Genomic DNA, 230,686 nt, shown 5'->3' on the forward strand with positions numbered 1-230,686 from the left:
TGCAATATCCGTCCCGTTAATTAGAATACGTCCGCTTGAAGGCGTGAGCAGTGCCCCTGCAATTGATAAGAAGGTGCTCTTCCCCGAGCCCGAAGGGCCCACAACGGCAACAAATTCCCCTTCTTCCACCTGCAACGATACATTTTTCAGCGCAGCAACAACCGTTTCCCCTTCGCCGTATACTTTGTTTACTTGCTCAAGAACCAACTTCGCGCACATTATTCCACCCTCCCAATCGCTTCAATCGCATCTACCGCGGCAATCCGGCGCAAAGACAGCAGCGCGCCAAGGACAGATACGAGCACAAGCAAGCCTGAGTATTGAATTAAGACGTTTGCTCCCAAGTCAAACGGCATGCTGTCCGGCATCACGGCATTGACGCCGAAGGTCAAGCCGATGCTGATAGCCACGGACACGACTGCCAAGATCAACACTTGCCCGATTAAATTTTTAGCCAAATAAAATGTGCTGGCTCCAATGGCTTTGAGCACGCCGAACTGGTTTGTTTTCTGCAGCGTAATCACGTAAAAGAATACAGCTTGAACGAATGCGGCAATGACGACCAAAAATCCGATCATCATTGTCAAGGAGCCCTGTTCTTCCTTAAAACCGGGAATGCCTTGCAGCGCTTGATCTTTGGTGGCGATATCAATACCCTCTACTTTACCTGCCAGCGCATTTTGAATATTACCGCCGGCCTTAATCGCAATCGCGCTTAAACGAGGCATTGGCTGGCCTGTTTCCGTCATCAGCGATTCCAGTCCTTCCATATCCATGTACACGACAGGCGCGTGGCTGAACATTTGATTTTGAACAAAACCGACGACACTCATCGTGGCGGTCGTATCTTTAATCGTCAGCACATCGCCCAGCTTCACTCCGTCTTCTTTCAGAGAAGCGTCGACCACAATTTCATGCTTTCCGTTTCCGGACAGCGATTTGCCTTCAATAACGTCAGGCATCAGCATGCTGTTTTGTTCAATAGCGAACAAGGCAACGTCCGACTTCTTCGCCGAATGCTCCTGCGTTACGGTCAGCATCGTCTGAATGAGCGGCGCAGCATCGGTTACTCCGTCCTGCTTCTTCACTTCATCAAGCTTGTCCCGCGATAGGACGGAACGAGTTAATTTATAGTCGGTGTCAGCTTGATATATCATGTAGTCCGCATTCATATGTTGTATCGCAGACGCATTGTCCCCCGATAGTCCATTCGCCAGTCCCGATACGATTAACGTCAGGCAAGCGACCAGCACCATAATGAATCCGATGAGCACAAATCTTGATTTCGCATGCTTCAACTCACGGATAGCCAAAAACATGATTCATCCACTCCAATCTATCTAGTTTCACAGCAATATGATATTGTCCCGCCGGGTGTATATCAGGATGTCGCTCCGGACTTCTATTATTGTAGAAAGAGAACATGAACCGAATGTGAACGTCACATTACAATTGAAAGAAACGAATTGTTCACAGGCGTCTGATTTATTGCCGCAAATGCTTTGCACCCGATCCGGTTTTGGCTTATACTCTGGATATATTTCGCAAAGCGAGGTCAATCCGATGGCCGTAACGATTATTCATGTAGCTGAAAGAGCGGGCGTATCTCCATCTACCGTGTCACGTGTCATCTCGAATGATTCGCGCATTAGCCAGAAGACGTCCCGCAAAGTCCGCAAAGCAATGGAAGAGCTGGGGTACCACCCGAATTTGCTTGCGAAGAGTCTGGTCACAAAGACAACGAACAACCTGGGCATCGTCCTGCCTCGCCCTGCGGATGAAGTGTTTCAGAACCAATTTTTCTCCGAAATCATTCGCGGTATCGTCACAAAGGCCGCTTCCAGCCGCTACGATGTGCTCATGACAGCCGGAACGAGCCATGTGGAAGAAGAAAAGGCAGTCGAACGATTGGTGCATGGCCGAAATGTGGATGGCATCATTCTATTGTCCTCCCGCAGAGACGATCAGATTATTTCCTTTTTGCGGGACAAAAAGTTCCCATTCGTGCTGGTTGGACGCAGCGATCAGTATGTGGACATCATTTCGGTGGATAACGATAATATTGCCGCATCGTATGACGTTACCCGCAAGCTGATCCAATTGGGCCACCACAAAATTGCCTTTGTGAGCGGCCCGTTCAATTTAACGGTATCGAAGGATAGGCTGGATGGGTATCGCAAAGCATTGCTCGAGGCGGGAATCCCTGCATGCCAGGAGTTCATCTTGGAAGGCGATTTCACTCAGGAATCGTCTGCGCGGATAACCAAGCGAATTGTACAGCTGGAGGAACGGCCGACGGCCATTGTCGCGATCGATGATGTCGTCGCATTCGCCATCATTCGTTCGTTGCGGAGCAGCGGCGTGCGCGTGCCGGAGGATTGCAGTGTGGTCGGCTTCAATAATACGTTGTTGTCTGAGATGTGCCTGCCTCCCATCGCCAGTATCGATATCGGTATTTATCAGATGGGCAGCTCGGCGGTTCAAGCGCTTATCCAGCGCATCAAGGGCGACGGCTTCGAGCAAGCCCGAATCATTATTCCGCATCAGCTCGTATGGCGTGATTCAGTCACGGAGTTGCATTCAGATACATAAGCAAGTGCGATGACGCGTGATCATAGTTCAAAACAAATACGCTTCCGTAAAGCGTAACGAGAAAGAGTTATTAATAAAAGAAGCGATGGAACATCCCGGCTGCTCAGCCGTATGCTCCATCGCTTTTTCAGTTCTTTTTTCTTTACAACACTATATTCAATTCGATTCCATCCGCAGTGTCAGGCAGCTTCAACAACAGCTCGCCGCGCTCTGCATCATAAGCCCAGCCTGATGCTTGCTGCGCCAGCTGCGCAACCTGAACCTGCCCGCCCGAGCCAGCCACTCCTTGCGGAGCAGCAGCAAGGCCGACGATCCGGAACTGGATGCTTGCCCGCTGCGGCTCATAGCCGCGGGCAGTGTACTTCGCCGTTACGTTCAGCGCCTGCTCGGTCTCCATCGTCTCAATCAGCATCTTGCTCCATTTCCCGTCCTCATAGGCAAATGTCAGGCCATCGTCCTCATACCATTCCAGACTGCTCGTCCCGCTTCGGCCTTGCAGATAGATGGATGCCGTCACGAACTCATCCGCAACCGCCTCGTCCGCATATTGGCGAACCGGCCCTTCCAGCAAAATAGCCCCTGCGCGAATAAAGATCGGCAGCTTCGCAAGCGGAGCGTGCACATGAATGTGCTGCTTGCCCGCATAGCGCTCCCCGCTCCAATAATCCACCCATTCGCCTTCCGGCAAGTACACGGACCGCCATTCCGTATTCGGGCGGTAAACCGGCGACACGATAACCGAATCGCCCACAAGGAATTGGTCGCACAAATTGTATGTTTGCGGATCGTCCGGATATTCAAGCACAAGCGGACGCATAACCGGAAGCCCCGTTTGCGAGGCCTCATAGAACCAATGATACAGATAAGGCATCCATTGGTAGCGCAATGAAATGTACTGCCGGCAAATGCGCTCGACCTCTTCGCCGAACGACCAAGGCTCCTGCCGCAGCATGTCAATGGCGCTGTGATTGCGGCAGTACGGGAAGAAGACACCCATCTGCATCCATCGCGCCAGCAGCTCGCCGCTCGTATGATGGGCAAAGCCCCCGATATCCGGTCCCGCAAACGGAACTCCTGACATCCCCAGGTTGAGCACCATCGGCATCGCCATCGACATATGCTCCCAGAAGCTGCGGTTGTCGCCTGTCCACACGGCCGCATAGCGTTGGATGCCGCTGTAGCCGGCGCGGGTCAGGACGAACGGCCGCTTGCCCTCGAGCAGCGCCCTCAACCCTTCATAGCTTGCTTGGGACATGCACATGCCGTATAGATTGTGCAGCTCGCCGTGGGTTTTGCGGTCTCCTTCGTTGCCGTGCATGACGTTGACGTCCATCGTCTTCGTCTCATTGAAGATGGCTGGCTCGTTCATGTCGTTCCAAATGCCGTCAATGCCCAGGTCCGTATAGAAGCGCTGCTTCTCCGTCCACCAATCACGCACGCGCGATTCGGTGAAGTCCGGGAACGCGCTCTCTCCCGGCCAGACCGGACCGGTGTATATGTCTCCTTCGGCCGTTTTGCAGAAGAAATCCTCGTCGACGCCTTCCATATAGACGGCATACATTGGATCCTTCTTCACGCCCGGATCCACGATCGGAACGATATGGAAGCCAAGCTCGCGCAGCCTTGCCATCATTTGCTCCGGATTCGGGAAGCGGCTCTCATCGAACGTAAAGACGCGATAGCCGTTCATGTAATGAATGTCGAGATGGATGACATCGCAAGGAATCTTCTTCTCGCGGAACGTATGCGCCAGATCCATCACTTCTTTTTCATCCATATAGCTATAACGTGATTGGTGATAACCGAGCGCCCACTTCGGCGGCAGCGGCATGCGGCCGGTCAGCTCACTGTAGCGGACAATAACTTCCTTTAAGGTAGGCCCCTCAATCCAATACAGATCAAGCTCGCCCGTCCAGGTTTGAAGCATGGCCATGTTCGCATAGGACCGCATATCAAACACGGTCTTGCCTGGATTGTCCAAGAACAATCCATAGCCCTTGCCGTTGTTCAGCATCGTAAGAAAAGGAATGGATTGATACAAGGCTTCCATTTCCGGCACATGAGGGGCGTATACGTCGGTATTCCACATCGTATAGCGCTCACCGCGCTTATCCAGAAATCCTGTCTTTTCCCCAAGCCCGTAAATATGGTCATCCTCGCCCAGCGAAATAAATGCCGCATAATCGCCCACAGACTCCCGGTTCCGCTGCACGCTGACGATATTTGCTTGTTGTTCTCCGTTGCGAATGGACAGGGAACCCGTCTTCCGATTGATGTCAACCGTTGTGTTCCCGCTAACGACCGACACCCGCTCCTCGCCTGCCGTCCATTGCAGCGGCACTTGAGATTGGGACTCTGGCGCTGCAATCGCGGGCGTTGTCTTCCAATTCGGCTCTTGTCCGCGGAACGTTTTGATGCGAATCGAGCCGCCGTCTACCAAAGCGATTGCCAGATTAAAATGCTCCCCCATCAGCAGAAGCGCATTGTTCTGTTCGGTAATCTGTGTAATCATCCCGAGCTGCACGCCGGTGCTTCTCTCTGTATGCTGGCTTGCATTCTCCGGGTGTATCGCTGCACTTGTGTCTAGCATCGTAATCCCTCCTGCTCCTCTTGTTTTCTAATTCGATCCTGTTCACGCTTCTATTAACCTTTGCTTGCCCCGGCAGTAAGTCCCTCCACAAGGAATCGCTGCAGGAATAAGTACAGAAGCGCAATCGGAATGGCAATCAACACGGCGCCGGCCGCAAACATCGTAAAGTTGGTCGATGCGTTGTTGACCATATCCCATAACCCAATGGCAAGCGTCCATTTCTCCTTCGTCCGCAGCACAAGACGGGCAAAGATAAAGTCGCCCCACGCGCCGGCGAAAGTGGTAAGCCCGACGTATGTGATCATCGGCTTGGAAAGCGGCAGCATAATTTTCCGAAATACGGTCCAGTGGGAGGCGCCGTCAATCCGGGCCGATTCCTCCAGACTCTTCGGAATGGTATCGAAGAAACCTTTGACGACAAACGCCCCTAACGGAGCTCCCGCCGAGTACACCAAAATCAGGGCCATATGCGTATCCAGCAAATTAAGCTGCATCAGCAGGATATATACGGCGATCATGCTCATAAATCCAGGGAACATGCCGAGCACCAGCATCCCCGACATCAAATTTTTGCGTCCGTAGAACCGGAAGCGCGACAGTGCGTAAGCGGTCATGACGACCAAAATGACACCGAAGATCATGTTGAAGGTCGCAATTTTCAATGTATTCAAATACCAGCGGCCATATTGATATTGCTCCGATGTGAACAAGCTGACATAATGCTCGAATGTCGGATTGCGCGGTATTAACGTATCGCTGTAAATGGACGTTCCCGGCCGGATGGAGGACATCAAAATCCAAATGGTCGGATAAAATACGCTAATTGCAATGATGATGAGCAACAGATAACTAAATGCGAGCCGCAGCTTTGAGTTTTTCTTTTTCCCCACACTCATTGGATGAGATCCTCCTCTCGGAACGAACGTGTGCGGCGATAGCTCCATATCGATAGCGAGGCCACAATAATGAAGATAATGATCCCGATGGCTGCCGCAATATTGAACTTGTTGTTATCCAGCGTCAACTTGTACAGCCAGGTGACAAGCAAGTCGGTGCTGCCCGCATATTGGTATTCGCCGTTAGGCGGGTTCCCGTTGGTCATCAGGAAGATGACGTTGAAGTTATTGATATTCCCTGCAAATTGCCCAATCAAAATCGGTGCTGTTGAGTACAAAATCATCGGCATCGTGATGGACCGGAATTTGTGCCATGCCGTTGCCCCGTCAACATCCGCGGCTTCATACATATCCTTCGGAATCGTCGTCAATATGCCGATGACAAGCACCATCGTTACCGGGATCCCTACCCACATATTGACCATAAGCACCGTTACTTTGGCCCAGAACGGATCGGACAGCCAAGGAAGCTTGCCTAAACCGAAATAACTCAAGTATTGGTTGATCGGACCAAATTCACCGTTAAACATGTTGCGCATAATAAGGAACGACAACATTTGTCGGAATCGCATACGGAATAATGAAGATGGTGCGCCACATCGTCTTGAAGCGAATTCCAGCCTGTTGAACCAGCAGCGCTACTAGAATGCCGCCGAAATAACAAGTGACGGTAGCCAAGATGGCCCAAATAATCGTCCACGTCAATACGCCATAGAATGTGCCGCTCCATGTTCCAAGCTGCAGTAAATCCTTGAAGTTCTGCAATCCGACCCAATCGACCAGCTTCGCCGGCGGGATATGTTCAGGCGCCGAGTAGTTCGTGAAGGCGAGCAGGATCATGAAGATGATCGGCATTATCGTAAAGAACAATACGGCTGCTGTAGGCAAAGCCAAGAACAAGTAAGCGAATTTGTTCTCTTTTACATACTCCAAGCTTTGAAGGAAGCGATTCGGCGTCTCGCCCCGTTCACGCAGGCGTCCGACCGCAAGCGCGTCCTTCACTACCAGGATATACATCCATATAAATATGAACAGGACAAGCAGCGTAATTAAACCTTTAATGATGAGATAGATAGAATGATCGCCTGGCACCATCTTGTACAGCTTGCCGACCTTCTGCATTTGCGCAGGCGTCTCTCCAAGCGTGTACAATCCCCATAGCGCGCGCGGCAATTCATTGATTAAGTAGTAAAGCCCCAAGGCTTCACACAGCATGAGCAGAATTCCTTTGAGATACTGACGGTTAAATAGTTGCCCGAGACCCCAGAACACACCGGAAAGCACGGCAGCTTTACTGGCGTATTTCCCCTGCGTCTCGTTTGGCGTCGGCCCTGTCTGATGAAATGCGGATTGCGCATCACTCGAAGAAGCCGATTGTCGAGTGCTCATAAAGGACTCTCCTTTCTCATTATCCAATATCGTGATGTCATGTCAGTCCAACCAATTTAAACGACCCGGGCGAGCGATTGCTCCCCCGGGCTTCTTTTCTCTCTCTTTAGCAAGCGTTCAATGTGCCTCTTTTGAAAGGATTTTATTGAACTCACTCTATTATTTATTGGCGTCTTTAATTTGCTGTACGGCGTTGTCAAGCGCCGCTTTCGGATCTTTTCCTTTGTTCAGCACGTCCGCAAGTCCTGCCGCCATTGGGCTCCACACGCTGCCCATCTCAGGAATGGCCGGCATCGGGTAAGAGTTCTTGAACTGTTCCAGTACCGCAACGGTGAACGGATCGTTGGCTACTGTCGGATCAGCTGCCGCCTCTTTGTTGGAAGGAACGACACCGTTTAATTCGAAGGCTTTTATCTGAGCTTCTTTGGTCGATGCAAATTCTGCGAACAGTTTAGCAGCGTTCGGATATTTCGTATAAGAGTTGACATACCAAGCTTTCACGCCGGAGAACGTCTTGGAAGGCTCGCCATTGATGCTCGGAATCACCGCTGCGCCAAGGTTGATGCCCGCTTTTTTCAATTCCTGAATCGCCCATGGACCATCGATGTTCATTGCCAGCTGGCCGTTTGTGAACAAGCCTTTTTTTACGTCGCCCGTTACATCGGATGTCGTCAATGGAAGCACCTGCTTCGCGAACTGCTGCAGGAACTGCGCCCCTTTAACCGCACCTTCGTTGTTCAGGCCAATGTCCGCTTTATCGCTACCATTGTTGCCGAACACGTAGCCGCCTGTCGTCGCCAGGTACATGTAGTCGTAATAGAAGTTGCCGATTTCCCACATGTACGTATATTTTTTGTTCGGGATATCATTCATTTTTTTGGATAGCTCAACGACCTCTTCCATCGTCTTAGGCGGTTCTGGCAGCAAGTCTTTGTTATAGAACATGATGAGAGTTTCTACAGAGCGCGGATATCCGTACAGAATGCCATCGTAGGATGCCGCATTGACTGCCAGTTCGGAGTTGGCTTCACGCGTTTGCGCTTCATGGTAGTCATTCGGGAACACGAGGCCTGCCGTTACCGCTTTCCCCAAGTTATCGTGCGGGAAAACTACGACATCCGCGGCAATGCCGGCCGGACCGTCATTGACAAGCTTGTTGACTTGGTCAGGAGCCGCCACTTCTTCGAACTTGACGGGAACGTTGTACTTCGCCGTAAAATCTTTGGCAATCGCCTCAATGAAAGCACGGCTTTCTTTACTCTCCCATACGACCAAGCTTGCTCCTTCCTCAGGAACCAACTGATCGCTTTCCGCTGCCCCGCTGTCCGCCGCCGTGTCTGTCGACTCCGTCGCTTCTGTCGTTGTTCCCGCTCCGCTCGACGAATTATTGCCGCCGCCTGAGGAACAAGCCGTAATTGTAAATACCATCATGACCGACAAAAGCGTTACTACCCATTTCTTCATGTGTGAATCCCCTTTCAATTGTGCATGTCTGTTGATTTCAAGCGTGCAAAAGTTGAAGCTGAGGTACCATGATGCAAAATAATTCCATGATTTGTGCAAACCTTTGCACAAATCATTAAAAAAATAAAACCTTCCACACAAAGGCTTTGTAAGCGGTTGCGTATATGAGGATTATACAATTCAAGTTTTATCTTGTAAACCGTTTGCACAAAAAAATAATTTATTTTATACTGTGAGTCATACTTGAGATTATTACAGTAAGCGAGGGTTTCCCGATGGCAGTAACCATAATTAATGTGGCCGAAAAGGCTGGCGTCTCGCCTTCTACGGTATCGCGCGTCATCTCGAACGATCCGCGCATCAGCCAGAAGACGAGCCGCAAAGTGCGCAAGGTCATGGAAGAGCTTGGTTACCATCCAAACCTGATGGCCAAGAGCTTAGTAACGAAAACAACGCACAATATCGGCATTGTTCTCCCCCGCCCTGCAGATGAATTGTTCCAGAACCAGTTCTTCTCCGAAATCATCCGGGGCATTGTGACGAAGGCAGCTTCCAGCAGCTATGATATTTTGATGACCACCAGCACCAATGAAATAGAAGAATGGAAAGCGGTGGAGCGGCTCGTACAGGGTCGCAACGTCGACGGCATTATTTTGCTCGCCTCGCAGCGGGAGGATCCGAATATATCGTTCTTGCGGGAGAAAAAGTTCCCGTTCGTGCTCGTCGGGCGCAGTGAAGATTATAGCGATATTACTTCCGTGGATAACGACAACATTGCAGCCGCGCAGGCGATTACCCGCCATCTAATAGGACTCGGGCACCGCCGCATTGGCTTCGTCAGCGGGCCGTTCGAATTGACGGTATCGAAAGACCGGTTGGACGGGTATGGCAAAGCCTTGCTTGATGGGGGGATTCCGTTCCGGCGCGAGTATGTATTTGAAGGCGCATTCACGCCTGACTCGGCGATGCACATTACCGGGCAGATATTGAAGCTGGAAGAGCGTCCGACCGCCATCATCGCAATTGATGACGTCGTTGCCTTCGGCATCATTCGCTCGCTGTGGAATAACGGGCTCCGGGTTCCGGAGGATTGCAGCGTCGTCGGATTCAACAACACGTCGCTCGCTGAAATGTGCTTGCCTCAAATTTCGAGCGTCGATATCGGCATGTATCAAATGGGCCAATCGACGGTTCAGGCTCTTATTCAGCGCATCAAAGGCGAGGGATTCGAGCAGGCGCGCATCATCATCCCGCATCAGCTGATATGGCGAAGGTCGGTTGCGCCTCCCGATGGCGTAACGTAATCTCTGTATCAGGATGAACCGCCGCGGCGAAACAAGAAGCGGTTGGCTATTAGACCTAACCGTTCATGTTCTCCAGTTACCTAGTGGCCCTATCCCCTATGAAATAGTTATCGTACGTTAGTCAGTCTGCAAGATTGCAAGCAGTTCGATATAAGTCAAAGGAGAGGACATTATTATGTTGCTCGAAGCCATTTACCACCGCCCGAAGCAGAACTGGGCCTATGCATATGACCGCCAAACCATTCATGTTCGGATTCGGACGAAGAAAAATGACGTGGAACAGGTTACCGTCTATTACGGGGATAAATTCAACAGCTGGGAAGGAATAGAGACAACCACCTCTGTTCCGATGACGCGCATGTATCAGGATGAGCTATTCGATTATTGGCAAGCGGAGACGCTCCCGCCATTCCGCCGTCTCGCCTATGCCTTCAAGCTCGAGGATGGGCATGACACGGTATGGATGACCGAGCGCGGCTTCCAGCAGGAAACGCCGGAACCGACCAAAAGTTGGTTCGAGTACCCGTTCCTGAACCCGGCGGACATCTTTGCGCCTCCGGCTTGGGTGAAGGATGCCGTGTTCTATCAAATCTTCCCGGAACGCTTTGCCAATGGCGATCCAAGCACCGATCCGGAGGATGTGCAGCCTTGGGGCGGCGAGCCGAAGCCGGACAACTATTTTGGCGGCGACCTGCAAGGAGTTCTGAATCACCTCGATCATTTGGAGCAGCTCGGTATAACGGCGATTTATTTCACTCCTATTTTTGAGGCGACTTCAAACCATAAATACGATACGAAAAACTACATGAAGGTAGACCCCCATTTCGGCACGAATGAAAAGCTGAAGGAATTGGTGCAAGCGTGCCACGACCGCGGCATTCGGGTGCTGCTTGATGCGGTGTTCAATCATTGCGGACACACGTTCCCGCCTTTTGTTGACGTGCTGGAAAAAGGCGAACAGTCCGCTTACAAGGATTGGTTCCATGTCCGGCAGTTCCCGCTCGAGGTCATTGACGGCGTGCCGACCTTCGACACATTTGCGTTCACGCCGATGATGCCGAAGCTGAATACGGAGCATCCTGAAGTAAAGACCTATTTACTCGATGTGGCCCGCTACTGGATTGAAGAAGTCGGCATCGACGGCTGGCGTCTCGATGTCGCTAACGAAGTGGATCACCAGTTCTGGCGTGAATTCCGCCAAACGGTCAAAGCCGTCAACCCAGACGCTTATATTTTGGGCGAAATGTTCCATGAGGGCATGATGTGGCTGCAGGGAGACCAGTTCGATGCGGTCATGAACTATCCATTCACGTACGCGATGCATGACTTTTTTGCGCAAGAGGCGATTGACGGACTTGGATTCGCGCAGGCAATCCAGCATCAGTTGGCAAGCTACCCGCTGCAGGCCAACGAGGTTATGTTCAACCTGCTGGACAGCCATGATACGCCCCGTCTGTTGACGCTCTGCGGCAACGACAAGCGCAAAATGAAGCTAGCTGCGCTGTTCCAGTTGACGTTCTTGGGCACGCCGTGCATTTACTATGGTGATGAGGTAGGTTTGGACGGAGATCATGATCCGGGCTGCCGCAAATGCATGGAATGGGATGAAAAGGGGCAAGATACCGGGCTGCTCCAATATTATCACAGCCTGATCGCGCTGCGGCATGCGCACTCCGCCTTGCGGACGGGCAGCTTCCGCTTCATTCATGCGGAGGAGAAAGACCGGGTCATTGCATATGAGCGGGCAGATGCGGACGGGCGTTGGCTCTTCGTGCTGAACGGATCCGAGCAGAAACGGACGGTAACCTTGAAAATCTGTGAGGGTGAATGGCAAAGTATCGATGTCGGAGCGAAGTCCGATACGGGCGAGATGCTAGTCGGAAATAGCAAAGGCTTGCAAGTCGAGGTCGGGGATATGGGCTGGCGCATATTGCAGTCGAGTCAGTAGTTCGTACCCGCAAACGGTGCAGGAGCAACACTATCTAGTTTAATTGGAAATATTATGATATAGTCAGAGGAACACAATAATGGCTTTTGGGCGGTTGGCTAGTCTCCTGCAAGGGAGGTGATGCCAGTGAGCGTATTTGAAGCGTTGAGTCTAATGTTCATCTTTGGAATGTTCATTCTTGCTTTGCTCACTTACTTAAAGAAAAAGTAGACCGCCCTCCAACCAAGGTTTGCGGTCTACTTTCGCACCTTATAAAAAGCCAACCGCTCTTCATGCGGTTATTGTGGGAAGAAGGTCGCAGTTGGCGCTGCGATCTTCTTTTTATTATACACACACTGTATCATACATATTCTTACTGTTCAACTGTGGTCCGTAGAATAGTCAGGATGAGCGAACTCACCATACACATCAGCGCCCAAACTGTTTCATCGGCCTCAATTATTTAACACACATGTTCTGCTATATAAGTTTCAACTCATATAGTTTAACTGGAAAAATTATGATATAGTCATAGGAACACAATAATGGCTTTTGGGCGGTTGGCTAGTCTCCTGCAAGGGAGGTGATGCCAGTGAGCGTATTTGAAGCGTTGAGTCTAATGTTCCTCTTTGGGATGTTCATTCTTGCTTTGCTCACTTACTTAAAGAAAAAGTAGACCGCCCTCACCAAGGTCTGCGGTCTACTTTTTAGATTGCTCACCTAATTAAGCCAACCGCTCTTCATGCGGTTATTGTGGGAAGAAGGTCGCAGTTGGCGCTGCGATCTTCTTTTTATTATACACTTACTGTATCATACATATTCTTACTGTTCAACGGTGGTCCGAAGAGCAGCAGCAGTTTAATCGGAACCCAGCGCCTCATTCAACAGCCGCACGAGCTCATTCTCGTCCGTAATTACGGGAATGCCCAACTGTTCGGCTTTTGCCAACTTGCTGCCCGCCTTCTCTCCTGCGACGACAAGATCGGTCTTCTTCGATACGCTGCCCGTCACCTTCGCGCCGCACGCCTCCAGCTTCTCTGTTGCTTCATCGCGCGTCATGAGGTGCAGCGTCCCTGTCAGCACAACCGTCTTGCCGTAGAAGAACGAATCCTCGCTTACCGGCGCAGGCTTCTCCACCGCTTGCGGCTGCACGCCAAGCTCAAGCATGCGGTCGATGCTCGCCCGGTTCATCGGATCGGCGAAATAAGTTACGATGCTGTCCGCCACGATATCGCCCACATCCGGAATGGCGATTAGCTCTTCGGCCGAGGCTTGCATGACGCCATCGAGCGTCCCAAAGTGATCTGCAAGCGCCCGCGTCGTCGTCTTGCCCGTATTCGGAATGCCGAGCGCGAACAAGAAGGCTGCCAGATCGCGCGTCTTGCTTTTGTTCAGCGCCTCTAACAGGTTGTTCGCCTTCTTCTCTCCGAAGCGGTTGAGACCGACCAACTGCTCAAAGGCGAGCGCATACAGGTCGGAGGGTTCATGCACGTTCAGTTCGTCGTGCAGCTGCTCCGCCGTCATGACGCTGAACGTCTCGATGTCCATCGCATCGCGTGAAGCGAAGTGCGCCAAGCGGGCCACAATCTGCGGCTTGCAATTCAGCTTGTTGTTGCAGAACAGATGCGCGCCGCGCATCTCCAGCGTGTAACCACACGCCGGGCACTCCGTTGGATACACAATTTCCTCGCCATCCTCTTCATCAGGCACGCGGCCAAGAATTTCGGGAATGACATCATTCGAACGGCGGATGAAAACACGTGCGCCCAGCGCATGCTTCAGGTTCTTGCGCTCAATGTCGCCGACATTGTTCAAGGTGCAGTTCTGCACAGTCACCCCGGCGAGCTCCACTGCTTCCACGCGCGCAACCGGCGTAATTTTCCCCGTGCGCCCGACTTCCCAATTGACCGACTCCAGCACGGTCGTCGTCTCCTCTGCCTCGAACTTGAAGGCAACGGCCCAGCGCGGGAATTTGTCCGTATAGCCGAGCACCTCGCGCGTGCGCATATCGGTAATCTTCACGACTGCCCCATCGATTAAATAATCCAGGGATGGGCGCTGCTCCTGCACGCGATGCAGTTCCGCACGGACTTCTTCTATCGTATCGAAGTACGTAATATATGGATTCACCTTGAAATGATTCGATCGCAGAAATTCCATCATTTCTTGATGATTCGTGAATGCTGCGTCATCGGAATAACCAACATTATAGAAAAAAGCGCTCAGCTTCCGCTGCGCCGTTACTTGCGGGTTCAGGTTGCGGAGCGCTCCCGCCGCCGCATTGCGCGCATTCTTAAGCGGCTCGGCCGCCGTCTTATTATAGGCATCCAGCACAGAAAGGTTCATAATGCCTTCCCCCTGCACTTCAATCGTGCCATCCTTGTACGGAATCGTCAGCGGAACAGAGCGGATCGTCTTTACCTGAGGCAAAATCGCCTCGCCGACGACACCGTTCCCGCGCGTCGACGCCTGGACCAACTGGCCATCTGTATAAGTCAGGTTCAAAGTCAGGCCGTCATATTTCAACTCGACCACATAAGCGGGCGCAGGAAGAGGCTCCGCTTCTGGATTTTTCGTGTTGTAATCTTGAATAAGACGCAAAACCCGTTGATTCCAAGCATACAGATCGTCTTCATTCTGAGCCTTGTCCAAGCTCCACAGCCGCGACAAGTGGCGATGCGGATCGAATCCTTTCAGGATTTCGCCACCGACCCGAACCGTCGGTGAATCGGGCAATACAACCCCCGTTTCTCGCTCCAGCGCGACGAGCTCGTCATACAGCTTGTCATACTCTTTGTCCGCAATGACGGGCTCGTCGAGCGTGTAATAATGATAATTGTAACGGTTCAGTTCGGCCACAAGTTGTTCCATGCGGGAATGTGCATTCGACACGGAGGTTGCCCCTTTCCTACTCAGTTCTGCATCATATTGCAAAAGGTTGTTCAACAATTACCTTTATAATTGCGTATTTACAATCTTGCACCAGGTTATGCCACCTGCTGTTCATTTATACTTTCGTGACCGGCGCGAATGCAGCCAAGAGACGCTTAACACCAACAGGCGCCGGAAAGGCAATCTGCAGCTCCGTATCCGTGCCCGTCCCTTTGACGGAGACGATGACGCCGACGCCCCACTTGGCGTGGGATACCTTGTCGCCGGCTTGGAAGCTGCCGTCTTGCGCGCCTCCCTGCTTCGCTTTGTCAAGCGAGGTCGTAACGGTAACTCCGCTGGCGGCCGGCGCATTGCTTTTGGGCGTGGATGTGCGCCATCCGCCCGGCGCCTGTCCAGATGCGCCTGAATCGTTTACTTGGTTCGCACCAGCACCACCGGTGTAGCCAAGACCGCGCCCGCCATAGGAGGCGGAGGATGCGTTTCTTCCGTAACGGTCGCCCCCGCCGTAGCGCGTGCCTGACGGAGATGCGTCTTCCATCAGTTCTTCCGGCACTTCCCTGAGGAAGCGTGAAGGCGGATTGGCATTCGTCCGTCCGAACAGTGTGCGCGTCCGCGCGCACGTCAGGAAGAGCTGCTGTTCTGCGCGCGTAATGCCTACATAGGCGAGGCGGCGCTCTTCTTCGAGCTCTTCGCTGTCGCTGAAGGCACGGCTGTGCGGGAAGACTCCTTCCTCCATCCCGATGATGAAGACGACAGGGAACTCCAGTCCTTTGGCACTGTGCATCGTCATCAGGATAACCGCTTCTTCCTGCTCTTCGTCGGTATCATTCACCGAATCGATATCCGCAATCAAGGCTAAGTCGGTCAAGAACGACACGAGCGACTTGTCGTCGCTGCGCTGCTCGAACTCCTGCGTTACCGACAGGAACTCATCGATGTTCTCTAGCCGCGCCTTTGATTCCAGCGTGTTTTCCCGCTGCAGCTCCAGCTTGTACTCTGACATTTCCAGCACTTTTTCCGTCAGTTCCGTAACAGACAAATATTCGACCATATGATGCAAACCATCGATCATCGCCCGGAATTCACGCAGCGTGCCCTTGGTTTTCGGAGCAATATCCAAATCATCCATATTAGCTATGACTTCCATGACAGACGTGCCCCGTGCCGCAGCAGCGTCGGACAGCTTGGCCATAGTCGTTGCTCCAATGCCCCGCTTCGGCACATTGATGATGCGATCCAAGCTGATATCGTCGTTCGGATTGGAAATTAAACGCAGGTACCCAAGCAAGTCCTTAATTTCTTTGCGGTCGTAGAACTTGATGCCGCCAACGATCTGATACGGTATTTCAGACTTGATGAGAATTTCCTCGATTACCCGCGACTGGGCGTTCGTCCGATACAAAATCGCATGCTTGCTGTACGATAAGCCGGACATTTGGTTCTTCTTGATTTCGGCCGTGACGAAGTAACCTTCATCGTGCTCCGTGTCCGCTTGATATATTTTAATCTTGTTGCCTTCGCCGGAATCGGTCCACAGCTTCTTCGGTTTGCGTCCCGCGTTCTGCTTAATGACCTCATTCGCCGCATTCAAAATATTAGCGGTGGAACGATAGTTCTGCTCGAGAAGGATTGTGGTTGCCTTCGGATAATCTTCTTCGAAGTTCAGAATATTCGTAATATCCGCGCCGCGCCAGCGATAGATAGATTGGTCGCTATCCCCGACCACGCAAATATTTTGATGCTGATCCGCCAGCATGCGGCACAGCATATATTGCGCGCGGTTCGTATCCTGATACTCGTCGACGTGAATGTACTTGAACTTTTTCTGATAAAAATCGAGCACTTCGGGCACTTCCTTGAACAGTTGGATCGTTGACATGATCAAGTCGTCAAAGTCGAGCGAGTTGTTGCTCTTCAGCCGCTTCTGGTACAGCTTGTACACCTTCGCGACGATGCCGTCGAAGTAATCGCCAATCTTCTGCTCGAACCGTTCCGGGGAGACGAGCTCGTTTTTCGCGCTGCTGATCGCCGCCTGAACTGCCTTAGGCTCGAACTTTTTGGTATCAAAATTCAATTCCTTCATACAGCCGCGAATAACAGACAATTGGTCAGCCGAATCGAGAATGGAGAAATTGGACGTGTATCCGATTCGTTCGATATCCCGGCGCAGGATGCGCACACACATGGAGTGGAACGTCGACACCCAAATATCCTGCCCTTCCGGACCAACCAGCTTCGCTACCCGATCCTGCATTTCACGGGATGCTTTGTTCGTAAATGTAATCGCCAAAATACTCCACGGAGCCGCTTTGCGCGTAGCGATAAGGTAAGCGATGCGGTGCGTCAGCACACGCGTCTTCCCTGAGCCCGCCCCCGCCATAATAAGCAGCGGCCCTTCCGTCGTCTCTACCGCGCGGCGCTGCTCCGGATTCAGGCGCTTAATCGCTTCCTGAATGTCCATATTGGCGCTCGAAGCTTCTGCCTTTGCACCGGATTCCAAAAATTCAAACATAAGTGCGAAATCTCCTTTCTGCTGGAAAAACAGAGACGGCATAATTATCTGCGTCTAATAGATGTGCCGTATCCGCCAGATGAATAAGCACTGGGTCTATGCAATGACAAATAATGTTGCTGATTCATGCCGCTCATCCAAAAATAAATCTATCCTCTTGGCTAGTATGCCGATATTTCGTGCTTGTCTTAATCATTAGGCGCTAATTCAATGGAGCAGCCTTTACAGCCTCTACCGTAGCTATGGCCGCATCCAAATCTTCATATACAATGTTGCCTACCACGACCGTATGTGCCGCTGCTGCGGCGGCTCTTGCTTGCTCAGTGGTGCGAATGCCACCGCCATAGAATAGCTGCGCTTGGCGAAGAGCGCCCTTCACCTTGCTCACCCGCTCCATATCGCCATACATGCCGCTATATTCAACATACACGATGGGTAAACGCATCAGCTTGTCCGCCACTTGCGCATGCGCAACCGTCTCCGCAGTGGTTATGCCCGCATCCGCCTCCGTAAGCTTGGCCGCCGTTGCATCAGGATTCAATATAATGTAGCCCTCCGGTATTAGCAAATCCCATGGAATCATGTAACCATACTGTTGTATCGCACGCTGGTGCTGCCCAATGATCCAATCCGGATTCGGCGTATTCAGCACCATTGGGATGAGGTACGCGTCGAATCCTGGCACTACGGCATCCAGGTTGGATACCTCCAGCACGACCGGCAGCTCATACCGCCGAATGCGCGCCAACAGATCAACCGTATTTTCAAACGTCACCCCGCTCGACCCGCCGACTGCGATTGCATCCGAGCCGGACATACATATCCGGTTCAATGCTTCATCGTCAATTTCTTTATCCGGGTCCAATTTGAACACGTGCCGCCACGAGTCTATAGGTATAACAGGCGTATTCAAGGTTGTGTTCCTCCAAGTCCGTCGCTCTTTCACGCATCATGCAGCACACATGCCACGAGCAGGATTACTGCATTCGCGAAGGCCGCATTCTGTTCAAAATTACATGTCGTCGCCAAAGAGCTTTCGCTTCAATTATGCTCGTATATATAGTGTACCAAAGTTAAGTCTAAGGGTGCAGGTGGGGGGTGTCAATGAAGAGAAGACTGAATATATTGGTCGCATGCCTCTAAGAGAATGTATGTTCTTATTGTAATAAAAACGGGAAGATATGTCACGGTGAAAATGATGGAGAAACGTATTGTGTATAAGGTATACAACGTGGAGGGATACAGTGATTGCAGTATCAGAAAGTTAGAATACACGGATGACCATGACGGCAATAGCGATCCACGTGACCGTACCGAGTAAAAAGGCGATGACCCAACCACGGCCTACTTCCGTATTATCGGTTTCTATATCCTTTTCATGTTGATTCATCATACAACAACTCCCCAAAGCGTGATGGTATTCACAGTTTGGGGAGAAAAGAGTTTGAATTATACCTGTTACATGATATTTTTAGTAAGCATTTTTATTGATGAATCCGTTGATTACCGTTTTCCAAATAATTTTAATGTCAAATAATAAAGACCAGTTCTCAATATAGAAAATATCGTAACGAATGCGCTCCTCAATAGAAGTGTCTCCACGCAAGCCGTTGCTCTGAGCCCAACCGGTAATACCAGGGCGGACATGGTGCTTCACCATGTATTTAGGTATCTCCTCTTTGAATTGTTCCACAAAATACGGACGCTCCGGTCTCGGACCAACCACGCTCATATGCCCAAACAGTACATTGAAGAACTGAGGCAGCTCATCCAAGCTTGTCTTGCGCAAGAAAGAACCAAACTTCGTCCGCCGCGGGTCATTTTCCGTTGTCCACACCGTATCTGAAGTCTTCTCTGAGCTTATTTTCATGGAACGGAACTTGTACATCATGAAATGCCGCCGGTTCAATCCAACCCGCTCCTGCTTAAAAATAATTGGACCCGGGGAGGTTAGCTTAATTCCTATCGTAATGACAAGCATGACTGGCAGCGTTATGATGATGGCGACTAATGAGAAGGCGATATCAAAGGCACGCTTAAATACTCTATTTCGCAATACGTCGAGCGGAATGTCCCGCACGTTAATCATGGGCATGCCCGCAAAGTTATCAAAGTACGGCCGTGAAGGCAGATAATCGAAGAAGTCCGGAATGATGAGCGTCCTTACTCCTGCTTTTTCACAGACCTCAATGATGTCCGGGAACTTATGATGTGCGTCCAACGGAAGAGCGATGATTACTTCGTCGATTAATTTGTCATTCAGCACTTGCTCTAATTCATTCAGAGTTCCTAGAATGGGTTCATACCGTTTCTCTTCAATGGAATCCCACTGTGCCCGATCATCTAAAAATCCGATAACCTCGTAACCCATTTCCGGGTAATTGCGCAAATTCTCATAAAAGCGTTTCCCCAGAGTCCCTGCCCCCAGGATAATAATAAATTGCTTGTTATACCCTTTGTGGCGCAAGGAGCGCAGCATAACCTTAACCGTGTATCTATAGACGATAGTTCCCATTGTGGCAGTCCCTACGAAGACCGCCAGGAATTCACGGGAGATATGGACTTGTTTGAAGAAGAACAACAAACTAAGCAACACGAACAAGCTAATCGCATGCGTTTGAATGATGCGGACAAGCTGATCCGAGAACCGCTTTTTCCGATGGAAATGATATAGCGAAGACATGGTGCCAACAACAATAACGGTTGCCGCGTATACCACTCCCCACCCCATATAAGTCCTGTAAGACAATGAGCCATCGTTATCCAACCAGCCGCTATCGAATTTTACCCACCAAGCCAATCCGAATGCGATTGCGATGACGAGAATATCGAAAATCATATATATTTTCGACAAAAACTTCTGATTTTTGCGAATCATGTATAAGAACCTCATTTTACCGTATTTGATTAAGACCATTATACTAGAGATTCATACTGTAAGGGAATGGTTGTTATTTATTTGTTTGCGGTCTCCGAAAAATGGCCAAGCCTTTCGCTAGCGCGTTCAATGTCAAAGCTGCAGCCAACTTTGCGCCCATACCGGCATACATCAGCGCATTCACCCAAAACGGATATTGCTGTTTGAAATGTTTATTGTAGAGGACATATATCGCTCTATGAAATTCATACGTGATTTTAAAAGGTTTATTCCGGCTGCTTGCCCGCTTATAGTGAACAATTTTCGTCTTTGGATAGTAATAGTTGACCCAGCCCGCCTGCTTTATGCGGTAACACCAGTCAACATCTTCCCCATACATAAAAAAGTCTTCATCCAGCATCCCGACCTGCTCGATAGCCTCACGTCTCACCATCATGAATGCTCCAATGAGACAATCAATCGGATAAGCCTGATCAGGGTCTAAATCTTCACGGTGGTACGCGTTGATTCGCGGATTTTTGGGGAACAGCTTCGATAAGCGAGACACGTAGAAGAAGGTTGCAGCTGGCGTCGGGAATCCCCGTCGACATGCTTTGTCCAGAGAGCCGTCAGGAAGAACGACCTTACACCCTGATGCGCCCACTTCAGGATGCTCATCCATAAAGCGTATCATGATGTCGAGCGTATCCGGTTGAATAACCGTATCGGAGTTAAGAAGGAGAACATAACGCCCCTCCGCAACACGCATCCCTTGGTTGTTGGCTTTGGAAAAGCCCAGGTTGTGTTCATTGGCGATAAGCTTTACTTGAGGGTATTGCTCTCCAATGACTTGTACTGAATCGTCGCGTGAGGCATTGTCGATTAAAATGACTTCAAATTGGCAGTCCGTTACCGATCGATAAACGGACTCCAGACAGTTCAAGGTTAACTGCTTCGTATTATAATTAACGATGATAATGGATAGGTCTATCATTTGATTATGTCTCCTCGAATCATCATAAGACGGAGTACGAGATTGTCCAACGTAGACTGGCGGTATAGAGATGTTGATAGAGCATATTTCGTTCGTTTCAAAAATCCTCTATCAGGAAGCAGAAACTCGTGCAGTTCTGCTCTTAACTTTGCAGGGAGATGCTCTCCCCAGCATCGTTCGAATTCCTTAGCTTGATTCCAGTAGATTTTACTTTCACAATGCTTTTGATAATTTCTCCATTTTTGTACCCACATATCAACGATCCCGCTTTGCCCGCCAACGACATTATTTTGATGTTGTCGGTAATAAATGCTCTCTTCCTTATCGTATACCACTTTACCAAATGCAGAGACTACCAAATACACCCACCAATCATGCATGACAATATTCTTAGGATGAGGGGGCTTAACCTTTATCAGGTCAATAGCTGGACGATTAATCATAATCGTAGCTCCAACTGCCACATTTTCGACAAGCGCATTAAAGAAAGATGTCCGCCGATGCGGTGAAGGGGGCCAAGAGTTAATTGGCTGCAACGTTTCATTCACCATTAGTGTAGGAGTAAAATACATTACAGGCTCATCCCCTGAAAACTGATTTAAGTAACGTATTCCTCTCTCTAACTTATGTGGCTTCCACACATCATCCTGATCACAGAAACATACATAATCCGTATCATCATGAACATAGTTCGTCAAAAGCTCAAAAAAACTCGCAATGACACCAATATTCTTTTTATAAAAGACTTCAAATTCACTTGGATATTTAAATACATATTCATTAATAATTGTCGATGTACTGTCTGAGGAACCGTCATCTCGAATCGTAATGCAGCGATGAGAATGGGTTTGCTCCATCAGACTATTAAGCTGTTCGGCCAAATATTTTTCCCCGTTAAAGGTCGACATAACAATTTGGACTTTATCCCGACGAGCTCCCACTCTCATTCACATCCAGTTCTATCGATGATTGATATAATCTTGCAACGCCTCTCGCCAATGTCGAATTGGTGTTAAACCATTTGTTCGAATAGCCATTGGCTCCATAACCGAATACCGGGGACGCGGCGCTGGACGCGGAAATTGTTCTGTCGTGCAAGGTTCAACCTTGACAGGCATTTTTGCCTCTTCAAAAATGGCTTGGGCAAATTCATACCACGAGCATATTCCGGTATTAGAGGCGTGATAAATACCATACTTTTCAGTCGCTACAAGCTCCTCTAAAAATAATGACAAATCACAGGTGTAAGTTGGCGATCCCCATTGATCATTTACCACCTGCAATGATTCTCGTTCTCTGCCTAATTTCAACATCGTCTTCACGAAGTTGTTACCTGAAACTCCGTACACCCAGGACGTTCTTACAATAAACCAACGAGAACATAAGGATTGTACCAATTGTTCTCCTGCCCGCTTCGATTTCCCGTACACGGTCAATGGATTCGTATTGTCATACTCATAATAGGGACTAGAGGACGTGCCGTCAAACACATAGTCCGTACTAATGTAGCATATTTTGGCCTTTACACGTTCTGCGGCAACGGCGATGTTTCTTGTTCCAATGGCATTAACTAAATAGGCATTATCTTGATCCGCTTCTGCATTGTCCACCGCTGTATAGGCTGCACAGTGGATAACTGCATCGGGTTGTATTTCACCAATTACATTGTTGCACATGATCTCGTCCGTAATGTCTAATTGTGCTCTACCCAGTCCAACTACATGATGTCCTTTTTCAGAAAAGAGGCGGACTACGTCCGCCCCTAATTGCCCATTAGCGCCTGTTACGAGTATGTTCATTCTTACTCCCCCAGCCGTTTCCCATATTGTTGTTCATAATAAGCTTGGTACGCTCCAGACTGAATTCTCTCCCACCATGTCCGGTTATTCAAGTACCAGCTAATTGTTTCTTCAATCCCCGTTTCAAAAGTATGCTTAGGCTTCCAGCCGAGTTCGGCCGTTATCTTAGTCGCGTCGATTCCATAGCGACGATCATGTCCAAGTCGGTCTTCAACATATTTGATTAATGATTCTGGCTTGCCAAGCTGCTCTAGAATCGTTCTAACAATGTGGATGTTCGTCCGCTCATTATTACCGCCTACATTATAAATTTCACCATTGCTGCCTTTATGAATAACCAAATCGATTGCACTGCAATGATCCTCAACGTACAACCAGTCACGAATGTTAAGTCCATCCCCATAAATCGGAAGCTGCTTGTCGTTCAAAGCATTGGCAATCATTAATGGGATGAGCTTCTCAGGAAACTGATAAGGTCCATAGTTATTAGAACAACGCGTTATATTTACTGGCAGCCCAAACGTCTCATGATACGCCCGTACCAGCAAATCTCCCCCTGCCTTACTAGCCGAATACGGGCTATTAGGCGTTAGCGGAGTCGTTTCAGAGAATAAACCCGTTTCTCCTAGAGTGCCGTAAACCTCGTCTGTAGATACCTGGACGAACTTCGTCACTCCGTGTTTTTTAGCTGCATCAAGGAGCACTTGAGTTCCCAATACGTTGGTTTTCACGAAAATCTCAGGTTCTAGAATGCTTCGATCCACATGAGATTCTGCTGCAAAGTTAACAACTACGTCGACACCTTCGCTAAACAGTTGCTCCATCGCTTGAACGTCTGCAATATCCGCTCTAACAAAACGATAGTTTGGGTTGTCTTGAATATCAGTCAAGTTTTCAAGATTACCAGCGTAAGTTAATGCGTCTACGTTTACAATTTTATAATCAGGATATCTGTTAAGCATGTAAATGACAAAATTGCTTCCGATGAATCCAGCTCCACCAGTTACGAGTAATTTCACTAGACTATCTCCTATTCAAAATTTATTTCTGCTTCTTTGAGGACAGGATGTGCCTTGTCCTTATCAGACAATATTGGCTTTGATGTCGGCCAGTCAATACCCAAGGCTGGATCATTCCACAAAATCCCGCGATCATGCTCAGGTGAATAATATTCATCAACTTTATATAAGACTTGTGTATTGGGGACTAGCGTGCAGAACCCATGCGCAAACCCCTTAGGCACCAAAAGCTGACGGTGGTTATGCTCACTCAGGGTAACTCCGACCCATTGACCAAAAGTTGGTGAGTTCTTGCGAATATCAACTATCACATCATATATCGCCCCAGAAATGACTCTGATTAACTTAGTCTGCGCCTTAGGATTAAGCTGATAATGCAATCCTCTTACCACGCCTGCTTCAGCAGACAGAGATTGATTGTCTTGAATGAAATTGAATAAAATCCCTTGTTCCTTCAACTTCTGTTCATTATAGCTTTCCATAAAAAAGCCCCGATGATCCCCATGGATTACCGGTTCAATAATATGTGCACCTGATAGAGATAAAGGTTCAGCCTTCATGAATAACTCTCCTTACAACTTCAGTTTACCAAACTCTTCACCAAACGTAATACTTTTGGCGAGTTCGTTCGCTCGTGCAAGTGATGCATGAGTACCGGCATCTGTCCACCAACCTTGAAGAACATCAAATGTAAGTTCATTTCGCTTTATGTAAGCATTATTAACATCTGTGATTTCAAGTTCACCACGTCCTGACGGCTTAAGTGTTTTTATAATTTCAAACACATTGCTGTCAAACATGTATATTCCCGTTACAGCGTAGTTACTTTTTGGTTCTTGTGGCTTTTCCTCAATAGAAACAATGTGATCGCCCTGTAACTCTGCAACACCATATCGTTTTGGATCATGGACTTGTTGAAGGAGTATCTTAGCCCCTTGATTTTGTTGGCGGAAATTGTCTACATATTGGACGATATCATCTTCAAATACATTATCACCTAAGATTACGACCATTTGATCGTTTCCTACGAATTGTTCTGCTAAATCGAGCGCTTGAGCAATACCGCCTGCTTCATCTTGAACCTTATAGGTAAAGCAAACTCCCATATCACGGCCACTGCCAAGGAGATTAACGACCTCACCCATATGTTCTTTACCCGTAACAACTAAGACGTCATGGATACTAGCTTGTTTTAATTTATTTACCGCATGAAAAATCATAGGATATTTGCCTACTGGAAGTAAATGTTTATTAGTTACTTTAGTTAAAGGAAAAAGACGTGATCCTGTACCACCTGCAAGAATTATCCCTTTCATTCATTTTATCTCCTTTTTTATAGTAATTGTATCACCTATTACAAAAGACATATTTCATCTATATTGTTTAAAAAGCCATTATTCATTATTGAAAATCACAAGAAAATTTCAACATAAAAACTCTAAATGAGACTGCAGAACATTTATCTCCTTTGAAATAAATGTTCCTCTTTTACCATCTATAAAGTAGTCCATAGTTTCATCACTAATTATATTTAATTTATGTGCTCTCCTATATATGACATTTGAATCATATGACACCTCCCCTCTATGTAGATTATATAAACTCTTAAAATAATCTTTAGTACACGATTTTTTAAAAAAAATCATATCTAGTAAGCCATCATTTAAAGTGGGATGCTGCTCTAAATTCCTTATAAAAAAGTTCCTGTTCAGAACAAGGATAGCTGCAAGTTCTTCTTCTATGAGGATATCATCATCAATAATAATTTTCATGTTGCTTGATATTGGGTTTAATAAGTTAGCAGCAACATCAAACAACATTTTTTTGTAATTGCTTGATGTAATGAAACCAACACCACAATAATTAATAAAATACTCCTCTTCCAACTTTCCAACATCAATAATCTTAGATTTTTGTAAAAGAATGTTTTGAAATGCGTCCTTAATATTACTAGGAATCCCTAATGCATTAGCAAAATCATTTCTTTCTCCAATGGGTAAAATTGCAATTTTCGGTCTTTTCTCTTTTTTCGAAACAATATTCACTATTTGATGCAGAATGTCATCTCCACCAGCTACAATTAATAATTCAGATCGACTATTTTCAATCTCACAGGAAAATGCTTCAATATTTTTATTGCCCGGAAACGTTATTGAAGTCTCAATATTGTTACTATCTAATAAATTTAGAATATTAGGAATTATATTTTTCATTCTCTTATATCTAGAATTTGGACAAAAAATCAATTTAGCACTTTTCATTTGATGGAATGTTCCCTTTATTTATCATGATTTTTTATTAAATCGTTAATTAAATCGTTTTTTATTATCATATCTGATATTTTCAGCCTATCATTAGCCTCACTAATATATTGGCTACATTGATCAGCATCCTTCTCAAGGTTTTCATAAGAATCATAACATTTCTTAGAATAAGTATTGTACATACCTTTTGTATTCAAAAATGATCCATTTCTTAATACGACTAGATAATCGTTGTTATTTGAAAAGAGATTATTACCCATAAAAAAATAATCATTTTCTAATCCTAATAAATGCAACAAAGTCGGAGTAATATCTAAATGTCCTGACGGAGTTGTCCTCGTCTCGGTAATACCACTGTCAGGAATGTGTATAATCAAAGGAACTTTATCTAATTTTTCTGACGGTATATTTTTATCTTCTATTACCATGTCAATCTGTTCTCTAGAAATACCTGCATCATGATCCCCATAAATTACGATAACACTATTTTGATATAACCCCTCTAATTTAAGGTTCTCAATTAGGTTACCAATTGTTTGGTCAACATAATGAACGGAATGTAGATAATTTCCTATTAGTGACCCTTCTAAATCGCCCAACTTTAATTCTTTTTTATTATCAGGTATATGATGATATGGATGATGATTTGTAAGAGTCATAAGATATGATAAAAATGGTTGTTTTAAATTCTTCATTTTTTCAGTAGTTTGTATGAAAAAGGCTTCATCTGAAAGGGACCATCCAATCTTTTCTCCATCTTGAAGTTGTTCTTCAAACATAGACTCTTGAAAACCATATGATTCATGCATTGATTTAATATTCCAAAAATCACTCTTATAAGCATGACTTGAAAATGTGAAATACCCCTGGTCGTTTAATATTTTCGGAAATGAAGGATATTTATTGTAAGGATATCTAAAACTAACAGCTCCTATGTCTAAAGGATATAGCGATGTCATTGATGTGAATTCTCCATCAGATGTTCTACCGTTAGCAGTTTGATCATAAAAATTCTTGAAATAAAAACTATTGTTTTTGATTAACTTATTTATGTTCGGTGTTATTTCCTGATTATTCACTTTTAAACCTACAACGAAATCCTGTAGGGATTCTTCTTGAATTAAGATAATATTATGGTTCTTTGCTAATCCAAAATAATTATTTCGGTCTTTATTTTGCTTATTATGATTACTAAACCAGCTAATGATTTGTTCCATATCATTATCAGTTACTTGCGGTATACTATTTTGTTCTATGATAAATTTACCAACATCATAAATGTGGTAATTTAACAGACCCATTTTTTGTACAAGAAGTTTTCTGTAAAATGTTTCTTTATACGTATTTGTTTCATCAGATTTAATATCATAATATTGAAACAGCAAAGGAAGTATAGATGCAAAACTGATTATGTAAACAATAATTCTTTTTTTTACAGTTGATTTAACTCTTATAGCAGTAGATTTACTGACTTTGAAGTAAAAATAGACAAGAAAAACAATATCAACAAAAAATAATACATCTGTTGCTTTTATCAACGTTATTATACTATCCAATAAATCTGTAACTTGACCTGCATAAAGCAAACTTATTATTGATGGCATGTCATCAAAATAACGTACATAAATAGCGTCTGAGAAAATGATTAAACTGAATAATATATCTAAAAGAACAAGTAGCAAAAAACGGATTCGATTGTTTGTAATTAATATTACAGGAGCAAATAAAGCAATAATAATTGAGAATGAATATATATATACGTTTTTTTCTATGTCAATATCTGCATAATAAAAAAAGAGAATTGTTTTTAAATATACAACTACTATTATAGCGAAACAATCAAGATAGTTTTTAAGTATAACTGATATAAATCGCTCTTTATCAATGTGCATTTGTTTTTGTTTATATCTCGATACGTATAGAATAAAAATAAAACCTGCAATAAGTGCTAAAAATACCGCTAGTAACTGTACATAAAATTTATTTACTTTCTTGAAATCTACTGTATCAATTAATAATAACTCGCCGTCATCTGTCTTAACAAAAACCTCTAATTTATGATCCCCTTTTTCTACTTTAGAAATATCGATGTTAGTATAGAAACCACTATATTTAGAATTGTCCATATCTGGATATATTTCGTGTACATCGCTTCTCTCTAATCCATGTTGAGCAGTAGCATACATCTTGCCATCTAAATATATATATACATCCGTAGTCTTAGAATAATTGACTGCCCAACCAGTAACCCTCAACTTGTTATTATTTATCGTTGAGCTTTTCGGTAATGAATCGATATAGCCCCAGGACTTTAAAACCTCAAACTTGACAGGATCAATTATTTTTTTTTTATTGTCGACTGTCTTTATTTCCGCTGATAGTTGATATTTCCCTGGTTTTAGTCCTTTTAAATTATATTTAAACCCGCTATTGAGACTATTTTTAATAGAAGGGTATAAGTCATAAACGTCTTTTCTCTCCCCTCCTAATAGAGCATGACCGTAAAATGTATTGTTTAATATAATTGAAACCTCTTTGATTCCACTTTCTGAAAGAGCCCAACCATTTACATCAATTTCATCAGTCGGCTTATATACGTTATTGTTTGGTGCATTTATGTCACCAAATATCTCAGGTAGTTCATTTGTTGCATAAACAACGGACCCACTTACTAAAAATAGAATAATTGCAAATGCTTTAATAAAGATTTTCATGGTATCTCCTTCTAGGTTGAATTTTCTAATTTCTCCTTAGCAAATTAAAAAGCTTAGCTTTTATTTTTCTTTTAATTATCTCCACTGCCGTGATAGTATCGTTATTATTAAATACTCTATGTGTTCGTTCAATAATATTTTGAGCATCTTTAAAAATTTCACCTGTTGTAAGTTCAGTTTTATCATAAAAATGTTTGTTTCTCACAATATTCAAGTACTTATCAAACAAAAGTTGTCGTTCATGTGCATTCATAATTTCAGCCGGAACACGGTATAAAGATGTTAGCTTTTCAACAAACAAAAATTCATGCTTTAAAGCATATCTAAGCCACAAATCCCAGTCTTCTAACACTTCCAGTTCTGGATCCATACCGCCAAGTTCTTTGTAGATTGACTGTTCAAACATGACGGTTTGAATTGGAAAATAATTGTGATGTAATAGTAACAAACGATTAAAAGGCTGTCTGTGCTGTACATTGTGGAATAACTCTTTATACTTATATGGATTTGTAGAAATCACTTTTGTAGGGACTTCAAATGCTATGGAATAAACAACTTTATAGTCTGGATTTTTTTGGATTTGAGAAACTAGTGTTTCGACATGATCAGCATAAAACAAATCATCATCATCCAAAAAATTAAAATATTCCCCTTTTGCCATCTCCATTGCTATGTTACCAGCTATACACCTACCAACTTTTTCATTCGTACTACAGTATTTGTAATTTAAATCATTAAATTCAACTTTCAACATCTCTTCTGAAATATTTGGGCCGTCTTCTACAATAATAACTTCTATATTGTTATAAGTTTGATTTCGTACACTTATCAAAGCCTCCCTTAATATATTAGGTCTTCCACAAGTACGTATCAGAAGCGATACAAGTGGAGATTTTGACGGTCTCTCATTCACATAAAAAGAACCATCTCTTATAATTTCATAATCCCACACTTTGAATTCAGGTTTGTATTTTAAATTAGAGTGCTTGCGTTTCCATTCTCTAAATTTCATCCCATCTACAAAGCTTCGAATCCAGTTTGATATGATTATTCTTTTATGATTCCTAGAAGGACCTTTAATAACAAATAAACTCTTGTAAAGCATGTATCCTTTCAAAATATCACGCCAAGTTCCATACTTGTATCGGAGCATCAAATTATTGTAAGTACTGTTATAAAACTGATTAGGTTTAACCTCACCAGCACTCATATAAGTATAATGATAAACTACGCATTTAGGTACATATTGCAGTTTGTATCCATGGGCTCTTAATCTCCAACTCAAATCAACATCTTCTGCGTACATGAAGATTTTTTCATCAAACATTCCGACTTTCTCGAAATAATCACGACGTACAACACAAGCTGCAGCACTGGCCCAGGATACTTCAAGCGTCACTGGATTGTATATTTTTGGGTGTTCATAAGGAAACTGCCTGCATTCCCACAATCCCGTCATATCACCGCTAGTTTCTATTGCAATGGACATTTCTTTCAATGCGTCTTCTAATAATTCTGTATCAATATTTAAAAAGAAGATAAAATCTTGTTTTGTATTTTGCACTGCATAATTATTTGCCCTACCAAACCCAATGTTTTGATCTAGCAGATGATACTGATATGACCCAAATAAGTGCTTATTCGAGTAATTTTCTATAAGTTCTCTCGATCTATCAGTTGATTGATTATCAACAATAGAGATGTATATATGACTTAAAGGGTAATTAAGTCTTTCCAAACTAACTAAACATTTCTCAATCCACTTTTCTGAATTGTAAGAAACGAGCACTATATCAAATTTCACCAACTATATTCCCACCTTACTGTTGATTAAATAATGCATGAATGATTATGAGATGATGATCTAAATTAAGTTTAGCTAAACACTGCTCTGTTTCAGAACATATTACGTTGAGTAATTTATGGACAGGTAAAGGTATTATAGAAATCCTAATTTAGGTTGAATTATATAAAGTTCACAGCATAGTTATAACCGGACAATCCAACTTATCCGTGATTACATCAACCACGAAATTGAAGTCTTAGTTTTTGAGTTGTATAGCATAGCAGCTAAACTCAGATTCGCCAAATCAATATACATATGATCACTGTTCGGCTTATTTAAAATCTCCATAATCTTTTTTTCGATTTATTCTGCTCTATTATTTCCTCAAGCCTCTGTATACTCTGATCTCTAAATAAGATTTCTTTATTAAGCTCTACAATGTCACAATCCCTTTGCGTAATAACCCCCTTAAGTTCTTCTATATCTCTATCTCTGTGTTTTATTACTCCTTTAAGTTCTTCTATATCTCTATCTCTGTGTTTTATTACTCCTTTAAGTTCTTCTATATCTCTATCTCTGTGTTTTATTACTCCCTTAAGTTCTTCTATATCTCTATCTCTATGTTTTATTACTCCCTTAAGTTCTTCTATTTCTCTATGTCTATGCTTTATTACTCCCTTAAGTTCTTCTATATCTCTATCTCTGTGCGCTATTACTTGCTTGAGCTCTTCTATATCTTTATCGCGAGAAATCACAGTTGCTTTTAGTTCATTATTTTGTTTTTTATACATTTCTGACTCGGCTAAAGCAATATTTTTAATATTCGCTTGTTCCGCAGAATGTTGCCTGTATTCTAATAAAGGTTCCGGAACCCTTTTCGCAAGCCAACCTGCCAATACCATTCTATGAAAAAGATTGTAATCTTCAGGTAAATCACCTTTATTTTTGTAACCGCCAACCTGTTCGAATGCTTCACGTCTATACATTGAAGATCCGTGTATATAATTTCCTTTCTCCAGTAGATTTATATCAAAATCCGGGAATCGAATTATATAGTATTTCCCATCGATTATTTGTCCTCTTCTCTCCTCTAAAAAACTTTCATAAACCACTTCAGCTCTTTCTCCGAAAAGCATAAAATCAGTGTAAGCTATTGCTATATTAGCATTCTGAAGGAGTATTTCAGAGGTTTTCTCAATATAATTACGTTTGAATTTATTATCTGCCCCTAAAAAACAAATAAAATCACCACTAGTTAAGTTAACACCATTGTTAAAATTATCAACAATCCCCATATTGGAAGAGTTTCTATGGAATTTTATTAAATCGGGATATTTCTTCTCATACCATTTCCCTACTTCTTCAGTATTATCATTTGAACAATCATCTAAAACTAATATTTCATGTGGCACTAGTGTTTGATGGAGAGCTGATTCTATGGCTTCCGGCAAAAACATCCCGTAATTATATGAGGGTATAATTAAACTTATTCGATCTGCAAGTATACCATCAGAATCCCCATCTATTTTGCCAAACATTTCATAAGCACCTCCATTAAACATTGATTTTAAAGAAACTTATATTCTACAGTCATAGGAATACCGACTAAAGCCCATCTTTTTTGATTCATTAGATCACTAGACTTCACAATAACAGCATTGTTAACCTTATCATAGAATTCTTGAGTCGGAATATCATTTGCTAGAATGGTTGTGACCCCATACTCTCCCTCTTGGAGATAATTAAAGAACCTAAATATCACTACACATTTAGTTCCTTCTGATAATTTTTCCAAATTTACACTTTCATACTTTGTGTTAGTACCTATAACTTCTAATTGATTTCTGTTTCGCAGATATAATGCTAATACTAATGACTCTACATCTTGTAATACTTCAACATGCACTCTGACTGTTATCTGTTCTCCATAGTAGAAACTTTTGCACTTTTCCTTTTTTTCATTTTCAACTATTATATTAGTAACTAAAACTTTCCCTGTTCCTTCACGTGATTTAAAAGCTTCAATAATCTCCGCATCATCTGCAGCAATTTCTTCTGCGTCCTCAAGCCTATCCTGTAACTGTTTTTCTCTATAATTAGTCGTCAATCCGTTTTTAGCGTTTTGATTTTGTAGATATAAGTCACATATTAAGCCACTTTCACCGTATGCAATAACCTCACCATTATTTAAGTAAATTGCTTTATTACATAAGGTTTTTATTGAAATGATATCGTGACTGACAAATAAGACAGTTGTTCCTTCAGCTATCAAATCTTTCATTCTATTTATGCTCTTCATTTGAAAATTAATATCGCCAACAGATAGCGCCTCATCGACAACTAGTATATTAGGTTTACTATTTGTTGCGACTGCAAACGCCAGTCTAACAAACATACCACTTGAATATGTTTTTACAGGCTGGTTAATAAAATCGCCAATGTCAGCAAAGTCAATTATTTCCTGTAGATTGTTTTCTATTTCTTGTTTGGTCTTATTCATCATAGCACCGTGCAAGTATATGTTCTGTATCCCTGTATATTCCGGGTTAAAACCTGCTCCAAGTTCTAATAATGCTGATATAGTTCCATTAACATAAACGTGCCCTTCACTTGGATTAAGGACTCCTGTAATTATTTTAAGCAACGTGGATTTCCCAGATCCATTAGTCCCTACTATTCCCAAAATTTCACCTTTATTAACAGAAAAATTGACGTTTTTTAATGCATAATAATCAGAGTGATATTTTTTATGGGTTATACTTAATGATTCTTTTAGCCTATCTGCTGGTTTATCATATAATTTATAGACCTTGCTTAAATTCTTTACATCAATAACTACATCATTCACACTCAATCACCTCATTACAACACATCCGCAAAGTGTACTTTTAATTTTCTAAATATCATAGTTCCAGTCAAAAACAAGCCTGAAGCCACCATCCAAAAGTAGATTGTTTGGTTGAAATGCTCCCAAAACCAACTGTGATTTATGAAGGCATCTCTATAACCTTCTACTATATAAAACATAGGATTAAGCTTAATAGTCCATTGATATGGCTCTGGAATCATATTGTAACTCCAAATAATCGGAGTAAGCCACAATCCCATCTGCAATACAATTGCTATTATTTGCCCTAAGTCTTTGAAAAAAACAATAATTGCCGATGTAGCATAGGAAATTCCTAGTACCAATATAAAAGTGCAAGTAGTATAGTACAACACTTGTGTTAAATATATTGTAGGTAAATAGCCATTTAATAAAAACAACACAACTGCAAACCCAATGAAAAAAATGTGAATAAAAAAAGCAGATAATATTTTCACTACTGGCAATATATCAATCTTAAATACTACCTTCTTTACGAGATAGCTATATTCCATCATACTATTTGTTGCATTAACAATAGCCTCAGAAAAAAAGAACCATGGTACAAGGCCTACAACTAACCAGAGTACAAAAGGAAAGTTTTCGACTGGAGCCGTTCTAAAACCGACCTGAAATACAAACCAATAGATCAAAATAGTCATCACGGGTTGGACAAAGGCCCAAATAATCCCCAAGTAAGAACCTGCATATTTTGTTTTAAAATCATTTTTAGAAAGATTCCATATCATCCTTCTGTTATTGAATATTTCCACAACCATCTTCTTGAATGATTTGTATTTTCTTAAAGATACCCACAATAATAGGTCAATTATTATACAAAGTAATATTTTATAGATATAGTTTATAGAATTATTGATTTGATATATGTTCAGAGCATCAACATCAGTTAAATTTATTACTATAAACGGATCCTTTCCACTACTTATTATCTCAATGTCATCATTATTTTGTTTAATCCCCTCTATGTCATTTGATTTAATGCTTATACCGAAAAAACCATCAGTAATATCCACGCTTTCCCATAAATAATTAATTGAAATATTCTTGATAAGAATGATTTCCTCTTGTGTCCCCAAATCTAACCTGATTTGCTTTGTATCAATTGGAATATTATAATTCATATCTTGCCTACTACCTTGTTTCGTGTAATTAACCTTTAATGATCGTTCTTCATCAAACTTTCCATCGTTACTGTAAAAAACCTGATACATATCATTTTTGTGACTCATTACTTCATACTTCAATGTGATATCTTTTTTTAATGCTACATTTACATAACACAAAACTAAAATATTTATTATTGCGACAATCAAGACTACTAAAAAGCGATTAATTTTTTTCCTACTCACCCTAATTTTCCCTACCCTCTATCGTCATGTTAGATTCAATCGTGATTATTAATTCGAGAACCATTAAATCATTTATTCATTGTTCTTTATTATATCCAGCCCTAAGAAATTAAATTGAATGAAATTTTTCACACAATCTTTATAATCCAACGTGTCAAAAAGAATATTTTGCTAGCAATTCATAAAATACGCTTTTTTAGATCAATAACCAGATTTTCAGCAATGATCCATTAATTCTATCTTACCGTTCGTTTTCAAGGCATAATTAATATTACGTTTTCAAAGAAACTCTTTCCTTCGAGAATCTCTCCTTCACATTAATTAGACTAGAACTATACCGTTTATTGATGATACTTTTTTTATTCGCGTCTATTGATTACCGGAAGAACTGACTGACTAGTGAAATGGAAGTTTTCGACTACCTATGCTATTATTATTATCGTAATTTAATGCAAAGGAGATAAAACTTTGTCTACATATGGCTACGGGGCTGCTAAGCCCAAGCAAAAAAACGACAAAAATGACAAATTCCCTCTTCTTCATTGGGGAATGTTAATTACTCTTATTTTGTTCTTGATTTGGTCCCCGTTTCAGTTTGCTTTGTTTAACGGACAAATGACGTACTTTGAAAAACCGATATACTGGTCAGTCCTTATCGCTTCTATTCTATCATTCTTGGCGGCAGGATTCCTGCTTCAGTTCAAAAAAAGAGATAATCAATCCGACATATTTACATCTATTGTATTTTTACTGCCTTTAACCTACGGAGTTTCGTCATTTTTTGCAGCTTCCAATTATTTGGCGGTAAATGCTGTTCTAATCATGTTTACGTATGCTGTTTTCTTCTCTCTTACCTATTTTATGTCTGGGGAAGAAAGAATGAATCGTATTATCCAGTTCACATTAACGGGCTCCGCCTATGCTATTGTTTGGTTCGGACTGTTCAATTGGCTTGGAAACGGTAAATTTGCCGCTGCATTGATAGGATGGTTTTCAAGGCTTAATGCGGACGGTTTATATGAGCAAGCCATATGGATAGATGCAAACGGCCCGCGTCTTGCCTCTGTGTTTCAGTATCCGAACACTTACGCGGCCTATCTCATGGCATTTTTGTTTGTAGCCGTGTTCTATTTAACTACAACTCGCAAGGCGGTAAGTCATGCGGTTCATGGCTTTATGCTGGTACCGATTATTTTATCCATCTTTCTGACGCTCTCCCGCGGAGGCTTGGTTCTGCTGCCGGTCGTATTTATCGTTGTGTTGTTATTTGTAAAGCCTGCCCGGCAGTTGCTATGGATTATACATTTGGCGATAAGTGGTGTGGCAACGTTTATAGTATTGAATCCAGTTTCGGAAATCGGTATTCAAGCTCAACTGTACCCAACGGAGGCTTCCTCCTTGAAAGGCTGGATGTATGTCCTTGGGGCATCCGCTGTGTCTGCTGCACTAAGCTGGGTCATTCAGAGGTTTGTTGCCCCTTGGCTGGAGAGAAAGCTTGAGAACTTCTCGGCCAAGAAGTGGGCGAACGCCCTCATCCCTGTCGGCGGCACTGTTGCAGTAGCATTGCTTTTATTCATTTTCATCGGGACTAGCGCGAAAAATATGTTGCCAGAAAGCATTTCTTCCCGTTTAGGGTCAATTAATTTTCAACAGCACAGTGTCTTAGAACGTATAACTTTTTACAAAGACTCGTTGAAGCTGGTGGCTGATTATCCGCTGCTTGGCGCCGGTGGCGGCGCATGGAGCACGCTCTATGAGAAGTATCAAAACAACCCTTACGAATCAGCGCAGGCACACAGTTATTATATGCAATATCTTGTCGAAGTCGGAATTATTGGTTTTGTCGTTTTAATCGCATTTTTGGCATTCTTATATTGGAAATACATTCGATCTTTCATTACGGCACATGAAGAAAAACGCAACAGTTACTTTATGTATTTCATTCTGGCTACCAGTATCTTAATACATAGCGTAATGGACTTTAACATGAGTTATGTCTTCATTGGCATGATTGTCTTTATAAGTCTTGGAGGAATGGCAGCTACAATTGAGCCGAAATCGTTTGCGAAACTCAAACCTAAAACCTTCCGTATAGCCATGACAATTATTCTAGGCGTCGTTGGGCTTGGAATGTTTATTACGTCGCTGCTCTTCCTGCAAGCGTCCAGTTCTTTTACCAAAGCACAAGAAACTGTGGCTCTAACGAAGGATTTTAATCAAACGATGGTTCACTTGGACAAAGCAATGAACATCCGGCCGACAGTTCCGGAATACGCGGATTTTAAAGCTTATCTGTTCCAACAGATGTATCAACTGCAACAAGACGAAAAGTTTTTCAGCACTGCAGAGCAGACCTTAAAAGAAGCCCTAAAAAAGGAACCCTATAACAAACAGTCTCTGCTCACACGTCTTATCGCTGGTTACGAAATGAAAGGCATGGAATCAGAGTTATATAAGGTTTACTCTGAACATGCATCTAGTTTCCCGTGGGATATGGTATGGTACGATAAATATATGGAGGCTGCCCTGCGTCAAGGTGTGATTGCGAACAATGAAGCGCCTGATAAGAAAAATGAATATATGGACGAAGTTATTGCCGCATTCCATCATGTTCAACAGGGAGTCGAACACTTGAAGACCCTGCCGGAAGGACAATTGCAAGGTAACGAGTTCTATGTCACTTCTCGCATGGCAATAAATGCAGGCCGCGCCTACATCATGAAGGGAGACCCGGGACAAGCTGCAGATGCAATGAAACCTTATTTGCAGGAAGACCTGACTGACTCCAATAATAAGGAGCTTGCACGCTGGTACGTTGCGGCAACGAAGCAGCAAGGACAAATCGACCAAGCATGGTACGATAAGCTCGTAGCAGCAGATCCTTCTGAGAAAGAACAAATCGAGCAAGTGGCGGCGATGCGCTTTAAAGCAGAATAACTCTCAAACTGAAAGACCCTAATCTCGATAGAAAATGAGATTAGGGTCTTCTTCATTCACATTAACGTTCACTGTTACAGATGCGGATGTTGCTACCATAGGATGATTTATTCCGTTCCCTCATACTGTTCAATCATCCGCTTCATATATTTCAACAAATTCCCTCGCAACTCCGGCCGTTGCAACGCATAATGCAGTGTCGTCTCAATAAAGCCAAGCTTCTCCCCTACATCATGCCGATGCCCGTCAAAGTGATAGGCCAATACGGTTTCTTCCCGCCCCAATTGGGCAATCGCATCCGTGAGTTGGATTTCGCCATTTACCCCTGCCTCCTGCTGCTCCAACAATTCAAAGATGTGCGGGGTCAGCACATACCGCCCCATAATGGCCCAGTTCGACGGGGCCTTCTCTTGCGTTGGCTTTTCAATGAGCTGCTCCGCTCTGAGAATGCGTTCATGAATGAGCGGTCCAGCAACGACGCCATACCTGGATACCTCTTCCCATGGCACTGGCTGGACGCCAACGATGGAGGATTCGTATTGCTCAAACACTTCAAGCATTTGCTTCAGGCATGGGGTATCCGCTTGCACGATGTCATCACCCAGCAGCACGGCGAACGGCTCATTGCCGATGAATTTGCGGGCGCACCAAATCGCGTGGCCGAGTCCGCGCGGCTCCTTCTGACGTATGTAGTGGATGTCGGCCAGGTCGGACGGCTTTCGCACCTCTTCCAGCAGCGAGAGCTTATCTTTCTCGCGCAGCATATATTCGAGTTCGAAAACGTTGTCGAAGTGATCCTCAATCGACCGCTTGCCCTTACCAGTGACGATAATGATATCTTCGATTCCCGATGCAACGGCCTCTTCCACAATATATTGGATGGTCGGTTTATCCACTATTGGCAGCATTTCTTTCGGCATCGCCTTTGTCGCCGGAAGGAAACGCGTTCCGAGTCCCGCGGCAGGAATAATCGCTTTCCTGATTTTCATGTTTACCTCCATATCCTTCAATGTAATCCGCTCCAAGCACTCCCTGTAAGTATACATGATTATATCCTTATTCTACACATCGATCTTATGCGCTCCTTCCGCTTTATATGTAGCAACAAGCTTTTGGGCGTGCGTTCATCAAGGAACAACAATTCAGCTCCAGGGAGACCCTTTTCGTGCCCCTTTTGAGTGCTAAATTTTAATCTCATTAATCCTTTACAACACTAATGATTAACATAAAAAGGAGAGGGAGGCTGGAGACATTCTGAATGAAGGGGAGAGTGACGCAAAGGATGAAATAGATATCCCTTTGCCATGAAGGATAAATGTTATTGAAACAAATCACTATCACAACACAACAAAGAACCCGAATGAAAATGCAGACTCACTCCCTGCGCTTCCATTCGGGCTCCCATGTTCCAATTCTATTTGGCTAAGCCGCTGCTCTAGACTTACTTGACAAGCTGTCCTCGGGTTACGCCAAGCTGGTTCGTTGCTTTCAGCTTGCGCCACACCTCGGTGCCGCTAATCTCGCCGCGAAGCGCGCGGCCGTACAGATCAATGACCTCGTGCACCTGCTCCGACGTCTCTTCCAAAAATTCGACGCGGTAGGAACCTACGCCAAGCTCAAGGAAGTTCCTCAAATATTCCGCACCTGACTGCTCAATCGCGTTATAGACCGTGTTCCGGCAGCCTTCATCCACCCGGACAGGATGGGACATGCCGATGCGGTCGCGCAAGGAGACGCGGTGCTCCTCGCATGGACGGCCGCAGTTCGTGTAATCTGTTCCTTCGCTAAGAAACGTACAGTAGACGCAATGCTCTGTATGGAACATCGGCAGATGCTGGTGAATAACGATTTCCAGCTTCCTTGTGTCCGCATGCTGCAGCATATCCACCATTTGTTGAATGTTCAAATCATACGACGGCGTAATGGTATCGAGTCCTGATTGCGCGAACAGCTCCACGGCCTTATGATTGGCCACGTTCAAGGAGAAATCGCCAATCAGCGTCGGGAACTGTTCGCCCTTCGCGGCCGCTTCCTCCTTCGCCTGCACGTAGAATTGCAGCGCGCCCGTGTTACGCACAAGCACGGCGTCCGGCTTCAGCTTCAGAATATTTCGGTGGTAGCCGTTCTCATTCGGCATATGGATGCGCGGCGTCACCAGGGCGATCGGCTTGCCCGCAGCACGGCAGGCTTCGACAGCGGCCGGGAACTGCTTGATGAACTCGAAGTCCGCATAGATTAACGCGGCCTCCGTCTTCACGGCAGCCTCCACCTGCTCGAGCGAGCGGCACAACGCCGTCAGCTGCGCCCTGCCGAACGGCACGGCGACATGCTCGCTCACGGCTTCGCCGTACACGTCGGTCTCGCGCTTCACGTACACCGGCGGCTTCGGCCGCTCTCCAGCCAGCAAGTCCACCGCATGGCGGCGAATCGCGTTCAGCTCGCGCATCGGCACGATGACGTCGCCCTCAAGCACCGCGTCCAGCCGTTCCAGCTGGTACACCGTTCCGCCCAAGCGGCCGAACTGCTCCTCCAGCAGCGCCGAATCCATCGGGCGCTTCTGCGCCACGTCGAGCTCCAGCTCGGAATCGACCTGTACGGTCGTCCCCTTCTGCACGTCGGTCCACCACGTGCGCAGCGGCTCGCCCGCGCGTCCTTCCACGCGCACATGCACCGGGAACACCCGATATGGCTTCTCCGTATCGAATGTCGCGCGCATGCGCTTCTCCAATGCAGGGTCGCTCGTCTTCCAAATGCGGTCGCCAACGTGAACCCGGCGCAGGTCGACATCCTGCCGCCCCGGAACGATGTCCACGAGCCAGCCTTCTTCCGCCTCGCCCTCCACCTTCACGCCTTTGCGGCGCACGTCATATACGCGTCCGCCTTCTTCCTTCTTCGTCGGATCGCCCGCATCGAAGCCGATGCCGTCGCCGCGTTTCAGCGGCGCTTCCAGCTTGCAGACGACACCGTCGCGCAGCACCTGCTGCACGGTGCCGAGATAGACGCCGCGGCTCTTCGGGAACGTCCCGTCCACGAGCTGCTTGTTGTTCGTCCCCTTCAGGAAGCCGTGCGTAAATCCGCGCGAAAAGCTCTGCTGCAGTTCGCGCACTTCCTCCTTCGACGGACCCGTCCAGCGCCCGTCGAAATAATCGTCGATCGCCTTGCGGTACTTGCTCACCACGTTCGCCACATATTCGGGCTGCTTCATCCGGCCTTCGATTTTGAACGATGTGACGCCGGCTTCAATCAACTCCGGCACGATATCGATCGCCGCCAAATCCTTCGGCGACAGCAAATACGTCACATCCCCCATCGGGCGATGCTCCCCGTCGACCATCATGTCATAAGGCAGACGGCAGGCTTGCGCGCATTCCCCGCGGTTCGCGGAGCGTCCGCCCCACATCTCCGAGGTCAGACACTGCCCGGAATAAGATACGCACAGCGCCCCATGCACGAACACTTCCATCGGCAGCTGCGCCTGCTCGCCAATTTTCTGAATTTGCTTCAAATTGTTCTCCCGGCCGAGCACGACCCGCTCCATCCCGTACGGCTTCGTGAACTCCGCCGCCTCGGGAGACGTAATCGTCATCTGCGTCGAGCCATGAATCGGGAAATCAGGCGAAATCTCGCGGATCATTTTGACCAGGCCCAAATCCTGCACAATGACCGCATCCACACCGGCATCAACGCACGCCTCAATCAGCTCTTTCGCGTCTTCCAGCTCGTTTTCAAACACCAAAATATTAAACGTCAAAAAGCCTTTGACCCCATAGCAGTGCAAATAAGCCATAATGTCGGGCAAATCATCCATGCGAAAGTTATTGGCGCGCGCCCGGGCATTGAACTTCTCGACCCCGAAAAATATCGCATCCGCGCCGTTCGCGACCGCCGCCCGCATGCAATCCCAATCGCCGGCCGGCGCCAACAGCTCTATATCTCCACGCGTTATGTCCTGCTTTATTGTAGTCATGCTCATCCTCCAAGCTAGATTCCTCAGCGCCACAGCATGAGCTGCGTTCTATCTCTTTTTTTCTGCTGAAGATGCATAAATTAGTATAGCGATCTTTGCGCCGAAACTCCAGTAAAGGCTAGAACTTCCTGATGCTCTTCCGAAGCCGCCTGGCCGCCGATCAACAAAGCGCCCTAGCGGACAGCCACTTAAGCCTTCCGAAGCGGGCGCTTCAACTTGTATTCCATTTTCAACGACGGCCAATACTGCACTAAATCGTCTGTTATTTAAATGTAAAAGACTTGGTTGCCTGCTTCAAGCTATTCATCAATTCAGGCGTCATAGATGCGTCATAGACGGTGTACAGAATCGTATACACGCTTCCGTTGTTGGCGACAATTTGCATGTGGGTCGTATAAGGCGCATCAATATCCACATCTCTGCCTGTCATGTCGACCAGATAAGCCGGTTTGCCTTGCAGTGTCGTCTTTTCCTTTTTCACAAAGCGAACCATGTCATCATCTATCAGCGCTTCTTCCCAACGAGCCAACACTTCTTCTGCCGTCTCCGCTTGTTCAACATAAATGAAGAAATTGCTGTTCGGCAACGAATAGCTGGCAATCGTGCCTTCGTCAAGGTTATTCTCATAGCCTTCCATTACATAATAGCTGGCGTCGTTCAGCCACCATTCCGGTATTTGCACAGTAAAGCCAAACGGCTTCCCGTCACGCTCCACAAATTTATCCCAAGGCATCCGCCAGTTTTCCCCGGAAGGAAGCTCAGCCAGTTCGCCCTGCTTCTCCTTCATCTTGCCGTCCACACGTACCGAGGCGAGAATGCGGTCGCCGACTGTTCTGTCTGCTATATCATCCTGCCCATAGAAAGACACTATATATTGAACGCCTTCCTCCATCGCGATGAGATGCATGCTGAGGCTCCAGTCCTTCTCATTATAACGGTGCTTATACACGCTTAGCTTGGCCGAGGTCCCGTCTGCCAACGAAATGTCCTTCGTTTCCACCAGCTTCACATATTCCGGCTTGTACAGCTTCTTCAAATAAGCTTCTTGCCGCTTGACCAGACCATCCAGCGTCATTCCCTCTTCCGCCGTTCCATAGTAATACTCTACGCTTTTCCAATCGCCTTCACCCGCCAGAACGCGCGGAGCCCCATAGTCTTGATGCCAATCCACCGGCAAGTCGGCGGACAGTCCGTCTCCCCACAGCTTCATGTGGCGATAGCCGTCCTTAACCGTGCTCACATTCGTAAGCGCACTTTGACCTGCGGCGTAGCTCGGGCGAAATGTATTCAAGAAGGACTCATATTGAAGCAGCTGCTTCGGCCGTTTCGCCGCATCATCAAAAATACGGACGACGTACCGTTTGCCATTTGCGCTAAATATTCGTACAAGGTACATCGTATCTCCGTCATTAGATACACCTTGGGCATAAGCAACTCCATCCAGTTTCCCGGTGCGCAGAAATTCCAGCTCTCCCGCATAAGTCACTTCCGTCTGCAAATGCTCCATTAGCTGTTTCTCGGTCGCCACGCCCTGGAAGGCGCTCGTCAAGTGCGCCAGCTCATTTGATTCCCAATCCGTCACTGCCACATGTGCGATAACAGATCTGGATTCATTGCCGATCACGACTTCACTCTCTGTTGGCGATACCGCCTCATGGCTCCAGCCTTGCGGGAGCACCATGGACCACTTGTAATAAGAATCCCCGATACGCGGCGCCGTTGCGCCCACCTGCATCGAAGCGGCGGCCAGCGGCTCGAGTCGCTTCCAGCTCAGCACTATCGTCTGATCCGAATCTGTCTTGCAGGTGGCTCCGAATGCTTCCGCTGCCTGCTCGAGCGGCACCATCGCCGTTCCGTTCATCAATTCAGGCGCGACTGGAAGCGTCGCCAGCTTCCCGTTCAGCATAGCTTGCTTCTGACCGATACGCATGCGGATGGAAGCGCGATCACTCGCGAGCGTCACGACATTGCCCGCATCCAGCTTAAGCGACGCGTCGAACGCCCGCGTAAAAATACTCAGCGGCACCATTGTCGTGCCTTGCTTCACATAGGGCTTCACGATCGTGAGCGCTTCTCCGTTCAGCGACGCCTTGGCGCTGCCCGCCTTAAGGCGCAGTTGATCTTGGAGCGCCGCCTCTGTGGCAGCGACCGGCGCCGGAGAAGCCGTCAGCCCCACTCCTCCCGTTGCCATTGCCACCAGCGTCAGCGCCACAATAGCTGTGCGCAGGCGTTGGCGCGGCCCTTCTTTGCATAACGTGAGCTCCATCATCCCCACTCTCCCCGGAAAAATATCACTTATTAATGAATGCTAGGTTTAGCCGCTATATCTACAATCCCTACTTTCATTTTCATGCAGCTTGCCAATTCCCTTTTCAATCGGCAATTCCCAGATTCTCTTGCTCCTCTGTCTTCTGCACGGGCTCCTCTCCCGCCAATGTGACCGTCCGCGCGACCAGATCGCCTCCCGACTGCATCATCAGCTTCACCTGCTGGCCCGGAAGCTTCAGCTTGAGCGCTTCATGCACATCGACGAGCGTCTTTACAGACTTCCCGTCAATGGAAAACAATACATCACCGGCTGTGATGCCCGCCTTTTTCGCCGATGCGCTCTGCACGTTCGTCACCTTAATCGGATCGTCGGATGGCAGCCCGACATAGGCGGCCCAGCTTTCCTCCAGCTCTGCGCCAAGCGAAGCCCGCTTTATCTTTCCGAATTTGAAAAAGTGCTGCACCGCCATCTTCACCGTATCGGCAGGAATGGCAAAGCCCATATTTTCAATGCCCACCGCGGCGAACTTCATACTGTTAATGCCGACGACCTCGCCTTTCATGTTCACCAGCGGACCGCCGCTGTTGCCCGGATTGATAGCCGCATCCGTCTGAATCAGTTTATACTTGGAATCTACTGCACGATCCGTACCGCTAATAATGCCCATTGTCGCTGAATTGCGGAGCGTGAAGGACACGGGCGTGCCTAATGCGACGACCGATTCCCCTACCTGCAGAGCCGCATCGGGCTGTACGAACGAGATCGGATGCAGGCCCGTTACGGCAATCTTCGCAATCGCCAGATCGCTTTCTTCGTCGGCGAACCATTTCGTGACCGGATACGATTTGCCGTTCGGCGTTACAACCATCGGATGCGCCAGCTCCGAGATGACGTGCGCATTCGTGACAATCCACCCATCCTGACGAACAGCGACGCCTGTCCCATGAGCCAGCCAATTATCGGAATTATCCTCAGCATCCCGATGCTTTCCAATGATCGAGACAACCGATGGACTGACCTTCTTCACGATGGCCGGAATGTCATTTGGCGCGTAACGGTATGTCTTCGTCTTGGCATCATACGTCCCTTTGTTCCCCGTCATTTGCTCGAACGCATCCGCCTCGATGTACACCTTGTCTTTTACCTTCGCCGCCTTCATGGTAACTATATTTGACGCTTGCCCCGATACCGTCGCGACTCCCATAACCCCCATTGTCAACCCCAACACGATGCAGAGTCCCACGCGCCATGCTCTTTCTCTCCGTCCGCTGCCGTTCTTTCGCCGCTCTCCCATTTTCTTGCTCCTTCCTTGCTCTGCAGCCATTTCCGCTGCTTCCGCTTACCACTATTGATGATACTCCCCGGTTATGCAAGCGAAAAAAGGCTCCTTGATGATTCCCACCAAAGAGCCTGTCTATTCTTGACTTTCTTATGTATCGCGCAGCTTGACCATGCCATCTTATCTCGCGATGTTATCATTCGTGAGTGAACCGCTTCCAATATTGAACCGTGGAGGGATGCCCCTACCAACCCTGAATCATGATCCAGTCTGCATACAAGAACACAAGCAAGCTGACTACGGCAAAGCCGAGTGCAAATACATTGCGTTGGCGCTGCTTCACTTGACGAATAACCGCCCACACCAAAATGATCGTAAACACGATCATAAATATGTCGAACAATTGGAATAAACTTTCAGTTTGTTGTGCTCCTTCGGCCAGAAACATGGTGTGACCTCCCTCTACACGCGCATTTTACCTATCTAAACCTATGTTATATTTACCCAGCTCCAGATGCAAGTCTAAATCATTATTTTAACAAGATTGTCACCAATTTTTCACGTTTTATGCTTGCTGCAGCCCAAGTTCGATGACCGATGTCATAGAACGCAGGGGTGAATCTTCGCTCTCAACCGATTCATAACCAAATTTGAGATCATTTATTAGAAAGAGTAATACCTTTTTTTACCTTACCTTATTGTGGCCCTTCTGTAAATATGCTACGATGAGCTAAAGTTAAATCAGACTATTTATATCGGAATTAATTAGATTAGAATTTAGATGAGGAAGCGAGGGATTACCTATGGCGTATGAACCAGTGTGGATGCAGGACCCTTCGAAGCTGAACAAGTTTGAATTTGTCAAAATGGAAAAGGACGGACTGGATGTCATCCGCGACATTATTGAGACGTATGCGCTGCAAGGCTACGAATCCATTCCCGAAGACGACAAAGGCCGTTTTAAATGGGCGGGCGTCTATGAACAGAAGCCGAAGGACGGCTATTTCATGATGCGTATCCGCATTAATTCGGGAATCATGAACGTGGCCCAAGCCAGAGCGCTGGCGGATATTGCCCAGCTGTACGGGCGCAGTCTGATGGATGTGACGACGCGGCAAGCGATTCAATATCATTGGCTGCGCGTAGAGGACCTCCCGGATATTTTTAAGCGGCTGGAAGACGTCGGCTTATATTCCTATGAGGCTTGCGGCGACTGCCCGCGCACGATTGTCGGCAATCCTCTTGCAGGCATCGATCCGAACGAGCTGATGGACACAACCGCGCTAGTGAACGAAGTGAACGATTTTTTCCTGCTCAATCGTGACTTCTCCAACCTCCCCCGCAAATACAAAATGTCTATCTCCGCCAACATCTACAACAATGCGCACGCGGAAATAAACGACCTCGCCTTTACCCCGGCCGTGAAAGAGATCGACGGCGAGCAGGTGCTCGGCTTCCACGCCCATGTCGGCGGCGGGTTATCAGCGAAGCCGTTCCTGGCCAAGCCGCTCGACATGTTCATTCGCCCCGAGGAAGTGCTCAAGGTCGCGATCGGCGTGACGACGCTGTTCCGCGATCACGGCTTCCGGGAGAAGCGCCATCAAGCGCGGCTCAAGTTTTTAATCGCCGCCTGGGGCGTCGAGAAGTTCCAAGCGCATTTGGAAGAGCTGATCGGCAATTTTCCGGCACGGGGAGATGATATGACAGTTGGCTGGCAGGCGGCCTATTTCGACGGCGTCCATCCGCAGCTTCAATCCGGTCTGCATTACGTAGGACTCAATGTGCCCATCGGGCGTCTGAATGCGGAGGAGTTCGGCCAATTGGCCGCTCTGGCCGAACAGTATGGCGACGGCACGCTACGGACGACCATGTCGCAAAATATAATCTTAACGGGAATTCCGGAAGAACATCTGGATGCCGTGCTGTCGGCTCCCGTGCTGCAACGGCTCACCCCGTTCCCGAAGCCATTCATGAGCCGCACTGTCTCTTGCACGGGCAACGAGTTCTGCAACTTGGCCATCGTCGAAACGAAAGAGCGCGCCCGCCGCGTTGCCGAGTATTTGGATGAGCGCGTCCCAGATCTGAACGAGCTCATCCGCATCCACTTTATCGGTTGTCCCAATGCTTGCGGACAAAAACACGTAGCGGACATCGGTCTGCAGGGAGCGCTGGTAAAGACGGCGCAAGGCATGATCGACGCCTTCGATATCGCCGTGGGCGGCATTCTCGGGCCGAATGCCCGCTTCAATACGACACTGAAAGGCCGCGTAAAAGGCGACGACGTTCCGCATGTGTTGGAGCAACTGCTGCTCTACTATAAACAGGAACGTCACACGGGCGAATCGTTCCATGCCTTCTTCCTTCGTGTCGGAGCAGAAGCCTTCCAGGCGAAATTAACGGAGGTGTTAACCGCAACGGCCTCGGCGTCTTAGTCAATTCGTGACTGCACAACCCATACAAATTACACTCCGTACAATCGTCATCTTCCAAATGATCCTTATTTATGGTATTATTTCTAAAGAAAATTCGTTTTATTATAGTTAGACATGCATAAACTAATAAAGACCGCAGATGCTGTAACATCTACGGTCTTGCAATAGATTGCCCTTAGGGCAGTCGACTAAGATTGACAGAAAGTAGACCTCCTGGACAACCGAGCCCAAGGGAGGTCTACTTCTTGTTATGGAAGGACAGCAGAGCAGCAAGAACCCCTCCTATCTGACTAGCTATCGGATAAGAGGGGTTCTTTCATGCTCTATTATTATAGCGTCAGCTCAATTTCATCATACGCGCGTATCATGACATCTGCCTTAGCCGGCTTGGCATCGAATTGGCGCTCCTCATCAATGAACACCTGCAGCGCCGAGCCCGCGCTGTGGCCCATCTCCATATCGCCGACGGAATCGCCGATAACAGCCACTTCATGCGGCTGCAAGCCCAGCTCCCGGCAAGCGAGCTCCACCATATCCGGATACGGCTTGCCATGCTCCACGCAATCATCGCCAATGACGGCAGCGAAATACTGGCGGATTCCCATCTTCTCCAGATGCTGCTCTGACGGGCGCTTATCGTCCGCCGTCACTACGGCCATTGGCAGGTCGAGCTCACGGCAACGCTCCAAGAATGGCACGACGCCGGATATCGGCACGATGTTCGCACGATCCAGCACCTGTTCGTTCGCATACTCGAACACTTCCGTCACACGCTGAACCGCTTCGTTCCATGGCACGCCTTCCTTATACAGCAGGTATGTGGCAATGCCTATCATTTGCGAAGGCGAGCCCATCGCGAGCGGCCCTTGGCGATCATGCTTGCGCACGGAGCCGTTCTCCTCAATGTATACGCCCAATATATAACCCGGATGTTCCGGTAATTCTCCGCCTTCTTTCTTCAGCTCCCGTTCCAATCCCGAAAGCACCGTCTCTGCCCACCAGCCCCACAGGCTAATAAATTGCAGCAGCGTCCCGTCTTTATCGAACAGAATGCCGCGCACCTGTGCGCTGCAGCCGCCGACGTTCATCTGTACCATCCACATCTCCCTTTCCCCCGTTGATGGTATCATAAGTTCGGCGAAAGCTTCATATTTCCTGCTTTCCCGCACAAGATTATTCGTTATATGTTTAGGCGTCCAACCGCTCCGTCCGTGCATACACGGCTGCTGACACCATCCATTTGGCATATGTCTCCCGCTGCACCGCTACCAGATAATCATCCAATTGCTGGCTCAGCTTGACGATTTCATCGTCCGTAAAGCTCTTCTTCTCGTTCACCGCCTGCACCAAGTCACGACGAATCCGTTCTATTTTGTGGATCAACGCTTCATGCGTGCGATTCCCCGATATATGAGCGATATTCATAAGCTAGGTCACCCTTTCCGGCTGGAAACGGTCTGACGACAATTCGTTATCCAGATTCTGTATTCCGACCTAGTATAACCCATGTTTCTCGAAACATCGATTTTGGACACGCTAGAAAACTCAATAATTATCCTATTTTGTAAAATAAAAGAACACCCTTTATAAAGGGCGTTCCATGGATACTTGCCACAACGATACTGGTTAATGACTTACCACTCCACAACTCCGCCGCCACCGCCCGCGAACGCTTTGAATACGTCCGACTGTGCAGCCGCCTCCAGCAAAGGATAGGCGAATACGGCAACACCCAATGCCATGACTGATAATTTGCTCCACATTTTCTTCATTGTAAAACCTCCTGATGGGTATTTTTCAGCGCATGAAACGCTGCTCTTACCTTCTGCAGCAAACCGTATAACTGTTCGATGTTTTCATTCTTTGCTCTGATCTCGCCTAATAGCCGATCAAACAGCAGTTCAAAACAACTATGAGCGTTATTTTTCCTATCTATCTTAAAAAACAGGGTCGCGCTTTTTAACAAACAATCCACGGAGTCTTCTTTCCTGTTCAGCCTATAATAGTAGTCGCTTTTTATCTTGTAATAAAAAGCCTGATCGGAAAAAACGAGGGGATTTAACCGAGCAGGCTCGATATAATCCTTTTCATTTTTAATAAGCTGCTCGATCGCATTAAAGTTGTCCTGCCGAAGGTATAGATCGATGAGCTCGTAAATGATGTATATTTTTCCGGGGTTTCTTATCAAACAACCTTGCAATTGGTTAGTAGCCAAAGCGAGCTTTCCTTTTTTGGCATTCAGTTTCCCCCGCATGAACTGTACATTTTCTAATACAGCAGGAAACGAGTAGGTTTCATATTTATTGATGTTCTCTTCCGCCAGCTTATAATTGCCGATAAAAAAGCAACAAAAGCTGACCAAGAGAACAGCATCCGCTTTTAATTTGCTTTCCGTAACATCCAGCTTCTCGACATAATGGAACGACTCTATTGCCTCTTCGTATTTATTCAGGTGGTAGGCATGAACGCCCAGCTTGTAATAAAGCTTAATTTGTTCTTCGTTCGTCAAGAATTGAACATAATTTAAAATACATTTTCCGGTATGATAGGTAGTTTGCAGTTCTTCACACTTGTCTCGTTGAATCAGGTAGTCCTGCAGCAACGCCTTGGCGTAGTACGTTTGGATTCCATGTGAACGCGTATAATCTATAATAAGCTTGTACAAAGCTAGTTTAATCGTTAGATTGTCTGTGACCGTTCCAACAAAGGTGTATAACTCCTCTACCAAATCGTAGCTGTCTTTTCGCTCGTCCAATAAATAGCGGGAGGCAATGCGGGTACATAATGAGGGCGCGCTGGTGACCGATTGTCTTAAGATGGACATAAGCACATCGGCTCTTTGTTCGACAGAGAGATATAACTCCACAATGTCTGCATAAAGCAAGTCAAGGGCGCCCGCGAGGGCCTGCATCGTTTTAAAATCCGGACGCTTCGTTTCCCCGTTCTCAATCTTGGAAATGATCCCTTTCCCTACGCCCGATCTCTCTTCCAGCACGGTTAAAGTTAAATTGGCTTCCTGTCGGCTTGTTCTGATGAGGTCGCCAATAGATGTGAACTCTAACGACTCCGTTCTCATTCCCTCACCCTTCCAAATAACACTTATCGACTTTTGATTACATTTTACCACATATTCCCTAATTAGTGAATAACCTTTGGCTAATATCTTGCAAGTTTCTGTTCCCTGTGCCAAACACCTGTGCAAGCCTTCTACCCCACCTGTTCGGGACAATATGTTCTAAAAAAGAGAAAGCGCCCCGATGAACCTTGGCAATCACAGGGGCACCATGCTTTTAGCTTGCTCTCGCCAAGCTCGTCAACCCAAGCGCTTCCGGCAATACTTTTTTGGCGGCATCCAGCCACGTGCGCGCCTCAGGACCAATGCGGAATACACGGTTAGAAGGATTATTCACAATTCGAGATAACTCGGAATAGATAGGGTAATCCTTCTCTAAGGCACTATATACACTATGGCGTGCCGGTAAGAGATACTGCGGATATTGGCCCTCAGCATGAGGCCGCAGGCCTTGTTCCACCGTATCCGAAGCGGCCACGACATTCGCTAGCTCTTTGGCTAGTCTGGGATGGGATGTCTGAGCGTTCACACCGACAGCATCACTGTAGAAGAGCGGAATGTCTTGCTCGGCCGACGACGAAATCGGTTTAAACCTTACCTGATCTGCAAAAGCCCCCATCCGCATCATCGATTCGCTGTAGCCGATAAAGGCTCTGCCGCTGCCCTGCGCGAACCAGGAGGCTCTGGCATAAGCGTCGCCATCCTCCGGATAATATTGCGATTGATTCACCCCCGCCATATCGATTAGCAGCCTCAAGCCGCGAATGGCCTTCTCATTTAGATGGTCCAGCGGCGGAAGCACGTCATATTTTGTATAACGGTTGGTTACATCGATGAGCGCTTCCAAATACATGCTCGCCTTGGTCGTGCCTCCTGACATGTCGATTAGCAGCCCCTTATTTGCGGGAGGCGGGATTTGATCGGACTGATTGGTGCCGACTTGCTTGTAGAGCTCATAAATATTATTTACTTGCGCCATTTTCAGATCATCTTTCCGGTAAAAGAGCAGGTTCGTGCATAAAATTTGCGGAAGGGCGTACACTTTCCCGTTTCGTTTCGCACCCTCCAGAGCAAAGTGCACAACATCATCCGCCTGGTCGATTTCATTGCTGCTGAAAGGGAGCAAATACCCCCCATCCACGAAATGGCTGAGGAAAATCGAATCTAACACGAACACGTCCAGATCCTCAGGCGGTTCCGTAGAGTAGGAATCCCAAGCCACAAACTCCAGCTTGACATCAGGCTCTTTCCGCTCCCACTGTTCGAGAACGGCCGCTTCAAACCGGGAAGAATCAGGCACGTAGGGATATACCGCTACCTTCAGCGTGATATTCGCAGGTGCGTTGAGATGGTCCGCTCCAGCCGCTGCCGGACTGACGACAACAAGCAACAATGCCAGCATAATCATCAAATTTCTGTACATGATTCCTTTAAAACTCTTCATGCCGGTATCGCTCTCCTTTATTGGAATTTAAATCACCATGGTAGCTTGATAGATTTTGTCTTAACGGAAAAAAGAGATAGAATCATCCGCTAGGGCATCCGCGATCCACCGGGGATGCATCGTCAACATATTATTCGGCAGCGCATCCAATTCAAAATATTGCACATCCAACGTTTCGTCCCCTTCTCTGACCAACGTTCCGCCCGCCACCTCACAACGAAAGTACGTCGTCACAAAATGGCTGACCTTCCCGTTCGGATACGAAAAAACTTGGGAATCAGGGTGCGAATAGACCCCGATCAACCGTGTCACTTTAACGTTCAGGCCGGTTTCCTCGGCGATTTCCCGAACGATCGCTTCCTCTACGGTTTCTCCCAGCTCGACATGACCCGACGGAATCCCCCAGCACCCGTTATCTGCACGCTTCATCAGGAGAACCCTGCGGCGTTCATCCATAATAATGCCTGCCACCCCCGGCTTGATGTCATCCGGCCAAGGAAAAGCCGGAGCTGTCCAAGGCTCCAAACGCACCTCTTGGTCCCACAAGCTGCGCAAATCGGGAATGATAGCATCGGGTTTGCGAAAATCACGCGCAGATGGAAACTCGGAACTTGGAGCGCTTGATACGAGAATTGCCGAGATGCCCATCCGGTGTGCGCCCGCGATATCCGCATCAGGAGTGTCGCCTACCATGACTGCGCGGGACAAGTCCTCCACATGTTCAAGCGCCTGCTGAAACATATAAGGAAATGGCTTGCCCACAACGTCCGGGATTATCCCCGCAGACAACTTGATGGCTTCAACGACCGTTCCGACCGCCATCATAGGCCCCACCGGACCCGGGAATATCCTGTCCGCATTGGTGGCAATGAATTTTGCGCCTTTCACAATTCGCGTCACGGCTCCCTGTATCTCCCGGAGTGTAAGTTCATCACTCCAACCGACGACTACGGCTTCGGCGCTGCTCACATCCACAAGCTCAAGGCCTGCCTGACGGCATTCCCATTCCAAATGCTCGTCCCCCAGCACATATACGGAATGGAATTGCTGTTCACGCAAATAATGCGCCGTTGCCCAGCCCGATGTGACGACTTCACCAACGCCCGCTTCAATCCCGAGGCCGTTTAACTTAGCCGCGACTTGCTCGCGCGTCATGCAGGGATTATTGGTCAGAAACCGAATCGTCTTGCGTTCGGCCCGAAGGCGTTCGAGCGCTGAAACAGCGCCCGGCAGGGCTTCGGACCCAATATAGATCACGCCGTCCAAATCAAATAAGAACACGTCAAATCTATCTAATAACACGTCATTCCTCCTAACGATCACTCTGCCGGTTTGCCATAAGGCTGTCTCCCGACTCTGACCGGAAAAGTCCGCTGCTCACGCATCTTTGACCGCCCGATAAATGAGGAAGGGAGGATATTCCCGCTCCATTTTCCATTGATCAAACTGACTGGCTTGCTCTATTTCCCTTAATTCACCCGGAGGGATATGCTGTAAGGTAGGCTCCAAACATTCAATATTTTTGAAACCAACCTCCTGCAGAAGCTGGCGGTACATCTCCTTGGGCCAGTGAAAATCATGAAGAATCATATCCTCCCGCTCCGGAAGATGAAGCCATTCTTGCCGCGCTTCGCCATGTTTATATTTTTTTCCCGGCACTCCATTGCGGAACGTCGAAAATTCGATGCCCGTCGAATCCGGATGCGTATCCAAAATCGCGTAGGGAGCGCCCGGGGCCAGTACGCGATGAATCTCCCTCATAATTCGCTGGATTCGCTCCTGGCTGCTTGTATTGATGAACACATAGCAGGTCATCGCGCCATATACCGAATTGTCCTCCAGAAATGTCAATTGATCATTCTCGATTCGGTGGTAGTCCACCTGAGGGTGAGAACGTTTTTGAACGGCAATATCAAGCATATTGCTTGATTCATCTACGGCAACAACATTCAAATCCATACTCTCTGCCAGCCGGTAAGCTACTTTTCCGGGCCCGCACCCATAATCCAGCACCCGCTTCCCCCCGGGAACGGTGCTTAAAATATCAAACACAAATCGAAAGCCCAATGTCTGCTCCAGAATATCATTGTAAGCCTCGAACTGATTAGCGACGACTTCTTGCTTCCACGACGTCTGCATGCCTTTGCCCCCTTATCACTGCTGGATATGCTGCATATTTGATCTAGACAGATCAGGCCACTTGTTTTGCAACAACCTCTGATAGACCGGCCACAAAGCACGGAACACGGAACCATCCACCGGTCTCTTATAAGCTACAGATTGATAGAAACTGAACAGCAGCAATACCTGCTGCCAGTAAGCAGGCATGTCCATCGCCTCAATGTCCGGGCCTGACAAGGAGATTTGGTCTTCTCTCAGCAACGATTCATGCTCCAGAACGGACCGAATGTAAGGCCACTGACTCCCCGAAGGCATTGCGGGAAAAGCATCCACGCTCTGATTGTCACGCGGCTGAGAACGAGCCTCTTCCAGCACCTTCTCCACGACATGATTATCCGGCTGATAGATATGTACCGAACCGACCACATGATAATAATCGCCCAACTCTAGCTGAAGCTCCCTGGCAAGCAGCTCCTGCATGAACGTGAATGAAAAAACATCGCTGACCATGCCTCGAAACGCATCATTCGCACGCATGTAGGCGACAGTATACAATTTCCGCTCCCGCACAAAAAATTGGAGCCCTATCGTGCAGGAAACATCGATGTTTGCTGATTCCAGCGATTCATTGGCATCGAAAATCTGGATAAAGGCCCGCTTGGAATCCGGGTCATCTTGACCCAGTAAATGTGCGACCCGCTTCCATTGATTCACCTGGTCAGTTCCGAAACGAAAAATTTTAGGACCGTAAGCCGTTCCTGTAAGCGTACAGCCATTCATAGAATAATCGTTCATCTTCCGATTGTAGTAGCCGATATAATCCAGATCGTCCCTGCCCGACAGATACCACAATGCTTCGGCAAAATTGAATATGATATTCGTGCGGCGGCTCGACAAATAACAGACGCGCTCCACGGGATTTGCGAGAGCAAATTGATAATTCAGCCTCTCGCGGCTCTGATGACCGCGCGGCGCATTATAGAACTGCGGTTTGTTATAAATTTCGTCTAACGTAGCGATATAAGATTCGTGAAATTGGTCGAAGCGCACCAACCTATCCCCCTTCTATTCCGCACTGCCAAACATTTGTTGGAGCTTGGACAGATAATCTTTTTCTTCTTGATAGGAAATGAACGTCACATCGGCGACCTTACCGAGCCCCCTGATTAAGAATGCATAATCCTTGCTCGCCTCCAGCAGCAGAATGATCGGCTTGCCGAAGGCAGAAGCCCAGCCGATTTCAATATGCGTGCCTGGAGAGGCGGGAGATCCGGGAAATGCAACGAACAGATCGCAGGCGCGGATTTCCTCGAAGTCGATGGCCGTACATTGCTCAGGCGTCATGAAATCTTTGCCCCAGCCTTCACGCTTATGCGCATTATGAACAGCGTAATTTCTCGCTTCAAAAAATGAGATCAGCTGGATCAATCTTTGCTGCTCGCTTTCTTGCATGCAGCCTGTTTCGGCATCCACCAGACTTTTGAATGGTCCCGCCAAAAACAACTTCTTGATACCCGATTTGGTCACGATACTCATCTCGCAGCTTCCACCTTTCAAATTTGGCTATACATTGACGGATAATGATTGAATAATCGTTCCCTAGCTGTTCATTTACGGCTCTAGCCGGCGTATTCTAGCCGCCGCTTCACGAATGTCATTCCCGCCGGTTATCGCCGAAATGACGGCTACGCCATCCGCCCCCGCTTGTATGACCGCCGCTGCGTTCGCAGAAGTAATCCCGCCGATCCCGGCGAGAGGCACATCGATTCCCGCTGCGCGCATCTCGCGAATGATGGATACGCCCTGCACTTCATGCGCATCTTCCTTGGAGCGGGTAGGATATATTGGCCCGATTCCCAGATAATCCGCTCCTTGTTCCACGGCCAGCCGCGCCTCCGCAACCGTATGCGCCGATACTCCGAGAATTTTATCGCCGATCTTCGACCTGACACGGTCTGCCTGTTCATCATCCTGACCAATATGGATGCCATCCGCGCCGAGCTCGAGCGCAAGTTCGATATCATCATTGACGATAAATGGAACGCCGATCCTGCGGCAGAGGGCTTGAATCTCCAATCCCAAGTCCCTTTTTCTGCCCCCGGTCAGTGCGCCCGATCCCTTTTCGCGATATTGAAACAGCGACACGCCTCCCGCCAGCGCTTCCCGCACCACATATAGCGGATCCAGCCGGCAATTGACGCTGCCCATCACCATGTAGAGCCGCAAGTATGCGCGCATCCGGTCTGCCGGAATTCGGCTCATGACCGCACCGCCCTTCTGCGGCCGTAAGCCCAGTGGTTGGTCGGACCATGACCTTGACCGATGCCGAGCGTATCTTCCAGCGCCGCTTGAATGAATGCGCGGGCTGTCCCGACGGCGTCAACGACAGACGAGCCTTTGGCCAGCTCTGCCGCCAAGACTGAGGAGAAAGTGCAACCCGTTCCATGTGTATGCCGGGTATGAACCCGCTTGCCGCACAACTCGGTGAATTGCTGTCCATCATACAGCAGGTCCGTCACCTGCTCCTCCGCTTCGCTATGCCCGCCCTTAATAACGATATAGGCGGGACCGCAAGCGCCGATCCGCTTGGCAGCTTCACGCCGATCCGCCATTGTCCGGATGGACATGCCGGTTATGGCCTCGGCCTCGGGAATATTGGGCGTTACGACGAGGGCAAGCGGCAATAACTGCTCTTTCAACGCTTCCACTGCCTCTTGTTGCAACAGTTCGGAGCCCCCCTTGGCAATCATCACCGGATCGACCACGACCGCTTTCCAGCCGAAATGCACAATCCGGTCTGCCACCGCCGCTATAATGTCTTTGTTAAAGAGCATGCCTGTCTTGACGGCATCTGGCGTCAGATCGGAGCCAATCGCGTCCATTTGACCGATCACCGCTTCCGTAGGCAGCGAGTAGACAGCTTGAACACCCAGCGTATTCTGCACCGTTATGGCAGTAATCGCGGACATCCCGAATACGCCCAGCTCTTGGAACGTCTTGATATCCGCCTGGATTCCCGCACCGCCTCCACTATCCGAACCGGCAATCGTCAGAGCTTTGTATACGGTCATCGTGTTTCACCTTCCTTCACGAAAGACGGCTGGAACTCCCGCACTTCCGTATGTGTCGCCAGAGAATCCCGGTTAAGTCTGGACAGTTCGTCAATAAGAGCGATTTGGAAGCTCCCCGGTCCCGCCGCTTCCGTACGCGCAGCAGCCTCATAGGCAGCGGCTCCATAAAAAGCAAGCCCTGCGGTCCCCGCCAAAAGCATATCCGGTTCCACAGCGGCAAAAGCCCCCAACACCGATGTCAATAAACATCCCGCACCCGTTACCTGCGCCAACATACGATGCCCTCCCTTTACGATGTAACCGGCCTGTCCATCGGTAATGACGTCCTCCGGCCCCGTTACGGCGACGACCGTTTGCAGGTTTTTGGCAGCTCTGACCGCTAAATCCGCTCGCTCGTCATCAGCTGAGTGTCCGGCATCCACTCCTTTAATGGCGCGGTGCTCTCCATTCAGATGCGCCACTTCGGCAGCATTGCCCCGGATCAGGGACACCTCCACCTCGCGCAGAATACGCAGGGCGGACGCCGTCCGGAACGGTGTCGCGCCCGCCCCGACCGGATCGAGCAGCACAGGCACCCCGTGAGCGTTGGCAGCTTGCCCGGCAACGATCATCGCCTCTACCAGCTCCTTAGAGAGAGTGCCTAGATTCAGCACCAGCGCTCCGGCAAGCTTGGCCATATCGGCCACTTCCTCTGGCGCATATGCCATCACCGGCGAAGCGCCCAGCGCCAGCAATCCGTTGGCGGTAAAATTCGTCACCACGACATTGGTCATATTATGTATGAGCGGTTGCTCTTGGTGAAGTTTTTCAATAAGAGCGGATACTAGGTGTACGGTCATGATCCATCCAACCTTTCTTTAGGAACGGGAGCCTGCTAGAGCAGATGATGGTCAAAATTTAATAGACTGCCAGCTTTATTCCGCGCCTATATAAGTGGGTGTTAAGCCTCCTTTTTGATGGCGCGTTTAGGGAAATGATAGACGGATTGTGATTGACCGAGTTTACAACTGAATTGAACGATTTAATGATAAGAAGGGTACAGAGCACAACGCCACATAAGCAAGCATTTGCCAGGCTCCGATAAACTTGTGGCACAAAAAGATTGCTCTCATAAGAGGATGGAGATGATAGTTTTATTTTGATGACAAAAAAACACATGCGAACAGCATGCGTCTTTACATGTTCGCTTCCTGCGCTGGCATTACCCAACAGGTTCAATCGGTCAACAACAAATAGTTGTACTCTCAGCTTGCTTCGGCAGGCTCCCGCTAGTTATTTTGTTAAATTTCTACTTTTGTTATGTCTAATTCCATATTAGAGGTTAAATTTGTAAAAATCAATGACTTCTTATTGAAAGTGACATACGCGCACATTTTCCCTATTGGAAAATAGGAGTGATTCATTTAACTTAAAGAAGGCAGGAGAAGAGCCGGCGAACTGCATTTGTCAGGTTTTTGAGAAACCCGCATGAAACAAATAAGGGTGGAGGGTGTCCGCTGAAGAGACCTGGCGATCGCCTTTGAATCCGAGTCATCCCCGCACCTTCTCATCCCTAATGACTTGGATTCAACAGCGACGGAAGCGGATACCCCCACCATACTTCTTTCTTTTTACATTCTGGGTTTCTCAACAAGCTGCATTTGTGCAGTTGTTTTTGCGAAATACCGCCCTTTTCAGCGGTCGAACTGCAAATGTACAGTTAAAATCGAGTGATTTACCATTATTTATGTAATTATATGAAAATGAAATGTACGATCTTCAAAGCCCCTTAATTAAACTGGAGTCTTCCCCCTCAAATAAATTAAACTATTTGTAAAGGGGATGATCTGGAATGGGGAAAAGATTGAATGAGGAAACACGATTAAAAATAGTTCGTGAGGCGTTAGCTGGCATTAAAGTTGGCGTATTATCCCGCATGTACAACATACACCCTGAAACGATTCGGGGGTGGATTAGAGAGCATCGTGACGACATTGGACCGGATGAAATTCCAACGACGGATGAGCATTTACAGGAACTTCAACGACTTCAGGAAGTTGAAGTGAATTATGAAAAAGCCGTTAAGATTATCGGCGAAAAAGAGCTGGAGATTGAGATTCTGCGAGAGTTGCTAAAAAAGAAGAACCCCGCTTATCCGAAAAATACGAAATAGCAGACCAGTTTATTAAGCGGGGAGAAGCAGCAGCAAGGGTTCTGCGAATCATAGGGCTTTCAGAATCAACGTATTACGACCGGCGAAAGCGATCGGCCAACTCCGAAGAACGCGCCGCAAGCGGACAGAGAGGTCGTCCTCAGCCCGGATTTTCTCGTACGAAAACGGGGGAGAAAGTAAGTGACGGACAGATCAAAGAATGGCTACTAGAGCTCGTTGAAGGAGAAGAGCATGTGTACGGTTACAGACTCCTTGCCCAATGTCTCCGTAACGAACGTGAGCTCGTACTAGACAAAAAGAAATCGTATCGACTTTGTAAAGAACTAGGTATTCTCCAAAAACAACGTGAGAGGAAATCCAAGCATCCACGTAGATTGCCGAAGAATCGAGTGGTGACAGGATCAAACCAATTGTGGCAGATGGACATTAAATACGGTTATGTCACGGGACGCGGGCGTTTCTTTTTCGTTCTCAGCATTATTGACGTATTTGATCGTGTTATCGTCGAACAATACAGAGGGCCGAAATGCGAGGCCAAGCATGCCGTACAAACATTATGTCGTGCGTTGGAAAAACGAATAAAGGCAGATGAAGCGCTCCCTACGATTCGTACGGATAACGGGCCACAGTTTGTCAGTGCGCTTTTTGGTGATACGTGTGATAGCCTCGGGATGGTTCATGAGCGCATCCCGCCACGAACTCCCAATATGAATGCGTACATAGAGTCATTTCATAGTCTGCTGGAACGCGACCTATTCAGCAAAGTTGACTTCATGACCTTTGAGGAGGCCTATGAAGCGCTTGATCGCTACATGGATTTCTATAATAACCGTAAAATGCATGGGAGCTTAAAACGGATGCCTCCAGCGAAATTCTCCGAATGGGTAATGACGCTGGAGGATCAATCCATGTTTCATAAAGCTATGTAATTGCTCGGCATTCCGAGCAATCCTACGAAAGAAGGCTTTTTGGGGGATCAGACTCCGGATTTAAGGGGCCTAGCCGCGATTGCAGTCCAGCGTGACGAAAAACGTAAAAAGGGGACTCTCAAATGTATAATTGCAGTTGGAGGGGTTCCACTATTACATCAACCGTTCTATCCGACCATACCTAGGCGCTGTTGAAATCGTTGTTACTGATCGAAGGGGAGAGTGATCGGAAGCGCCGAGCGAAAAGAGTATCGCTCCCCAATAACTTGAGATAAGTAACGAAGCTGTATCAAACTATAATCAAGAAATTTGATGGTTCAACTATGGCCATTCTCCCCTATCGTCAGGAAGGACGACGACGGGAAAGAGATACATGTATATACCAAGCATACAGCGTCAGCTCGTGATGGCAGATAACCAGAGCCGTCCTTGGCCGTGGCTCCTCCTCCTGAAGATGAGGCAAAAGTAGCGGATGAAGCGGAGCGCCATCTGTCTGAACACGCGATGGCACGAACGGAATATGAAACCAATATATACTTCTATCGCGTACATGCAAAAAAACCACCGCCTGCCTTCTCAGGCAGACGACGGTTCATCGTTACATTTATGCTGCGTTAACGTGTTACGCGTCATTCGCCGCTGCGACGAATGACTTCTCCGTCCGCTCGCGATCGCGCTCAAGGACAGGCTTCAAGTAACGTCCGGTATAAGAAGCGTCTACCTTCACGACATCCTCTGGCGTGCCTTGGGCAACGAGCGAGCCACCGCCACTGCCGCCTTCCGGGCCTAAATCAATAATATAGTCCGCCGTCTTGATAACATCGAGATTGTGCTCGATGACAAGTACGGTCTCGCCAGAATTAACGAGACGGTGCAGCACCTGCAGCAAGCGGTCGATATCAGCTACATGCAGACCGGTCGTCGGCTCATCCAAGATATAGATCGTCTTGCCTGTGCTGCGGCGGTACAGCTCGGCTGCAAGCTTGACCCGCTGCGCCTCGCCGCCGGACAACGTCGTGGCCGGCTGACCGAGCTTCATATAGCCAAGGCCCACATCCAAAAGCGTCTGCACTTTGCGGTGAATGCGCGGCACGTTCTGGAAGAACTCTACCCCATCCTCTATCGTCATCTCAAGCACGTCTGCAATGTTCTTGCCTTTATACTTCACTTCCAGCGTTTCGCGATTGTACCGTTTGCCCTTGCAAATCTCGCAGGGGACGTATACATCCGGCAGGAAGTGCATCTCTATTTTAATAATCCCGTCCCCGCGGCAAGCCTCGCAACGGCCGCCCTTCACGTTGAAGCTGAACCGGCCCTTCTTGTAGCCGCGGATCTTAGCCTCATTCGTCTGCGCGAACAGATCACGAATATCGTCGAACACGCCGGTGTAGGTCGCCGGATTCGAACGCGGTGTCCTCCCGATAGGCGATTGGTCGATATCGATCACTTTATCGATATGCTCCATGCCGCGAATTTCACGGTGTTCGCCCGGACGAACCTTGGCTCTGTTCAGGTCACGCGCCAATGTCTTATACAGGATCTCGTTCACCAGCGTCGATTTGCCGGAACCGGAGACGCCTGTGACCGCCGTGAATACGCCCAGCGGAATCTTTGCATTGACGCCACGCAAGTTATTCTCCTTGGCTCCGCGCACTTCGATCCATCTCCCGTCCGGCGACCGGCGCTCCAACGGAACCGGAATGAACTTACGTCCGCTCAAGTATTGGCCAGTAAGCGACTGTTGATCCGCCATGATTTCCTTCGGTGTGCCTTCCGCAACGACTTTGCCCCCATGAATACCCGCGCCTGGACCGATATCAATAATATAGTCGGCCGCAAGCATCGTATCCTCATCGTGTTCCACGACAATCAGCGTATTGCCCAAATCACGCATATGCTCCAACGTTTCAATGAGGCGATCGTTATCACGCTGATGCAGCCCGATACTTGGCTCGTCCAATATATAAAGGACGCCCATCAAGCTGGACCCAATCTGCGTCGCGAGACGAATCCGCTGCGCCTCGCCGCCGGACAACGTTCCTGCCGCTCGGTTCAGCGTCAAATATTCTAACCCGACATTCACCAGGAATCCGAGACGCGAATTAATCTCTTTCAAGATGAGATTCGCAATCATCTGCTCCTTCTCGCTGAGCTCCAGACCCGAGAAGAAGCGCTGAGCTTCCCCGATCGACAGCGCCGTCACGTAGGCCATATTCTTGTCGTTCACGGTCACGGCCAACGTTTCCTTGCGCAAGCGGTATCCTTTGCATACACCGCACGGCTTCGCGCTCATAAAGCCTTCGATGTACTCGCGAATGCCTTCCGAGGCTGTCTCGCGATAGCGTCGTTCGAGGTTGTGAATGACACCTTCGAACACGACGTGAGCTTCCTTCGAATGACCGAAATCATTCTCGTAGCGGAACTTCACCTTCTCGCTGCCTGTGCCATGCAGGAGCTTGGTCATCTGATCGGGCTCAAGCTGCCCTACCGGAATATCGGTCGGAATGCCGTAATGCTCACAGACTGACTTCAGAAACTGCGGATAGTAGTTCGAAGTGCTGCCGGCCCATGCTTCAAACGCTCCGTCATCGATGGTTTTCTCCGTATCGGGAATGAGCAGTTCCGGATCGACAATCATCTTCATGCCGAGTCCGTCGCATTCTGGACAAGCGCCAAACGGACTGTTGAACGAGAACATCCGCGGCGACAATTCATCCATGCTGAAGCCGCAGGTCGGACAAGCCAGATTCGAGCTGAATACGAGTTCTTCTTCGCCGATAATATCGACGAGCAGCTTGCCGCCCGACATCTGCAGCGCCGTCTCGATCGAATCGGCCAAGCGGGCTTGCACGTCATCCTTGACGACGATACGGTCAACGACGACTTCGATGCTGTGCTTGCGGTTCTTGTCGAGCTCAATGCTCTCCGATACTTCGCGAATCTCGCCATCCACGCGCACGCGCACGAAGCCCTGCTTCTGGATGTCGGCGAGCACCGTCTTGTGCTCGCCTTTGCGTCCAGAGATGACCGGCGCCAAGAGCTGCAGCTTGGTCCGCTCTGGATAAGACATGATGCGGTCTACCATCTGCTCGACTGTCTGCGACGTAATTTCGATCCCATGGTCCGGGCAATGCGGACGCCCGATGCGGGCGAACAGCAAACGCAAGTAATCATAAATTTCCGTCACCGTGCCAACGGTGGAACGCGGATTGCGGCTTGTCGTCTTCTGGTCGATCGAAATCGCCGGTGATAAGCCATCGATCGAGTCGACATCCGGCTTCTCCATCTGACCCAAAAATTGGCGCGCATACGCAGAGAGTGACTCCACGTAGCGCCGCTGGCCTTCCGCATAAATCGTATCAAAGGCTAAAGACGATTTCCCTGAGCCGCTTAAGCCCGTCAGAACAACGAACTTATCACGCGGAATCGTCACGTCGATATTTTTCAGATTATGGGCACGCGCCCCTTTAATCACTATATGTTCACTCGCCAATGGGTTACCCTCCTGCTCTCTCGGGTTCACTCGAACCTCATGAAGACTTCCTAATTGTTAATCCATCGCACGCAGTTCCAGCAGGGCGTCACGCAGCTCGGCCGCGCGTTCGAACTGCAGATTTTTGGCTGCGTCTTTCATTTCCTTCTCCACACGCTGAATCAGGGATTGGCGCTCCTTCTTAGACAGCTTCTCCACGGACTTGCCAGTATCATACTCGCCCTTCGATTCAGCCGTCTTCGTCGCTTCGATGACGTCGCGAATCTTTTTGCGGATCGTCTGCGGCGTAATGCCGTGCTTCTCATTATGGGCAATCTGGATGCAGCGGCGGCGCTCCGTCTCCCTAATCGCCTTTGTCATGGAGTCGGTCATCTTATCGGCATACATAATGACGTATCCCTCCGCGTTGCGCGCCGCCCGTCCGATCGTCTGAATGAGCGATCGTTCCGCGCGCAGGAAGCCTTCCTTGTCGGCGTCCAGTATGGCGACTAACGACACCTCCGGCAAATCCAGTCCTTCCCGCAGCAGGTTAATGCCGATCAGCACATCGAATACGCCGAGACGCAGATCGCGAAGCAGCATCATGCGCTCCAACGTCTTGACATCGGAGTGCAAATAGCGCACTTTAATGCCGATTTCCTTCAAGTAATCGGTCAAATCCTCTGACATCTTTTTCGTCAGCGTCGTCACGAGCACCCTCTCATCCTTCGCCAAGCGGATGCGGATCTGCTCGATCAGGTCATCGATCTGCCCTTTCGTAGGACGAACCTCAATGACCGGATCTAGCAATCCGGTCGGACGAATAATCTGTTCGATCATCTTCGGGCAATGCTCCAGCTCGTATGGTCCCGGCGTCGCCGATACGAAGATGGATTGACCCGCTTTCTGTTCGAATTCCTCGAACTTGAGCGGCCGGTTGTCCAGCGCCGACGGCAAGCGGAAGCCATGCTCCACAAGCACTTCTTTCCGGGCGCGGTCCCCATTATACATCGCGCGAATCTGCGGCAGTGTAACGTGCGACTCGTCGACGACAATCAGGAAATCATCCGGGAAATAATCAAGCAGCGTGTACGGCGTCGCTCCTCGTTCCCGGAACGTAAGCGGCCCCGAATAATTCTCGATTCCGGAGCAGAAGCCCATTTCCTGCATCATCTCAATGTCGTAACGCGTTCGCTGCTCAAGACGCTGCGCCTCCAGCAGCTTGCCCTGATCGCGCAGCACCTCCAACCGTTCTTCCAATTCGCGTTCGATATTAACTAGAGCTGCCTTCATTGTCTCCTCGGCCGTAACGAAGTGAGAGGCCGGGAAGATAGCGATATGGTCACGTTCTCCGATAATTTCCCCTGTCAATACATCGATTTCGGTAATACGTTCAATCTCATCCCCGAATAACTCGATGCGCACCGCATGCTCGCTCTTCGAGGCCGGAAAAATTTCAACGACATCCCCGCGGACACGGAACGTTCCCCGGACAAAGTTCATGTCATTGCGCTGATACTGAATGTCTACCAGCTTCGACAATATGACGTTGCGCGGCTTCTCCATTCCGGTGCGTAGAGACAGCACGAGATTGCCGTATTCAATCGGGGAACCCAAGCCATATATGCAGGATACACTCGCTACGATGATGACGTCCCGCCGCTCGAACAGCGAGCTCGTCGCAGAGTGGCGCAGCTTGTCAATCTCTTCATTGATGCTGGAGTCCTTCTCGATATACGTATCGGAGGAAGGGATGTACGCCTCCGGTTGATAATAATCGTAATAGCTGACGAAATAGTCGACCGAGTTATTCGGAAAAAACTCCTTGAACTCGCTGCACAGCTGCGCCGCGAGCGTCTTGTTATGCGCAATGACGAGCGTCGGCCGGTTCAAGCGGGCGATCGTCTGGGCAATCGTAAACGTCTTCCCCGTTCCAGTCGCACCGAGCAGCGTCTGATATTTCTTGCCTTGATGCACGCCCTCCACCAGCTGTTCAATGGCTTGGGGCTGGTCTCCTTGAGGCGCAAATTCCGAGACGAGCTCGAACGTCTTCGTGCTTATTTCCAAATCTGCCATCATGTCACCGCTCTTTCCGTTTCCAGTTGTTACTTCTATTATTGCCATCTTGCGGATGGTTCCTTAATCCTGATTTCATCCGGAGGACCATCATTCTTCTAGGTCCCCCGACTCAAAACAGTTGCGAAACTTGGCGGGTAGTTTCCCTCCCTAAACTTTACCCAATCTATACCCGATAAAATAGAGACAGCCCAAAGAAAAAGAGAGGCGAGTTATGCTAAGAAAAATAACCGTTTCTTCAGTTCTTTTTATACGTGGATAAGGTGCTTGCGCTTCTATCCTGCCCAAGTCCTTGTTACGTTCAAAATAAGAATGTTTGTTCCCTTTTGATTATACTCCTTTCATTGATTGGATGCAAATGGGAAATGTATGTTTAACAGGAGAGGATCAATTTATGGATAAGACGACGGTAATAGGCATTATTGCAGGATTGGCCGCACTAATCGGCGGCTTTTTGTGGGAAGGAGGCCAGATCGGCGGTTTATGGGAGAAGACCGCCGCGCTTATCGTATTCGGGGGCACGATCGCAGCGGTTGTCGTCAGCTTCCCGGGCAAACGTCTTCGCAGCATTCCGAGCGCGCTCAAAATGGCTTTCCGGCGCAACACGACAGACGGGCAGAAGCTGATTGACGACATCGTGGCAATGAGCAACATTGCCCGCCGCGAAGGCGTTCTGGCCTTGGAAGGCCATGCGCACAAGCACGAGAACGGATATTTGCGCGAAGGCATGATGATGGTCGTGGACGGCACCGATCCGGAGCTAATCAAAGAAATGCTTGAACTCGAAATGGATGCCGTCGAAGAGAAGCATGAAGGCTATGCTAAAATATTCGAGGCTGCCGGCGGTTATGCGCCTACTATGGGGATTATCGGTACGGTCATGGGGCTGATTCACGTGCTCAGCAATCTCTCCGACCCTTCCGCGCTCGGCCCTTCCATTGCAGTCGCCTTCACGGCTACGCTGTACGGGGTCGCAACGGCCAATGTCATCTATCTTCCGATCGCAAGCAAGATCAAGTCACGCAGCGAGGGAGAAATTCGCTTAATGGAAATGATGGAGTACGGCATTTTGTCCGTCCAGGCGGGCGAGAACCCGCAAATTGTGCGCAAAAAGCTTGGCTCGTTTCTGCTCGCCGAAGATTCGCTGCAACCGTTGAAGATGGTTCCGGACGCAAAGCGAGGGATGATTCATGAGACGCAGGAATAGAAGGGGCGCGGCCAAGACGGAGAGTCACGAGCGCTGGTTAATCACCTATGCCGACTTGATTACGCTGCTCATGATTTTTTTCGTCATCATGTACGCGATGAGCCAGGTGGACGCGGATAAATATGAATCCCTCTCCGAGACGCTTCAGCTCTCCTTCCGCAATGCGGATTCCGCCCTGCCGAAGGGAGCGGGCATTTTGGACGGCGGCTTTTTGAAGACCGGAGAGACCGGTGCCCTCGATACGGCCCAAGACGGCGGGTCAGGCGACATGAAGGAAGAGCATGCGGTTGCGATTGGAACGATAACGAACAAAGATTTGGCATTTCGCAAGCAGGAAGAGGAATTGAAAAGCTTCATGAACGTCATTCAACAATATGTGGATGACAACAAACTCGGCGATCAAATTGAAGTGTCCGATATCCCGAAAGGGATTGCAATCCGGATGAGCGACAAGCTGCTGTTCGACTTGAGCCGGGCCGATCTGAAGCAGAAAGCGATGCCGACGATGGACAAGCTTGCCAGCTTGTTCCCGCAGCTGAACACCACGATCAGCATAGAGGGGCATACAGACAATCTTGCCTTCGCTCCAGGCGGACGGTACAAGGACAACTGGGAGCTGTCCGCGGCACGCGCGTTGTCCGTGCTTCGATTTTTAGTAGACGAGAAGAAACTTGATCCCGAGCAGTTCCAAATTGCCGGATATGGCGAAACCCGCCCCGTCGTTGATAACAAGACGGAGGAGCATCGCCAGCAGAACCGGCGAGTCGAAATTATCGTTCTGCGCAAGATGGTGCAGTAATTCAGATATGCACAGGTTATCAACAATATTAACATAGTTATCCACGTCATACACTTGTTTATCAACGGATTGTTAACAACTTCTGAACAAATCAATCGGTTTGAGAATGATTTATCCACAATCCACAGCGTTATCTTGGTCATCAACTAAAAAGCTCACATCCTGCATTGGATGTGAGCTTTGATTATTATATGGAGGTGTCCGTCGCTGCTGTCTGGCGGTGAGCATCGTCATGTTTATCCGCTTTATCGTCCCCTGTGGACATTTCCTGTTCATCTTGCTTCGACCCGAACCCCCGCTTCAGCCTCGCCCATGGCGCTGCGAGCAGCGCGAAAAAGGAAGGCTGCCTCGTTACCGCAACATAGCCGACGCTATTGTCCGGCGCTAACAGCACACCCAACTGATGATGCTCTCCCGCATAGAGCGCACGCTGCAGAAAGCGGACTTCTCCGTTCGCATCGTACACTTCGAGCTTGCAGAAGGCCGCATTGGAACGCAGCGCCTGATGCAGCTGCTCCTTCGTCCGCACGGGAATGCCATTCGCCTTCGCAATGACCTCGCCGATGCGGATGCCGAGCTCCTCTGCCGGGCTATCCGGCAGCACCGCCAGCACACGCAAGCCGCGCGCATCCTGCGTAAAGACGGGGCTGCGCTCGCTTTCCTCGCGGCGGCTGTACCAAATGAGCGCCTCGTGCAGCACAAGCGCGACAAGCGCTGCAACCGGCACGAGCGGCGACCACCACGACGCAGCCAAGCCGAACGCGAGCAGCACCGCCGCGTAGGCGAACAAGCGCGAGGCGCTGACGGCCGCCTTCTCCTGCGGCAAGCGCGTGAACGTCAGCTCGGAGAAGCCGATCATGACGGGAAATGCGATAAGCGACCAGCCCTGCAGCCAGCTATCTCCGCCGAAAAGCGGCGTCCAGGGCAGCGGGGAACCCGCAGTAGCCGTCGGAAAGAGCAGCATGAGCGGCACCGGCCAGAGGCTCTGCATCTGATAAGCGCCGACAATGCCCCCGCGCTTGCTCTCCATGAACAACGGCCCGGCCATCCGGGCCGCCTGCTTGCGTATGAGCCAAGCTTCCGCGGCATGAAGCAGCGCAACAAGCACGAGCAGGCCAGCCGCATCCATATCACGGATCGCTGCGATCATCGTGCCGCCCCAACCCTCCACCGTCCAGTCCGGAGCGAATACGCGCAATCCGAACTGCAGCAAGGCCAGCGCGCTGGCTGAGTAAGCGAGACAAAGGAAGCGCACGCGCACCAGAAGCAGCAGCAAAGCGACGATCCACAGCGCAATAACGACCTCGCTGGTTAGAGTAATCCCGAGTCCGATGGCGGCCGCCGAGACGATAAGGCCTGCGATGAGGCCTCCCAGCCATGCATGCCATGTTTGCTCGGCCCAGCTATGCATCTTAACGGAGAACAGCCTTCGTTCCAGCGTCACCTGCCTTCGATAGTACATCGCGATGAGGATGATTGCCAACCAATAAAATGGCGACAGCAGCCATTGCAGCAATCCTTCTGCCAAATGAACACCGATTTCCGCTAGGAGGTCCACTTTATCCGCTCCTTTCCACAACTCCAACCTGACTTGCTTTCATGTATATAAACTAAATGTTCCAGCACTAAGCAACAAAAAAGAAAAAAGGAAGGTGCAAGCCGAAGCTTGCGACCTTCCTTACTATTCGACAGACTTTAGCGAATTTCCTTCTGCAATGTGTCTACCGCTTTATGCAATTGCGCATCGTTCTTCGGATCGCGCATTGCCTTCATAATCGCTTGCTCCAGTTGTTCACCTGTCTTGGCGTCCACCGAGCCGGTAGCCCCCAGCTTATGCTCGCGCTGGAATGCCTTGATCGCCGTTTCCGTCTCCTTCGAGAAATACCCATCCTTGCGTCCAGGCTTATAGCCGAGGCCGTCCAGCATAATTTGAACGTTTTTCACGTCCGCATCATTCATGTCGAACTTCAGCGTCTTATCTTTCGGAATCGGAGCCACGTAATAAAAATCAGGCTGCTGCACCGAAATATCCGGTTCGATTCCCTTCTGGTGAATCCAATTGCCGTTTGGCGTCAGCCATTTGGCAATCGTAATCTTAATCAATCCGCCATCGCCGGAATCGTAGCTCGTCTGAACCGTACCTTTGCCGAACGTATGCTCGCCCACCAGCTTGGCGCCTGCCGATTCCTTGAGCGCGCTGGCCATAATCTCCGAAGCGCTGGCGCTGCCTTTATTCGTTAATACCGTTACTGGATAAGGCTTCACTTCAGCCGCGCCTTGAGAATTGTAACGATCGCGCTCTTTATTGCGATTTTCAACCTGGACAATCGGTTTGCCCTTCGGCACGAACAGCTCCGTCATCTTCTGCACGATATCGAGCACCCCGCCCGGGTTATTGCGCACATCAATGACGAGCCCTTTCATCCCCTGCTTCTCCAGCTTCTCCAATTCTTCCTTAAATCGCTCGAACGTGTTCAGAGAGAATTGGCGAATCTCGATATAACCGATTTTGTCATCCAGCATTTTCGGATAGACCGTCTCCATATCGACTTCGTCACGCACGACGACTAGCTCCATCGGCTTCGATTGGCCGGCGCGCTTAATCGTAATCTTCGCCTTCGTGCCTTTTGGACCGCGAATTTTCGTTACGGCCTCGTTCAAGTTCTTGCCTTCCAGACTCTCGCCATTAACCGACAGCAGAACATCCTTCGGCATTACCCCCGCCTTCTCGGCCGGAGAGCCTTTAATAGGCGATACGACCGTCACTTCGCCGTTCTCCATCGTTACTTCCGCGCCAATCCCGGTAAAGGCACCTTCGATGCTGTGATTGAACTGCTCCGCTTCCTCTTTCTCCATGAAGGTAGAGTAAGGATCGCCGAGGGAAGAAATCATGCCATGTACGGCACCGTTAACCAGCTTCTCGCGATCGACCGAAGTAAAGAACTTGTTCTCGATAATTCCCATTGCTGAATTCAGCTTCTGCATTTCTTGCGTCGATAGGCCACTGCTTGTTGCGGCAGCTTGTCCTCCGCTTGCAAATATCGGCAAATCCACAGCGGTCAGCGTTAACGCACTGCTTGCCAGCATCGCCGCTCCTACAAGCAGAGCGACGGTACGCCCTTTGAACGACATAATAATTCACCGCCTTCGTCTTGTCCGTATGCTTAAGCTCGGGCCATTCAACCTCCTGGTTCTGCAACCGGTACCTTGTAAAGCAACTTGGCAAATGGAATCAAAAGTATCAATTTCAGAGTCATACAGGTTCTGGTTCATCACGCAAAAACATGCGCCTTAAAATAATATGCACGCCGTATAAGCCCGATACTCACTATTATATGTCAAATATTCCGCAATTATTTTAAATAATCCGCAGGATCAACACGTTCTCCGTTCAAACGAACCTCAAAGTGAAGATGGTTGCCGGTTGCGCGACCAGTCGCCCCGACTTCAGCGATTTTGTCACCGCGCTTGACGACATCACCCTTCTTCACCTTAATCCCGCCATTCCGGATATGGCCATATAAGGTCCAAAGCCCGTTCCCATGGTCAATGATAACACAGTTCCCATAACCGCTCCACCATTCGGCAACGGTCACAGCGCCATCCTCAGCAGCATAAATAGGCGTTCCGCCCGCTACTGCCATATCGATACCGCTATGGAACGCGCCGCGTTTTCCATTAATCGGATCTACACGGGAACCAAATGGCGAAGAAATGTAATAATCGGCAGCGAGCGGAACTCCGAGCTTACCGCCGGAATACGTATATACTCGCTGACGAGCCTGTTGTTTCGGTTTGGACAAGCTGTTCTTCTTGCGCATAAGATCCGCCCGCTTCTGCGCGAATTCCATCAGCAAGCGCTCTTGCTCTTCACTTGCGTCGTCCGACTCTTCGATTTGTTGATTATAGCTCGCAATCATGACTTCTTTTTCTTTTTCCTTTATCATCAAGTCTTTCTTGGCACTATCCAACTTGGCATAGAGAAGCTTGACCCGTTTCAATTCCGTCTCGATTTCCTGCTTTTTCTGTACGACGAGCAGCTTGTCACGCTTATGCTCGGCCAGTATTTCCTTATCCTGCGCCGCAATTGATTGCAAAGAATCAATCCTATCGAGGAAATCGGAGAAGCTAGTGGCACTGAACAAAACGTCTATGTAGGAAACGAATCCGTTCGTATACATAAGCCTGACGCGAGTATCCAACAGCTTACCCCGTTCTTCAATGCGGTGGTTCACCTCTTGAAGCTCGTGCGCCGCATCTTCGAGATTCGATTCCGACGTATCGATCTGCGTGGCGACGGAGGCCATCTCATTTGCTTTTTTATCGATTTCGCTGAGCAGCATATTCATATCTTCCGTCGTCTTGGCGACCATCTTCTTCGCTTCCGCTTTGGTCGAATTTGCTTCCTGCTGCTTCCGCTCCGCTGCGCGCATCTCGCTTTGCAGCTGCTTCAATTCCTGATTAACCTTGTCCAATTCGGACGCTTGTCCAGTGGATGGCGGCACCATCGAGAACAGAATGGCAAAGCTTGCGAGCAGTGCTGCCCATCTCTTTTTTCCGTACTTTTGTTTCAACGCGGCTCCTCCTAACGCTTCCCCTCAAAGGTTGTTACATGTCCCTTAGACTTTCAAAAACTTGCGGATGGAGATAGTGCTTCCCCACATCCCGATGACAATCCCCAGGCCAAGCAAGGTGCCGCCAATAAGAAGCCATATATCCTGCAGCGGAACCAACCGAATCATCAACAAACCGAATTCAAAATGCGTGATCAACTGCTGATAGCCATAGAACAACAATCCGAGTGTAACTGCCGAGCCGAGAATGCCCAACAACGCTCCTTCTATAAAAAACGGTCCGCGGATAAACATATTCGTCGCCCCGACAAGCTTCATAATGCTTATCTCGCGCTGCCGCGCCATAATCGTTACTTTAATCGTGTTCGAGATAAGGAACATGGCCGTCACCGCCAAGCCAGCTACTACGATTAATCCGAAGTTCCGTATCGTCTGCGTTACTTTAAAGAGCGATTCTACCGTTCCCTTGCCGTATTGCACTTTCCAGATAGGCTTGGCGCTATTCGTCTCGTTAATGGCGCTAATCTTCTTCGCCACCATAGCGATCGTCGTTGGCTCGTACACCTCGACCGTAAATGAATCCGGCAGCGGGTTCGTTTCCTTCGTATAGCCGCTTAACAGATCCTTGCCATCTTCGCCCAAGCTTTCCTGCAATAGCTTCATGCCCTCTTCTTTTGGCACCGGAATGACCTTGCTTACTTCGGACATGTTGCCGATATCCGTCTCCAGCAGCTGTCTCTGTTCCTCTGTAGCGTCCAGCTTCATAAACACGCGAATCTGCACCTGATTGTCTATTTGATTCGTAATGGTGTTCACGTTAATGGATAAGAACATGAACACGCCTAGAATGAACAGGGAGATGACGATAGAAATGACCGAAGCGAATGACATCCAGCCGTTGCGAAAAATACTCTTGCTTCCCTCTCTTAAGTGGCGGGCCAAGTTGTTAAAAATCATAGCCGTATTCCCCCCGCGCTTCGTCTCGAACGATGTGGCCGTGCTCAATGGCGATGACGCGCTTGCGCATCGAGTTCACGATATCTTTGTTATGCGTCGCCATGACGATGGTCGTGCCGCGGAAATTAATCTCCTCCAGCAGCTTCATAATTCCCCATGATGTCTCCGGATCCAAGTTCCCCGTAGGCTCATCGGCTACGATAACGGAAGGATTATTCACAATCGCCCGGGCAATCGCGATCCGCTGCTGTTCTCCGCCCGATAGTTGAGCCGGCAGACTTGAGGCCTTATGCTTCAGCCCTACCAATTCAAGCACTTCCGGAACGCGGCGTTTAATGACCTTCTTCGGCGCCTCGATAACCTCCATTGCAAAAGCGACATTCTCATATGCCGTCAGCTTCGGCAGCAGCCGGAAATCTTGGAACACCACCCCGATATTGCGCCGGACAAACGGAATTTTCCGATGCTTCAGCTTGCCGATATTAAATCCGCTTACGAAGATTTCCCCTTTGGTCGGGGTTTCTTCTCTATAGATTAATTTCATAAAGGTCGATTTCCCCGCTCCCGAGGGACCAACCAAATAAACGAATTCATCCTTATCGATACATACAGATATCCCGCGCAACGCATGCGATCCATCCGTGTACGTCTTCCATACATCTTGCATTTCTATCAAAATATCACACCCTAAGTTTAAAAGATTAGCCTCTATATATTCGACACTGGCTCAACAATTCCTTTAAAAGAAAGCGAATTTCAACATCTTTTTACTCTCTGCACGAATTTCGACAAGAGAACATTGTAGAAAATGTCGATTCGAACTATAAATGAATCCTTCAGGTATATCATCATTTTTAATGGCCATTCTAGTTATGTTACAATCTCAATACTTGCATGAGCGTGATCAACTAACAAACGAAATGGGATTAGTAACAACTGGAGAGGAAAGGTTGATTCAAATGAAAACAAAGAAAAAATTTTATCAAAAAAAACGCTGGATGATTCCTATCTCTGCTATCTCTATCCTTGCTATTCCTATAGTACTCATATATTTAATCGGTCAGTTTACACCTGCACTTAACGCATTCATAATCAAACAACTTTTCGAATGGAAGCCATTTGCATCGCCCGCCAACATCGAAACAATAAAGAAACAAGTCAATGTCGAAAAAGATATTGTTTATGATGAGCACGGCATTGAGAATAGCCTATTAGATATTTACTATCCGAAAAATGCCGACAAGGATCTCCCTGTTATTATGTGGATACATGGAGGCGGATTTGTATCAGGCAGCAAAGAACAAACACAAGAATATGGCATGGCGCTCGCTAACGAGGGATATGTAGTGGCCAATATCAACTATGCCATTGCTCCGGCTCAAAAATATCCAGGGCCGATCATCCAAACCAATCAAGCTCTGAAATACCTGCAGGACACTATTGCGCAATATGGCGGCGATATGAATCGATTATTCATTGGCGGCGATTCGGCAGGGGCTCAAATTGCCAGTCAAACCGCTGCGGTTATAACTAATGAAAAGCTGGCAAAGTCAATGGATATTCACCCTCATGTCGATAAAAAACAGCTAAAAGGTGTTCTGTTATATTGTGGGCTTTACAACATGGATAGAATGAGTGAGCCTTCCTCATCTTTTGTTCTAAGGGCAGGAATTCAGACGGTATTTTGGTCGTATACGGGAGTTAAAGATTTCGCCTCTTTCTCTAGACTGGATGAGATGTCTACGGTCAAACAAGTAACACCTGATTATCCACCCGCCTTTTTGACAGTTGGAGATGTCGACCCACTGGCGCCGCATTCAATTGAACTTATAGACGTTCTTGAAAAGAATGGCGTGGAAGTGGAAAGTGTTTTATTTGAAGGCACCAATCCCGAATTAGGCCACGAGTATCAATTTGATTTTACCTCTCCGCACGCAGAACAAACGTTGGGCAAAACATTTGAGTTCTTAAAAAAACATAGCAGTTAACTTTTTACACTCAAAATAAACGCTCTAGTACCGAATGAAACAAGGGAGTTTATCTGTTTGAACCGTGCAGGAGCCGTCACCTCTCTTGGCCACTCCAATAAGCATTCCGGCTAAGCACTCTGCATAGCAGTCCGAACACTTTCCAAGTAAAGTTTGCCTATTCCCGCGCATATAGTGAATAAGATTGATTTTTTATTTACTTTCTTCATGCAGGAGGCAATCGGTTTGAAAAAAATACATGCTTTGTTTATCGTCGTCGCCTCGCTTCTGTTAGCTCTTAGCGCACTGTGGGGATGGGGGCACAGCTATGCCTCACAGGCTACGATACCGCCTCAAGTTCGCCTTTCGTCGTGGGATGTAGGTGGACAATCTATTGACGCTTTCCGTCAGGAGCTGAATGAACGCATCAAGCAGTTGGAACGGACCCCGTTCATCTTTACATTCGGGACCTCTGGCGTGGACCAGGTCAAGACAACACTGTCCGAACTTGGGGTTCAATACGACGCTGGCGCAATCCTCACCGCACTGCAGCAGCTGCAGGAAGGCACTCTTCTGGAGCGCATCAAAGCCAGATGGTCATTTCCCAAGGAGTGGATGCTGCGCTTCCAGTGGAAGGCAGACGTATGGAGGGAGCGTTTGACGCCAGGGTGGGAAACGAAAGCGTTCGGGAAGCCCGTCAATGCCGTGCGGAAAATTACAGATAGCGATCAGATTCAATACACGCCGGAGAAAACGGCATTCCGTATCGATCGCATGCAGATGGAACAGCTTATACGCGCTGCTATCCCGCATACTTGGCAAGAGGGGCAAGCGATTGCGATTGACGTTCCGCTTGTCGTGAGCGAGCCGCCGGTGACGGTGGCATCATTAAAGGCAGAAGGCATCGAACGGAAAATCATCGAGTTCTCGACGAGCTTCCTGCAAGCGGAAGACGGGCGCACGCACAACGTCGTGTCGGCGGCCAAGACGATTGACGACATGGTGTTGAAGCCCGGAGACGAGTTCGATTATGACAAAGTAATTGCGGAAACGGAAAAAAAGTACGGCTTCAAGGAAGCGCCCGTCATTTATAACGGCAAGCTCGTTCCGGGGATCGGGGGCGGCATCTGCCAAGTGTCGAGCACGCTATACAACGCGGTGCTGCGCACCGGACTCGAAATTGTCGAACGGCGCAATCATTCGCTGCCGGTATCGTATTTGCCGCTTGGACTCGATGCGACCTTCTCGCAAGGATATATCAATTTCAAATTTAAAAACACAACCGGCAAGCACCTGCTCATCCGCACCACCGCGGAAAACAACCGCCTCTCCATTAAATTTTTCGGCACCATGGATTCGAATGTGGCTTACAAAATGGAGACTAAGACGGTAAAGGTGTTGGAGCCTACTATTAAATATGTGAAAAATACAGATCTGCCCATCGGCGGCCACGAAACGCTGCAGCGGGGGAAGAAGGGGTATGTCGTCGAGTCTTATCGCATCAAGCTCGTGAACGGCAAGCAAGTGGATCGCCAACGTATCGCAGTGGATACGTATAGGCCGCAGCCGACGCTCATTGGCGTCAATACGGGCACTTCAGACCCATTGCCCAATCCGAAGGAAGAGCAAGGCCCGATTTTGGAGGATGGCGTGAACGGTCCTAATTTCCGATAAATCATAGTTAAATCCTAAAGATGTTTACATGCTCTTGTCATTGCACAAAATCCAATGGATGAGACAAATCCGATAAAACCTTCAGCCCTCCACGCAACGCAAAAAGCCCTGCGGTATTACGGCCATGATCAGCCGGTAATCCGAAGGGCTTTTTGTTGCCGGCTTTGAAGCGGCCGGCATTTATTCGTCGTGCTTTGCAGTATTTCTGGAGACGGCCACTTCGACCGTAAAGAGATGGGCATCGTCTTCGATATAGGCTGCAATTTTTCGAAGAAGATTGGCGGCGTCGGGACCTTTCAACGAAAGGTTGTACTTGAAACTGACGGAATCACTGCTAGCATACACCTGTTCATACGGACTGGATTCCACAGACTCTTCATTCCGCTGCATGTCCATAACTCTCTCTTGCCGATACATATCCACGGCTCGCTCCTGCTGATACATTTCCATGTTCCGATTCGGCGTTGGCAAGTCCGTCTTATGCAGCTCTCTTTTGCCGCACAGATCTTCATAGATGTCTTGTTTTTTTAGCCACGCATAGTAGGAAGATGAATTGTTGAATCCGAAATTGTGCGCCATTTCAACAATGCGATATTGAAGACGCAATCCTTTTATCGTCTCGATTCGTTGCTCCCTAGGCAGCAGTTCGAAATCTTGACGCGACGGAAATTCCATTAGATCACCCGCCCCTATCTCCTAGTGTATTCATTGACGCCGCTAAAGCTATATGTGAGCGGCTTTACAGATATATTACCTCTTGCGGCACGAACTGAAAAGCATATAATTTTACCGCTCGTTGCACAATTGGATCAAGCGCAAGTGAAAAAGAAGAGAATGGCTGAAAACGCCATCCTCTTGCATGTCAGCTCTATCCTTAACCGTCTTCCGTTTTAGAAACTGCGAAAATACGCCGTCATCTCCCAATCGTGCACTTCTGCCGCATAGCTGCCGTATTCCCGGTATTTTTCCGATACATATTCCCGAATCGCTTCCTCGCCCATTACATCGCGGACTAGCGTATCCCGCTCCATATGCTGCAACGCTTCGTACAGGTCACGCGGATAGGCATCCCAAGGGGAACAAGCTTGTTCCGCCAACGCGTGCAGGTTGCCCGTCGCTTCCTCCGGCGGCGCTTCGCGATTCCGGATGCCTTCCAAGCCTGATTTGAGCATGATGGCGAACAGCAGGTACGGATTGGCCGTCGGATCCGGCGGGCGATATTCCACTCGCGTCCCGGCGCCGCGCGCCGCAGGAATGCGGATGAGAGCGGAGCGATTGCTGCCCGACCACGCGATATGCGTCGGCGCTTCATGCCCCGGCACCAACCGCTTATAAGAGTTGACGACCGGATTCGAAATTGCGGCCATCCCCTTCGCATGATTCAGCAAGCCGGCGACAAAGTGCAAAGCCGTGTCGCTAAGCTCAGTCCGTCCCTCTGGGTCATGGAACGCGTTGCCGCGCCCCTTCTGCTGCAGCGACTGATTGCAATGCAGCGCATTGCCGTTATGACCGCTCATCGGCTTCGGCATAAAGGTCGCATGCAGCCCATTGCGCATGGCCACCTGCTTCGTCAATTGCTTGAACGTCTGCCAGCGGTCGGCAATCGAGAGCGCTTCGCCAAAGCGGAAGTTAATCTCGTGCTGACCGGGAGCAACCTCGTGATGCGAGGCCTCCAGCCGAAAGCCCTGCTTTCTCATTTCCTGAAGCAGCTCCAGCTTCGCTTCTTCGCCGCGATCCAGAGGAAAGGGGTCGAAATAACCGCCTTGGTCATGCGTCTCCGGTATCGGTACACCTTGTTCATCCAGCGGATAGAGGAAAAACTCGCCCTCTACGCCAATATGATAAGAATAGCCCATCTGTTTCGCTTCACTTATCACTTCACGCAGCATGCTGCGTGTACATCCCGGCGCACGGTCTCCGTCAGCGGTCCGTACGTCGCAATATACCGACGCAATTCGCGTGGCCTTCACGTGCCACGTCTCCACATGGAATGAAGTTGGATCCGGATGCAAGGCAAGATCGGATTGATCTACGCCGCCGTACCCTTTGACCGATGAACCGTCAAACAACACTTTTCCCTCCAAAGCCGCTTTTGCCTCGTCGCGGTGCACGATGAGCTGCTTCATGGCACCGAACATGTCAGTAAATTGCAGACGAAGGTACTCGACAGCGTTGCGCTGCAGTTCTTGAATGACCCCGTCTGCCGTACTAATGGGGGGCGCCTCTTCTTCCGGGCCTTTCTCCGGGGAGGCGTCGGGTGCTGCCGCTTGGCTTACCGGCGGTACAGAACGTTGCATTACGCATCCCTCCTCGTTCGCCGCTGTGGCATATCAGGAAGCGCGTTCACTGAAACGATGTCCTCCGATTTTTTTTGCGGTGGCGTCCAATATTGCTCATTGCCCGGCATATCGTCGAACCAAGCGGCATCATCGGGACAGTCGAGCACCATGAACTTGCCGTAATTCCCATCGCGGGATTGATGATACTTGAGATACGCCTTCCCATCCTCTATCGCCAAGATTTCAATCTTGCCCGACGTATGGCTCATGGATAGCCGGACCCGTTTGCCTAATCCGGATGTCTTGGACTTCGCTTCCTCCACGAGACGATATACATCTTGGAGAGGCAATACGAACTCGCTGTTGCCTGCCACCGGACGGTTGATAAAGAAATAATAAGGTGTCACTCCAGCCCACGACAGCTTATCGAGCAGCTCGCCCAGAACTTCGGCATTGTCGTTGATTCCACGCAGCACCGGCGTCTGATTGACGACGATTGCGCCCGCCTGATGAAGCGCCTCGAAGCCTCGCTTGGCTTCTGGAGTAATCTCTCTGGGGTGATTGATATGAGCCATGACATAAATGCGGTTATCAGGGGTAGAAAATTCTCGGATCGTCTCGAGCAATTGCTCGTCTTCATAGATACGCATCGGATTAAATACAGACAGCTTGGAGCCTAGGCGAATAATCTTCACATGTGGAATGGCACGTAAACATTCTAAAATCATGCGCAGCTTGGGGGTGGCAAGAATTAAGCTGTCTCCACCGGTTAACAGGACATTGTTGATTTCGGGGTGTTCGGCAATGTAGGCAAGGCCCGGATTGACATCGGACATCGCTTCTTTGACATCGTTGCGGAATAATCGTTTGCGGAAGCAGTATCGGCAATAGGCGCCGCATACTTCTGACACGATAAGCAGCGCGGTCGTGCCATACTTGTGCTGGCAGCCGGGAACGACGTAGTTCGTGTCCTCGTCCGAGGCGTCCCAGCGGCCGTACTCTTGAAGCTCGCCCGTGTTCGGTATGACCAGCTTCCGTATCGGGTCGTCGGGGTCGTTCCAATCAATCAAGTTCAAATAGTAGTCATTGACGCGAAATACGAATTTCTGTGTGATCTCCTTAAGCCGTTTCCTTTCCGTCTCGGGCAACTGAGTAATCTTGTCGATGTCGGTGACGTACTTCGGCTGAGGCATGGACATCCCTCCCTATGAAATTGGATAAAAGCGTCGAACGCTTTCGTCAATTATACACAAGTTTACATATCGAGGCAAATGATGGAATTGTGAATAGTGCGGAATGCAAAAAGAGCAAACGCGTCAGCGCCTCACGGTACGCTATTAACGCGCGTGCTCTTTCACATGCATTGTTTATGGATTCGATTCGAATGGATCGAATAAGAATGCGAAATTATTTTAATGAATTCGCCGCTTCCTTCTCTGTCAGCCACGCGTTCGACCGCACTATCGCCTGCTCAGCGCGGCGAATGGCCGCTTCCACTTGAACCGAGGCTGTTCCCCCGTAGACGTTGCGCGCATTGACGACATTTTCGGGCTGAAGCACCTCGTAAATGCGGTCATCGAACAGCGGCGAGAACTGCTGGAATTCGCCCAGCGACAGGTCCAGCAAATATTTGTTCTGCTCGATGCAATAGAGAACCGTCTTGCCGATGACCTCGTGCGCCTGACGGAACGGCATGCCCTTGTTCACGAGGAAGTCCGCAATGTCCGTCGCGTTGGAAAAGTCTTGGCGCACCGCTTGGCGCATCCGGCCGCGGTTCACCTTCATCGTCTCTACCATCGGGGCAAATAGGCGCAGTGCGCCATCCAGCGTCTCTACCGTATCGAACATGCCTTCCTTGTCTTCCTGCATGTCTTTATTGTAGGCAAGCGGGAGCGCCTTCAGCACCGTCAGCATGCCGATGAGATGGCCGTACACGCGCCCGGTTTTGCCGCGGACAAGCTCTGCCACGTCCGGATTTTTCTTCTGCGGCATAATGCTCGATCCGGTGCAGAACGCATCGTCAAGCTCGACGAATTGGAACTCGGTGCTCGACCAGAGCACCAGTTCCTCGCACAAGCGGGACAAATGCATCATGATGAGCGAGGCATTCGACAGAAATTCCACGATGAAATCCCGGTCGCTTACTGCATCCAAGCTATTCTCGTAGACCCGATCGAAGCCGAGCTCCTCCGCCACGAAATGGCGGTCAATGGCAAAGGTCGTGCCCGCGAGAGCCCCTGCGCCAAGCGGCAGCGCATTGATGCGCTTGTAGCTGTCCGTCAGACGCTCGATATCGCGCTCGAACATGGATACGTACGCCATTAGATGATGGGCGAACAGAATCGGCTGCGCCCGCTGCAAATGCGTATAGCCAGGCACAATCGTGTCCAGATTGGCCTTCGCCTGCTTGAGCAGCGCTTCCTGGAGCTGCACCAGCAGGCCGGCGAACGTGACGACCCGCTTGCGCAAATACAAGTGCATGTCGGTCGCCACCTGATCGTTGCGGCTGCGGCCCGTATGCAGCTTGCCGCCGACCGGACCGATCAAGTCGATCAGCGTCTTCTCGATATTCATATGGATATCTTCATCGGAGACGGAATAATTCATGTCCCCGTTCTGGATTCGCTTCATTACTTGATGCAGGCCTTCTTTGATCGTATCGACATCATCGTGCGGCAAAATGCCGCATTTCCCTAACATCGTCACGTGGGCAAGGCTACCTTGAATGTCTTCTTCCGCCATCTCTTTATCAAAAGCGATGGACGCTGTATACTGCTCCACCAACTGGTCCGTCTGCTTCGTGAACCGGCCGCCCCACAATTTGCTCACGTCGTTTCCTCCTCACCATGCGCGTTCCTGCTGCCTTCCAATGGAGGCGGCAGGATGTGATTGTCCTTAAGGAGTCGTGTCCTGCGCATGTCTGTATATCCTTCTGTTATGATTCCACTTTCACTTGCTCCAGCTTCGCTCCATGAACGCTCGTGCCATGAACGCCGGAAGCTACCTTCAGGCGCAGCGCGTGCAGGTGAATGAAGCCGGTGGCGTCATTCTGATCATACGCTTGCGATGGATCCGCCTCCATGGTGGCAATATCCGGATTGTATAAGCTAAGCGGACTTTGCACGCCCGCCCCGATGACGTTGCCTTTGTACAGCTTGAGACGGACGGTGCCCGTCACATGCTTCTGGCTTTCGGTGACGAGCGCTTGAATGGCAAGCCGCTCCGGCGCGAACCAGAAGCCGTTGTACACGATCGAGCTGTACTGCGGAATGAGCGAATCGCGCAGGTGCATAACCTCGCGGTCCATCGTCAGCGACTCCATTTTGCGGTGCGCGGTGAACAAGATCGCACCGCCCGGAGTCTCATACACGCCGCGGCTCTTCATGCCGACGAAGCGGTTCTCAACCATATCGATGCGGCCGATGCCGTGCTTGCCGCCGAGCTCATTCAAGGTCTCCATCACCTGGAGCGGCGACATCCGCTCGCCGTTGATGGCAACGCAGTCGCCCTGCTCGAACGCAAGCTCCACCAGTTCCGCTTCGTTCGGAGCATCCTCCGGCGATACGCTCAGCACATACATATCCTTGCTCGCATCTGCGCTGGCATCGAACCAAGGATCCTCCAGCATTCCGCTCTCGAAGCTGATGTGCAGCAAATTGCGGTCCATCGAATATGACTTCGCTGCGGAAGCCTGCACCGGGATGCCATGCTTCTCGGCATACGCGATCATTTCCGCGCGGCCCGGGAACTGCGCACGGAATTCCTCCGAGCGCCAAGGCGCGATTACTTGAATATCCGGCGCAAGCGATGCCGCCGTCAATTCGAAACGGACTTGGTCGTTGCCTTTGCCGGTGGCGCCATGGGCAATCGCGATCGCTCCTTCTTTGCGGGCAATTTCAACCATGCGCTTGGCGATAAGCGGGCGCGCGATGCTCGTGCCGAGCAAATATTGCCCTTCATACAGCGCCCCCGCCTGGAACATCGGATAGATGAAATCGCGCGCGAATTCGTCGCGCAAATCATCGATATATACTTTGGAGGCGCCGGTCGCGATCGCCTTTTCCTCCAAGCCGTCCAGCTCCTCTTTTTGCCCGATATCCGCTGTGAAGGTGATGATTTCCGCATCATATGTTTCTTTGAGCCAAGTCAAAATGACCGATGTATCAAGCCCGCCCGAGTAGGCCAGCACGATTTTATTCTTCGCCATCGTGTTTCCCCCGTTCGCTGTTCGTAATTCTCATCCTGATTGATTTGACGTTTTATCTCTCTTAACCCATCAGCGCGGCCATAATCGCCTTTTGCGCATGGAGCCGATTTTCCGCTTGGTCGAAAATGACGGAATGCTTGCCATCGATGACGCCTTCGCTCACTTCCTCGCCACGATGCGCAGGCAAGCAGTGCAAGAAGAGGTAATCCGGCTTCGCGTAACGCGTCAGCTCCTCGTTCACCTGGAAATTGCGGAACGCCATCTCGCGCTGCTGCTGCTGCGATTCGAAGCCCATGCTCGCCCAGACGTCCGTATATACGACATCGGCATCCGCGATCGCTTCCTTCGGATCCTGCGTCACGAGCACATTGGAACCGAAGGCTCCAGCCTGTTCCTTGCATTGCTTCACGATGTCCTCATCTGGCGTATATCCTTCCGGCGAAGCGACTGCAACATTCACGCCCAGCTTGCTCGCGCCCACCATAAGCGAGTGCGCCATATTGTTGCCGTCTCCGATGTAGGCCAGCTTCAATCCTTGCAGCTTGCCCTTCTTCTCGAGCACAGTCTGGTAATCGGCCAACGCTTGGCACGGATGATTCATATCCGTCAGACCATTAATGACCGGAATCGTCGCGCCCCGTGCCAGATCGATGACCGTGCGGTGCGCGTACGTGCGGATCATGATGCCGTCCAAGTACCGCGACATCGTCTGCGCCGTATCAAATATCGTTTCACCGCGACCCAGCTGAAGGTCGTTCTTGCTGAGGAATAGAGCGTGCCCGCCGAGCTGGTACATGCCCACTTCGAACGAAACGCGGGTGCGGGTAGATGATTTTTCAAAAATCATGCCGAGCGTTTTCCCTTTCAGCGGCTGGTATGTTTCACCCGCCTTCTGCTTTTGTTTCAGTTCTATCGCGCAGTCAAGCAAATATTGGATTTCTCCTGTCGTATAGTCAGTCAGCGCGATGAAGTCGCGCCCGCGCAAATCAATCTTGGATTGTGTAGTCGTCATAATCCCACCTCCGAAGTTGTACATGTCTAGTATATTTATATGGGTCAATCGTCGATGGATGCTCGCTGATCACGGGTTCATCCTGAAGCCTATGAGATCGTCGTTACAGCGGCAGAGCGTTTCGCCAAAACAGTATGGATAATATCGACTGCTTCATCCATGTCTTCCTCGGTCACAAGCAAGTTCGGCAGCAAGCGGATAACGTTCGGTCCGGCACTGATGAACAGCAGCCCGGCTCTCTGCGCATCCGCAATCATATCGCTCACCGGCTCGTGACACTCAATGCCGATTAGAAGTCCGATTCCGCGAATGTCCTTGACTGCGGACACATCGCTCAGCTTCACGCGCAGCGCGTTCAGAAGATAACTCCCTTTTTCCGCCGCACGAACCGCGGCCTTGTCTTCCAGCATCGTCTCCAACGTGCCGAGCACCGCCGACATCGCCAGCGGGTTGCCGCCGAACGTCGAGCCGTGGCTCCCCGGACCGAACGCTTCGCGCAGATGCTCCTGCGCCAGCATCGCCCCTACGGGAAAGCCGCTGCCGAGCCCCTTGGCCGCCGTGAAAATGTCCGGCTTCAAGCCGTAATGCTCGTGCGCGAATAACGCCCCGGTGCGTCCCATGCCCGTCTGCACCTCGTCCACGATAAGCAAGATGCCATTCGCTGCGCATAGCTGCGCGACTTCTGCCGCAAACGCCGCTTTAATCGGCAGCACGCCGCCTTCTCCTTGCACGATTTCCAGCATGATGGCCGCCGTATTCTCGTTCACGGCAGCCTTCAGCGCCGCGATATCGTTGAACGGCACGTACCGGAAGCCAGCAGGCAGCGGCGCAAAGCCGTCCTTCACCTTATCCTGCCCCGTCGCCGTCAGCGTCGCCAGCGTGCGGCCGTGGAACGACTGCTCGAAGGTGATGATTTCGCTGCGTCCGCTCTGCGCCACCTTCGCATGGTAACGGCGGGCCAGCTTGATCGCTGCCTCATTCGCCTCCGCGCCGCTGTTGCAGAAGAAGACCGCATCTGCACACGAATTTGCCGCCAGCAGCTCGGCTGCCTGCTCCTGCTGCGGAATACGGAACAGGTTCGACACATGCCACAGCGTATCCAACTGCTGCTGAACCCGTGTCTTCACCCGTTCCGGCGCATGCCCCAGGTTCGTGACGGCAATGCCGCTCATAAAGTCCAAATACATGTTGCCTTGGTCATCCCACAAACGGCTTCCTTCTCCTTTGACGAGCGTCATCGGGAAGCGCGCATAGGTTGGCAGCAAAGCATTAGTTTCGGTATCATTTGGCTTTAACACTACATTCACCCCTTATCATCCTTGTATGGTTGTTCCACAAGCCCTCTTTGAACACTCACTGTACGATTCTCGTGCCGATGGATTCCCCCGCCATGATGCGCCGCAGCACATTCGGCTCGGCTCCGTCTGCGATAACGACTTCCTTCACGCCGCCCTTCATGCACTGCATAGCCGCGCGCACCTTCGGTATCATTCCGCCATATATTTCACCGCTAGCAATCATCGCTTCGATTGCAGATGTAGTAACGACGGGCAGGACCGTCTTTATGCCCTGTTCCGCCTTCATGATGCCCGGCACGTCCGTAATGACCAACAGCTGCTCTACACCGAGATGAGCTGCCACCGCACCGGCTGCCGTGTCGGCATTGATGTTGTAGCGCTGGCCGTTGCTATCGAGCCCGATGGGTGCGATGATCGGCATATATTGCAGCGCCATAACCCCTTCAATCAGCTCTGCGTTGACCTGTGTCACGTCGCCTACATAACCGACCTCGTCGGCATTCGCTACCGGCATCGCTTGAATCAAGCCGCCGTCTGTGCCGGATAGACCAACCGCCGCGGCGCCTATACCGTTCAGACGCCGCACGATCTGCTTGTTAATCTGGCCTGCCAGCACCATCTCGACGACATCCAGCACGGCCTCATTCGTCTTGCGCAGACCTCCGATAAATTCGGACTCGATGCCGAGCTTATCCAGCATGCTTGATATCGCCGGACCGCCGCCGTGCACGATGACCGGCATCGTGCCTTCCGCCTGCAGCTGCCGCAGTTGTGCGTAAAAGGAATCCGGCAATGCCGCAAGTGTGCTTCCGCCGCATTTCATGACGAACCGCTTCGTCTGGACGGCCAGCGCCGATGATCTCGCTTGTTCCGATATAGTACGCATCGTTCCGTCCCCTCCCGTAAATTCCAGCTTTATGTCCGATAAGCCGCATTAATGCGGACGTAGTCATACGTTAAGTCACAGCCCCAAGCTGTCGCCGTGCCCGCACCCATATGGAGGTTAACGTAAAACACAACCGTGTCCCCCTTCAAGTACGCAAGCGCCTCTTCTTCATTAAAAGCGACCGGAGTCGATTGGTTCAGCACCTTGATCGGGCCCACCTGAATGTCGACGGTATCCACGTTTACCGGCTCTCCGGAATATCCAATGGCGGCAATGACACGGCCCCAGTTGGCATCTGCTCCAAATACGGCCGATTTGACCAGACTGGAACCGACGATCGACTTCGCAATTGCGCTGGCCGCTTCATTCGAAGCCGCCCCAGCGATGCGCACTTCAATAAGCTTCGTCGCACCTTCCCCGTCACGCGCTATTGCCTTGGCCAACTGCTCGCATACGTACTGGAACGCTTCAGCGAACGCGGTCCAATCGGAATGGCTCTCCTGCAGCGCCTCATGTCCGGCAAGTCCGCTCGCCATTGCGAGCAGCATGTCATTCGTACTCGTGTCGCCATCGACGGTAATCATGTTGAACGTCGCATCGGTCGTACGCTTCAGCAGCGCCGCCAGCGCTTCCTGCTCAATGACGGCGTCCGTCGTGACGAAGCCGAGCATCGTCGCCATATTCGGGTGAATCATGCCCGACCCTTTTGCCGCGCCGGCAATCGTGACCGGCTTGCCGTCGATGATGACGACCGCGCACGCTTCCTTCTTCACGAGGTCGGTCGTCAATATCGCATGCGCGAATTGCTCCGCGCCCTCGCCGGCTGCCGTCAACACCGCCGGAAGCTCCGCGATGCCCCGCTCGATGCAGTCCATCTTGAGCGGCTCGCCGATAACGCCGGTTGACGCAACCGCAACGTAGTGCGGCGCGACGCCAAGCTGCTCCGCGAACGCGCTGCGCATGCGGTACGCGTCCGCTTCTCCCTGCTTGCCCGTGCACGCATTCGCGTTGCCGCTGTTCACCAGCACCGCCCGCAGCTTGCCTTCCGCCGCCAGGCTCGCCCGCGTGACGGCAAGCGGCGCTGCCTGGAAGGCGTTCGTCGTATATACCGCCGCCGCGGCAGCCGGCACGTCGCATACTATCGCGCCGATGTCGTTGCGCGTCGACCTTTTCAATCCGCAATGCAGACCGCTGGCCCGGAATCCTTGCGGAGCCGTGATTGATCCATCTATAATCTCGAACTGGCGTTCCATAGTCATTGTCGCGTGTTTATATTTTTCCATAAGGCATCAACCTTCTTTTTTTCAAAATGGTAAAGGATATGTTACTATGTGTATCCGTATCGATCGAAAAGAATGACTACGGGTATACCGGCGTTAAGTTCAGTCCCAGCGCTTCGTCCCAGCCCATCATCAGGTTCAGGTTCTGAATCGCCTGCCCGGCCGCTCCCTTCACCACATTATCGATGACGGAGATGATCGTTACCCGCTTCGTGCGCTCATCCACTGCGAATCCGATATCGCAGTAGTTCGAGCCGAACACTTCCTTCGTCGCCGGCCACTGGCCCTGCGGCCGAATTCGTACGAAGCGCCGACCCGCGTAGTGGTCTTTATATAATGAAATAAAATCTTGTTCAGAATAATTTCCGGTTAATGAAGCGTACATCGTGCACATAATGCCGCGCGTCATCGGCGTCAAATGCGTCGTGAACGTCACGGTGACCGGTGTCCCCGCCACTTCGCCCAACGTCTGCTCGATTTCCGGGATATGCTGATGCTTATTCACTTTGTACGCTTTGAAATTTTCGTTCAATTCCGCATAATGCACTCCTAAATTCACGCCGCGGCCCGCTCCCGATACGCCAGACTTCGCGTCAATGATCAGGCTCGCCGGATCAATCCAACCGGCCTTCATGGCAGGGGCCAGACCCAGCAGCGTCGCCGTCGGGTAGCAGCCCGGGTTGGAGATAAAGCGCCGGCCTTGTGCATACCCGCCATCTGCATACAGCTCGCATAACCCGTATACAGCATCATTCAGCAGCTCGGCTTGCGGAGCTTCATGCTTATACCATGCCGTGTATACCGCTCCGTCCTTAATACGGAAATCACCGGATAAATCGATTACGGTCAGCCCTGCATCCAAAAGCTCGGGCACCAGTCTCCCGCTGACGCCAGAAGGAGTAGCCGTAAACACCACGTCCGCTTTCCTTCGCATCTCCTCCGCACTCACGCCGTCCAACGTATCGCACATAATCTCGTTCAAATGCGGATAGCCGTCCGCGATCGGCGCGCCTGCGCTCGACGCGGAGATGACCGAAGCAATATTCACGTTCGGATGATTCAACAACAGCCGTATCAACTCCACGCCGCCATAGCCCGTCGAGCCAACGATGGCCGCGTTTACCTTCTGTTCGTTCCCCATACTGCTCTCTCCATTCCCTTTAGAGGTTGTTTAAAAAGTCCGCTTTTGATCACGAAGCATCCCAATGATGTCATGCGGCATCGAATCTTGCATTCACTCTCGAAGTCCGGCGCTCATGTAGTCCCGCCTACACTCCGCTCCTCCTTCTTCGAGTTCTTGCAACCCTCTCGGTGCTGAAAAACGTTCTTTTTAAACTCGTTTATCTTTTCTTAAAAATATACGTCCAATTGAATAATTATGTATCATTATACGACTTCATTTATATAAATACAATGGTTTTTATGTTTATTCACAATAAAAAAAACGTCACCAGCGGCACACGTTCTGTGTTGTCTGCTGATCACGTTGCTATATGTGAAGTCGCATTATACAATTGGAGCACTTCGTTTATTCGGTTAATCATATTGGAACTCAGACGCTTGCTGCTCCCTCCTCCCCGCCGTAACAGAAAATGCCGCTCGTAGCTTCTTCATTCCGTTGGCTATACTAGACTTCTGTCTGTGCCTCTGCTTGTACATGAAAATGAAAAAATGAGAATTGTTACCACTTGTAGTATAAACCTATTTTCCACGTGCAGACAAGGCTATTGCCAATATTACACAAATTCTACATAAACATAAAGCTCGGGTAAGCTTTACCCGAGCCTGTCACATCTATTATCGCAAGTTATCATGCTTGTATTTGAAAACCTTCACCCAGCACCTCGTTCGTATCGCTTATGATGACAAACGCTTGCGGGTCGACGGAACGGACAAGCGATTTTAGCTTATACACCTCTGTCTGCCCGACGACAACCATGAGCACAGTCCGCCCCTCGCCCGTATACCCGCCTTCCCCCTTTAACTTCGTCAAGCCGCGGTCTAGATCGTGAAGAATCGCTTCTGCCAGCTGATCCGCCTCTTGACTAATAATGAAAGCCACCTTCGTATAGCCAAGGCCGACCTGAACGATGTCGATCATCTTACTGGTAACGAATAAAGCAATCAACGCATACATGGCGCTTTCGAAGGACAATAGCACCCCTGCCAAAATAATGATGACTCCATCGCAAATCGCAACCGACAGGGACAGGTTAATCTTCCCGAATGTATGCAGAAGCTGCGCCGAAATCGCATTCCCCCCTGTCGAGCCGCGTCCACGGAACACAATCCCGAGGCCAATGCCTAGGCCGATCCCGCCAAAAATGGCCGCCAGCAGCGGATTATCTGTCACCGGTTCGATATGGGCCGTCAAGAAAATAAACGTCGGCAACGCAACCGACCCCACGAAGGTGCGGATGCCGAATTGCTTCCCCAGCAAGGAGACACCGATAATAAACAACGGAATATTGAATGCATATTGCGTAATCGCCGGATTCCAACCGAATTGATGCTGAAGAACAATGGATAACCCGGAAATTCCCCCGGAAGCAATCTGATTCGGCAGCAGCAACGCATTGAAGGTTAACGCCATAATGAAGGCGCCCACGAACAGCAGCACGTAATCGAGCACTGTGCGCATCGGATGATCGTAAGGTATTAGCATGCCGCCGCGCCGCGCTCTTTGGGATGAACGGGATGATGATTTCGAAGCATATGATGAGTTAGACATACATGGTTTCTCTCCTTTATCGGTAGACCTCTCTATACAATGGACAAGCTTGTACGAAGTTGCCCTGCTCCTATTACAAGGGGTAACATTGGCTGATCCGAATTGTATAGTATGCGCAGCCTATGTTAAGGTAAAGCGTTCAAGTACAGCAAAAAACCTGCTCCGATCGAAATCGGCGCAGGTTTTGCTGTCGGTGTTGCTGCAAGTTAATTTTCAGACGATGGTTGTATTAAAGTTCGTAAATAGGCTTCAATGAACGCATCCAAATCGCCGTCCATGACAGCGCCGACATTCCCGGTCTCCACCTGCGTCCGGTGGTCCTTCACCATGCTGTACGGATGGAACACGTAGGAGCGAATCTGGCTGCCCCAGGCAATGTCCATCTGCTCGCCGCGGATTTCAGCAAGCTGCTGCCGCTGCTCTTCAATCTTGCGTTCGTACAATTTAGAACGAAGCAAGGTCATTGCCCGATCGCGGTTTTTAATCTGCGACCGCTCGGTCTGGCACGTAACGACGATTCCGGTCGGAATGTGCGTAATCCGCACGGCGGAATCGGTCGTGTTAATATGCTGGCCGCCCGCGCCGCTGGCACGGTACGTATCTATCTTCAAATCTTCCGTACGAATCTCGATGTCGATATCGTCCGTAATTTCCGGTACGACATCGCAAGATACGAAGGATGTGTGGCGCCGGCCGGATGAATCGAATGGGGAAATCCGCACCAGACGGTGGACCCCCTTTTCCGTCTTCAAATAGCCATACGCGTTGTAGCCTTTAATTAGCAGCGTCACGCTCTTAATGCCCGCTTCATCGCCTGGCAAAAAGTCGAGCACCTCGACCTTGAAGCCGTGTTTCTCCGCCCAGCGCGTGTACATGCGCAGCAGCATCTGCCCCCAGTCCTGCGACTCGGTGCCGCCCGCGCCCGGATGGAGCTCCAGGATAGCGTTGAACTTATCATATGGCTCGCTCAACAAGAGCTGCAGCTCGAAATTTTCCACGCGAGTGAGAATCTGTTCCACATTCGCCGTCAATTCGCTTGCCAAGGACTCATCGTCCTCTTCCTCCGCCAGCTCAACCATCATCTGCGCGTCTTCATAATCCTGCATCAGCTTCTGAAATTCTTCCACGCTGCCCTTAACGGCATTTAACTCGGAAATAATGCCCTGCGCCCGCTCATTATCGTCCCAGAAGTCGGGAGCCGACATTTTCTCCTCGTAGTTGGAAATCATCTCTTGCTTCAGATCGAGGTCAAAGTGACCCCCTAAGATTTGTAAGTTTCGCGGCGATGTCTCGCAAATTATGGCGTACGGTTGCATCGATCATCGTAATTCACCTCGGTCCATAGTGTCTCCCCAAATAACGGGCGGCTAAGGCCGCCCGTCGCTGGAGTTGTATAAGTCGTGACGGACACGATACCGTCACTTGGCTAGCTAGTATTTGCCTAAAGCTTCGCGGCCTTAACCTTGCTTGCCATGGCACTGCTTATATTTCTTGCCGCTGCCGCACGGACAAGGGTCGTTGCGGCCGACGGTTTCTTCTTTCGTTACCGGGCGCTTCTCGCCTGGTTCCGCATTTGTTGACATTTTGCTCTCGTCCACAACGGCTTGACGTTCCACATTTTGCTCAACTTGAGCCTTCATGATGTATGTCGATACTTCCTCTTGAATCGAAGCGACCATGCTATTGAACATTTCATAGCCTTCGAATTGATACTCGCGGAGAGGATCTGTACCGCCATATGCGCGCAAGTGAATCCCTTGACGCAGGTGATCCATCGCATCGATGTGATCCATCCACTTGGAGTCGACCGCACGGAGAACGACGACTTTCTCGAACTCGCGTACCAGCTCAGGCCCGATGCGCTCCTCGCGCTCCGTATATTTAGCCAGCACCTTGTCAAAGAGGAACTCGATAATCTCGTCCTTCTCTTTGCCCCACAGGTCATCCTTCGTAATGGCTCCTTCATCCAGCATGCTGCGGTGCATGTAATCAACGACCTCTTGCAATTCCCAGTTCTCAGGAATGTCGTCTTCGTTGCAATGCGCGCTGACTACGCGTTCCACGCACGGCTGAATCATATCCATAACAATTTGCCGGATATTTTCCGCTTCCAGCACTTCACGGCGCTGGCGGTAAATGATTTCGCGCTGCTGGTTCATGACGTCGTCATATTGCAGGACGACTTTGCGCAGGTCGAAGTTGTTGCCCTCGACGCGCTTCTGAGCAGACTCAACGGCACGCGTGATGAGCTTGGATTCAATCGGTTGGTCCTCTTCAAATCCAAGGCGTTCCATCATGCCAAGCACGTTGTCCGCACCGAACCGGCGCATCAGCTCGTCTTCAAGCGACAGATAGAACTGCGAAGAACCCGGGTCACCCTGACGGCCGGCACGGCCGCGCAGCTGGTTATCGATACGACGGCTTTCGTGACGCTCCGTACCGATGATATGCAGGCCGCCTACATTAGATACGCCCTCGCCCAAAATAATATCCGTACCGCGTCCCGCCATGTTCGTCGCAATCGTAACCTGATTCGGTTCACCCGCGCGCGAAATGATTTCCGCTTCTTCACGGTGAAACTTCGCATTCAGCACTTGGTGCTTAATGCCTTTTTTGCGCAGCTTGTCGGACAGCAGCTCAGAGTTCTCGATCGATACCGTACCGACGAGCACCGGCTGTTGCTCCTTATGACGCTGCACAATCTCTTCCACGACCGCGTTGAATTTCGCGTTCGCCGTCTTGTAGACGACATCCGGGAAGTCTTTGCGTTGATTTGGTTTATTCGTAGGGATTTGGATAACTTCCAACCCATAAATGCTCTTGAATTCCTCTTCCTCTGTCTTAGCCGTACCGGTCATGCCGGCCAGCTTGCGGTACATCCGGAAGTAGTTCTGGAACGTAATCGTCGCGAGCGTCATGCTCTCGTTCTGAACTTCGAGCTGCTCTTTTGCTTCGATCGCTTGATGCAAGCCGTCGCTGTAGCGGCGTCCCGCCATCATGCGGCCCGTAAATTCGTCAACGATGACAATCTCGCCTTCGTTCACGACATAATCGACGTCACGGCGCATAATCGCATGTGCTTTCAACGCTTGCTGAACATGGTGGTTCATCGTTACGTTCTTCACATCGAACAAGTTCTCGATACCAAGGACTTTCTCGGCCTTGGACACCCCTGCTTCCGTCAAAGCAACTTGACGGGTTTTGACGTCAATCGTATAGTCTTCTTCTTGTCTCAACAGTTGAGCCAACGTATCCGCAATATGGTACAATTCCGTCGATTTCGCTGCTTGTCCGGAAATGATGAGCGGCGTACGCGCTTCGTCAACGAGGATGGAGTCCACTTCATCGATAATGGCGAAGTTGAGCGGACGTTGAACCATCTGCTCCTTGTATAGCACCATATTGTCACGCAGGTAGTCAAAGCCATACTCGTTGTTCGTTCCGTACGTAATGTCGCAGGCATACGCTTCTTGCTTCATCGCATGGTCCATACCCGCTAAGTTCAAACCAACCGTCATACCCAAGAAGTTGTATATCTGGGCCATCAATTCGCTGTCGCGGGAAGCCAAATAATCGTTGACCGTAACGACGTGCACGCCTTTGCTTGCCAACGCGTTCAAATAGACAGGCAGCGTTCCGACGAGCGTCTTCCCCTCACCTGTCTTCATCTCTGCAATCTTACCTTCATGAAGCACCATACCGCCCAGGAGCTGCACGTCATAGTGACGCATGCCCAGCGTACGCTTCGCCGCTTCACGCACTGTTGCAAACGCCTCTGGAAGCAACTGATCGAGCGTATCGCCTTTTTCCAAGCGCTCACGGAATTCATCTGTCTTCGCGCGCAGTTGATCATCAGACAACTTTTCAAATTCCGGTTCCATACCATTGATAAGCTCCACGGTCTTCATTAACCGCTTCACTTCGCGTTCATTGGCGTCGCCGAATATCTTCTTCACAATTCCTAGCATGGTTAACCCCTTTCACGCAAATCCGATCGTGATTTTATGGCCGCTCCCCCTCAGGTCGATCTGTAGAGAAAGAACGGTGACATTGACTTGTTTTGCAATAAATTGTAACAGTTTCAACAAGGTCCCGCAACCGCCGTCAGGCAAGTTTTCAGACGTTTTGCGTACATTTTCATGTCGATACAGCATTATAGTGGGAGTCCTATTGATTTCGTAAATGATGTAGAACTTTCATAATCCTTTATGAGTCGTGTTCAAAAACCACTTTTTTTCACTACCTCTATTATACGCGAAAAGAGCCCATTCCGTTGTGGAATTAGGCTCAGTCCTTTTTTGGTATCAGGTGCAGTCTCTGCTAATTGTTGATTACAGAGGTTCTGTCCCGTTCTTAGCCTTGTTCTATTAGCCCGTAGCGGCCGTCGTTCCGACGGTACACCACGTTCACTTCTTTACTCTCCGCATTGGAGAACACGAAGAAATTATGTCCTATCATATTCATCTGCAGGATAGCTTCTTCCACGTCCATCGGCTTCAACGTAAATCGCTTCGTCCGCACGACTTCCAGCATATCCTCTTCACCCGCAGGAAGCTGAGTCACTTCGTCGCTGAACAGATGGTCTGTGCTTCCCGATAGGCGGAATTTCCGGTTCACCTTCGTCTTATGCTTGCGAATTTGCCGTTCCAGCTTATCCACGACGGAATCGATCGAAGAATACATATCCTTGCTGCGGTGTTCCGCACGCAGAAGCAAGCCAGTTAGCGGAATGGTTACTTCAACTATGTGTAAATCACGAATCACGCTCAACGTTACGCTAACGTCTGAGGTAGGGGGAGTTTCAAAATACCGTTCCAGTCGACTTAATTTCTTCTCGACATAGTCAAGTAGCGCGTCTGTAACTTCAATGTTCTGACCTCGAACTTTATAATTCATAGGACACTCCTCCTTTGATGTCTATATTATAACATATATTTGGGCACGGAACGAAAAAAACGGTTACAATTCGTTTACAATTCCGTATCCTTTAGTACCCTTGTCCGGAGGGGGTGAAACAGTGCCGACTCAATTATGTGCCAGAGTTATTCTCCTCTGTAACAATTCCTCTGCCGCATGAAAATCATCTATTGTATCAATCTCTACAATATCCCCAACTTCACAAGATCTGACATAAACATTATAGTTTTGATTGTATAAATTCGTCGGGATTTCATCCCAATAGCGCTGTTTGGCGCTATCTGATTGTATTTCCTTGATAATGTCCTGCTTCAATTGCTTGCCTGCTTTCTCGTCCCAGTAAGAGACCCCATACATCAAGTAACAATTCTCGCCGCCTAATTTCATTGAGGCAACTCTTCCGCCTTCAAGTTCCAAACACCAATCATCCGTTTCCTTTTTGAAGATGCCTGCATAATTGCAGTGATATTGGTATTTCTGTATGATATTCTTATTCGTCAACAAAATATCACCATCGAAAATATACGTATTTTCAAGATAATCTTTCGCCAAGTAAGCGGAATAAATATTATTGTATTCTTCATATTTGTCATTATCTATAAAGATGATATGGGGATACTTCTCTAATAGGAAGTCGAATTTTTCCTTGAGGTATCCTCTTACGATCACTACTTCCCGAATGCCAATATTGTGAACCGTCTCCAACATGTCTTCGATCATGCTTTTTCCGTTGACCTCCACTAGGGACTTAGGTCTGTCTTTCGTTAATGGATAAAGTCTGGTGCCCATGCCTGCAACTATGAAGACGGCACGCTTCACTCTGTACATTTCCAATACATCCAAGCCTTTTTCCGTAATCATAATGGTATCGTCATCATGAAGGCTTACCCACCGTGCTGCGGTCAGTTGATTGAGCATGCTTTGATCGATTTCGTTTTTCGGGAGTCCCGCATCTCGATTTTGTTCAAGCTGCATGATTATGTCGAATTGTTCTTTCGTTAACATTTTTATCGCTCTTTTCTCCGCTCGTATTTGTTTAAAATAAATACTTTCTAAAAAGTGAAGCAATCCATTTAAAAACTAGATTCACGCACAATATCAGCAGCACAACGACGGACGCTTCTTCAAACAGCAGCTGCGCCTCGTATTGGTTAATCATTAAGGCGATGGTCATATTTTTCGTATTGCTCAAAAATGCGACTGCGGATATCGTTACCATTGAATTGATAAAGAAAAAGCTGAACATGTTCATGATGGTAGCACTTGTGCTAGGTGCCAATATGTCTTTTATATACTTCAGTTGTTTAATTCCCATCGTATTAGCCGCTTGTTCCAATTCCCCGGGAATTTTATTTTGGCTGTTGTAGGCCAGTAAGTACGGGGTTGAAAAGAAATGCATGATATTTACCAAAATAATGATGTATGCCGTTCCGTATATCGGCGTAAAGCTGAAAAATTGGATATAGCCTAATCCAAGCACGATCCCTGGGATGACTAATGGAAATACAGCCAAGGAATAGATTGTCCTTGCCATAAATTTATTGGGCAATCTAATACTGACATATGCGATAAGGTAAGCTGCTGCGGTGCCTATTAAGGCAGTTGATAATGAGATGACAAGGGAATTATAGATTGCATTTCCTGCTCCCCCATAGACGACAGCTTGTAAATGTTTCAATGAAAACGTCATATTAGTGGGATATTGTTCAACAAGCCCGATTCCGATATAAGAAATAACGGGCATTAGGGCAATAAGAGCTGCTATCGCACATATAGCGGTATACAATATGTCTCTTGCTTTATTCCTTGTTGCCGTATACACAGGACTGTTCACTTGATCCAGTTCTACATTGTTTATCTTTCGGCTCAGCAGAAAGGTTATAATCGCTGGTATTAAGAGCAGAATGGCTATAAACCCGCCTTTTGAGAAGTCCAGCAGCCCGATTACTTCACGGTATAACAGAACAGGCAGGGTATTCGCTTTTCCGCCTATGGCCAACGCCACGCCATAATCGGTGAATACAATCGTAAATACGGTTGAAGCAACGATCAACAACTGTTTTTTTATCAATCCCAATGTGATGTCAAAAAACACTTTGGCCTTTGGAATGCCCAATGCCCTGCATGCATCATAAACTCCGGTATCCATGTATTTTAAAATATCGGAAAACATTAAGAATGCTATAGGAAGTGCATAAATAACGCTTCCGAAGACGATCCCTTTAATGCCATACAAATTAATGTTAATGCCAACTGCCTGAGTAATAAGCCCGTTGTCTCCAAATAAATTGATCAGGCCAAATCCGTGTGCTATGGAAGGCACCAGCATGGGGAGAATAAACAGCGCCCGCCAAACTTTCTTGCCTTTTATATTGCTTCTGTCAATCATATAGGCCAAGCTAAAAGCCAAGATTACACTGATAAGAGTAGTGCATGCGGCTACGATAACCGAATTCAACAGACTCTCCAGGAATAACGGGTCGCTGAAAACCTCTGCAACCGTAGTCCAATCGACATTAAGAAACGAGTACGCTATCGGTAATATGATGCTGATGAAAAAAAAGCTTAATATAAGAACAATAACGTAGGGGCTAAATAATACTTGCCTATTTCTATTCATATAAATCTCCAACGAGCTGCTGCATGCTATTGAATCGTTTACGCAAATTGACATTAACAAACTCTTCGATGTACTTGCTTCTAGGCGTCTTGCAAATATTGAACGGCGTATCCAACTGTTCGATTCTGCCTTTGTTCAGCACCAATACCCGGTCTGAGATGCTGAGCGCCTCTTCTTGATCGTGAGTCACATACAATATGGTTACCTGAAATGTTTTTTGAAGTTCTTTAAATTCGGCGCTAAGCTTCATCCGATTGCTTGCATCCAATGCGGCCAATGCTTCATCGAACAGTAGGATGTCCGGTTCAAGCGCCAATGTTCGCGCGATAGCTACGCGTTGCTTCTGGCCTCCGGAAAGCTGGTTGGGCATCTTATCCTTATGCTCAATCAGGCCCATCTTGGCCAATAGGTTCAGAGCGGTTTGTTCAGCCTCTTTTTCCTTTTTTTTGTTCGCTCTCAATGGATACATGATGTTCTCAATCGCATTCATATGCGGGAACAGCGCGTAGTTCTGGAACACCATTCCAATCCCTCGTTCATAGGGCTGCAGTTGGTCTATTTTATTACCGTCTTTCCAGATTTCTCCGCTGCTTTGCCTCTCAAGTCCGATCAAAATTTTAAGCAATGTCGTCTTTCCGCTCCCGGAATCACCCAATATGCTCAAAAATTCTCCTTCATTAATAGTAAAGTCGAGATCCTTTAATATCGGATTTCCTTCAAATTGTTTATTCAATTTATGAACGGCTATTTTGGGCAGTGCGTTCAATATTTCCACTTCCTTAGTAAATCCTGCTTAATCGCAGCTGATTTTAATCCCTTCATGTTTCCATACTTGATATGCCTCGGGTAGTGCGGCACTTTAATACATTGTCTCTTGAACACACGTTCCGGGGAATAGTTTTCTTTATCGTAGAATGTAAACTTTCTATATAAAAAGTCAAATACTTGCGCTACTTCAGGCCTGTCCGTCCGGTTCTGTATCATTGCAATACCGGAGAGTGAATAAGGCGCGCCTTCTGGCGGATAAATAATTTGCAAATCTGCGCCTTTGTTGATCTCATCCACAGCCTGATATATCATTCCCATGCCAATCGCTATCTCATTCTGGAGAAGTAGTTTGATAGGACCCGAACCAGACGCTGTATATTGCTTAATATTAGAATGAAGCTTGTCAAAATACTCAAAGGCCCGCTCCTCTCCCCACTCATTAACGATATGCTTCAGAAAAAAATAACCTGTCCCGGACGACTTGGGGTCTGGCATAGCTATCAAATCTTTATATATGGGATTGGTTAAATCTTCGTAACTGGCAGGAATCGGCATATTCATTTTATTCAGCAAATTTTTATTTACAATGATGGCGCCCGCGAATCTTTCCCATATTCTATATTTGTTATGTTTTGGATTTAATCCATCCAAATAGTGCCTTGTATCGTAGATCTTCAAATCATTCAATTCATCTTTGATTAGCTCCAGGCTTTGAATATCAAAAGCCAATAAAATATCAGCGTCAGTTCTGCTTTTTTCCAATTTAATTTTGGCTGCGCCTTTATTCATTGAAATGTATTGTATGGTTACGTCAATGTCAGGCAATTGTTCCCGCAGCATTTCCCTTAGCTTTTCATTGCGGAACTCTTCTAACGAAGAGTAGATGACGACCCCGTCGTTAACTTTTCCAATACCGGCTAATCCTGCTACGCAGATCATTAACATACATACCAGTACCCATTTCCTTACTCGATTCGCCATTTTGTCACCTTAACCGTTCTATACATAGATCCTGCGGTACTTCATGTGCTCATGAACGATTTCAATACACTTTTCCGTAAGAGAATGATTCTCAATAAGTTGTCTGGTATGCTTGTCAACCAATTTCACGGTGAACTTCTCCATATTGACACTGCCGTCTTGCAATACCTTCTCTTCGGTCTCATAATAGAAAGCCGCTTCTTTTGTATGAATGCTCGCCTTATAAGAATCTCCCGGAAAAATAGATTCACTATACGTATACTCTCTTTCACGTTCTCCGCCAAAGCATTTAGGCAGATTCGTATCAGCATCCGTGGCATCAATCTCAATATTAGCCAACTTGCACAGTATGCTCATCAGATCCAAGCCTTGAATCAGTTCATCTGACTCTCCAGCCTTTACATTGCGGCCTCTAAACATAAAAGGAACCTTGACTCTCTCTTCGCATAACATATGCTCTCCGGTTGGCACAAGATAACCTTGCCCATGATCGGATATAAGTGCGACGGTAACCCGCTCCATATCAAAGTTTTGCTCCAAATAGCTGTACAGCATTCCTAAATAACGATCAATTCTTTGGAGTTGCTTGGTATAACGGGTTGTTTTATCAATGCTGTAATCCTGTCTAACACTGGTCTTTCCTTGTAAATGCTGTTGATTATGAGGCTTCTCTTCCATGGTTTCATTAACTTGCACCGAAATCGTGCTTTGGTAACCGTCTGCAACATCATGCAAATCCGGCAAGCAGGTCCATACAAATTGGTTCGTTCCTTTGAAGGCTTCCAGATGTTCTATCACTTCTTGAATGGCATCGGGTGTATCCATTCCTCTCAATGATGGTTGGTAAACAATGCGGTCAAATCCTCTATAATATCCGTACATCGGCGTACTGCGCCAATCACCATCTATCTTCGCAGTAGTGAACCCGGCATCTTTGAAATGCTCCGATAATATTTTATTCTCTTTAGGTAAAGTCGTATTTTTATTTGGATGGAACATATTATGGCTAGCCGTATATTTTCCGGAATAAAAACTGGCCATGTTCACATACGTCCATTCACCTGACACGTAGACATTGCTGCACAACATGCCATCTTTAAAGAAACGTTGCGTATTAGGCATCAGTTCGTTTAATCCGTATTGTTCCAAGACGGTTTGCGACAATCCATCCACAAAAATGGTTAGTACTAAACCTTCCTTGCTATTATCTTTTGCCAGACTAATAGGTTCCCCTAAGATCACGTTATCATCTTTCATTATTTCCATCATTGAGTTTAATTTAAAATGATACCATCTATTTGGATACTTCAAATCAAAGACATGTCTGTTCTCGCCGTCTTTGACTCTAAATTCACCATTTATATTTTGAGTTGCGACAGGCAGCACAAACTCTCCAACTTTGGGTACTTGCCCCATTCCAATCTTGCACATTTCTACTTTATTAAATGATCGGAGCGGCAGCATATTTATACCGTCTCTCTCTATTTTCATGCCGTCATACAATCCTATGTAATATCCTCCCAGCTCTTCTCCTATTAATAGGTCTTCTCCTCGAGCAGGAAAGTTAGAATACGAATCCATTGTATCCTTTTCGACTTCTTTGCTTACTTGCTTGAATCCTTCCAGCTGCCGTTTCAGATCCTCAATATCAACACATTCCTCCTTTATTTGTTGTATCATGCTATCTAAAGCTTGTTGTACGGCATTTCTTTGAATGTCACTTTCTGTCAGACTATTGGCTATATTAAAATGTTTCCATGCCAACTCTCTTTTTTCTTGCGCTTGGTACACCATGGCTGCATTGTAATGAAGATCAAAACTAATTGGTCTTTTCGTCAATGCGCTTTTCAAAACTTGCTCCGCTTTTTCGTATTCCCCTAATATAAAGTAGTAGTTCGCCTTAAGCGAATACATATCGAGATCGTAAGGCATCGCAGCTTCGTAAGTAGTGATCAGCTCTCCAGCCTGATTTATATTTCCTAGTGACAATAATTTTCGTATTTCTTCTTTGCTCTTAGAATATTCCATTTTAATGCCTCTCCTTTATTTGATGAAATGCAATACCATTCTTGCTTGAACGGCAATATTGCCAGAGTTATTGTCCAAGTGTTTTTCTACCATAGTATAATTATCGTTTAATTGCGTTGACATTATGAATGAAAATAATGTAAAAACCAAAAAAAATAAAAATAAAAATAACCCCCGGCTATAAGCCAGGGGTGTGGAGCTAATCGGAATCATATATAATTCGGCTCACGCCGGAATGATTACAATTTGATTACGTTAGCCGCTTGTGGACCGCGAGCGCCTTCCACAATATCGAATTCTACTGCTTGACCTTCCTCCAACGTTTTGAAGCCGTCTGTTTGGATTGCGGAGAAGTGAACGAATACGTCGTTTCCTTCTGCAGTTTCGATAAAGCCATAACCCTTCTCAGCGTTAAACCATTTTACTTTACCTTGCATGTCGATAACATTCCCTTCATCTTCAAATGCCGTGAAGATTATCCTTCACAATTTCGACTATATCACTGGCTGGAAGCGTTGTCAATCAAAATAATCCATTAATTTATTTCCTTTAACATCTTACTTTTATTTTATAAATTGATTGTATATCTTTTGCACAGTGAAAATAACTCTGTTAACGTCTTCGTCAGCCATTTTGGGGAAAATTGGAATGGACATGGCTGTCTGATAGTATACTTCCGAATTTGGGCAAAGTTCCATATCATATCCAAGCCTTTGATAATAAGGTTGCTTGTACACCGGTATGTAGTGAATCTGTACCCCTATACCTTCTTGCCGGAGCGCATCAAATATTTCCCGACGGCTCGCCAAGAAGTATTCCGGTTCCCAACGTATCACATAAAGATGCCAGCTGGATCCCGCGTCTTTGTGGTGTCGTGGAATAACTACTCCATCCAGTTTTCCGAATGCTTCATTATATTGGGCAGCAATCTGTCTGCGTCGTTCCACAAATTGATCCAACTTATTCAACTGTGAAAACCCAAGCGCTGCCTGCATATCCGTCATTCGATAATTATAGCCAAGTTCATGCATTTCGTAGTACCACGGGCCATCATTACGCGTCCACTCTTCCGGATTTCGGGTCATGCCATGATTACGGAATAACTGCAAGCGCCGATAGAATCGTTCATCATTTGTTACGATGATTCCGCCCTCGCCGGTCGTGATATGCTTAACCGGGTGGAAGCTGAACATCGTCATATCTGCCCATGCGCCTACTTTAACTCCTTTGAATTCGGCCCCTAATGAGTGGGCAGCATCCTGAATAACCGTCAATCCTTTACGTTTTGCCAAGTCCATAATCCGATCCATTTCGGCTGGCTGCCCCGAAAAATCAACTGGAATGATCGCTTTTGTTCGATTTGTTATTAATCTTTCAATTTCATCTGGATTAATGTTATACGTGTCTTTATCAATATCCGCGAATACTGGCTTACCGCCCTGATACAATACACAATTGGAACTCGCAATAAATGTAATCGGTGACGTAATGACCTCGTCACCAGGACCAATGTCGGCAGCAAAACACGCACCATGCAGCGCTGCCGTTCCATTCGTAAAAGCGACAGCATAACGTGTACCGACGATGTTCGCTATTCGTGCTTCAAATTGTTCGATAGCAGGCCCTTGCGTAATAAATGGGCTTCTGAGCGTCATGACAACCGCTTCAATGTCGTCTTCATCAATCCACTGCTGTCCATAAGGGATAAATGCCTCTAGGCTGCCTTCACTTGTTTTCGCCACTATTTATGCGCCCCCTAATGCTGCTTGCACCAATTATATGAGATTCGTTGTTTGAATCCACTCTTGAGTAAGTCGAATACCTTCCTCCAGCGAAACCATTGGTTCCCAATCCAACAAATGCTTGGCTTTTTCCGAATTGCATAACAGCTTTGCAATTTCGCTTTGCGGATGAATATGTTCTACATGGCGTATTTGATCCGGATTTCCAGCGATCAGCAACGCCAACTCATTTACTGAAATGTCTCGTCCCAATCCTGCATTAACAATTTCACCATTTACTTTATCACTATAGCCAGCCTGCACCACAAACCGCGCACAGTCAGAAACATATAAGAGATCGCGAGTCTGCTTGCCATCGCCGTATATGTTGAGTGTGTTGCCATTCAGCTTTTGCTTAATAAAGATGGCAACTACCCCGCCTTCGCCGCCAGTCTTTTGATAGGGACCGTAGGTATTGAAGGGACGAACAACGACTACCGGCAGCCCGTATGCATGGTAATAGGACAAAACCATGTTTTCAGCTGCGATTTTCGCTCCTGCATAAGGTGACGCCGGCTTTATCGGATGCAGTTCAGTTATACCCCGTTCATCCGCACAACGATCATAAACCATGCACGTGCTCATAAAAACAAACTTAGTATTGTACTTTCTGGACTGTTCTAATAAGTAGAATGTGCCTATTGTATCATTGTTAAAGGTCGTTTGAGGATCATCAATTGAATCTTGCACATTAATGGAAGCTCCTAAATGATAACACATTTCAAACTGATATTTATTAAATAAACTCTCCAATAGCTCTCTATCTAAGATAGTCCCTTTTATAAATTGCTTGAAGCCAAGATGGTTGCGAAACTCCCTGATATTTTCTTCGCTCCCATTAGACAAATCATCAAGAATCCAAATCTGATGCCCGTCTTCAAGAAGCTGTTTGGCGACCCAACGGCCAATGAATCCGGCTCCGCCAGTAAGTAAGATATTCATTCTTATCTTCCCTTTCACGAATTCATAATTTCAATATTTTAGTTCTAAATCAACGGTATTTTCCTTTTATAGCAAGTCCCATTGAATAGGCGTTCCTTTTTTTACGTTATGCTTTACTTGACGGCCTATAAATAAATCTGCAAATTTAGTTGGCAATCCTAGACCGGGACGAATTGCGCGAATATGCTCCGCTGTAAATGTTTCTCCCGCCTTCATATCTTTTGCGATATACAGGCTGCGACGGTGCTTTAAAGATGGCTTTTCCGAATTAGTCGGGCCGTAGGTAACGTTACCGAGACTTTGCCATACTCGTTCACATTCCTGAACCAGTTGCTTCATCTCAGCTGGTTCCATGGAGAACTCGGAGTCAACGCCGCCATCAGCTCGCGACAACGTAAAGTGCTTCTCAATGATAACCGCTCCTAGAGCCACAGCAGCTACAGAGACTCCTACCCCCATGGTATGGTCGGATAACCCAACAGGGCACCGGAATAGTTGTCCCATATGAGGAATTGTTGAGAGATTGGTATTTTCAGGTGAAGCCGGGTAAGTACTCGTGCATTTTAGCAGAACAATATCTCTGCATCCCGCCTCTCGCGCCACTCGAACTGATTCATCTAGTTCTGCCGCCGTCGCCATGCCCGTAGACATAATGATAGGTTTGCCCGTTTGAGCCACTTTTCTAATAAGCTGATGATCTGTGTTTTCAAAAGAAGCAATCTTATACGCCGGTACATGCAAACTTTCAAGGAAATCAACGGCAGAGTGATCAAATGGAGAACTGAATGCTATCAGACCGAGTTCATTACAGCGATCGAAGATAGGTTTGTGCCATTCCCAAGGGGTGTACGCTTGCTTGTATAATTCGTATAAAGAACTCCCTTTCCATAAGCTGTTCGGGTCATCGATATAAAAATCTCCTTCATGAATATCGAGTGTCATCGTATCCGCCGTGTACGTCTGAAGTTTGACGGCATCAACACCCGCTTTCGCCGCTTCCTCCACGATGGCTAGGGCGCGTTCCAAAGATTGATTATGATTACCGGACATTTCTGCTATAATAAATGGACGCTGGTGCGCGCCAATCTCTCTACCTTGAATTATTGTTTTCATGATGTTCCTCCTTCAAGAATGGCCTGCAGAAACGGATGTTTTTTAGTTTGGGCAGCAAGCTCCATAAGCTCCATTACGTGTTCACTCACATACTCCACCGTATCCGGAGATCGTTGCAGAAGTATGAGTTGGTCTGCCAATGCCTTGCCAGTGACAGATTCATGCCATCCCATATTCCAGGCCAGCCCATTCGCTGCCAGCGCTTCGGCCGTTTCATGTTGATTGGATGCAACAACAATATGTACGGAGGGGAGACCCATCATGCAGCGTTCCCACGTAGAAATCCCCGGAGAACCGATGCAAATATCGGCTTGGCGCATTAATTCAGACATATTCTGAACATCAACATGTACATGCACGTTAGGCATTCCGCTGCAATCGGCCAATATTCTTTCAACCTGTTTATTAGCGGCACCCACTATAATATCATATTGAAGCGCAGGAAAATGACCCTCACGCAAAGCCATTATTACTTTCCTTGTCTCTCCAGTGGGATCACTCCCGCCAAACGAGATTAGTACTCGATTTAATTTACGGCGCACATTTGCATGGGCAGCATGAACATGAAATTCATGACGAAGCAAGGCGTAAGCTGGTCCTAGAAAAAGTCTACATTCTTTGGGGAGAAGCCCTTCATAACGACAGTTCATGTTGAACACATAGTTTTGATCAAGCAATATATCACAGTCATGTTTACGATTTGCCATATCATCTATCAATGCAATTTTTTCTACATATGAACGCATCTGTGTTTCCCAGTGATAATCGATTCCATAGTGATCAACAATAAGACAAGCAATTGTCTCAGGGAATGTCGTTAGCACTTTTCTTACCGCTTCAGCATCTTCTGACCAATTTTTGAAAACCGGGAGAGTAACAATATTATAACCATCATCAATTAGTTTTTGATGGAGTGCCGATGGAAGAGGACTACATAAGAAAGTAACGTATGCCCCTTGTTCCCTCAGTTTATCAGCCAGTACAAGACAACGCATGATATGGCCTATCCCGATCCGCTCAGTGGCATCTGCACGAATAACGGCATGAAGCATAACTGCACGAACTCCCTTCTATTCAACTGCTTTCTGTTCAATATGCGCATTTATAGCCGCGACTTCGGGATGCTTGATTAAATAATCCAACACTTCTGCTGCAGATACTTCTACTTGACCGTTAAAGTATTCAGCAACAGCTTGGCATAAGGCATAATCCTCTTCAGTATCCAAGGTAAGTCTAAGCTTGGGATATTGGCGATTAATAGGTGATTCATATACAGTTGAACTGAATTCATCCGGATGCTCATAAGCATAATAGGTTACATGTTCACGATGTCTGGACTCCGAACCGTGCTCGTGCATGTAAGACAAAGCCCGAAAAGATACCATTTCTACTACTAATCCGCGAGGAAGTTCTCCTTGAACCATTATTATATCGGATGGGGACTGTTCCATAGCCTGCACAATTTCCGACGCCATCTCGTAGTCGACAAAGGGGCAGTCAGAAGTAACCCTTATCACAAAGTCTGGCGCATTTTGCACTGCACAGTCGTAGTAACGTGACAACACATCCTCTTCAGACCCTCTGAAAAACGAAACCCCATTATTTTCGCACCACTCTGCAATACGGTCATCGTTTGACAATGTGGAAGTAGCTACGATTACATCCGCCACTCCTTTCACACGTCTGCATCGCTCAACAACATAATGAAGTACCGGGCGATTATGTAAAGGCATTAATACTTTCCCCGGCAAACGCGAAGAACCCATCCTAGCTTGAATAATAATAATATTTTTCATATTAACCTCATTTTAATTTTGACCGTTTTTGTCACCGAATCCGATAAATATACTCAAAGAAAGTTTCATCTTCTTTACCTTTGCTAAATGAAGCTTTTTCAAAAAGTCTGACTGATGCTCGATTATCTTTTTTAATTACCGCAACAACTTTGTTGTATTTGGGAAACTCCGCTTTCACGAGCTCATTTAGGTGAGACAACATTTGAGAACCATGGCCGCGATTATTACATGAAGGATCCACAAAAATATTGATTAGAAGAAATTGTTCTTTCATATCCAATCTAAGCATGCCAATATTATTTTTTTCATTTACATAAATCCATATCTTCATATCAGCACGGGTTAAGGCTTCACTGAACCATTTTTGGTGCGATTCATAAACGATTGGAGACATATCAATGCACTGTCTTCTTATTTCCCATGAATTACGTATACGATATATCCAATCGCAATCGTCAAGTGTTGCAAGGCGAAAATTCATTTAGCGCCTCCCTGCCAATCAAGTTATGTGTTAACAAAAGTTCTTCCAATTTTGATTTCGCCATCGGTTTGATGAGATGGGAATTATAACTGGATTCCTCTGCAGGTTTGAGGTGTGAATATGCATTCTTGTTAATGAATGAATTTGGAATTACAAACATGTCATCCATCTCTTTAGCATGCTTGGCTTCTTCTTCCGTCATCAGTTCTTCGTACATTTTTTCTCCGGGACGCAAACCGATTTCCTTGACTTCGATAGAATCATCATTAAGATTTAAGAAATCGCAAGTATGCTTGATAACCAGCTCTGCCAGATCGTTCAATTGAATGACCGGCATTTTTAACACAAACGTTTCCCCGCCTTGGGATTGGAGCATTGCTTTTAACATCAACGTTGTTGCCTGATTCATTGTCATCATGAATCTGCTCATTTTTTGGCAGGTGACTGTAATGTAACCTTTTTCTTTAATTTGTTGCTGAAAGAGAGGAATGACCGAGCCTCGGGATCCCATTACATTCCCAAATCGTACGGATGCAAATGTTGTGTGTTTGGTGCCAGCTTGATATTGAGCAGCTGAGATAAGTCTTTCTGCCATCAGCTTGGATGCGCCATATGTATTGGTAGGAGCGATGGCCTTATCAGTGCTCGTAAAAATGACCTTGGAGACATTACGCTCCAATGCGGCTTGAATCACATTTTGCGTTCCAATAATATTAGTTTGCACCGCTTCAAAGGGGTTATATTCGCATGCAGGAACATGCTTCATTGCTGCCGCATGGAATACATAGTCTATGTCTTCCATCGCTCGAACGACGCGTTGATAATCCCTTACATCTCCGATGAGATAACGAATGTTGCTATATTCTCTATATTGCTGTTGTAATTTGAATTGTTTATATTCATCTCTGCTAAAAATACGAATTACAGCCGGATTGCAGGACAAAAGATGATTTAAAAGACCTGTGCCTACAGTTCCCGTTCCGCCGATAATCAAGATTTTTTTGCCGCGAAAAAAATTATGCATACGATTTCTCTGCTCCATTCGCAATCTTGTCTACACGTCTAATCGCTTCTTCCATGCATTTTTCTGCAAACGGAATAAATTCCGAAATACTAGTGGCAAATTTCCCTAGATGCTCGACAATTAATTTAGACTTTTTATACTCATTTGTCTCATTAACGATGTCGGGCACATAACGCATATATTGCGATAAGGGAGTATCCAATGCAAATGATATATATGACTTAAAACTGCCGCTGCCAGTCACTTGGCCCCATTGTTTATTTAATTTCATTAATAACTTACTGCACTTATCTTTTTGAGTGGGGTTTACATGTTCAAGTTCGGAAATGAATTTGATGATGCTGCTTGTCTTTTTATTTAACATCTTAAGCTCCTGCAGCTCACTTCTCAATTTTGCTCCAACTTTGCTGACCGTTTGTTCGCTGTAAGCAGGAATTCCTTCAACAAGTTGCTTAAACCAATTTTTATTACGTTCAGGTAATAGTAATAACTCATTGATACAATCTTTCAATGGTCTAAAAACTGTGTGTTTAATAGCCGCTCCCTTGCTCGATGTATTAATAAACTCGATATCCGTATATATTAATAGTAATAGCTCTAAATCTCTTAAAGTTACCAACATTTTTTCTGATGTACGGTTCTTTCCGCCATGAACATTTTCTATCCATTCATCGGCGGCTTCAATCGTATTCTTCTTTGCTTCCTCTGTAATATGTTTAACGCCTTCCGAATAATATTCATCATTAGGGTAAGACAGGTCTTGACCCGCCAAATAAATCTTCTTGCAGCCTAGGAAGGCTGCGAATTGAATGCAGGTTCCAGTAACGGATCCGCTTGAAATAAATGAAGGCTCGGGTTCTCCTTCGCTCTTTGAGAATAAATATGGAGTTACTTCTTCAAGGTTTAATCTTGTTGATAATTTCCATTTATGATTTTGCTCAGCGATTCCATGATGAATCGTCGTTGCAAATAACAACGGAATATGGGTTGTATCTACATTTTGAAATACCTTTAAGTTGGGTTCTCCTCCATCCATTGAAACGACAAGGTGCGGTTCAATACCATGATGCAATAAAGCTTGCACACTCGAGCCTGCAGCTATAATTAGAACTTTAGAACCCAGTTTTTTTATGCATTCAATATCATCCCTTAGTGAGGGACCCGATCCAGCGATGATGGCAGGTATATCGGTGCAAGCTTCTTTAAGTGATGCTATGGATTTAGAGGTTAACACTTTATCTATATTGTAAATGATATTTTGAAACCATGCTTTTTCAAAATAATATTGCGTTATATAGTTAGCACGATATTGCAATAGAATTTGTTTCGATATGGTATGAAGTTTGCTAATAGTTTCACCGTATAATTGCTTATAGATAGGGATAGTCACTTCTTCGAACTTATCTGTCACTAGGCTTGAAATGGATTGGAGAAGTTGGATTAATACATGATCTTCTTCTCCAACTGCCAATGTTATGACGCTGGGATGGTTCAATATCCCTGTCAGATCACGAAGCTTTAACGCTAAATGCAGCAGCTGGATATCCGGCTCATAAATATAATATTTCTTCGTTGGATATTTTTCCAACAGATGCTGCAGGTGATAACCTAGCCCTAATCCAACAACTAATACATGGCTGGATTTTTCTAATCTTCCTTCAGTAGACTTTAGCCAACCTGCAGCTTCCCTATCCGGATCGTACAAACTATGTAAAGCGACAACCCTTTCATTTTTATGTATTTCAACATTCGGACTGCCGTCGCGTGCTGTAATATTACGATATATGCCGCCATCTACCGTACTCGCTTCAAGTAATGCAGCTACTTGAGGAAAGTGTTTGCTTAAGACCTTTGTATTCGACAATAGATAATCCAATATCGCTCACTCCTTAAACAACGTCATTAATCCAAGCTTCCAGCATAGGAACAAGCTCATATTGGAGAAGGTCTGAGACGCCAACGTAATTGCTCCAACTTAGTTGTTCATGGAATTTTTCAACAAAAGCCTCTATATTTTTATACAAGTGCTCAAGGGAATCTCTCGTCCCGCTCACCTCATTCATCCCGTCACTTATTGCATAAGCGAACTCCAGAGCGCTAACAGTCCAGTGTATGGAATCAATAATAGGTGTTATCAATGTTTTCATATCATCGACTTCTTCGGCGTACAATCTCTCAGCAATTGCAGGGATTTCATGAACAACTCGCGGCAAATAAGCTTTCAAATCTTCCAGTGTAATTGCAAAACACTCGGCTTTTGTTTGTGTTACTATATTTAGTTCATTAATATTTTGATAATTCTCCAATATGATTGATTCATATCCGTTATAATATCTCTCTTCGCCGATTTCAACATAATAAATTAGACGATCGGCCTGTAATATGGGCATCGTTCTTGACATCCAAAAATCATTGACTTCTTCTGCGGAATGAAACTCTCTCTCTTCCCAAGCACCATCAATACATATCTTCACAAAAATCACACCCTTGTGTTTATAACTACTATGCTTTATATCGGTCATTCCCCCTAATAATTAAATAGGTACCCTATTAGTTCCTTAGCTCTATTTAAATAGAAAAAAAACCTCGTTTAAAATAAACGAGGTTTTTAAGCAAAAAAGAATTAGCCCAACAATTTCAGTACGCTTTGCGGCGCGGAGTTCGCTTGTGCCAACATAGCCGTACCTGCTTGAACCAAGATTTGGTTACGCGTGAAATCAGTCATTTCTTTAGCCATATCAGCGTTGCGGATACGGGATTCGGAAGCGGACAAGTTTTCAGCTGTAACACCCAGGTTGTTGATAGTGTGTTCCAAACGGTTTTGAACCGCACCAAAATCTGCGCGTTGTGTAGATACTTTGTTAATAGCGCTGGAGATTTTAGCAAGCGCGGAAGCTGCTGCTGATTGAGATGAAATTTTCAAGCCATTCAATCCCAGAGCAGAAGCTCCCATTGCAGCTAATTTCGCAGTAAGAACGTTAGCTTTATCTACACCGATTTGGAACTTGATGCTGCCGGCTGCGCTCAGCAATTTCGTGCCATTGAAGTTTGTGGAAGTGGCAATGTTGTTGATTTCTTTAAGCAACGCATCCACTTCTTTTTGCGTGTTCGCACGGTCTTTATCGTCATAAGTACCCGTAGCGGATTGGTTAGCCAACGTGTTCAAACGTTGCAGCATGGAGTGTACTTCTGTCAAAGCACCCTCAGCCGTTTGAATCAGGGAGATACCATCTTGCGCGTTGCGCATTGCTTGGTTCATACCGCCGATTTGGAAACGCATTTTTTCAGAGATAGCAAGACCTGCTGCATCGTCTGCCGCACGGTTGATGCGGAAACCGGAAGACAATTTTTCCATTGTCTTACCCATTGCAGTGTTGTTCATGCCCAAGTTGCGGTGAGCATTGATTGCGCCTACGTTCGTGTTAATAAACATCGACATTCTTAATCATCCTCCATGATATCATTATTGGGCCACATCCTTGCGGCCTATTATATATATCGAATAATGCTCATACATTTTTTATAGCTGGCACATAAAAATATTTATTTTTTTTCATCAAAATAATAAGCAACCTGATCCGTTCTTCCCATACCTTGATAAGCATTCATGATTGTCTTGCTTTGGCGGACGCCTTGAACTTGGGAGGTCAGTTGGCTGAATTGTCTTTCCATGCGATCGATAATGGACTGATAAAGAACCCGCAGCGTGTGACAACGGGCAGCTTCCTGTTCCCTCTCTTCCCCGCTGAGCGCTCCTGTCTCTTCAGACGTCAAGCGTCTTTTTAAATCATCCCAGTTCTTCTCGAAAAGCTGATACGCTGCCTCCTGCCACTCCGCACTATCTTTCATCTCAAGCAAATACCGCTGGCACAAGTCAATCATCTCATCATAGATTAAAAGTCTGCTGCGCGAATCAAGCATAATTTTGACCTGCCGTAACTTCTTTTCCAATCGTTTCCCAGGCGTCTTTGATGGATTGAATGACTGTTTTGGCTTCGGCTAGCGGCTGTGCTGATTTCTGAATATTAGCCTGCACTAATTGCTCGATAACATATAAGTACAAATTTTTTAGGTTTTGCGCAACTTCTCCGCCCTCACGTTCGTTCAAGCAAGCAATCAACTCGTAGATGATATCCTGCACTTTCAGAATATGCTGGTGAGCCAACAAAGGATTGCCCTCCGAAAGCGCAGCTTCCGCCTGATTCGTGTACTTTAGCGCCCCGTAATACAGCATCAAGATTAATTTATGAGGGGAAGCCGTTTCATATTTATTTTTTTGGTATGCTTGATAACCGGCGGTCATATTCGTGTACATCTATTCATCCCCTTAGCCCGCTAGCTGCTGCTTTTAGATAAACTGTTGATTTGGCTGGTCATCCAAGATTGTTCGTTTTTTAATTTGCTCAGAGCCACTTCCATCGCTGTAAATTGTCTCTTTAATTGCTGCTCTTTCAACGTCAGGCGATCTTCCATTTTGCTCATTGATTCCGTTATAAAAGAGATTTCAGAATCGTAGCCATTCACGCGAGATTGCAAAATCCCGTTAGCTTTGCTTGTCCAAGTAGGAAGCTCTTCGTTAAGAATGGTTGCGATCCCTTGCTTCTTGTTTCCTGCCGAATCTGTCTCATCCATATTGAACATGGATATTACTTTATCGGGATCCCGTTCCAAGGCTTCTTTGAATTTTTTCTCGTCAAAGACGATTTGCCCCGTCATCTCGGTCCCTTTTTTATCCTTGTCAATTTCAATTCCAAGTTCTGACAACGTGCCCAAGCCTGCAATATTGCTTGACATCCAAGTGCCCAATTCCATATCCAACTGCCGCAATGTTGAGTCCCCTTGCAGCGTTGTTTTCCGGTAAGGCGTCTTGTCATCTTTTGGTTTTTCTTCTGGCTTCGCCATGCCTTCACGAATGAGCTTGCGGACTTCATTAAATGCATCCACGAATCCTTTAACCTTCTCAATGACCTTTTCGGAATCTTGCCCCACCGTAATCATTGCCGAAGAAGACTCTTTTTGCAGCTGTAATGTGACACCGTCAATGACGCCTTTAACCTCGTTAGAGGAACTTTTAACGCTCAAACCATTGACTTTCAATTCTGCATCTTGCGCCGCCTGAACCTCTTGGAAATTGCCGCCGGACACTAGGCCAAGATTGTTCAAGATGTTGCCACTGCCAGTGATGCCGATTCCTGAGGTTCCTCCGCCTGTATGGAACTTATTTTCAACGCCCGTTTTCACCGAAGTGAGGACCAAGGTTTTGTTTCCCGGAGATGTTTCTACCAAGGATGCGGAGACTGTTTTGCTATTTTTATTGATATCGTTTTTAAGGTTCTCCAGCATTTCCCCATACGTCTTCCCTTTCAGCGTAACGTCAACCTTACTCCCATCTGGCTGGGTCAAGGTAATCGTCTCGTTTTCGAGTGCGCTGGAATCGCCTTTTTCACTGAATTCATTTGCTTTAATAACATGCGACTTCGCCAACTTATCTACCGTAACCTGATAGTTACCGGTTACGGCATTATCGGAACCGACCGCTTTCACGGCTTGCTCATCCGAGCTTTTGGTCGATGTCAGCTTAAAGCTCGCGTTAAACGTTAAATCGGAAGCTTTATCACGCAGGGTAGACAGCTTTGTATTCAAATTCCGAAAATATGACTGAAAAGCAGAGAAATCGCTTTTCTTCTGCTCCAGATTGGTATACGGGATTTTCTCCAACATCATTAATTTTTCAATCATCATGCCCGTATCCAGATTAGAAGCGAGACCACCAATACTAAATCCCATCGTTACAACCACCTTCCATTAAATTTTTTCATCCAAAAACATTCCAATCAACTCTTTCATCTTTACAGACAATTCGATTAGAAACTCTGGGGGCAGACTGGCGATAACTTCTTTTGTCGCCTTATCAACAACCTCGACATATAACTCTTTTGCATCATCATGATATTTAAAATGAATTTCTTTACCCGAATTTGCGATTGATTCATTCAGTTCTTCCACTTTTTTTTGCAAATCCTGCTTTTCCTCAGGCCGTAAGTGCTCGTAATCAAACTTTTCAGTCCCTTTTTGCGAGGCAACTTTTTCTTCCGGCAACTCTTTTACGAGCACATTCCTTACCGATTGTATCGTCGCACGATGTACTTGCAAGTCTAATCCGTTGGTGTCTGTACGATGAACATTTCCCATCCTAATCCACCTCGTAACATGTACATATTTGCTTTTCGTTTGGTCAATCCTCTTAGTCCTTCTTTTTAAACTGCTTTAACATTTTCTCCATCTCTTTATCAGACAGGAGTGTTTGTCCAGCTGTAGTATTTTCTTCAGCAATACTCTCGTACAGTTCTTTACGCATAATTTGAACGTTTTTTGGAGCAGAAAATCCCAACTTTACGTATTCTCCTTCCACACCGAGAACGCGGACTTCAATTTCATCGCCGATCATTACAGTTTCACCGATCTTACGTTTCAGAACGAGCATGCTAATCTCCCCTTCCTTGGATAAAATAACGAACGGGAAGGTTAGAGTCTGTAACAATATACTGACACGCTTTCTGTGTCTTTGGCGAGAACAGAACTGGAGCCCGCAAGTTTACGCTAATCGCGCCATCGATAATGTTAACCACAAGCATCGTCACGATATCTTCGGGTTGCTCGATTTCCAGAGCCTCCACTGTAACTTTGTCAATCGTAAAGCTGTAGTCCTGAACATGCTCGGCGGGCATTAATATGAAGCTTCGTTCCTCATCTAATGCGTGTAAAATATACAACACCGAATCTTCATAAGGCATCAGCGCATAAGAAACTATCGACTGAAAGCCGACCATTCCTTTGACAAACTCATAAATTTGATGAGGTTGAGGAAGAAGCTCCCCATAACTTGGACTATTAATCACCGTTGATGTCACATGTTCATTCGTCGATTTCAATCTCGGACAACACCTTTCGTTTGCACTTCAATTTCTGGTGGATATATCCGCACATCTATAGATACTCCTTGGGAAGGTAAAGCGTAAATGCGAACTTCTTTCTGTCCCTTCTGCATGTACCGTTGAAAAGCAATCTGACCGAAGGTAACCTTCTGCTTCGCAATGTTGCCAAGGCTATCGCCTTCTTGGGCATACTGTTCGGTTGCACTCATAGCCGCTTGGCGTGCAGAATCACTTATATCCTGGGCAACCACCGATGGCCGCTGCAGCCCCAGCTCGTTCCACACCGAATCCCAATTCATGTCGATTTCGACACTACGGTTCTGTATATGTAATTCTGCCGGTTCATAACGAAATGCATAAGACTGGATTTGACGAATGGTATCCGATATCCGCAATCTTCATCATCCTTCCACAGAACCCGCTATCGGATAAAGTCGATGAGCGAGGTCTGCATAATGCGGGCACCAGTCGACAATGCCGCTTGCAATACATTTTCCTGCGTTTTCAATTCAATAATGCCAGCCGGCATATCTGTGTCCGCCACACCTTTGCGCTGTTCTTTCAAACTCACTTTGTCATCTGCCAAACGATTTTCCATCAGTTCAAAGCGATTCATACGCGCGCCAATCTCTGACCATTGTGTATTGATGCGGTCGGCTGAGGCATCAATTCGATCCAAACTGGAAAGCAATTCTTGAGTATCGTTATTTTCCAACGATTTAATGATGTCATCCATCGTCTGGAACACGTTGTCATTGCTTTTATCGATCGGCTTCGTCGTATCGATCGCACTGCCGAAAATGAACTCTCCCGTGATGCTCACTGGCACGGTAACCGCAGGGCTGACATTCAATTTATATATCCCTTGATCGGTTTGTTCCGTAGCCGATCCATCATTCGTGTAAGGAGGCGTATCCGTTTTCTGGCCGTTAAACAAATATCGCCCGTTATAAGCGCTGTTCCCGATCATCACCAATTGCTCTTTAAGCTGCTTGATTTCAGCGAGAATCGACTTGCGCGCATCGTCAGGAGTGGTTCCGGTCGATGCTTGCTGCGTCAATGTCCGCGCCCGCTTGAGGACATCGCTCGCCTGCTGCATCAATGAATCCATTGTTTTTAGCATTCCTGTCCCCATCTGGGCGTTCATGGTGAACTCATCATTTCGATTCAATTCGCTGTCATAACGCATTTGGTAACCAATCCCAACCGGATCGTCACCAGGTCTGTGAATTCTTTGACCGGAAGACAGCTTGTTATTCAAGTCGGTCATGTTGCTGTTCATATACCGTAAATTGTGCAGCAGCTGTGTGTTCTGCATGGAACTCGTTACACGCATTTTATAAGTCCTCCTTGCTTTATGTTATTCATAACAATTATCTATTCTTAACGGCCGACTACGCCCATTTGGTTAATCACTTTGTCCAACATTTCGTCCACGGTCGTCATATTGCGGGCAGCAGCATTATATGCATGTTGGAATCGGATCATATCCGCCATTTCTTCGTCCAAGGACACGCCGCTCACCGACTGGCGCCGGAACTCAACCGAATCAACCATATCATTTTGTACTTTCACATTACGCTCTGCATTGGCCGCCCGGGTCCCCATGTCGCCCATCATGGCGCGGTAATAGTCATCAATCGAGCCTGTGGACAACGAAGTCATATCGCTCGGGTAAGTGAATGTTTTATCACGCAAGGAAGCCAGAGCATGTGCAATCACGCTATTCCCTTTAACGGTTATATTTTGTCCGTTCACCACATCGTAGCGGCCGGAAGCGGCAATTTTGCTCACATCCGCAGTAATTTCGGGATTGACTTGAATGTTCGAGATGGAGAAATTGCCGCCATCCGCTGCCGTAAAGAAAGGAATGCCCGATTTCGCCGGATCGGATAACGAATATCCCAAGGAATGCAAACCATTGAAGCCGCTCACTTCAACCTGCGCGGCACTCTTCAAGCGCGCCCCTGCCGGAATGGTTCCTCCTGGCGGAATGGTCATGCCATTCTCCAGCTCGACGGTGCTCTTCGCAACCAGGTTAGATGAAGCTACATATCCTGCAGCCAGCTCGACTTGCACATTGCCTGTAACTAACGTTTGCACCATGGCGTTCGTCTGGTCGCGCACTTTCGCCACTTCTCCGAGCGAAAGTGCATAGCCGTGCAATTGGCCGGATGTTGCTTCAATATCGGCGGTAATTGGTGTTGCTTCCGCGTTCTCAACAACCATGACGCCGCCCGCCGTAATCGTCATGTCGCCATACTCGCCTTCCGTGACTTCCACGTCAACTATCGTCGAGAGCTTATCGATGAGCAGATCACGCTGATCCCGGAAGTCGTTGGCGTTGTCTCCCGTGCCTTCCACGCGCTTGATCGTATCGGTCAGCTTGGCGATGTTGTTGATCAGGTCGTTCGCTTCATTGACCTTGATGTTCATGCTGGAATTGATATCGTTTTCCAGCTTCGTTAACGATTCGTCGATATGCTTCATCATGTTCGTCATGTTGGTGGCCGCGCCGACTACTTCTACGCGGGCGCTAAGCAAGGAAGGGTCGCGGTTGAGAACTTCCCACGAGTTCCAGAACTTGTCCATGACGCCGCGCAGACCGTTCTCGGTCGGTTCGTTAAAAAAGCCTTCTATTGAGCGAATGCTGTTGTCGACAATGCTCCAGGAGCCTAACGTTTGGTTCTCTCTGCGGAATTGGACATCGAGGAAGCTGTCTCTGATGCGGGTAATGCTGTCATACTGAACGCCGGTTCCTAGCTGTCCCGGCGCTACGCTGTTGAACATGCCGGGCATCGCTAACGGGCGGGTTGCGGAAGCGTTGACGCGCTGGCGCGTATATCCATCCGTCGAAGCGTTCGCAATATTGTGCCCCAATGTCTGCATCATCGTCGTATGAACAAACAAGGAGCGTCTACTCGTTTCTAGTCCGTGAAAGGTTGATCTCATTACACTTCGTTCCTTTCTGTATCTGTCTAAGCTCGTGTATCCAACATGCCGGGTCTGCTGTAGCTCGAAGCCGATTGTTCTGGGCGATGATACAGCATGTCCTGTTCTGAATAATCTATAAAAAGATTCAATTGATACTCTACAAAATGCAACGACTGTTCGATTAACGTTTGGTTATGATCATTTATTTGCTTTAATCGCTGAAGTGTGGCGGCAATCCTCTCTTGAACGGCCATTATTTCGGTACGTTCCTGAGCATCGAATACGAGCTTCATAATCTCGGTCAAGGAGAGCTGAAGTTTGGATTTAATCCCTTTGCTTTGCAAAAAAGCGTGTACAATTCCTTCCCGTTCCTCCTCCAGAGCGGAAAGTCCCTTCAACCATTTCGACTCTTGATTTGACATTCGAACCAGCTCTTTGATGTCATTTTGAATAATGACCCGCGTCTTCGCTTCTCCAATGCTTTCAAGCTGCTGATACACCGTTTCCATTCGATTCAATACATCGATTAATGCTGATGCGCTCACGCTTGGCCCTCCGCTCATTCGACGTCTTTTTTAAACAGGGGAAGCAGTTTCTCCGCAATCTTATCCGCTTCTACATGGTACGTGCCTGTAGCTACCGCCTGCTTCAATGCTGCAAGCCGCTCGCCGCGTCCCGCATCCTGCACTTGATTTTGCGCATCCAGCATTTCCTTCGCTTCCGTGGAAATGATTAGCTCATCCTTGCGGGAAGGCTTTTTAGAGGCATGGTTCATCGCCTGCTGTTTCTGATAGTACTGTATCGCTCCAAGACGCTGTGTCTCATTAATTTTCATCTCGATTCACCTCATTAAAAATCAAAAAACCGATAACCTTTACTAAGATTATCGGCTTATTGTCAAGATATATTAAGTATTATTTGAAAGAAGTTGTATACTATCTTTCACGCTTCGTGTCAATGACTTTATAAGCCCGGCTGCCGGCAGCAGACTTCTCTTCGTCTGTCCCCGTCTCTTTGCGCGCTTCATTCATATCCCGTATCAACCTCGTTCGGCATGCTTCGCACATATGACCTTCCCGAATCGGATTGCCGCATATCTCGCAATCATAAGTCAAATTCGGCGCTTGGTAGACCGAAATGCGTCCTTCCCTAATGAACTGGGTAATCTGCCGCACGCTTACTTCCGTCGCTTCGCTCAGTTCTTGCATCGCGGACTGACGTTTCTCACGCAAATAAGCAACGCAGCGTTCATATTCCTGTTCAATCTCCTTTAAGCAAGCCGGACAGAGGTCTCTGAACGCCTTCGCAAACAGTCTTCCGCAGCGCGGACAATTGCTCAATTCCATGTATTTCGCCCCCTTCGATGCCTGTTTCGTATAATCTCATCATATCTTATTCATCGACAGTTGACGAGCAGTTTTTTAGATGGACTCACGCCCTGGCCCAAGTATAGCTCGCTAAGGCAACAGGAAGGCGGAAATTCCTGTTCCAGACGGCAAACTCCCGGGCGCATGATCGAAGCGTGCTGCCTGTCGTATAAACGTCATCTACTAGCAACAATCGCACCTCCTCTAGCGTCTGCCAACGTTCTGCAGGAAGCTTGCGCAGGGAGGTAACCAGATCGTTCATGGCCTGTTCCTTCATGACAAAAGCATGAGCGATATTAGTAGCCCTTCCACCGCGCGACTGCATGCTCTGCTTCTCGGAATCCTGTACCCGTGCCAGCAACGATAGCACCGGAACCTTCCAAGCTCGCCCCAATGATTGTGCCAGCTGCTCCGCTTGATTGAACCCGCGTACACGCAACCGCGCTTCACTTGTCGGCACATAGGTGATGATGTCCGGAAGCAGCATACGATTCCCTTCATTCAGGCCCATTCGCGATTTCCTTATTCTACGGCGCCTAGTCCACACCGATTCGAACAGCATACTGAACGACGAAATCATCATATCCGTCATAATACGCTCATAACGGACATTCCCTCTAAATTTGTATTCGGCAAGCCACTGCTTCATTTGCTCATCATATTGCACGACGCTGCGATTGGCGGTTAAACCATCCTTCTGGAGCGGATGCCGCTTACAGTCGGTGCAGCGAATGCTGCGCCCGCATGAAGGGCAGCCGAGTGCTTGTATCCACGGGATCGATACCAAGCACTTTGAACAGAGCAATGGCAGCAGCCTGCCCGCACGCGGCTCCATTACAAGCGACGCCGATGAGAAACCGTTTATTCTGTTGTTGCAGACAATGCAGGTGCTCACTCGAGGTTGCATTAATCTCACGTAGACCTTTTCCATCCACTCGCCCCATTGCGGCAAGCTAACCAACCTGCTTCCCCCTCTCATCCTCAGTTAGCAAGTAGCCGTTGCGCCCGGCAATTCGGTTCATGTCGCGAATCTGACGCACTGCTTTCCGCTGTGCCTCATTCCATTGGGCCGAACCAAACACGGCATTGCCTGCGGGATCATCCTTCGAACGCCCTGCTCTGCCCGCCATCTGAACGAGCGACGAGGCGTCAAAAAGACGGTCATGCGCATCCAAAATATAAACGTCGCTCTTCGGCACCGTCACTCCACGCTCCAAAATGGTCGTCGTCACTAACACCCGTATTTTCCGTTCACGGAAACCCATTACCTTATCACTTCTCATCTCATCCACAGCAGACGTGCCGCCTACAATAATTTCAGGCAACTGATGGCTCAATAACCGGACCATCGGCTCTACCTGACGAATGCGGGCGACAAAAACAAAGACCTGAGCTCCCCGCCCGACCGAATGCGATATCCGCTTCATCAGCAGGTCAGGCAGCGAACGCCGAGCAAGACACTGTTCGACAGCAGGCATCGCAATGTGAGCTGGAACAGGCAATGGATAACGGTGAAACCGGACCGGAACTCTTGCATGAGCCATCCTCCCGCGCTTCACATCCCGCTGCATCGTTTCCGGAGGAGTGGCGGATAAATAGACGAACACGCCTCCTGGACGGCATACTCGATTTGCCGCCCGATGGAGCATCGGATCGTTGTGATATGGAAACGCATCGAGCTCGTCAATAATGACGAGATCAAAAGCCTCTGCGAAGCGCAGCAGCTGATGCGTGGTCGCAAGCGTGAGCGTTCCTTCGGTCCAACGTTCAGGACTGCCCCCATAGAGGGTGACCACCTTCTGTGCGGGAAATGCTTTCTCAATGCGGGGCTTAAGCTCCAACACCACATCACGCCGCGGCGTCGCTACCAGCGCTCGTCCGCCATGAAGCAGCGTATCCTCAATCAATGGGAATATCATCTCCGTCTTGCCCGCTCCGGTCACCGCCCACAGCAGAAACGCTCCTTTCTCCAGCGCCAACTTGCTCCTCCGATTGCGCTTTCCCTTTTCACGGATTGTGTGAATATACTGCAAAGCCTGTGTACTTGCTGCTTCTTGCGCCAGGGCCAAGCTCCATTTCTTCAACCTCTCTTCTACAGGAGCAACTTGGCAATCACTGTTCACTTCCTGCTGAAATACGCCTCTAATGAGAAGCGCGCACGAGCGGCTGCGACCGAGATTCAAGCATTGCGTACATGTCAGACAACGTTTGGAGCCGCACGTTGCGCAGGAGGAAGCATTCAAACCTTCGGAGCTCCCGCATCGACCGCAAAAGGCTGCAGTGGATTTATCTTTGAAGAGACAAAGTGATGATATGTGCAGCCACCATCTTCCTTTCCCCCGCTTTCGCTCATGGGTACCACTGGAGACAGTATCCCGTCCCCATTGTATGCCGGAACACACCTCCAGCCACCCTTGCAGCCAACCAAATTGAATGAGCACATGTCTCATCGGAACGAATCGTTCCCATCCTTTATCACGAAGAAGCTGCACGATTTCCTCGTCCAGCAGCAATCGCCCGCGCATCCCATCCGCAAATTGCCGCGTATCCGCATATAAAGAAAGAGGAGCGCGCTGCGCCCCTGCCCCCTCTATCTGCTTCTGTCTTTGCTCATCAGTAATGTTGCCCGTGACACGCTCCTCTTCTCCCATATAGGCAACTGCACGTTCGGCAACCAAGTATACCTGATCTTGATGTTCCCTAACGTATGTATTCGAGGCAGGTTCTGAATGGGGCGGCTCGATAATGAGCACATCCAGATGCTCCTCCGCCAACAATTGCTGCGTACTATCTTCCAACGTCTCGCGATGCGGCATAAGCAGCTCGGCAAAATATTGAACCCATCTCCGCTTTCCCCATTCATCCATTTCTTTTACGAACGAGAACTGCTCCAGCACCACCAAACCTAGCTGAATCGAAATAGCCTGCTGCAGAATGACAAGCCTCGATCCATTCGCCTTCCGTCCATCCTCCGCTAACCAATAGCTTGCATCCACCCGCCAATCCAGAGTCATACCTGTGTTCCACCCGTACTCCGTTCGTACGGCATAGATTCTTACCTGCATCCTCTTCCTCTCCTTCATTCGCACGGCGCTTCTCTAAGCACATAGTGGTAATGGCCTGTTCACGATGTCTGGTCCACGGGATCAAAAAAAGCACACCTTTCCCGTTAATTTAGGAAAAGCATGTGCTTCATGCTCAGCGCCTATCATATTTGTATAAAATTGTATATGATTCCGTCACTTCTGGCAACCCATTATTGCAAAAATCCGCAAAAAAAATTTCGTTGAGCTCTTATCTAATTTGAACTCTGAGCGCCAACAACTACAATTCGGTGATATGGCAACATCGTCTGAGCAGCAATGTTACTAGAAATATATGCAAATGAAAAGGAACAAAAGTACTTGTCGTACAATTGCTCCTTCATGAATCATGCATAAATAACTGGTTTACTATCACATCTCGAAAAAATATAGTCCCGCATTAAACACAGTGTATCCGTTAACAAAACATATTGTGGGCCATTCTCGCCACTTACAGCGCGGCTATCATCCGCAGTTGCGCAGAACCAACAAGACTAGCGATGTCTGCGGCACTTGCAGCATCGCCGAACCCATCGGCGCCACCGCCGTCTACAGCGCGCTGCCAGCCATAAAGGGCACCTTCATCCAATCTTCTTGCCGGCGCGGTTGAACGACAATCAACGATTCCTCTGCCGCTTGCCGCTGCTGTAAATCGTTAAGAACCGCTTGCAGTTCATCCTGACGAATGTGCAGCTCCTGCCAGCTTACTCCATGTCCGTGTGCCGCAAGCGCAGCAATATGAATCGTTGCATCCGTGGAACCACAATCAACAACGGTAAAGTGCAAACGACGTCCTTTCAGCCATGCATACCAACTATATGCCCGTATCAACCATTCCATATGGCGTTCATCATTTTCGGTCACGATAACGACATGCATCCACGGCGCCGGTGCGGCGCCACGCAGCAGCTTCTGCCATTTATGCGCCAGATGAACGGCCGCTACCGCCAACCCGTAGCACCCAACAATCCATAATAGCATTGCGATCATGCGGCCACCTCCTTACTATCAAGTGTATGCCGCATGGGGTCTCATGGTGACGGACAAGCGTCGCCTTTCTGGTATAAAAGCCGTTCAAAAAGTTACTTTTTGAACATGTATTTTAGGTTACAACGTCACCCAGCCATTCTTAATGGAGTTAATAACGGCCTGCGTCCGATCATCAACCTCCATCTTCTGCAAAATGCTGCTGACGTGGTTTTTCACCGTTTTCTCACTTATGAACAAATACTCGCCGATCATCTTATTGCTCTTGCCCTCCGCCATTAAACGAAGCACTTCCGCCTCCCGTCTCGTCAACGGGTTGTCTTCCGCGGCAATAAATTTAACGCCTGTATCCCGGCTGGATTGGTTAACGATTCCATTGCCATCCAACAGCGTCATGCGCCGCAGCTGCTGAATCAGCTTGCCCGTAACCTTGGGATGTATGTACGCATACCCGCTTACGACCGAACGAATCGCATTAATGAGCGACTCCGCCTCCATATCCTTCAGCAGGTAACCTGAAGCCCCTTTGCGCAGCGTCTCGAACACATAGCTCTCATCGTCATGAATCGACAGGATGATTACCTTCACGTCGGGAAAAATATCACGAAGTCGCTCGGTAGTCACCACTCCGTTCTCCACCGGCATGTTAATATCCATCAACACGACATCAGGCATTTCCTGATTGCAAAATTCGACGACTTGAATTCCGTCACCGCATTCTCCGATAACTTCCAAATCCTCTTCCATATTTAAAATTCGTTTTAATCCTTCACGAAACAGCTGGTGATCGTCAGCAAGGAGTACTTTAATCTGTGATCTTCCCATATTACGATTCTCCATAGGTTTACTCCTCTCTCTTCTCCACATTCGTCGGAATTTGAATCACGATTCGAGTCCCGCGGTTCTCGGCTGAGTGAATCTCCATTTGACCTTCGAGCAATTCCACGCGTTCTTTCATGCCAAGCACGCCAAAGTGCATATGCTCTTTTGATTTTGTCTCCAAGGCCTCCACCTTGAAGCCAAATCCGTTATCTCGAATGACAAGCCGGACCTCGTCCTCGTCATAGGTCAATTCGCATGACACATGAGATGGATGCCCATGCTTCGCTGCATTGGTGAATGCCTCCTGCACAAGTCGGTAAATGGCGGCTTCCATTTCCGATTTCAGACGCCGTTCGAGTCCTCTAATGTCGAATGACGTCTTGATTCTGTGCTTCTCCTCGTAATCGTGTATAAATTTGCGCAGTGTCGGCACGAGCCCCAAATCATCCAAAGCCATCGGACGCAAGTTGAAAATAACTTTGCGTATTTCCTCCAGACCAAAACGAACCTGAGATTTCAAATCTACTATTTCGTTCTTCACCAGTTCAAAATCCTGCTTCGACAGCATTCTTTCTACAATTTCCGTCCTAAGCACTAGATGGGCCAGAGACTGGGCCGGTCCGTCGTGAATTTCTCTCGCGATGCGCTTTCGCTCTTCTTCCTGGGCCAAAATGATTTTCAAACCGAGCAGCTGCCGGTTCTTGGCAGACTCTAATATACGAGTAACCTGGCTCAAATCTCCCGACAAATATTCGAGGGCGACGCTCATCTGAGATCCGATTGTCTCTGCCCGCTCGATCGAGCCTTCTACAGCTCGCATGCGTTTTTGCAGATCGTCTCTCCGCGTTTTGAGATAGCCTTCTTTCTCCCGATAAATCATGAGCTCCAGCTGCAGTTGGGTCGCTCTCTCATAAGCCTGCTTGATATCGTCTTCCGTATAGCGCACAAAATCACGACTGACATCTGTCAAACGCAAACGAGCCAGACGATAGTTTCGTTCCAGCTCGTCCACTTTATCACATATCTCAGCCGTCTGGTCCATCACCTCTTGAAGCTCGTTATACATGTTCGTAACTTCATGGCGTGACGAGTCCAAAATCTCATATATTTGATACTTGCTTTCTTCCATAACTTTCACTGCATTTTTAATTACGCGGTCAATCACATCGACTTGATTCTCCACTTACGTTCCGTCTCCTTGTCACATAAAGGATGAATGGATATTCACCCTTTATCATAACACATCAACGTATGGTAATGGACTTCGTTTTTTGTTCCCATTTTACAGTTAGGCCTAATTGTTCCGATACGAGCCGCAGAGGGACTAAAGTTCGACCGTTGCGCATAACCGGTGCGACATCAGACGTAAGCCGTTTGCCATTCTGGTTAATAGCTTTCTGATTGACATTCATTTCTAGAAAGCGGTCGCCGCGCAGGATGGTGACCCTTTGGGAGGCTCCGTCCCATTTCGTTTCTCCACCGAACGCATCCAGGATAACGCGGACCGGCACGTATGTCGAGCCATTTAGGACCATAGGAGCAACGTCAAGACTCTTCGTCTCGCCATTAATCTTCGCCGACTTGCTGTTCACCGTCAGATCCATCGCTGCATTGCTTAATATCGAAGACGAACCAGCCGGCAATTGCGCTCTTAAGTTGTCAATCGCGATCATCCCTTGCGGGGCGCGCTCATCCTGCCCATCGGCGAAATTCACGAGATAGAGACGTTTCAGCTTCGCCGGATAAGCTATGTTTTCGGAGGAAAGGTTGACCTCTAGCGTCTTCCAGCCTTCCCAGTTGACTGATTCCTGCACATTGACATAATGAATTTTCTTGTTCGCATCATGGATTTCCATCCGCAGATTGTTAAAGCTCTTATCGCCGTATACATCGAGCTTCATGCCACTCGTGCCGCTCGGCAAATCGATTCCTGTGGAACCGTTCAATTCCGCATAGGCAAATTTGTTGCCCGTGCCTGACGTCATATCATACGTAAGCTTTAACGCTTTGTCATTCGCTGATCGATCGCCGATGTTTCCTTCAACAGCAACTTGTCCAGTCGTCGTGCCATTCGGCAATCCAGAGAAAGAGACTGGATAGTTAACGGCATTAAAGTCTTCAAACAGCTTCTCTGCCCCCACCGTCAGCGGAATCATCGTGCGCAATCCATCATAGCTTGCAATGGCGTACCCAATCTTCGTGCCTTCCGGCACTGAATCGATGTGAAGGCTGCCCTCTTGAACCGACCCTTGGAAGCCGCTCGTTTCCCATTTCACGGACGAGGCTGGCAACGTGTAATTCCGGCCGTCCTGCAGCGTAATTTTTACAGGTAGCTTAATGTTGGATCCTTCGCTCAATGGTGCAGAAGATGTAGCGATGCTCATTTCAGCTATCTGATCGGCGCCGATAACCTCTACTTCCTCGGTCGCTTTCGCTCCGCCGGATACTGCGACGACTTGCGTTTTACCCGATTTATTGGCTACGAACGCGTCTCCGTCCCACTTCAGCTTATCATTGGACGCGCTCCACTTTATATCCACGTCGGTAAAATCAACTACCGGGTTATAGTATTCATCGTAGCCCTTCATGCTGAACGCAGCACGTTGCCCGATAAACAACGTTTTCTCTCCGCGCAGCGTCATGCCCTTAACTTTCCCTTGGGGAGCCGTAGTGTAGACGCCCAAGCCGTTCACGACAGAGCGGATATTGTTGCCGCCTTCCTTCGTTTCGTGCGTAAGCTTCGTCTCCGTCTCTCCGAGCGGCCGGTCGGCCATCGTCGTGGAGCCGCCGCCATCCAGATTCACCGCTTTCCACGCGCCCGCTTGCACGAGCGCCTGCTGAAATTCCTTCAATGTGAGCCCCGAGCTGACGCTGTTGGATTCCGCGGTTACAATATAGGCGTAGCGCCCATCCTTGGAATACCCTACCGCCGTTCTCGCCGTCACCGAGCTGCCGCTAATCCCGCTCGTATCCCGAGTGAAGGCCGATGCCTTCCCATTTTCCACAAGCAACGTATGACCGCTTATCATCATCTGGAAGGATGACGGATCGACAGCCTGCCCCGAAGACTGGGCAATTAGACGATATTCAGACTGAACAGGTGCTCCTACCTGCACATGTTGACGGATGAACTCCGCTGCCTTGCCATGAGCGCGCAAAATGTACCCATCCTCCGGCACGTCTATCGGAAGCGGCGCCATCTCTGATATTTGCTCAACGACTCCATCGCGAACCAATACCTCCGTAGGTGTCGATGTCGTGTCATTCGGCCGTTTGGTTCCTTTCCAAGCGCTCGTATAAATATACATGGCATTGGTATGACTGTGGACTTTGCCAGGCTCTTTGTCATACTTCATCTTGTTGATGCCCGCGAGCGGAAAGGTCTGGCCATCGGAAGCAGTAATATTTCCCTCGAAGCGATATTGCCCAATGCTAGGCGTGCCATCCTTCGATACGGCAAACGCGTACATGCCTTGCAGCTCCGCAGGGCTTGTAATGAGAACCCCATCGGAAATGGATCCTCCCATCGGAACGCGGTCCGATCCCATCATCCAATAGTCCCCGTTTACCCCTGCGACGGCTCCAGTTTCTTTCGTCATTTTCGTCACGGGCTGGCTTGCCGCCGTTTTCCCATTCTGCCCTGTCATGACATCCAGCTTCAAATATTGATTTTGCAAATCCGCTTCAATGACATTGATCAACGTCTTGTATGTCTTGCTGCCACGCTTGGTCGTGTATTGATATTTTACGAGTTTCGCGCCTGAAGTAATAATTTCTTCGCTTAGCTTCTTTAATTGATTGATAGATGCGCTGCTTACTGTCCCGCTTGATGAATCCGCATATACATAAGTTCCCCAACCCGCAAGCGGTTGAATCAGCAGCGTCCCCGACAGCACGATAACTGCCGCTTTCGTTCCCCAACGACCCTTAGGCATCCGTGTAGCGGATGCAGGTGACTTCATCATATCCAACTCTCCCATTTCCCAACTAATAGATGGTATGTATCGATTCCCCAATTAATCAACTCTACTAATATATAGACTATTAAAATCGACAAAAAGTTGCGGTTTTGTTACCAATTCATATTTCCCGGGTCATAGAATGACAAAAAGCCCCATCCTACTGTCGGATAGACAACGGATAGGGCTGAAATTAGCAGTAAACAAGTCCATTATACGAACTAAAAAATATTAGAACTCCAACGTAATATAATCAATTGTGGTTAAGAGACGTCTGAGCAAGACAGCCGCTTGCGCTCTCGTTGCCGAGCCTTTTGGCTGGAACTTATCTTTCGATACACCCTGGATAAGGCCCGCTTGTACGGCCTGAGCTACAGTCGGAGCGCCTAGGGTCGTAATTTGCTTGCTATCCTTGAACATGCTGAGCACGGTTGTCGAGGAATTCGGCAGACGGTGGCCGGCAGCTTGGGCAGCGCGCACCATCATGAGCGTAATCTGCTCGCGAGTGATGCTATCGTTCGGCTTGAAGGTGCCATCTGGAAATCCGGTTATAATTCCGGCCTTCACAGCCGCTCCAATATATGCTCCATCCAATGTCGAGCTGTTGATGTCCCGGAATCTCTTCGCTGCCTCTTCACTCGGCTCCAATCCAAGCGCTTTTGAAATGGATACCGCAAATTCCTGACGCGTAATCGGATTGTTGGGCTCGAACTTGGTGCTTCCGCGGCCATCCATAATCATCTTGGCGCTGAGCGCCGTCATATCGGCTTGTGCCCAATGACCTGGTATGTCCATGTACACTTTGTTCCCAATGGCGAACACGGCGAGCATGCTCTGCTTCGCGCGCACCTCAGCGACAGTGACTACACCAGAGCGGGTTAGCTTCGTCGGTATATAGGACAGCTGATTATCTTTTGCCTGATATTCTACAATGGCCGTTCTTCCCGCCGTCACGGAATCCGTCGTTCTCATTTTAATGACCGTATCCATCTTCACTTCGGTCATTCCGCTTAACTGGTTGCCGCCGGTATAACCGAATACCGTAAAGCGATGTCCCTGCACAAGGGCTGTCGATTGGGTGCGGCCCAACGTATTTTGAATATTTGTGCCCTGGGACTGGGCGGGCTCAATTTCAATTAAAAGCGATGAATTGGCAAGCGATCCTTTTATGTTCTGTACCACTTGAATGATGCTGTCCCTGCTAATGTTGATGCCATACAAGGTATTTCCGTACTTAATGGCGAACAGAACCGGATCCTTGCTGATATACGCCGAGTCGAACGCGCTCAACGGCACCGCCACGCGGGCTGCAGACTCGCTTGAAGGCACTTCGTACATCAACTGCTTATCGGTACCGGATGAGCTTGACAGGAACTGGAACGCCGTCTTCAGCTTGTTCTGGTCCAATGTGTAGCGATTGACCACTTGACCGCTGCTCGTTCGGTCTGAAGACTTCTGGGCCACGTCGTCCAATAACACGATCATGGAATCGATAAACGAGGTGTCCGTTGCCACTTTGACGAAGTTGGCACCTGCCAACTCTTCCAGACCTACGGTGACACTCTTATTACTGAACGGCTTAATCTCAACGCCTGATGTCGATTTAATCGGCTTAGAGCCCGTATTGTAGGACACCGTCAGCGCATCTGTCTGCGCCGGCGGATTCACAAGCTCTATCGTTACTTTGGTGTCTTTTACAGTCACCTGTTTTACGGTCAGCAGTTGATTCCCTGCACGGACATAGAATTGGCCGTACGAGGACGCCTGCATGCTCTCCAACTTTTTGTTGAACGTCAATACGACGGATGGCGAGCTCCAATTGGCGGATTGCACCACAGGCGTTTCACTGTCAGTGACGTTGCCTGCCGCGACAAGGTTCAAATTGGGCGCCAAATTGCCGTTCAAGTCGCGCAGGGCTGGATATCCTCTTACATAGGACACGGTAACCGTATCACTAGTAGATACGGCGGATTGCAACGTCAGCTCCACTCGGTTAACTTTAATTTCCACCTTTGTTACATATCTCGGCTTGTCGTTAACGAGAACCGAATAATGGTTGTTCAGCGGAATGCTGTTCTTATCCAACGCTTTATTGTATATCAAGGTTAGCTTGTTGCTGATGACGTTCGTTTCCGTCAACTCAGGAGGCTTCTTATCTTTGGTGTTGCGCACGAATTCGCCTTCGAATGCATCAATTTTAATTCCATATCTATCCTCTAGCGGATAGCTGCCTGGAGTGTAGCTAATCTTGACGACTTCACCATCTGATACCGATCGGTTCATGGTCAGGTATAATCCGGACCCGCTGTTTGATATTTTGTCGATACCAACCGAAGAGCCATCATACGTAACGGTAAATTGTCCGCCTGCATAAGAAGAGACATCTTTCAAAGATTCAGTGAAATATACGTACATCTTGTCACCGTAGATTGTCGCATCCCGGATTTTGGACAAGGAAGAATCTACTTTATTCTCCACCGCACGGCTCCCGAATGAGGATGCCACATTGCCATATGTATCCCGAACCATGCGGAAGCGTGCCGCATAACTAATTTTAACGTCCTGACCAACAGCGACCCCGCTTTCAAGTGAGACATATACATTATTGCCGGATGTATACGCGTTGTTCACCTTACGCTCCCCATTGTTGACCGTAACAGTGAACTCATTTGAAGGCAGATTGACGCTTGAATCCAATGACTTATTATATCGAATCTCGATGAGCGTATTGTTATACAGCTTTACACTTTCCACTACCGGTGCGGTACGATCCGTTGCTGACGTTGAGAACGTCCAGTTAGACGCGCCAGCAAACTCATTGCCGGATGAATCCTTAACGGCCCCTCTGGCAATGTTGACCGTATAAACCATATTATCCTGCAACCTGGACACCGGTGTAATTCTCAGCTCTCTTCCTGAAGTAGTAACATTGATTTTTTCGCTCGTCGTTTGATTTTGACGGCGAAGCTCCACTCCCGTACCTGAATAGGCAATCGGTTTGTTGAATGTGGCAGTCAATGTCTTCGACGTAGATACCCCAGTACTGCCTACGTACGGATCATAAGATGAGAGCGTCGGTGCTGATGTGTCTATGGTTTGAGCGCGGAAAGACCACGTATCTTCCTTCATCAAGTTGCCGGCTTGATCGCGGAACGCTCCCTCTGGCACGGTTACGGTATACGTGCGGTTCTGCTCAAAGGTGAGAGTGTTAACCGATTTGATTACTGCCGTGCCCCCGCCCACAATGGCTGACGTTACCGGAATACGCACATCCGGTTTGCCGTCCGACTTTACAACAATATCTCCTTTTTCTTGAAAAACAGGCTTACTAAATGTCATCTCTATCCTGGATTGCAGCGGCGATACCGCGTTTCGCTCAGGCACCCGGCTCAGAATGACAGGCGGCGTCGTGTCCGCTCCGCGTTCTGTTTCGAAATGCCACCGGTCTGCCGACAAAAATCCTTCTACCGGTGTCCCTTCAGCATCTTTGAAGGCTTCAGCATCTACCGTCACATAATATGAAGTGCCAGCTTCTAGAGACTCATTCATTTGATAGCTGGCAACCAGACCTGTTGGATCGAACGTAAAACTACTCGCTGGAATTGGGGTTAGCGCATTATTATTACTATACCGAATAATACGAATGCTTCCTGTTCCAGCTTGTACCGGTTGCTTAAATGTGATTTCCAGCTTGGGGTTGACCGGAGCCACTCCCTGTTGGGGGGATACCCGTTCAATGCCAGGTTGCGGCTTTACGGTAAACGACCACTTCATGCCGTTATAGAATTCGTTCGTGCCCTCACTGATGAAAAGCAGAGGATCTATCGACACTTCATAAGTGGCGCCAAGCTGCAAGGGCTGCAAGCCCTCTAATTGGTAGGTCTGCAAGTCAGAGGACACGACCTTGCCGATGCCGTTTCCCCCATCTTTATTGAATATTTGCTTATTGCCCGTTCCTTGCTGTGTTACAGTCACATTTCCATTTACTATTTTTACATTTTGATTGAATGTAAAACTGACAGCAGGGTTTGCCGAAACACCAGGCTGTCCATTTGCCGGTGTCGTCGCGATAATTGCTGGTGCTGTATCCGTTGCAGAAGGGCTTGCCTCCGCAATGACTGGCCCCCATCCGAACGTTCCCAAGGCGAGAACGATAACGAGCAGGGCGGAAAGCCATTTTTTCATGAAGAATTGCTCCTTTCTTTCCGATAAGACAGTTCTACTCTATTTGTCGGTAAGAAGGGGCCTTTTTTTTAGAAGAGATAGTTGAATCGTATAAAAACAAAAAAGCCTTCCCCCGTATATTACGAGAAAAGGCTCATCATTATATTTTATTAAACTCCTGCTTGCTCACGCAACACTTCTGCTTTATCCGTACGCTCCCAAGGCAGATCGAGATCGTTGCGGCCGAAATGTCCATATGCAGCCGTTTGCTTGTATATCGGACGGCGCAGGTCAAGCATTTTAATAATTCCTGTTGGACGCAGGTCGAAGTTATTTTGAATGAGTTCCACTAATTTGTCCTGTTCCACTTTCCCCGTATCGTACGTATCAACGCTGATGGATACCGGGTTTGCTACGCCGATTGCATAAGCCAATTGGATTTCGCATTTGTCAGCCAAGCCCGCAGCTACGATATTCTTCGCAACATAACGCGCTGCATAAGCTGCAGAACGGTCAACCTTCGTTGGATCCTTGCCGGAGAATGCGCCGCCGCCATGACGGGCATAACCGCCGTACGTATCCACAATAATTTTACGGCCTGTCAGACCGGCATCGCCTTGCGGTCCGCCGATAACGAAGCGGCCTGTCGGGTTGATGAAATACTTCGTATTATCATCCAACCATTCGCTTGGAACGACCGGGGCAATGACCTGCTCTCTAATATCCTTTTGAATCTGTTCAAGCGAAGTATCTTCCGCATGTTGGGTAGATACTACAATTGTATCGACACGAACTGGCTTTCCATCCATATATTCGATCGTCACTTGCGTCTTACCATCCGGACGGAGGTAAGGCAATGTGCCGTCTTTACGCACTTCTGACAAGCGGCGCGCAATACGGTGAGACAGAGCGATCGGAAGCGGCATCAGTTCAGGTGTTTCATTTGTCGCAAAGCCGAACATTAAACCTTGGTCACCCGCACCAATGTTTTCCGTTTCCTGCTTCATATCCTCTGTGCGCGTTTCAATGGCTGCATTAACCCCTTGCGCAATATCAGGAGACTGTTCGTTAAGCGAGGTCAACACCGCACAGGTGTTATAGTCAAATCCATACTTCGCGCGCGTATACCCAATATCTTTAATGGTATTGCGTACGATAGACGGAATATCAACATAATCCGCTTTCGTGCTAATTTCTCCGATAACCAGAACCAAGCCTGTAGCTACGGATACTTCACACGCGACCCGAGCATACGGGTCATTGGCCAAAAAGGCGTCCAACACCGCGTCCGAAATTTGGTCGCATATTTTATCCGGGTGTCCTTCTGTAACGGACTCGGATGTGAACAAGTGGCGTCCTTTCAATGACATAGGACTCGACCTCCTAACCTTTATTATGGCTCTCCCGCGAGCAGCCTAAACAAAAAAGTAACCTTTTCCACGATGGAAAAGGTTGTATACCAGCCTTCGAAAAATCATATTACTTTATTTGTCCGGTCCTGTCAATGAATGAAATGTAAGTTGGGCTTCCTATTTTTTCTGCAAAGCCTGTATAACTAATCGCTTCGTTATTTCACCGCCAACGGAACCCGCGTCGCGCGAGGTCAGATGCCCCCAATCATCATGGTTGGTCGTCTGCTGCACCGGCAGACTGCCCAATTCTGCCGCAAATTCAGTATTCATGCCGATGTGCACGCCATGCTGGGCGACAGGCAGACCCAACTCGGCCGCAATTTCATATTTAAGACGGTATAAGGCATCTTTGCTCGCTGGAACTAACGTTTTTTTACTCACGATAAAAGCTCCTCCTTAACATAAGTGCATGATGCTTATATTGTGCCTCATGATGAAGGAAAGGAGACACAGGAAATGTTGCAAGTCCTGCCATCTGATGGGAGCCATTATGTTTCGTTAATCTCGCAAAAATAAATCCCCTCGTACGAGGGGACTTATTTAATAATCAATCGCGGCTATTGTTAATGTCTTTACTGTAAAATGATAACGCCTGATGAGCCAATCTCAGCTTGTGGCCTTGGAATTGGTCATAAATTGAGAGCATTACATTTCCGCTTTTCACATTATCAAAAAATGAACTGTCAAAACTAATCGTCTGTGTTTGATTTAAACCAACCTTAAGTTCGGACTCTAAAGCAACTTCTTTACTAAACGCACGTCCGCTTGTGTCAGTTACCTCGAATACAAGCTTATGCTGGTATTCTCCCATATCATAAGACAAGTCACGATCCAAATGATAATTAAATTCTAGTCGAAGCGATGCGCCTGAAGCTTCGGCTTTAAGTTTGTTCATAGTTAATGTATAAGGGAACATCTCAATCTTCTCGATTGGCGTTTTGGATCCAGGCTGATAAGTTTGCAATTCCAATGCCACCGCATTTACATATCCGTTTGCTTCACCTTTTGGCGGAGTCAATTTTCCATCTGTGATGCCTTCACCGATAATAAGCTGCATATCTGTTGTATATACTTTGTCAGGTATTCTAGCCCACAAGGTAACAATATTTTTCCCTTCAGGTCCTGTTTGATGATCGACTTGAATGATATTTGCTTTAAATAGTTCACCATCTTTGGATTTGTAATATCCAACAATCTGCGAAAGATCAGTCGGACGTTTCTCCGCATTTTTCATTTCCAAGTCAGTGACAACCAGATTGGATGAAGTACCCGGATAAATCAGTGTTTCACGTGCTTTGATTTCAGCTTTTCTGCCAGCTGTCTTTAAATTATAGTCAGAACCGAACTTAACAACATCTAAATCTTCTATTTTACTAGAATTAGTAAACTGGATAAGTTCACTTGTTTCTTCGCCCAATTTCTCCATCAGCGCAATTTGTAGTTGGGTAAAGTCCAAATAAGAAGGAACTTTAGTTACAATATACACATCCATTTCACTCTTTGGCCCAATAACTAATGAAGAATCGCTTTGAATCAGTTTTGTTTCACCGGTTGATTTTGCTGAATCAATCTTAAACATGCCTTCTAGTTTTGGAAGCTCCAACGTTTTGAATTCTTTGTTCCGCAACGTCAGCTTTGCCGATACAATATCGCCGTCCGTCCAAGGTAAACGTTGAATAGAAGACAGCGTAACACCGAACGTTCCTTTGCTGTTTGCGACCTGGAATTCCGATCCTTTGGCATTTTGTATAGAGATCAATTCAGGCACTTCATACACAGCAACTGGGAAGCTGTACTGGTTATCGTTTTTGTTAGACTGATTTGTACCTTCAGCCGGGCTTGTTCCATTTTCCGAAGGTGTATTCATATGAAGTTTTAAATGACCTGTGCCGGAAGCTGTCGGAATAGTCGCATTTAATTTAAATGATTTGCTTTCAGCAGGCTGAAGTGTCACTTTTTCAAACATCTTATTAGAGATAGGGAATATCTCACCTTTATCCGCATGAATCGTAAATTCATATTTAGGCAAGGTAATCGGCTGATTTCCAATATTCTTAATCTCAAACGTTAAAGAAACGTCGCTGTTATCATAGCTCTGCGTTATCCATCCCGTTTGAATACGTGTTTCCAGCTTCGTATTTTCAACTTTTATAATCTTTTCCTTATATTGTTGAGTAACCAAGTCTTTCGAATTGGCCATTGGCAGTTGCAGTGTAGCTACGGCATAATTGATTTTATCTGTCTCTGATTTGGCAGATACATCTTCTTGAATAATTTGCAGCTCCAGCTTATCCAATTTTACGGAAGTGGGAATTTTCGTCATCAAGTTTAATGTCTTCTTATCTTTTGGCTGTATTTTATAATCAACACTAGAACTATCCAATGCTAAAGGATAGTTCGCGCCATTGTTCGCACGAATAGAAAATTTTAATTTTGGATCCTCCAAAACCTTATATCCGATATTTTCCAACGATACGTTTAGATTAACCATATTGTAACCATCGGATGGGAACATTAACATTTGTTCCACTTTCGAATTGAGCGGTATATCGTTAATCCGAATTTTTCTAGCCTGATTAGTCGGAGTTGTTATGGAATACGAAGCTGGAATCGAAAAATGTCCAATTTGGTTTTCAAACCCTGGCTTGCTGAAATCCCATTTAATGATTTGAAAGAACAAATCATTAACTTTAACATTTTTACCCAATTTTGCATAGTAAGTCACATTCATCTGAGATTGAGGAGCAATATTTTTCTTGTCCTTGTCTTTGCTAATCATATTTACAGAATAGATAGTTCCGCTTTTGGATTTTACTTTCGTCCAATAATCAAGTAACGAAATGCTCTTCGTATCATTGTTGTAGTAAGTAAGTGTGTACGTTAATACATTGCCGTCATCTTGGGTTAAAATATTCAGATCCGTCAGCTTGACGAAGCTTTTTCCAGTAAGTTTAACTGGCGATAATTTATCTAATGTATGTACGGCGGGTTGAGCTTGCTTGGTAGCTGCCGGTTTAGAAGCAGTCTGTTTTGCGGCCGGTGCTGCTTCTGCCAAATAACCGGTTTGTCCCAGTACCACTGCAAGCGCCAAAAATGCAGCTAATGTTTTGCCTTTTCTCAATGGTATTCCTCCCATTTCGCTTGATTTGCCTATACCTTATTAAACGCTGATGATTGCTAGAAAGTTTCGGATTTTAGCAAATTGAGAGGGTTAAAGTTTTGTCATAAAAAAAGAAAGCCCCTTTCGAGGGGCTTTCTAGCTACTCAATATTATTCAGAAATGCGATCGAATTGAGCTGCCAATTGAATTTCTTTCAAAGCGTTACCAGCGATGTCTCTGATAACTTTAATGGTACCTGTGTTGTCATAGCTCAAGCGAACAACGGTAGTATCTTTCAATGTAACGCCTGCTGGAAGTTTAAATTCGATTTCAAACGAATCTTTTGCTCCGTCTGCCGTGGTAGCAGGTTTCACATGATTAATAGTAGCTTTTTGCTCTGTCGAACCTTTTTCCTGAAGTTCTACTTTGAACAAGTTTTTGTAGTACTCAGTAAGCTTGTCGCCCTGAGCAAATTCAGTGTAAACTTTCGCGTCCACTTTTACAGTCATTTTGTAAGTTGCATCAGTTACACTAACTTTCGAAACGCTAAACGAAGTAGCTTCTGGGTTGATTTCGTCCGTAATAGCAACGTTAATCGCACCAATAGTGTTTCCAAAAGTATCTTGAGAATAACGATTAGCTGCTGTTTCCAAGTAAGCCTTCTCCAGACCCGCTGGCAGCTTATTATTGTCAGTAAACTTCAAGTACAACACGTCTTTATTATCGCTCAAACGATAATCGTTAGGACGATATGTGTTACTTCCTTGTACTACTTTAAAGTCGCCTACATCAACTTTGCTCAGCTTACCCGTAAGTTCAACTTTCAACTCTTCACGGGAGCTTGCAGTAGCTACAGATGCATTTACTTTGTCTTCAGAGACATCCTTAATTGTAATTGTGTAATTGTCGCCTTCTTTAAAGAAGTCGCCATCGATGTCTTTAACCAAACGAGCTTCGATTGGTGTTACATAGACAGTGTTGCCATCTGCATCCACTACCGGTTTTCCGTTAGCATCAGTTTTAACATTTCTGTAACCGTCTTTGAAGACGATTTGGTTGCGTTCGGAAGTCAAGAACGTACCGCGTTTTGCTCTGATACGAACTGTATCCGATTGAATCAATTCTGGATCTTCGAAATCACCGCTCAAAGATTTGCCAGCAATTGTATATTTCGCCTTGACAAGGGCGTTTCCGTCCCCATCAGTTTTAACTGCTTTAGGGAACTGCACATAAAGGTTATCATCGTTGGAATCTTGAGATACCCAAGCGCGAGCTGCACTATTCACTGCATCAGCATTGAAAGTTTGGGAGTATGGAAGCATTGTGTTGGATACATAAGCCGTGTCTTTCACACCGCTAACTTCCAACGTATAGTCGCCGCTATCCAATTTTTTCATCAAATCAATTTCAACCGTCTTCTTCTCTTCATTATAAGTCGGTTTCATGATAGGATGACCAGTTTTAGACTCAAGACCAGTGTGGGTGAAAGTCTTGCCGTCTTTGTCTTTCAACACATAATTGTTTTTGTCTTCAGCGGATGCTCTATCCAGCTTTTTGCTGAAAGTGAGGACCAGTTTATGGTCGTTTTGCTTCACTTCCACTTTTTCAATTTCTGGACGTTCAGAATCCAAAGAAGGATTTACTTTTGCAGTACGATTAGCTTTGTTGTCGCTGTAATCTTTAACGCCATCGATGTAAATCGTGTTTTCACCCATGTTCAAAGCTTTATCTTTGCTGAATTTCACAGTCACTTTGTTATCTTTGTACGTAACAACGCCTGTGTTGTTGGAATTTCCATGGTAGATTTTGTCAACCGATTTAACTGTTTCGTTAAATTCGATTTCCAATTCCATAGGATCTTTTGCTGTGACACCAACCACTTCAGGTGCAGTTGTGTCTTCAGCTACCGTAAACGTATTTTCAACTGGAGCAATTTTAAGACCAGAGAAGTCTTCGATGTTGCTAACAGTGATTTTGTGCTCGCCTACGGACAAATCAGTGCTAACGATAGCTACGTTAGGATAGATATAAGTTACGTTAGCGCCAACTGTTTTACCGTCAACTTTGTAGTTGCTGGAAGAATAAACACCTGACTTCTTCACAGGCTCAGAGAATACAACCTTGAATGCTTTCGTACCCAAGCCCACTACTTCTTTAACTTCAGGAGTTTGTACGTCAACTGGAGTGAATTTGATTGTTTGTTCAAATTTCTTGGATTTATCCTCGTTTTGAACACCTTTTACTTTCAACTCAGTTTCTTTTTGATTCTTCATAGTAGAAGAGTCTGCTTCTTCAAGCAAGATTGTTGCCGTACGGTTGTCGGAAGACAACGTAACAGTATCAATCTTTCTGTCTTTAACTTCGTAATTTTCTTTTCTTTCAGCGGATCTCTTGTCAACCGAACCGTCGAATTTAACAACAACTTCTTTCAGGTTTTCAGCTGTAACGGACTCAACTTTTTGAGCCGAAGTGATAACATGAGTAACTTTGTGAGTGTACTCTTTGTTATTGTAAGTGAACTTCACTTCAGTTTCCTTGTTTGGCTCAAGAGCTTTTTCAAGTTCAACTTTCACAACTTCCTTGTCGGACATTGTGAATTCGATGTGCTTGCTGTCGACTACTTTGTAGGACTCAACTTTTGGTCCTTTCAGAAGTTGGTCAGCCGCATAAGCTGCTTCAACCAATTGAGTGCGAGTTGCGTTCGCTTTAGGGTTTGCATCCTTAGCGATCAAACCAGCATCAACTGCTGCTTGGAAATAATCTTTCGCCCAAGCGGAAGCGTTGTTTTGGGAATCTTTAGGCATTGGCAATTTCAAAGCTTCAACCAAAGTTTTTGCTGTTTCTTCAACAGTGATTTTGCCGTTGAAGTCGAACAATTTCTTAGTCAAATCTTTACCTTGCATCAAGCCTTCAGCAGTTACTGCTTCGATGAAAGGAGCAGCCCAGTTCTTTGGACCGTAGTTTTTGTCGTTGTAGGAGTACACGCCGTGTACTTCTTTCAAACCGAACAATTTAACAACTACTTTAGCAAACTCAGCGCGAGTCATATCTTTATCAAGACCAGCGGTTCCGTCTGGATAGCCGTTAAATACCTCTTGTTGTTTCAATGCGTCGAATTTTTCTTGTGTCGTCTTAGCTTCGTCAGCACCGAATGCTACGTTAGCGAACATGGAGAACGCCATAGCAACGGAAAGAAGCAGGGCCAATCTTTTCTTCATAACCTTTTTTTCTCCTCCTCTAAATTGCTTCGTTTGTTGAGATTCTTGCGTAGAAGTTTGATAGCTCATTTCCCTCATTCGCCGATTCACCCCCTTCCCAGAGTAAGAGCGAAATGTATTCAAAAAAGAAGTCTGTAACACAAGGACATGCCACAGAAACTAGTAATCAAAATAAGAACAGATGAAAATAAATAGAAATACTCATACCACTTTAGACATTATACAATGACAAACGCCTAGCGTAAAGCATATTTTTGTGAAATACAGGGAACAATAAAGAATTTAACCACTGTTTTCGACTTCATCATATTAAACGCACCACTTCGCAAAAAGTTGCGCTCTCGGTGAAAAAATAAAATATTTTTTCGCAGATTCCCTCATACCCACAGAAACGTTGCATTTACACAAGCATTTGCTTGCTTCTGCTATACATTTTGCTATACCATCCGACATCGATTATGTATGCATCAGCGACTACAAACCATAGTATAGCGTCCCTAACCTATTCCGTCACGCACTAATGTTTACCAACCCGTTACAATAAACCCACCAATATGAATTTCATACATCGCCTCACAATATTGGAAGTGGACGGCTGGCATATAAAGAAGAGCCGAGTCACAGTTCGGCTCTTCTCTTCAATACCCGCGTTATATAGAAGTAAAACAGAAAGCAATATTATTTTTTCAATTTCGTAAGAATGCGTTCACCCATCACGGAAGCATCCGCTCTCGTCAGAGGCGATCTCGGATCGAAGCGATAAGTCGGCTTCTTTTGACCAGCCTGCAGCTCGTTCGGAATGCCGGAAATGATGCCTGCCTTCGACACCGCAGATACAGGACTTATACTATAGTAGTCAATTAAGTTGGCATCCGTGAATGATTTTTGCATTTTCGCCAATTCTTTCTCCGTATCGTTGAGCTTCAAGTTCATCGCACGGGCAATCATCGCCGCAGCCTCTTGTCTCGTCAGCTCGCCATTCGGCATGAACAAGCGCGGCGCCAGTCCGCGCACGATCCCTTTGCGGGCCGCGGTCTCGATATAACGGTAATCCCACAGCAAATCTGGCACTTCGTAGTTCAATACATCGTCGAACGTCAAGTTGTTCTCGTCATAATCAAGCGGAATGTTCAGCATTTTCACGAGCATCGTCGCGAATTCACCGCGCGTAATGTTGTCGTATACGCCGAATTCATTCAAATTCTTCGCTTTCATAAAGCCGCGCGAGAGCATGAGCTCCAAGCTAGGACGCGCATAACGGTGTGAGATGATGTCGTCATAGCTGTATCTCACACTGAATACTCCGTAATATCCGAAGCCGTCGAACGGCGCGGTAATCGTCTTTTTCTTCGTATCCAGCTTGCCGCCGACATTCTCCCACAGCTTATTCGTGTTATTCCAACGCCAGATACCCACGTTGCGTGCCTGCTCGTTAACGATGTTAGGGTCGTACTTCAATGTAATCGTTCCGCGTTGCGTCGGCTCGAGCCACATCCGATCGCCGCGCTCATAGAATTTTTTCGCTTCATCATAAGGATGAGTGGCGCTAATCAGCTTATAATCCTGATTCAGGACGCTGTCTTCCGAGCTGAAGTAACCTGCATCAACCCAGTACAGCTGCGAACCGAGTCCGAAGTGAGACTTCGGCAACAGCACGCTGCGCGCAAATTCATCTGGAGAGATACGTCTTATGGTGCCATCCAGGAATTCATCATTGCCTCCGGTAACCGGTTTACGAACACCGACTTGGTTCTCGCGGGTGATCGTTCTGCCGTCATCCGGATCGGCAATGCCGAACAGCAAGCTCTGCTTATCGAACAATTGAATTTCCTTCGGCGTTTGTCCCGGACGCGGGTTCATGTCGCGCAGCATCGTGCCTTTTGGCAGCTGCAGCACCAGGTTGCCCCCGAATGCGGACAGCTTTCCGTTTTTGCCGATGGAAGTCTTGAATTGAGCGCCAGGAAGCGCCGCATTGGCATAGTTCACTTCAAAGTTGCCATTAATTTTTTGCTTGCCTTGCATTACCGTAAATTTGATATTGTTTTTGCCATTCTTCAACGTCACTTCGCCACGGAAAATATCTTCCTCGCCTTTCACCAGCTCTTGCTTCCCGATAAGCACCTTATCCGCGCCTTCTGCACGAATGCTCACCTTCAGGAAGTTCTGATTCACGACGCTTTCTTCCGGAAGCTTCGGCGACAGCAATTCAAACGTATTTTGCTCGCGCGTAATTTCCAATGTTTGACGAGCGGTAGTCACGCCTTTGCGAGCCTCAATTGTTACGTTCTTCTTGCCGGACTTCGGCAACTCCAATCCATGCATTAAGTATAGAAAGGAGCCCGTTGTAGCGTTTTTCTCTTTAAACAAGATAGAAGGGTTCGTACTCGGACTTCCAGTAGTTAAATCCTTCTCTTCGAGCGAAGTCAACAGCTTGCCGTCAATATAAATATTCAGTCCCGTCGCATTTTGCACTTCGAACCACACATCGGCCGAGCGCTCTTTGGTGACGTATTGATAATCTTGAATTAATTTAAACTTCTGTTCCGTATCCTCTTTGTTCGGATTAGTCGCATCCATTGCTTCCGGCACCGGATAGATCTTCACGATCGCAGGAACATCCTTCGAGAAGAAGAACACCGTAATGGTATAACTGATCGGAACGCCGTTGGCCACCCCATCAATCGTAATCTTGTTCGGTCCCGCAACAAGATCGCCGCCCAGCGGATGGTCGAACTCTCCAGTACCATTGTTGATACCCGACAACCTTACCTTCTTGCCATTGAACGTGATATACGTTTGATCCATTTCAGAGCTGTTCTGAAGGTTGAAGTTAACTAATCGCCCTTGAATGTTTGGCAGGCCTTTCGCATTATCGAATGTTTTGCCGTCGAATACGTTCGTCAGCTTAATGTAAGGACCTGGAGCATAGCTCACTTTGATTTCGTATTCTTCTCCGCCCACTTCAATCTTCAACGTCTGATCGCCCGCAGGCAACGCCTCGAGCTTAATGACCGGTTCGCCATTGATCGTCTTCAAGCCGGTCGTAGCCTTGAATACCGGGTCCTTTACTTCCTTGCCATTCTGCCAGTCCGTAATGGAAATGGTTTGACCCGTAAAATTGTTCAGTTGCAGCTTCAGATAAAGCGGAACTTCGAAGACTGTGCTGTTTTGCGCAAATGTCGCTTCCGCGCTATAAGATACGCCGGTTCCGCTTTCCTCTGGATTGAACAATTGTTTTACATCCACGATTTCAGCGGCGCTGCTGTCTCTTATAATGAAGAAATTGTTGAACACATTCGTCTTGCCGTCAAACGTTACCGTCAGCTTAAGCAAATGTTTGCCGGTAGAATTAGTAGTGACCGAGCCGGCAGTCACATATTCGTAAATGATATAGTTCGAGCTTTCTTCCAACTTGGTAATCGTTGTACCCGTTTTTTCATCAAGCAGAGGTGTCGGATCTCCCTCTTTATTGACCAAGATTTCCATCGTCGGATCGCCAGGCGTCGTGCCTTGCTGCGGCTTAGGGACGATGAATTTCCCTTTTACGGCGCCGCTCACATCACCTGTCACAAAGTGATTGGACGTATGATCAATCGCCTTGCCACCGATGTAAGTATCATAACCTGTCAAAACGCCGTTGAATGACACAACCTGACGCGTAATCGTATAGGTCAAGCTGCCGTTCGTCGCCACAATGACGATATCATTCAAGCCTGGCTGAAGCTTAATGCCGGATGCTACAAAGACACCGGCGCCGCCATTGAACATTTGACGTCCATTGACAGATACTTCAGTCGCATTTGGCGCCTTCAAGGAGAGGCCTGCCGTATCGCCCTTTACAATGAGCGGCACGCCCGATTCCAAAGTCCGCCCGTCAGAGAGCTTAATGTCGGAGATGGCCGGCACGTTGCTGAATTCAACGAAAGCGCTGGCCTCAACCGTATTGCCGTTTGGCCCCAGCCCCGTCACCGTCACAATGTTCAAGCCCGTCTGCAAAGGAACTGCGCGGAATACGAATGAGTTGCCGGTAATAGTTGGCTTAACATCCGTTCCATACGTTGTATGAACAACCTTGCCGTCCACTTCCAATTCGACTTTGTAACCAATTGAGCTGGAAGATACCCCGTTAAACGTACCTTTCACCTCAATATTTTCCGTGTTCACCTGAGTAGGATGATCTTTGCTCGTGCTCAGATTGGAAAAGTGAAAATATCTTGCTCCCTCTGGATCGTCTGCCTTTGCGACACCCAACGGGATTCCCGCGGATATCAAGGCAACGACCAGCAGCATGCAAAGGGATTTTAGCCACGCACGCATTGTATCGCCTCCATAATCCTTATTCAACCAATATAATCATATAGACTTGTTATCGGCTTCCGGCCGTCCAAATTTAAGAGATATGCCAATAATGGCAACAAAAAAAGCTTGTTCTCAATAAAGAGAACAAGCTTCAAATTACAAGTGCTGATGTTACTTCGTGCGGGAATCCGCATGCACCTTCACGCGCAAGCGATGAAGCATGCTGAGCATCGGACGCTTCGTCTTGCTGACGATGCCGATGAGTTCGGCGCCCAGCTGCAGCGAGACGAGCAAAATGCAAATAACGACGAAGGTAACCCAATTCGCATCATGCGACGCCGCGAACGATTGAATGACGGCAAGCACTCCGAAAAATGCGGCAATGCCGTAAATGATAAGCACCGTCTTCCGGTGGCTGAATCCGAGCTCACGCAGGCAGTGGTGCAAATGACCCTTGTCGGGCGCGAAAATCGGTTTCTTCTGCAGCCAGCGGCGTATGATTGCGAAGAAGGTATCCGACAAAGGCACTCCGATAATAAGGAGCGGCGTAATGAATGAAACGATCGCAATTTGCTTGAACCCGAGCATGGACAATACCGCCAAGCTGAAGCCCAAAAAGAGCGAGCCCGTATCACCCATGAATATTTTTGCCGGATGAAAATTGAAGAACAGGAATCCGACAATGCTGCCAAGCAAAATCGAGCATAATAAAATGACAGCCGGATTGCCCATAAAGACAGCCATGACCAAAATGGTCGCAATCGAGATGCCGGACACCCCGGCAGCCAGTCCGTCAAGTCCATCAATGAGATTGATGGCGTTCGTTACACCGACAATCCAGAATATCGTCAGCGGAATCGCGATCCACGATTCAATCGCCCAATATTTATCGCCAAAAGGCACATTCACAAAATTTACGGTTAAATCAAAACCGAACACGACCACACATGCAGCAATGATCTGGCCAACCAGCTTCACTTTGGCCGATAATTCAAAGCGGTCGTCCAAGGCTCCCACGAGCACAATTACCGAACCCCCGGCGAGCAATGCCTTTACCAGATTGCCATCGCGTGCAGAGCCAAATAAGGTATCTGGAATAAAAGGCATAAGAGCAAGCAGCGCCAACACGAAGGCTGCATAAATGCCAAGCCCGCCCATGCGCGGCATAATGCGTGTATGGACTTTACGCGCATTCGGAACGTCAACCGCGCCAACCTTAATTGCAAACTTCTTAACTAACGGCGTTAATCCGGTGGCCAACAGCAATGCTATAAATCCACCTACTACATATACGGTTATCATCGGTTGTTCTCAACCCCCATTTATGTTACCGGATTGAATTATACTCCGTTCATAATGGAAACACCAACGCTGTATCGATAAGGATTCTTACGAAAATGAAAGATTGGACGACATTTCAATGGGCTTTTGTCACCTTTTCTTTATCCCGCATTACTTTCCATGCAAATATCGGAAGCACCAGCATCCGCTTAAAGCGTTTAGGCTCCGTCACCAAGCGGTATAACCACTCGATGCGCAGCTTCTGCGTCCATTTCGGAGCGCGTTTGGTTCTGCCTGACAGGATATCGAAGGTCCCGCCCACACCCATCATGAGGGGGACTCGAAGCTGATGGCGATATTTCGCAATCCAAGGCTCCTGCGTGTCCGCCCCGCGTGCGACGAACAATATATGCGGGTTCGCCTCCTGAACCTGACGAACAACATCCTCATCCTCCGTGTCACCGAAGAAACCGTCGCGGGCTCCTACAATCTCGATAGCCGGATATTGTTGATGTAACCGTTCCGCAGCGGCTTGAACCACTTCGGGCGCAGCCCCCAGCATGAATATTTTCCACCGCCGGGCTTCTCCGACCTTCATTAATTCATGCAGCATGTCAAACCCCGTCACGCGTTCGGACACCGGATTGCCTACGTAATTGGCGGCCCAGACGACGCCCGTTCCATCCGGCACGATCAAGTCGGCTTGCTTCATGATGCTCATGAACTTATCATTCTCCAACGCAGCCATGACCATGATGGGATTCGCTGTAATGACCTGCAGCGATTGCTGTCCGCTGTCTATTGAATCGGTTAACAATTGAACCGTGTCGCGCATATTTAATTTGGAAAAAGGGATGCCGTATATAGAGACGGTCGGCACATCCACGATTTGTTTCATGTCGCTACCACCTTATTTCTTATGACGCAGCCATGCTGCAACCTGTTGCGCAGGTTGTTCCGCCTCTTGCTTCAACGCGGAAATAACCTGATGATGCTCACTCCGCCAAGCATCCACATGTTCGAGCGAATGCAGTATCGCGTCAGCTGCTGCGGAAGCATCCAATCTGGCTGTAGAGCCGATTGCCTTAAGGTTAAGCCGATGCAAAAATTGATCGATCTTCGGGTCGTAAGATATGCCCAGCATCGGAACCTCCTGCGCAGCGGCATATATGAGCGAATGCAGACGCATGCCGACCAGCACGCGGCATTGGCTCACTTCGCGCAGCATCGCTTGCGGGTGCTCAAGCGCCGCACATAGACTCATCACAGATGAATCATTTTTTTCAGATGGCCCGGAAGGAATTTCGCCCTCCAACCTCTCCATCACGAAGCGTGAAGCTTCCTCATCCGCTTGTCCGTGGAACGGCAGAAACCGCAGATGAAGCGCTCGTGCGCGGCATACCCGCTTCAACATATCGGCGATAGCCATCATATCCGTACGGTCCTCGCTCCAGAAACGAAGCGATACGCCGACATACGGACGACCCGCTTCATCTAATCCACGCTCCGCCCCCATGGGCAGTTCATCAAGGGCACGAACATCATCATCGCCAGATTCCGCCGCGGGAAGACGAAGCCCCATGACCGGGTCCGGAACCACGTTCGTGCGGTCCCGCTGCAACCCCATTCGGGCCAACAGCTCGGCCGATTCGTTATCGCGCACCGAAATATATGCGCAGCGGCTGAACACATGGCGAATATAAGGATAGAACGATTCCCGTTCAACAGGGCCGACACCTTGCGCATAAATAAAGGTTGGCTTGCGGAACCATTGCGCCAGCTTCAGCACTGCCAAATAATATGGAATCGTCTTCGAGCTTGTCGCATCCTGAAGCAAGCTGCCGCCGCCACTAATCAAGCCGTCACAGCTGCGAATCGCTCCGAGCAGATCGCCCGGCTTCATGCGGTGAACCGCCTGCACGCCATACAGACGGGTCGTGGTGGCCGGATCGCCAGAGAGCACGACAGGCTCAATCTTCAAGCCGGCTTGCTCCCCCGCACGTTCCAATGCGGTAAGGATGGACAGCAGCACGGCCTCATCCCCGCTGTTATTGAATCCGTAATAGCCGGATAATGCTATCCTTGTAACTTCGGACGCCATGCATCCCAACACCTTTCAATGATAGTCCATACGAAGATGCCGATAATACCAATGACCAGCCCAAGTCCGAGACCGAGCAATGTGCGCAGAGCAGAGATTACGACTGGCGTATGGATATGAGCAAACGTATCTACCATGGACAACTGCCCCATTACAGCCACGATGAACGCGAACACCGCGAATCGATAACGGAAAGCAATATATGCCGCGACGATAAACAACGGGTGCGCCATCAAAAACTCTTTGTTGCGCGGGCGAACGCCAAATGTATTTTCCAGCAGCGATCGGAACGACAATTCAAAGGTTGACACGTTACCGGCATTGCCGGTGCGGGACAAATAATACATCCCGATAACACCAACGACTCCCAAAGCGACCACCCATAACACCGTAATCGGCATCTTCAACCAGCGGCCCGCTTCCCTGAATACGGAATCGCCACGGTACAGGAAGACGTACAACGCCGTTAAAGCAATCGGGACGAAGTGCAGCAGGCTGACTCCGCGGAATTGATTCAGCACCAAGCTGTACGTAATATTGTTCAGCAATGCGATAACCAACGGCACCGAAATGAGCGACAGTATGGTCGTTCGCACAAACAGCGCGATCGATTTCTTGAAACGGTCACCGAACGCAGTGATTGGCGGATTGAGTTCAACCCGGCGAACTGCCAATATCATCGCAATGGTCGGCCCGCTGATCGATACGCCAAGCGCTAAGGCCTGCTCGAAAAATGTCGGCTTGAGCACAAACAAACCTGCGCTTCCGACAAGGCCGACAAGGAAGATCGGCAGCATAATATACGGAACGAAGAAGGAGACCATCAGCGCGATAAGCGCAATTCCCCCTACGACAACAACCATCTTCGCATAGCGTTGCCATGAAGAGTCAACAATATCAAACGGCTCCGCTTGCCCCAGCGTGAAGCCGTTCGCTTCAATGGAAGCAATGGCTTTGCCCGGCTCCTTGAGCGTGTGAAGAATGTTGTCGATAGAGTGCACGATTTCCGCTTTGGTCGTCGCCTTTTTGACCGCCGCGTTCAAGTAAATCATGCGGATGTTGCGGTCCTTCGTCGCAAGTGTAAACCGGTCCGACAGCACTTCCGGTTCATTGAACGACTCCTGCCCATTGATGGAGTGCAAGCGCGCCACATTGTATTTGGTCAAATAAGCGAGCTTGTTCATCCCTTTCTGCGGAGCCTTCAAGCCTTCAATCGCAGCAAAGCCAATATCATACTTGTTCAACAGTTCAGCAAATGCGGTCAGGCTCTTCTTATCCGCATCGTCATTGAATCCTTTGACAGATTCGCCGTCGAACACGATTCGTTTAACGCCAATCTCCGCATAACCTCGCAGCAGTTCGTCCATTTCCGTCTGGTTGTATTCCTTCGTATCGGACAAACGAGGGACGATATGGAAGCCCTTCGCTACCAGTTGAGCTACCGCAATCGGGTCCTGCGGCATCGTCTTCAACACCGCATTTTCCAGCGGCGATTCCAAGATTAAGCCGTTTTTGCCGTCGAATTGCCAGAGTCGAACCTGTATCCCAGCGTTCATGAACGCCTTCTCAATCATCGGAGATAATCGCTCTTCATTGGAAGATGAAGTGAATAGCAGATATGTATAATTCTCATCCCCGGTCAGGACTTTGCCCTGCAACATCGCGGCTTCTTGGGAATTATACAGCATCAGTCTGCGAGATGATTTCAAATCCGCCAGCGTACTCTCGAACATGGCCATTGACTGTACGCCAGCCTCTTTCAAACGTTCCAACTGTTCATCAATGAACGCCGCCGGATTCGGCATATAGCCGGATATGTCCACCAGGTCGCGGTAGTTGAACACCATCTCGACTTGATTGGCCGTATGTTCGGTTTGCACACGCTGAACCACGACAGGCGTGGCAGCAACTAACCCGACGATGACAAGCAGCCACAGCCACTTCTTCATGCGCCGATTCCAATTTTCTAACTGTTGAAGCACTTGTTTCCCTCCTTAAACCAATACGGGTGCCATACGGAACGGCATGTTCTTCGAGCGCTTCCGAGTCTTTTCGACATCGACAGCGCATAACCTCCCCGGTCATTCCACAAAAGAACGATTCACCTAAAGGCAACCTTCTTGCTGCCGACGTCATTTCTTTTAGAATAACCGAACGAGGTCTTTTCTTTGCATGCCTGTTCACAATTGATGGCAATTTACTTGCGGTCTGACAACGCAAACATCATTTCGCCTTCGGCAACGACCTGGTCGCCCACTTTGGCAACGGCCTGTCCTTTGCCGATACTTCCTTTTAGACGCGTAATATCGACAGATAACGTCAACGTGTCTCCTGGCACAACTTGACCGCGGAAACGGAAATTGTCGATACCTGCAAAAAAGGCAAGTCTCCCTTGGTTCTGCTCCATCTTCAGAATGGCAACCGCTCCAACTTGAGCAAGAGCTTCAACGATTAACACGCCCGGCATCACCGGATACCCAGGGAAATGGCCTGCAAAATGAGGCTCATTCATCGTTACGTTCTTAATCCCGACGGCCCGTTTGCCCTCCTCTACTTCGATGATACGGTCGACGAGAAGAAACGGATAGCGATGTGGAATAATCTCTTGAATTTGTTCGATATTCAGCATGTTCATTTTCCTTTCTTCTAGCTTTTCTCTTTTATTTCTCTTCTAAGTGAATAAAATAGCACCGATACGCCAACACTAAGAGCATCCTTCATGACTGCAGGCGTGAAGGTTGAGATAAGGAGCTTCCCAAGCGGCGAGGCGCTGGACGGGAAGCTCCTTTTGCCTGCTTATGTCTCTATCGTCGTTCTAGTTATGTCTCCAATGGCGCAATGCTCAGGCTTCCATCTTTCGGTTCAGGCGGACGAACAGTGCAACATACATCAACGAGGTCAGGAATGAAAAAATAATGACGGCCCACAGCAGTTCAAGCGCATAAGGCCATTGAAAATATATAAATAATATAGCAATGTAATAGAAGACCGTCGTTAATTTACCCATCCAGTTTGCAGGCACCGTCTTTTTCCCTTTAAAATGAAAAAGAGCCGAGCCGATAATCATCCCTGCATCCCGCACCAGCATCGCAATGGCAGCCGTCCATGGCAAATCTCCGGCCCATAGCAGAGACAGCATGACGGTCAGCATCATCAACTTGTCCGCTAACGGATCCAGCATCATGCCGACCGTAGTCACCATATTGTGCTTGCGTGCGATATATCCGTCCAAAATATCGGTCAATCCGGCCAACAGCCAAATGCCAAACGCCGCAAACCTCTCACCGAAGAAGAACAAAGCCACATAGACGGGGATTAGAAGAAATCGTACCATCGTCAGCATATTCGGTAAATTCAACCCTAAAACCCCCAGTAACCCCCATTTTCAATGTTCCTCCAACTCATTATACATGCCTCAAATAAAAAATAAAACTGTCGCCCCGTAACCCCAGCACCAACTTAAAACAAAAAACCCCACCGAAGTGGGGATGAAATCAAGCGAACACCAACTGGAACAGATGAGTCCATGTATTCAGATTTAACGCTTCATTAAAGGAGCCTTTCCCTAATACGACATATCCGGCAATCATGCCGGCAAATAACGTCAAGATGCATAGCATCGGAATAATGGCCAGGCGAACGAGCCATTTGACGCTTTTGGAACGCCGAGCCGGCTTATGCCCTTTCGTATCTCCCTTATCCTCTTTATCCGCGCGTACGGATTCCTTGCGCCGTTCCTTGCGCCGTTCTTCCAGCATGGGCTTGGCGGCAGTCCCTGCGGCAGCACGCACATTGCCAATGGCCGTATCAACCGGCTCCCTATCAACAGATTGTTCATCGCCATGTCGCGAGCGTGACAGGCGCGCCAGAGATATGTCCTGTTGAAGCGGCTCAAAGTCAGGCAGCTTTCTATCTTTATCACGGGTATCACTCATATTATCACCTACTTCATTTACGCGCGCAGACTATTCGCCAGTCCCCACATCGCGTCCCCTGAAGTCAACGCTCGTGCGGACAATTGATATGCACGCTGCGCTTGAATCAACTCATTGACCTCATCGATAAGCGACACGTTCGATTCTTCCAGCATCCCTTGCCGAACATAGATGGCAGGCTGATTCGGGTCCGAACGATCGCCACCGGTCAGATTCAGCACTTGAACGACCGTATTGCGGTCCATATCAGGAGGCAATACATAATAATTGTTGTCCGTCTGCACAAGCTGTTCGGGCTTGATTGCCTTGATAAGCTTCAAGCTGCCGAGAGCTTCCGGCGCTTCACCATTCTTGACGGCGAACATGCGCCCTGCCTCGTCGATTTGCAGTTCTTTATCGGGAGCGATGCGAATTTCCAGGTCTTCGGAATTCAACACCTGATCGCCATGAGCGGTAACGAGTATTTTCTCGCCGCTTGCTCTATCTATATTATATTGAAAGGATCCTTCACGAATCCAAGCCGTTGCGCCGTCGCGAGTCATGATTTCGAACATGGCGTCACCTTGCAGCGCCACATCGGTATCCACTCCCGTCTGAGTGAGAGAACCTTGGGTGAAATCCCGATTCAACGACGTAAGACGCGAGCCATAACCAATTGTATATCCCATTGGCGTCGCCCGTCCAGGCAGACGATAGTCTGCATCGTGCTGGCGTACCGTAGTGAGCACATCCGCGAAGGTAGCCGTTTTCCGCTTATACCCTTTAGTATTGACATTAGCCACATTGTCCGCAATTACATCCAGCTTGCGTTGGATGCCATTCATCGACACGGATGCGGCAATCATCGATTGATTCATGTCGTTCCTCCTATTGTGTCATTAGACGCGGCCAACTTCGTTGACAGTCTTGTCCAAAGATTTATCATAGAACTGCACGATTTTCTGATTCGCTTCATAAGCGCGATACGCCGTCATCATGTCGATTGTGGACTGTGCCGGATCCACATTGGAACGCTCCAGATACCCCTGCTGAACTTGAACGTCACGGCCCAACTCAACCGGCGCGCCTGGTTGAGCGCCATTCTGCAAACGGAAGCGTCCATTGCCCGTTCGAATCAAATCATTCGGGTTGTCGATACGGGTGATCAGCAGATCGGCTCCCCCTATAGCAGCACCGGTGCGGGTGTTATACAGTTGCCCCGCCGGATTCAACATTACATCTTCAAGAGCCTGCCCATCCAGCACGACAGGCGCATTATTCCGGTTAAGAACCTGAGCTCCGTCAGCGGTAACCAGCTCATTCTGCGCATTCACGCGAAAATGTCCGTCACGCGTATATCGAACATCATTGCCTTCCCGCAACGTAAAAAACGCTTCCGGCTTAAATACGACGTTGCCTTGGGCGTCGAGGCCTTTTCCGGACCCGTCAAATGTTACGCCCGGCACCTGCAGATCAGCAAGCAGCGCAAAATCGCCGGCTTGGTTCGTCTGCATCAAATCTCCCTGATTGAACAGCATGCGGCTTTCTTCCGCGAACACGCCGGTGTTCAGCCGTCCGATTTCACGTCCCGAGGCCTTATCGCTGCCCTGCAACGAAAGCAGCATTTCCGGGAATGAACGCGTCACTCCCGTTACCGATTTATATCCTGGCGTATTGGCATTGGCAATATTATTCGTTACTGTATCATGACGGCGCTGTTGCGTCATCATCCCTGAAGCAGCCGTATATAACCCTCTAATCATGTCCGATCCTCCCGATCCATTAATCTACACTATGTATATTATCGGACTAGATAAACTTTTTCTTTACGACCTTATCCAAATTATCAAGCATGATGCCGGTTCCCTTTACGACGCAATGCATCGGATCCTCCGCAATCAGGACCGGAACCTTCAGTTCCTCCGCGAGCAGCTCGTCCAACCCGTCAAGCAGCGCGCCGCCGCCCGTCAAGATGACGCCGCGATCGATAATATCCGCCGACAATTCCGGCGGTGTCCGCTCCAACACCGATTTCGCGGCAGCGACAATGGAGGATACCGGGTCCCACAGCGCTTCTCGAATCTCGTTGGATGTAATCGTCACGGTGTATGGCAAACCGGATACCATGTCCCGTCCGCGAATATCCATCTCCCGCTCGCCGCCTGCCGGACGCACGGTACCGATGTTAATTTTGATATCCTCGGAGGTGCGCTCCCCGATTAACAGCTTGTACTTTTGTTTAATATAGCGCATGATGAAGCTATCGAACTTATCCCCAGCAATTTTGATAGAAGAGGCGGTGACGATATCCCCCATGGACAATACCGCCACGTCCGTCGTTCCGCCGCCGATGTCGACTACCATATTGCCGCTAGGTTGGAAAATATCCATGCCCGCGCCGATTGCCGCCGCTTTTGGTTCTTCTTCTAAATATACCTCTTTCGCTCCGCTGCGCTCGGCAGCTTCCCGGATCGCCTTCTGCTCCACCGAGGTGATGTTCGTCGGCGCGCAAATCAGAATGCGCGGATGCGAGTACCATTTGCGGCCGCCGACGCGGTTAATAAAATGTTTCAACATCGCTTCCGTAATGTCAAAGTCTGCGATAACCCCGTCGCGCAACGGGCGGATCGGCACAATGTTGCCCGGCGTGCGTCCAACCATCTTGCGGGCATCCTCCCCAACGGCCAGAACGCGCTTCAAATCGCTCTCAATCGCAACGACCGCCGGTTCGTCCAACACGACCCCTTTCCCTTTGACATGAATCAGAACGTTCGCCGTTCCTAAGTCAATTCCGATATCCTTGCTTAACATAAGTTCGAGAGCCTCCACATTCTTTTTTCATATATTTCGATGAATTGCGACCGTTTCCTGCAAAATATTTACTCATCGTCTAACATATCATATTTAGAGCGCTAGGTTCAATGAGAATGAGGGGCGAAAGCTGTCATTTCGGAATCGATTTTAGGGTAATTTATCGAATAGTCAGCGGTTCCAATTTCAAGAAAGGTTGCCTAGGACTTTCCTGCGGTCATCACCTCACGTTTTTTCGAACTGGATTTCTTGTATTTGATTTTGGTCGCTTCCCCTCCCCTAAGATGCCGTACGGACTTGTGGTATTCGAGAATGTGCTTCACCTGGTCCGCCAAATCAGGGTTAATTTCGGGCAGCCGTTCGGTCAAATCTTTGTGTACCGTGCTTTTGGACACGCCGAATTCTTTGGCGATGGTGCGAACCGTATGCTTGGTCTCGACGATGCAGCGACCTATTTTGATGGTCCGTTCTTTGATGTAATCGTGCACGTTCCCGCCTCCCCTACTCGGTTTAATTGGTACATTATATGAGGGGTGCGGACACTTATGCGTTGTTGCGAAGCCTGACAAGCTTGGCTTAACCAATAAATTTGCCAAGGTTCTGTGGACAAAAAGGAGGAGGAGCAGGAGGAGGCTAATGCTTGTCTGTCCCAAAAAAGCTTGCCGGATTGGGAAAAAATGAAGCTATGCCTTTCGAAGTGGGGCAATCTTGAAGCGAGCATCGGCGATAAAATAATCAACCTGAAAAAAATTTAAGACAGGATGTCCAACCTTCCCCTTTGAGGTGATGCTCTTCAAGAAAAGAAAAAGCGGCAAGCTCGCGCCCCCGCTTTTCCACTGCATCTGGAATCATTATTCCAACGCATCGGTGTTATTAATTTTTGGCCAACAGCGTCGACGGATTGACCGGCTTGTTGTCATCATACACTTCGAAATGCACGTGAACGCCCAAGTCCTTCTCCAGCTCGTTGCGTCCGGCTGCAGCAAGCGCATCGCCTTTTTTCACGGTGTCGCCCTTCTTGACTTTCATGTCTGCCAAGCTTTGGTACACGGTCTTCAAGCCGTTGCCATGGTCAATCTCCACCACAAAGCCTGTCATCGGGTTTTGTTCGGCGCGGATCACTTTGCCGCTCATCGCTGCCAGGACATCAAACCCTTTCTGATCTTTGCGGGCCAAATCGATACCTACGTTCGGCGTAAACGTCTGCTTGTATTCTACCATCGCAGCCGCTTGCTCCTCTTTGGAAGCTTGGTCATCATAGAAGGACATAACGACATCTACATCCTGCGCATCCGCCACCGGCCAACCCAACGTTTCGTTGGATGCGACCACTTCAACCGCCTCGTCATTCGTCTTGCCTTCCGCCAATGTGCCGGAATCTACTGGTTGTTCTACCTGCGTCGCATCCTTATTTGGGTCTAGTGGCTGCTGGTTCATGTCTTGATAGACCCACACTAACGTTAGGATGATTGCTGCTGCGGCCATGTACAAAGCGGGGAAGACCCATTTCTTCGACAACAGCTTTCTCCACGCGGATGTTTGAACCGCTTGAGCTCCTTGCATCGATTTAGAAGCTTCAGGCGTATTCGTTGCACTCGTTGCCGATGAACTTGTTGTAGATTTGTTTTTTGAGTTTTGGTTTTGTTCACTCATTTGTGATCACCTCAGTAACCATTGTTACCGGGGCTATTACTTTTATACGTGCTGTTTTGCTAATTTTTAAGATTTGAAGTTAGTAACTTCGAAGCTTTGCCAAGCGTAACCCCGTTATAATAGTAAGTTACGATCTTCTCCGCCGATGCGCCTTCCTGCGCCATGCCCTGTGCGCCGTATTGGCTCATGCCGACGCCATGTCCGAATCCGAAGGTCGTAATGAGGACTTTGTCGCCTTCCATCTTCCATTCAAAAGCGCTGGAGCGCAAATCTAACTTTTCCCGAATCTCGCGGCCTGTAAACCGATGCTTTCCAATCCGCACCTGCTCTACGCGTTTGCCAGGTGTATGCGATAGAATTTTCATATCTTTGGCAAAAGCGACTGCTGACAGCTTGCTATCAAGCTGCGAAGGTTCAGAGAATGCTTGACCGATTCCGTTCGCAGAGCCGAGCGCGCGGGACAGAGCCGGCACCGCAGTGGCCTGCAGGCCAAGTTTCGCCAACAGGGTGCTCACTTTCATTTTTGCCTGTTCCCTATAACGCGGAGATACCGATTGATCCCATGGGCTCGGCACGCTCTTCAAATACGGAACGGGATTGGTCCAATAATCCTCCGCGTTCTCGGTATAGCCATTGCTCGTCGAGAAAAAAGCGGCCATAATCGGTTCTCCCTTATAGGTGAGCACGATATCCTTCGTTTCGTTCACGGCGCGGTTCAACTTCGCCACCGCGTCCTGCGGCCGCCGCTCCAGCTCAGCGAGCGGCACATAGGCTTGATGGGCGACGGTATCTGTGACGTCGGCCCCTTCAGGTGCGCCGCTAGCGTCCTGCGCCAGCAGGCGGCGCACGATGTACGTGCGGGCGGCAATCGCCTGCGCTTTGAGCGCTTCGAGCTCAAAGTCGCTTGGCATCTCTGCCGCGACGACGCCGCGCACGTATTGCTCCAGCGCGACGCGCTCCACCTGGCGCGTGCCGCTTAGGTGCACGCGCACCTGCTCTGCCGCCCCGGCTTCGGGCGGCGCCACATCCGGCGCTGCTGGCAGTGTGCGCTCACTGCCTGGGCTCGCCGCCCGCTGCTGTGGGTGAGTGTCCACCAGCAGCAGCGGCATAAGCAGGGCGAGCGCGGTGAGCGCGCCGGCCCACGCAGTAGCGCGCACCAGCGCGGGCCGGGGACGGGCTGCGCCTCTTCGGCTCCTTCTGCGCCTGCGTCGCCGGTTCCCCCAAGCACCTCCGCACAGGCTCGTCCATAGTCGGCCAATCAATCGCCGTCCTTCTTCTAGCAGTCTCGTCTGCGTAGCCATAGGTTTTTCTCTCCTCTCCCGTACACTCTCCGTTCCTCAAGAACAATGTTAGTCGTTCCTCATATGTTCCTGTCGATGCTTGTACCTCTAGCATCTCTCGAAATGAACGAGGCTAACCTTCCCTTCTTCTAACCTATGCTATTTTAAGAGAGGAAAGAACCGCAGAAACAAACAGAGCTGCTATCGAAACAGTTCAACGACGCCTTCCATCTGGCCTAGCTTATATACTCAGTCAACGAATGCGTCAAACAGGATCTCCAGTGCTCATTTCGGCTCCCTAGCAACAAAAAAGGATATCCCTGTCTAAGCATACATGCTTTTAAGAGACATCCCTTCATTCAAATAGGCAGCAACCCTTGCCGTTCCGCCTTCTTCCTGCATGTGGCGCACACTCCCACCACGGAGCCGTGATTGCCTGCGTAAAACGTAAGCTTCTCTGCTTTCTTTTTGCAATACGAGCATGGCTGACTGGACACCGGCTTCTTTTTCGCATAAGACGCCATCGACACAACCTTCTGCCGTTTGCTTCGACTTTTATACAAATAGATAGTTGCTGGCAGCAATATAAGCGCGGCCGCCCCAAGCATCAACCAGAGGTATATCATAGAACCGCCCTCCCTTATTAAGGTGATCGTAATAACTCTGTAAACCCTCGCGTCTCAATCGGCAACAATGACCCCGCAAATCTTTATCAGATGCATAAAACACAGATTGGATCGTTTCTGTTTTGCATGTTATGACGGTATCGATACAGCTGCTGCGAATGCGGCGGGGCTCGGTGCTATATTTATTCACTCACTTATGCGATATCACGAAACTTCCTGCCGTCTATCCATCAATAACTATACCCGCTATTCACTTACTCACTGATCACTGGAACATACTGAGCCGTTGGGAGATTGGACATAAGAACAGAAAGACCCATTTATTCCAAGCGGATGGTATAATGTAGAATATTTACATATAACTACTTCTCGTAGAGGGTAGTAACTAATGGCCAGAACCGGCAATGGACTACGGCGCAACGTATGACACAATAAATAAAGCCGTCTCTTACCGAGACGGCCTCACCCTCTGATTCAATTGTACCTTCCATACGCTCTCACTGTCGAAGCTCGCATGATGGCCGCGTCCCCACCGCCCTAGGAATTTACGCCCAAGTCGGCTGGACATTGAAGAGCTTCACTTCCTTCTCTTCCTTCACCTCAGCCGGTTGCTCCTCCAGTGTCACGCGGTAGATGTCCGCGCCAAGCGAAGACAGCTTCTCTGCCAAATTCACATATCCGCGATCGATATGATGAACGCCGCTAACTTCCGTCGTCCCTTCCGCAACCAAGCCCGCACAGATGAGTGCAGCGCCCGCACGCAGGTCGGTAGCGCACACCTTGGCGCCCGCCAGCTTGACTCCGCCGGTCACTACGGCCGTACGGCCTTCCACTTTAATATTGGCATTCATTAAATTAAATTCATCGACGTGCATAAAGCGGTTCTCAAACACCGTCTCCGTAACGACCGATGTCCCTTCCGCTACAAGCAGAAGCGCCATCATTTGCGACTGCATATCCGTCGGAAAGCCCGGATACGGCAGTGTCTTCACGTCCACAGCTTTGAGCGGCTTATCAGTGCGAACACGAATGCCGTTCTCATCAGGCTCGATAATTACGCCCATTTCTTCCATTTTCGCAATAACCGGGCCCAGATGATCCGCAATCGCACCCTCGACATACACATCGCCGCCCGTCATCGCCGCGGCAACCATATACGTTCCCGCCTCGACGCGGTCCGGTATGACCGTATGCTCGGCCCCATGCAACTGCTCTACACCTTCGATGCGAATGACACCCGTTCCGGCACCGCGCACCTTGGCTCCCATTTTGTTCAAATAGTTCGCCAAGTCAACGATTTCCGGTTCGCGAGCGGCATTCTCGAGCGTTGTTGTCCCTTCGGCCAACGTCGCCGCCATCATAATATTTTCAGTCGCACCGACACTCGCAACGTCCAAATAAATTTTGGCGCCCTTGAGTCGGCCGTTTACTTTCGCTTCAATATACCCTTGACCAAGTCCGATTTCCGCGCCCATCGCTTCAAAGCCCTTCAGGTGCTGATCGATAGGACGGGTTCCAATGGCACAACCGCCTGGCAAGGAAATACGCGCCTGTCCTGCTCGGGCCAGCAAGGGACCCATGACGAGGAACGATGCCCGCATCTTGCGTACTAGTTCGTAAGGAGCTTCAAATGAATGAAGATTCTCCGAATTAACACGAATGGTTTCATTGGAATATGTAAGATTGGCTCCAAGCTTCTCCAACACATGGTGTATCGTCTTGACATCGTCGAGTGGAGGAGCATCGTAAATGACGCTGCTGCCCTTCTCTCCCAATAACGAAGCAGCGATGATCGGAAGCACAGAATTCTTTGCGCCACTTACGCGCACGGTGCCCGTCAGTCGTCTGCCTCCGCGGACGATAAATTTGCTCATCATGTTTCCCTCCGCGCTTTTTTTCGCCCCATCATCCATAAATCTGTAAAAAATGGCACGCTCTTTTGTCACCCAAACTCCATAATACCATTGTATGACAAGTAGGTACAAGCGATATTTTTCGACATACCCTTCCACATTTTACTTAGGGTTATCTACCATTGTTGACATCTTTATTCGATGTTATTCGACAGGAACTGACTCTCTGTCGGGCGTAGCTTTTTTAGTGTATCATTGACAGCATTCCTTGAGGGAACGCTGTCCTTTTCCCTCTTAACCATTCCGAATCGATTCAAAACAAGAAACGCAGCGATTGGGTCCATCCCCAATAATCCAAAAAAAACTGGGCAACCGCGCGGCCCACAATAATCGCAAGGATAAGATGCAGCATTTTTCCTTGCGGGCTTTGCGGATGACGGATGAACAAGTCTATTTTAAGATGCTGCAGCGACCACCAAGACAGAGCGATGCATACGAGCGTAATAAGCATATGCGCCATGCCGCTCCATCCTACGGATGAAGTCACTTGAGACAACGAATCATCCAACGCGAATTCCTCCTTACTTCTCACTGTTCAGCACGTTGACGAGCATTGCCACGAACTCGGCCCGAGTCGCGAAGCGCTCTGGTCCAAATCCTTCCCCCTCATTGCCGCTGATTAAGCCTTGACGCTTCATTTCGGCAATCATAGGAGCTGCCCAATGTGTGGCGGCTACATCCTGAAATGGCGCTTCGGTTACTTTCGCCGGTGCGAGACCAAGCGCTTTGCCAAGCATGACGGCCATCTCCGCCCGCTTCACCATCCGGTTCGGACCGAAGCGTTTCGGCTCAACTCCGGCGGCAATGCCTGCTTTGGCTACCCGGGCAACCGCGGCATGAGCCCAATGGGAGGAAGGCACATCCGTAAACACGGGAGCTTTCCCGATATCGCGGCTCAGCTTGAACGCATTCGAGATAACCGAAGCGGCCTCTGCTCTGGAAATATGCCGATGCGGTTCAAATTTCGCGTCGCCATAACCGTTCATCCATCCAGACTCTACGGCTTGAACAATCGAATTCTCCGCCCAGTGGCCCTTTACGTCCCTTAAGCCGGCGATAAGCGGCTCTGTGCTTACTGAGAGACGATAGTACCTCGTATCAAACTTCGCGTTTGTCGTCAGGCGTATATAATACGTTCCCGGATCCAACTTTGTTCCGGTCGTCACTTCGGTTTCTCCCGAAGCATTGCGTCCAGATCCAAGCGGCTTCTGCTCCTTCGACATCACCGCCATTGTGACAATGCGGTTCGAAGGCAACTGGCTCAGCCTGAACGTTGCATAGACCGGCTGCTTGACGATGAATTGAAACCAATCCACATCGTCTTCGTCGTGAAAGACGCCTTTGTATTCGGTGCCTTCACTAATCGTAACCGCCTCATACATCTTATCGTTCGGCTCATTCGGATCGGCAAGCTGAGTCATGTATTCCACATGCAGCTTATATTCGCCTGCTACCGGTTCCGGGCGTGCCGTTACGGCATTTTGCACCTGAATGTAATACTTGCCGGGCGGCAAATCTTCCAGTTGGACGAATTCGGACTGCCCTTCCTTCTCCTCATCAATCCAGCGGGTATCGATTTGCGATCCTTTAATCTCAAGCGCCGGATCGATGCGAACCGTATCCGTACTCAGCTTCAACCGCAGCGTTGCTTTGCTCGGCAACTGAATCATGTACCAATCCGTGTCGCCCGCATGGCTGAACGTGCCAACGATATCTTGCGTTCGCGCCGGAATGGCATATGCCTGATATTGCTTGTCATTCGGCTCGAACGGATCTTGGTACACGATGAAGCGAGAGGCTAGTTTATAGGTTAACCCTCCATTGCCACCGATGTCATCGGACGACAGACGCAGTACATTTTTCCCCCGTTTCACCGGAATAGAAGGCTGTTTGCCGCTAATATCATTGAACTTCGTCCCAGAGGCTGTTTCACCTATGAAATGCATAACGTGGACTTGTCCCGCACCTTTAATCCGTTGAAATTGAAGCTTCAACGTGCCGTCATAAGGCGCATCGATCACATACCAATGCTCTTCCTTCGCATGGAGAACCGCGCTTAGCGAAGTATCGATTGGGAATACCCTCGCCTTGTTGCGGGCCGTATTCGTCCCGAACGCATCTTCTTGAAACGGAACGGTTAATGCGGCGTCGGCGCGAAGCAGGCCGTAGCCGCTTTTTTGGTCCCAGCCCTTCCCATCAATGTCCTTCGCCGTATAGCGTAAATGGTGACGAACCTGATACGGCTTCAACTCGGGATACTTGTTCCATAAGAGCGCAGCCACGCCCGCCGCTTGCGGCGCTGCCATCGATGTGCCTTCTTCTGACTTGTACCCCCCGCCCAATGCGGTGGTGAACACATGCCAAGGCGCGACTACGTCGATTTCCGGACCGATATTCGTTCTCGGCTCCACCTTCATCTGCGGTGTGCTGCCGCCAACAGCGAAGACCGTAGGATAAGCGGCTGGATACTTGACAGCTACCTTCTCCTGATACCGCCCGCCATCATTCCCGGTCGCAGCAATAAGCAGAACTCCTTTTTCCTCCGCATAGTTAACGATGTCTTGCATGTATTTCGAATATCGATACAACCCGACTGACATGACCACGATCTTCGCGCCATGGTCAACCGCATATAATATGCCTGCGCCCAGCTTGTCTTCATCACCGTAACCGCGTGAATCCAGCGCTTTAATCGGCATGATCTTGGCTGACCAGAGCAGACCGGCGGTGCCCTTGTTGTTGTTGCCCACGGCGCCAACCACGCCCGCTACGCTGGTTCCGTGCCCATTGTCATCCTGGGGCAAACCTGAGTCCAGCAGGTTGATGCCTTTAACGATATTTTGCTTGAGATCCGGATGATTGAAATCAATGCCCGTATCTACCAGTGCTATAGTGATCGATGAATTGCTCTTGGCTTGAGTCCATGCCGTATCCGCCCCGATTTGCCGTAAATAATGCTGTTGCGCATACAGCTTATCATTCGGTTTTACCCCGGATGCTAGCGAATGTACCGCATGGTTCGGCTCAATGTATTCTACCTGCGGCGATTGTTTTGCATCACGCAGCCAATGTTCCGTCTCGGCTTCGTCTACAGGCTTAAGAACCGCAATATCAACGGCGGCCTGTTCGTTTAAAATCTCACTGTGCTGCAGCAGTTTCGCGTCTTTCTTCCCCTGCTTCCATTTGACAATCCAAGAGGTCGCGCCTGCCTCAACTCCGTCATTCATAGCTGGGTTAGCGGCTGTGCGCTGTGTAACATTCATGCTGCTTATAACTCGCTGCTCTGTTTCCTCCATCTTGTACCTTTGCTGCAACGTTTGATTCAACGGCACCGAGGCAATCGTCTCGCTTAACATTAGACAGGTAAGCGCAATGATCAAAGTCGGTACGACGGCACGAGACAATCGTTTCATCATAAATCCCATCCAATTCGCACATCAAGGCCAGTTGAGTTTGAAGAATACAACACGTATTCGCCGTTCTTCCTGACCTCTAATCTAATTTGCTCTTCTTCTCGTGGGCGTATGACCAATCAGGCCATAGCTTAGTTAAGGTTCGCCATCGATGCGGTCATTCCTGTTACAAAACGCTAATTTAGGTCATAAGTCCTACAACGTAACAAAAAGACCCAAAATCCTCCAATGGAGTGATTTCGGGTCTAGTTAAAATGAATCATTACACAATTGACGAGTTTACCGTATTAATAAATCTGCTCCGAGCGAGAAAGTCCTCTGAATAGCTTTCATCACGATGTCCGGGAACACGCCAAGCGAGATTACAGCCAATACGCATATCGCAACGACGAAGCCTTGCGTTAGTGATACGCGGACCTGAGCTTCGTTGCCGGCGCGCATATACATTTGTCGAATAAATCCAAAGTAGAAATAGAAGGAGACGACGCCCGTCACCATCATAAGAATCGCAATCCATACCGCTTTTGAGGCAACCGCGCCCAAAATAATATAGAGCTTTCCGAAGAATCCGGCGGTAATCGGAATACCGGCTAACGACAATACAAACACTGTCATAGCGACCGCAAGCCACGGAGAGCGATAGTACAGACCGGCATACCCGCTCATTTCATCGTGTCCGGATGAACGTTCCATAATCATATGAACGGCGAATGCCCCTATCGTCATAAACAAGTAAGCGACCAAGTAGTACATAAACTCCGAGAAATTCGATGTATGCAAATGATTTCCCAACGGATTCAGCGCAATTGGCACGAGTAAAAAGCCAGCATTCGCTATTCCGGATAAAGCAAGCAGCCGCTTTACGTTCGCCTGCCGCAGCGCCATTGCCGTACCGATTACCATCGACAACGCCGCAACAGCCAGCAGCATGGTGGAGAAATCGCGGTAGATGACCATTTCCGGCCCGCCAAGACCAAGAAACAAGCTGTAAAATACACGGAACAGAATGGCCAAGCCCGCTCCTTTGGATACGATCGCAAGAAATGCGGTAACCGGCGTCGGCGCTCCCTGATATACGTCTGGAGACCACGCATGAAATGGCGCTGCCGCAATTTTAAAGCCGAAGCCCACGAGCATCAATATAAAGCTTACATAGATGAGCGCCTCAAAGGAAGCGGAATTCCCCGCCAGTCCCTGTGCCATTGCTCCAAGCTGCGTGCTGCCCGTAATGCCATATAGGAAAGACATGCCATATAAGATAAATGCCGAGGCCACGCTGCCAAGGACCGCGTACTTGAACGCGCCTTCCGTCGACTTCCGATCGCTCTTCTTCATCGCCACCAAAATATAGGACGTGATGCTGAGCAGTTCCAATCCGACATAGAGCGTGATCAAATCTCCGGAAGAGGCCATAATCATGCCGCCGAGCGCAGCAGGCAGCAACAAGTAATAGTACTCTCCCCGGTGCGGAATTTCTTCATCCCGCATATTGCCGATGCTCATCAGCAAAATGAACGCTGTTCCTGTCAAAAACACGATTTTGAGCAGCAATGCAAACTCATCGATACGGTAGCTGTGATTCAACAATTGAACGGCTTGCACCGCTTCGGTATGCTGAATACGCTCATACAGCTTCCACAAGACGAACCCAAGCGAAACGAGCACGCCGATAAATGACAGTCCCCCGATTAAATCTCGATTTACGCGGCGGGGGAGCACCAGATCGATGAGCGTGATGAGTATGGCTGCAATGACGAGCGTAAGCTCGGGTGCCAGCAATGCGAGATCGCCCATTTGCAACAGTTGAACAGTTGGCGCATCCATGGGCCTACCCCCTCACCTTGAATAATTCAATCATGTGTTCCACGCCGGTCTCAATCGGAGCCGTAACGAAATACGGGAACAGACCGATTAAGACAATACACGCGGTTAATACCATAATCGGCATTGCTTCCACGAGTCTGGCGTCCTTTAAGCCCGCGTGCCGTTCGTTCAACGGACCGTATGAGATGGCGAGCACCCCGCGCAGAACGTAGACTGCGCTTAGAATAATGCCTATAGCGCCGAGCACGGCGGCCCACTTCATCGTACCGAACAATCCAAGCAACGAGAGAAGTTCGGCCACGAAGCCCGATAGGCCCGGCAGACCGAGCGATGCGAGCCCCGCAAGCAGCAAAATGCCTGAGATGAACGGCATGCTCTTCGCCAAGCCGCCCAATTCGTCGATGCGGGTCGTACCCGTCCGTTGCAAGAGGCTGCCTACCAGCAGGAAGAACAGCGCCGAGATAAACCCATGCGACACCATCTGCACGACGGCTCCCTGCAGGCCGATATCGTTCATCGCCGCGATGCCGAGCAGCACGAAGCCCATATGGCTGATGCTGGAATAGGCTAGCACAAGCCGGAATTCTTTTTGCACGAAGGCCAGTATAGCACCATACAGGATATTAATAACGCCAAGGATAGCAATGACGGTGGCCCATGACGCCGTTTCCTGCGGCAGAAGCGCCGTACCGAACTGAATCAGACCATAGGCGCCCATCTTCAAAAGCACACCGGAGTGCAGCATAACGACCGGTGCAGTCGCCTCAGCGTGAACGCGCAGCATCCACGTATGAAACGGAAAGAGCGGCAGCTTGATGCCGAACGCGATGAGCAGCAGAACGAATACTAACGTCCGCATCCCCTCTGTAAGGTAAAACGTGTTGCCCTCGGCCGCCATGTTCACGAATGCTTCTGGATTGCCAAGGTTCTGCATAATGACATTCAGGTTGCCGCTATAAATATATTGACTGCCGTCGTCCACTGCCGGATTCGGACCAAAGCCCGCAGTTGCCGTCAAGATGACAAAGGCAACCAACAAGAGCGCAGAACCAAGACCGTTATAGACGAGGAAGCGGTTGGCCGCTTTCTCGCGGTGCATAAATCCCCATATGCCGATAAGGAAATACGTCGGAACGAGCGTCCATTCGAAGAACATAAAAAACAAGAACAAATCCCGTGCCATAAATACGCCGAGCATTCCCACCTCAAGCAGGAGAAACAGAATGAAATACGTTTTCCAACGCTTCTTCAAGTAAAGCGAGGCAAAGGCTGCCATTGATGCCACGATGGTGGTCATCACCACGAGCGGCAGCGACAAGCCGTCAATCGATAAATGGTACTGTATATCAAATGTCCAAGATTGAATACCTCTCATTAATTCAATGTTAAGCGGTATTGAAATCCATGATGTCTGCTCCGTAAGCGCCTTTCCCTGTTCCAACATGTCATAACCGCCATAAATAACGAGCGCAATGAGCAGCGGCAAGAATGTCGTTCCAATGCCGACGATTTGGATGGCTCGTGTGCGCCCTTTTGGAACAAGCAATAAAATAAGAACCCCGAGCAACGGAGAGAAGGTCAGCAGCGTCAATATCGGCAAAGATGAAAGTTCACTCCACATTTACCAGAACCTCCTTCCGAGGGCCAATACAAGCACGACCAAACCTACAAATCCGAACAGCGAGACCAAACCGTATGTTTGCATCTGACCGTTCTGCAGGCGGGTTGACGTCTTGCCGATGCCTACCATAATTCCGGCCGCCAGACGGACAAGACCATCGATGACCCACTTGTCGATAGCCTTCAACACTTGGCCAATACCCTGCAAGGAACGGACAAACACAAATTGATATAGCTCATCCATATAATATTTATTGGCAAGCAGACGATAGACCGGACCTGCCGATTCTTGAGGTTCGCCGCGCCGGCTGCGCCCAGGACCGTACATCATATATCCGATACCGATGCCAAGCACGCCGACCAGAACGGAGATAATCATTACGATAACGTTGGCATGTTCCCCTGCTTCCTCCCCCGTCAACCAAGTTCCGAAGGAACCGGTCCAAGGCGTATACACAAATCCGGAAACCACCGCCAACACGCTTAAAATGATAAGCGGTACCGTCATGGACAAAGGCGACTCATGCGCCTTGGACGCATCCGCTTCATTCGACGGCTGGCCAGTAAAGACTAGGAAGAACAGCCGCGCCATATAAAATGCGGTAAAAAATGCCGCGACCGCACCGACGGCGAACAACAGCTTATTTTGCTCCCACGCTGCCGACAAGATAGAGTCTTTGGACCAGAAGCCGGACAGCGGCGGTATGCCCGATAACGCCAAAGCTCCGATGGCAAACGTCCACGTCGTAATTTTCATCCGGCGGCCGAGCCCGCCCATTTGGAATATATCCTGTGTATGTACCGCATGAATGACACTGCCTGCGCCAAGGAATAGCAATGCTTTAAAGAAAGCATGCGTGAACAGGTGGAATACCCCGGCAGTCACTGCGCCAAGTCCGAGCGCCAGCATCATATAGCCGAGCTGGCTGACGGTCGAGAATGCCAGAATGCGCTTCATGTCGCGCTGCGCGATAGCGATCGTAGCCGCAAAGATGGCGGTGAAACCGCCCATGCTCGCGACAATCGTCATCGCCGTCGGCGAGACATGGAAAATATCGAAGGTGCGCGCCACAAGGTATACGCCGGCGGCAACCATCGTTGCGGCATGTATCAATGCCGAAATCGGCGTCGGACCTTCCATCGCATCCGGCAGCCATGTATGCAGCGGGAATTGACCTGATTTCCCTACTGCTCCGACGAAGATAAGCGAAGCAATCCAAGTGGCGATGCCTGCTGAAATTCCATGCTGCGCAAGCGAATCGACACTGGCGAATACGTTGCTGATCATCGAGAAGTCGAGCGCGTGATTCGGCATGTGCCAGAAGAGAAGCAAGATGGCAATCAATAGCCCCACATCGCCGATGCGGGTCACGATAAAAGCTTTTTTAGCCGCCGCACGCGCCGCCGGCCGTTCATACCAGAAGCCGACGAGCAGAAATGAGCATACGCCGACCAGCTCCCAAAATATGTATAGCTGCAGCATATTCGGCGACAGCACGAGTCCGAGCATCGAGCAGGTAAACAAGGCGATATAGGCGTAGAACACCGTTAGCCGTTCGTCCCCTTGCATATACCCTTTGGAATAAATATTAACTAGCGTGCTCACAAGCGTGACGATAACAAGCATCAGCGCGTTCAAATTCGTCACGTCAAATCCGAATTCCAGACGGATATCACCAAAGCCCAACCATTCGAAGCTCCGGGTATAATCATCCGGCGATCCCTGTACCCGTTCCCATAACACAAGGACGGAAAGTGCAAACGCGGCGAACGAGCTGAAGACGCCGATCGCAACGGCCACGCCTTTCATCTGGCGGCCGAATGCCGTCAGCACGAGGAACGCGAGCAGCGGAATGACCGGAATGGCCCAAGCGTATTGCGAAAAGACGGATTCCATTGTCGTATCCTCCCAACCGATTATCTCTTCAAGTCGTCAAATTCGTCCACGTTGGCCGTCCCTCGGTTCCGGTACAACGCGATCAGAATGGCAATGCCGATGGCCGCTTCCGCAGCCGCGATGGCAATCGTAAAGAGCGAGAAAATTTGCCCCTTTAAGCTTGGCACTACACCGTATTTGGAAAATGCGATCAAATTCAAATTGGCTGCATTCAGCATTAGCTCGATCGACAATAGCACAATCACGGCGTTGCGTTTCGTCAACACTCCGAACAGGCCGATACAGAATAAGATAGCGGCGAGAGTCAAGTAAGAAGCCAGCATCGTGCTCATCCTAGTCCGCCTCCTTTTTCGCAATGACGATAGCCCCAATGAAGGCCACCGTGAGCAGAACGGACAGCAGCTCGAACGGAATGACATGCTCCGTAAATATCTGCTTACCAAGATTCAGCGTATTGTCCTCTGCAAGCGACACCTTGTCGTGTACCGGAAATTCGGCGCTTCGTATGGAGAAAAAGAGAACTCCGAACAGAGCTAGACAGCCAATTGCGGCCAGCCCTTCCCTCCACGGCCGCACGAGCTGTTCATCCTGCTTGTCATGCCGGGTCATCATGATACCGAATATCATTAAGATGGAGATCGCCCCCGTGTACACAAGCACTTGCACGAAGGCTACGAACTCCGCTTCAAGCAGCACATACATGCCGGCCAGCCCGAGAAAAGCAAATGCCAGTGAGGCGACCATGTGCACTACTTTGGTAAAGTTCAGCATTAAGACGGCGCCTGAAATGATGCAAATGGATAGCACGAAGAAGGCGACCGTTTCCCCCGTCCATTCAATGGAGAAATCAAACATTTTTCTTCGCGCCCCCTTTTGGCATGGCGGAATTGTTTTCTTGCCTGATCAGTTCGTTATTGTCGTTAAGCCATTCCATATCTTTGAACAGATCATCCCGGCTGTAGGTCGCAAGCTCAAAATTGTTCGTCATGACAATCGCCTCTGTTGGACATACTTCCGTGCACAGATCGCACAGAATGCAAATTTCAAAATTGATATCGTACGTATCGATCACTTTTCCTTTTTTCTCCGGATCGGGATTCGGCTTGCCCGTCAGCGTAATGCAATCGGTGGGACAGATTTTTGCACAAAGATTGCACACGATGCACTTGTCCGGGTCGAAATGTTGAATCCCGCGAAACCGGTCGGGCATTTGCAGAGGCACATCCGGGTACTTATAGGTGACTTTTTTTGATGTCATCGCCTTCCAGGTGACGCCAAGACCTTTTATCAATCCCTTCACGGATTTCACCCCTAGCCTTTTTGAGGTTGTTCAAAGGAGATCTTTTGAACATGAACTATTTGTTGAAAATTTCGATGTATACCGCCGTCAAGAAGACGTTGATTAGGGCAAGCGGCAGCAGCACCTTCCACCCGAAGCTCATCAATTGATCCACGCGAATACGCGGCATCGTCGCACGCAACCAGAAGAGGAAGAAGACGCAGAACGAGAATTTTAGCACGAACCACAACAGCCCCGGGATGAAATCGAGAAACGGAAACGGTGGATGCCAGCCGCCAAGGAACAATACGGTCGTAAGTGCCGACAACGCAAACACATATACATATTCCGACAACATGAAAAAAGCGAAGCGGAAGCCGCTGTACTCGACGTGATAGCCCGCCACAAGCTCAGACTCCGCTTCCGGCAAATCGAACGGGGTACGGTTCAGTTCGGACACTCCGGCAATGATAAAGACAACGAAGCCGATAATTTGCGGGAGAAAGTTCCACTCCCAGAAGTAGTTTCCTTGCCCTTCTACAATAGTACGCAAGCTGAGCGATCCGTTCAACATGATTACGCCGACAACGGAAATGACAAGCGGAATTTCGTAACTTACCATCTGCGCCGCAGAGCGCATTCCTCCCAATAGTGAATATTTGTTGTTCGAAGCCCAACCACCTAAAATGATACCAATAGTTGAAATGCTGGACAATGCCGCATAATACAACAGTCCCACGTTTAAATCGGCAAACCCCAGGTTCGCAGCATATGGGAGTGTCGCTAGCACGGCAAACGACGGAACGTAAGCGATGACTGGAGCCAAGATGAACAGCGCTTTATCTGCTTTGCGAGGAATAGTGTCTTCTTTAATCAGAAGCTTGAAAATATCGGCGACCGTCTGCAGCAAGCCAAGCGGCCCGACGCGCGAAGGTCCGTGACGAAGCTGCATCCAGCCGATAACTTTGCGTTCGAAGTAAATTGCATAGGTGACGAAGCCAAGAACGACGAAGAGAAACACGACTCCCCATCCGAGAAAAATAAATCCGTTTTGCCACGTAAGTGTCTGTTTCAGCAGTTCGTCCATTAGCAATCCACCTCCCCAACGACGATATCGACCCCGCCCAAAATGGTAATGAGGTTCGTCATCGTCTCACCGACTAGCAGCTTCGGAAAAATTTGCAAATTAACAAAAGACGGACGGCGAAACTTCAAACGATACGGCTCCGCTTTCCCTTTAGAAATAATATAGCATCCGATCTCGCCGCGCGGAGATTCGATTCGGGCGTACATTTCACCGGCAGGCGGCCGGATGACGCGCGGCACTTTGCCCATCGTCTCTCCCCCGCTCGGGAATTGCTCCACGGCTTGCTCCAAAATACGCAGGCTCTGCCGCAACTCCTCCATACGGATTAGATAACGATCATAGCAGTCTCCGTTCACGCCGAGCGGAACATCGAATTCAAAGCGGTCATACAAGCTGTATGGCTCATTCTTGCGCAAGTCCCAGTTAACGCCCGTACAGCGCAGATTCGCCCCGCTGAGGCCATAAGCGATGGCTGTCTCGGCATCATAAGCGCCTACCCCTTTAATCCGGGCAAGAAAAATTTCATTGCCGCTGACAAGCTTGTTGTACTCTTTCAACCGCTTCTTCATATAAGGGAGGAATTCGCGCACCTTGTCAATCCATCCTGGAGGGGCATCCCATTTGACGCCTCCGACCCGCATGTAATTGTAGGTGAGACGCGCTCCGCACAGCTCGTTAAATAAATCGATAATAATTTCCCGGTCACGGAACGCATACAGAAAGGGACTCATCGCCCCAATATCGAGCAAATACGTCCCCCACCATACGAGATGGCTTGCAACTCGTTGCAGTTCCATCACGATAAGGCGCAGGAATTCAGCGCGCTCTGGAATTTCAATGCTCATCATTTTCTCAACCGCATGCACGAGCACATAGTTGTTGGTCATGGCGGACACATAGTCCATTCGGTCCGTGTAAGGAATAATTTGCGTATAATTCAGGCTCTCGGCAAGCTTCTCCGTTCCCCGGTGCAAATAGCCCATTACCGGAGTGGCCTCTGTGATAACCTCGCCGTCCAGCTTGACGACGATGCGGAATACTCCATGCGTGCTCGGGTGCTGCGGTCCGACGTTCAAAAGCAATTCTTCTGTGCGAATCACGGGTGGTTACACCTCCGAATCCAACGACTCGTAATCTTTGCGCAGCGGGTGTCCTACCCAATCATCCGGCATCATGATGCGGCGCAAATCGGGATGTCCCGTAAACTGAATGCCGAGCAAATCATAAGCTTCACGCTCGTTCCAATCCGCCGTCGGCCAGATTGGCGTCACTGAAGCAACCGATGGCGCTTCACGATCAGCCTTGACGTGAACCGCGACTTCTGCCTTCGTTGATAAATTAATCATATGGTAAACAACCTCAAGATGCGTTTCTTGGTCCACGCCGGACAGATTGCGTAAATAGTCGCATGACCAATCCGCATGACGGCGCAGCAAATGCGCGCAGGACAGCCAATGTTCGTTTTTAATCGTCACGGTAGGCAAATGGTCGTTCTCATAGTTGATGACGGCATCTTCCACCGCATCCTCGGCCACGTCCGCCTTAAGTAAGGCGACCAGCCGGTCGAGAATCGGCTGCTTAGGCGACGGCTCCTTCGGCTGCGGCGGCTCTTCGTTGGCCTTGGCGCGTGGGGCGCGCGCCGGCCGTGCCGGCTTATCCGCGTCTGCCGGGTCCCCCTCTGCCTTGTCGCGGATACGCGCAGGCTTGTCGGCGGGTGCTTCTGTGCCGCCCTCGGCTGAGGCTTTCGCTCGGGCAGCGCGCGCTTCGGCTGCGGCTTTCACGCGAGCCGCCTTCTCCTCTTCGGTAAGCGGTGCGCGCTTCGGCTTGTCTGACTCAACGGACGCTGGCGCATCCGCCGCAGGGACGCTCCCTGCCCTCGCTTCCTCAGCCGCAGGTTGCTCCACGGCAACATCCGGCTGCACCGATTGTTCTGGCTTTGGTTCCGACGTTTCGTTCGTTCTCTCTAGTTTCGTTTCCTTATCCTTTTGTTCTTCACTCATGAGTTGGTCACCCGCTTTCCGGTCTTCGCCTCATAGCGGATCTTTTCTTGCAATTTGTTAATGCCATAAATCAGCGCGGCGGGATTAGGCGGACAGCCCGGAATATAAATATCGACGGGCACAATCTGATCCACGCCCTTCACGACCGCATAGGATTTGACATAAGGCCCGCCTGCAGTAGCACAAGAGCCCATCGCAATAACCCACTTCGGCTCCGGCATCTGATCGTACAGGCGCCTTAAGAGCGGACCCATCTTCTTTGTGACGGTTCCCGACACAATCATGCAGTCCGACTGACGGGGGGACGTCCGGAAAATGACGCCGAAGCGGTCCAGATCGTAATGCGAAGCTCCAGTCCCCATCATCTCGATGGCGCAGCATGCAAGCCCGAATGTCAGAGGCCATAATGAATTACTTCTCGCCCATGCCTTCAACTGCTCCAACGTGCCAAAGAACACGTTGCGTTCTAGCTCTTGCCGTTCTTCCGGCGTGATTGACTCTAATGAGAGTTCCATTGAAGCACCTTCTTTTTCCAGGCATAAATTAAACCGACCAACAGCAATCCAACGAAAATCAACATCTCGACGAGCGCAAACAATCCCAATTGATTATAAGCGACCGCCCACGGGTACAAGAAAACGGTTTCCACGTCGAAAATGACAAACATAAGCGCAAACAAGTAGTACCGGATGTTGAACCGGACTTGTCCGACACCGACCGGATCGTTACCGCTTTCATAAGTCGTCTGTTTCATTTCTGTAGGCTTCTTCGGCCGCAATAATCGACCGGCAGTCAATGCGGCCACCGGCAGGAAAATACCCAGCCCGACAAAAATGGCCACAATGACGTAATTGTTGATGTACTCCAAAGACATCCCCTCCGTCGCAGCAGCTAACATTTTGCAAGAAAACTGTGCAATTTGTAATAAACCCGCCACAATTATAACAAAACCTACCAACCCCGTCTATGCAATTCCTGCCACCTTTTACCTCTTTTTTTTGAGAATGACATGGTTTATTCAATATATAACTATTCACATGCATCGGCGACTAGAAGCACGTGTTCAAAAAGGGGGGCTTTTTGAACAACCTCTAGCAGAAGTTAATTGAATGTTTTGTAAGAACTGCGGACTTTCTGCACAAAAAAAAGGAGCTGCGGACGTGCCACAGCTCACGGAGGATGAGGAAACTACCTACAATTAACGAACCTACTGCAAAACAAAATAACCAAGAAGAAGGGATTTCGACACTGATGTTTAATATGACGACCATTCATTTGAGAATGATTATCAATATTAACTGTCTTCATTATAAAAGCTTCTCCCCCTGCCGTCAAGCAATATTTTTCAATTTTTGGACACGCTCCCGAATGGCTTCCTGCGCACCAAGTCCGGGTTCATTCACCGCACTTGAGGGACTTTCAGGTCTTGCCAGACTTAGCAAGTAGAGCGGATCGTCCATTTCTAGGAAATGTGAAAAATGATTTTGAACTTGCCTGCCCCTTCGGTTTACAATACTTAATGGTGCGTGTTCAATAGGATCGAAAATGTGACTTTTGAACAACCTCTTACTTATTGGATTACATCACAAGGGGCTGAAGGAAATGAATCAACCGATGATTTGGATCGTCGGCGCAGGATGCGGTATCGGACTCGGCATTGCCAAGTCGTTCGGACAGCGGGGATACCGCACCATGCTAATTACGCGCGAGGCACAGACGCTGTCGCAAATGCAGGATATTTTACGTGAAATGAATATAGAAGCTGCAGGCGCGGTTGCCCATACTGGAGACGAGCAGGCGTTAAGAGACACGTTGGCGCATTTGGAAACGCAATGGGGCACTCCTGATGTGCTTGTCTATAACGCATCTGCACATACACCCGGACTGCCTTCCGAAGTGGTGCCGGAGCAATTGACAGAGGACCTGCAAGTGAACGTGATCGGGGCATTGACGGCTGCTCAGCACGTACTGCCCGGCATGAAGGCCCGGGGCACAGGCTCTGTGCTGCTTACCGGTGGCGGACAGGGTCTGCGTCCGACCGCGGCATTGGCATCGCTCGGCATCGGCAAATCTGCGCTCCGCAGCCTGGCGCTCAGTCTGCACGAGGAGTTCAAAGAATATGGATTGTATGCCGGCACTCTAACGGTATGCGGATTCGTTCAGCCGAATACACCATTCGATCCGCAAACGATCGGCGATGCGTTCTATCAAATGCATATGAAAAGGGCCGAAGCTGAGGTTGTGCTTAAACCTTAATGCTACTAACTTTTGAAGTCGTTAATCTTTAAAGTCATTAGCTCTTAATGTTCTCAATCTTAAGTTTTCTTCGTGCACCAAGCAACAACATATGATAACCATGCAGAACCGGAGAGACAAACTTGCACTAGTCTTCCCGGTTTTCCTGTATAAGCGGAGCTGAAAATCTGTCCGTTCGCATAAGTTTTTCGTTTCTACTTCACACTACATGCAACAGATGCTCAGAATGGAGTAGTTACGGAAAAGGAGTGGCGTACATGGATGCATACAACACCAATGGAAGAAGAAAGCTCAAGCGGCAGGCAAGCTTGCTCGTTTGTCTCTTCGTTTTCCTCTTGGCGTTTAACGGGTGCCAGGCCCCGCAGCCAAGACCGCATTCCGAGTCGCTCACCGATAAGGGACAAGCTCCCCGGCGAATTCACGTTAACGAGGCTGCCGACGCTTCCGTGCCGGAGCGGCTGCAGTCGCTTCGCGCCGCGGCATGGCCGCAGTTGAACAACATCTGGCCGCATGTTCCGTGGTCTGATGTGGCACTCCTCTACGCGGATGGCCAGCAAGTCTACGCCGTCGAAGCAAAAAGCGTCCGGCTGCTGGCGGGCAACGATCATCAGGCCGCTCTGCCCTTGCCCGATTACGGGCAAGTTAGCGTACGGACATGGCAAGGAACCCACGCCGTCATCGTACGGAAGCCGGATAGCCGCCTGCAAGGCCCCAGCGCGGAAGCGGAAGAGGAGCGAGCCTTCCGGCTTGCTACAGAGCAGTTAGTGCTCACATTGGGCTTCCCGCGTGAAGGCACACGGCGCGCAACCCAATACCCTTTAAGCGACAAGCCGCGTCAATACAGATTGGCGCTTATCGATCGGTTGACCAGCGCCGTCTTGGATGAAACTTATCGCAAGAACCGTCTGCAGGAAGCTAAATATTGGTGGGACACATATCAGCAAAATGCCGCTGACGATTCACGCGCACGCGTTAACGAGGAACTTCGCGAAGGGGCGGCAAGCTACGTCAGCAATTATGCTCGATATGCAGCCGCTCATCCCGATGCCAGTGATGTGGCGTCATGGAGACGTTCCTTGCGTGCGGAAGCTGCGCAATGGAAGCCGTCTGACCTTGCCTCCTTGGTGGATGAAAGCCGTGCAGTCACATTGTGGACAGCATTGTTGGCCGATGAGGCCGGTATCGATTGGCGTGAAGCCGCCTATAATGGCACCGAACCCGCAAGAACGCTGCTGTCGTCCCAGTCTGCCGAATGGCAGTCATTGCCGGCAGAGATTGCAGGCGCGGCCAAGGAGATGACAAAAAGACTGAACCAAACGGTGTCAGACAGCATGAGCTTATACATTAGCGGCTACGAAGATGCAAAGAAACCATTGCTCGCGCTGCCTGCTGGCGGAACACGCAATGGGGCGCGTTGGAACGGATTCTACAAGAGCAGCGATATTCCGGGCACAGTGCTGCATGAAGTTACCGGAAGCGTGGACGTGCTGTCAGGCTCGGTTCAGCTGCGCAATAAGACCGTCGCTGTTCAGCCCAATCGCTTCCAAGCACAGCTCAAGGATGAAGAAGCAATTCTGGTCATTCCGTTGTGGGAGAATGATTACATATGGGATGGTCAGACTCTTCAGCTCACCGAGCCGCTGCTGCAGGGGAAGGTCAATGCTGTTTCTCAATTCGATATGTACGGACGGCGCTACTTCATCGCAGACGTGGCGAGCCCGGCATTGCCAGGGGGAGGAATCGGGCCTTACACTCCACCGGTCGCCTCCCATGAACCGCTTAGGGACATTCGCGGGCACTGGGCAGAGAGCACCATTGGGCAGCTTGTCGCCGATCACACCGTTAGCGGCTATGAGGATAGCACGTTCCGCCCCAATCGCCGGGTGACACGAGCCGAATTCGCGCAAATGATCGTTGGCGCATACAAGCTTAAGCCGCGCGCTGGCCGCGTTTACCCGGATACAGCCAAGCATTGGGCCAAGGACGCTATCGCCACGGCGCAATCCTACGGTATCGTTCAAGGCTACGATGAGAATACGTATGGACCGAACGATTGGATTACACGCGAACAGATGGCGGTCATGCTAGTCAAAGCTTCGCATCTGCCGAAACGTTCGTTGGCCCAACCATACAAACGGTTTACAGATACGTATTTGCTATCCGGGTGGGCTGAACAGGATGTGTACACCGCCATTGCCCACGGCATACTCGGGGGCTATGAAGACCGCAAGCTCAAGCCGCTTCATCGGGCAACGCGCGCGGAGGCAGCCGTGATGCTGCACAACGCGCTTCAGCTCAACACGTGATAAATCATACATTTTAAGGCAAGAACCGGGGAACGCTGTACAGAAGAAGCCTAACCCGGTTCTTGTATTACATGTAACTCCCGCCTAACAAAGAAAGGGACTGTACCCGCAGCAGAACATTCTGCTTAGGGGACAATCCCTTACTAATGCCAAAGGCATGTTACCATTGTCTTTGCGACACTTTAATCCGCGTCACGGCACGTTGGAGCGACAATTCCGCACGACGGAAGTCAACGGAATCCTGCTTGCTCCGCGCAGCCAGCGCCAGACGTTGTTCCGCCCGGGCTTTCGCTGCTTTGGCACGTTCCACATCGATTTCTTCTGGCATTTCAGCGCTTTCCGCAAGCACGACGACTTTGTCTTTACGCACTTCGACAAATCCACCGTGAACCGCAATCCAATGTTCTTTGCCGCCTTCTTTGATCTTCATCGGACCAATTTGCAGCGGAGTAACCATTGGAATATGGTTCGCCAAAATACCCAGATCACCTTCGACGCCCTTGACGCTAATCATGTCCACCTGCTGTTCGAACACTTTGTGCTCCGGTGTAACGATTTCCAACAAAAAGGTGCTCAACTGAGGTTTCCTCCTTCCGTTCTGTCTGCCGCCGTTGGCGTTAGACAGCCCGTTTCACGTCAAGCCGCTTACAGCGTCTTCGATTTCTCAACAGCTTCTTCGATTGTGCCTACGTACAAGAAAGCTGCTTCCGGAAGGTCATCATGCTTGCCTTCCAAGATTTCTTTAAAGCTGCGCACCGTTTCTTTGACCGGTACATACTTCCCTTTGATGCCTGTAAATTGCTCGGCTACGTGGAACGGCTGGGACAAGAAGCGCTGAATTTTGCGTGCACGCGCAACGGTCAGCTTATCTTCTTCCGACAACTCGTCCATACCGAGAATCGCGATAATGTCTTGCAGTTCTTTGTAGCGCTGCAAGAGACGTTTAACGCCCTGTGCAACATTGTAGTGCTCTTCGCCAACAATGTCCGGCGTCAAAATCCGGGATGAGGACGCGAGCGGATCAACCGCTGGGAAAATACCCATCTCGGAAATTTTACGCTCCAAGTTCGTCGTTGCGTCCAAGTGGGCGAACGTCGTAGCTGGAGCCGGGTCAGTATAGTCATCCGCAGGGACATAAATCGCCTGAATCGACGTAACGGAACCTTTCTTCGTGGACGTAATCCGTTCTTGCAATTGACCCATTTCCGTAGCCAGCGTCGGTTGATAACCTACCGCGGACGGCATGCGGCCGAGCAAAGCGGATACTTCGGATCCCGCTTGAGTAAAGCGGAAGATATTGTCGATGAACAAGAGCACGTCGCGGCCTTCTTCGTCACGGAAATATTCCGCCATCGTGAGACCCGTCAACGCAACGCGCAAGCGCGCTCCTGGCGGTTCGTTCATTTGGCCGAATACCATGGCTGTCTTGTTGATAACGCCGGAATCTCTCATCTCATGATACAAGTCATTACCTTCGCGCGTACGTTCACCGACGCCCGCAAATACGGAAATACCGCCGTGTTCCTGCGCGATGTTATTGATAAGTTCCTGAATCGTTACCGTCTTCCCTACGCCGGCACCGCCGAACAGGCCGATTTTACCGCCTTTTACATACGGCGCGAGCAAGTCGATAACTTTGATGCCTGTTTCGAGAATTTCCGCTTGTGTCGAAAGTTCGTCGAACTGTGGAGCTTCTTTATGAATCGGGCTCATCGTCTCACTTACGACGTCACCCGCATTATCGATAGCATTCCCAAGCACGTTGAACACACGGCCCAACGTTACTTCGCCTACTGGTACCGTAATCGGAGCGCCCAGATCTGTCGCTTCCATGCCGCGAATCAAGCCGTCTGTCGAAGACATCGCAACGCAGCGCACTACGTTGTCACCCAAGTGAACCGATGTTTCCAACATCAAGTTGATGTCAGGCGCGCCAGCAGTCGTCGATTTCTGCTCAATCTTGATCGCGTTCAAAATTTCAGGCAGTTGTCCACGTTCGAACTCAATATCGACAACCGGACCCATCACGCTAATCACGCGTCCTTTACTCATCTCGTTCCCTCCTACTGAAAAACATGCATTTCCGATTAAGCTTGAGCGTTCGCACCAGCTACAATTTCCGAAATTTCCTGCGTAATCGCCGCTTGTCGCGCACGGTTATATACGAGCGTAAGCGAGCTAATCATCTTCGTCGCGTTCTTCGTCGCATTGCCCATCGCCGTCATTTGCGCGCCGAACTCGCTTGCTTTCGCATCGAGCAGCGCACTGTAAATGAGCGTCTCGGCGTACTTCGGCAACAGTTGCCCTAATACACCTTCCGCTGAAGGCTCATACTCATACGACGTTACCGTTCCGTTGAAAGCTTCGTCATCAAGCGGCAAGAGACGCTTTTCCACCGGTACTTGAGTGATGGCGTTCACGAACTCGTTATAGAATAAAATGAGCTCATCGTACTGTGCTTCTTCGAAATATTTCACGGCATTGTATGCAATTGACTTAATGTCAGCAAATGTAGGTGTATCCGGCAATTCCGTCACGGCTTCCACGATCGTGAATCCTCTTCTGCGGAAGTAATCACGACCCTTCCGTCCGATTACGAACAGAACGATATCATCCTTCGTCTGTTGACGTTCTTGAATCGTCTGCATCACCTTCCGAAGCACGTTGGCGTTATAACCGCCCTTCAAGCCGCCGTCGGACGTGATGACGAGATACCCCGTCTTCTTAATCGGGCGTTTCTGCAACATCGGGTGGGAAATCCCTTGCGTGCCTGCCGCAATGCTGGATACGACTTCTTTCAGCTTATCCGCATAAGGACGAGCTGCTTCCGCCTTCGCCTGTGCTCGACGCAATTTGGCCGCACCGACCATTTCCATCGCCTTCGTAATCTGCTTCGTGCTCTGCACGCTCTTGATTTGGCGTTTGATTTCGAGAATCCCTTTGGCCACTTCCATCTCACCTGCCTTTAGCACTTTGCGCAGGGCAAAGCGGACTTCTTCGTCATGCTACCGGGAGACCGTCCGGCTTCCCGGCTGTCATAACATTATCTATCACACCGACACGGCAAAGCTTTTCTTGAACTTCGTTACAGCTTCAACCAATGCGTCTTCGTTCTCTTTTACCAAATCTTTCGTGTCACGAATCGATTCGTAAATACCTGCTTGGTTGCTTTCCAGATAAGCATGGAATTCAATCTCGAAGCGATGAATGTCCTGAACCGGAATCTCGTCCAAATGACCTTTGGTCGCAACATACAGGCTGACGACCTGCTTCTCGACCGGAAGCGGCTGGTTGACACCTTGCTTCAGGATTTCCATCAGGCGTTCACCGCGGTTCAAGCGCGACAACGTCGATTTATCCAAGTCGGAACCGAACTGGGAGAATGCCTGCAATTCGCGGTATTGGGCCAGATCGAGACGAAGTGTGCCCGCAACCTTCTTCATTGCTTTAATCTGTGCGGAACCGCCGACACGGGAAACGGAAATACCGACGTTAATCGCCGGGCGCTGACCCGAATAGAACAGGTCGCTTTCCAGGAAGATTTGCCCGTCTGTAATCGAGATGACGTTCGTCGGAATATATGCCGATACGTCAGAAGCTTGCGTTTCGATAAATGGCAATGCCGTCAAAGAACCGCCGCCATTCTCATCGCTCAACTTCGCTGCGCGTTCCAACAAGCGGGAATGCAAGTAGAACACGTCCCCTGGATACGCTTCGCGACCCGGCGGACGGCGAAGCAGCAAGGAAAGTTCGCGGTAAGCCGCGGCTTGCTTCGTCAAATCGTCATAGATAACGAGTACGTGCTCGCCTTTGTACATGAAGTACTCGCCCATCGAACAGCCTGCATATGGCGCCAAGAACAGAAGCGGTGCCGGCTCGGATGCAGATGCGGTCACGATGATCGTGTAATCCAATGCGCCATGACGGCGCAGCGTTTCCACAACTTGTGCAACCGTGGATTGCTTTTGGCCGATAGCGACATATATACATTTTACGCCGTTGCCTTTTTGGTTAATGATTGTATCGATGGCAATCGTCGTCTTACCCGTTTGACGGTCACCGATGATGAGCTCACGCTGACCGCGGCCGATTGGTACCATCGAGTCAATCGCTTTAATCCCCGTTTGCATTGGCTCGTGAACAGATTTACGATCGATAACGCCCGGAGCGTTCGCTTCCACTGGACGGAATTCCGTCGTCGCAATCGGACCTTTGCCGTCGACCGGTTCACCAAGAGGGTTGACAACGCGGCCAAGAAGCGCCTCGCCGACAGGAACCTCCATGATGCGACCCGTTCGCTTCACTTGGTCTCCTTCGCGAATATCTTTATATGGTCCAAGAATAACGATACCTACGTTGTTCTCTTCCAGGTTGAGTGCCATCCCCATAACGCCATTGGAGAATTCGAGCAGCTCGCCGGACATACATTGCTCTAATCCGTGCACGCGAGCAATACCGTCACCGACATTAATGACAGTGCCGACTTCTGCCACTTCGATTTCCGATTTGTACTTCTCGATTTGACTTTTAATCAGCGTGCTGATTTCATCAGGTCTGATGCTCAATTCGCTTCACCCCATTCTACCGTGCTATATATGAAAACTACTATGCTTGAGATTTCAATGTTTTGTTCAAGCGTTTCAACTTGCCGGACAAGCTGCCGTCATACAGGCGATCCCCGATGCGGACGAGCATGCCGCCAATGATGGATGCGTCGACTTCGTTTTGAATGCGGATGGTCTTGCCCAGCTTTTGACCGAACTCTGCGGCAACCGCTTGCTTCTCCGTCTCATTTAACGGATAAGCCGTTGTCACGTAAGCGTCCAACAGCCCGATCGCTTCGCCTGCAATCCGAATGTAACTGTCGACCACCTCATGCAAAATGTTGATGCGGCCGCGCTCAATAAGCAGCTGCAGCGTATTGAATACGATGTCGGAGACTTGTTCTTTGAGCGCAATGTCCAGCACCCCGATTTTGTCCGCCAACACAACATTCGGCGATGTCAACAAGACATGCAGCTTCTCGTTGCCGGATACTAATTGAGCGGCTTCCTTCAGTTGCTGTTCGGTTTCCGAAATGGACTTGCGTTCCTCGGCAAGCTCGAACAACGCTCTGGCGTAACGCTTGGCAATTCCGATTTCTTGGCTCATTGTTTGTCCCCTACCTCTTTCAGGTATTGGCCAACCAATTGCTCTTGCTCCTTCTCATCCACTTGTTTCTCCAAGATTTTGGAAGCAATCGCAACGGACATGCTGCTCACTTCGTTGCGAAGCGCAGCCACCGCCTTGTTCTTTTCGCTTTCGATATCGCGGGCCGCTTCTTCTTTCAAGCGAACCGATTCTTCTTTGGCGCCAGCAATGATATCATCTGCCTGCCGCGCGCTAGTTTGTCTCGCTTGCTCAATAATGTCGTACGCTTCCTTGCGCGCTGTAGCAAGAGCTTGCTTCTGTTCTTCCACAAAAGTCTGCGCCTGTGTGCGGCTGTTAGCCGCTTCATCCATTTGCTGCTGCACAAGCGCGCGGCGTTTTTCCATGACGTCGAACAACGCCCCGAATGCATATTTTCTCAGCAATAAATATAGGATTAAAAAAGCAACAATCGCAAACACGAAATTTTCCCAAACAAAGTTCACTACAGTCACTCCTTTCCGTTAACGTGAAGTGCGGGTCCCAATCAGAAACGGAAGTCTTGTTTGTATATGGACATGACACCGTTCCGATTCAATGAATAAGACAAGCACAGGAACTGGCACGTTCTCATTCATTTAACAAAACGAAGGCGCGGATGGCATCGGCCTTCCCCGCCAAACCGTTTGTCTATTCGTATTAAGAGAACATTGCCAAGAACGCGATAACTGTAGCTGCGAGAGGGATAACTTCGACGATACCGACACCGATAAACATTGTTGTTTGCAACATGTTGCGCGCTTCAGGTTGACGGGCGATCGATTCCACCGTGCGGCTTACGATCATACCGTTACCAAGACCGGCGCCCAATGCGCCCAAACCTACTGCAATTGCTGCTGCTAACATTTCCATTAGAAAAGTCCTCCTCAAAACTGTTTATTGTAATCTAGCATTGTTTATATGTCTCATCCGAAATACCCTAAGGGGCGGTTCGGCAGAGTTTGTTAATGTTCTTCATGTATGCTTGACTGCGCGATGTATACCATCGTCAGCATCGTAAAGATAAAGGCCTGCAAGGCGCCGATGAAAATACTGAAGCCCTGCCATGCCGCAAGGAACGGCAAGCCGAATACCCCTGCTCCGACGAGCGTAGTTATCAGAATTTCCCCAGCGAAAATGTTGGCGTATAGCCGGATGCCGAGAGCGACCGGTTTCGCCAGATTTTCCACGATATTGAGTGGAAGGAAGACTGGGAAAGGCTCCACGTAATGCTTCAAGTAATGTTTCCGGTTGTGCTTCAAGCCCAAGTAATGGACCAGCAAGAAAACGATAAAGGCCAGACCGAATGTTACGGAAATATCGGCCGTCGGCGATTTGTACCAGAGCAGCTCAACATGCGGGTCTTTGCCCTTGGCAACCAGTTGGTCGAATACTTGCTGGCTTGTCGTCGTAATTTCCTGTCCGAAGATAGTCTGCGGATGATGCGCTTCCGTAATGACCGCGAACGGGAGGCCCAACAAGTTGGATACGAAAATAAACAAGATGAGCGTCATTCCTAAGGAGACGTAAGCCCTGCCCTTCTTCAAATCCATGGCGCTTCCTATAATCCCGTGCACGAACTCGACGACCCATTCCATGAAATTTTGCAATTTGGAAGGGTTCTCTACCGACAAGTTGCGAACGGCCAGACGGGCTAGCACGAAGACGATAGTCATACTGATGAGAAGCGTTAGGATGATAGATAGATCAAGGCGCAGTCCCAAAACCTCGATAATCGGTGCTGAATGCAATGTGTTCACCCCTTTCCAATAAGCTGCTTATTCACTTTTTTTCCATTCCATAATGATGCTTACGGAAATTGTCAATATTTGCATAAATATCAACCCCGCAATTGTCGACACAAGCGACACCTGCTCGAACTTTATGCCAATCATGACTGCCAACAGCACGATGCACATTCTCGTTACGAGTCCAAGGTTGTACCGCTTCCGCTCCTGGCTTACGGCGAGTTCGGCAAGCTGTCTAACTTTCATCGACAAATAGCGCGCGTTAATTAAGCCGGCGACCGTTCCCAGCGTCAAGCCGGCAGCGTAAGGCCGGTAATCCGGTGAAAAAGCCCATACGAGAAGGAACACCGACATTAGGATGAACGCCACCCTGGTCACGGCATGGACAATCGAAGTCATATCATTCATCTTGTTCCCCCATGAACTTTTTGACAAAGTAGATGATGTTCACGATACCGAGGCACATCCCGGATATCATTCCTGCGGCAAGCCAAATCTTTGGCCCGTCCAACACTTGCGCCAGCCACTTCCCCGCAAAGTATCCGATGATGATGTACACGGCAAGCATAACACCTGCCCCACCAATACTAAGGGCGGTCAGCCAAGCGCTTTCATTGCGTTTCGGCGTTTTCATAGGCTAATAATTCCCATTCATTTTACTTAACAATACGAGATTTTGTCAATTCATAAAAACCCTGTATTTATAAGGATGAAAACGATGTATTTTGCCTTCTGATGTCGCAAAAATCCGCGCAAACCGTACAGTATCACTGTATGCTGGAACGTTATGCTCTAGAAGACAGCTTGAAATCAAATTGTGAACGTTGTGTGAAAAGCCTCCGGACGCTCCGCCTGCAGTCCAAAATTGTGAAGAATCGCACTGACAATGCGTTGCGACGCTTTGCCGTCTCCATATGGATTGGCGGCTTTGCTCATCCTTGCATAGGTTGATTCATCCGACAGCAATGCCTTTGTACGCTCATACACCATCTCCTCTTCCGTACCGACCAGTTCCAATGTGCCTGCATCGATGCCTTCCGGTCGTTCGGTAGTTTCGCGAAGGACGAGCACCGGTATGCCAAATGACGGTGCTTCCTCCTGGAGACCGCCCGAATCGGTAAGTATGAGATGCGTATGAGGATAAAAATTATGAAAGTCCACCACATCAAACGGGTCAATCAGCTTAATGCGCGGGTGATCCCCCAACATCTCATAGGCCGGTTCACGAACTGCCGGACTAAGATGGACCGGATACACGATGGCGATATCCTCGAACTCGTCCGCTATGCGGCGCACGGCGCGGAATATATTGCGGTGCGGTTCTCCCTGCGATTCACGGCGGTGAGCCGTCATCAGCACGAGCCGCTTGCCCTGTGCCCAATCGAGCACTTCATGCGTGTAATCGGATCGTACTGTATATTGAAACACATCTGTTACCGTGTTGCCTGTGACAAATATCGATGAATCTTTCTTATTTTCGTGTCTCAAGTTATTTGCCGACCAATCGGTAGGCGCGAAATGCAGGTCTGCCAATACTCCGGTCAATTGCCGGTTCATTTCTTCCGGATACGGCGACATTTTATTCCATGTCCGCAATCCTGCCTCGACGTGCCCAACTTGGATCTGCTGCAAAAATGCGGCATAACTAGCCAAGAAGGTGGTGAGCGTATCTCCGTGCACAAGCACGATATCCGGCTTCGCCTCCCGCAGCACCGGCTCCAATCCTTGCAGCACCCGAATCGAAATGTCATTCAGCGTCTGGCTCGCCTGCATGATGTTCAAGTCGTAATCAGGCTTGATGCTGAATACATCGAGCACCTGGTCCAACATCTGACGATGTTGGCCCGTGACGCACACGATGGACTCGATTTGTTCCGGATGTTTCTGCAATTCCAGGATGAGCGGCGCCATCTTAATCGCTTCGGGGCGCACACCGAACACCGTCATTACTTTCACTTTGGACATCTTCTAATCCTCCGTAGTCTAAACATATTGTTACTTCGTGCCGAACAGACGATCTCCTGCATCGCCCAATCCAGGCACGATGTAACCGTGATCATCCAGACGCTCGTCCAATGCTGCCAGGTAAATATCCACATCCGGATGCGCCTCCTGCACTGCCTTGACACCTTCTGGCGCGGCGATTAGGCATGCAAGCTTAATCTGCGTGCAATCGCGTTTCTTCAGCGCATCGATGGCAGCAATGGCCGAGCCGCCTGTTGCGAGCATCGGATCAATGACGATAAGCGCGCGCTCGTGCACATCCGTAGGCAGCTTGGTGTAGTATTCTACTGGTTTCAAGGTTTCCGGGTCGCGGAACAAACCGACATGTCCAATTTTGGCGCCGGGAATCAGCTTGACGATGCCTTCCACCATGCCTAACCCCGCACGAAGGATCGGTATGATACCAAGCATCCGCCCCGCAATGATTTTGCTTTCCGTCTCAGCCACCGGTGTCTCCACCGTGATGGTCTGCAGCGGCAGCTCGCGCGTAATCTCATACGCCATCAAGGTTGCCACTTCGTCCACCAGTTCCCGGAAATCTTTCGTATTCGTGCGTTTGTCACGAATTAATGTCACTTTGTGTTGAATCAAAGGATGATCGCAAATGACCAATTTGCCCATATAACATGTCCCTCCGCTTTTTACTCTCGTTGCCTTCAAGTTATCAGTTTACGCTAAACAGGCTCTATTATAACATTTGAAGCCCATTACTGCACAGTGTTCCCCATCACTTTTGGCAACCTTTTTCCCGACTACCTGAAATTGGAAAAGAAAGAGCCGCTGTACTATTAGTAAACATTCCTTGGATTGGTTATACATGCAAACGGACAAGCCATGAGAAAAAGGTAAATGCGCCCCTCCTTCACAAGTACAACGACTCGCGCTCCGCTGCTGCCGTCTTAACGCTCAGCCGGCCGGACAAGCAAAAACAGGCCGCGCATGCCCGCTTGAGGCATTCACGGCCTATGTCAGCGGGAGCTTGCTCCCGCCTTTACCATTAATATTTCAATGTCTCATACAACGGATATTGCGCGGTCAAGTCACGGACCATGCCGCGGGCCTTATCCAATACCGCCGCATCTGCCGGATTTTTGAGTGTCATGGCGATAACCTGTCCGATAATGCGCATAGCCGCTTCATCCATGCCGCGCGAAGTTGCCGCCGGCGTGCCAATGCGGATCCCGCTTGTAATGAACGGGCTCGTCGGGTCGAACGGAATCGCGTTCTTGTTCACGGTGATTCCAACGGAGTCAAGAACTTTTTCCGCATCTTTACCCGTAATGTTAATGCTGCGCGTATCGATCAGCATGAGATGATTGTCCGTACCGCCGGATACGATTGTCAATCCTTCCTCGATGAGGGAATCGGCCAATACTTTCGCATTTTTGATTACCTGCTCGGCATACTGCTTGAAAGAAGGCTGCAGCGCTTCGCCCAAGGCCACCGCTTTGGATGCGATGACGTGCATGAGCGGGCCGCCTTGCGTTCCCGGGAACACTGCCTTGTCAATCGCCTGCGCCCATGCTTGGCGGCACAGAATCATGCCTCCGCGCGGACCGCGCAGCGTCTTATGTGTCGTCGTCGTTACAAAATGGGCGTGTGGAACCGGGCTCGGATGCAATCCTGCCGCTACAAGGCCGGCAATGTGAGCCATGTCGACAAAGAACAGCGCGCCTACATCATTCGCAATGGAGGCCAGCGCCTCGAAATCGATGGTGCGCGGATAAGCGCTGGCGCCGGCAACGAGCATTTTCGGACGGTGTTTGAAAGCTGCCTTGCGCACCTTATCATAATCGATGCGGAACGTATCCTCTTCGACGCCATATGCGACGAAGTTATACAACAGGCCGGAAGCGTTGACAGGACTGCCATGCGTCAAGTGACCACCATGCGCCAAGTCCATTCCGAGCACCGTATCTCCCGGTTTCAATGCCGCTAAATATACGGCCATGTTCGCCTGCGCGCCGGAATGCGGCTGCACGTTGACGTGCTCCGCTCCGAACAGCTCCTTCGCGCGATCCCGCGCAATGTTCTCGACGATGTCGACGTGCTCGCAGCCGCCGTAGTAGCGTTTGCCCGGATAGCCTTCCGCATATTTGTTCGTAAGCACCGTCCCCATCGCTTCCATCACCGCTTCACTGACGATGTTCTCCGAAGCGATAAGTTCAATGTTATTGCGCTGGCGCTGCAGCTCCAGATCCATCGCTTTCAATACGTCCGGATCGGATTGTCTTAAATGATCTACCATTAGCATAGCCCTCCCATTGTTAAATTACCTTAATTGCATTGTATGACAACGCATTCTGCGTTAAGGTTCAAACATGTTATCGACATCCGGCAGCCTTGCCCGCTCATCCTACTTACAGGAATCTGTGTCTGATAAGTCTGGAAGCCGGTAGACAGCCCTCTCCCCGCCAATAAGCTTCGGCCGCGTTGCCGCCATATTGACTCTCGCCTTGCCGATATAGCGCGGCTCAGTGCGGAGCGGCACGGCGACCCGGCGTATATGCATGCCGATAAGCGTCTCGCCGATATCGATTCCGGCATCCGCCGATATCGTTTCCGCCAGACAGGCAGCCGGCAAGCTCCGGTATGCGCAAGCAGCCATAGAGCCGCCCGCAGTCGGTACAGGCACTGCAGCAACTTCCTCCAGCCCGAATCGTTCGAGCGTGCGCCGTTCTACGACGAGCGCGCGGTTGAGGTGCTCACAGCATTGATATGCCATGTGCAGGCCGAATTCCGCACGCAGCACATCCAATCCGGCATAAATCTCCTGGGCTGCATCAAGCGTGCCTGACGTTCCTATCCGCGCCCCGGCCACTTCACTCGTGCTGCACCCGATGACAACCAGCTGCCCGGGCTTCAATCCCGCCGCCTGCACAAGGGCTCTTGCAGCCGCTTCCGCTTGCATTCGATAGCCCTTCGCAGACGAAACAACATCAGCCGATGTCTCCGAATGCTGTTGTCCTTTAGTTTGATTATTCATCAATAACTTTACCTCCGCTTATTACGGTGCAGGGTGATATTTGTGCTCCACATCGGATACCTTGCCCAGACGCCCTATATGACGTTCGCCTTGGCTGAATTCCGTACTCAGCCAAACACGCGCGATTTCCTCGGCGAGTCCTGGCCCGATGACACGCTCCCCCATGGCCAGCACATTCGTATCATTATGCTCGCGGGTCGCTTTTGCAGAGAAGAGATCGTGAACGAGCGCGCAGCGCACGCCCGGCACCTTGTTCGCGGCGATGGACATACCGATGCCCGTGCCGCAAATGAGCACACCCCGGTCCGCTTCTCCGGAAGCAACCATCTCTGCAACCGGCACCGCATAATCTGGATAGTCTACCGATTCCGTACAATTGCAGCCCAAGTCAACAACATCATGACCCAAGTCCTTAATGACTGAAATAATTCCATCTTTCAACCGCACACCGGCATGATCTGCGCCTACGGCAATTTTCATCGTCATTCCCTCCATCCGTTCGTCTTTCATTAAGGCGCATCCAACGTTGTTCATGAGACAAGCCATGGCTCTATTATAACGAATTTCCGGGAAATTGGAGCAAACAAATTGCGATTTCCCTTCTCTGTTAATACAATCCCCATAGACAAGCGCCTCATTCAAATACTGGATGATCACTCCGTTTAGCGGTTTCCACAGGATTACATCCAAGTCGGATCAATACCATTTATACCATATATATCATAATATAGCATGAAAAAAAGAGCATAGCATGGCAATTGCCATACACTGCTCTTTCGCCCAGGCGACCGGCCGTATTATTCGATGCTCCATCGTGGTTACCCACTTTCGTCGCCAGTTACATCGAACCTGCATCTTCTATCCCTGATGATAAAGGATACTGAACTGAAATGCAATCCCTATTTGTCCAGCATATCCAGCAGTAAATGGAGAGCCGCGCGAATTTCCGCCGCCGTCATTCGGTACTGCTCCAACGTGCCTCCGAACGGATCCGCCACATCCATGCTCGGTGCGCGCTGTTGCAGTTCAAAGAGCTGCTTCCGTTCTTCTTCGGTCGGCTCTTCGCCAAGCGCCAGCTTCAACTGCAGTTCCGCCGCCATAGCAAGCAGCTGTTCCCGTTCTTGTACTGCCGCTCCGTCTTGTTCCACATACTCTTTCAGCGCGAACGTCTTGTCCGCTGCATGAGGAAAACGCTGCAGCACATGCTGCTTATGACCAAGGGTCAACGTCAAAATAATATCCGCCCACTGTACCCCTTCCTCGTTCAGGGCAGTAGACCGAAACATCCGGTGGCTCGTAATTTGCTGCTCGGCCAGCGCTTCGGCCGCATTCTCCGAAATGGGAGTGCCATCCCATGCCGCCACTCCGGCGGACTTCACCTCTAGTTCCAAAGACCGCTCTTCCGCCAAATGCCTTAGCATCGCTTCTGCCATTGGACTGCGGCAAGTGTTGCCTGTGCATACAAATAAGATGCGCTTCATATCGCATCCCCCCTTCTCGTGAAGTTCTCATCCATCTATTGTACCCTATGTCAAGAAGGGATCAAAAACAAAATGCCAAAAACGAGCAGTATAGCACCGCCCACGGCTTCGCCGTACTCACCGATATACTGCCCGGCATGATGTCCAAGCAGCAGCCCGACAATGGACATTGCCCCGCCAAACAGGCCGAACGCAACGATTGTAATGAGCAAGTCAGAGCGGAACATGCCGAGCGTTACACCGACGGAGAACGAATCGACACTAACGCTCAGCGCGAACCAAATCGTCCCCCACAATGAAGCCGTATCGATAAAGTGGGATGATTCCCCTTTGAACGAGCTGTAAATCATATGTCCGCCAAGGATCACAAGAAGGGCTCCGGCAGCCATTGCCGTCATCTTCCCGAGGACGATGCCTATATATACGCCTGTTATGACGCCCATTAACGGCATCAATACATGAAAGAACGCGATGACGATGCTGATGCGAAAGGCATCCATCCGCCTCACCCCTCTCATTCCGATGCCGATGCATAGGGAAAAGGCATCCGAACCGAGTGCCAGGGCCATAACGAGAATCGTCATCCATTGTCCAATGGGTACAGCCGTTTCCCACATTTGCCTCTCTCCTCGTCCGATCGTCTTTAATCAACGTATGCGGACAAGGGCGGGATCATGACAAGCTCTATTTTACCCAAATCATATCATTGGCAACGAATGATGCGGTGACCGGCCGCTTTAACGAGCCGGTTCATGACGGCAAGCCCCATGCCTTCCGTCGGGCAGGCCTCCGCCAGCATATAGGTGGCTCCAGCCTCATCGAAATGGCGCAGCGCATCATATAAATAATGGGCCGCCTCCTCCAGCGCCTCCACGCTGCCTAGCGAGACGACGATGTCCGCCCGGTATCGCTCGGCATGCTCTCTAAATGCCAATACACCGGTCGTCTCGCCGCGTTGTTTGGCTGCATCCAATTCCGCCTGGATGCACTGGCTTACGCGCTCCGCAGACACTCCCTTAACAATAGAAAGCGTGCCTTGCGGCGCATAATGCGTATATTTCATTCCAGGCGAGCGCGGTGCAGGTTGAACCGGGGAAAGCCCAGCTGAGCGGTCTGCCACTTGCTCTGACATGAAGCCTGCTGCGGGTTCCTCCATTGGTGTTCCAGCCGCAAGCCCCGCAGCATGATCTGCCATACGCTTTGTGGAGCTCGGTGCCGACGAAGGGGTAACAGGCGGTGCTGCTTCCGTCATGCCCCCATTCGGATCAACCGCCGGATCGACCGTCACCTCGGCGGCCACTTCACGCAGCATCGCTGTCGTAATTCCGCCCGGGCGCAGCACATGGACTCGATCGCCCTGCACTTCAAGCACCGTGGACTCCACGCCGACACCAGCCGGGCCGCCGTCAACGATGCCGCCAATACGGCCGTCCAGGTCCGCGCGCACATGCTCCGCGCGAGTCGGGCTCGGCCTTCCCGAGCGGTTCGCGCTCGGTGCCGCTATCGGGCGCCCTGCAGCGCGAATAAGCGCAAGCGCCGTATCGTGTGCCGGCATACGCACGCCCACGGTGTCGAGACCGGCGGTCACAGAGGAAGAGACCGCCTGCGGCCGGACGGGCAGCACGATGGTGAGCGGCCCCGGCCAAAAGCGTTCCATCAACCGCTTCGCGGTGTCTCCGTACGGCAGCACCAGCTCATCGAGCTGCGCCATATCCGCGATATGCACGATGAGCGGGTTGTCGGACGGGCGTCCCTTGGCGGCAAAAATGCGCTGCACAGCCTCAGCATCGCAGGCGTTCGCCCCGAGGCCGTATACCGTCTCTGTCGGGAAGGCAATCGTCTGCCCTGCTGCCAGCATGGCGGCAGCCTCTGCAATGCACGCTTGCTCTCGTACCGGAATCGCCTTATCCACCGTCCACCACTTTGTGGCTTGCGGCTCCGCCTTGGCTTGGTTGATGGGCGTTTCTATGCCGTTGCCGTTTACTTCAACTTTAACTTCAACTTCGACTTTGCTGTCATTTGATTTGTTCATAGCGTCAAGTCCTTACTTTTATGGAGATGGTGTTACGCTCTATTATTGTTCTGGCTGGCTCGTTACAGTTATCTGGTATCTGCTGCTTATGCTTGTTGCACCCATGCAGACGGATGCACGCTTCGCTTGTTAATGCTCAGGAAAAAGAGCCGTTTCAGCCCAAACTATTGCTAGATGTATCCTTCAACCGCAACGCCTCATGCGCCTGCTACAGTTTGTCAGAGATACATAGAAGTTCGTCACTGCATGGGATGCCGTCAGGAAGATTATATTTAGGCACACATCGCAAGAAAAGATGCCGAAGGAGCTTCGACATCTTTCCGTTCACGTTCCTTGGTTCTTCATTAGTTGTACCATAATAGCTGAAGGATCGTCCAGTTATAGCCTAGATACGATTCAACTCAGTTCCCTGCACAGCACGAGCCGGTTCATTGGATGCGAAGTTCAATAGCTCCAACTGCTTCCAAGTAATTCTCTCCACTCTCCCTCCCGTTGAGACGGGACATCCCTCCTCAACTCGTCCAATCTTGTCGATCCTATGGAAACGTGCAACCAGTTCAAGACTATGCTTTTCGGCGGAACAGGGCAGCCGTACTGACCAAAGGGGAGAGTGATTGGAAGGACTCAACGTAGAGAGTCACGCCTCTCCAATATCTAAGTAACGGAGCTGGATCAACCTCGAATCAAGCTTATTATCGATGGATATCAATTACAAATCATCCTGCAACAGCAGTCCATAGTCCCGAAATCCACTGAACGAGAGTAACAATCATGTCCCACAAGAAAAATCGGACTTCGGTCGTATCGTCGGCGTCGCTTGCAGCGGCACTTGCAGAATCAGTCGCAGCGTCATTTGCCGAGCCTTGCGCCGTATCTCCATCGATGAAGCAGAGCGGCGGAAACAGCACGCACCACCAATTCTGGCCTTCACCTGCTCCCAGCGTCACAAGCAGCGCCTCATACATGCCGGCAGGATAAACGTTGCCTCCGTACCATTTGGCCGGGAACGGCACTTCGCCGAGCTCCAGCTTCGCTTTGTAAGGCAAACCTTGCTGGGCAAGCACTTCAGCAGCAGCCTGCGTCAGCTCATCCATATGCTTCGCAATGAGCGCCCGGGCTTCATCCCGTGATTGCGGGGCATCTTCAAGCTTCAACCAGCCGTTAATCTGCTCGACGATTACATCGCGCACCATGCGCTTTACTTGCTGGTCCCGATCCGTATCGGAGTTCGCCAGGACCCGCAAACGTATCGCATCCTCTGGAATTGCGTCAGCCGCATTCTGTTCCTGCACTTCACCTATAGCCGCATCCACGCGGCCTATTTCCCAACGCATCAAAGCTCCCGCTGCCATCGCGGCAAACGCGAGACCGAGCACGAACACACGAAACTTCATGTTCATCTACTCCTTGTGAGGTTGGGCGCGCCTCTTGTCTATCATTATGTCCGGCAGCCAAGCGATTAAACCTAGCAATTTGCGATCTCATAGAAAAAAAAGATAGAGTCTTTCCGATCCGGCAGCCTTCAAGAAGGCGGCACAGATTCGAAAAACTCTATCCCAAAATAAAGCTCCAATGCAATTCAATTTACCAGCACAATCCAAATCCAAATTCGTGCCCCAATTAAATCATTGCAGAGCGCGCACTGCGCAGCTAACGCGCGCCGATGACGTGGCGCTCGATGCCCGCCAAGTCGGGCACGATAATCAGCTTCGAGCCGTAGCCGGCGCTCTTCAGCAGCTCGGCTACGTCGTGGGCCTGTCCTTGGCCCACCTCGAAGCCAATCAGGCGCGGCGCCGCGCCAAGCAGCGGCAGCATCGCGACCAGACGGCGGTACGGGTCGAGCCCGTCCGCACCGCCGTCCAGCGCCGTGCGGGGCTCATAATCGCGCACCTCGCGCATAAGCCCCGCCAAGTCGCCGGCCGGAATGTACGGCGGGTTGGACACGAGGATGTCCAGCCCGCGGCCGGCGAACGGCGCCAGCAGGTCGCCCTGCAGCCACGACAGGCGCGCAGCCACGCCGAGACGCTCCGCGTTCCGCCCGGCTACCCGCAGCGCCGCCGGCGAAATATCGCCGGCCGTGACGCGCCACGCGGGTCGCAGATGCGCCAGCGCGCATGCAATGGCGCCGCTGCCCGTGCCCACGTCCGCCACCTCAAGCGGAGCGTCCTCCGGCCAAAGGCGGCCCGCTTCCGCGATGACGGCCTCCACGAGCAGCTCCGTCTCCGGACGCGGAATAAGCACGTCCGGCGTCACCTCGAACGGCAGGCCATAGAAATGCTGCCAGCCGATAATATATTGTGTCGGCTCGCCCGCTGCCCGCCGAGTTATCGCTTCCTCGAAGCGGCCTTTAGCCGCTTCCGGCAGCGCGTCCGGCAGGGCGACCAAGTATGCCGCCCGCTCCATCCCCAGCTCATGCCGCAGCAGCAGCTCGGCATGATGCGCAGCGTCATCCACCCCGCCCGCCGCTAAAAAAGAAGAAGCCTGCACCCAGGCTTCTCGAATCGTCGCAGGCACAGCGAGGTGAAAGCGCAGAGCCGGCTGCTCGCCCGTTCCCTGCGTTTGTCCTTCACTCATCGATCTGCTGTGCTCACTCATGCATGATTCTCCTTTTCAAGGAGCTCCGCTTGTTCCGTCAGCGTCAACGCTTGAACAATTTCTTCCATATCCCCATTCATCACCTGGTCGAGCTTGTGCAGCGTCAACCCGATGCGATGATCCGTCACGCGGCTTTGCGGGAAGTTATACGTCCGAATCCGTTCACTGCGGTCACCCGTACCGACCTTGCTCTTCCGCTCACCTGCGTATTTCGCTTCCTCTTCTTGCCGTTTAATGTCGAAAATACGCGCACGCAGCACTTGCAGCGCCTTCGCTTTATTATCATTCTGTGATTTACCGTCTTGGCACGTCGCTACGATGCCGGTCGGAATGTGCGTGACACGTACGGCTGACTTCGTCGTATTGACGGACTGTCCGCCCGCGCCGGAGGAACAGAATGTATCGACACGGATATCCTTGTCGAAAATCTCCACTTCAAAATCTTCGATTTCCGGCATCACCGCTACCGTCGACGTGGACGTGTGGATGCGGCCGCCCGATTCCGTCGCCGGAATGCGCTGCACGCGATGCGCGCCGCTCTCATACTTCAGCTTGCTGTACGCGCCTTTGCCGGATACCAGAAAGATCACCTCTTTGAACCCGCCCAGATCGCTGATATTGGCCTCCATCAGCTCCGTGCGCCATCCTTTCGTATCCGCATAGCGGGTATACATGCGGTACAAGTCGGCTGCGAACAGCGCCGCTTCGTCGCCGCCAGCCGCGCCGCGAATCTCGACGATGACGTTCTTGTCGTCGTTCGGATCCTTAGGCAGAAGCAAGATGCGGATGTGCTCATCCAACTCGGTTTGGCGCGCGCTCAGTTCTTCGATTTCCATCTTCACCATTTCGCGCATTTCATCGTCCAGCTTCTCTTGCAGCATTACTTTTGCCGCCTCCAGCTCGCTAACGACGGACTTATATTCCATATAAGCCTCGTAAGCTTGCTGCAAATCGGACTGTTCCTTCGAATATTCACGCAGCTTCTTCGGATCGTTCGCCACGTCCGGATCACACAGCAACTCACTCAATTTTTCATATCGATCCGCAAGGGATTGCAGACGGTCCATCATAATACGATCACCTCTCTCATGCTTCAATCTTCGGCTCTAACACCTATATTCATCAGCCTTTTCACTCGCGCAAGGCATTCATTCAACTAAACATTAAAGCGGAAGTGCATGACGTCTCCGTCTTGCACAACATACTCTTTTCCTTCCAAACGCAGCTTGCCTTGCTCCTTCACCACGTTCATCGAACCACCCGCAACCAAGTCATTATACGATACGACCTCGGCACGAATAAAGCCTCGTTCGAAGTCGGTATGAATGACACCTGCCGCTTGCGGCGCCTTCATGCCTTTGCGAATCGTCCATGCGCGCACTTCTTGAACGCCTGCGGTGAAGTACGTGTACAGACCGAGCAGACGGTAAGCCGCCTTGATAAGGCGGTTCAAGCCCGATTCCTCCAAGCCAAGCTCCTGCAGGAACATTTCTTTGTCCTCGCCATCCAGTTCGGCGATTTCCGCTTCCACCTTCGCGCTGATTGGCACGACTTCCGCATTTTCGGCCACGGCAAAATCGCGCACTTGCTGCACGTAAGGATTGGAGTCCGCGTCCGCCACACCGTCTTCGCTTACGTTTGCGGCATACAGAACCGGCTTCATCGTCAGCAAGTGCAGATCGCGCACCAGCAGCTTCTCATCGTCGCTCAAATCCATGCTGCGCGCCGGCTTATCGTTGTAGAGCGTCTCTTTCAAGCGCTCGAGCACTTCGGCTTCCTGCGCAAACTTCTTGTCGCCGCTCTTCATGTTCTTCTTCGTGCGATCTAGACGCTTCTCTACCGATTCGAGATCAGCCAGCACGAGCTCCAGATTGATCGTTTGAATATCGCTTACCGGATCAACTTTGCCATCTACATGCGTAATGTTCTCGTCTTCGAAGCAGCGCACCACGTGCACGATCGCATCCACCTCGCGAATATGCGCCAAAAACTTGTTGCCAAGCCCCTCGCCTTTGCTCGCGCCGCGCACAAGACCTGCGATATCCACGAATTCGAATGCCGTTGGAACCGTACGGTTCGGCACGACCAATTCCGTCAATTTGTTCAGGCGTTCATCCGGCACTTCCACCACGCCAACGTTAGGGTCGATCGTACAGAACGGATAGTTGGCCGATTCTGCGCCTGCTTGCGTAATTGCGTTAAACAATGTAGATTTGCCAACGTTCGGCAATCCGACGATACCAGCTTTCAGTGCCATTTATAATTACAACTCCTTAATATAGTTCTATTTCATTCATTATTTCGATTATTTCGTTCGTTGCAATGCCATAAATAACGCGCAAAAATTCCTTAACCATTATAACCAACAACGCTCAAAAAACCTAGTCATCGACTAGATTTTTTCCATATTGTCAACATTTTCTCGTGTCCGCTCGTTTATGGATAGCGTCTCCCCAACCTGCGAACAATAGGGCAGAGCATCCTGAATGGGATGATGACATTTTCTATAGAAAGAAGGTCAGATTCATCATGGAAAACAAGACGCATCGCGGAAATTACAAGGGCACTACGAATATGAAAGCGAAAAACCAAGATATGGCCTTTGTCAATGATACATTGGAAGGGGCCAAGACCGTTACCCCTTATCAGCACAAAAAGAAAAAGACGGACTAGTCCCGTCTCGGCATCATCAATATAGTCCATTTCACGTTCTTATCGCGGGTATTCCTTCTCAACTGAATGCTGGGGCGGGAATACCCCCCTTACGTAATAAAACGGTACAGCTGCCGTATGACACGGCCTACACCGTAACGCTCTGCGTTCGGCATCTCCACTTGATGCTGGAGACATAATTTGATGGCGCGCGATACGCCCGATGGAAGAGTAAGCTCTTCCCCTTCATCTGCAAGGTGATCGCCATTTACAGGAAACAACGAGAGCAGCATGCCGTCCGCCACAAGCATCGGGCCGTTCCAATTCCATTGCAGCCATTCTTCATCCCACTGTACGGTCGATTCGCCAATCTCCCATACCACTTTGCGGGAACGCAGCTGATGCGCATGAATACATGTATCAAGCGCCTTCACCCAGAACACGGCCCGTTCTTCAATCGGGGTCCCGTTCTGGAATAAATAACAGGCTGCCTGCGCGCACAGCGAGGATATGGCACCATCAGCCCAAGGAAATTGGATGCGGTCTAGCCGCGGCAGTGCGCACCCCTGCAGAAGCTTGGCCGTCACCTGGGAAGTCTGGGCTTCGGAGGACGTTAACGCAGCACAGACCGCGCGAACCGCTTCATATAGCTCATCGTCTTGATGCTGGCCGAACGCTATCGACGGGTTGAATGGTTTGCCCGCACGACGGCGGTAATCGGCAAGCGCGATGAGCGCATTCAGGCGAAGCCGGGAAGACTCCCCATAAAAAGCGGCGCGCAACAGCTTATTTTCCACCTTAGGGTCGTCCCATTGCAGCCAATGCAGCACATACACGGCTTGGATTGCCGTTAATTCCCCTTCCTCTGCCAGCACAGACCATTCTGCATAACGGCTGCGCAGCGTAAGGTGCCAGTGCCGCGCGACCGCTGCCGCCGCACCGGTCTGTTCTTCCGCCCCATAACCTTGGCTGCTGCAGTAACGCAGCGGGGTAACGCCAAATGGCAGCGAATTCGGCATCGCGCATCTCAACACCTGCGCAATCCCGTTCAAAATCGTTGCCTTGGCGACCGATTTGTGCCGAATGGTTAAAATATCAAGCAGCGGATCAATCAGAGGAAAGGCTGCTTCATCCACATCGTTCTCCCGGCAAATCTGCTCAAATAAAGCTTGAGCCGCTTCCGCAGACTGTTCCTTCGATCCGTTCTCTATGACACAGAGTAATTCCGGCATATTGTCTTCCGAGCCGAATGCCTGAATCCATCCCGCTTCATTAGCCATGCCCATTTTCTCTACGCCTCCATAAGCCGCCCCTATTACAGGGGCCGTGGTTTTAATTTCCATTATATCATTTCATGTCAACTATTGAAGTATAATTATCGAAAATTGTCGAATTACCGTGAAATGAATAGGTATATTGTATTATTTTATATCTGCCGTTTCAAACGGAAAGAATTCGGTGAAAATATAACTGCATGACCCCCCAACCCTCTCGAAAGCAACAAGCCGAGGGGTTGTTGCTTGTTTGGCGAAAAAAAAGGTGCAGGGATAAAATCCCTACACCGATAGTTTCGCCTTCTTTTTTATTCTATTGCGGTTAGATGCGTCAGCGACCTTACGAATAACGATTTCGCCAGTCTGTTCCCTAACTTCCATTTCAAACAAATCTCCGTATTCGGCTTTTAACTTGGACAAAATATCCTTGGTCAGGATAAGGCCGAAACTATTGCCAATACGCAGCAATTTGCGCCGCACAAAGCTTCACCACCCTCGTTTTGCTATACAGTCGATTATTCATTTCATATTCATTACCCAGCATCGGCTGCATGCAAACAGAAACGTGAAGAAATGGTGATTGATTCAGATTCAGATCCAGATTCAGTTCGCTACGACAATTTGATAGGCATAACTCTGCGGCGGCAGCGACATCGTCATGATTTGGGCGTGGTAGCCGATGATTTTCTGCCCGGCCTTCAAATCCTTGGCATCAAGCTTCTCGCCGGATTGGTTTACGATGACGGTATTCTCATCGGTATTCAGCACGATGCCGCTCACTTGGCCTCCATCTGCTTTCACATCTACCGCAACCGACGTTTTCCCGTCATGCTGATTCACCTTGCCGATCGTGCCCTCTGCGCGAACGGTCTCTTCTTTCACGACAATGGAGACGGCATGGCTGATTGGCGGCAGGCTGCGTGTCATGACCGGGCTGTATTCCACTTCTACGCGGACATTTTGCTTCAAGGCGTCCTTTGTAAGCACCTTGCCGGATTCATCCGTTATCTTTGTGTCCCCTGTGAGGTTCAAAATGATCGGATACTCTCCGCTGATGGTAATGCGGTCTTTGCCCGCTTCCGTAATGATACCTGTGGTTTTGAACTCTTCTTCCGCATCCGGACGCTCGACGACGAATTTCTCCGCTGTCACCTGAGGCGGGATGCTGCTCGTCATGGCAGGACCATAATAAGCCGTTACCGTCCACCCCTCGTTGAGCGCCTGCAGCAAGTCCGCCTGTTTGCCGTTCTGATCGACAACCAGCGTTCCTTTGGCGAATACAACCCGGAGCTCATCCATATTTTGCGTCTGCGCGGATTTTCCCTTCATCATTACATAAGCTCCGTTTTTCGTATATGTGATTTGATCGATAGTTCCTTTGGTCGAGAACGTTTCCTGCTGTTCAGGCTTTTTCTCGCCCGTTTCATGGATCATGTTATTTGAACTCTGGTTTTCCGTCTGGCTCACGACTGTACCCTGCACTTGGTCTGCCTTCGCGGCCGCTGTGAGCGGGATCGCCGCCATTGCCACTACACACGTCGTCAACAACATTTTCATCCAAGCTTGTCTCTTCATATCGAGTTCCTCCTGCAATCCAGTTCGTTTTTTATTGAATGTAGCGCTTTTCATCCCGGGATTTGTTTCTCTTCAACCTCATAGACGGGGCGACTGGCAGATATGTTGCATGAAAATGCATTTTTTTGCGAAATATAAAAAAGCCTTTCCCCAAAATGGAGAAAGACTCTCATGCCGGCGCTATACGAGGCCGACAGACGACAGGAAAATCAAAATAATCAAAACCGGCGCGACGACACGCATGGTGAAGAGCCAAATCTTCATTCCTAACGAACGCAATCCGGTTTCGCCGCCTGCGCCTTTCCATACGTAACCGACCAGCAGCGTAACGAATAAGCCGCCGAGCGGCAGCATAATATTCGACGTAATGAAGTCGAGCCAATCGAACAGATTGCGCCCGCCGAACGTAACATCGCTCCAAGCTCCTCCAGCGGCAAGCGTGCACGGCAGCGCAATGACATACATGGCGCTCACGACAGAGGCAGTCGCTTTGCCGCGGGTAAATCCGAACCGCCGAATCAAATAGGAGACAGGAACCTCGGTCAGCGACAGACACGAGGTAACCGCTGCGATAGCCAGAAGAATAAAGAACAGCCCTCCGAACAAGCTGCCGTAAGGCATAGACGCAAATGCAGCCGGCAAAGTAACGAATACGAGGCCAGGTCCGGAATCAGGCTCGATGCCGAACGTAAACGTCGTCGGAAATATAATCAAGCCGGCGATTAACGCATACGTCAAGTCTCCGGCGCCAACGGCCAACGTCGCGAGCGGCAGCGACTGACGCTTATCCACATAAGCGCCATACGTCAGCATGGCTCCAAGCCCCAGCGATAGCGAAAAGAATGCGAGGCCAAGCGCCATTAACGCGGATTGAAAGGTTAACACGGAGAAATCGGGATACAGGAAATAGGCGACTCCTTCAGCGGCTCCGTCCAACGTGAGCGTGCGCACGAGCATGATAAGCAAAATAAGCAAAAGTCCCGGAATGACAATTTTATTGAACTTCTCAATTCCGCCGGAAATCCCCCGGGCAATAATGAAACCCGACAACGCCATAACGACGATTTGCCAAATGATCGGCCACATTCCGGCTGTAAAAGCGGTAAATTGCTCTCCGTAATTCGCATCGGTGAACAGATTGCCGGTTAGGGATTGCACCGCATAATGAAGCGTCCAGCCTGCAATGGTGCTGTAATAGGTCATAATGAGGAACGCTGCCAGGACGGCGACGAAGCCGAGCGCGCCCCAGCCTTTCTTATTCGAAAGCTTCGTGAACGAGGTTACCGCGTCGCCGCGCCCCGCCCGCCCGACGGCCAGTTCCCCGAGCAGAACCGGCAAACCGACAATGAGCAAACATATGATGAACAGCAGAAAAAAGGCTCCGCCGCCATTCTGACCGGTAACATACGGGAACTTCCACATGTTGCCCAAGCCGACCGAACTGCCGATAGCCGCCAATATAAAGCCCGAGGAGCTGAATCGCTCCGACTTCTTGGTGCCGGATTGGCAGGAAGACTTCTGTTGTGAATGTTGTTGAGATTTTCCTTGTGTTGGCATGTTGTCTGTAACGCACCCCTTCATTTCCAGCGATCATATGTATGATGCCCTGGCGGCAGATATAGACTTCATTTTATTGAAAAAATGGCCAACCTGCTAAGGTGATATTTTACAACACTCATTCTATCTTGTAAATTTATTTCTTTTTCACGTTTTCTTCTATCTCACTTGCTACTTTATGCCGGAATGCATAAAGCTGTTAATGAATTTCCGTTGAAAAAGCAGAAACCCGATGAGCAGCGGAGCAACGACGAGCAGAGTCGCGGCACTTACCTCCGCCCACTGCGCGCCCGTCTCGAACGACTGGGCGAACATGGCCAAGCCTACGGTAAGCGGGCGGTTCTCCACCGAGTTCGTCACGATGAGCGGCCAGAGGAAGTTGTTCCACTGATAGCTCACCGAGACGACGGCAAAGGAGATATAAACGGGAAGCGATAACGGCACGAAGATGCGCCACAACATACCAAGCCGGGAGCATCCTTCGACCATCGCCGCTTCTTCGAGCTCCAGCGGCATTTGCTTGAACGTTTGGCGCAGCAGAAAGATTCCGAAGGCCGATGCAAAATAAGGCAGCATAATCCCAAGCTTCGTATCGAGCAGGCCGAATTCTTTTAATACATGGTAGTTGGAAAAAATGAGCACATCTGCCGGAACCATAATTTGCACCAAAAACAGCATGAACACAACGTCCCGGCCAAAGAAGCGCAGACGCGCAAAGGCATAGGCTGCCAACGTCAAGCTAAACAGTTGAAAGGCGAGCACTCCGCCAGCTATCGTCAACGTGTTCATATAATATTGGGCGAACGGCGCCCCTTCCCATACACGGGCAAAATGTTCGAAAGTCCATTGCCACGTCAAGAACGAATTCATCCCTGCATCTTTCGGGCGGAACGCGGTCCAGATGACCCAGACGAACGGAATGAGCCAGACGACGCCGACAGCCAGCATAACCAAATGCCATAGCCCGCGTGCGGCGCGTTGCTTCAGACGTCCGATTCGCAGCTCACGGTCCGTTCGCGCGCCAATCCCGGAATGACGATCCAGGCTGAATTTGACCGCATCCGCTCTGTCCAATTCATCCAATTTCCCCATAAAGCCTTGGAGCCCCCTCTATTGATAATGAATTTTGCGATCCCACCCGAAAAATTGCAGGGAAGACAAAATAAGCAACACCGCAATCATAACGACCGTCATCGCAGCCGCCATTCCTTGGTCGTAGAAGCTGAAGGCCGTGTCGTAAATATGATAAAGCAGAAGATTGCTTGCATTATCCGGCCCGCCTTTTGTCATTATCCACAAGTGGTCGACCAGCTTGAAAGCATTCGTTAACGCGACGACCGCCACAAACAGGGTAGTCGGCATCGTCAACGGTATCGTGATTCGCGTAGTCACCTTCCATGCGCCAACGCCATCCATGGAAGCGGACTCATACAAATCCTTCGGGATGTTCTGAAGGCCCGCCAAATAAAAAATCATGAAATAGCCGGCTTCCTTCCAAATCATCATCACGATCATAGCTCCCATTACCGTATCCGGATGACCAAGCAGATTCATATCCGCACGCCCTACCCATTGCGCCAACTGCGCCAACAGCCCGTACTGCGGGGTATAAATGAACAACCAAATGTTCGCCACCGCTATCATCGGTACCATATTCGGATAGAAGAAGGCAACGCGGGAGAAAGTCCTGCCCGCCAGCGCTTTGTCCGCAAAGAGCGCCATCAGAAACGCCAAGATCATGGACGTCGGCACCGTGCCGACAGCAAACCATATGTTGTTGCTGAACACCTTCTGGAACACCGGGTCGGAAAATAGGAACGCATAATTGTCCGCTCCGTTAAAAACCGGCTCCGGCACGGCCAAGTCCGCTTGAAACAGACTGAGCCATGCCGTCTTCAGCATCGGGTAATACGTGAACAAAATTAGAAATAACAAGGATGGCAGCAGCAAGGCCCAAGCGAGTCCGTTGCGCGCAAGCCGTTCTTTCCACGTGGCGCTCATCCGCATCTAGTCCTCCTTGTGTGGACACATTGTTATTTGTTGAACGGCTTGAGCGCACGCTCCGCTTCTTCTTGCGCCTTCTTCAATGCGGTCGCGGCGTCGGTCGTTCCGGTCAGGACGGCCTGAACTTGATCGGTCAGCGCTTTGGACACTTTGCCATTGTTATGTGTGGACAATTCCGCATATGCATGTTCCAACTGGTCGCGCGCGACGATCGATTGCGGAAAATCTGCCGCATAGGTTTTCATGACGTCCGTATCATAAGCCGATTTCCGGACCGCTACGTACCCCGTATCTATGCTCCATTGCGCCGCTTGCTCCGGCTCGGTCATGAACTTGATGAATTCCCATGCCGCCGCTTGCTTCTTCGGCTCAATATCTTTGAATATGTACAAATTTCCGCCGCCTGTCGGAGAGCCGTACTGCTTGCTCATCGGCAGGAAAGCGACGCCGAAATCGAATTTGGCGTTATTTTTAATATTGGTCAGATTGCCGGTCGTATGAATCATCATCGCCGTCTTCTGCTCCAAGAAATCCGTTGGAACGGTGGCCCACTCAATGACACCATCCGGCATGACCTTATGCTTTAGAGACAGGTCCCGCCAGAATTGCAGCGCTTCGACATTTTCCGGTGTATTGAAAAATACTTGCTTGCCATCCTGCGTCATTAAGTTGTGCTTCGGATCGGCCATATTTTGTAAAGCGAACTGCTGGAACATCCAATAGGCAAAGCCGGAGCCGGGAACCTCGATGCCATGGCGCCCGTCTTTCTTGACCTTTGCCGCCACTTCAGCCAGCTCCGTCCACGTCTTCGGCGGCTGCTCTGGATCCAGCCCGGCTTCCTTGAAGACATCCTTGTTGTAATAAAGCACGATCGTGCTGCGCTGGAACGGAATGCTGTACGTCTTGCCCTCCACTTGCGAGTTGGCAAGAAATGCCGGATAGAAATCCTGCAGCACGTCTCCGCTTTCCTTGGCCATGAAATCATCGAGCGGAAGTATCGCGTTCGTATCAAGCATGCTGAACAATTCCGTGGATAACATCACGGCTACATCCGGCGGCTGCTGCGCTTGAATGCCGGCTTGAATCTTCGTCGTCGTGTCCGCGTAGCTGCCCGTATACACCGGCTTGACCGTAATGTTCGGATGCTTCTCCGTAAATTTTTTCGTCATGTTCTCAATCACTGACGTTAACGGTCCGCCTACGGCAATCGGATAGTAGAACGTCAGCTCCATTTTCTCTTCGCCATCGTTCGGCTTATTGTCGCCAGATGGCGCTGTGCCGCTATTTCCTTGCTTTGCTGCCTTATCGGCAGCCTGCTCTGCGTTCGGGCTTCCCGACTGTCCGCATCCGACCAGCATCATGAAGCAGAGCAGCAGGAGCAGCGTCCACTTTGCTCGCATTTGCATATTACGATTCCCCCCTTCTCAAGGTAACGTTCATAATGTAACGGCATGTCATTTACCATCCCCATCTACCATAACTTTCCTCTGGCAAGAGAGTGTTAAGCTGATATTGAAATTTTGTTAATTCGCTAACAAAACAATCACTCTGACGACAGGGCTCAGACTCTTATTTCCGTTCGCGAATCCGCACGCCCTATATCAATACTCTATTTGCCATACCTTGTCCCACAGAACCATCTCGTTCAACTCCCGCCAATAAAACTATTATTTCAGTTGCTGGACTGTTAGCGCCCGATCTGCAGGACATTATAATCTTTGGATCAAAAAATCGAGCCTCCTCCTGGAGACTCGATTCATATAGTTCAATATGGATACCAGAACGTTCCGTATCCCTGTACCCGCCATGCTATTGCTGCAATGAGCACGATGACGCTCGTGGCGATGACGATGTAATCCTCGCGGTGCCATACCGTCGCCGAATACCACGTTCGCTTGGAATGCTTCCCGAAGCCGCGCAAATCCATCGCATTCGAAATCGTTTCGATCCGGTGGAGCGAGGATTGGACAAGCGGAATGGCAATCGAGACGAAATGCTTGAGCCGCTGGCTCAAAGTCCCTTCGCCTTTGCCAAAGCCCAGCCCGCGTGCTTGCATTGCATTCGAGATGTTGCGGAATTCCGCCTGCATATCTGGAATATAGCGGAACGCGATGCTGAATGCGTAAGCCACCTTATACGGAACCCCTACCCGGTTCAAGCTGCTGGCCAAGCGGGTCGGATGCGTCGTATAGATAAACAATACGGTAATCGGCATAAGCGACATATATTTCATTGATAAGGTTAGCACGTAAACTATCGTTTCAAGCGTAAGCACATTGTATCCCAAATTCAATACGACCGTCGTCGAGCCCGCCACTTCGCTTCCATAGGCCGGTGTAATGGCAAGGGTGAATAGGGAGTTGAAGATGTTGAATACGATCATGAGCCAGACCAAAAGACGAATTCGTTTCCATGGCAGCTTGGCGGACAGCAGCATGATGATCCCAATCAGAAAGAGCGGGACAAAAATGCGAATATCCTGAAATAAAAAGACGACCACGGTCCAGACAGCCAACACGATGAGCTTGGCCGCTCCGTCCATGCGGTGGAACAAGGTGTCACGGTCGATATAGAGCATCCCGGCCTTACTCATGGTGATTCACCTTCTTCTCCTGCGCGATAAAATGACGCACGAACGCTTCCGGTGCGGAGACACCTGTAAGCCGCGCCAGAGCGCCCAAGGACGTTTCCTTTAAATTCGCCTGCGCGATCGCGTCGATATTCGTCAGCACTTGCGCGGTATCGCCTGTGGCAATCCGTTCTCCGTTGCACAGAACCGCGGCACGCTCCGTATATTCAAGCGCCAAATGCATATCATGCGTAATAAAAAGAAACGACATGCCGCTGTCGGCCAAGTGGGAGATGAAGCTCATGAATTCGGTGTAATGCTTATAGTCTTGTCCCGCCGTAGGCTCGTCCAAGATCATCAGCTTCGGCTCCATAGCCAGAATGGAGGCAATCGTCACCCGCTTTTTTTGGCCATAGCTGAGCGCAGAGACCGGCCATTCCCGATATCCGAACAAGCCGCAGATGCGCAAGGTCTCTTCTACGCGCGTCTTCACTTCATCCTCCGATAAGCCGCGCACACGCAGGCCTAGGGCCACTTCGTCCCAGATCATGGGCTGCGTAATCATATGGTTCGGATTTTGCATCACATAACCGATATGCTGGCCGCGACGGCGGATAGACCAAGAATTAATCGTCTCTCCTTGCAGCCGGATGACTCCGGCATTCGGCTTCGCGATGCCGGTCAACAGATGGGACAGCGTCGATTTGCCTGCGCCATTGTTGCCGAGCAGCGCAACGCGTTCCCCCTTGCCTATCGCAAGGGATACGCCGCGGATAATTTCCCGCTCCCCGTCATAGGAGAAGCGGACATCCTCCATCTCGATGAGCGGAGGAGGAGAGGAGGATTTCGATGCGGGTTCAGCGCTGTCCGTCCATACCGCGAGCCGTTCCTTAACGGCAGGGCTGGCACTGACGTGTGCCAGGGAGGACGGCTTGTCCTCCGGCAGCAAGCCGCAGCCGGCATATTTCAATGCAGAGACGTAAAGAGGTTCCCGCAAACCGTGCTCACGCATGATGTTGGAGGATAAAATTTCATCCGGCGTTCCCACCTTGACGATGCTGCCTTCCGCCATAATGACGACACGGTCGACAGGCTGCTCCAGCACATCCTCGACGCGATGCTCGATAATGATGATGGTCTTCCCGGTCTGACGGTGGATCTCCTCCATCAGCTCCATCGCATGCTTGCCACTGGCCGGATCCAAATTGGCAAGCGGCTCGTCGAACAGCAAAATATCCGCCTCCATCGACAGCACGCCCGCCAGCGAGACCCGCTGCTTCTGTCCTCCCGACAACTCATGCGGGCTCTGATCGTGAAGCGGCAGCATGTCGACAATATCGAGCGCATGCGTCACCTTCGGCTTCATGTCCGCGGGAGCCATGCAGTCATTCTCAAAAGCAAAAGCAACATCCTCGCCGACGGACAACCCGATGAATTGGCCATCCTGATCCTGCAGTATCGTGCCGACGCTGCGGCTGATTTCAAAAATGCTGAGGTCAGCCGGCCGTTGCCCCTTAAGGGAGTATTCTCCAGACATCGTGCCGCTGTAAGTAAAAGGAATCAGCCCATTGATACAATGGGCCAACGTAGATTTGCCCGAGCCGCTAGGCCCGGCAATGAGTATTTTCTCGCCTGGGTAAATGTCCAGATTAATCTGTTTCAATGTCGGCTCAGACAAGCTGCGGTATTGAAAGCTAAAATCTCGAAACGAGATAAGCGGTTCCTTCATAGATTCAATAGCTCCTGTCATCATGCTGCAATCTAGCAACCTATTTAAGTACGCGCAAATTCGAGTTGCGGCGGTTCAATCTAAGCAATCCAAGCACGGCCGGCACGCCGAGAATCAGATGTACGGCAATGTTGGCAATGGCGGACGCGTAGAACTGCACCCACATTTTGTCCGGCGCCTCGCCAAACAAATACACGTCAAGTATACTGGAAAGCCCGTAGCCGACTGCCAAAGCCGCCGATCCGGAAATAGCCAGCGTAACGAGGTTGCCTTTCGTGGAACGGCCTTCATTGACGTTAAAAGAGCTGCTTGCATATACGAGGCCCATTCCTAAACCGGAGATCGCGGAACCAAGCACCCAAGTCCACCAAATCGTACCGCCGCCCCAAGTCAAATCAGTAATGATATGGCCGATAGCTCCGCTTAAAAAGCCAACGACAGGACCAAACAGCGCGCCGAAAATAGTGAGAATGGCAATGGCCGGGCGCAATCCCGTCTGAGGAACCAGCGGTATCGTAATCGTGCTGAGCAAGCCATACAGCGCAGCTCCAATACCGATAGCGACTACCGTTTTGGTATTAAAGTTGAAAATCGATTGTTTCATCCCGTTCAACCCTTCCTTTTCACTCATTATAATATTTATCGACGCTCTCCCGTTCGATATCTATATTCACGCTCTAATTATTATGAAATCCGAACGTTTGAATGTGATTCCGATCATAATATAAAGGATTTTCCATAGTATGGGTACAGGTTTTATTTTCCAAACATGATGTTTTCAAGCACATTTTCTAGATATCAAGGCAATAAACCGTGAAAAACGTGGATTTTATGAATAAAAGGCGTCGATTTGCGTGAAAAGTTTCCGTTTTTCATGACTATTCCCGGTTGAAATTTATACGAAACAGGCCACAGTTATCAAGCTGCGGCCATTATTAGTATATTCAATTATAACAGGGTGATGTCATATTATACTAGCCGTTCAGTCGTTCGCAACTGCGCAATCGTTCGCGCCCCGATTCCGAACATCGCGATGCGCAGCTCCGTCTCCACCCGTGCCAGCACATCGTCAACCGCTGTTTCCGAATCGGCCGCCGCGGCAAGCAGAGAACGTCCGAAGCCGGCTGCGTTCGCCCCCAGAGCGATTGCCTTGGCCGCATCGACGCCGGTGCGGAGCCCGCCGCTGGCTACCACCATGTGGTCAGGCAACGCGGCGCGCACCTGCCGCACACTCTCTGCCGTTGGAATGCCCCAATCGGCAAAAGCCTCGGCAGCCTGCCGGCGAACCGGGTCCGGGAGCCGCATCTTCTCGACTTGACTCCACGAGGTCCCTCCCGCTCCGGCCACGTCGATAAAGGCAACGCCAACGTCGGCCAACTGCTTGGCCGTATCCGCCGCGATGCCCCAGCCGACTTCCTTCACGCCCACGGGCACTTCCAATGCCCGGCACACTTCCTCGATGCGGCGAAGCAGCCCGGCAAAGTTCAAGTCGCCTTCCGGCTGGAACACCTCCTGCAGCGCGTTGAGATGCAAAATAAGCCCGTCCGCCCGCACTAGCTCCACCGCACGGCGGCATTCATCCGGTCCCATGCCCATATTCAATTGGACCGCGCCCAAATTGGCGAACAAAGGAATCGTCGGCGCCAGATCGCGCATCTGGAATGTGTCCGCGACGTCTGGATTCTCCACTGCCGCTCTCACTGAGCCGACGCCCATTGCCCATCCGCGCGCTTCCGCCACGACGGCCAAACGCCGGTTAATCGATGCCGTATGGGTGCTGCCTCCCGTCATCGAGCTGATCAAGAGCGGCGTCCGTGCCGGCTTGCCCAACCAAGCGGTAGCAAGATCGATGTCGCGGTAGTCGATGTCCGGAAGCGCTTGATGCACAAAGCGGTATCGTTCCAGTCCCGTTGTAATGCCAATACCGTTCACCGGCTCCTCCAAACAGATGCGAACATGCTCTGTCTTGCGCTGCCCGGTCAATCCCCCCGGTTCGGGCTGTCGCTCTTGCATTTCAGTACCCCCTCAGTGCTGGAACCTTAACATTCCGGCTCCAGCTATTTTATTTATCTCTTTTCGTTTATTGCGTCTGCTGTTCCCCGAATATTTGCTGCTTCAATCTTTGGCCTGTCGGAGTGGCGGCCAACCCCCCGCGCGCAGTCTCCTTCAGCGTGGTCGGCATCGTCTGTCCGATGCGGAACATCGCCTCGATGACTTCATCGCACGGAATGACGCTCTCCACGCCGGCAAGCGCCATATCTGCCGCCACCATGGCGATTGCCGCACCCATGGCATTGCGCTTCACGCACGGCACCTCTACCAGCCCTGCGACAGGGTCGCACACCAGACCGAGCATATTCTTCAGCGCAATCGCCATTGCATGCGCCGCCTGGCGCGGGCTTCCGCCCGCCAGCTCGGCAATGGCTGCCGCCGCCATGCCCGCGGCAGATCCCACCTCGGCCTGGCAGCCGCCCGCAGCGCCGCTGATGGAGGCGTTGTTCGCCACGACCATGCCGAAGGCTCCCGACGTGAACAGATAGTCCACCATCTGTTCACGTGTCGGCTGCAGCTTCTCCTTGAGCGCGAACAGCGTTCCCGGCACGACGCCGGCCGATCCTGCGGTCGGCGTTGCGCAGATGAGCCCCATCGCGGCGTTGACTTCATTCGTCGCCACCGCTTTGCTGACCGCATCCATTATTGTTTCGCCGCTTAACACTTTGCCGGAGACGATATATTGCTGGATCTTGACCGCGTCTCCTCCCGTAAGGCCGGAGTGGGAGCTTACCCCTGCCAGACCGCGCGCGACCGCCTGCTCCATGACGTCCAGATTGCGGGTCATCAGCTCGATGACCGACTCGCGCGTCGTTTGGCGCACTTCCATTTCCTGCTGTATCATAATGTGCGCGATTTTGCACGAACGCTCTTCGGCAAGCGCGACTAATTCAGTTACATTGCGGAACATAACCTTGTCCTCCTTTCCTCGCCGATGTCGTTAATCTTCCATGCGCAGCACGCGGTTAACCCCCGTTAGCGCGCGAATCTCGTCTATAATCGATTCGCTTATCTTCTCATCCGTTTCAATGACCATAAGCGCCATCTTGCCTTTCTCCTTGCGGCTTACTTCCATATGTCCGATATTGACGTGCTGTCCGCTCAATATTTGCGTCACTCCGGCAATGACTCCGTACCGGTCATGATTCAATACCAGAATAGCCGGACATTGACCGGATAGCTTCAGCTCGAATCCGTTCAGCTCCGTAATTTCCACCTTGCCCCCGCCAATGGAGATGCCTGCGACCTCCATCTCGTCCCGCTCGTCCGACATCTTGATGCAAGCGGTGTTGGGATGCTCCGGCACGGCGTCTTCCGTTGTAATGACCACTTCGATGCCGGCTTCTGCGGCATATTGCGGCGCCTGCGGCAGACGCGGGTCATTCGTGTCATAATCCAAAATGCCCGCAATGAGCGCCACATCCGTCGCGTGTCCCTTATACGTCTCCGCGAACGAGCCGTATAAAGAAATATGCACCCGCTTCGGCTCTCTTCCGAAAATGCTGCGCGCAAGGCGCCCAATCTTGGCTGCCCCGGCTGTATGCGAGCTGGACGGACCCACCATAATCGGACCGATGATGTCAAACACACTGCGATACTTCATTGCCCTTCCTCCTCTTTAGCGTTCCCCCAATGTTCTATCCAAACTATCCGTATGGTTCCGCTATCCACTACATCGTTGCTCGTTTCTATTAAATGTTGTTCAATAAGTCGCTTTATAGAATATACGATATTATTGTACGCAAGCGGTCCCGCTTTCTCCACGACGAAAGCCAGCCGCTGCAAGCACTTTCAGACTCATCCTACCAAGGCTTCGCCAAGAACACAACCCCTCCGGCGAGGCGATTTCCAGACGTTTCCCCTTCAAGCGTTATGTTGCTGAACCGCGCCGCATAAGTTGTAAAAGTCCGGCATGGAAAAGTTTGATATTTCAAGGGATCTTTTGCAAAGGAGTGACTGAACGCACGCAATTTACATGGATAATGACCGTTTCTCGTCAAACCCGTTTAGGGAGGCAAGCTCATCGTCCCTTCCGCCGATCTGAGCATTACACCAGAGCTCGCTATAAACGGCGATATGGAATGGCCGCTAACAAAGTATTTGGAGAATCACGTAAAAGAGGGGCATGTCGTCGTCGATATCGGAGCTAATGTAGGATACTTCACCGTCATTCTTGCCCATTTGGCGGGACCGGAATACTTCAAGCACTATCGGGACGATATATTGGAATTCGAGACGGAGACCGCAAGGCTGGACGATGCACTCGCGCACTTGCCTCATATCGACATGATTAAGATAGACATCGAGGGGGAGAATACCAAGCATTTCTTGGCATGGAACGGACACTGGAGCATAAAGCGAAATGTGTCGTCTTTGAATTAAACGATATGATGCTGCTGGATCAGTTGGAGCCATTCGCAGCCCTGTTGCGGCGTTATGAAGCAGCGGGAAAAAGCTTCTATGTGCTCAATCATGAAGGGGCAGAAGTCCAGATGGCGCTGGAGCAGGTGATATCCATAGGCAGCATTCCTAGCGTCATCATGAAGTAATCGCATCCGGCGTATATAAATGCAGCAGGCTGCAAACCGGAGGTTTTCCACCTCCGGTTTGCTTGTCGAGAACATATCCGGCTCGACACTTATTCTCCGTTTCCAAGAGAAAAAGCTGGGCTGAAGGTTTAACCGCAACCCCTTTGTCTTACCCATTGGATGAAATACAGTCTACATATCATTCAACCGCTCTATCCCTACTTTTTACTGTATCTTTTCCAATGGGCAGCTATAACCGCGAATGAAAAGCAGATAGGTCGTGATTATAATATTCGCTGTCCGAACAGCGAGCCGATCAGTTCCTTGGCCAGCCTCGCGGTTTGGTTGTTCACATCCAACGTCGGATTCACTTCCACGAACTCCGCCGAAGTGATAAGGCCGGATTCATGCATGAGCTCCAGCGCCAAATGCGCTTCCCTGTAGCTCACTCCACCCCGTACCGGCGTGCCCGTTCCCGGCGCCTCGGAAGGATCGATGCTGTCCACGTCAAAGCTGAGATGCACTCCATCCGTGTCGCGGCCGACAATGCGCAGCGCTTCCTGCACAACCCGCTCCATGCCCATGCGGTCAATCTCGTGCATCGTGAAGCAGGTGATGCCTTGCTGACGAATGAATTCTTTCTCTCCGGGATCGAGGTCGCGCGCCCCGATAAGCACGACGCGATCCGCTCTCACATATGGCCCCGCCCATGGCATTTCCTCGAACCCGGCTCTGCCCACCGCAACGGCCAGCGACATGCCATGCACGTTCCCGCTCGGACTCGTCTCTTCCGTGTTCAAGTCGGAATGGGCATCGAACCATATGACGCCTACATTGCGGTAGTGCCGTGTCAATCCAGCGAGCGTGCCCATCGCGATGCTGTGATCGCCCCCCAGCACAAGCGGAAAGCAACCGTCGGTTACGGCAGCAGACACCTGTTCTGCCAACGCGGAACAAGTATAGAGCACCTCGGCGAGATGCTTCGCGTTCCGCGCGGGGACAGGCTCTTCATCCAGCCCTTCTTTGGCCGTAGCCGCCGAAGGCAAATCCACCTCGCGCACCGCCGCCACTTCTGCCCCCAACTGCTTGAGCTGCCGGAGCAATCCGGCGCGAACAATACTTTCAGGTCCTTGTTCCGCTCCCGCTCTGCCTGCCCCTAGTCCGAATGGAACACTAATTATCGACAGCTTTCGATTCATCGTCATCGTCATAGACAACTTTTCTCCTCCTTGCAAGCTAATATGAAATAAAGCTCCAAGACTGACAAGCGGGTACGGTTATGAACGAGCCAATACGCGTTGGATGCGCTCCAACGCCCAATCGAGCTCAGTGTCCTCGATAATTAAAGGAGGAGCCAAGCGGATGATATTGTCATGGGTCTCCTTGCACAGCATGCCAAGCCGCATCAACATCTCGCAATACGGGCGCGCAGGCTCCGTCAGCTCCACGCCAATGAGCAGCCCTCGGCCCCGCACGTCGCGGACAACCGGGCTATCAATGTCCTCCAGCCGCTGCTTGAAGTATGCTCCCTGCTTCTCCGAGCGTTCAGCAAGCCGCTCGTCCTCCAATACCTCCAGAGCGGCTACCGCCACCGCGCAAGCAAGCGGATTGCCTCCGAAGGTAGAGCCATGCGATCCAGGCTCCAGCACACCCAGAATCTCTTCATCCGCCGCGATGGCCGAAATAGGCAGCACGCCACCTCCCAGCGCTTTGCCCATGATATAAATGTCCGGCACGATATGTTCCCAGTCACAGGCGAACCGTCTGCCTGCACGTCCGAAGCCCGTCTGGATTTCATCCGCCATGAACAAGACGTTGTGCCGTTTGCATATTTCGAAGGCCTGCCGCAAATAACCGTCGGGCGGAATGACGATGCCATTCTCCCCTTGAATCGGTTCCACGAGAAAAGCGGCCGTATTCGGTGTAATAGCCTGCTCCAGCGCCTCGGCATCCCCAAATGGAATGATCGTGAAGCCTGGCGTAAACGGTCCAAAGCCTTCCTTATATTCCTCTGCCGAGGAGAAGGAGATAACCGTAATCGTCCTCCCGTGAAAATTGCCGCTGCACACGATGATGTCCGCTTGATTCGCCGGGACTTGCTTCTGCCTATATGCCCAGCGCCGCGCAACCTTGAGGGCGGTCTCCACTGCTTCCGCACCTGTATTCATCGGCAAAATCATCGCTTTCCCCGTGTAGGCAGACAGCTTCTCATAAAATAAAGCCAACGATTCGCTATGAAACGCCCGGGAAGATAGCGTCACCTTCTCCGCCTGACGCAGGAGCGCTTGAATAATGCCCGGATGGCGGTGTCCGTGGTTCAAGGCAGAGTAGGCGCTCAACATGTCCAAATAACGGCGCCCTTCCGGATCTTCCACCCATACTCCTTCCGCTTTGGAAATGACAATAGGCAACGGATTGTAATTCCTCGCGCCATATCGCTCCGTCAATTGAATGATTTCTTCTGAGCCTGCCATTCACCATCCTCCTCTGAACTGTAATGAAATCGCTTCCTACAGCATATTCAGAGTATATCATACTGTTTCACATAAAGGTAAAATAATGCCATTTGTCCTCCAGGAAAATACAAAAGTTCCCGCCGCATTCAAATTGCACAATGCGAGCGGGAACTGGCTACATCCGGGCACTCCCGGTTTCAACGTGTGGTCCGGCATGCTTGGAGAGCATTCGCGCCGTTATCTTGTCAGAGTAAAGCAAGGCATAGAGCGCCAGCGCAAACGAAAGTCCGCCGAAAATGAGCACCATGTACTGCAGCCCGATCGTATCGAGGAAAAAGCCGGTCCCGAGCAGAACGATTTGGAACAGCATCCGGTCCAACATATTCCGGAACGAGAAGAAGCGGCCATGATAATCTTTCGGAATCGTCGTCTGGAAATACGTTGACAGCAACGGGAAGAAGAAGCCTGCCGCAAGGCCGAACAAGCCGAATGCCAGCAGCGTCACCCATCTGATATCCCCAAAGAACAACAGCATATGCGAGATGGCGATGACAAATGAAAACGAGAGCAGCATTTTCAATAGATTTACTTTTCCGGAAATCCGCTTCACGAAAAATGCGGCAACAATAAAGCTCGTGCCCTCCACCGCATACAGCAGACCCTTAATCTGCTGATCGTGCTGCAATTCGCTAATGTTGATGACCATCAAGTTAAAGCCGCCGATAAACAGCGCCGGAATAACCGACAACCCAAGCGCCATGACAGCTACAGGCAGTTGCTTGAGCATCGGGACGATTTCCTTGAACCCGCCGTTCTCTTTGCCTCTTTGCTTCCTTGTGCCATGCGGCGTCCCGCTATCCCCTACTTGCAAAAAGAAGGTGGATGCCAGCAGCAGCGCGTACGCGATAAGAGAAGTGAAATATAACGAGAATAGACTCATGACGGCCAACATCATTCCCGCCAGCGCCGTACCCAATATTCTGGCGATAGTGGAGGCATTCATATGAACTCCGTTTAACGCTATCAAATCCTTCTCTTGGACAATCTGTGGAATGACCGACTGCAGAGCCGGAAAGTAGAACGCCGCGGACACCTGCAGACTGACCGCGAACAACACCATCCACCATACCGATTCCATCGACAAAGCAAGAAACATGAAGCACACGCTGACCATCCGCCCAATTCCGGCGTATATCATCACCTTCTTCTTGCTGCTCGTATCGATGACTTTTCCCGCATACGGGCCAACCAGCACGCCCGCAAGCAGCCCGACGAATAAAATGAGCGATTTCATGAAATCTGACGGCACGTGCTGCTGCATAAATTCCAAATTCGCGATAATCGAAGTCCACAAACCGAGACCGGCAACAAACTCTCCGCTCAGCACAATCCATACATTACGGTTATTCCACATGGATCCATCCCCGTTCTCCCATAAGTCTGTTAGAGGTTGCTGCAAACCTGTTCCTCAGTAGCCAAAAAAACTGCTCCGCCATCAAGCGAAGCAGCTCTGCTGCTCAAGAGATAGATTAAACTCTTTAATCCCGTACTATTATTTACTATATAAATAGTTTCTTATATGAATGATTACCTGCATAAATAAGTTATTCCGCCTTGGAAACTCCATGGATAATGAAACTCGTTCCCAAATTATTAGTAACATCATGCCATAAACGATTGCAGCAGTCAATCCGTCCCATCCCCGTTTAACAGGGGTCTTTTCGGCCTTCTTTATACGGTTAAGGCAGCGGAATGACGCAATCCGGATCGTTAAAGCAAAGGTGAAAAAAGACGGGCGGCGGACTCTAAAAACCGGGTGACGACTTTCTTATGCGCGAATTGTTCTTCCTCGATCGGCGTCGTATATTGCAAATCCCGTTCAAAATCCTCGACCAGCGCCGCCACACTGTCCGTTCGCATAAGAATCGCATTCACCTCGAAATTTAAATGGAAGCTGCGCATATCCATATTGGCCGTTCCGATTGTCGCAACCTCGCCGTCTACAATAATAAGCTTGGAATGCAGAAAGCCCTTTTCATATTCATAAATTTGCACGCCCGTCTCCATAAGCCCGGGAAAATAAGAGTGCGACGCAAGAAACGGCAGCCACTTGTCCGGCTTGGCCGGAAACAACAGCTTCACATCGATGCCTGCCAACGCCGCCACCCGCAGCGCCGTAAAAATATCTTCATCCGGAATGAAATACGGCGTTGCGATCCAGATGGACTTCTTGGCCGAGGTCAGCATCGAGAAGAAGACGTTTTTCATCGTTTTGAAATCTTGATCCGGCCCGCTTGCAATGATTTGCACCGCTCCGCCTGAAGCTTCTACCGGCCGCGGCAGCAAATATTCCGGCCCGTAAAGGTTGGCCGTCGTCGTATGGGCCCAATCCTGCATAAATATAATCTGCAGCGTCTGCACCGCCTCTCCCCGCACGATCATGTGCGTGTCCCGCCAGAAGCCGTACGTCTTGCTGCGGCTTAAATATTCATCGCCGACGTTCAGTCCCCCGATAAACCCGACATCGCCGTCGATGACGACGATTTTGCGGTGATTGCGATAGTTGACCCGATTCGAGAACAGCGGGAATTTCACCGCACCGAAGGCAGCTACCTCCACCCCTGCCCGGCGCAGATCATTCAGGAACGTTTTTGGCAAATGCATGCTGCCTACCGCATCGACCATAAAGCGCACCTCTACGCCCTGCCTTGCTTTCTCCATCAAAATGTACTTAATCTTCCGTCCGATATCGTCGTCCCGATAAATGTAATATTCCATATGAATGTGGTGAACGGCCCGGCCTAGCTCTGCGAGCAACGCCGCAAACGTTTCTTCACCGTTGTTCAAAATGCGCGTCTCCGACGAGAACGAGATCGGGCTCTTGCTGAGACGGCTGGTCAGACGCAACAATTGACGTTGATCATCAGTAAAAGATCCTAATATTTGCTCTCTCCGAAGCAATGCCTCATTGTCGATAAAGGCATACGCTTGTCTGTCCTGCTCCGCTTTACGCGCATACCGGCGCCGTTTGCGATAGTTCTGTCCGAACAGCATGTAAAATATGAACCCGACTACAGGAACGAGCGCCAACACCAATATCCATGCCACCGTGCTGGATGGATGCCGGTTCTCCATAAAGATAATGATTGCCAGCGTGACGACTGCCAACGTCGTCATAATACTGAGCGCTGTAGCGATCGTATTTCCAAACGTATCATTGATATAAAAGCCGAACGTCAACAACATGATGATGAATAACCCGACCTGCAGCGCCCTTCTCATCTGCATGCTCCCCCATTCTAACTATCTATGCTATCTATTCACCCAATTTCTCGTGTTCCCTATCGTTTTTTTAGTGCGCATACGCAGAAAATGCCAATAATTTTTCCAGATCGAGGCTAAGACGATTCTATAACGCATAAACCCTTCCGGCCGAAGAGACAATGAAGGTAGTGCTCATTCTATATTCCTTTACTATACCCGAAAACAGTAACTGCAAATATGTCATTGACAACGGTTACAATCATGTGACATAATTTTCGAACGAACGGTAGGTAGCCAAGTGGAGACGGCCATCCCCCTATCGCTGTAAACACGAGGCCGTTTCTGCAAGATGAAGGAACAGCGAGGAATGGAGGAATTCCCTTTGACCGCAAACCGCATTCAACTCATCGCCCTCTCCCATTTTGCCAAGCATGGCTATGACGGGACGTCTTTAGCGAAAATCGCCGAAGATGTCGGCATCAAGAAACCATCCATATATGCTCATTATAAGAGCAAAGACGATTTATTTCTTCATGTTCTTCAAACCGTTTTTATAGATGAGTGGAACTGGATTACCGATTTTTTCAATAAACATGAGCATATGTCCCTGCACGATCAGCTTACGCAGCTCATTCAATCATACCGCCAGCGCTATGAGCAATACGATGTGCTGAAGTTCATTCTGCGTGTCTCCTTCTTCCCGCCGGAAGCGCTGCAGGAACAAGTTATGGAGCGTATGAATGAATTTTTGGACCGCTTGGAAAAAGGGCTGGTTCCCCGAATGGCTCAAGCTCTTAGAACCCATGAAATATGTGGCGTGCATCCGGAGCAGGCTTCCAGGGCGTTCATCTGCATCCTTGATGGACTATTCGTAGAACTGCTGTATGGCGGACCCGAGCGCTTTGAGAAAAAGCTTGAAGCGGCTTGGTCGATATATTGGCGCGGACTGACTGTCAAAGAGGATTGGGCGTAACCGGATAATATCGCAAACGTTCAGTCTTCCTCATCGGAATGCCGTCTACAAGGAGCTATCCCAAGAGCAGCAGACTTGAGGGACAGCTCTTTTTGGCGGTCAAAATAAGTCTCATTGGAAAACATCCAGCGGAATAGGAAAATGGGGTGAAGAAATGGCAATTGGACTGTACTTTATTCAATTAAAAACAGGGACTGTCCTTCAGGTCCGGCAGACCTTTCGCGACAATCCCTTAGACAACAAATAATTATACTCTCGCATATGAATTAGAAATCGTTATAGTTAAGCAGTCTTCTCCGCCCAAGCTGCTTCCTTGGAAATAAACTCGGTAAGCAGCAGACCAATGGCCTGATATACCGGATGCTCCGCATGCTGCCTCAGGTCATCCCCGAAACGCGGCGCCCACCGGCGCAAATGATGGAGCAAGAATTCACGCTGTCCGTTCATGTAACGGTCAAAGCGATCCTCCGTCATGACGCTGTTCATCATCTTTTCAATCAGAACGGCCATGAACTCCAGCTCAATCGCGATATGATCGTCAGGCTCGCCATTCATTTTTTTGAAATATAAGCTGAATTCAGCATACGTCTGCCGCACAACTTGAGCGTAGGACTTCGGCATCATCTGTTCGCTCGCACGGTACATCGTCTCGCACGGCGTCACGGGCAATTGGCCCGAGGAACCGAAGAGGCGCATATATTCATCGCGCAGCGAAGAAAATACGGCGTACAACTCGTTAATCGACAAGTTCTCCAACAACAAGCGCAGCTGCTTGGCTCCTTCAGACGTGCAGGACATCTGCTGTAACCCCTGATGGTTCCGCCAAGACATAATGACATCGAGCGTCGGCATTTCGCCAAGGAAATCGGCTAACAACTGATAAACCGCCTTGCGGGTCTCCAAACGTTCTACGGTTTCATCGTTCCACTGCACCGGCTGTTCTGCCGTTAACAACATCGTCCGTCCCCTCCATATGATGATTTCTCCCTGCATCCATATTGTCCCATATCCAATTGTCAAAAGCTGTGACAAAATGCAAACAATAAGGAAGAAGAAAGCGTTTTATGTGACGCTTCTGTGAAGTGTATTTCGGTATTCGCTCTTCCCGAAACGATACACTGTTTTAGTCGTAAAATTTATTGTAACAAACGTCACACTAAAGAGACAGTTCCAATTCTTTCCTCACAACCAAGCGGCGCCGAAAGGAGACAACGATGAAAAAGCAACCAAGCACAGGCTTAATCCGCATGCGAATGAAAGCGCAGCAAAGCGGATATGAGGACAGGAAGGAAGATTGACGATGAACCATTCCGTATTTAAAAAAGCGAATACGGCGCTCAATATGCATGCATCCATCCTTCGCAATGGGCCCATCGCCTTTCGCGTGCATTATTGGGGCTTCATGCCGCAGCATTATAATAACACTGTGCACCGCCATTCCTTCTTGGAAGCGTGCTATGTGTTAAGCGGCACGGGCGAGTACACGGATGACGGACATGATTACCCGCTGACCGCCGGATCCGCCTTCTGTTCCCGCCCTGGCATCTGGCATCAGATTCGCAGCGCTCAAGGGCTTGCGCTATGCTTCGTCGCCTTCGATATGGATGAGGAGCATACAGAAGATGATTATGCCCAAGCGTTTCAACATATGGCAGCTCACGCCTTGCCTATCATTCCGGATGCCTCCGCGTCCCCAATGGCAAAGCTATGGGAAACGCTGCTTGGCATGTTCGATGTCGGGCAGGCGCTCTATCCGCCCCCCGTCCTGCAAGCAGCGACGCATGCGCTGCTCTATTCCATGCTCCCGCTGTTCACGCCGGACCCGAACCGTCTGCCGGCTGCATTCAGCGCGGAAGATCCGGTTCGCCCGGTCAATGACCTGTTCCGCCGGGCGCAGCTTTATTTGGAAGATAACTTGAGCGGGCCGCTATCGCTAGACATTGTGGCGCAGCATTTGCATATTTCTTCGCGCCATCTGTCGCGCTTATTCGTTCAGGAAAGCGGCCAGACGTTCGTCCATTATGTGCAGGAGCGCCGAATTCAGTCGGCGAAGGACATGCTGCTCCGCTCCGGCGCCGCGATTAAAGATATCGCCGCGCGGTGCGGGTTTGAATCGGTTCATTATTTTACAAGGGTGTTCACGCGCAAGCTGGGTGTATCCCCCGCGCGTTTCCGGAGGTCTCAATTTGCCGAGGGACGTTCCCGCCCGAAAGCGCCCCCGCGCGCTTAAACGATTGTCATGTCCGTTTTGTACAAAAAAGGAGCATCCATGTCCAAATACAGCCTTCCCTTCTTTCATTACAATGGGGGCATAGCGGCCGGAGAACGATTTCCTCTCCCTGCGCAATGACCTGCGAAAGAATGGAGGGCTTTCTTCATGTTTAATAAATATCCCTGCAATGTGATTCATTCAGCCGTGTCCTGCGAAGGCAATCGTCCTTTGGCCTGGATGCCGCAAGGGCTTGATCCCGGTACGGAACCAATAGCGGAAGCGATTATGTCCGCCCTGAATCATTCGGTTCAAGATGAACTGGTCGTGGCCCTGGACGGCACGCATGGCGCAAATATGCAACTCATCATCTCGCGCATTGTCGAGCGTTTGGATAAGGAGCAGGTGACTGCTTGCGTCTACTGCACTGCGGACTTGATGCGCAGCGGCGACTCGCTTCGCCGCCAATTCCGCCGTTATATTACCGAGAACCGCGCTTTTGGGTATATGGCATCGGATGCGGACGTTGCCGATTACTTTAGGTCTGATGCGAAAGAGCGCTTCGCAGCCGCTGTGGCAGCCGATGCTGCAGAGCATGAGCGCCGCTCGGACGCCGCCCGCAAGCAAGTCGTTCTGCTGTTTGGCCCAGGGGCGCTATGGCTCGCCCAGCCCAACGTTCACTTGTCCTTTTACTTCGATGTGTCACGGGAATACCAGCAGCTCGAGCACCGCAACGGCCTGTGCAACCTCGGGTTGTCATGGAATCGGGATCATGTGGAAAAATATAAAATCTGCCTGTTCCTCGAATGGCCCGTGTGGGAGACCTACCGCAAGAGGAACTTTGAGCGCTTTGATTATTATGTAGACATGAACAAGCCGAAGGAGCCCGTCGTCACGACGACAGCCGGCTTGCGCCACATGCTGGCCCAAGCCGCCGCGCAGCCGTTGCGGGTCAAGCCGTTCTTTGCGCCGGGCGTGTGGGGCGGCCAATATTTGAAGGAGCTGTGCGATCTGCCGCAGGACTGGGTGAACTGCGCCTGGAGCTTCGAGCCGATTGCGCCGGAAAACTCATTGCTGCTCCAGCATGAAGACCGCACGATCGAGGTGCCTTTCACGCTGCTGATGACCTATGAATATAAGCGCGTGATGGGAGAGCGTCCGGTTGCGTTGTTCGGCGACTATTTCCCGGTCCGCTTCGATTATTTGGATACGATTGACGGCGACAACCTGTCTTGCCAGGTCCACCCGAAGCAGGAGTATGCAGAAGCGAACTTCAACGAGCATATGACGCAGCAAGAATCCTATTACATCATGGAACGGAAGGAAGGCGCCAAAGTATATCTGGGCTTGACCGATCGAAGCACCCCGGACAGCTTCTTCGGCGCCGTTCGCGAAGCTCAGGAGACGGGCGTGCCGATGCCGTTCACGGATTACGTGAATGAGTTCGATGCCGGCAAAGGCGATCTGTTCCTCATTCCTCCCGGAACGGTGCACTGCTCTGGCGAGGGCAATCTCGTGCTGGAGGTCTCCTCGACGACGTGGTGGTTTACATTTAAAATTTACGACTATCTGCGCAAGGACTTGGACGGCAAGCCCCGCCCGATCAACATCGAGCATGCCGAACACAATGTCGACTTCGACAAAACTACGGATTGGGTCAAGCGCCATCTAATACCCGAGCCGCAGCTGATCGAAGAGCAAGGCGCCAATCAGGAGTATTTGCTCGGACAGCATGACGATCTGCTGTTCTGCGTCAAGCGGATTCATCTCGTTGACCGCTGGGAAGACGATACGAACGGCGAATTCGTCATGTACAATCTCGTCCAGGGCGAGCGCGTGCGCCTCATCCCGTTGGACGACGAGGCGAAGGCCGTGGAATTCGGCTACGCGGAAGCGTATATCGTGCCGGCAAGCATAGGCCGCTACCGCATCGAGAACGCCGGCGGCGCTCCGTGCAGGCTCGTGAAGGCGGGCGTGGCGTCCACATGGTCGACGCCGCTATTGCCGCACGGCTGGCACGCTGGCGAGGAGGCCTAAGCGATGCGCGGCCCATCCTCGGCTGCGCATCGCGGCTCCGCGCCGGCGCCGCATGCCGTGACGCTGGCGCTGGACGCCGGCGGCACGGCGCTGAAAGCGGCCGTCGTCGCGGGCGGGCGCCTCGTGCCGAACGTGAGCGGCCAGTGGCCGTCGCGGGCGGAGGGCGACACCGCCACCATCGTGGCGGGCTTCGCCGGCGCTTGCCGCGAGCTGCTCGGCGCATACGCCGCCGCAAGCCCGGACCGGCCTGCGGCGGCGGTGCGTATCGGCTTCGCCTTCCCCGGTCCGTTCGACTACGAAGCGGGCGTGGCGCGCCTGCAAGGCCTGGGCAAGTACGACCGCCTCTATGGCGTCAACGTGCGCGACGCGCTCCGCGCCGAATTCGCCCGCCGTGCCGCATCCGGGGAAGCGTGGGCGGCTTCCTTGGCCGACGCCGACGTTCGCTTCCAGAACGACGCGACGCTGTTCGCGCTCGGGCTGAGCCGCCTGTACCCGCACGAGCGGCTCCTCTGCTTGACGCTCGGCACCGGGCTTGGCTCGGCGTTCATCGAAGCCGGTCGCCCCGTCGCGGGCCGCAGCGGCGTGCCGGACAGCGGCATGCTCTATGCGGAGGCGTATCGCGGGCGCCTCGTGGACGAGCAATTCGGCCGCCGCGGCATATTGGAGCTGGCTGATCGGATGCGCGCGCGCCGGCCGGAGCAGGATGTGCGCGACTTGGCCGACACGGCCCGCAGCGGCGATATCGCTTCCTTGCTTGTCTTCCGCGAGTTCGGGACACGTTTGGTCGAAATGCTGTCGCCTTATATTCACAGCTTCCGTCCGCAACGGCTGATTCTCGGCGGACAAATCGCCAAAAGCTCCGATTTGTTCGCCGCAGAACTGAATGCGCTGCTGCAGCCATACGAATGCGAGCTGCAGACGAACAATCAAGTGATGGAATTTACGTATTTGGGCATTGATGCATTGTTTCAATGAGCTTCCGCCGTTTCAGACAATGAATGATTTCCATCAGGCCTGACGGTGCGTCCGTCTTGGCTGCCGACATTGTATTCCGGGGAATGACAGCATGTTCGCTCCTCCCCGGAATCCCATACTAATTAAAGGAGTGATTCACGATGATGAACCTGGAACAACGCATTGCCCTTGCCGAGACACCCGCCCCGAAGCGGACTTGGACCATTTATGCCATCCACCATTCGCATACGGATATCGGTTATACCGAGCGGCAGGAGCGAATCGGGCACTATCATGCCGACTTCATTCGCCAAGCGCTGAACATCTTGCGGCAAGCCAAGGACGGAGCACGGCCCGAATGGCAGGGCTTCAAATGGACATGCGAAACGTTCTGGGCAGTCGAACGATTCCTTGAAAGCGCATCCTATGAGGAGCGCCGGCAATTCGCAGCTGCGGTCTTAAACGGCGATATCGAGTTGTCCGGCACCTATTTGAACATGACGGAGCTGCCGGATTACGATCTGCTGCACAGCATACACAGCAAGGCGCAAGCGTACGCCAAATCGATTGGCCATACGATAGACTCCGCCATGACCGCCGACATTAACGGGTACGGCTGGGGCTATGCCGATAGCTTGCTGTCTAACGGCATCAAGCACTTATTCAGTTGCATCCATACCCATCATGGCATGTTCGCGCTCGGCCGCAAGCAGACACCATTCTGGTGGGAAGCCCCAAGCGGGGAACGGCTGCTCGTATGGAACGGCGAGCATTACATGTTTGGCAACGAGCTTGGGCTGTGCCCGAATGCGCTTGGAAAATATATGATCCAGGACGAATTCGACCATCAGCTTATTGATTCGCGCCATGACGATATTGCGCGCATCCGCCTGCATCGCTACGTATGCAAGCTGGAAGAGGAACGCTATCCTTACGATTTCGTTCCCGTCATGCTGTCGGGCTTAGGCACGGATAACGCGGCGCCGAATGGCCGCATTATGGAATTCATCCGCACATGGAACGAGCAATACGGGGATAAGATCCGTATCGAACTGACAACGCTAAGCGGCTTCTTTGCCCGTCTTAGACAGCAGGATGTCAACGCGATTCCGGTATACCGCGGCGATTGGCCGGATTGGTGGTCGGACGGCGCAGGCTCAACGGCAATGCATACGCAGCTGTTCCGTGATGCGCAGCGGACGCTTCGCAAAGTGAGACGGCTGGATGCGCACGCTCACAGCGTGACGGCAGACGAAATAGCCGCGGCGGAGCAAGCGCTCGTCATGTACGCCGAGCATACGTGGGGTTACCATTCTTCCATCGCCGAGCCGTGGCATCCGAACGTGCAGCTGCTTGAAGTGCGCAAGCAGGCTTACGCCGCGGAAGCGAGCCGCTTGGCTCATCGGGCGCTGGACAAGACGCTCTTCGCCCAAGGCGCTTCCACGCTGTATCCGGAGCGTCCGTTCCGCTACCGCGTCATCAATACGGACACGGTTCCGGCGAACAAACTCGTCACGTTGGCGATAGACGGCTGGGAGCCCGCCTTGTTCCAGAACGGGCTGGAAGTGGTGAATGAAGCCACCGGTCAAGTCATGCCGCACCAACTCCCCCATCCGCAAGCGGCTATCGTCGAGGTGCGGTTGAATGCAGGCGAAGAATGCACGCTGCTCATTCGTCCGCAGAACGGAACAGGGCGCACAGCCGGTTATATGACTTCCAGCACACGGCTGGTCGGCAGTGACCGCGTGTACGATATGGAGGACCTGTCGGGGAATTCATCCGCGCACGGTCCGGTCATCATTTCGCAGCATAGTGTCGAATCTCCCTTCGTCCGTATCGAGTGGAAGGAAGAGAGCGGGATCGTGATGTGGCGCAACAAAGAAACAGGAGCCGATATGCTGCGGCAAGACCGCGAATACGGCGCCTTCACCCCAATCTACGAGGTGACTCCAGTTGCTGACGCCACGAATCAGAGCCAGGTCTGGTCGGTCCGCAGCCGAATGGGCCGCAATCGCAAAGGTCTGGACGTCGATCGTTCTGCCGGGCGGCTCATCCGTGTCCGTCCGCTCGAGAACGGACCGCTCTACGCAACGGTCGAGCTATTGTATAAAGTGCCGGGCATGAGCTATTACGCCCTCTTTTTGAAGGTGTATGCGACGATGAACCGTGTTGACGTATCCGTCCGTCTGCATAAAGACAGCGTCTGGCTGCCGGAAAACGTCTATGTCGCGCTGCCGTTCACCAATGGCGATGGCACTCAGGATACGCTGTGCGTTGAGAAGGCGGGCGCCATCGTGCGGCCTTGGATCGACCAATTGCCTGGCACCTTGCTGGATTACATGTGCATTCAAGAAGGGTTGGCATGGGTCAATGAAGCACAGTCCCGGACATTGCTCCTCGGCACGCCGGACACGCCGCTCATACAGCTCGGACCGCTCGGCTTCGGCCGCCGTCTTGTTCATACGCAGCAGCAAGATGCCAAGCCGGACTCGTACGCATGGCTGATGACTAACTATTGGGAAACCAACTTCAAAGCGACACTTGGCGGATTTTATGAATTCCGTTACATTCTGGACGCTCGCGGTTCTGTGGCAACGTCCCTGCTGGGCGCTGAGCTGGGTTCGTTGTCGGGAGACTTTACCGTTGCCCGAATCCGATAATCGGGTCACGGCGCTTAATTATCCCTTTACAATCCAGCCGTCCGTTGTATAATGGAAGCGGCAAGGCATACGAACAACCGCATAGTAATTTCGAAACACTAGGGGTGCTTGAACAGGCTGAGAGGCAGCGGCAACGCTGTTAACCCTTATGACCCGAACTAGATAATACTAGCGTGGGGAAGTGTAGTCGACTGATGGATATAGACCTTGGCTTCATCATGCATGAAGACTGGACGTTATCTCAAAGCGAAACTGCACTGATTCATGGTGCAGTTTTTTTGTTGCGCCAGCCAAATATACCGCAACAAGGGAGGATTTTACGATGAACACTGCATCTTGCGGATCAAGCCGCATTGTCGGCTGCCGATTCTCGATTTATCCGATGAGCGATCGCTTCGTCGACATCATTATGGAGGCCTTGAAAAAAACGGACATGTCCAAGGTCTGGTCCAAAACCGATGATGTGAGCACATGTGTGCGCGGACGGACCGAACACGTCTTTGACGTGGTTCAGTCGATATTTTTACATAGTGCGGCAGGCGGGGAGCATGTCGTGCTGAATGCGACCTTTTCGATTGGCTGTCCGGGAGATTCGGAAGGGGATGTATATTTGAGCGAAGACGACATCCGCTTGAATGCCCGACATTGCCAGGCCATCCAGTTCGAGGCTGCTTCCCAATTCTCGCTCTATCCGCTCGGTTCTACAAGCTACATGGATACAATTTACGATATCGTCGCATTGGCCAAAGAAGAAGGAACCTTCGGCGGAAGCGCCCATTACGCCAGCCGGCTGGACGGAGACGCGCAGCGGGTATTCGCAACATTGGAGCATGCATTTGTAAAAGCGCAAGCTTCCGATGC

At 49.5% G+C, this 230,686-nt stretch carries 192 protein-coding genes, 1 pseudogene and 2 riboswitches (2 of these 195 running past the window's edge); of the genes and pseudogenes, 24 read left to right on the top strand and 169 right to left on the bottom strand.

The annotated features are described in order from the left end of the window. On the bottom strand, positions 1-219 hold the beginning of the coding sequence (locus JSQ80_RS08085) for an ABC transporter ATP-binding protein (RefSeq protein WP_206094943.1). It extends 516 nt beyond the left edge of the window; the window shows 219 of its 735 coding nt (coding positions 1-219); the start codon lies at positions 217-219; its stop codon lies beyond the left edge, outside the window. Next, a complete protein-coding gene (locus JSQ80_RS08090) occupies positions 219-1,319 on the bottom strand; it encodes an ABC transporter permease (protein WP_206094944.1) in 1,101 nt (366 codons plus the stop codon). Before JSQ80_RS08090 ends, JSQ80_RS08085 begins: the two co-directional genes overlap by 1 nt. 244 nt (positions 1,320-1,563) lie before the next feature. On the opposite strand from JSQ80_RS08090, the gene JSQ80_RS08095 reads away from it, so the two are divergent. Continuing rightward, positions 1,564-2,592 (top strand): LacI family DNA-binding transcriptional regulator, encoded by a 1,029-nt coding sequence (locus JSQ80_RS08095; RefSeq protein WP_206097516.1) that lies wholly within the window; start codon positions 1,564-1,566, stop codon positions 2,590-2,592. A gap of 142 nt (positions 2,593-2,734) precedes the next feature. Here the strand turns inward: JSQ80_RS08095 and JSQ80_RS08100 are convergent, their stop codons facing one another. From JSQ80_RS08100 to JSQ80_RS08115, 4 genes and pseudogenes are all read right to left on the bottom strand, one after another. Then, positions 2,735-5,182 (bottom strand): glycoside hydrolase family 31 protein, encoded by a 2,448-nt coding sequence (locus JSQ80_RS08100; protein ID WP_206094945.1) that lies wholly within the window; start codon positions 5,180-5,182, stop codon positions 2,735-2,737. A gap of 53 nt (positions 5,183-5,235) precedes the next feature. Then, the gene (locus tag JSQ80_RS08105) at positions 5,236-6,078 is read right to left on the bottom strand and encodes a sugar ABC transporter permease (protein WP_206094946.1); all 843 of its coding nucleotides are present in this window, start codon (positions 6,076-6,078) and stop codon (positions 5,236-5,238) included. After that, positions 6,075-7,467 (bottom strand): annotated as a pseudogene (locus JSQ80_RS08110) (carbohydrate ABC transporter permease). Before JSQ80_RS08110 ends, JSQ80_RS08105 begins: the two are co-directional and overlap by 4 nt. A 159-nt stretch (positions 7,468-7,626) precedes the next feature. Beyond that, positions 7,627-8,931 carry a sugar ABC transporter substrate-binding protein gene (locus tag JSQ80_RS08115; RefSeq protein ID WP_206094947.1) on the bottom strand — a complete coding sequence of 435 codons (1,305 nt, stop codon included), beginning with the start codon at positions 8,929-8,931 and terminating at the stop codon, positions 7,627-7,629. 275 nt (positions 8,932-9,206) lie between these two features. Here JSQ80_RS08115 and JSQ80_RS08120 point away from each other — a divergent pair, with 275 nt between their 5' ends. The 4 genes from JSQ80_RS08120 (at position 9,207) to JSQ80_RS29465 (ending at position 12,838) form a co-directional block, all read left to right on the top strand. Continuing rightward, positions 9,207-10,235, top strand: coding sequence for a LacI family DNA-binding transcriptional regulator (locus JSQ80_RS08120; protein ID WP_206094948.1), 1,029 nt, complete (start codon positions 9,207-9,209; stop codon positions 10,233-10,235). A gap of 175 nt (positions 10,236-10,410) precedes the next feature. Next, positions 10,411-12,183, top strand: a complete 1,773-nt coding sequence (locus tag JSQ80_RS08125; protein ID WP_206094949.1) for an alpha-glycosidase — start codon at positions 10,411-10,413, stop codon at positions 12,181-12,183. A gap of 120 nt (positions 12,184-12,303) precedes the next feature. Further along, the gene (locus tag JSQ80_RS29460) at positions 12,304-12,393 is read left to right on the top strand and encodes a putative holin-like toxin (RefSeq protein WP_272491095.1); all 90 of its coding nucleotides are present in this window, start codon (positions 12,304-12,306) and stop codon (positions 12,391-12,393) included. A gap of 355 nt (positions 12,394-12,748) precedes the next feature. Next, positions 12,749-12,838: a putative holin-like toxin gene (locus tag JSQ80_RS29465; RefSeq protein WP_254912210.1), complete on the top strand. Its 90-nt coding sequence runs from the start codon at positions 12,749-12,751 to the stop codon at positions 12,836-12,838. A 182-nt stretch (positions 12,839-13,020) separates the two neighbouring features. Here JSQ80_RS29465 and ligA read toward each other — a convergent pair whose 3' ends face one another. From ligA to JSQ80_RS29715, 17 genes are all read right to left on the bottom strand, one after another. After that, on the bottom strand, positions 13,021-15,033 hold the full coding sequence (ligA, locus tag JSQ80_RS08130) for an NAD-dependent DNA ligase LigA (RefSeq protein ID WP_206097517.1): 2,013 nt from the start codon (positions 15,031-15,033) through the stop codon (positions 13,021-13,023). A gap of 136 nt (positions 15,034-15,169) precedes the next feature. Continuing rightward, the gene (gene pcrA / locus JSQ80_RS08135) at positions 15,170-17,566 is read right to left on the bottom strand and encodes a DNA helicase PcrA (protein ID WP_206094950.1); all 2,397 of its coding nucleotides are present in this window, start codon (positions 17,564-17,566) and stop codon (positions 15,170-15,172) included. A 202-nt stretch (positions 17,567-17,768) separates the two neighbouring features. After that, positions 17,769-18,479, bottom strand: coding sequence for a heptaprenylglyceryl phosphate synthase (gene pcrB, locus JSQ80_RS08140; RefSeq protein ID WP_206094951.1), 711 nt, complete (start codon positions 18,477-18,479; stop codon positions 17,769-17,771). 351 nt (positions 18,480-18,830) lie between these two features. Then, on the bottom strand, positions 18,831-18,959 hold the full coding sequence (locus tag JSQ80_RS29470; protein WP_254912208.1) for a hypothetical protein: 129 nt from the start codon (positions 18,957-18,959) through the stop codon (positions 18,831-18,833). Between the two features lie 78 nt (positions 18,960-19,037). After that, positions 19,038-20,444 carry an undecaprenyl-phosphate glucose phosphotransferase gene (locus JSQ80_RS08145; protein WP_206094952.1) on the bottom strand — a complete coding sequence of 469 codons (1,407 nt, stop codon included), beginning with the start codon at positions 20,442-20,444 and terminating at the stop codon, positions 19,038-19,040. Positions 20,445-20,517: 73 nt separating this feature from the next. Continuing rightward, entirely contained in the window at positions 20,518-21,417 is a 900-nt protein-coding gene (locus tag JSQ80_RS08150; protein WP_206094953.1) for a glycosyltransferase family 2 protein, read from the bottom strand. Further along, a complete protein-coding gene (locus tag JSQ80_RS08155; protein ID WP_206094954.1) occupies positions 21,414-22,358 on the bottom strand; it encodes a glycosyltransferase in 945 nt (314 codons plus the stop codon). Before JSQ80_RS08155 ends, JSQ80_RS08150 begins: the two co-directional genes overlap by 4 nt. A gap of 18 nt (positions 22,359-22,376) precedes the next feature. Then, complete coding sequence (gene rfbD, locus JSQ80_RS08160; protein WP_206094955.1) at positions 22,377-23,216, bottom strand: dTDP-4-dehydrorhamnose reductase; 840 nt, start codon at positions 23,214-23,216, stop codon at positions 22,377-22,379. Between the two features lie 2 nt (positions 23,217-23,218). Then, positions 23,219-24,235, bottom strand: coding sequence for a dTDP-glucose 4,6-dehydratase (gene rfbB / locus JSQ80_RS08165; RefSeq protein ID WP_206094956.1), 1,017 nt, complete (start codon positions 24,233-24,235; stop codon positions 23,219-23,221). A gap of 11 nt (positions 24,236-24,246) precedes the next feature. Continuing rightward, positions 24,247-24,795 (bottom strand): dTDP-4-dehydrorhamnose 3,5-epimerase, encoded by a 549-nt coding sequence (rfbC, locus tag JSQ80_RS08170; protein ID WP_206094957.1) that lies wholly within the window; start codon positions 24,793-24,795, stop codon positions 24,247-24,249. A gap of 12 nt (positions 24,796-24,807) precedes the next feature. Next, positions 24,808-25,551, bottom strand: a complete 744-nt coding sequence (locus JSQ80_RS08175; protein ID WP_206094958.1) for a sugar phosphate nucleotidyltransferase — start codon at positions 25,549-25,551, stop codon at positions 24,808-24,810. A gap of 108 nt (positions 25,552-25,659) precedes the next feature. Further along, positions 25,660-26,496: a YegS/Rv2252/BmrU family lipid kinase gene (locus JSQ80_RS08180; RefSeq protein ID WP_206094959.1), complete on the bottom strand. Its 837-nt coding sequence runs from the start codon at positions 26,494-26,496 to the stop codon at positions 25,660-25,662. Positions 26,497-26,513: 17 nt separating this feature from the next. Next, complete coding sequence (locus JSQ80_RS08185) at positions 26,514-29,213, bottom strand: LTA synthase family protein (protein ID WP_206094960.1); 2,700 nt, start codon at positions 29,211-29,213, stop codon at positions 26,514-26,516. Positions 29,214-29,238: 25 nt separating this feature from the next. Continuing rightward, positions 29,239-31,017: a glycosyltransferase family 2 protein gene (locus JSQ80_RS08190; RefSeq protein WP_336245840.1), complete on the bottom strand. Its 1,779-nt coding sequence runs from the start codon at positions 31,015-31,017 to the stop codon at positions 29,239-29,241. A 317-nt stretch (positions 31,018-31,334) separates the two neighbouring features. Continuing rightward, on the bottom strand, positions 31,335-32,537 hold the full coding sequence (locus JSQ80_RS08195) for a glycosyltransferase (protein ID WP_206094962.1): 1,203 nt from the start codon (positions 32,535-32,537) through the stop codon (positions 31,335-31,337). 29 nt (positions 32,538-32,566) lie between these two features. Next, the gene (locus tag JSQ80_RS08200) at positions 32,567-33,847 is read right to left on the bottom strand and encodes an ATP-binding cassette domain-containing protein (RefSeq protein WP_206094963.1); all 1,281 of its coding nucleotides are present in this window, start codon (positions 33,845-33,847) and stop codon (positions 32,567-32,569) included. Positions 33,848-33,861: 14 nt separating this feature from the next. Continuing rightward, positions 33,862-35,235 (bottom strand): ABC transporter permease, encoded by a 1,374-nt coding sequence (locus tag JSQ80_RS29715; protein ID WP_336245715.1) that lies wholly within the window; start codon positions 35,233-35,235, stop codon positions 33,862-33,864. Between the two features lie 468 nt (positions 35,236-35,703). Between JSQ80_RS29715 and JSQ80_RS08210 the strand changes: the two genes are divergently transcribed. Then, complete coding sequence (locus JSQ80_RS08210; protein WP_206094964.1) at positions 35,704-38,172, top strand: O-antigen ligase family protein; 2,469 nt, start codon at positions 35,704-35,706, stop codon at positions 38,170-38,172. 107 nt (positions 38,173-38,279) lie between these two features. On the opposite strand, the gene galU is transcribed toward JSQ80_RS08210, so the two are convergent. From galU to JSQ80_RS08235, 5 genes are all read right to left on the bottom strand, one after another. Next, positions 38,280-39,161 (bottom strand): UTP--glucose-1-phosphate uridylyltransferase GalU, encoded by an 882-nt coding sequence (gene galU / locus JSQ80_RS08215; protein WP_206094965.1) that lies wholly within the window; start codon positions 39,159-39,161, stop codon positions 38,280-38,282. 452 nt (positions 39,162-39,613) lie between these two features. After that, the gene (locus JSQ80_RS08220; RefSeq protein WP_206094966.1) at positions 39,614-42,139 is read right to left on the bottom strand and encodes a U32 family peptidase; all 2,526 of its coding nucleotides are present in this window, start codon (positions 42,137-42,139) and stop codon (positions 39,614-39,616) included. A 262-nt stretch (positions 42,140-42,401) separates the two neighbouring features. Next, positions 42,402-44,408 carry a copper amine oxidase N-terminal domain-containing protein gene (locus JSQ80_RS08225; RefSeq protein ID WP_206094967.1) on the bottom strand — a complete coding sequence of 669 codons (2,007 nt, stop codon included), beginning with the start codon at positions 44,406-44,408 and terminating at the stop codon, positions 42,402-42,404. 103 nt (positions 44,409-44,511) lie between these two features. Then, positions 44,512-45,702 carry a S1C family serine protease gene (locus JSQ80_RS08230; RefSeq protein ID WP_206094968.1) on the bottom strand — a complete coding sequence of 397 codons (1,191 nt, stop codon included), beginning with the start codon at positions 45,700-45,702 and terminating at the stop codon, positions 44,512-44,514. 229 nt (positions 45,703-45,931) lie between these two features. Further along, positions 45,932-46,135, bottom strand: coding sequence for a DUF2759 family protein (locus tag JSQ80_RS08235; RefSeq protein WP_087434053.1), 204 nt, complete (start codon positions 46,133-46,135; stop codon positions 45,932-45,934). A gap of 355 nt (positions 46,136-46,490) precedes the next feature. Between JSQ80_RS08235 and JSQ80_RS08240 the strand changes: the two genes are divergently transcribed. Beyond that, positions 46,491-48,119, top strand: a complete 1,629-nt coding sequence (locus JSQ80_RS08240) for a nitrite/sulfite reductase (RefSeq protein WP_206094969.1) — start codon at positions 46,491-46,493, stop codon at positions 48,117-48,119. 329 nt (positions 48,120-48,448) lie between these two features. On the opposite strand, the gene JSQ80_RS08245 is transcribed toward JSQ80_RS08240, so the two are convergent. The 12 genes from JSQ80_RS08245 to thiM all read right to left on the bottom strand — a co-directional run bounded on the left by JSQ80_RS08245 (position 48,449) and on the right by thiM (position 58,667). After that, a complete protein-coding gene (locus JSQ80_RS08245; RefSeq protein ID WP_240463598.1) occupies positions 48,449-49,222 on the bottom strand; it encodes an HAD family hydrolase in 774 nt (257 codons plus the stop codon). Between the two features lie 85 nt (positions 49,223-49,307). Continuing rightward, positions 49,308-49,544 (bottom strand): aspartyl-phosphate phosphatase Spo0E family protein, encoded by a 237-nt coding sequence (locus JSQ80_RS08250; RefSeq protein ID WP_206094970.1) that lies wholly within the window; start codon positions 49,542-49,544, stop codon positions 49,308-49,310. A gap of 209 nt (positions 49,545-49,753) precedes the next feature. Then, a complete protein-coding gene (locus tag JSQ80_RS08255) occupies positions 49,754-49,891 on the bottom strand; it encodes a hypothetical protein (RefSeq protein WP_206094971.1) in 138 nt (45 codons plus the stop codon). After that, entirely contained in the window at positions 49,888-51,195 is a 1,308-nt protein-coding gene (locus tag JSQ80_RS08260; protein WP_206094972.1) for a helix-turn-helix domain-containing protein, read from the bottom strand. Before JSQ80_RS08260 ends, JSQ80_RS08255 begins: the two co-directional genes overlap by 4 nt. 214 nt (positions 51,196-51,409) lie before the next feature. Beyond that, positions 51,410-52,636: a thiamine pyridinylase gene (bcmE, locus tag JSQ80_RS08265; protein WP_206094973.1), complete on the bottom strand. Its 1,227-nt coding sequence runs from the start codon at positions 52,634-52,636 to the stop codon at positions 51,410-51,412. Between the two features lie 60 nt (positions 52,637-52,696). Next, on the bottom strand, positions 52,697-53,938 hold the full coding sequence (locus JSQ80_RS08270; protein WP_206094974.1) for an HAD-IIA family hydrolase: 1,242 nt from the start codon (positions 53,936-53,938) through the stop codon (positions 52,697-52,699). A gap of 75 nt (positions 53,939-54,013) precedes the next feature. Next, positions 54,014-54,775 (bottom strand): class I SAM-dependent methyltransferase, encoded by a 762-nt coding sequence (locus JSQ80_RS08275; protein ID WP_206094975.1) that lies wholly within the window; start codon positions 54,773-54,775, stop codon positions 54,014-54,016. Between the two features lie 15 nt (positions 54,776-54,790). Further along, a complete protein-coding gene (locus JSQ80_RS08280) occupies positions 54,791-55,807 on the bottom strand; it encodes a thymidylate synthase (protein WP_206094976.1) in 1,017 nt (338 codons plus the stop codon). A gap of 15 nt (positions 55,808-55,822) precedes the next feature. Then, positions 55,823-56,293, bottom strand: coding sequence for a nucleoside 2-deoxyribosyltransferase (locus JSQ80_RS08285; RefSeq protein ID WP_206094977.1), 471 nt, complete (start codon positions 56,291-56,293; stop codon positions 55,823-55,825). A 75-nt stretch (positions 56,294-56,368) separates the two neighbouring features. Then, a complete protein-coding gene (thiE, locus tag JSQ80_RS08290) occupies positions 56,369-57,019 on the bottom strand; it encodes a thiamine phosphate synthase (protein ID WP_206094978.1) in 651 nt (216 codons plus the stop codon). Continuing rightward, positions 57,016-57,828, bottom strand: coding sequence for a bifunctional hydroxymethylpyrimidine kinase/phosphomethylpyrimidine kinase (gene thiD / locus JSQ80_RS08295; protein WP_087434044.1), 813 nt, complete (start codon positions 57,826-57,828; stop codon positions 57,016-57,018). The genes thiE and thiD overlap by 4 nt, the downstream gene beginning before the upstream one ends. Beyond that, complete coding sequence (gene thiM / locus JSQ80_RS08300; RefSeq protein ID WP_087434043.1) at positions 57,825-58,667, bottom strand: hydroxyethylthiazole kinase; 843 nt, start codon at positions 58,665-58,667, stop codon at positions 57,825-57,827. The genes thiD and thiM overlap by 4 nt, the downstream gene beginning before the upstream one ends. A gap of 992 nt (positions 58,668-59,659) precedes the next feature. Here thiM and JSQ80_RS08305 point away from each other — a divergent pair. Continuing rightward, complete coding sequence (locus JSQ80_RS08305; RefSeq protein WP_206094979.1) at positions 59,660-59,980, top strand: helix-turn-helix domain-containing protein; 321 nt, start codon at positions 59,660-59,662, stop codon at positions 59,978-59,980. 41 nt (positions 59,981-60,021) lie between these two features. After that, the gene (locus JSQ80_RS08310; protein ID WP_240463842.1) at positions 60,022-60,909 is read left to right on the top strand and encodes an IS3 family transposase; all 888 of its coding nucleotides are present in this window, start codon (positions 60,022-60,024) and stop codon (positions 60,907-60,909) included. Positions 60,910-61,531: 622 nt separating this feature from the next. Here JSQ80_RS08310 and uvrA read toward each other — a convergent pair. Then, entirely contained in the window at positions 61,532-64,402 is a 2,871-nt protein-coding gene (gene uvrA / locus JSQ80_RS08315) for an excinuclease ABC subunit UvrA (protein ID WP_206094980.1), read from the bottom strand. A gap of 57 nt (positions 64,403-64,459) precedes the next feature. Next, complete coding sequence (gene uvrB / locus JSQ80_RS08320; protein WP_087434107.1) at positions 64,460-66,457, bottom strand: excinuclease ABC subunit UvrB; 1,998 nt, start codon at positions 66,455-66,457, stop codon at positions 64,460-64,462. A 394-nt stretch (positions 66,458-66,851) separates the two neighbouring features. Between uvrB and JSQ80_RS08325 the strand changes: the two genes are divergently transcribed. Both JSQ80_RS08325 and JSQ80_RS08330 read left to right on the top strand, forming a co-directional pair. Further along, complete coding sequence (locus JSQ80_RS08325) at positions 66,852-67,664, top strand: flagellar motor protein (protein ID WP_206094981.1); 813 nt, start codon at positions 66,852-66,854, stop codon at positions 67,662-67,664. Further along, positions 67,648-68,463, top strand: coding sequence for an OmpA/MotB family protein (locus JSQ80_RS08330; RefSeq protein ID WP_087434040.1), 816 nt, complete (start codon positions 67,648-67,650; stop codon positions 68,461-68,463). The genes JSQ80_RS08325 and JSQ80_RS08330 overlap by 17 nt, the downstream gene beginning before the upstream one ends. A 187-nt stretch (positions 68,464-68,650) precedes the next feature. Here the strand turns inward: JSQ80_RS08330 and JSQ80_RS08335 are convergent, their stop codons facing one another. The 5 genes from JSQ80_RS08335 to ftsE all read right to left on the bottom strand — a co-directional run bounded on the left by JSQ80_RS08335 (position 68,651) and on the right by ftsE (position 74,670). Beyond that, the gene (locus tag JSQ80_RS08335; protein ID WP_206094982.1) at positions 68,651-70,021 is read right to left on the bottom strand and encodes a PDZ domain-containing protein; all 1,371 of its coding nucleotides are present in this window, start codon (positions 70,019-70,021) and stop codon (positions 68,651-68,653) included. A gap of 137 nt (positions 70,022-70,158) precedes the next feature. Next, the gene (locus JSQ80_RS08340; RefSeq protein ID WP_206094983.1) at positions 70,159-71,595 is read right to left on the bottom strand and encodes a S41 family peptidase; all 1,437 of its coding nucleotides are present in this window, start codon (positions 71,593-71,595) and stop codon (positions 70,159-70,161) included. A 221-nt stretch (positions 71,596-71,816) separates the two neighbouring features. Further along, positions 71,817-73,037 (bottom strand): murein hydrolase activator EnvC family protein, encoded by a 1,221-nt coding sequence (locus JSQ80_RS08345; protein ID WP_206094984.1) that lies wholly within the window; start codon positions 73,035-73,037, stop codon positions 71,817-71,819. A gap of 45 nt (positions 73,038-73,082) precedes the next feature. Next, the gene (gene ftsX, locus JSQ80_RS08350) at positions 73,083-73,994 is read right to left on the bottom strand and encodes a permease-like cell division protein FtsX (protein WP_206094985.1); all 912 of its coding nucleotides are present in this window, start codon (positions 73,992-73,994) and stop codon (positions 73,083-73,085) included. Continuing rightward, complete coding sequence (ftsE, locus tag JSQ80_RS08355; RefSeq protein WP_206094986.1) at positions 73,984-74,670, bottom strand: cell division ATP-binding protein FtsE; 687 nt, start codon at positions 74,668-74,670, stop codon at positions 73,984-73,986. The genes ftsX and ftsE overlap by 11 nt, the downstream gene beginning before the upstream one ends. Before the next feature lie 283 nt (positions 74,671-74,953). Between ftsE and JSQ80_RS08360 the strand changes: the two genes are divergently transcribed. Then, positions 74,954-75,982: an alpha/beta hydrolase gene (locus JSQ80_RS08360; RefSeq protein WP_206097520.1), complete on the top strand. Its 1,029-nt coding sequence runs from the start codon at positions 74,954-74,956 to the stop codon at positions 75,980-75,982. 225 nt (positions 75,983-76,207) lie between these two features. Next, a complete protein-coding gene (locus tag JSQ80_RS08365; protein WP_206094987.1) occupies positions 76,208-77,635 on the top strand; it encodes a VanW family protein in 1,428 nt (475 codons plus the stop codon). Between the two features lie 180 nt (positions 77,636-77,815). On the opposite strand, the gene JSQ80_RS08370 is transcribed toward JSQ80_RS08365, so the two are convergent. The 82 genes from JSQ80_RS08370 to JSQ80_RS08775 all read right to left on the bottom strand — a co-directional run bounded on the left by JSQ80_RS08370 (position 77,816) and on the right by JSQ80_RS08775 (position 175,632). After that, positions 77,816-78,310, bottom strand: a complete 495-nt coding sequence (locus tag JSQ80_RS08370) for a hypothetical protein (RefSeq protein ID WP_206094988.1) — start codon at positions 78,308-78,310, stop codon at positions 77,816-77,818. A gap of 215 nt (positions 78,311-78,525) precedes the next feature. Beyond that, the gene (locus JSQ80_RS08375; RefSeq protein ID WP_206094989.1) at positions 78,526-79,932 is read right to left on the bottom strand and encodes a glutamine synthetase family protein; all 1,407 of its coding nucleotides are present in this window, start codon (positions 79,930-79,932) and stop codon (positions 78,526-78,528) included. Next, positions 79,932-81,107, bottom strand: a complete 1,176-nt coding sequence (locus JSQ80_RS08380) for a KamA family radical SAM protein (RefSeq protein ID WP_206094990.1) — start codon at positions 81,105-81,107, stop codon at positions 79,932-79,934. Before JSQ80_RS08380 ends, JSQ80_RS08375 begins: the two co-directional genes overlap by 1 nt. A 214-nt stretch (positions 81,108-81,321) precedes the next feature. After that, positions 81,322-82,743, bottom strand: coding sequence for an argininosuccinate lyase (argH, locus tag JSQ80_RS08385; protein ID WP_206094991.1), 1,422 nt, complete (start codon positions 82,741-82,743; stop codon positions 81,322-81,324). A gap of 106 nt (positions 82,744-82,849) precedes the next feature. Further along, positions 82,850-84,121, bottom strand: a complete 1,272-nt coding sequence (locus JSQ80_RS08390; protein ID WP_206094992.1) for an argininosuccinate synthase — start codon at positions 84,119-84,121, stop codon at positions 82,850-82,852. 61 nt (positions 84,122-84,182) lie between these two features. Beyond that, complete coding sequence (argF, locus tag JSQ80_RS08395) at positions 84,183-85,133, bottom strand: ornithine carbamoyltransferase (protein ID WP_206094993.1); 951 nt, start codon at positions 85,131-85,133, stop codon at positions 84,183-84,185. Positions 85,134-85,222: 89 nt separating this feature from the next. Continuing rightward, complete coding sequence (locus JSQ80_RS08400) at positions 85,223-86,440, bottom strand: acetylornithine transaminase (protein ID WP_336245716.1); 1,218 nt, start codon at positions 86,438-86,440, stop codon at positions 85,223-85,225. Between the two features lie 46 nt (positions 86,441-86,486). Then, on the bottom strand, positions 86,487-87,317 hold the full coding sequence (gene argB / locus JSQ80_RS08405; RefSeq protein ID WP_206094994.1) for an acetylglutamate kinase: 831 nt from the start codon (positions 87,315-87,317) through the stop codon (positions 86,487-86,489). Between the two features lie 29 nt (positions 87,318-87,346). Next, positions 87,347-88,600 (bottom strand): bifunctional glutamate N-acetyltransferase/amino-acid acetyltransferase ArgJ, encoded by a 1,254-nt coding sequence (argJ, locus tag JSQ80_RS08410; RefSeq protein WP_240463600.1) that lies wholly within the window; start codon positions 88,598-88,600, stop codon positions 87,347-87,349. A 76-nt stretch (positions 88,601-88,676) separates the two neighbouring features. After that, positions 88,677-89,738 carry an N-acetyl-gamma-glutamyl-phosphate reductase gene (argC, locus tag JSQ80_RS08415; protein WP_087434026.1) on the bottom strand — a complete coding sequence of 354 codons (1,062 nt, stop codon included), beginning with the start codon at positions 89,736-89,738 and terminating at the stop codon, positions 88,677-88,679. Between the two features lie 669 nt (positions 89,739-90,407). Beyond that, on the bottom strand, positions 90,408-91,328 hold the full coding sequence (locus JSQ80_RS08420; protein WP_087434025.1) for a YitT family protein: 921 nt from the start codon (positions 91,326-91,328) through the stop codon (positions 90,408-90,410). Positions 91,329-91,534: 206 nt separating this feature from the next. Then, positions 91,535-92,651, bottom strand: a protein-coding gene (gene prfB / locus JSQ80_RS08425; RefSeq protein WP_240463601.1) for a peptide chain release factor 2 whose coding sequence is annotated in 2 segments (ribosomal slippage) — positions 91,535-92,578 and positions 92,580-92,651 — 1,116 coding nt in all. Because the reading frame shifts where the segments join, the coding sequence is not laid out codon by codon here. A gap of 134 nt (positions 92,652-92,785) precedes the next feature. Next, a complete protein-coding gene (secA, locus tag JSQ80_RS08430) occupies positions 92,786-95,296 on the bottom strand; it encodes a preprotein translocase subunit SecA (protein WP_206094996.1) in 2,511 nt (836 codons plus the stop codon). A gap of 385 nt (positions 95,297-95,681) precedes the next feature. Continuing rightward, positions 95,682-96,224: a ribosome hibernation-promoting factor, HPF/YfiA family gene (gene hpf, locus JSQ80_RS08435; protein WP_206094997.1), complete on the bottom strand. Its 543-nt coding sequence runs from the start codon at positions 96,222-96,224 to the stop codon at positions 95,682-95,684. 129 nt (positions 96,225-96,353) lie between these two features. After that, positions 96,354-97,250, bottom strand: a complete 897-nt coding sequence (locus tag JSQ80_RS08440; protein WP_087434021.1) for a sugar phosphate nucleotidyltransferase — start codon at positions 97,248-97,250, stop codon at positions 96,354-96,356. A gap of 31 nt (positions 97,251-97,281) precedes the next feature. Next, positions 97,282-98,703, bottom strand: a complete 1,422-nt coding sequence (locus JSQ80_RS08445; protein WP_240463602.1) for an ABC transporter permease subunit — start codon at positions 98,701-98,703, stop codon at positions 97,282-97,284. Positions 98,704-98,857: 154 nt separating this feature from the next. After that, on the bottom strand, positions 98,858-99,640 hold the full coding sequence (locus JSQ80_RS08450; protein WP_206094999.1) for an ATP-binding cassette domain-containing protein: 783 nt from the start codon (positions 99,638-99,640) through the stop codon (positions 98,858-98,860). After that, positions 99,628-100,614: an extracellular solute-binding protein gene (locus JSQ80_RS08455; protein WP_206095000.1), complete on the bottom strand. Its 987-nt coding sequence runs from the start codon at positions 100,612-100,614 to the stop codon at positions 99,628-99,630. The genes JSQ80_RS08450 and JSQ80_RS08455 overlap by 13 nt, the downstream gene beginning before the upstream one ends. Positions 100,615-100,632: 18 nt before the next feature. Further along, positions 100,633-102,642, bottom strand: coding sequence for a sulfatase-like hydrolase/transferase (locus tag JSQ80_RS08460; protein WP_206095001.1), 2,010 nt, complete (start codon positions 102,640-102,642; stop codon positions 100,633-100,635). Positions 102,643-102,881: 239 nt separating this feature from the next. Next, entirely contained in the window at positions 102,882-103,079 is a 198-nt protein-coding gene (locus tag JSQ80_RS08465; protein ID WP_019424729.1) for a cold shock domain-containing protein, read from the bottom strand. Positions 103,080-103,205: 126 nt separating this feature from the next. Beyond that, entirely contained in the window at positions 103,206-104,384 is a 1,179-nt protein-coding gene (pseC, locus tag JSQ80_RS08470; RefSeq protein WP_336245717.1) for a UDP-4-amino-4,6-dideoxy-N-acetyl-beta-L-altrosamine transaminase, read from the bottom strand. Between the two features lie 33 nt (positions 104,385-104,417). Then, positions 104,418-105,365, bottom strand: a complete 948-nt coding sequence (locus JSQ80_RS08475; protein WP_206095002.1) for a dTDP-glucose 4,6-dehydratase — start codon at positions 105,363-105,365, stop codon at positions 104,418-104,420. Positions 105,366-105,431: 66 nt separating this feature from the next. Then, on the bottom strand, positions 105,432-106,478 hold the full coding sequence (pseI, locus tag JSQ80_RS08480) for a pseudaminic acid synthase (protein ID WP_206095003.1): 1,047 nt from the start codon (positions 106,476-106,478) through the stop codon (positions 105,432-105,434). After that, the gene (pseG, locus tag JSQ80_RS08485) at positions 106,475-107,530 is read right to left on the bottom strand and encodes a UDP-2,4-diacetamido-2,4,6-trideoxy-beta-L-altropyranose hydrolase (RefSeq protein WP_206095004.1); all 1,056 of its coding nucleotides are present in this window, start codon (positions 107,528-107,530) and stop codon (positions 106,475-106,477) included. Before pseG ends, pseI begins: the two co-directional genes overlap by 4 nt. Before the next feature lie 18 nt (positions 107,531-107,548). Further along, the gene (locus JSQ80_RS08490; RefSeq protein WP_206095005.1) at positions 107,549-108,274 is read right to left on the bottom strand and encodes a cytidylyltransferase domain-containing protein; all 726 of its coding nucleotides are present in this window, start codon (positions 108,272-108,274) and stop codon (positions 107,549-107,551) included. 31 nt (positions 108,275-108,305) lie between these two features. Beyond that, positions 108,306-108,755 carry a GNAT family N-acetyltransferase gene (locus tag JSQ80_RS08495; protein ID WP_206095006.1) on the bottom strand — a complete coding sequence of 150 codons (450 nt, stop codon included), beginning with the start codon at positions 108,753-108,755 and terminating at the stop codon, positions 108,306-108,308. Continuing rightward, positions 108,730-109,779, bottom strand: a complete 1,050-nt coding sequence (locus tag JSQ80_RS08500; protein ID WP_206095007.1) for an SDR family NAD(P)-dependent oxidoreductase — start codon at positions 109,777-109,779, stop codon at positions 108,730-108,732. Before JSQ80_RS08500 ends, JSQ80_RS08495 begins: the two co-directional genes overlap by 26 nt. Continuing rightward, complete coding sequence (locus JSQ80_RS08505) at positions 109,772-111,655, bottom strand: motility associated factor glycosyltransferase family protein (protein WP_206095008.1); 1,884 nt, start codon at positions 111,653-111,655, stop codon at positions 109,772-109,774. Before JSQ80_RS08505 ends, JSQ80_RS08500 begins: the two co-directional genes overlap by 8 nt. A 13-nt stretch (positions 111,656-111,668) precedes the next feature. Then, positions 111,669-112,301, bottom strand: coding sequence for a hypothetical protein (locus tag JSQ80_RS08510; RefSeq protein WP_206095009.1), 633 nt, complete (start codon positions 112,299-112,301; stop codon positions 111,669-111,671). 101 nt (positions 112,302-112,402) lie between these two features. Next, a complete protein-coding gene (locus JSQ80_RS08515) occupies positions 112,403-113,218 on the bottom strand; it encodes a flagellin N-terminal helical domain-containing protein (protein WP_272491098.1) in 816 nt (271 codons plus the stop codon). A 104-nt stretch (positions 113,219-113,322) separates the two neighbouring features. Further along, entirely contained in the window at positions 113,323-113,700 is a 378-nt protein-coding gene (locus JSQ80_RS08520; RefSeq protein WP_206095010.1) for a flagellar protein FliT, read from the bottom strand. Next, positions 113,693-114,094 carry a flagellar export chaperone FliS gene (gene fliS, locus JSQ80_RS08525; protein WP_019424717.1) on the bottom strand — a complete coding sequence of 134 codons (402 nt, stop codon included), beginning with the start codon at positions 114,092-114,094 and terminating at the stop codon, positions 113,693-113,695. The genes JSQ80_RS08520 and fliS overlap by 8 nt, the downstream gene beginning before the upstream one ends. Before the next feature lie 20 nt (positions 114,095-114,114). Beyond that, the gene (fliD, locus tag JSQ80_RS08530) at positions 114,115-115,566 is read right to left on the bottom strand and encodes a flagellar filament capping protein FliD (protein WP_206095011.1); all 1,452 of its coding nucleotides are present in this window, start codon (positions 115,564-115,566) and stop codon (positions 114,115-114,117) included. A gap of 18 nt (positions 115,567-115,584) precedes the next feature. Further along, positions 115,585-115,971 carry a flagellar protein FlaG gene (locus tag JSQ80_RS08535; RefSeq protein WP_087434004.1) on the bottom strand — a complete coding sequence of 129 codons (387 nt, stop codon included), beginning with the start codon at positions 115,969-115,971 and terminating at the stop codon, positions 115,585-115,587. 52 nt (positions 115,972-116,023) lie between these two features. Then, on the bottom strand, positions 116,024-116,263 hold the full coding sequence (gene csrA / locus JSQ80_RS08540; protein ID WP_087434003.1) for a carbon storage regulator CsrA: 240 nt from the start codon (positions 116,261-116,263) through the stop codon (positions 116,024-116,026). A gap of 1 nt (position 116,264) precedes the next feature. After that, positions 116,265-116,711 carry a flagellar assembly protein FliW gene (gene fliW / locus JSQ80_RS08545; protein ID WP_206095012.1) on the bottom strand — a complete coding sequence of 149 codons (447 nt, stop codon included), beginning with the start codon at positions 116,709-116,711 and terminating at the stop codon, positions 116,265-116,267. Further along, positions 116,708-117,109, bottom strand: a complete 402-nt coding sequence (locus JSQ80_RS08550; protein ID WP_206095013.1) for a DUF6470 family protein — start codon at positions 117,107-117,109, stop codon at positions 116,708-116,710. The genes fliW and JSQ80_RS08550 overlap by 4 nt, the downstream gene beginning before the upstream one ends. 26 nt (positions 117,110-117,135) lie before the next feature. Then, positions 117,136-118,050, bottom strand: a complete 915-nt coding sequence (gene flgL, locus JSQ80_RS08555; protein ID WP_206095014.1) for a flagellar hook-associated protein FlgL — start codon at positions 118,048-118,050, stop codon at positions 117,136-117,138. A 47-nt stretch (positions 118,051-118,097) separates the two neighbouring features. Further along, positions 118,098-119,666 carry a flagellar hook-associated protein FlgK gene (gene flgK, locus JSQ80_RS08560; RefSeq protein WP_206095015.1) on the bottom strand — a complete coding sequence of 523 codons (1,569 nt, stop codon included), beginning with the start codon at positions 119,664-119,666 and terminating at the stop codon, positions 118,098-118,100. A 26-nt stretch (positions 119,667-119,692) separates the two neighbouring features. Further along, entirely contained in the window at positions 119,693-120,193 is a 501-nt protein-coding gene (locus tag JSQ80_RS08565; protein WP_206095016.1) for a flagellar export chaperone FlgN, read from the bottom strand. Between the two features lie 14 nt (positions 120,194-120,207). Continuing rightward, on the bottom strand, positions 120,208-120,483 hold the full coding sequence (gene flgM, locus JSQ80_RS08570; RefSeq protein WP_206095017.1) for a flagellar biosynthesis anti-sigma factor FlgM: 276 nt from the start codon (positions 120,481-120,483) through the stop codon (positions 120,208-120,210). A gap of 100 nt (positions 120,484-120,583) precedes the next feature. Then, positions 120,584-120,994, bottom strand: coding sequence for a TIGR03826 family flagellar region protein (locus JSQ80_RS08575; RefSeq protein ID WP_087433996.1), 411 nt, complete (start codon positions 120,992-120,994; stop codon positions 120,584-120,586). Positions 120,995-121,079: 85 nt separating this feature from the next. Further along, a complete protein-coding gene (locus tag JSQ80_RS08580) occupies positions 121,080-121,976 on the bottom strand; it encodes a ComF family protein (RefSeq protein ID WP_206095018.1) in 897 nt (298 codons plus the stop codon). Next, positions 121,969-124,080: an ATP-dependent helicase ComFA gene (locus JSQ80_RS08585; RefSeq protein WP_206095019.1), complete on the bottom strand. Its 2,112-nt coding sequence runs from the start codon at positions 124,078-124,080 to the stop codon at positions 121,969-121,971. The genes JSQ80_RS08580 and JSQ80_RS08585 overlap by 8 nt, the downstream gene beginning before the upstream one ends. Before the next feature lie 567 nt (positions 124,081-124,647). Then, entirely contained in the window at positions 124,648-125,088 is a 441-nt protein-coding gene (locus tag JSQ80_RS08590) for a glycosyltransferase (protein WP_087433993.1), read from the bottom strand. Between the two features lie 117 nt (positions 125,089-125,205). Further along, entirely contained in the window at positions 125,206-125,925 is a 720-nt protein-coding gene (locus JSQ80_RS08595) for a response regulator (protein WP_087433992.1), read from the bottom strand. A 4-nt stretch (positions 125,926-125,929) separates the two neighbouring features. Continuing rightward, a complete protein-coding gene (locus JSQ80_RS08600; protein ID WP_087433991.1) occupies positions 125,930-127,090 on the bottom strand; it encodes a sensor histidine kinase in 1,161 nt (386 codons plus the stop codon). Positions 127,091-127,151: 61 nt separating this feature from the next. Further along, positions 127,152-129,872 carry a stalk domain-containing protein gene (locus tag JSQ80_RS08605; protein ID WP_206095020.1) on the bottom strand — a complete coding sequence of 907 codons (2,721 nt, stop codon included), beginning with the start codon at positions 129,870-129,872 and terminating at the stop codon, positions 127,152-127,154. 225 nt (positions 129,873-130,097) lie between these two features. Next, complete coding sequence (locus JSQ80_RS08610) at positions 130,098-134,051, bottom strand: Ig-like domain-containing protein (RefSeq protein ID WP_206095021.1); 3,954 nt, start codon at positions 134,049-134,051, stop codon at positions 130,098-130,100. A 149-nt stretch (positions 134,052-134,200) separates the two neighbouring features. Continuing rightward, on the bottom strand, positions 134,201-135,400 hold the full coding sequence (gene metK, locus JSQ80_RS08615) for a methionine adenosyltransferase (protein ID WP_206095022.1): 1,200 nt from the start codon (positions 135,398-135,400) through the stop codon (positions 134,201-134,203). A 159-nt stretch (positions 135,401-135,559) separates the two neighbouring features. After that, complete coding sequence (locus tag JSQ80_RS08620) at positions 135,560-135,823, bottom strand: alpha/beta-type small acid-soluble spore protein (RefSeq protein WP_087433987.1); 264 nt, start codon at positions 135,821-135,823, stop codon at positions 135,560-135,562. Positions 135,824-135,989: 166 nt separating this feature from the next. Continuing rightward, complete coding sequence (locus tag JSQ80_RS08625) at positions 135,990-138,563, bottom strand: hypothetical protein (protein WP_206095023.1); 2,574 nt, start codon at positions 138,561-138,563, stop codon at positions 135,990-135,992. Between the two features lie 149 nt (positions 138,564-138,712). Then, positions 138,713-141,838 carry an Ig-like domain-containing protein gene (locus JSQ80_RS08630; protein ID WP_206095024.1) on the bottom strand — a complete coding sequence of 1,042 codons (3,126 nt, stop codon included), beginning with the start codon at positions 141,836-141,838 and terminating at the stop codon, positions 138,713-138,715. A gap of 600 nt (positions 141,839-142,438) precedes the next feature. After that, entirely contained in the window at positions 142,439-146,077 is a 3,639-nt protein-coding gene (locus JSQ80_RS08635) for an S-layer homology domain-containing protein (protein ID WP_206095025.1), read from the bottom strand. A 153-nt stretch (positions 146,078-146,230) separates the two neighbouring features. Continuing rightward, a complete protein-coding gene (locus tag JSQ80_RS08640; protein ID WP_206095026.1) occupies positions 146,231-147,361 on the bottom strand; it encodes a glycosyltransferase family 4 protein in 1,131 nt (376 codons plus the stop codon). A 115-nt stretch (positions 147,362-147,476) separates the two neighbouring features. After that, a complete protein-coding gene (locus JSQ80_RS08645) occupies positions 147,477-148,238 on the bottom strand; it encodes a WecB/TagA/CpsF family glycosyltransferase (protein ID WP_206095027.1) in 762 nt (253 codons plus the stop codon). A gap of 12 nt (positions 148,239-148,250) precedes the next feature. Beyond that, entirely contained in the window at positions 148,251-149,441 is a 1,191-nt protein-coding gene (gene csaB, locus JSQ80_RS08650; protein WP_206095028.1) for a polysaccharide pyruvyl transferase CsaB, read from the bottom strand. Then, the gene (locus JSQ80_RS08655; RefSeq protein WP_206095029.1) at positions 149,417-151,423 is read right to left on the bottom strand and encodes a DUF5693 family protein; all 2,007 of its coding nucleotides are present in this window, start codon (positions 151,421-151,423) and stop codon (positions 149,417-149,419) included. The genes csaB and JSQ80_RS08655 overlap by 25 nt, the downstream gene beginning before the upstream one ends. Before the next feature lie 215 nt (positions 151,424-151,638). Next, complete coding sequence (gene fabZ / locus JSQ80_RS08660; protein ID WP_087434103.1) at positions 151,639-152,070, bottom strand: 3-hydroxyacyl-ACP dehydratase FabZ; 432 nt, start codon at positions 152,068-152,070, stop codon at positions 151,639-151,641. Positions 152,071-152,283: 213 nt separating this feature from the next. Further along, positions 152,284-152,799 (bottom strand): CDP-alcohol phosphatidyltransferase family protein, encoded by a 516-nt coding sequence (locus JSQ80_RS08665; RefSeq protein WP_087433979.1) that lies wholly within the window; start codon positions 152,797-152,799, stop codon positions 152,284-152,286. Positions 152,800-152,935: 136 nt separating this feature from the next. Further along, on the bottom strand, positions 152,936-153,376 hold the full coding sequence (locus JSQ80_RS08670) for a DNA-directed RNA polymerase subunit beta (protein ID WP_087433978.1): 441 nt from the start codon (positions 153,374-153,376) through the stop codon (positions 152,936-152,938). A gap of 17 nt (positions 153,377-153,393) precedes the next feature. Beyond that, positions 153,394-154,233: a flagellar hook-basal body protein gene (locus JSQ80_RS08675; RefSeq protein WP_206095030.1), complete on the bottom strand. Its 840-nt coding sequence runs from the start codon at positions 154,231-154,233 to the stop codon at positions 153,394-153,396. Positions 154,234-154,254: 21 nt separating this feature from the next. Next, positions 154,255-155,118, bottom strand: coding sequence for a flagellar hook-basal body protein (locus JSQ80_RS08680; RefSeq protein WP_206095031.1), 864 nt, complete (start codon positions 155,116-155,118; stop codon positions 154,255-154,257). 46 nt (positions 155,119-155,164) lie between these two features. Beyond that, positions 155,165-156,166 carry a rod shape-determining protein gene (gene mreB, locus JSQ80_RS08685; RefSeq protein ID WP_087433975.1) on the bottom strand — a complete coding sequence of 334 codons (1,002 nt, stop codon included), beginning with the start codon at positions 156,164-156,166 and terminating at the stop codon, positions 155,165-155,167. Between the two features lie 200 nt (positions 156,167-156,366). Next, positions 156,367-156,654: a sporulation transcriptional regulator SpoIIID gene (spoIIID, locus tag JSQ80_RS08690; RefSeq protein WP_006674820.1), complete on the bottom strand. Its 288-nt coding sequence runs from the start codon at positions 156,652-156,654 to the stop codon at positions 156,367-156,369. A gap of 385 nt (positions 156,655-157,039) precedes the next feature. Continuing rightward, positions 157,040-157,819 carry a peptidoglycan DD-metalloendopeptidase family protein gene (locus JSQ80_RS08695; protein ID WP_411829071.1) on the bottom strand — a complete coding sequence of 260 codons (780 nt, stop codon included), beginning with the start codon at positions 157,817-157,819 and terminating at the stop codon, positions 157,040-157,042. 59 nt (positions 157,820-157,878) lie between these two features. Continuing rightward, positions 157,879-159,120 (bottom strand): stage II sporulation protein D, encoded by a 1,242-nt coding sequence (spoIID, locus tag JSQ80_RS08700; protein ID WP_206095032.1) that lies wholly within the window; start codon positions 159,118-159,120, stop codon positions 157,879-157,881. A 338-nt stretch (positions 159,121-159,458) separates the two neighbouring features. Next, entirely contained in the window at positions 159,459-159,725 is a 267-nt protein-coding gene (locus JSQ80_RS08705) for a hypothetical protein (RefSeq protein WP_087433972.1), read from the bottom strand. 545 nt (positions 159,726-160,270) lie between these two features. Then, a complete protein-coding gene (murA, locus tag JSQ80_RS08710) occupies positions 160,271-161,599 on the bottom strand; it encodes a UDP-N-acetylglucosamine 1-carboxyvinyltransferase (RefSeq protein WP_176392850.1) in 1,329 nt (442 codons plus the stop codon). Positions 161,600-161,891: 292 nt separating this feature from the next. Then, complete coding sequence (locus JSQ80_RS08715; RefSeq protein WP_087433971.1) at positions 161,892-162,146, bottom strand: DUF1146 family protein; 255 nt, start codon at positions 162,144-162,146, stop codon at positions 161,892-161,894. 13 nt (positions 162,147-162,159) lie between these two features. Beyond that, a complete protein-coding gene (locus tag JSQ80_RS08720; protein WP_206095033.1) occupies positions 162,160-165,054 on the bottom strand; it encodes a S8 family serine peptidase in 2,895 nt (964 codons plus the stop codon). A gap of 276 nt (positions 165,055-165,330) precedes the next feature. Then, positions 165,331-166,875: an NADH-quinone oxidoreductase subunit N gene (locus tag JSQ80_RS08725; protein WP_206095034.1), complete on the bottom strand. Its 1,545-nt coding sequence runs from the start codon at positions 166,873-166,875 to the stop codon at positions 165,331-165,333. Between the two features lie 4 nt (positions 166,876-166,879). Continuing rightward, positions 166,880-168,496, bottom strand: coding sequence for a complex I subunit 4 family protein (locus tag JSQ80_RS08730; protein WP_206095035.1), 1,617 nt, complete (start codon positions 168,494-168,496; stop codon positions 166,880-166,882). Next, entirely contained in the window at positions 168,497-170,392 is a 1,896-nt protein-coding gene (nuoL, locus tag JSQ80_RS08735; protein ID WP_206095036.1) for an NADH-quinone oxidoreductase subunit L, read from the bottom strand. A gap of 20 nt (positions 170,393-170,412) precedes the next feature. Then, on the bottom strand, positions 170,413-170,724 hold the full coding sequence (gene nuoK / locus JSQ80_RS08740; RefSeq protein ID WP_019424674.1) for an NADH-quinone oxidoreductase subunit NuoK: 312 nt from the start codon (positions 170,722-170,724) through the stop codon (positions 170,413-170,415). Position 170,725: 1 nt separating this feature from the next. Continuing rightward, positions 170,726-171,247: an NADH-quinone oxidoreductase subunit J gene (locus tag JSQ80_RS08745; RefSeq protein WP_087433966.1), complete on the bottom strand. Its 522-nt coding sequence runs from the start codon at positions 171,245-171,247 to the stop codon at positions 170,726-170,728. Continuing rightward, positions 171,240-171,692 carry an NADH-quinone oxidoreductase subunit NuoI gene (nuoI, locus tag JSQ80_RS08750; RefSeq protein ID WP_087433965.1) on the bottom strand — a complete coding sequence of 151 codons (453 nt, stop codon included), beginning with the start codon at positions 171,690-171,692 and terminating at the stop codon, positions 171,240-171,242. The genes JSQ80_RS08745 and nuoI overlap by 8 nt, the downstream gene beginning before the upstream one ends. Before the next feature lie 55 nt (positions 171,693-171,747). Then, complete coding sequence (gene nuoH, locus JSQ80_RS08755; protein ID WP_087433964.1) at positions 171,748-172,758, bottom strand: NADH-quinone oxidoreductase subunit NuoH; 1,011 nt, start codon at positions 172,756-172,758, stop codon at positions 171,748-171,750. After that, the gene (locus JSQ80_RS08760; RefSeq protein WP_087433963.1) at positions 172,758-173,858 is read right to left on the bottom strand and encodes an NADH-quinone oxidoreductase subunit D; all 1,101 of its coding nucleotides are present in this window, start codon (positions 173,856-173,858) and stop codon (positions 172,758-172,760) included. Before JSQ80_RS08760 ends, nuoH begins: the two co-directional genes overlap by 1 nt. 6 nt (positions 173,859-173,864) lie before the next feature. Beyond that, the gene (locus JSQ80_RS08765; RefSeq protein WP_206095037.1) at positions 173,865-174,758 is read right to left on the bottom strand and encodes an NADH-quinone oxidoreductase subunit C; all 894 of its coding nucleotides are present in this window, start codon (positions 174,756-174,758) and stop codon (positions 173,865-173,867) included. Then, the gene (locus JSQ80_RS08770) at positions 174,755-175,273 is read right to left on the bottom strand and encodes a NuoB/complex I 20 kDa subunit family protein (protein ID WP_087433961.1); all 519 of its coding nucleotides are present in this window, start codon (positions 175,271-175,273) and stop codon (positions 174,755-174,757) included. Before JSQ80_RS08770 ends, JSQ80_RS08765 begins: the two co-directional genes overlap by 4 nt. Next, the gene (locus JSQ80_RS08775) at positions 175,258-175,632 is read right to left on the bottom strand and encodes an NADH-quinone oxidoreductase subunit A (RefSeq protein ID WP_036705696.1); all 375 of its coding nucleotides are present in this window, start codon (positions 175,630-175,632) and stop codon (positions 175,258-175,260) included. Before JSQ80_RS08775 ends, JSQ80_RS08770 begins: the two co-directional genes overlap by 16 nt. Positions 175,633-176,360: 728 nt before the next feature. Here JSQ80_RS08775 and JSQ80_RS08780 point away from each other — a divergent pair. Then, on the top strand, positions 176,361-177,014 hold the full coding sequence (locus JSQ80_RS08780) for an SDR family NAD(P)-dependent oxidoreductase (RefSeq protein WP_206095038.1): 654 nt from the start codon (positions 176,361-176,363) through the stop codon (positions 177,012-177,014). A 257-nt stretch (positions 177,015-177,271) separates the two neighbouring features. Continuing rightward, positions 177,272-179,320 carry an S-layer homology domain-containing protein gene (locus JSQ80_RS08785; RefSeq protein WP_206095039.1) on the top strand — a complete coding sequence of 683 codons (2,049 nt, stop codon included), beginning with the start codon at positions 177,272-177,274 and terminating at the stop codon, positions 179,318-179,320. A 160-nt stretch (positions 179,321-179,480) separates the two neighbouring features. On the opposite strand, the gene JSQ80_RS08790 is transcribed toward JSQ80_RS08785, so the two are convergent. From JSQ80_RS08790 to ychF, 22 genes are all read right to left on the bottom strand, one after another. Continuing rightward, positions 179,481-179,897, bottom strand: a complete 417-nt coding sequence (locus tag JSQ80_RS08790; RefSeq protein ID WP_087433958.1) for a F0F1 ATP synthase subunit epsilon — start codon at positions 179,895-179,897, stop codon at positions 179,481-179,483. Between the two features lie 68 nt (positions 179,898-179,965). Continuing rightward, positions 179,966-181,372, bottom strand: coding sequence for a F0F1 ATP synthase subunit beta (atpD, locus tag JSQ80_RS08795; protein ID WP_087433957.1), 1,407 nt, complete (start codon positions 181,370-181,372; stop codon positions 179,966-179,968). A gap of 35 nt (positions 181,373-181,407) precedes the next feature. Continuing rightward, complete coding sequence (gene atpG, locus JSQ80_RS08800; protein ID WP_336245718.1) at positions 181,408-182,268, bottom strand: ATP synthase F1 subunit gamma; 861 nt, start codon at positions 182,266-182,268, stop codon at positions 181,408-181,410. Positions 182,269-182,370: 102 nt separating this feature from the next. Further along, positions 182,371-183,885: a F0F1 ATP synthase subunit alpha gene (gene atpA / locus JSQ80_RS08805; RefSeq protein ID WP_087433955.1), complete on the bottom strand. Its 1,515-nt coding sequence runs from the start codon at positions 183,883-183,885 to the stop codon at positions 182,371-182,373. Positions 183,886-183,925: 40 nt separating this feature from the next. Continuing rightward, positions 183,926-184,471: a F0F1 ATP synthase subunit delta gene (locus JSQ80_RS08810; RefSeq protein WP_087433954.1), complete on the bottom strand. Its 546-nt coding sequence runs from the start codon at positions 184,469-184,471 to the stop codon at positions 183,926-183,928. Further along, complete coding sequence (gene atpF / locus JSQ80_RS08815) at positions 184,468-184,953, bottom strand: F0F1 ATP synthase subunit B (RefSeq protein WP_087433953.1); 486 nt, start codon at positions 184,951-184,953, stop codon at positions 184,468-184,470. Before atpF ends, JSQ80_RS08810 begins: the two co-directional genes overlap by 4 nt. Positions 184,954-185,146: 193 nt before the next feature. Beyond that, entirely contained in the window at positions 185,147-185,359 is a 213-nt protein-coding gene (gene atpE / locus JSQ80_RS08820) for a F0F1 ATP synthase subunit C (protein WP_087433952.1), read from the bottom strand. Between the two features lie 92 nt (positions 185,360-185,451). Next, positions 185,452-186,237: a F0F1 ATP synthase subunit A gene (atpB, locus tag JSQ80_RS08825; protein WP_206095041.1), complete on the bottom strand. Its 786-nt coding sequence runs from the start codon at positions 186,235-186,237 to the stop codon at positions 185,452-185,454. A 27-nt stretch (positions 186,238-186,264) separates the two neighbouring features. After that, positions 186,265-186,642: an ATP synthase subunit I gene (locus JSQ80_RS08830; protein WP_087433950.1), complete on the bottom strand. Its 378-nt coding sequence runs from the start codon at positions 186,640-186,642 to the stop codon at positions 186,265-186,267. Next, positions 186,635-186,868 carry an AtpZ/AtpI family protein gene (locus JSQ80_RS08835; protein WP_087433949.1) on the bottom strand — a complete coding sequence of 78 codons (234 nt, stop codon included), beginning with the start codon at positions 186,866-186,868 and terminating at the stop codon, positions 186,635-186,637. Before JSQ80_RS08835 ends, JSQ80_RS08830 begins: the two co-directional genes overlap by 8 nt. Positions 186,869-187,044: 176 nt before the next feature. Continuing rightward, entirely contained in the window at positions 187,045-188,199 is a 1,155-nt protein-coding gene (wecB, locus tag JSQ80_RS08840) for a non-hydrolyzing UDP-N-acetylglucosamine 2-epimerase (RefSeq protein ID WP_087433948.1), read from the bottom strand. Positions 188,200-188,229: 30 nt separating this feature from the next. Further along, complete coding sequence (gene upp / locus JSQ80_RS08845; protein WP_087433947.1) at positions 188,230-188,859, bottom strand: uracil phosphoribosyltransferase; 630 nt, start codon at positions 188,857-188,859, stop codon at positions 188,230-188,232. Between the two features lie 376 nt (positions 188,860-189,235). After that, the gene (locus JSQ80_RS08850) at positions 189,236-190,486 is read right to left on the bottom strand and encodes a serine hydroxymethyltransferase (protein ID WP_087433946.1); all 1,251 of its coding nucleotides are present in this window, start codon (positions 190,484-190,486) and stop codon (positions 189,236-189,238) included. A 108-nt stretch (positions 190,487-190,594) separates the two neighbouring features. Beyond that, entirely contained in the window at positions 190,595-191,149 is a 555-nt protein-coding gene (locus tag JSQ80_RS08855) for a TIGR01440 family protein (RefSeq protein WP_206097525.1), read from the bottom strand. A 96-nt stretch (positions 191,150-191,245) separates the two neighbouring features. Beyond that, the gene (rpiB, locus tag JSQ80_RS08860) at positions 191,246-191,704 is read right to left on the bottom strand and encodes a ribose 5-phosphate isomerase B (protein ID WP_087434100.1); all 459 of its coding nucleotides are present in this window, start codon (positions 191,702-191,704) and stop codon (positions 191,246-191,248) included. A 291-nt stretch (positions 191,705-191,995) separates the two neighbouring features. Continuing rightward, a riboswitch (ZMP/ZTP riboswitch) is annotated at positions 191,996-192,076 on the bottom strand. Between the two features lie 47 nt (positions 192,077-192,123). Further along, positions 192,124-192,705: a low molecular weight protein arginine phosphatase gene (locus tag JSQ80_RS08865; protein WP_206095042.1), complete on the bottom strand. Its 582-nt coding sequence runs from the start codon at positions 192,703-192,705 to the stop codon at positions 192,124-192,126. Positions 192,706-192,755: 50 nt separating this feature from the next. After that, positions 192,756-193,322, bottom strand: a complete 567-nt coding sequence (locus JSQ80_RS08870) for a manganese efflux pump MntP (protein WP_087433944.1) — start codon at positions 193,320-193,322, stop codon at positions 192,756-192,758. Between the two features lie 86 nt (positions 193,323-193,408). Continuing rightward, positions 193,409-194,737, bottom strand: coding sequence for an L-threonylcarbamoyladenylate synthase (locus JSQ80_RS08875; RefSeq protein WP_206095043.1), 1,329 nt, complete (start codon positions 194,735-194,737; stop codon positions 193,409-193,411). Between the two features lie 716 nt (positions 194,738-195,453). Beyond that, complete coding sequence (gene spoIIR, locus JSQ80_RS08880) at positions 195,454-196,131, bottom strand: stage II sporulation protein R (protein ID WP_206095044.1); 678 nt, start codon at positions 196,129-196,131, stop codon at positions 195,454-195,456. Between the two features lie 256 nt (positions 196,132-196,387). Continuing rightward, entirely contained in the window at positions 196,388-197,332 is a 945-nt protein-coding gene (prmC, locus tag JSQ80_RS08885; protein ID WP_240463605.1) for a peptide chain release factor N(5)-glutamine methyltransferase, read from the bottom strand. Beyond that, positions 197,329-198,402, bottom strand: a complete 1,074-nt coding sequence (prfA, locus tag JSQ80_RS08890) for a peptide chain release factor 1 (protein ID WP_087433940.1) — start codon at positions 198,400-198,402, stop codon at positions 197,329-197,331. The genes prmC and prfA overlap by 4 nt, the downstream gene beginning before the upstream one ends. 86 nt (positions 198,403-198,488) lie before the next feature. After that, positions 198,489-199,589 carry a redox-regulated ATPase YchF gene (ychF, locus tag JSQ80_RS08895; RefSeq protein ID WP_087433939.1) on the bottom strand — a complete coding sequence of 367 codons (1,101 nt, stop codon included), beginning with the start codon at positions 199,587-199,589 and terminating at the stop codon, positions 198,489-198,491. Between the two features lie 272 nt (positions 199,590-199,861). On the opposite strand from ychF, the gene JSQ80_RS08900 reads away from it, so the two are divergent. Continuing rightward, a complete protein-coding gene (locus JSQ80_RS08900; protein WP_176392843.1) occupies positions 199,862-200,005 on the top strand; it encodes a hypothetical protein in 144 nt (47 codons plus the stop codon). An 89-nt stretch (positions 200,006-200,094) separates the two neighbouring features. Here JSQ80_RS08900 and JSQ80_RS08905 read toward each other — a convergent pair whose 3' ends face one another. From JSQ80_RS08905 to sdaAB, 13 genes are all read right to left on the bottom strand, one after another. Beyond that, positions 200,095-201,270, bottom strand: a complete 1,176-nt coding sequence (locus JSQ80_RS08905) for a hypothetical protein (protein WP_206095045.1) — start codon at positions 201,268-201,270, stop codon at positions 200,095-200,097. A gap of 270 nt (positions 201,271-201,540) precedes the next feature. Further along, positions 201,541-201,738, bottom strand: coding sequence for an AbrB/MazE/SpoVT family DNA-binding domain-containing protein (locus tag JSQ80_RS08910; RefSeq protein ID WP_087433936.1), 198 nt, complete (start codon positions 201,736-201,738; stop codon positions 201,541-201,543). Between the two features lie 123 nt (positions 201,739-201,861). Continuing rightward, positions 201,862-202,833, bottom strand: a complete 972-nt coding sequence (locus JSQ80_RS08915; protein ID WP_087433935.1) for a hypothetical protein — start codon at positions 202,831-202,833, stop codon at positions 201,862-201,864. A 180-nt stretch (positions 202,834-203,013) separates the two neighbouring features. Continuing rightward, positions 203,014-204,390, bottom strand: a complete 1,377-nt coding sequence (locus JSQ80_RS08920) for a sodium-dependent transporter (protein ID WP_206095046.1) — start codon at positions 204,388-204,390, stop codon at positions 203,014-203,016. 171 nt (positions 204,391-204,561) lie between these two features. Further along, complete coding sequence (locus JSQ80_RS08925; RefSeq protein WP_087434099.1) at positions 204,562-205,338, bottom strand: carbohydrate ABC transporter permease; 777 nt, start codon at positions 205,336-205,338, stop codon at positions 204,562-204,564. Positions 205,339-205,500: 162 nt separating this feature from the next. Next, entirely contained in the window at positions 205,501-206,391 is an 891-nt protein-coding gene (locus JSQ80_RS08930; RefSeq protein WP_206095047.1) for a carbohydrate ABC transporter permease, read from the bottom strand. Positions 206,392-206,423: 32 nt separating this feature from the next. Further along, positions 206,424-207,800, bottom strand: coding sequence for an ABC transporter substrate-binding protein (locus JSQ80_RS08935; protein WP_087433932.1), 1,377 nt, complete (start codon positions 207,798-207,800; stop codon positions 206,424-206,426). 359 nt (positions 207,801-208,159) lie between these two features. Next, positions 208,160-208,987, bottom strand: coding sequence for an energy-coupling factor transporter transmembrane component T family protein (locus JSQ80_RS08940; RefSeq protein WP_206095048.1), 828 nt, complete (start codon positions 208,985-208,987; stop codon positions 208,160-208,162). Then, a complete protein-coding gene (locus tag JSQ80_RS08945) occupies positions 208,980-210,692 on the bottom strand; it encodes an ABC transporter ATP-binding protein (protein ID WP_206095049.1) in 1,713 nt (570 codons plus the stop codon). The genes JSQ80_RS08940 and JSQ80_RS08945 overlap by 8 nt, the downstream gene beginning before the upstream one ends. A 40-nt stretch (positions 210,693-210,732) precedes the next feature. Beyond that, positions 210,733-211,296 (bottom strand): ECF-type riboflavin transporter substrate-binding protein, encoded by a 564-nt coding sequence (locus tag JSQ80_RS08950; protein WP_087433929.1) that lies wholly within the window; start codon positions 211,294-211,296, stop codon positions 210,733-210,735. Between the two features lie 365 nt (positions 211,297-211,661). Further along, positions 211,662-212,705: a type 2 isopentenyl-diphosphate Delta-isomerase gene (gene fni, locus JSQ80_RS08955; RefSeq protein WP_206095050.1), complete on the bottom strand. Its 1,044-nt coding sequence runs from the start codon at positions 212,703-212,705 to the stop codon at positions 211,662-211,664. 67 nt (positions 212,706-212,772) lie between these two features. After that, positions 212,773-213,654 carry an L-serine ammonia-lyase, iron-sulfur-dependent, subunit alpha gene (gene sdaAA / locus JSQ80_RS08960; protein ID WP_206095051.1) on the bottom strand — a complete coding sequence of 294 codons (882 nt, stop codon included), beginning with the start codon at positions 213,652-213,654 and terminating at the stop codon, positions 212,773-212,775. A 30-nt stretch (positions 213,655-213,684) separates the two neighbouring features. Then, positions 213,685-214,347, bottom strand: a complete 663-nt coding sequence (gene sdaAB, locus JSQ80_RS08965; RefSeq protein ID WP_206095052.1) for an L-serine ammonia-lyase, iron-sulfur-dependent subunit beta — start codon at positions 214,345-214,347, stop codon at positions 213,685-213,687. 473 nt (positions 214,348-214,820) lie between these two features. Here sdaAB and JSQ80_RS08970 point away from each other — a divergent pair, with 473 nt between their 5' ends. Beyond that, positions 214,821-215,126, top strand: a complete 306-nt coding sequence (locus JSQ80_RS08970) for a class I SAM-dependent methyltransferase (RefSeq protein WP_206095053.1) — start codon at positions 214,821-214,823, stop codon at positions 215,124-215,126. Further along, positions 215,078-215,293, top strand: a complete 216-nt coding sequence (locus tag JSQ80_RS08975) for a hypothetical protein (RefSeq protein WP_206095054.1) — start codon at positions 215,078-215,080, stop codon at positions 215,291-215,293. The genes JSQ80_RS08970 and JSQ80_RS08975 overlap by 49 nt, the downstream gene beginning before the upstream one ends. 263 nt (positions 215,294-215,556) lie before the next feature. On the opposite strand, the gene rocF is transcribed toward JSQ80_RS08975, so the two are convergent. The 4 genes from rocF to cls all read right to left on the bottom strand — a co-directional run bounded on the left by rocF (position 215,557) and on the right by cls (position 221,010). Next, positions 215,557-216,483, bottom strand: coding sequence for an arginase (gene rocF, locus JSQ80_RS08980; RefSeq protein ID WP_240463988.1), 927 nt, complete (start codon positions 216,481-216,483; stop codon positions 215,557-215,559). 66 nt (positions 216,484-216,549) lie between these two features. Then, entirely contained in the window at positions 216,550-217,746 is a 1,197-nt protein-coding gene (locus tag JSQ80_RS08985; protein WP_206095055.1) for an ornithine--oxo-acid transaminase, read from the bottom strand. A 157-nt stretch (positions 217,747-217,903) separates the two neighbouring features. Next, entirely contained in the window at positions 217,904-219,142 is a 1,239-nt protein-coding gene (locus JSQ80_RS08990) for an MFS transporter (RefSeq protein ID WP_206095056.1), read from the bottom strand. Positions 219,143-219,498: 356 nt separating this feature from the next. Next, positions 219,499-221,010 (bottom strand): cardiolipin synthase, encoded by a 1,512-nt coding sequence (cls, locus tag JSQ80_RS08995; protein ID WP_206095057.1) that lies wholly within the window; start codon positions 221,008-221,010, stop codon positions 219,499-219,501. A 364-nt stretch (positions 221,011-221,374) separates the two neighbouring features. Between cls and JSQ80_RS09000 the strand changes: the two genes are divergently transcribed. Further along, on the top strand, positions 221,375-221,965 hold the full coding sequence (locus JSQ80_RS09000) for a TetR/AcrR family transcriptional regulator (RefSeq protein ID WP_087434097.1): 591 nt from the start codon (positions 221,375-221,377) through the stop codon (positions 221,963-221,965). A gap of 282 nt (positions 221,966-222,247) precedes the next feature. On the opposite strand, the gene JSQ80_RS09005 is transcribed toward JSQ80_RS09000, so the two are convergent. Next, positions 222,248-222,922 carry a TorD/DmsD family molecular chaperone gene (locus tag JSQ80_RS09005; protein WP_087433919.1) on the bottom strand — a complete coding sequence of 225 codons (675 nt, stop codon included), beginning with the start codon at positions 222,920-222,922 and terminating at the stop codon, positions 222,248-222,250. A 343-nt stretch (positions 222,923-223,265) separates the two neighbouring features. Here JSQ80_RS09005 and JSQ80_RS09010 point away from each other — a divergent pair, with 343 nt between their 5' ends. The 5 genes from JSQ80_RS09010 to JSQ80_RS09030 form a co-directional block, all read left to right on the top strand. After that, entirely contained in the window at positions 223,266-224,195 is a 930-nt protein-coding gene (locus JSQ80_RS09010; RefSeq protein WP_206095058.1) for an AraC family transcriptional regulator, read from the top strand. A gap of 147 nt (positions 224,196-224,342) precedes the next feature. Beyond that, complete coding sequence (locus tag JSQ80_RS09015) at positions 224,343-226,211, top strand: class I mannose-6-phosphate isomerase (protein WP_206095059.1); 1,869 nt, start codon at positions 224,343-224,345, stop codon at positions 226,209-226,211. Between the two features lie 3 nt (positions 226,212-226,214). After that, positions 226,215-227,186, top strand: a complete 972-nt coding sequence (locus tag JSQ80_RS09020; protein ID WP_206095060.1) for an ROK family protein — start codon at positions 226,215-226,217, stop codon at positions 227,184-227,186. Between the two features lie 140 nt (positions 227,187-227,326). After that, positions 227,327-229,825, top strand: coding sequence for a glycoside hydrolase family 38 N-terminal domain-containing protein (locus JSQ80_RS09025; protein ID WP_206095061.1), 2,499 nt, complete (start codon positions 227,327-227,329; stop codon positions 229,823-229,825). Positions 229,826-229,915: 90 nt separating this feature from the next. After that, positions 229,916-230,022, top strand: a riboswitch (TPP riboswitch). Positions 230,023-230,147: 125 nt separating this feature from the next. After that, positions 230,148-230,686, top strand: the 5' portion of a protein-coding gene (locus JSQ80_RS09030; protein ID WP_206095062.1) for a YkoF family thiamine/hydroxymethylpyrimidine-binding protein. It continues 64 nt past the right edge of the window; 539 of the gene's 603 nt are visible here — the first part of the coding sequence; it begins with the start codon at positions 230,148-230,150; its stop codon lies off the right edge, out of view.

The organism is Paenibacillus apiarius, from assembly GCF_017052585.1.
GTDB lineage: Bacteria > Bacillota > Bacilli > Paenibacillales > Paenibacillaceae > Paenibacillus_B > Paenibacillus_B apiarius.

Coding starts and splice junctions, on each gene's coding strand:
- JSQ80_RS08285 (WP_206094977.1), bottom strand. CDS start 56,293: ATGAGTATCGTGACCAAATCGGGTATCAAGAAGTTGTTTTTGGCGGGA.
- JSQ80_RS08520 (WP_206095010.1), bottom strand. CDS start 113,700: ATGCTTGATTCGCGCAGCAGACTTTTAATCTATGATGAGATGATTGAC.
- hpf (WP_206094997.1), bottom strand. CDS start 96,224: ATGAATTATAAAGTTCGAGGTCAGAACATTGAAGTTACAGACGCGCTA.
- JSQ80_RS08235 (WP_087434053.1), bottom strand. CDS start 46,135: ATGTTTCTGGCCGAAGGAGCACAACAAACTGAAAGTTTATTCCAATTG.
- JSQ80_RS08275 (WP_206094975.1), bottom strand. CDS start 54,775: ATGCAGACGTCGTGGAAGCAAGAAGTCGTCGCTAATCAGTTCGAGGCT.
- JSQ80_RS08145 (WP_206094952.1), bottom strand. CDS start 20,444: ATGATTCGCAAAAATCAGAAGTTTTTGTCGAAAATATATATGATTTTC.
- JSQ80_RS08990 (WP_206095056.1), bottom strand. CDS start 219,142: ATGTGGAATAACCGTAATGTATGGATTGTGCTGAGCGGAGAGTTTGTT.
- argC (WP_087434026.1), bottom strand. CDS start 89,738: ATGGGGAACGAACAGAAGGTAAACGCGGCCATCGTTGGCTCGACGGGC.
- mreB (WP_087433975.1), bottom strand. CDS start 156,166: ATGTTAAGCAAGGATATCGGAATTGACTTAGGAACGGCGAACGTTCTG.
- JSQ80_RS08695 (WP_411829071.1), bottom strand. CDS start 157,819: ATGAGTGAACAAAACCAAAACTCAAAAAACAAATCTACAACAAGTTCA.
- JSQ80_RS08330 (WP_087434040.1), top strand. CDS start 67,648: ATGAGACGCAGGAATAGAAGGGGCGCGGCCAAGACGGAGAGTCACGAG.
- JSQ80_RS08770 (WP_087433961.1), bottom strand. CDS start 175,273: ATGGAACTCTCATTAGAGTCAATCACGCCGGAAGAACGGCAAGAGCTA.
- csrA (WP_087434003.1), bottom strand. CDS start 116,263: ATGCTCGTTCTGAAACGTAAGATCGGTGAAACTGTAATGATCGGCGAT.
- argF (WP_206094993.1), bottom strand. CDS start 85,133: ATGACGACTACACAATCCAAGATTGATTTGCGCGGGCGCGACTTCATC.
- bcmE (WP_206094973.1), bottom strand. CDS start 52,636: ATGAAGAGTTTTAAAGGAATCATGTACAGAAATTTGATGATTATGCTG.
- JSQ80_RS08905 (WP_206095045.1), bottom strand. CDS start 201,270: ATGGGCATGGCTAATGAAGCGGGATGGATTCAGGCATTCGGCTCGGAA.
- JSQ80_RS08305 (WP_206094979.1), top strand. CDS start 59,660: ATGGGGAAAAGATTGAATGAGGAAACACGATTAAAAATAGTTCGTGAG.
- JSQ80_RS29465 (WP_254912210.1), top strand. CDS start 12,749: ATGCCAGTGAGCGTATTTGAAGCGTTGAGTCTAATGTTCCTCTTTGGG.
- JSQ80_RS08785 (WP_206095039.1), top strand. CDS start 177,272: ATGGATGCATACAACACCAATGGAAGAAGAAAGCTCAAGCGGCAGGCA.
- JSQ80_RS08535 (WP_087434004.1), bottom strand. CDS start 115,971: ATGGGAAATGTTCATCGTACAGACACCAACGGATTAGACTTGCAAGTA.
- JSQ80_RS08865 (WP_206095042.1), bottom strand. CDS start 192,705: ATGAAGCGCATCTTATTTGTATGCACAGGCAACACTTGCCGCAGTCCA.
- ftsX (WP_206094985.1), bottom strand. CDS start 73,994: ATGATTTTTAACAACTTGGCCCGCCACTTAAGAGAGGGAAGCAAGAGT.
- flgM (WP_206095017.1), bottom strand. CDS start 120,483: ATGAAAATTAATGAGACACAGCGTCTTGGAGCGATACAGTACTATCAG.
- JSQ80_RS08260 (WP_206094972.1), bottom strand. CDS start 51,195: ATGAGAACGGAGTCGTTAGAGTTCACATCTATTGGCGACCTCATCAGA.
- JSQ80_RS08370 (WP_206094988.1), bottom strand. CDS start 78,310: ATGGAATTTCCGTCGCGTCAAGATTTCGAACTGCTGCCTAGGGAGCAA.
- JSQ80_RS08745 (WP_087433966.1), bottom strand. CDS start 171,247: ATGTTTGATTTCTCCATTGAATGGACGGGGGAAACGGTCGCCTTCTTC.
- JSQ80_RS08775 (WP_036705696.1), bottom strand. CDS start 175,632: ATGTCTTTGGAGTACATCAACAATTACGTCATTGTGGCCATTTTTGTC.
- csaB (WP_206095028.1), bottom strand. CDS start 149,441: ATGGCGTCCGAAGTTACAAGGATAGCATTATCCGGCTATTACGGATTC.
- JSQ80_RS09010 (WP_206095058.1), top strand. CDS start 223,266: ATGAACCATTCCGTATTTAAAAAAGCGAATACGGCGCTCAATATGCAT.
- murA (WP_176392850.1), bottom strand. CDS start 161,599: ATGAGCAAATTTATCGTCCGCGGAGGCAGACGACTGACGGGCACCGTG.
- sdaAB (WP_206095052.1), bottom strand. CDS start 214,347: ATGAAGTATCGCAGTGTGTTTGACATCATCGGTCCGATTATGGTGGGT.
- JSQ80_RS08090 (WP_206094944.1), bottom strand. CDS start 1,319: ATGTTTTTGGCTATCCGTGAGTTGAAGCATGCGAAATCAAGATTTGTG.
- pseI (WP_206095003.1), bottom strand. CDS start 106,478: ATGAAAACAATAATTCAAGGTAGAGAGATTGGCGCGCACCAGCGTCCA.
- thiD (WP_087434044.1), bottom strand. CDS start 57,828: ATGACCGTATACAAAGCTCTGACGATTGCCGGTTCGGATAGTGGAGGC.
- JSQ80_RS08195 (WP_206094962.1), bottom strand. CDS start 32,537: ATGTTTGGCAAAATAGATGGGGATTCTGATGGTATACTTGCAGATCGA.
- rfbC (WP_206094957.1), bottom strand. CDS start 24,795: ATGAAGGCTGAACCTTTATCTCTATCAGGTGCACATATTATTGAACCG.
- JSQ80_RS08390 (WP_206094992.1), bottom strand. CDS start 84,121: ATGGCGAAGAATAAAATCGTGCTGGCCTACTCGGGCGGGCTTGATACA.
- JSQ80_RS08730 (WP_206095035.1), bottom strand. CDS start 168,496: ATGTGGAGTGAACTTTCATCTTTGCCGATATTGACGCTGCTGACCTTC.
- JSQ80_RS08150 (WP_206094953.1), bottom strand. CDS start 21,417: ATGATAGACCTATCCATTATCATCGTTAATTATAATACGAAGCAGTTA.
- JSQ80_RS08475 (WP_206095002.1), bottom strand. CDS start 105,365: ATGAATATCTTACTTACTGGCGGAGCCGGATTCATTGGCCGTTGGGTC.
- JSQ80_RS08185 (WP_206094960.1), bottom strand. CDS start 29,213: ATGAAAATCTTTATTAAAGCATTTGCAATTATTCTATTTTTAGTAAGT.
- nuoK (WP_019424674.1), bottom strand. CDS start 170,724: ATGAGCACGATGCTGGCTTCTTACTTGACTCTCGCCGCTATCTTATTC.
- JSQ80_RS08510 (WP_206095009.1), bottom strand. CDS start 112,301: ATGACCGATATAAAGCATAGTAGTTATAAACACAAGGGTGTGATTTTT.
- metK (WP_206095022.1), bottom strand. CDS start 135,400: ATGTCATTGAAAGGACGCCACTTGTTCACATCCGAGTCCGTTACAGAA.
- JSQ80_RS08325 (WP_206094981.1), top strand. CDS start 66,852: ATGGATAAGACGACGGTAATAGGCATTATTGCAGGATTGGCCGCACTA.
- ligA (WP_206097517.1), bottom strand. CDS start 15,033: ATGGAACAACTTGTGGCCGAACTGAACCGTTACAATTATCATTATTAC.
- JSQ80_RS08490 (WP_206095005.1), bottom strand. CDS start 108,274: ATGAAAAATATTATTATTATTCAAGCTAGGATGGGTTCTTCGCGTTTG.
- JSQ80_RS08640 (WP_206095026.1), bottom strand. CDS start 147,361: ATGATAACCGTATATGTAGTAGGTGGATTTATAGCATTGCTGTTGGCC.
- JSQ80_RS08515 (WP_272491098.1), bottom strand. CDS start 113,218: ATGTCGATGTTTATTAACACGAACGTAGGCGCAATCAATGCTCACCGC.
- atpD (WP_087433957.1), bottom strand. CDS start 181,372: ATGAGTAAAGGACGCGTGATTAGCGTGATGGGTCCGGTTGTCGATATT.
- JSQ80_RS08095 (WP_206097516.1), top strand. CDS start 1,564: ATGGCCGTAACGATTATTCATGTAGCTGAAAGAGCGGGCGTATCTCCA.
- fni (WP_206095050.1), bottom strand. CDS start 212,705: ATGCAAGAGCGACAGCCCGAACCGGGGGGATTGACCGGGCAGCGCAAG.
- JSQ80_RS08945 (WP_206095049.1), bottom strand. CDS start 210,692: ATGAAGGAACCGCTTATCTCGTTTCGAGATTTTAGCTTTCAATACCGC.
- JSQ80_RS08985 (WP_206095055.1), bottom strand. CDS start 217,746: ATGGCAGGCTCAGAAGAAATCATTCAATTGACGGAGCGATATGGCGCG.
- JSQ80_RS08780 (WP_206095038.1), top strand. CDS start 176,361: ATGAATCAACCGATGATTTGGATCGTCGGCGCAGGATGCGGTATCGGA.
- JSQ80_RS08230 (WP_206094968.1), bottom strand. CDS start 45,702: ATGGGAGAGCGGCGAAAGAACGGCAGCGGACGGAGAGAAAGAGCATGG.
- argJ (WP_240463600.1), bottom strand. CDS start 88,600: ATGGAAAAATATAAACACGCGACAATGACTATGGAACGCCAGTTCGAG.
- JSQ80_RS08590 (WP_087433993.1), bottom strand. CDS start 125,088: ATGATCGCAATGCTATTATGGATTGTTGGGTGCTACGGGTTGGCGGTA.
- pseG (WP_206095004.1), bottom strand. CDS start 107,530: ATGCTTCATGCCGTTATTCGTGCAGATGCCACTGAGCGGATCGGGATA.
- JSQ80_RS08420 (WP_087434025.1), bottom strand. CDS start 91,328: ATGTCTAACTCATCATATGCTTCGAAATCATCATCCCGTTCATCCCAA.
- fliS (WP_019424717.1), bottom strand. CDS start 114,094: ATGTACACGAATATGACCGCCGGTTATCAAGCATACCAAAAAAATAAA.
- spoIID (WP_206095032.1), bottom strand. CDS start 159,120: ATGGCTACGCAGACGAGACTGCTAGAAGAAGGACGGCGATTGATTGGC.
- JSQ80_RS08245 (WP_240463598.1), bottom strand. CDS start 49,222: ATGTGGATGGTACAGATGAACGTCGGCGGCTGCAGCGCACAGGTGCGC.
- prmC (WP_240463605.1), bottom strand. CDS start 197,332: ATGAGTGAGCACAGCAGATCGATGAGTGAAGGACAAACGCAGGGAACG.
- argB (WP_206094994.1), bottom strand. CDS start 87,317: ATGCGTACTATATCGGAACAAGCGAGATCATCGGCGCTGGCCGTCCAG.
- JSQ80_RS08100 (WP_206094945.1), bottom strand. CDS start 5,182: ATGCTAGACACAAGTGCAGCGATACACCCGGAGAATGCAAGCCAGCAT.
- JSQ80_RS08255 (WP_206094971.1), bottom strand. CDS start 49,891: ATGAAGAAAATGTGGAGCAAATTATCAGTCATGGCATTGGGTGTTGCC.
- pcrA (WP_206094950.1), bottom strand. CDS start 17,566: ATGTTTGAATTTTTGGAATCCGGTGCAAAGGCAGAAGCTTCGAGCGCC.
- JSQ80_RS08720 (WP_206095033.1), bottom strand. CDS start 165,054: ATGATGAAACGATTGTCTCGTGCCGTCGTACCGACTTTGATCATTGCG.
- JSQ80_RS08725 (WP_206095034.1), bottom strand. CDS start 166,875: ATGGATGCGCCAACTGTTCAACTGTTGCAAATGGGCGATCTCGCATTG.
- JSQ80_RS08835 (WP_087433949.1), bottom strand. CDS start 186,868: ATGAAAACGCCGAAACGCAATGAAAGCGCTTGGCTGACCGCCCTTAGT.
- JSQ80_RS09005 (WP_087433919.1), bottom strand. CDS start 222,922: ATGTTGTTAACGGCAGAACAGCCGGTGCAGTGGAACGATGAAACCGTA.
- JSQ80_RS09015 (WP_206095059.1), top strand. CDS start 224,343: ATGTTTAATAAATATCCCTGCAATGTGATTCATTCAGCCGTGTCCTGC.
- JSQ80_RS09020 (WP_206095060.1), top strand. CDS start 226,215: ATGCGCGGCCCATCCTCGGCTGCGCATCGCGGCTCCGCGCCGGCGCCG.
- galU (WP_206094965.1), bottom strand. CDS start 39,161: ATGAAAATCAGGAAAGCGATTATTCCTGCCGCGGGACTCGGAACGCGT.
- rocF (WP_240463988.1), bottom strand. CDS start 216,483: ATGACGATGACGATGAATCGAAAGCTGTCGATAATTAGTGTTCCATTC.
- JSQ80_RS08465 (WP_019424729.1), bottom strand. CDS start 103,079: ATGCAAGGTAAAGTAAAATGGTTTAACGCTGAGAAGGGTTATGGCTTT.
- JSQ80_RS08105 (WP_206094946.1), bottom strand. CDS start 6,078: ATGAGTGTGGGGAAAAAGAAAAACTCAAAGCTGCGGCTCGCATTTAGT.
- wecB (WP_087433948.1), bottom strand. CDS start 188,199: ATGTCCAAAGTGAAAGTAATGACGGTGTTCGGTGTGCGCCCCGAAGCG.
- JSQ80_RS08975 (WP_206095054.1), top strand. CDS start 215,078: ATGGAACGGACACTGGAGCATAAAGCGAAATGTGTCGTCTTTGAATTA.
- JSQ80_RS08635 (WP_206095025.1), bottom strand. CDS start 146,077: ATGCGTGCGTGGCTAAAATCCCTTTGCATGCTGCTGGTCGTTGCCTTG.
- thiE (WP_206094978.1), bottom strand. CDS start 57,019: ATGAGCCGAATTCCGGCAGACCGGATGCGCGCATACTTGCGGCTCTAC.
- JSQ80_RS08575 (WP_087433996.1), bottom strand. CDS start 120,994: ATGGAATTGAGCAATTGTCCGCGCTGCGGAAGACTGTTTGCGAAGGCG.
- JSQ80_RS08500 (WP_206095007.1), bottom strand. CDS start 109,779: ATGCATAATTTTTTTCGCGGCAAAAAAATCTTGATTATCGGCGGAACG.
- JSQ80_RS08630 (WP_206095024.1), bottom strand. CDS start 141,838: ATGAGGGAAATGAGCTATCAAACTTCTACGCAAGAATCTCAACAAACG.
- nuoH (WP_087433964.1), bottom strand. CDS start 172,758: ATGGACGAACTGCTGAAACAGACACTTACGTGGCAAAACGGATTTATT.
- JSQ80_RS08220 (WP_206094966.1), bottom strand. CDS start 42,139: ATGACTACAATAAAGCAGGACATAACGCGTGGAGATATAGAGCTGTTG.
- JSQ80_RS08380 (WP_206094990.1), bottom strand. CDS start 81,107: ATGCCTCAGCCGAAGTACGTCACCGACATCGACAAGATTACTCAGTTG.
- JSQ80_RS08670 (WP_087433978.1), bottom strand. CDS start 153,376: ATGAGTGATACCCGTGATAAAGATAGAAAGCTGCCTGACTTTGAGCCG.
- JSQ80_RS08900 (WP_176392843.1), top strand. CDS start 199,862: ATGGAAAACAAGACGCATCGCGGAAATTACAAGGGCACTACGAATATG.
- JSQ80_RS08610 (WP_206095021.1), bottom strand. CDS start 134,051: ATGAAAAAATGGCTTTCCGCCCTGCTCGTTATCGTTCTCGCCTTGGGA.
- JSQ80_RS08440 (WP_087434021.1), bottom strand. CDS start 97,250: ATGTTAACGAAAGAACAATTCGACATAATCATGCAGCTTGAACAAAAT.
- fabZ (WP_087434103.1), bottom strand. CDS start 152,070: ATGCTGAATATCGAACAAATTCAAGAGATTATTCCACATCGCTATCCG.
- JSQ80_RS08855 (WP_206097525.1), bottom strand. CDS start 191,149: ATGCAAGCGGAAGCGGCTGCAAGAGCCCTTGTGCAGGCGGCGGGATTG.
- JSQ80_RS08920 (WP_206095046.1), bottom strand. CDS start 204,390: ATGCCAACACAAGGAAAATCTCAACAACATTCACAACAGAAGTCTTCC.
- JSQ80_RS08830 (WP_087433950.1), bottom strand. CDS start 186,642: ATGAATGATATGACTTCGATTGTCCATGCCGTGACCAGGGTGGCGTTC.
- upp (WP_087433947.1), bottom strand. CDS start 188,859: ATGGGCAAATTGGTCATTTGCGATCATCCTTTGATTCAACACAAAGTG.
- JSQ80_RS08810 (WP_087433954.1), bottom strand. CDS start 184,471: ATGAGCCAAGAAATCGGAATTGCCAAGCGTTACGCCAGAGCGTTGTTC.
- JSQ80_RS08595 (WP_087433992.1), bottom strand. CDS start 125,925: ATGGAGAATCGTAATATGGGAAGATCACAGATTAAAGTACTCCTTGCT.
- JSQ80_RS08605 (WP_206095020.1), bottom strand. CDS start 129,872: ATGATGAAGTCACCTGCATCCGCTACACGGATGCCTAAGGGTCGTTGG.
- JSQ80_RS08675 (WP_206095030.1), bottom strand. CDS start 154,233: ATGAATCAATCGATGATTGCCGCATCCGTGTCGATGAATGGCATCCAA.
- atpE (WP_087433952.1), bottom strand. CDS start 185,359: ATGGAAATGTTAGCAGCAGCAATTGCAGTAGGTTTGGGCGCATTGGGC.
- JSQ80_RS08240 (WP_206094969.1), top strand. CDS start 46,491: ATGGCGTATGAACCAGTGTGGATGCAGGACCCTTCGAAGCTGAACAAG.
- JSQ80_RS08705 (WP_087433972.1), bottom strand. CDS start 159,725: ATGATATACCTCTGGTTGATGCTTGGGGCGGCCGCGCTTATATTGCTG.
- uvrB (WP_087434107.1), bottom strand. CDS start 66,457: ATGGCAGATTTGGAAATAAGCACGAAGACGTTCGAGCTCGTCTCGGAA.
- ychF (WP_087433939.1), bottom strand. CDS start 199,589: ATGGCACTGAAAGCTGGTATCGTCGGATTGCCGAACGTTGGCAAATCT.
- JSQ80_RS08585 (WP_206095019.1), bottom strand. CDS start 124,080: ATGCAGGTAAGAATCTATGCCGTACGAACGGAGTACGGGTGGAACACA.
- JSQ80_RS08875 (WP_206095043.1), bottom strand. CDS start 194,737: ATGAACAAATCAAATGACAGCAAAGTCGAAGTTGAAGTTAAAGTTGAA.
- JSQ80_RS29470 (WP_254912208.1), bottom strand. CDS start 18,959: ATGATGAATCAACATGAAAAGGATATAGAAACCGATAATACGGAAGTA.
- JSQ80_RS08455 (WP_206095000.1), bottom strand. CDS start 100,614: ATGGCGAATCGAGTAAGGAAATGGGTACTGGTATGTATGTTAATGATC.
- JSQ80_RS08180 (WP_206094959.1), bottom strand. CDS start 26,496: ATGAAAAGTGCTAAATTGATTTTTTGTCCAAATTCTAGATATAAGAGA.
- JSQ80_RS08125 (WP_206094949.1), top strand. CDS start 10,411: ATGTTGCTCGAAGCCATTTACCACCGCCCGAAGCAGAACTGGGCCTAT.
- flgL (WP_206095014.1), bottom strand. CDS start 118,050: ATGCGTGTAACGAGTTCCATGCAGAACACACAGCTGCTGCACAATTTA.
- JSQ80_RS08175 (WP_206094958.1), bottom strand. CDS start 25,551: ATGAAAGGGATAATTCTTGCAGGTGGTACAGGATCACGTCTTTTTCCT.
- JSQ80_RS08925 (WP_087434099.1), bottom strand. CDS start 205,338: ATGCTGGCTGTCGGCGTCGTCTGGCTCATTCCGTTCGTCTGGGTCATC.
- JSQ80_RS08495 (WP_206095006.1), bottom strand. CDS start 108,755: ATGAATTTTCGCCTTGCAACACTTGACGATTGCGATTGGATATATCGT.
- JSQ80_RS08935 (WP_087433932.1), bottom strand. CDS start 207,800: ATGCAAATGCGAGCAAAGTGGACGCTGCTCCTGCTGCTCTGCTTCATG.
- JSQ80_RS08375 (WP_206094989.1), bottom strand. CDS start 79,932: ATGCAACGTTCTGTACCGCCGGTAAGCCAAGCGGCAGCACCCGACGCC.
- JSQ80_RS08850 (WP_087433946.1), bottom strand. CDS start 190,486: ATGGTAGATCATTTAAGACAATCCGATCCGGACGTATTGAAAGCGATG.
- JSQ80_RS08250 (WP_206094970.1), bottom strand. CDS start 49,544: ATGAATATCGCTCATATATCGGGGAATCGCACGCATGAAGCGTTGATC.
- secA (WP_206094996.1), bottom strand. CDS start 95,296: ATGCTAGGAATTGTGAAGAAGATATTCGGCGACGCCAATGAACGCGAA.
- JSQ80_RS08460 (WP_206095001.1), bottom strand. CDS start 102,642: ATGGAATATTCTAAGAGCAAAGAAGAAATACGAAAATTATTGTCACTA.
- JSQ80_RS08940 (WP_206095048.1), bottom strand. CDS start 208,987: ATGAGTAAGGCCGGGATGCTCTATATCGACCGTGACACCTTGTTCCAC.
- JSQ80_RS08765 (WP_206095037.1), bottom strand. CDS start 174,758: ATGAGTGAAGAACAAAAGGATAAGGAAACGAAACTAGAGAGAACGAAC.
- JSQ80_RS08340 (WP_206094983.1), bottom strand. CDS start 71,595: ATGTCGTTCAAAGGGCGTACCGTCGCTCTGCTTGTAGGAGCGGCGATG.
- JSQ80_RS08360 (WP_206097520.1), top strand. CDS start 74,954: ATGAAAACAAAGAAAAAATTTTATCAAAAAAAACGCTGGATGATTCCT.
- spoIIR (WP_206095044.1), bottom strand. CDS start 196,131: ATGAAGTTTCGTGTGTTCGTGCTCGGTCTCGCGTTTGCCGCGATGGCA.
- JSQ80_RS08915 (WP_087433935.1), bottom strand. CDS start 202,833: ATGAAGAGACAAGCTTGGATGAAAATGTTGTTGACGACGTGTGTAGTG.
- JSQ80_RS08115 (WP_206094947.1), bottom strand. CDS start 8,931: ATGAAGAAATGGGTAGTAACGCTTTTGTCGGTCATGATGGTATTTACA.
- sdaAA (WP_206095051.1), bottom strand. CDS start 213,654: ATGTTCCGCAATGTAACTGAATTAGTCGCGCTTGCCGAAGAGCGTTCG.
- JSQ80_RS09025 (WP_206095061.1), top strand. CDS start 227,327: ATGATGAACCTGGAACAACGCATTGCCCTTGCCGAGACACCCGCCCCG.
- JSQ80_RS08120 (WP_206094948.1), top strand. CDS start 9,207: ATGGCAGTAACCATAATTAATGTGGCCGAAAAGGCTGGCGTCTCGCCT.
- JSQ80_RS08930 (WP_206095047.1), bottom strand. CDS start 206,391: ATGAGCGCCACGTGGAAAGAACGGCTTGCGCGCAACGGACTCGCTTGG.
- thiM (WP_087434043.1), bottom strand. CDS start 58,667: ATGACCGTACACCTAGTATCCGCTCTTATTGAAAAACTTCACCAAGAG.
- JSQ80_RS08970 (WP_206095053.1), top strand. CDS start 214,821: ATGGAATGGCCGCTAACAAAGTATTTGGAGAATCACGTAAAAGAGGGG.
- JSQ80_RS08645 (WP_206095027.1), bottom strand. CDS start 148,238: ATGAAACAAATCGTGGATGTGCCGACCGTCTCTATATACGGCATCCCT.
- cls (WP_206095057.1), bottom strand. CDS start 221,010: ATGAGAAGGGCGCTGCAGGTCGGGTTATTCATCATCATGTTGTTGACG.
- JSQ80_RS08870 (WP_087433944.1), bottom strand. CDS start 193,322: ATGTGGGAAACGGCTGTACCCATTGGACAATGGATGACGATTCTCGTT.
- JSQ80_RS08950 (WP_087433929.1), bottom strand. CDS start 211,296: ATGAAACAATCGATTTTCAACTTTAATACCAAAACGGTAGTCGCTATC.
- fliD (WP_206095011.1), bottom strand. CDS start 115,566: ATGGGATTTAGTATTGGTGGTCTCGCTTCTAATCTGGATACGGGCATG.
- JSQ80_RS08225 (WP_206094967.1), bottom strand. CDS start 44,408: ATGATGGAGCTCACGTTATGCAAAGAAGGGCCGCGCCAACGCCTGCGC.
- JSQ80_RS08680 (WP_206095031.1), bottom strand. CDS start 155,118: ATGATTAGAGGGTTATATACGGCTGCTTCAGGGATGATGACGCAACAG.
- nuoL (WP_206095036.1), bottom strand. CDS start 170,392: ATGGAATCCGTCTTTTCGCAATACGCTTGGGCCATTCCGGTCATTCCG.
- rfbD (WP_206094955.1), bottom strand. CDS start 23,216: ATGAACATACTCGTAACAGGCGCTAATGGGCAATTAGGGGCGGACGTA.
- JSQ80_RS29460 (WP_272491095.1), top strand. CDS start 12,304: ATGCCAGTGAGCGTATTTGAAGCGTTGAGTCTAATGTTCATCTTTGGA.
- flgK (WP_206095015.1), bottom strand. CDS start 119,666: ATGAGATCAACCTTTCACGGACTAGAAACGAGTAGACGCTCCTTGTTT.
- rpiB (WP_087434100.1), bottom strand. CDS start 191,704: ATGAAAATTGCCGTAGGCGCAGATCATGCCGGTGTGCGGTTGAAAGAT.
- prfA (WP_087433940.1), bottom strand. CDS start 198,402: ATGATGGACCGTCTGCAATCCCTTGCGGATCGATATGAAAAATTGAGT.